Genomic DNA, 230,686 nt, shown 5'->3' with positions numbered 1-230,686 from the left:
GGAGAGCGACAGGCCGATGGCGTCCTCGATCACCCTCTCGCGCTCCTCGCTCGCCTCGCCCTCCACCTTGGCTGGCGCGAGGGCTGGCCGGCGCGCGTAGAGTCGCTGGCGACGCGCGTGGACCTCCTCGACCTCGGCCGCCAACATCTCCTCGGCGTTGTCGGGCACGGCACCAAAAAAGCGCAGCCTCACGGGCAAGGGCGTCGCGCCATCGCCCACAGCGTCATCGCCCGCAGCCCCCTCGGCCGCGTCCACCTTCGCCAGCGCCCCACCCCCAGCGAGGGCCGCGAGCAGCTCCATGTACTCCGCGAGCTGGCGCTGCAAGCTCAGCAGCTCGGCCCGGAAGTGGCGGCGCTCGTCCTCCTGATCCAGACCGCCGCGCTCGCTCTTCTTGTGCCACTTCGAGGTGAACGGCCGGATCACCACATTGAGCACGTAGACCGCGATCTCGGCGAAGGCTTCACAGTCGGGGCCGCCGCTGGAGATCGCCGCGCGCGTGTGCTCGAAGGTCCGAAACACCGAGGTCAACGCGGCGCCCTCGTCCCCGGCGCGAAAGTGCAGCGGCTCCGTGGTGATGCGCGTGCGCATCTGGGTGTAGACAGCCCAGGCGGCGCTGCGATCCGCCGCGCTCACCTCTCTCTCGGCGTCCAGGAACTCCGCGGGCAGCTCTCGCACCAGGCGCTCGCGCAAGCTCCCTCGCGCTCCGCCGGCCAGCCACGCCCTCCAGGTCAACGCCTCGTCTTCTCGCTCGACTTGATCCACGCAATCGCCTCACCGCGAGTTTATCGCAGGCGCGGCGCAAAGATCGCTCTCGTTGACGCGTCGCCCCTGGAAGTTTCCGGCCTGCCACCGAAGGTGACATCGAATCTCCCAAGCCCCAGCCTAGGCCAGAGCCCGCCTCGAGCTCGCAGCACTCAGCGTCCGAGGACCTTGCGCAGGTCGGCCTCGTCCTCGGCGAAGGCGAGCAGGCGAAAGCCGGGCTCGATGACGAGGTCCAGGGGCGGGTTGACCTGCAAGCGACGATCGAGCTCGGCCTGGGGAGAGCTGTCTGCGACGTCGTCCTCTGCGTAGGCGAGGCGCCCACGGTGGCCGCGATAGATGCCCACAGGCACGATGCCCGCGCGACCGCTGGCCGTGAACAAGAGCCGCCGCAGCTCTCGCCAGGTCTTGCCATGCAGCGACTCGGGCAGCTCCACGGTGTAGAGCTCGGAGTTGCCCTCGCGGAAGGTGACGATATCGTTGAAGAGCTCGCCAAAGCCCGGCTCGAGGCAGGCCTTGGCCAGCCAGGCGTCGGCCAGCCCGCGGGCGGGCACGGGGATCAGCCAGCGCGAGAAGGGATCGAAGAGCCCCTCCATGTCGCTGGCGTCGGCCTCGACCAAGGTCACGGGCACCCGCGAGGCGGCCTCGCCCCCGGGGTCTCCGGCCAGGGCCGGCGACTGCACGCTCGGCGCCAGGCCCAGGGCCGCGCGCTCGCCCTTGCCCTCGACCCGGGCCTGGTGATCCAGGCGCACGCAGGCGTGGTGCACGGCCCGAGCCACGCGCAGCGGGTGGTAGCTGCCCTGGAGCACGATCACCCGGGCCGCCCGGGGCAGGCGCAGCTCGAGCAGCTCCTCGGGGACCTCGGGGTTTTGCTCGTAGATCGTCAGCCCGCGCACCCGCGTCAGCTGGGCGCGAACCCGGGCGGGGAGCGCCTCGGAGATGACCACGTGGATCGAGCGCTGACGCAGAGGCCCGGGGCTGCGCAGCACTCGGATCAGCTGGAGCATCTCCTCGCGGAAGTTGAGGATCACGATGTGGTTGCGCCGGCGCCGAAACAGGCGCATCTGGTCGCGGGACAAGATGCTGGTCAGCGCGGCGGTGAACCACGCCAGCAGGCCGAGGCCCGCGACCGTGGCCGCCACGCCGATCACCCGGGCCTTCGAGGTCTTGAGCGACTCGCTGTCGAAGTTGCCCGTGGCGAACATGTTCATCTCCCAAAAGGAGTCGTTGAGCGTTCGCACCCGGGCGTTGCTGTCGTGCTCGAGGTTCCAGACCACCAAGGTCGCGATCCCGACGATCAGCAAGAAGCCCACGAAGGGGACCAGGGGGTTGGAGAGCTGGCCTTCGATGTTGCCGGCCAGGGGGTCGCCGAGCAGGCCGCGGCGCCGCAGGTAGCGGCGCAGGAGCAGGAGCAGGCCCAGACCCAGGGCCGCGATCGCGGCGATCTTGGCCCAGTAGATCAGGAAGTCTCGGCGCTCGGCCCAGGCCGCGCCCTCGTGCAGGGGGATCGGCTCGCGCTCGGCGAAGCCCCGCCAGCGGACCTCGACGTCGACCTCGGCACCGGGGTCGCGCTCGAGCGCGCGCAGACCGTCGATCAACGCGAGGACCTCGTCTTCGCTCAGCGCCTCGCTGCCCTCGCGCCGGGCCGTGAGCACCACCGTGCTCACGCACACCGTGGGGATGCCAAAGGCGAGGCCGGGGTAGCTGTTGGCGTCGATCTGGCAGACCCGAAAGTAGGGGAAGCCGTCGATCAGCCGCTCGATGATGCTCTCCGGCAGGGGGTTGAGGCCGGCCGTGCCCGAGGCGACGAGCTCGGAGATCTGCGCGCTCCCGACGGGCGTGGTCCGCAGCATCATCAGGATCTCGCCGCGGCGCATGGCCGCCATCGAGGCCTTGTTGCTGACGTCGAGGGCGTTGACGTCGTCGATGGTCAGGCCGGCGGCGCCGAGGATGACCTTCGAGCTCTCGATGCTCCCGGAGCCGCGCTGGCCGACGAAGATCGGGCGCTGCTCGAGGGAGGAGAAGTCGTCGAGGCGGACCGGGCGCTGGACCAGCATGTGCGCCGCGGCGTCCTCGACGGCGGCGACGAGCTCGAGCTCGACGCCGGCGAGCTCTCCGGGCTGCAGGCCACACATCCACCCGCTCTCGCCGCTCTCCTCCCCCTCGCCTCCCCCCTCGCCTCCCCCCTCTCCCTCGCCGGCGCTCAGGCTCGCGGCGGCGGCCCCCGCAGCCTGGGCCTCGGCTGCCACGGCGTACTGGACCAGGGCCGCGTCGAGCTCCCCGCGGGCGAGCTTGCGGACGTTGTCGCAGGAGCCACCGGTGGTCCGAACCGAGAGCGCGACCTCGGCGTCGATGTCCTCGAGCGCGCCGGCGAGGGCCTTGGCGAGGGTCGTGAACCCGCCGCTCTTGCTGCCCGCGCCGAAGCGGATCTCACCGGGCTCCCGCGCCCGGTCGTCGGCGTCGTGGAGCTTCGCCCCGGGGTGCAGGGCCACCGGCGTGCGCTCGGCGAAGTCGCGCCAGCGCAGCTGGTTGATCTCGCCTTCGGCGGCGAGGTCCTGGAGGCCGGCGATCATCTGGACGACCTCGGCGTTGCTCAAGGCATCCTGGCCCGCGCGCCGGGCCGTGAGCACCACCGTGCTCACGCACACCGTGGGCACCTCGCGCTCGAGGCCCGGGTAGCTCTGCGCGGGGATCTTGCACGCCCGGTAGTAGGGGAAGCCGTCGATCAACCGCTCGATCACGCTGTCCGGCAGCGGGTTGATGTCCGCGATCCCCGTGACCAGGATGTCGTTCACGGCCTTGGTCGGGATCTTGGTCGTGCGCAGGACCATCAGCAGCTCGCCGCGGCGCATGGCCGACATCGCCGCGCGGTTGCCGATGTCGAGGGCGTTGACGTCCTCGAGCGAGAGGCCGGCCGCGCCCAGGACGATCTTCGAGGTCTCCATGCTGCCGGAGCCCTCCTGGCCGACGAAGATCGGCCGCTGACCCAGACCCGAGAGCTCGTCGAGGCGGACGGGGCGACGCAGCAGCACGTGCACGGCCGACTCCTCGATGGCGGCGACCAGCTGGAGCTCGACGTTGGCGAGCTCGGCGGCCTCGAAGCCGCACATCCACCCGCTGCCCTCACCATCTTCACCCTCACCCCCACCCTCTTCCCCGGCGCCGCCGGCCCGGGCCGCGAACACGGCCTCGGAGGCGACGTCGTACTTGACCAGGGCCACGTCGAGCTCACCGCGGGCGAGCTTGCGGACGTTGTCGCAGGAGCCCTCGGTGATCTGAAATTCGAGCGGGAGCTCGCCCTCGAGGGCGGCGCCGATCGCCTTGCCCGTGTTCGCAAAGCCGCCGCCGGCGCTCCCGGTGCCAAAGCGGATCTCGGCGCCCGAGGGCCGCAGCTGGACCTCGGGCTCCTGCGCCGCCGCCAGCCCCGGCGCGAGCGAGATCAGCGAGAACACGAGCAGCGCGAGCGCGGCTGCCCAGCACGACCCGCGCATCTTCACTGGCGCTGGCGCTCCTCGGCCGCGCTCGGGACAGCGCCATCCGAGACCAGCGCGAGCAGGCCCAGGACATCGCGCAGCGGGGTCGCGGGCCCCGGGTTGACGACCACGGCGCGCTCGTCCTCCTGCCCCCTGGTCTCGCGCGCCACACCGATGACGGTCATCGGGCGGCCGCGCTCGTCTTCTTCGAGGGCCAGGGCCGCGTCGGCGAAGTTCTTGTCGCGCAGCTGCGCCGGGACCTCGATGGTTCGCACTCGGTGACGCCCGCGCAGGAGACCGACGACGAACTGAAACACGCCGAGGTCCACGCAGGCCTGGCCGAGCAGCGCGGCGCGCAGGTGGCCCGGATAGAAGACCGTGGCGACCCCCAAGCCGACGAATTCGAAGGCCGCCTCCGGGTCCTCGATCTCCACGAGCACGTTTGGCCCGACGCGATCGCCACAGGCCCGGCGGATGGCCGCGCAGGCCAGGCGCGAGGTCGAGTCGGGGTCGTCGATGCCCGCGGGCGGGAGCACGATCACCGCCCGGGCCGCGGCCACGCGGACGTCTCGGTCGAAGCGCTCGACGAGCTCGTCGAGGGTCGAGCGGCGGTCGACGACGACGCCGCGCAGGCGCACCGGGTAATCGAGGGCCTCGAGGGCGCGCAGCTCCGCCTCCCGCTCGCCCACGCAGGTGATCTGGCGGACGCCTGCCTCGGCGACGGTGCTGGCGAGGGACTCGACGAGCCCCTTGGCCGCCATCGTCCAGTGCAGCACGACGACACCGGGCTCGTCTGGACTACTCACGCCGCGCCGACCATGCCGATCTGCCGCCTCGCCTGTCAAGCGCAGACCGAGCGATCGCGCACACCTCCCCCGCCAGGCAGGCGAACCACCGAGCTGCGCGTGACGAGGAGCCAGAGCACGCGCCCACGCAGCCCCCCAGGCTTGTTTTGCCGCATGGATTTCAGCGCAGGGATCTACGCGCGGACGGCCTGCGAGCGCCATCCGAGCCCGGCTTTCTGCCCTTGCGCGCCTGGCGAAATCGTCCGACCCTTTCTCCTGCCTGCTGCGTCGTGCGACCCCTCGCCCAACGTTCGTGCTCCTCGAGCGGCCCTCGCCGAGGGTCCGCTCCTGGCGCAATCCGACGCCCCCGCGCCATGGAGATCAAGGCACGGGGGCTCCACGCCCGCCTGGGCCTGCTCTTCGCCCTCGCCTTCCTGGCCTGCGCGGCGCTGTGGTCTCCGAGCGCGCGCGCGGAGTCCTGGGGCCAATACCTGATCGTCGTCGACGACTCGAAGAGCATGGACGGGAGCGATCCCGATCGCCTGGTGATCCTCGCGTCCATGGCCCTCGACGCGGCCCTGGGTGAGGGCGACCAGGTCATGCTCGTCGGCCTCAACGAGCTCGCCGACGGCCGCGTCGCCCACGCGCGCTTCTCCTCGCCGGAGCAGCTCCTCGACGGCGTCCTCGCCAAGCGCGACGGCCCCGAGGGCGTCGAAGAGCTCCAAGGTGAGCTCGGGGCCCACGAAGGCGGCACCCCCTGCGCCCGCGCCCTCGACCAGGCGCGGACGATCCTCGAGGAGGTGAGCGCCGCGGGGGTCCACCAGACCTTGCTGATGCTCACCGACGGCGAGTGCAACGGCGGCGCCATCGAGCCGGCGCAGCGCTGGCTCGACGGCCTGACCAGCCACCAGCGCGGCGGCTTTCGCTTCGTCCTCCTGCGCAAGCGCGAGCGCGGCAAGACCCGCGTCGACCCGACCCTGGCCGCCTACGCCACGGCCACCGGCTGGACCGCGGATCCCACGGTCTCCTTCGACGCCCGCTCGCTGCTCCACGCCTTCGTCGAGGTGCTCTCCTTCTCTCGAGACCTCCGCTACGACGACGGCCTGGGCCTCTCGCGCAGCTTCGCCGGCGCCCGCGAGGTCCGCGTGCTCGCCGTGAGCACCGACGGCGAGGCGCCCATCGACCTGCGCCTGACCGACGCGGGCATGGACAGCCGCGACGAGCCGCTCGCCGGCGGCCCCACCTTCCGCCACCAGGGCTACGGCTGGAGCCTGCGCACCGCCAAGACCGGGCCGCGGATGCTGCCCTTCTCCGTACGCTCCCCCAACGCCGGCGTCGAGGTCCTGACCATCCCCCGCTACGGCAACCTGCGCGTCGAGGCCGTGATCGGGACGTGCCCCGATGAAACCCAGGCCGGCCAGGCAGACCAGGACGAGGCTGCGGCTCGGCCCGCGCTCCCCTGGACGCACGAGCGCTCCGTGCGCTCGGGACAGCCGGCCTGCGCCTGGGCCAGGCTCGTCGGCGACGTGGGCGAGACCATCGACCCCCAGCACTCCCTGCGCTTCACCATCGAGCTGTGCGAGGACGAGGCCTGCACCAGCCCCACGGCCATGCAGCCGCACCCCGACGGCACCTTCAACGCCCAGCTCGGCGTGCTCACGAACGGCCGCCACGAGCGCACCTTCCGGGCCACGGGGGCCTCCCTCGCCCTGCCGGTGAGCGCGCGGCGGGGCGTCCAGGCCTCGGCCTTCGGGATCACTACGGTGGCCCGGGCCGACAAGCCCGACGTGCCCCTCGAAAGCATCGAGCTCGGCGTGCTCCCCCAGGCGCTGCCCACGGTGCTCACCCTTCAGGTCTCGGGCAGCTTCCCCGAGGCCGGCCAGGCCGAGGTCAGCTGCACCGTCACCGGAGACGCGGGCGCCATCGATCCCCTGGCCGGCGAGCTCCCCTGCCTGCGCTGCGTCCCCTCCCCGGCCACGGTCGACCTCCAAGATCCCTTCTCGGTCCAGGTCGAGATCCACGCGTCGAACTTCTGCCCGCTGATCAGCAGCGAGCTCAGCAGCACCAAGAGCGATCCCAATGGGGACGCCAAGGGTGATGCCAAAGAAGACGCGGGGCCGCGCGAGCTCCCCGTGGCCCTCGACCTCGTCATCGCGGGCACTGGCTCGGCCGCCGGCCTCGACCCCCGCCGGCTGCCGATCATCGCTACCTTGCGCCACGCCACGGCCGCCCCCCAGACCGCCAGCGTCACCGGCGGCGAGACGGCCCAGGCCACCTTGAGCTTCCCCGCTCCGGTCAGCGCCAAGCTCGAGCTCTCCCTCGAGCCCGACGACCCCGACGCGGTCCCCGAGGGCCTGCGCCCGACCCTCGCCGAGACCGAGCAGCAGATCCACAACGAGGGCCCCGGCGAGACCGCCAGCGTCCAGGTCGAGCTCACGGCCAGCGACTGTTGCAGCGCCGGCGACTACCCCTTCTCGCTGGTCGTCCGCGACGCCGCGGGCGGGCCCTACCTCTCCGTCCCGGTCACCATCAGCGTGGCCAAGCCGAGCTTTTGGGTCTGCCCCGGCAAGACCATCGCCAAGTGGGCGGCCCTCGCCCTGGGCGTGGGCTTTTTGATCTGGCTGGTGCGCGGCTTCACCTCGCCCGCCAAGTTCGCCAAGACGGCCGTGCTCGCCCGGGCCGAGAGCCACAACGCCCTGTCCAAGCTCGGCGAGGGCGACGAGGACTGGCGCCTGGTCCAGTCGCTCGAGCCGACCAAGCGCGGCTTCTACACCCCGGCCACCGTCCACCTCGGCGGGTCCAAGGCCGCGCTGCCCAGCCTCCGCGGGCTCCCCGACGACGCCCGCATCGAGGCCCGCGACAACGAGAACGCCACCTTGGTCGTGGAGGCCGAGGGCGTCGAGCAGTTCAGGGAGTCCACGGGCTGGCAGATCGTCCCGGTCGGCGAGCAGCCCATCGGCTCCAACGTCGTGCTCCGCCGCGACGACACCTATTTGATGTTCCGGCGCTGATCCACCCGCGCCGATCGATCACCAACCAAATACAGAAGCGACGAGAGGTCAGACAAGCGATGCCGATCAGGATCATGCCAGGTGAGGTCACCCCCACGCTCTTTGTGGGCCTCGGCGGCTCGGGGGGGCGCGCCATCGGCCGCATCGCCAAGCGCCTGCGGGCCCACGGCGACTTCGAACTCCAGTACCGCAACCTGGTCCGCTTCGTCGCCATCGACACCAACGACGCCGACCTCGCGCGGCTGCGCAAGGGCACCAGCGAGCTCGGCAAGGTCGACGAGACCGTGCTGATCAGCGACTTCGACAAGGTCGCCTACTCCAAGCTGCGCCGCGGCGAGAGCTTCGCCGACGCCGACGACTACTTCACCCAGTGGGTCCACGACTGGTACGGCTTCCGCGAGGAGAGCGGGGCCGGGGCCGGGCAGATCCGCATCGAGAGCCGGCTGAGCATGTTCCGGGCCATCGAGTCCGGCAACATGGTCCAAAAGCTCCAGGCCATCGTCCACGACCTGCGCAGCCACGCCCACGGCATGCGCCACCAGGGCGCGTCGATCCAGGTCTTCGTCTACTTCTCCGTCGCCGGCGGCACGGGCTCCGGGGGCTTCTTGCCCTTCGCCTACCTGATGCGCGACATCCTCGACGATCGCTCGGCCCGGCTGGTCGGCTTTGCGATCCTCCCCGAGGCCTTCGAGAGCGTGGTCGGCATGAACCGCGACGGCGTCTACGCCAACGGCTACGCGGCGCTCAAGGAGGCCGAGCACCTGATGAAGCTCGACACCCAGTACCCGGTGGACGAGCTCACCTTCCACTACGACCCGCGCAACAAGCACAAGGTCTCGGTCACGCGCCGGCCCTACGACCTGCTCTACGTCGTCGACCGGCCGCAGACCTTCAGCCTCGACGACGTCAGCGAGGCCCTCGCCGACGCCACCTACGTGCAGATCTTCTCGCCGATCATCGGCGACCAGCAGGCCGACTACGACAACTACACCAAGGAGAACCGGCGGCTCTTCCCCGACGCGCTGTGGGAGCGCCGCGACGGCTACTCGGCCTTCTACGGCACCTTGGGCTCGGCGGTGATGGTGCTCCCGCGCGCCGACGTGCTCGAGTACTGCGCCCGCCGCTACGCGGCCACGGCCGTGCGCCGCTACGTGCTCCTCGACGACCCCGCGCTGATCTCCGAGCAGCAGCGCGAGCAGTTCAAGCGCTTCGCCGTCGACCCCGAGGAGTTCACCCAGCTGTCCGACGACGCCAAGGCCCGGCGCATCGACGACGCCTTCACCAACAAGATCCGCCTGCTCGCCAACCAGCAGGACGTGGAGGGCGGGGTCTGGCAGCGCATGGCCCAGCTGCCCGCCATGGCCCGGGACAAGTTCGCCGCCCGCGTCGACAAGGTCCAAAGCGAGCTGCGCGACCTGACGGCCGGCGTGCGCGAGATCTCGGCGGACCGCATCCTCGACGGCTCGTGGACCCCCGCGGCCAGCCTCAACGCGCTCCAGCGCCAGATCGCCGAGGCCCGCGAGGGTATCGAGAAGCACCTCCAGCTCGAGCTCGACCGCGTGGCCGTGGGCGACTGGTGGTCCGCGTTCATGGCCCAGGCCGGGCCCGACGAGTCGCCGGAGCTCAACTTGTACGAGCAGCGCTACGTGCTCGTCGACTTCCGCGAGAGCGCCGACGGGCCGCTCGCGCCGCGGGCCATCGACGAGCTCGCCGGCCAGGTCCAGCGCCTCCAGGCCGAGAGCGACCTGGGCAGCGAGGGCCGCTTCCGCGGCGAGATGAACACCCAGGCCGGAGAGATCAAGCGCACCTACGGCGGCTGGGACAAGCTGATCACCCGCAAGGACAAGGACTTCGAGGCTGCCCGCGACCGCGCCGTCAGCCTGTTCAACGACTACGTCGACAAGATCCGCGCCGCGCTGGTCAAGGCCGCGCTGCTCGAGCTCCTCGGCGCCCTCGGCCGGGCCGCGGAGCACCTGCGCCGGACCTTCCGCGACATCGAGTCCTCGGCCGGGCGCCTGGCCCGGGACCTCGAGGAGATGGCCCGGCGCTACGAGTTCGACGGCGGCATCGACGGCCTGCGCAGCGAGGCCAACGAGTACGCCCTCGACGTCGAGCTGCTCCAGCACCCCTCGGCGCGCTCGCGCTTTTGGTCCTGGTACTACATCGATCAGATCGAGAGTCGGCCCGAGCTCCAGAGCCAGGACGCGGTGCTCGTCGCCCTGCGCGAGGCCCTGCGCCCGCGCTTCGACGACCGCGGCGGCTCGGCCCGCGCCGACGCCCGGCTCATCGTCACGGAGATCGTCGACAGCCTGGTGGCCATGGCCAAGGAGCGCCTCGGACCCGAGATCATCGGCGACGCCCGGGCCGAGGATCCCGCCCGCCGCGTGGGCCTGCGCATCGACGACGCCCTCGCCCTCGAGGCCGCCTACTACGGCCGCCAGTGCGAGGACCCGCGCGCCGACCCCCTCGACCTGCTCGGCGACCGCCCCCTCGACCCCACCGCGCTGTGGAAAGAGGAGAAGGTCCGCACCTACGCCCGGCGCAAGCTCGAGCTGGTGATCAACAAGGCCCAGCCGCTCTCGCGCTACCAACCCGAGCTGCGCGGGACGATCAAGCACCCCAACATGCTGCTCGTGGGCCTGCACGAGTCGCTGCGCAGCGGGCCCTTCCACGAGGTCTACAGCGAGGTCTCCGGCGACGAGTCGCAGGAGCTCGAGTGGTCCGACTCGCACCGGATCGTCTTTTATCGCTCGATCCTCGGCGTGCCGCTCTACTGCTTCCCGCACATCAACGAGGACATGAAGGCCGCCTACCGGCGCTTCCAGGGCCAGCGCGAGAAGGCCTGGCCGCTGCACGTCGACCACCACTGGGAGGCCCTGTCCGACCTCGACCCCGAGGATCGCCGGGCCGAGCTCGAGGCCGTCGAGGCCCAGCGGCGGATCTCCGTGGTCGGCCTCGCCCTCGGCCTCGCCCGGGGCACCGTCGCGCAGCGCGACGATCAGGTCTACGTGCTCAAGATCCGCGAGGATCGCAGCTTGGACCTCTGCCCCGGCCTGCTCGCCGCCGCCGACAAGCTCGTCGGTCTGCGCCAGGAGATGCCCGCGGTCTACGACAGCTGGGTCGCGCCCATGCTCGCCGACGTCGCCAACGTCGACGAGGCCATCCGCGCCGAGCTCAAGCAGCTCGTGCGCAGCTGGTCCGTGCGCGCCCAGGATCTCGAGCTCGACGGCAAGAGCCGCAGCGCCGAGTACCGGGAGCTCTCGGAGGCCCGCGCCATCCTCTCGAACGTGCTTGGTGACTGAGTGCTCCGCCCACGCTGCAAGCGCCCCTCGACCGAGGCGGCGCCGGGCGGGCCAGTGAGGTGCCCGCCTTGACCCCGAGCGAGACGAGCGCCCAGGGTCGAACCTCCAGGACCCTCGAGGTCCCGGCGGTGCTCGTGGGCGTGGGCGCCTTTGGTGGCCAGATCGCGCAGCGTCTGCGCAGCGAGCGAGACCAGGCCCTGACCCTCGACGGCCTCGACCCCAACGGGGACGACGGCCTGGGCCTGGTGCTCGCGCCCCTCGATGGCGTGGCCCTCGACGGTGTGCTCGACGATGTGGCGCCCGTCAGCGCCGAGGCCGCCAACGCTGACGCCGACGCCGACGCCGACGCCGACGCCGACTCGGGCGTCGACTCCCGCGATGGATCGAGCGACGGTTCCCGCCCCGATCGCCCGTCCGACAACCGCCCGGCCGACAACTCGAGCAGCAACTCCCTCGACGGCTCGGGCGGGCGTCCGACCAGCGCTCAGCAGCCCGCGCCTGGCCGTCCCTCCCGCGACTCCTCGAAGCCCCAGCGCCCCGCGAGCGCCCTCGCCGACGCAGACATCCCCGGGGTCGCCGAGCAGGTCCTCGTCGCCGTGCGCCGGGCCCTCGCGCACACGCGCATGGTCTACGTCCGCGACGCCACCGCCAGCGAGAACCAGACCCGACTGACGGTGCTGGTCTTCGCCGACCTCGGCGAGGCGGCCGTCCGCGAGGTCCTCGAGCCGCTGCTGGCGGCGATCCAGCGCAAGCTGCTCGCCGAGCTCGGCCCGATCTTCGAGGCCTTCCGCACCGGCCAGGACCGCAACGCGGTGATCCTGCCGCTGCTGACCATGCCCCACCCGCCGAGCACCCCCGAGGGCCCGGCCGTCGTCGCGGCCGTCCGCGAGCTGGTCGGCGCCGTGGCCGAGACGCCCCCGCGGCGCCGGGCGATATCACAGCTCTATCTGATCGAGGACGTCGCCGAGTTCTCCGTGCTCTCCCCCGAAGAGCTCGGCCAGTGCGTGCGCAACTTCGCGACCTTGCTGCTCTACGCCGACCTCGGCGCCGAGGGGGGCGCGGACCTGGTCGCCCGCCTGCTCCACGGCGACCAGCCCGAGGAGCCCCTGGCCACCTTCGTCTGCGCCGTGGCCGAGCTCCCGCGCACCAAGCTCGCCGCCTATGGCCGCGACCGCGTGGCCCTCGAGCTCCTCGATGCCGTGCGCGACACCCCCCGCCTCGACGCGACCTTGAGCGAGGCCGACGCCCTCGAGGAGATCGAGGCGCGCGCCTTCGACCCGGGCGACCAGGCCGAAAAAGACGTCCGCGCCGTGCTCGAGCGCTACGCCCCCAGCTTCGAGAGCGAGCCCCCGCCGCGCTGGTACGAGCCCAGCGAGCTCGTCGGCGAGCGCTACGGGCCGGACCACGGCGATCCCTCGCGCAGCGAGCCGCAGCCCCCCGCGCCCGCGCCCAGCGGCTGGCTCGAGGCCCGCATGCGCGAGATCGAGTCGACCTGGCGCCTGCTCCAGCGCAAGCGCTTCGACGACGTCGTCGCCCGGGACCGCGCGGCCGTCGAGCAGTGGCGCGACGAGCTCCTGGACAAGCTGCGCAAGCGGGTCGACCGCGAGCTGTGGACCGACCCCTCGCCCCAGAGCCTGCGCCGCACCGAGGAGCTGGTCAGCAAGCTGCGCCGCGCCTTCGCCGAGCAGCTCGACGACGCGGTCCGCGAGCGCGACGCGGCCCGCCCCGCCCCCGCCCCCGACTTCGAGGCCCTGCGCAGCGCCCACGCCCGGGCCCTCGACGCCGCCCGAGCCCGCCCCGATCCCCCGCGCATGCTGCTGTGGGGCCTGCTCACCCTCGGCGCGACGCTGCTCTTCGTCCCCTCGGTGCTGCGGATGTTCGCCGACGCCGTGGCCATGAACCCCGCGCGCTGGTACCAGCCGCTGTTCACGGAAAAAGCCTGGCTGACCAGCCTGCTCCTCGGCCTGCTTGGCATCGGCGGCTGGCTGGCCTGGGTGCTCAGCCGCGCCCACCTGCGCCTGCTCGCCGCCCTCGACGGCATGTGGGCCAGCCTCCGCGACACCCTCTCGGGCCCGCGCGGCTCGGTGCTCGAGTACTTCACCACGCGCCTGCGCCTGTCCCGAGCGATCGCGCGGGTCGAGTCTCTGCTGGCCGTGTGCGCGGCCCTCGACGCCGACGCCCAGACCCTGCTGCTGACCGACAAGGCCGCCCGCCGGGCCGCCGGAGATCTGCGCGAGCACCTGCGCGAGCTCGGCGTGCAGCCGGGGTCCAAGTCCGGCCGCGGGGACGCCCGCGAGCGCGACGACATCGGCGGCCTGCTCGGTCGCGGCGGCGAGACCCTCGTCGAGCCCTTCGTGGGCGAGCGCGGGGCCCGGGAGATCGTCGACGCCCTGCTCCCCGAGGGCCGCGAGAGCCGGATCCACGACGTCCTCGCCCGCCTCGCCGAGCACTACGGTCGCGGCGGCCGCTGGCGCGAAGAGCTGCCCTTCGCCGACCTCGAGCGCCTGCGCCGAGCCGCCGAGCGCCTCGCCGAGCCCATCGCCCGCTGGGATCCCTTCGCCGGCGTAGACCGAGCGGGCGAGACCGCCGAGCGGCTCACCGCCTTCGTCCGTCGCCAGCGGCGATCCCTGCGCGGCGCCCTCAATTTTTCGGGCTACGAGGACCTCGATCAAAGCGGCATCTCCAGGCCGCTGCGCAGCGGCGGCGAGGCCATCGTCCCCCGCCCCGCCCTGGCCATGGTCCGCGACCAGGCCGAAGCCGAGGCCGAGCAGCTGGCCCTGCGCCCGGGGATCGAACCAGACCGGGCCTACTACGCCGTGGTCGCCACGGGCATCGCGATCGCGGCCGTGGCCTCGCTGCGTCCGCGAGACGAAACCCAGGGCTGACCCTCTCGCTCGGAGAGGCAGCCAGCCCCCGACTCGGGCCCGAGAGCCCGAGAGCTCAGTGCCCCGCGGACAAGCTCAGGGCCACGTGCTCCGCGTCGGCAGTCAGCGCGTACAGGCAGCTGTTGGTCACCGTCGCCTCCAGGGCCTGACCGCGACGCGCGAGGTCGTCGTAGTGATACTGGTAGGCGTCCGGGCCGTGGACCGGGTCCCCCACGGGGCAGCAGCTGGCCGTGCAGGTCTCGCTGCCCAGGGGCGGCACGAGCCCGCTCGCGGTGACGCAGCCGTCGTCGGTCCCGGTCAAGAAGCGCGAGAAGATCGCCGGCCCGGCGTCGACCGGATCCCGCAGGCGCATGTGCATGAACGCCGGCTCCTCGACGGCGCCCGCGACCGAGCGGCTCAGACCGTAGCTGAGGTGATCGACGTAGAGGGTGCCCCCGTCGTCGAAGGTCTCGCGGGCGTGGCAGCCGTTGCAGGTGTTGAGCGAGAACACGTGGCGCGCCTCGGGGTCTGCGAGCTGGCTGCCCCAAAAGCGCCCGCGCTCCATCCCCCACCAGTTCATCGACCCGGGCAGCGAGCCCGCGGGCACCGTGGCGCTCGCGCTGACGTAGGGGTCGAAGTAGACCACCTCGCCGGCGGCGTAGGGTGAGTAGTGGGTGAAGCTCAGGTGGCCATAGGGCACGAAGCCCGCGCGGAAGGGATCGTTGGAGACCGGATGGAGCAGGTCGACGTCGTAGGTCCCCGCGAGGATGTCGGCCGCCTCGGCGTCGATGAAGTCGTCGATGGCCTGGGCCGAGGTGTAGATGTCGGGGTATTCGTAGCCAAAGGCCGGCGTCATCCGCATCGGCGCTGGCTCGAGCGCCACACCGTTGTGGACGAAGGCCCGCATATGCCACTGGAGCCCGGCGTAGTGCGGCCAGGGCAAGATCCGCGAGTTCGTGCGCAGCTGGCCCAGGGCGCTCCCGGCGACGTGCTGCGGGTTGGCCCCGGCGGCGGTCACCGGCTCGGTGATCGCCGCGAGCGCGTCGAGATAGTCCTGCGAGCCGAGCGCGAGATCGTCGAGGTCGTACCACGCCTGGGCGTAGCTGCGGATCTGGCTGCATCCGCTGCGCGGGACCTCGTACTCGAAGATCACCGTCATATCGAGGGGCGCGCAGCTGTCGGGATCGACGAGCTGAAACACGTAGCGCAGCTCCCCCGCGCCGCCGCCGTAGCTCCCGGCCTCGTGCAGGTCGACGCGGTTGACGATCGCCACCAACTGAAAGGGCGGCTGGTTCATGTCGAGCACGTCGTTGAAGGCGTAGGGATCCCCGTCGGAGCTCAGCTGCGGGAAGCGGTTCCAGACCTCGGACAGGCCCGAGACCTCGGCGCTCAGGTCGTCGCCGTTGACCACCTGAGGCACGGACCAGGTCCGCAGCCAGTCGGCCGTCCAGTCCTCCACGGCGATCCCGGCGCCCACGCTCATCTCCTCCATCAGGCGCGAGAAGCCGTGGTCGCCAAAGGCGTCGCCCGAGAACGAGCACTTGGCCCCGTCCCAGGACCACACGCCGGTGCGCTGAGTGTCGCGCGTGACCGCGAGATCGCGGATCGCCAGGGTCTTCTCGGGATCCGTGGTCGCGGCCATGGCCACGCTCGCGCCCGGACCCGAGGACACCGTCAGGCTGCTCCCCTTCAGCGCCCCGGCCAGCTCGAGGAGTTGCGCCGGGCTGACCGCCTCGCCGTCGAGGACGAAGTCCAGCGCCCCGGGATCGAAGGCCACGCGCTCGACCACGTCGCGGCCCGCGAAGCGGGTCACGCGAGGCTCGAGCTGCGCGGCGCGGTCGAGGTGACGCTGACGGCGCTCGGCCTCCGCGGCCAGGTCGTAGCCGATGAGCGCCGAGTAGATCCCGTCCTTGGGCTCGAGGTCGCCGCCCTCGCCGTCGTCGCGCAGCACGATCTTCTCGCCCTCGAGCTCGAGCGCCAAGGTGAGCGCCTCGACCTCGCCCTTGGCGTAGCGCAAGCTCAGCCTCGCGTTGGCGCTCGCCTCGTTCGAGAGGAACTCGAGCTTCGCCTCCTCGATCCTGGGCGGGTTGCGGGCGTAGCCTTGCGCGGCGCGGACGGAGCTGTCATCGAGCGCCGCAGACTCGGTCTGTGGCTCGACGCAGGCGCTCGATACCGACGAGAGCGCGATGGATGCGAGCGCCACGACGCGAGCTCGACGTGTAGACCCGAGGTCATCGAAACGTATCTTCATCGCTCCTCCCTTTGGGCCGAGCGGCCGAGACCTGACGCGGCGTTCACAGATTGATTTCGCGCCTGCCTCCGCGGCCGAGATCGGGCTCCGTCCAGCCTCTCGAGCGGGTTCGTGCCCATGGCGATGTCCACGCCCACGCTTCGCCTTTCCCGCGCGGGGCGAAGCAGCGCCAAGATCTCCCAGCCTCTGGCCACGACCACGACAGCGCGCGCGAGCGCCCTAAAAAAGATTGGTCAGATCTCGACGCCGACCCACGAATGCGACCAGGGGGTGCTCGAGCACGAGGCCCCCGAGAACGACCATGAACCACGAGCATGCATACGCCCTCGACCCCACCCGCTCCTCTTCGCCCCGGCTGCGCCTCGGCCCGCACCTGCTGTGCCTGAGCCTGGCCACGATCACCTGGCTGGGCTGCAAGGGCGACTGCGGCATCCCCGGGCTCACCGACTCGGGTGGCGACGGCAACAGCGACAGCAACGACGACGGCCAAGACGACGGTCAAGACGACGGTCCTGACCCCGCAGAGACCACCGGCGGCGAGCTCGAGCCCTGCGAGGCCCTCGCCCTCGCCGCCCCCATCGACCAGCTCTGCCCGACCGGCCGGGTGACCCGCGAGTGCTACGACGATCCAGCGAACCTCCCCTGCGGCTGGAAGCAGACCCCCCTGGGCCCGCAGCTCGGGGCTCCCTCGATCTTCGCAAAGACCTGCGTATTCGAATTCGACGAGGCCGTCGCCCTCGAGCTGTCCTGCGATCAGGCGCCGATCCCCGACAGCGCCCGAGACTGCCGCGTCGCCGTGCTCGCCCGTGGCGCCTACGGCCCCGCCTTCGAGGACTGGCTGACCCGCGACGAGAGCCTGCCCGGCCTGCCCCCCGCGAGCGCAGACGTGAGCGTGGCCATCGTCGACACCCTCGCGGCCCACGGCGACCTGATGAAGGCGATCATCGACGCCTCGCCGGATGACTGCGGCGCGCAGGCAGCCGGCGCCGCCGCGAGCTGCCAGCGTCGCGTCCAGCTCCACGCGGGGCTCAGCCAGGGCGGCGGCTGGGCGAGCGAGGTCGGCGTGGCCGTCGAGCAGGCCCGGCGCGCGTGGCAGGCCAGCGCCCCCAACTCCAAGCTCGTCATCAACCTATCCCTGGCCTGGGAGCGCTACGCGGCGGACCCCAGCGCGATCAACTCGCCGACGGTCTACCGCGCCCTGCGGCGCGCGAGCTGTGACGGCGCGCTGATCATCGCCGCGAGCGGCAACGAGTCGCCCTACGCCTGCCCGCGCGGGCCGATGGAGCCGGCCGTGTGGGAGACCCTGGCCCGACCGACGCAGCAGGAGTGCGTCGCCGAGTTCGGCGCCCAGAGCTTCGACGCGGGGCACTTCGGCGGACGCTGGCTGGCCTGCGGCGCGAACGAGTACTGCCCCCTGGTCCACTCGATCGGGGCCGTCGACGAGCTCGACGACGACCTCGCCAATTACCGCGAGGGCTCGCGGCCGCGCCTGGCCACCCTCGGCTTCTCGGCCCAGGTCGACAGCGACGGGCCGATGTCCGGCACCTCCGTGTCCGCGGCGATCGCCTCCGGGGCGGCGGCGCGGCTGTGGTCCCACGCGCCCAACCTCTCGGGGGACGCGATCATGCAGGCGCTGTGGTCGACGGGCCGCCCACGCTCGGGCCAGCTCGCCGACGTGTCGATCGGCGCCGCCCAGGGGCAGGCCTCCGCGCCCACCCAAAACGTGCTCGAGCCCTGCCTCGCGCTGCAGGAGCTGGTCGCCCCCAACCTCGACTGCGCGGGGCCCCTGAGCTGGGCGCCGCAGACCCCGGTCGCCGCGTCCAGCCCCGGCCGCGCGGTAGCGATCAGCGAGCCCCCGCCCGCCGAGACCTGCCCGAGCAGCTGCAACAGCCTCCAGACCATCGAGAACCCCGCGGTGCTCGGCTCCGGCGCCCCCGATCCCTGGGCCGGCCCGCAGCCCTCCGGCTACCCCTGCCCGCCCTGCAAGATCAAGAAGGTCATGGGCCAGACCGGCGCCAGCCCCAGCGACGCCGCCGCCTACCTGGAGCTCGACCTCGACCCCAGCCTCAGCGCCCAGGACATCACCGGCGTGATCATCACGCTCTGGGACGCCGACGGCACCCGCGAGGATCACCTCTACACGCCCCAGGAGCTCGGCGATCCAGCCAGCGGGGACGCGTGGACCGGCGAGGCCATCGAGCTCGAGGACGCCGCGCTCTATGCCGTCGACGACGCCAGCGGCTCACAGCACGCGCCCACGCGCGCGTGGGTCGAGGTGATCTTCCCGACCCACTCCGAGGGCAACGAGCTGATCTTGGAGTGACGGCCCAACGCCGCGCTCAGCGGACCCACGCGCGCCAGGCCGCGAAGGCCGGGTCCCTGCGCTGGATCTCGGTGAGCGCGGCCTGCCACTGCGCCGAGCCGGGGACGCGCGCCCGCGGGAGCTCGGCGTAGAGCGCCTCGGCGAAGCGCCGCGCGACCTGGTCGTCGACGGGCTGATCCGGGGCGATCACGACCTCGGCGCCCGCGAGCAAGAAGGCGAAGGCCATGTTCATGCCGCCGTCGATGGTGTCGAGGTCGCTCGTCCCCGTATCGCAGGCGCCGAGCACCACGTAGCGCGGCGCCCGTTGGCCGGCGATCAGCACCCGGGGCTCGAGGCCGCTGGCCCGCGCCAGCCCGCTGTCCCAGCCAGAGATCCCCGCGCGACGGCCGTGGCCGGCGTAGTGCAGCAAGGTCGGCGGGTCGGCCTCGACGGGAGACCAGCGCTGGCCCAGGCTCCAGCCGCGCGCCTCGAGCAGGCCGGCCACCGCCTCGGTCTCGGCGTCGACCTCCGCGAGGTCGTCCCCATAGGCGAGGACCCGCGCGTCCATGGCCGGGCCCGCTTCTTCGCCCAGCTCTGCGGCTCCCCGCGCCGCGCCCAGGGCCACGCTGTAGCGGACGCGCGGGGCCTGTGGGCTGCGCATGCGCGGGAGATCGTGAACGTCGATGGCCGCGAGCCGACCCACCGGCACGACGGTGAGCTGGGTGAGCCCCGAGAGCAGGCCCGCGGCGTCGAGCTGCGCGAGGCCACGCTCGACGAGGGCGTCTTCGAGGGCCCCCGAGGCATCGAGGTGCTCGACGACCGCCTGCTCTCCCCGAGCGAAGGCAAGCCACCAACCGGACGCCTCCGCGTCGGGGTACATGGTCAGCAGCCCCTCGCGCGGCCCACGGGGCAGCGCCAGGGCGCAGCGCCAGCTCGGCGGGTCACGCTCGAGCACGGCCAGGGCCTCGCGCAGGAGCTCGGTGCGCTCGCCCTGGAGGCGCTCGAGCTGCGCGTCGATCGTCTCCAGCTCGGCCACGCTCGCCCCACGGCGCGTGACGAGGGCCTCGGACACGACCTCCCCCAGCTCGTGATAGCGCCCGAGCAGCTCGAGATAGCGGGGGTCATCGAGGGCGCGCCCGGGCCTGGCGATCAGCGCTCGCGCGTGCCGGGCCCGGGCCGCGAGGATCGTACACAGCGCGTCCTCGGGGCGCTCGAGCTCGGCGAGCAGGGCGACGTGGCGCGCCCTCGCCCGGCTCAGCGCCGTGGTGAAGCTCGTCCGCAGCCCGTCGGCGGGCAGCTGGAGCGCGAGCTCGTCGGCGAGGGTCTCCGCGCGATCGTAGACCGCGAGCGCGGCCTGGCGATCCCCGCTGCGCCGCTCGAGCTCCGCCCGCTCGCCGAGCAGCTCGAGCACGAACTCCCGGGCGCCGCCGAGCTCGGCGAGGCGCTCGGCGGCCTCGAGACGCGCCCGCGCCCGCGCGAGCGCCCCCTGGCCGAGCTCGACGCGGCACCAGCTCAGCTCGTAGTAGAGCTGATCTCGCAGGTCCAGGGCCGCCGGCTCGACCTCGGCCAGCGTCCGCTCGGCGGCCTCGAGCTCGCCCGACTGGATCAGCGCCGCCGCGAGGTTGACCTGGGCCTTGGGCCGCAGCGGCGAGTCCTCGCCGAGCGCGGCGAGGAGCGCTCGAAGCCTCGGCGTGGGATCTGGCGCGGCGACGTCGTGCTCGCGGCGCAGATAGTCGACCCAGGCGGCGTTGAGCGCCAGCAGCTCGCGCTCCGACGAGGGCAGCGCCTCGCTGCGCCGAGCGAGCGCCGCCGCGTCGGCGAAGCGCCCGAGGCGAGTCAGCAGCACGGCGCGCAAGCTGATCGCCGCGCCGAGATAGCCCGGCTCCCCCACGTCCTCGGCGAGCGCGACCACCCCTGCGTAGCGATCGAGGGCCTCGTCCAGCGCGCCGAGCTTCTCCGCGCGGATGCCCTCGAAGTAGTCGTGGAGCAGCCGGCCCTCGAGGTCGCGGGGATCGTGGCGCAAGCTCGCCTGGGTCGCCGCCGCGCGGGCGAGCTCGAAGCCCTCGAGCTGCGCAAAGAGCTCGAGGGCCGCGACGCTGCGGTCCACGCAGGCCACCTCCCCCCGGGCGCCGGCAACCAGGCGCTGCACGGCCAGGCCCGCGCCCGGCCACCGCGCCTCCAGACTCGCCAGCCAGCCCGCGTGTACGCGCACCGCAAGCCTGGCGAGCGGCCCCTCGCCCAGCTCCGCCAGCCCACACGCGAGGAGCTCGTGCCACGGTTCCTCGAGCCCCGCCATGCTGACCGCTGGCTCGAGCGCGAGACGAAAGCGTGCCCCCCCGGCGTGACGAAGCTCGAGCTCCCCCACCGTGGCCGCTGACAGCTCGAAGAGCGCCCCCTCCGAGTCGACCCGCGGCGTGTGCACATCGCCCGGAACTTCGCCATCGAGGCGCAGCTCGAAGTCCTCTGCACCCCACCGGCCCGGCACCCATAGCCGCGTCGTGACGGGGAAGGTGCTCTCCCTCGCGCAGCGGGGCCGCAGGCTGCCCACATAGAGCTCCCTGCACCCCGCCACGGAGACGGAGAGCTCGGGGGCCGAGTCCTGCGCTGGCGCCTGGGAGACTCCAGACTCGCAGCCCCCAGCTGGGCCCAGAGCGACCAGGACCGAAGCCAAGACCGAAGCCGAGCTCAGCGCTGACGCCAACCAGCCCCACCTCTGGCGCGCGCCCCCCTTCATGCGCGGAGTATCTCCCGCGAGCGCGCGCGTCAGCAAGCTCCGAGCATCGCGCGCGTCGAGGACACACGGCCAGGACCAGGTGGCTCAGCCCTTCAGCAGCTCGGCCACCGTCCGGGCCACCAGCATCTTTCCTGCCCAGGCCTGTAGCTCCGCCATGCTCCCGGCCTCGATCACCGCGGCCTCCTCCTCGCTCGGCTCGAGCCCGCGGGACGCCAAGAACGCCCGCAGCAGCCGCACCATCCCTCGCCGACCAACCTCGAGTCCCTCTTCACGACCGAGGTCCAGCCCGACCTCGAGCCCTTCTTTTCGCCCGACCTCGATCCCCTCTTCGAGCCCGACATTGAAAGTTCCACATTCTCGCTCCAACTGACTCAGCTGCATCTCGTCCTCCTCGGGCAACGCCCGGATCATCGCTTCGCGGTCCGCCTTCGGCAGCCCCGCCAACACCGTCGCAGTATAGCGCTGTCGTTTTTCTTCAGGCTGCCGCCGCGCCACCGCCAAGGCGATCCTCGCCGCCTCCCGGTCGCCTCGATGGCCATGCACCACGCCAGACAAAATCGCGTCTACAGGCCTCTCCAGCCCCTCTTCCAGCGATTCCACCCGCTTCACTACGCGGTGGTCGAACACGTAGGGGTGCACGCACAGCGCCGTCCCGACCTTCCAACTGGCCAGCTTTTGGGCCACCCGATCTTTCAAGCAGAGGATCCCCAAATGCACGGGCAGACCGTGACGATCCACCACCAACCCCAGGTACGCAGCCAGGCGCTCCTGCTTCTTGGGGTCGTCGTCCAGCTGCACCTCGATCAAGATCGCCAGCCCTCCCTTCGGATCGTCCGGGTCTCTGGCCACCAGCAGCGCATCCACGCTCCGCCCTCGCATCTTCAACACCTGCTCCGCGTCCGCCGCGAAGCTCGCGTGCCGATCCTCGAGCAGCTCCGGCGCCCGCGTGAGCACCTGCCCATCGCAGCGCTCGACCAGGCGGACCGCCAAGCCCGGATCATCCAAGAAGAGCGCGACCAGGCCCTCGTGCAATGTACTCAACATGCCAAGGGCCTCTTCGGCCCTGGCAAGCGACGCGTGCACGACTATTGCGTCAGCAGCTCGGCCACCGTCCGGGCCACCAGCATCTTTCCCGCCCAGGCCTGTAGCTCCGCCATGGTCCCGGCTTCGATCACCGCGGCCTCTTCCTCGCTCGGCTCGAGCCCGCGGGACGCCAAGAACGCCCGCAGCAGCCGCACCATCCCTCGCCGACCAACCTCGAGTCCCTCTTCACGACCAACCTCGAGTCCCTCTTCACGACCGAGGTCCAGCCCGACCTCGAGCCCTTCTTTTCGCCCGACCTCGATCCCCTCTTCGAGCCCGACATTGAAAGTTCCACATTCTCGCTCCAACTGACTCAGCTGCATCTCGTCCTCCTCGGGCAACGCCCGGATCATCGCTTCGCGGTCCGCCTTCGGCAGCCCCGCCAACACCGTCGCAGTATAGCGCTGTCGTTTTCCTTCAGGCTGCCGCCGCGCCACCGCCAAGGCGATCCTCGCCGCCTCCCGGTCGCCACGATGGCCATGCACCACGCCAGACAAAATCGCGTCTACAGGCCTCTCCAGCCCCTCTTCCAGCGATTCCACCCGCTTCACCACGCGGTGGTCGAACACGTAGGGGTGCACGCACAGCGCCGTCCCGACCTTCCAACTGGCCAGCTTTTGGGCCACCCGATCTTTCAAGCAGAGGATCCCCAAATGCACGGGCAGACCGTGACGATCCACCACCAACCCCAGGTACGCAGCCAGGCGCTCCTGCTTCTTGGGGTCGTCGTCCAGCTGCACCTCGATCAAGATCGCCAGCCCTCCCTTCGGATCGTCCGGGTCTCTGGCCACCAGCAGCGCATCCACGCTCCGCCCTCGCATCTTCAACACCTGCTCCGCGTCCGCCGCGAAGCTCGCGTGCCGATCCTCGAGCAGCTCCGGCGCCCGCGTGAGCACCTGCCCATCGCAGCGCTCGACCAGGCGGACCGCCAAGCCCGGATCATCCAAGAAGAGCGCGACCAGGCCTTCGTGCAATGTACTCAACATGCCAAGGGCCTCTTCGGCCCTGGCAAGCGACGCGTGCACGACTATTGCGTCAGCAGCTCGGCCACCGTCCGGGCCACCAGCATCTTTCCCGCCCAGGCCTGTAGCTCCGCCATGGTCCCGGCCTCGATCACCGCGGTCTCTTCCTCGCTCGGCTCGAGCCCGCGGGACGCCAGAAACGCCCGCAGCAGCCGCACCATCCCTCGCCTCCCCTCTTCACGACCAACCTCGAGTCCCTCTTCACGACCGAGGTCCAGCCCGACCTCGAGCCCTTCTTTTCGCCCAACCTCGATCCCTTCTTCGAGCCCGACATTGAAAGTTCCACATTCTCGCTCCAACTGACTCAGCTGCATCTCGTCCTCCTCGGGCAACGCCCGGATCATCGCTTCGCGGTCCGCCTTCGGCAGCCCCGCCAACACCGTCGCAGTATAGCGCTGTCGTTTTTCTTCAGGCTGCCGCCGCGCCACCGCCAAGGCGATCCTCGCCGCCTCCCGGTCGCCACGATGGCCATGCACCACGCCAGACAAAATCGCGTCTACAGGCCTCTCCAGCCCCTCTTCCAGCGATTCCACCCGCTTCACCACGCGGTGGTCGAACACGTAGGGGTGCACGCACAGCGCCGTCCCTACCTTCCAACTGGCCAGCTTCCGGGCCACCCGATCTTTCAAGCAGAGGATCCCCAAATGCACGGGCAGACCGTGACGATCCACCACCAACCCCAGGTACGCAGCCAGTCGCTCCTGCTTCTTGGGGTCGTCGTCCAGCTGCACCTCGATCAAGATCGCCAGCCCTCCCTTCGGATCGTCCGGATCTCTGGCCACCAGCAGCGCATCCACGCTCCGCCCCCGCATCTTCAACACCTGCTCCGCGTCCGCCGCGAAGCTCGCGTGCCGATCCTCGAGCAGCTCCGGCGCCCGCGTGAGCACCTGCCCATCGCAGCGCTCGACCAGGCGGACCGCCAAGCCCGGATCATCCAAGAAGAGCGCGACCAGGCCCTCGTGCAGCGTGCTCAACATGCCGAAGTTCTCTTCGGCCCCCGCGAGCGACGCGTGCACGAGCGGCAGATCAATTTTCGAGCGCGCCTGTCCCGGCGCGCCGCTCAGCCTCGGCGGATGATCCAGGCCCGGTGCACCCCCGGCCGACGCGCAAAGTCCGGAGGCACGCTGGCCGAGTGCGGCTCGGCGACCAGGCCCCCGAGCGCGTCCTCATCGAGTTCGAAGCGCCGCTTGTTGGTGCTGAAGATCAGCACGCCATCATCCTCGAGCAGCCTCGCGCACGCGCGGATCAGCTCGATGTGATCACGCTGCACGTCGAGGGTGCGATCCATCCGCTTGGAGTTGGAGAAGCTCGGCGGATCACAGATGATCAGCCCCCAGCGCCGCTTTTGCTGCTCGAGCCACTCGAGGACGTCGGCACGGATCAGCTCGTGGCGACCCTTGCGACCGGCGCGCGCGAGCTCGTCCTCGTCGGGGCCGGCGGACGAGAACCCGTTGAGCGCGAGGTTGCGCTTGGCCCACTCGAGGTAGTTGCGCGACAGATCCACGCTGGTGGTCTCGCGCGCGCCGCCCAGGGCAGCGTGCACGGTGATCGCCCCGGTGTAGGCGAACAAGTTGAGCACCCGCCGGCCGGCGGCCAGGCTGTCCTCGGCGCTCAGCGACATCCGCAGCGGCCGGTGATCCAGGAACAGGCCGGTGTCGAGATAGTCCTCGAAGTTGACCAGTAGCCGCGCAGAGCCCTCGGCGACGACGCGCTCGCGCCCGTCCTCGCCGCGTTTTTCGTACTGCTTGCGCCCGCTTTGTCGCTCGCGCCGCAGCAGGTGGACCTGCTCCCGGGGGAGCTCGAGGTCCTCGCGGATCACCGCCAGCAGCTCGCCCCGACGCTTGCGCGCGGCCTGCTGATCCACCTCCTTGGGCGGCGCGTACTCCTGGACGTAGGCGTGCAGCGGCCCGGGCGAGCCGTCGCGGCGCAGGGTCTGGTAGAGGTCGAGGGCGACGTTGTACTCGGGGATGTCCGCGTCGTAGAGCCGATAGCAGCTCACGCCCTCGCGGCGCAGCCACTTGCCGAGCTTCTTGCGGTTCTTCACCAGGCGGTTGGCGAAGGCCTGGGCGCCCTCGCTGCGCGGCCGCGGCTCAGCGCCGCCGGCGGCCGAGCGCGGCGAGCCGTCGCCGCCGCCCTGGCTGGGCGCCTCCACGCGCATGCGCAGGATCTGGCAGGCGATCGGCCCGTCGTGCAGGACGTTGCGGCGATCGGCGTGGATGCCGAGGTAGCGGCCCAGCCCGGGGTCGCCGGTGAGCAGCGCGGCCTCCCAACCCACGAAGCGGGCGCGCAGCTGAGCACCGAGCGCGGCGTAGAGCCGCTCGAGCTCCCGGCGTCGACCCAGGCGCTCGCCCCAGGGCGGGTTGCAGACCACGAGGCCAGGGCCGCCCAGCGCGTGGGCGTCGATCTGCGCCAGGGCGCGGCGCTCGATGTGGATGCGCCCGTGCAGCCCGGCCGCCTCGACGCAGGCCAGCGCTGCGCGGACCGAGGCGGGCTCGGCGTCGAAGCCGACGAAGCGCCAGCGCGAGAGCGCCTCCATCCCAGCGTCGCGGCGCGCACGAGCCTCGGCGAGGAGCGCCTCCCAGTGCGAGGGGGCCTCGCCGCGCGCGTAGCCCAGCCAGCCCTCGAAGCCCCAGCGATCGCGCGAGAGCCCGGGGGCCAGATCCGCGGCCATGCTGGCCGCCTCGATCAGCAAGGTGCCGGAGCCGCACATGGGATCCACGCACGGTCGCGGCGCATCTTCGGCGCCCATCCAGCCAGCGCGAGCGAGCACCGCCGCGGCCAGGTTCTCGCGCAAGGGCGCGGCCACCGAGGCCACGCGGTAGCCGCGACGGTGCAGGCCCTCGCCCGAGAGATCCACGCTCAAGGTCGCCTGCTCACCGCGCAGGTGCAGGTGCAGGCGCAGGTCCGGCTGATCTCGATCGATGTCGGGGCGCTCGCCCCAGCGCGTGCGCAGCTGGTCGACGATGGCGTCCTTGACCCGCAAGGCCGCGAAGTGCGTGTTGTCGATGGCCCTGCCCGTGGGCCGACCGCCGGCGGAGATCGCCAAGCTGGCGTCCCGCGGCAGGTGTTGCTCCCAGTCGATCTCGCGGGCGCCGCGATAGAGCGCGTCGGCGTCCGTGGCATCCAAGGTCGCGATCTCGGCGAGCACTCGCCCGGCGATGCGCGACCACAGACAAACCCGACAGCCGAGCTCGAGGGGGGCCTCGAAGCCCACCCCGCCGCCGCGGACCTGAAACTCGGCCTGAAACCCAGACAGCGCGGTGGCCTGCTGTCCTGGGGTCACCGCGGCGAAGATGCGCGCGAGCTCCTCGGCGAGGAGGTCTTCGGCGCCGCGGGGCGCGGTGACGTGAAAACGGAGCATGGGCATATATTAAACGACGCGCGCGGGCTCTCGCCCGCGCGCGTGAGAGCTTGAGAAAAGAGTTGGAGACTACAGGTCGTGGGGGCGAACGGTGCTGCGACCGTTGGAGGTGCAGCGCTGGATCGCGGCCTGGAGCATCTCGTGGACCTTCTCGGAGACGGCCGAGACGAGCTCTCCGTCGCTGCGCAGGCCGGCCTCGCGGACGACATCCTTGACCTTCGAGCCGACGACGACGATTTCCTTGGATTTGTTGGCCATGACGGGACCTCTCGTATGCTTTTGGGCGTGCAGGTGGGCGATTTCAGGGGTTCTGGCGGCCGAGCCCACGTCCGCCGAGGGCGCACGATAACGGGACTCCGCGGCCTTGCAAAGCCCATATCGGCCGATTGTAGGGGTCTAGCAGGGATCCAGAGGCGATCTCGCCTGATCCTGGGGACACCATCCGGGGTCCACGGCGAGCCCCTCGCGCGCATCAAAATATTGGAATCACTGTATTTTTTCTGAAATGGGGGCGGCCGACGCCTGCCACCGGGGGCCCTGACCAGTGACCCGCACACGCCGCGTATGCTCACTGCCCGAGACCCGCTCAACCTCAATTGAGAGGTGTTCTGCTGGGGGCTCAGCCCACAATTCGGACCACTCGACCACCAGCACGCGGCCCGGACCGGGGAGCTCGTCGTGCTCCAGGCCCAGGGCCTCGAAGGCCCCGCCGAGGGCTCCGTCGCTCAGCGGCCCCTGCTGCTCGCCGAGGCGAAAGAGATCCACGTGCACGAGGCCGAGGCCCTCGGGCGCCGCGCGGTGGACCATGCAGATCGTGTAGGTCGGGCTGCATACCCGCTCGGGGCGAGCCACGCCGAGCCCCTCGGCGAGGGCGCGGGTGAAGGTTGTCTTGCCGGTGCCCATGGCGCCGCGCAGCAGCAGCACGTCACCGCCGCGCAGCTGGCCGCCGAGCGTTCGCGCCCATGCGCGCAGCTGCGCCTCATCGAGGTCGGCGTCGAGTTCGAAGCTCACGGCGCGCGACGATAGCAGCCAGACCGGCCACGCGGTCGGTGAGCGCGTGATTGCACCGAGCGCGCGGCCGGTGGTACGCATCCCGAGCCGATGCACGCGCGACCCTGGGCGAGCCTGGCGCTGGCGTCCCTCTTTTGGGCCAGCCTCGCAGCCTGCGACGACGACGGCGCCGACGCCCCGCCCGTCGAAGCGCCCCCCGAGCCCGAGCAGGGCCTGCGCCCGGCGCAGCAGCGCGGCGTCGTCCCCGAGGACGCCCGGGTCGTCGACACCCGCATCACGGCGCGCCTCGACGAGCGCGCCCACGAGATTCATGGCCAGCTGCGCGTGCTGTGGCGCAACCGGACCCAGCGCAGCGTCGAGACCCTGCCCTTTCACCTCTACATGAACGGCTTCCGAGCCGAGGACACCGCGTGGATGGCCGAGGCCCGGGGTGAGCACCGCGGGCGGAAGATCGCCCGCGACGGCTGGGGCTTCATCGAGGTCTCGCGGGTCGGCCTGCTCGCCCACGAAGGCAGCGAGGCGAGCGCCAGCATCGACCTCGAGCACGACCCAGGCGGAGGCGCCAAGGCCTTGGCCCTGGCCTTCGCCGAGGACGCGGATCCGAGCACGATGACCGTGACCCTCGACGCCCCCGTGGGTCCTGGCGAAGCCGTGCTCCTCGAGCTCGACTTTCGCACCCACCTGCCCCGGGTGTTCGCGCGCACGGGCTACGCCGGCAGCTTCCACATGGCCGGGCAGTGGTTCCCCAAGCTCGGCGTGCTCGAAGACGAGGCTGGCTGGCAAGCCCACACCTTTGGGCTCTACTCCGAATTCTACGCCGACTTCGGCGACTACGAGGTCGTCCTCGACGTGCCCGCGGACTACACCGTCGGCGCCACGGGGGTGCGCGTGGGCGAGACCGCCAGCGAGGACGGGGCCCGCAAGCAGCTGCGCTACCGCGCGCAGATGGTCCACGACTTCGCCTGGGCCGCCGACCCCAACTTCGTCGAGCGCTGGGGCGAGTACGAGGGCATCCGCATCCGCCAGCTCCTCCAGCCCGATCACCTCGACAGCGCCCAGGCCCACCTCGACGCCCAGCTCGCCGCCCTCGCCAGCATGGAGGCCCGCTTTGGGCCCTACCCCTGGTCGACGATCACCATCGTCCACCCGCCCGCGTCCGCCAAGGGCGCCCAGGGCATGGAGTACCCGACCCTGTACACCACCTCGGATGTCGCCGAGAGCGACTGGATCCCCGAGGCCGTGCTCCGCGAGCGCCTGACCGGGGTCTTCACCACGATCCACGAGTACGGTCACCAGTACTTCCAGGGGCTGTTCGCGTCCAACGAGCACGCCCAGCCCTGGCTCGACGAGGGCATGAACACGGCCGCCAATCAGCTGGTCTACTGGGACGCCTACGGCGAGGACCCGTGGACGCTCGAGCTCCTCGGCCTGCCCTTCACCACCAAGGATCTGCTCAGCCTGTCCATGCTCCAGGCCGAGCGCGACACCATCGATCAGCCCGCCAGCAGCTGGGATCCCCTCGTCGAGTCCTATGGCGTCGACACCTATCAAAAGACCGCGGCGCTGATGCTCACGCTGCGCGAGCTCGTCGGCCGCGAGCCCTGGGATCGCGCCATGGCCCGCTACGCCGAGCAGGCTCGCTTTCGCCACCCCACGGGCGCGCAGCTCGAGGGCATCTTGGTCGACGAGATCGGCGGCGAGGACGGGCGCTTCGTCGTGGCCGCGGCCGGACCGTGGCAGCCCGAAGCTGTCGCGCTCGACGTTCAGGCGCTCCTCGACCAGGGCCTGCGCGAGGCCAGCGTGGCCGACTACCGCCTGCTCGCGGTCGGCAACCGCCGGCGCCTCGGCGACGCCGGCTGGCACCGGATCGAGGCCAGCGCCGCCGACGGAGCCGAGCAGCTCGAGGCCCTCGCCATGCCCGCCATGCCCTGGCCGTTCTCGACCTCCGCCAAGAGCGAGCCGCCCCCCGGCCTCGCGCTGACCCCCACGCCCGGCAACTGGGGGCGCAGCCCCGCCAAGCTCCCCGAGGAAGCCGTCGAGGGCTACGTGATCGTCCAGCGCCGCTCGAGCTTGCGCTTGCCCGTGGAGGTCCTCGTCGAATTCACCGACGGCGAGACCGTCACCGTGGCCTGGGATGGCCAGGCCGCGCACCACCGCTTCGACTTCCCTGGCCGCCGCGTACGCCGGGCGAGCCTCGATCCCGACTACCGCCTGCTCCTCGATCCCCGCCGCCTCGACAACGCGGCCGCGGCCCAAAACAGCGGTGAGGACCAGCCCGACGACGCCCTGGCCACCTGGGTGGGGGACATCGCCGAGGCCGCCGACCTCGCGGCCCTCGGCGCCCTGGGCATCTAAACCTCCGCCTGCGACCCATGCTCAGCACGACCAGCGCCAGCGACTCGGGCACCACCGAACACCCCGCCCGGCTCCTCCCCGCCCTCGGCCGAGTCCTGCGCGCGCCAGTCTTGGTCCTCGTGCTGTGGCTGCTCCAGCTGTTCGTCGCCAAGCTCATGGCCCTGGCCCCGCGCGTGGCCGCGTCCGCGTCCATGGGGCCCTGGCGGTGGTTCGTCGACGACCACCGCCTGCGCGCCATCGCCGAGCTCTTCGCCGACAACCCGGGCGTGGTCGCCTCCTTGGCGTTCAACACCCTGGCCAGCGCGATCCTGGCGGTCGTGTTTTGGCTCGTGGCCGCGCCGGCGCTGATCGTCCGCCTCAGCGGAGATCGAGCGCAGCGAGGGCCGAGCGCGCTGATCGGCGCGTGCGGGCGCCAGCTCGGGCCGATGATCACCCAGAGCGCCTACGGCCTGCTCTTTCGCGGGCTGTGGACCGGCCTGGCGCTGATCCCCCTGACCTTCCTCGGACCTTGGGCCGTGCCCCTCGCCGTGGTCATCGCCAGCTTCCCCGTGCTGGTCCTCGATCGCGCCCGAGTCGCCGTCGTCCTCGAGGGCGCCCGGCCCTACCACCCCATGACCTTCCTGCGCGCCGTCGGCCAGATCGCTCGGCGGCCGCGCTGGTGGCTGGGCGGCGCGGTGATCGACACCCTCAAGATCGGGATCGGCGTCGCCGCCCTGGGCCTGGTGATCAGCGCCAAGCTCGACGGCTCGGCGGGGCTGTGGATCGCCCGCGGCGCGGGGCTCGTCGCCGTGCTCGCGGGGATGTGGCGAATTGCCGTCGCCGTCGAGGCCTCGCCCGCGGGGCACCAGGCCCAGCAGCCGCGGCCAGACTCCCCCGAGGCCGACGCGGCGAGCTAGGAGCCCGTGGTGGAACCCAGCGCGGCTCCTCGCGCCGGGATTTTCGTCGAGGGCGCGAAGCCAAAACGCCGCTGTACCGGGCGTACTGCAAGTTTTGGCGACAAAGCCCTCGGCGAAAAGACCAAGCGAGGTGTCGTGTTGGGTTTCACCACGGGCTCCTAGTGTGCGCGGCAGAGGACCCCGCCCGCGAGCTCGCGCTCGTCCCAGACCTCGGCGCGATGTGGCGCGCCCGGAGACGACTCCAGGACCCGCTGATAGAGCACCCGCCAGCGCAACTCGACGCCACGCAGCGCGTCGGGCACGACCACCTGCACCTCGGCGAGGTCCCCCGCGTCGACGCGGTCATCGCCGACCTCGATCTTCACGGTCGCCCCCGAGCGCATGCGCTGCATCGCAAAGCGGCGGGCGAGGTAGCGCTCCTCGGACCAGCCCGGGCCCTCGACGCGGACGGCGAGGCGCCGAAAGAGGTCCCCAGTCGGGAAGTCGTGGCCGAGCGCCCGCGGGCGCAGCTCCACGGACACGCGCTCGGCCCCGGACTCCAACTCGACGCGCGCGGCCGAGATCGTCGCCGCGGCCGCGAACATCCGCGGCTCGTCGACCACGCGAAAGTCGTGGCTGCGGTGCACGGCTCCGCCCACGCCGACCGTCGGCGGCATGTGGCAGCCCTGACAGGGCTCGTGGCGCCGGGGCGAGCGCGCGTGCTCGCTGATCGTGCGCTGCATCAGCAGGCCCACCCCCTCGCGTCCCCTGCTCGGGAACGCGAACTCGTGGCAGCCGGCGCAGGCCTGGCTCGTCGCAAAGCCCGGCTCGCGGCGCAGGGCGTGGGGCATGCTCGGCTCATCGACGCCCGGCCCGGCGAGCAGCCCGTCCTCGCCGGGGATCAGGTGACAGCCCACGCAGCCGACCCCGAGCGCCGCACGGCGCGGATCCGCCTCGGCGCGCGGGTCCGCCTCGGGCACGTGGCAGCCGCGACAAAAGGCCGGCTTGGACTCGCGGGAGAGGGCCTCCTGGAACATCGGATCGTCGTGGGAGGCGTGGTGCAGCGAGCGCGACCACTCTTCGGCGATGTCGGCGTGACAGGTCTCGCAGCCCGCCTGGCTGGTCAGGCGATCGTCATCCCGCTCGGCCGTGGTCGGGCCGGGCATCGTCGCCGCGCGGCGCGAGCGAGCCTCGGCCACGCCCATGCCCAGCTCGACGCCCGGCTCCTGCGCGGCGCCAAAATCGAAGCGCAGGCCGAGCAAACCGGCGAGACACAGCGCGCTCAGTCCGAGCGAGACCCCGCAGCGCCGATATCGATCACATCCCCCCACAGCCAGCTCCTCGCCCGCCTACTTCTCCCCGGTCACGGCGACTCGCGCTCGGCGAGGATCCGTTCGTAGTCCGCCCTCGAGATCTGCAGCTCCTCGAGCGCCTCACCTGCAAAAAAGGCCTCCGCCAGCCCTGGCCGCACGAGCGCCTCGCTGACCTCATCCTCGGTCATGGGCACGATCCCCGGCTCGCCCAGCACCCGATAGCGCAGCGCCGTCCCGGCGTCGCGAGGCACGGGCCCTTCGTAACAGCCATCATCGAGGCGCACCCAGGGCTGACGCGTCTCTCGGTTCCAGCCATAGTCGAGCATGCGCAGATCCACCAGGCGGACGATCCGCTGGTCGCCGAGCATGAGCCACCGCCACGAGGGGTCCAAGCCCTCGGTGCCGACCTCCAGGTAGCGATCGGGGAGCCGGTAGAGCACCTTGCCGTTCGCAGGATCGATGGCGTACTTGGGGCGCTGGATGCCAGTGAAGAGCGCCGCCCCGTCCTGACGCCAGGCGACGTCGGAGGCCGGGTGGATCGAGAAGCTCGCGCTGCGCTCCTTGGTGGCCAGCGACCACAGCTCGAGCGTCTCCCCAAACACTCCCGCCAGGGTCTGGCCGTCGGGGCTGATCCCAACCAACCCGTCTGGCTCGGGCAGCGAGAGCGCCACCTCTCCCGTGCTCGGCGTGACCAGCTCGAGCTCACCTTGCATGGTGTTCAACCCCAGCACGCCGTGCGCCTCGCCGAGGGCGACCTGGGCGAAGTTGGCGACCCCCGCGCGGGTGTAGCCGATCGCGCCGCTGCGGGGATCGACGACCATCAGGCGCCCGTCCGGGGAGAGGATCGCCAGCGCCCCGGAGCGCAGCCAGCGAAACTCCGAGTTGGGGTCGACGGCGAAGTTGTGGAGCACCTGGCCAGGTCGCCCATCTCGCCCGAGGACCCCGGGCTCGACCACCGCCAGACCCTGGCCACAGTCAGCGAGCACCAGCTCGGCCCGCGGCCCCGCCTCGACGCGCTCGCAGCCAGCCAGGGGCAGGAGTTGGCTGTGACAGGCCTCGCCGATGCACCCGTGGTACTCGGCCAGCGCCAGGCCTGCGTGCGCCGACAACAGCTCGACATGGGCCGCGTCGAGCTCATCGGGCCTCCAGCCCCCGAAGATCTCCACCCGCGGCTCCGCGGTCATGGCCACCCAGCCGCAGGTCTCCTTCCAGTCGGCCCCGATCTCGACGTAAGTCCCCAGCCAGGTCGTGGCCACATCGCTGCGCCACCGGCCCTCGCGCTGCTCCTCCCAGGCCCCGTCGGACTCCGGGCTCCACTCGCCCAAGCTGCGCTGTGTCGACGCCGCCCCCGTCGCCACGGCCACCAAGGAGCCGCCCCCATTGACCCGCGGATCCGGGCTCTCCTCGACCACGAAGACCCAGCGCAGCTTTGGGTCACGTCGAAATTCGACGACGCTCGCGCTGGTGTAGACCCGCGGCTCGGAGATCAGCTCCCCGCCCTCGGGCCAGCGGTAGAGCGAGATGAAGCCACCGTCGACCGTGCTCTCCCCCTCCTCGTCCTGCTCGTAGCCGACCTCGCAAGCCCACGCGGCCCCTCTGATCTCACTACAGAGCAGCTCGGTTTTGCCCGTCAGCGCGACGACGATCCCCTCGTCGTTCCAGGCCACCCACATGTCGCGGAGATCGTCCACGTCCCCCACCACCGGCAAGAGCGCCCGATCCAGGCGCTCCCCCGCGTCCGCGTCCCAGATCTCGACGGCCAGCGGATCGGTCGTCAGCGCGACCAGCCGCCGGCCATCGGGCGCCCAGTCCACGCCCATGAGCCACCCCAAGGCCAGCGAGAGCGTGCCCAGCTCGGTCTCCCCCGCGGCGTCGAGGATCCAGATCTCGTCGCCGGCTGCGTCGGCGAGCCGCCCCTCGCTGCCCCCTCTCACCGGGGGGGGGAGGTCGTCGTCGTCCACGACCTCCCACAGCTCACAGGGCGTATCCTCGTCGGGCCTGACCCTGCTGACGTCGACCAGCGCGCCGCTGTCGAGATCCCATTGGGCACAGCAGAAGAGCTCCTTCCCGCACAGCGCCTCGGTCTCGATCTCCGCGGCGATGCGCCGCGAGTCCGGCGAGAACACCCACTCGTCCGGGTGCGGCGGCGTCATCTGCGGGACGGGCAGCAAGGTCAGCGACTCCCCCTCGTCGGGCTGCTCCTCGCTTTCCTCGTCTTTGTTCCCGGCGCTCTCTGAGCCGGGGTCCGCGGGCGAGACGCTCTGATCGCGCTTGCACGCCCCCACGAGGAGAAGCGCGAAGACTGGAGTGCACAGCCAGGTATGTCGCATGCCCGGGAGTCTACTCCCGCCGCCCGAGGACTTCAGCCGTCGCCCCCGCCCCTGCGAGCCAAGCTCTGGCCCCCCCGCGCCGAACGACCGAGCGCTGCCTCGGTGCACCGCGCGTCAAAGCGCGAGCGCGTCGGCGATGCGCACCGCCGCACGACCGTCACCAAAGATCTCGCGCCCCTCGCCCGTCCCCATCCTCGGCTCGGCGTCGAGGATCCGCGCCGCCGCGGCGAGGATCAGCTCGGGGTCGTGGCCCACGACCCGGCTGTCGCCCGCGGCCACGGACTCGGGACGATCGCTGCGCGGGCGCACGATCAGCGCCGGCACACCCAAGGTCGCGGCCTCCTCCTGCACGCCGCCGCTGTCGGTGATCACCAAGGCGGCGCGGCGCAGCAGGCCGACGAAGTCCAGCGGATCCAGGGCCGGGATCCGCCGCACGGCGCTGCCAACGAGGGCAGCGTCGACGGCCGCGCGGATGTCCGGGTTCGGGTGGATCGGCATGAGCAGCTCGACGCCACCCAGGGCCGCGACCTCGCGCAGCGCCGCGCAGATGTCCTCGAGCGGCCCATCGATCTGCTCGCGGCGGTGGACCGTGGCCACGACCAGGCGCCGCGGTGGCTGCCCGGCGTTGGCGGAGCCGAGCGCGTCGATCGAGACGCCGTGGGCGGCGAGGCGCTCGTCGAGCGCGCGCCTGGCCGCGGGCGCCTGGGCCTCGCGCTCGAGCCAGCGCAGGGCGTCGACGCCGGTGTTGCCGGTGACCTGCACCCGCTCGGGGGGATGGCCCTCGCGCAGCAGGTTCTGGCGCGCGCTCTCGGTGGGCGCGAACAGCCAGCGCGCCAGCTGGTCGACCATGCGCCGGTGCTGCTCCTCGGGGAAGGGCGCGAAGGGGTCTCCGCTGCGCAGCCCAGCCTCGACGTGGGCTACGGGCACCCGGGCGTAGTAGGCCGCCAGCGCCCCCGCGAGGGTGCTGGTGGTGTCGCCCTGGACCACGACGACGTCGGGCCGAAAGTCGGCGATCACCGGGCCGAGGGCGGTGATCGTGCGGGCGAGGAGCGCGGCGGGATCCTGGCCGGGGCGCATCAGATCCAGATCGCAGTCGGGCACCAGGCCAAAAGCACGCAGAGCGTCGTCGAGCAGCTCGCGGTGCTGGCCGGTGGCGCACAGCCGGACCTGGAAGCTGGACCGTCGGGCAGCGAGCTCGCGGACCAGCGGCGCGAGCTTGATCGCCTCCGGTCGGGTGCCGAGCACACACAAGACCTTGCGGGGGGAGGTGGGCATCCTTGAGGTATTTCGGACTGGGGCTGGGTTCAGGCCGGGGTCAGGCCGGGCTCGACTCGCGGCTCGAGCGGGCGCGAACCGTGAACTGGCTCAGCTTGGTGCTGAGGAACTTGTCCATCACGCTCTCTTGACGGCCGGCGAGGACCCGGCGCGCGACGTGGACGAGGCGCTGGGGGCGTCGAGCATACGCCAGGGCGTAGAAGCTGAGCAAAAAGCCCATCTGCAGGGCCGCGAGCTGCTCCGCGCTCCAGCGCGGGTGCACACTGCGCGTGGCCCCGGCCGAGCGCAATAACGAGCCATAGAAGTAGCGCTCGTCGTGGATGACCACGCCCTGCTCGAGCAGGCGATCATACTCCTCGCTGCCCGGGTAGGGCGCGAAGACCATGACCGCCGCCGTGTCGAGGCCGTCGAGGGCGAGCTGGAGCACCAGGCGGTAGGTCTCGAGCAGCTCCGCGGGGCCCTCGTGCGGGAAGCCGATCACGATGCTCGCGTGGGTCGTGAGCCCGGCCTCGATGGCGGCCGCGAGCGAGGCCCGCAGGCGCGGGAGCTTGACCTTCTTGTGGATGCGCTCGAGGGTCCGCGCCGAGCCGCTCTCGGGCGCGTAGCAGAAGTTGCGGACCCCCGCGCGGTACAGCCAGGCCGCCGCCTCGGCGTCGACGGCCTCGGAGCGCGTCCCGCTGGGCAGCTGCACGCTGACCGCCAGCCCGCGATCGATCATCGCCTTGGCGAACTCGATCATCCAGTCCTTTGTCAGCATCGCCGTGAGGTCGTTGAGGTCGACGTTGGTGATGCGATAGCGCTCGACGTAGCGGGCGATCTCGTCGACGACCAGAGCCGGGCTGCGCCGCAGGTAGCGGGTCGTCCACATCTGCGGCGAGGAGCAGAAACTACAGCGATAGGGGCAGCCGCGGCTGGTCAGCAGCGGCATCGAGCGCCCGCGATCCACCCCGCCGCTGCGCCGGCGATCGAGGTAGGCGTCGACCGGAAAGAGCGACCAGGCCGGCTCGGGGAGGCTGTCGAGATCCTCGATCCGCGCCCCCAGCCCCGTGCTCCGCGGCGTGCCCGAGGCGTCGCGGTAGGCCACGCCGGGCACGCTCTCGCAGCCGCGCCCCTCGGCCCAGGCCCGCAGCAGCGCGACGATGGTCCGCTCGCCCTCGCCGAGCACACAGCACTCGATCGCCGCGCAGTCGCCGAGCATGTGCGCCCAAAAGGATGTCGCGTTCTCTCCCCCGATGACGATCCGCGCCTTGGGGTAGCGCTGCTTCAGGGCCACGGCGAGGTCGCGCAGCAGCGGCCACTGGTGCAGGAACATGTTGGAGATCCCGATCACCTCGGCCGCGGGATCCACGGCGCCGACGATCTGCGGGATCGTCAGGCCGGTGACCTCGAGCGGACCGGCCTCCGTGTGCCGGGTGATCGAGGTCTCGAAGCCGGCGCCGGTCGCGTCGACGATCTGGATCGGGTGCCCCGCCGCGATCAAAGCCGCCGCGATGTAGGCCAGACCCAGAGGCGGGACGGCGCCGTAGTAGCTGAGGCTGCGCGGCGCCGTGATCGTCGGCAGGTTAATCAGCGTGACCCGGGCATGGTCGCCGCCACCCTCGGGTCGGCGGATCTGGACGAGGTCGACGGGCTGGTTCAACGCGCGCTCCTGGATCCCACGATATCACCGACTCGAGCCGTCCCCATCGCCTCATCTCGGCCACCGAGAGTTCGGTAATGGCGACTTCATCTCACATTTTACGACATCATGCTCGGCCGCCGATGAACAGCGATGAACACCGAGCTTTCGGTGACCAGCACGGCGCGCGATCACCCCGATGCCAGCCCACCGAGATTGCGGTGAGTGCTTGTAGAGCTGCAAATCCGCCCCATCCGGTGCACACTGACGCGAGATGCCCGCCTCCGCGCGCGAGCTCGAGGACGACCGCCAGCTCCCCCTGCGCGTCGGCGTCGAGATCCCCGACACCGACGCCGAGGGCCCCGGGCGGCGCTACGCGGTGTGGGTGCAGGGCTGCCCGATGCGCTGCCCCGGCTGCTGCAACCCGGAGCTGCTGCCCTTCCGCGGCGGGGCCGAGACCACGGCTGGAGATCTCCTCGATCGCATCCTCGCGGCCCGAGCTCGCAGCGCCCAGGCCGGCGCGCCCCTCGAGGGGCTGAGCCTGCTCGGGGGTGAGCCCTTCGCCCAGGCCGAGGGCCTGGCCCCGGTGGCCGAAGCTGCCCGCGCCGCGGGGCTCTCGGTCATGATCTACAGCGGCTTCACCCTCGAGGAGCTGCGCGCCCAGATCGCCGCCGGCACGCCGGGCGTGGCTCGGCTGCTCGCGGCCACGGACCTGCTCTGCGACGGCCGCTACGAGCGCGCGCAGCCCGACGACACCCGGCGGTGGATCGGCTCGAGCAACCAGCGCCTGCACTTCTTGAGCGAGCGCCACCACCCGGCGCAGCCCTGCTTCTCGGCCGGCGAGACCGTCGAGCTGCGCCTGAGCGCCGAGGGCGAGCTGACCATCAACGGCTGGCCGTGGGGGCGAGGGCTGCCATGAGCGCGCGAGCTGGGCAGCCCCCCCGCGTGGCCAAGAGCGAGGCCGAGCTCCTCCACCTCGCGCGAACCGTGGTCGACCACCGTGGCCAGCGCTTCTCCGTGGTCCTCCGCCAGACCCACGTGCCCATCGAGACCATCGGGCCCACGGCCATGGTCCTGCTCCAGCAGACCCTCGCCCGCGGCCTGGGCATGGCGCTGATGCGCGCCGGCGGCTGGCAGCGGCGGCGCAGCCTCGACGCGGCCGGCCTGCCCGCGCGCGGCCGCCTGTGGGAGCGCCACCCAACGCTCCCGCCCCTGCGCCTGTCGGCGGCCAGCTTTCGCCTGCTGACCTGGATGCACGCCGAGAACGTCACCCGGCCCAAGCGCGCCCTCGCCCACGAGCCCAGCGAAGACGGACACGCCGCGAGCATGGCCGACGAGCTCCTGCGCATGCTCGCCGCCGAGCGCATCGTCGAAGCCGGCGGGCGCCTGCGTCAGCCGGCCTTCATGCGCTCGCCCCTGTGCCAGCTCGCCTTCCCCGATCACATGATCGACACCACCCGCGCGTCCGGCCTGCCCGAGATCGACTTTGGCCCGCTGGTCACCGGCGAGGGCGCCGTGCTGCTCGAGGCGATCCAGCCGTGGCTGGCCGCGCGCTGGGTCGAGATGGAGCGGCAAAAAGGCGGCATCGAGGACCTCGACGAGATGATCCAGCTCGGCGGCGCCCAGTCCCAGGTGCTGCGCGGCCTGTTCGCGGCCATCGACGCCGCCGAGCCGGCCCGCCGCGACCTCGCGAGCTTCGTCGCCGAGGCCGGCCAGACCCTGCTGGATCCCAGCGGGCCGCTGGCCGCCCTCCACGCCCAGGATCGTCGCTGGTGGACGCGCAGCCTCGAAATGCGCGCCTCCCTGTCCGCGCGCCAGCGGGCGTTCACGGCTTCCGCCGCGTTCTTGCGGGCCCTCGGTGTGCTCGGTGACTGGCTCACCCAGGCCGGCCTGGTCGCTCACTTCGACGAGGACTACGACGCCGCCCAGCTGCTCTTGTCCGAGTGGCGTTTCTTACACGCCCGCGCGCCCGAGCTCGACGGCGACACCCAACCCGCGAGCCTGCTCGAGCGCGCCCGCACCCTCACCGCGGCCATCGAGTCGCTACACTCCCTTGGAGCCCAGCCATCATGAGCCGCGCCTACCGCATCCGCATCTCCGAGTCGCTTCGTCGCCACGTCACCGTCGACGACGGCATCCAATCGACCCTCGAGATCCTCGACATCCTGCCCCGGGAGCAGACCGCGGCCTTGCTCGCGGCAGAGCTCGCGGCCGCCGGCTTCGAGGAGCGCGAGGACGGCCAGTGGGTGCGCAGCGACGAGGACGGCGTCGAGGTCCGCATCGACCCCGTCGAGGGCACGGTCACCGTGGGCGCCGGGACCAGCGAGGCGCTCGAGCTCGAGCGTGAGCGCGTGGTCTCGGCCTGGGCCGAGAACGACGCCTCGACCCGCGAGCGCGGCAAGGAGGCCCTGCGCGCCGAGCTCGAGGCCGAGGTCGACGAACGCACCAAGGCCCTCCAGGCCGAGGTCACCCGCAAGCTCGAGGGCAAGCTCGGCGACCTGCGCCAGGAGCTCGACCGGATCAGCAACAAGGTCACGGCCGAGGCCCTCAAGCGCAAGGCCGCGTCCATGGGCGAGGTCCAGGAGATCAGCGAAGACCCCGAGAGCGGCTCGCTGACCATTCGCGTGAAGATCTGAGCGCAGATGACTCGCCTCGTCCCCGAAGCCCAACTCCCCGACGAGCTCAGCCCGATGGCCGCCGTCGAGGCCGCCTACCCCGACGCGCTCAGCCGCGCCAGCGCGGCCCTGGTCCGCGGCCTGCCCGTGCTGATCGAGTGCGACAAGGGCCTGGCCAGCTACTTCTACGCCTGCCTGCGCGGCCGCCTGCGTCGCCAGCAGATCCGCTGCAACTACATCGACGGCCGCGGCCAGCCCCAGCCCGGGCAGATGCCCATGGGCCTGGTCCAGACCATGCTCGTCCAGCTGCGCGACGCGGTCCGCGGAGGCACCCACGGCGAGGACGAAGAGCGCCGGGTCATGGTCCTCCCGCACCTCGACCTGCTCACGACCTCGAGCGGGGCGCTGACCTCCGAGGCCCGCGAGGTCGTCGCGCTGCTCTACGAGAACCCCAACATCTTGTGGCTGGGCTTCCGCGACCCCTCGTTTCAGGTCCCGCGGGTGATCGCCAACCTCTTTCAGCACAAGATCGCCCTGGTCGGCGTGGCTCGCGAGCGCCTCGCCCACCTGGTCTGCAAGCGAGAGTCTCGCAAGCTCGGCCGCGAGCAGGGCTTCGATCTCTACAAGCTCTACAAGCGGGTCTCGGGCGTGCACGCCGTGCGCCTGCGCCAGCTGCTCGCCTCGCTCGAGGGCGAGGACTACCCCGAGGATCCCAGCCCCGTGTGGGCGCAGATCCGCGCGGCGACCTTGGAGGGCGAGCTCTCCGTCCCCGAGCTCTCCCTCGACGCGGACATCGGCGGCTACGCCGAGGTCAAGCGCAAGATCCAGGCCGACATCCTCGACATCATCTCGCGCAAGGAGGCCCTCGACGACCCCGCCGAGATCGCCCGCATCGAGGCGCTGATCCCCCGCGGGATGATCTTCTGGGGCCCCCCCGGCACCGGCAAGACGCTCTTCGCCAAGGCCATCGCCTCGGCCCTGGGCGCCGCCGTGCAGATCGTCAACGGCCCCGAGCTCAAGAGCCGCTGGGTCGGCGAGAGCGAGGAGAACCTGCGGCGGATCTTCATCCAGGCCCGGCAGAGCGCCCCCGCGCTGATCGTCTTCGACGAGCTCGACTCCTTCGCCGCCCAGCGCGGGACCTACACCGGCTCCGGGGTCGAGCACTCCATGGTCAACCAGCTGCTCACGGAGATGGACGGCTTTCGCAGCAACGAGATGGTGTTCGTGATCGGCACCACCAACTACGTCGAGTCCATCGACTCGGCGCTGCTCCGCCCCGGTCGCTTCGAATTCCACCTCCACATCCCCTACCCCAAGGCCGAGGACCGCGAAGCGATCCTGAAGATCTACGACGCGCGCCTGGGCCTGCGCATGAGCGCCGCGGCCCTGACCCACGCCGTGCGCCAGACCGGCCACCCGATCGAGGGCAGCGACGCCTACACCGGGCGGTGGAGCGGCGACCACATCCAGGCGCTGTGCCGGGCCATCGCCCGCGACCGCCTGCGCACCGGCCGGGACGACGCCACCGAGATCGAGGACATCGAGCGGGCGCTGACCGCCAACCTCGACCTGCCCAAGCTGACCCCCGACGAGGAGCTCGTCGTCGCCACCCACGAGTGCGGCCACGCCATCGTCGCCCTGCACACCGAGCACTCCCCGGCCATCGACCGGATCTCGATCCGCGGCGACCTGACCGGCGCCCTGGGCTTCGTGCGCTACGCCGACCCGGCCCACAAATACGTGATCACCCACGCCCAGCTCGTCGACGCCATCGCCACATTGTTCGGCGGGCGCGAGGCCGAAGAGGAGCTGCTCGGCCGGCTGACCATCGGCTCGGGCCACGACCTCGAGCGCGCCACCGACATCGCCCGCGCCCTGGTCGAGAGCTACGGCATGAACCCCTCGGGCGCCCTCGAGATCCGCGCCTTCCACGACGACGAGCGCCTGTCCGAGCACACCCGCCACGGCCTCGACGAAGCGATCCGCGCCCTGCTCGAGCGCGAGCGCGCCCGGGCCCGCTCGATCATCGCGGCACACCGCGACGAGCTCGAGGCATTGCGCGATCTGCTGCTGAAGCAAAAGGTCATCGACGCCCAGACCATGCGCAGCCTCGTCCCCGACGCCAAACGCGAGCCCGAGGCTCCCCGCGAGCAGTGAATGCCAGCTGACTCGACTCGACTCGACTCGACTCGACCCGAATGGGCTGTCCCTCAATGCCGAATTTGGCGACATGAAGCCATCGTAAACATGCGCATTCATCGATTCGCCAACTGACAGCCCAGCGCCCCGACCGATAGACTGGCGAGATGCTGTCCTTGCCGGGTCGAAAGGTCATCTGGTCGATCCTGGCCCGGCGCGCCGCCGCGGGAGAGCTCCGCTGGCTGGCCAGGGTCGCCAAGATCGGCGTGCAGCTCAAGCTCGAGGGCCTGCGGCGCAGCGGCCGGGCCCCGAGCCCGATCATGGCCGCGATCGTCGTGACCAAAAACTGCAACCTCCGCTGTCCGATGTGCGAGCTCCCCGAGCGCCACCGGCTCGCCCCGAGCAGCGTCGACACGGCCACCTGGCTCCACGTCATCGACGAGCTCGCGGACCTCGGCACCATCGGGCTGAGCCTCACCGGCGGCGAGCCGACCCTGCGCTCGGACATCTTCGAGCTGCTCGCCCACGCCCGCGCCCGCGGGCTCATCGTTGCGATCAACACCAACGCGCTCCCCCTCCACGGCGAGCGACTCGAGCGCTTCTTGGCCTGCCCGCCAGACAACGTCAACATCTCCATCGACAGCGGAGATCCGGCGGTCAACGACCGCCTGCGCGGCGGCAAGCGGGTCCTCGAGCGGACCCTCGAGCGGATCGCCATGCTCGCCGAGGCCCGGGCCCGCCGCGGCCTGCAATTCAAGATCACCGTGGTCTCCGTGCTCAGCGACGACAACCTCGACGACCTCGACGCCCTGTTCGAGGCCGTCGCGCGCAGCGGCGCAGACCGCCTCGGGCTGATGCCCCTCCACGAGGTCGGCGACGGCGTCCTCGAGGTCGCCCGGGCCAGCGCCGACACCCGCGCCCTCGACCGCCGCCTCGCCGCGCTGTCCGCCAAACACGCGCTCCCCCTCGAGAACAGCCCGGCCTACCTCGCCGGCTTTCACGCCAGGATGAGCGGAGGGCGCAGCTGCAATACACGCTGCAACGCCGGCTATACGAGCCTGATCATCGGCCCCGACCTGCGCATTTATCGTTGTTGGCCATATTTCGAAAAACAGGCCGCTCTGCGCACCTGGGACGTCGACACCCAGCGCCTCGGCCAGCTGTGGAACGACGAAACACAAAGACATGATCGCCTCGCAGCCCTCGGCTGCGATGCGTGCTACTGGAACTGTCACTGGGAGCTCAACCACACCCTGGAGGTGTGAATGACGGCTCCTCCGCGGGCCCCCCATCCATGAAACTCAGCGCGCTGGTCCCGCTCGGGCTCCGTTTCGTCAAGGCCCGCGCGACCGGTGATGGCCTGCCCCTCTCGGTGATCTTCGAGGTCACGCAGCGCTGCAACCTGCGCTGCAAGTACTGCTCGATCTGGGCAGACCCGCCGCCGGAGCTCTCGCTCGCCGAGATCCGCCCGCTGGTCACCGAGATGGCCGCCGCCGGCGTCCAGACCGTCAGCCTCGTCGGCGGCGAGCCCTTCTTGCGCGACGACCTCGAGGACATCGCCGACGCCTTCACCCGCGCCGGCATCCGCGTGGCCGTGTGCACCAACGGCTCGGGCTTCGCCGAGCGCATCGCCGCCCTCCCCGGCCTGGTCTTCCTCGCCATCTCCCTCGACGGCCTGCGCCCGACCCACGACAGCCTGCGCGGCCGGGGCAGCTTCGACGCCGCCCTCGACAGCCTGCGCGCCGGAGTCCGCCGCGGCGTCGAGTCCCTGGCGACGATCACGATCACCCGCCAAAACCTCGACGTCCTGCCCGAGGTCCTCGCCCTCGCCAAGGCCGAAGGCTTTCGCCTCAACTTCCAGCCGGTCATGAACCTGCGCTACGCCTCGGGCCGCGTCGACGCGCTCACCCCCTCGCGGGCCGAGCTGCGCGCCTTCATGTCGGAGGTGATCGCCGCCAAGCAAGCCGGGGCCGCGATCTTTGGCTCCGTCGACATGCTGCGCTTCATTCGGGACAATTGGCAGCCTGGTGGCGGCTTTCACCAGGACATTGGGCGCAGCGACGCCTCGCATGTCGGCAAGGTGCCTTGCCATGCGGGGCGGTTCTTTTGTGCGCTCGGATCCGAGGGCACGCTCTCGCCTTGCGAGCTGCTCGGGATGCCGAGCGCGGCGCTGCCGAACGTGCGTGATGCTGGGTTTGAGGCGGCGTTTCGAGCGTTGCCGGCTCCGCGCTGTGCGGGGTGTTGGTGTACGCCTTATTTGCTGCGGAACATGGCGACGAGCATGCGGCCTGGGGCGATTGCTCAGGTGTTGCGGGTGATGATGATGGAGGGGGCGTAGGGAGGCAGTTCGGGGGATTGCGCGAGTGCTTGCTGGAACGGGGCCGCCCTCGAACGAGGGCGGAAGGCCCCCCAATCGGAGCCGGACTCGGTGACGTAGGGGGTGTCCTCGCTTCAACGGGGCCGCCCTCAAACGAGGGCGGAAGGTGGCGCCCGACCGCCTACACCTACCACGGCGACAAATCGCTTCAACGGGGCCGCCCTCAAACGAGGGCGGAAGGTGCGCTTGGCGATCTCGACGTCGCGGTCGCTGGGGGCGCTTCAACGGGGCCGCCCTCAAACGAGGGCGGAAGGCTATCGAAGAAGAGGATCGGATCGTCGTCAACGTCGCTTCAACGGGGCCGCCCTCAAACGAGGGCGGAAGGGTAGTGGACCTGGCGAAGGAATCGGCGGTTGACGTGCTTCAACGGGGCCGCCCTCAAACGAGGGCGGAAGGCTGGGCCACCGACGCCAAGGGCAACGTGATCACGCGGCTTCAACGGGGCCGCCCTCAAACGAGGGCGGAAGGAGGACTTCGCCGTGGCGATTGCTGCGGCGGAAAGCCGGCTTCAACGGGGCCGCCCTCAAACGAGGGCGGAAGGTCGACCCTCAAGGGAGCGAGGCGGCCGAGCCGCTGCTCGCTTCAACGGGGCCGCCCTCAAACGAGGGCGGAAGGGTCGCTCTCACTCTGAGCCGTCGGCCCGGACGAGAGGCTTCAACGGGGCCGCCCTCAAACGAGGGCGGAAGGCAGTACTGGGAACACTGGGTAGACGTGTCCACAGATCCCGAGCTTCAACGGGGCCGCCCTCAAACGAGGGCGGAAGGCGAGGCGCACCTCCTACTTCGGGGGCCGGACGCCACGCTTCAACGGGGCCGCCCTCAAACGAGGGCGGAAGGCTTCAAGCGCTCCGCCACCTCCTGGGGTCCAGATGCGCTTCAACGGGGCCGCCCTCAAACGAGGGCGGAAGGATCCGAAGCACCACCTAACTCCATACGCCATTTGCGGCTTCAACGGGGCCGCCCTCAAACGAGGGCGGAAGGTAGTGCTTTGCGGCGTCTACTCCGGCGGCGGGGAGCTTCAACGGGGCCGCCCTCAAACGAGGGCGGAAGGCAAAACCGCAGAGTGCTACCTCGTTGACGCGCAGTAGCTTCAACGGGGCCGCCCTCAAACGAGGGCGGAAGGCCGACAGAAGGTTCCTCAAATGAAGCCACAGCCACAGGCTTCAACGGGGCCGCCCTCAAACGAGGGCGGAAGGCTCCAGCGGTCGGGAGAAGGAAAGCGGTCGCGGGAGTCGCTTCAACGGGGCCGCCCTCAAACGAGGGCGGAAGGATCGAAGAGAAGTACGGCAAATGCAAAGGATGGAAAGCCCGCTTCAACGGGGCCGCCCTCAAACGAGGGCGGAAGGCCGCGTTGACTGGGGTCAATGTCGTCCAGCACATCAAAAGCTTCAACGGGGCCGCCCTCAAACGAGGGCGGAAGGATAAGCTTACAGGGGATGTGACGTTGATTGATCTGCTTCAACGGGGCCGCCCTCAAACGAGGGCGGAAGGAAGTCCAGTCGATGCTGGACAGAGCCGGCAAGGGGCTGCTAGCTTCAACGGGGCCGCCCTCAAACGAGGGCGGAAGGCGCCGCCGCCAAGAAGAGGAAGAGGCGGCGAGGCAAGGGGCTTCAACGGGGCCGCCCTCAAACGAGGGCGGAAGGGGCTATTTTCTAACCCCATGAAATTACAAGCTTTCTCAGGCCTTTTGCACGCAGGGCGATTTCGCGCGTGGGTGAACCCCGTTCATGTGTCTCTCTTCAATTTTCAAACAGCCCGCCACACCCACCTCAGACCCCGAATTCGTCATTTTGCACGCAAGACCGGGGTTTCACTGCGCCCAACCCCGCGTGCGACGAACCTACACTTCATACCCCAGATCCAATCTCACCGAACACGAGAATAATCACAATAAATATACCCATAGGACAACTCAACAATTCACCCACTCGTCCGCAGGCTCGGCGTCCACCTACTCGAGCCACCGTGGCCGTGGCCGTCGACGCTGAGCGCCACCTCCTCCACCGCAGGATCCAGCAGCACCAGCCGCGACGAAGGCGAGAGAAAGAGAAGCTCGAACCCAAGCCGGCTGAAGACCACATTGGCGAGCGCGCCGGGAGGCTCCCAGCCAACGAGCAGGCCCAAGGTGATCCGCTCGGCACGCTCGACCTCCTCGCCGCCATTCGCTCACAAACTATTTTCGGCGCCACCTGATCCAGCGGTCTGGCCTGGTCACTGTGGCGACGATGGCCAAGCAAACATTCACCGTCACCTGCGTGAAGCGCAGCGAGAACGGGAGCATCTCTCACCTCGGAAATGCCCGAGAGACACACTCCCTCGCCACCGCCAGGCGCAACATCGAACGCGGCGAGCTCAGCTACCGAGTCGGCTCCTTCCTCGGCCCCGAGGTCCAGGTCGTCACACAGACAAATGGCGACTGGTACCTGCGCAGCGACCCCGACGACGAGACCTGCAACAACCTCGGCGATCTCCAGGAGTGCCCATGAGACTCCTCAAGAAGCTCCAGCACCGCGTCGGCGTGGCCCTGAGCCCGCAGGAGCACTACACCCGCGCCTTCTCCCAGGGCGTGCTACTCGGCCGGGACAAGTACGCCGCCGCGGCTCAGCTCTTCGAGCAGGCCGCCCGCCACGCTGGCCAGGCCCAAGACGCCGGGCTCCAGCGTCGCGCCAACGCCAACGCGCTGCTCTATGGCTTCCTGGCCGGCGGCTCGCCGCAGACCCTCTCTCCCCTCCTCCAGGCCCTCGACGGTCTCGACGACATCGAGCAGATCGGCTCGCAGGCGGAGTTCGTCGACGCCAAGGCCCTGCACCACGAGCTCGCCGCTCGCCTGGCGGAGGCGACCATCGCGGTGCTCGATCCCAGCGCGCACCTCGAGCGGGCTCGCCACCACCGCGGCGCGGCCCGCTACTTCGAGGCCATCGGCGGCCAGGCGCTGATCACCTACGCCCACCGCCCCGACAGCCTGGGCATCGAGCGCGCCGACCTGCGCAGCTTCTTCCACGACGGTCAGGCGCGCTACCACGAGGCCCTCGACCAGGCGCACACGGACCCCGAGGCCGCCGCCGACGCGATGAACGAGGCCCTGGTCGCGCTGCTCCAGGCCCCCGCCAAGGACCAGCAGCAGGCCGCGGAGCGCTGGCTCGAGCGGCTCAGGACCCAGCGCAGCTGCTGGTCCTGCGGGCGCGAGTTTTTGGGCGCCGAGCTCCACTATCACCACGTCCCGGCCACGGTCCGCGGCTATGTGGTCGAGGTCTTGCGCCGCGCCGGCCACGACCTCGCCAGCGTCGATCTCTCGAGCCAGCGCGTGGTGCTGTGTGCGACCTGCGGGACGATGGTCCAGACCATCGCCGACGCCCAGGCCGTGCGCCGCGTGACCGAGCTGCGCGCCGAGGTCGAGGCCCAATTCGCAGGGCTCCAGCACCAACTCGCGGGGCTCGAGCGCCGCGTCAACGCGCTCTCGGTGCGCTGATCCGATCCCCGCAATTCGTCACCAGCCTCGTCGAGGAGATTCCCCATGCAGATGCAGACCATGGAGCTTCGTTGTCCCTACTGTCGCGCGGCCCAGAGCTACGCCGGCGCCGGGCATCACACCTGCGAATATTGCCTGCGCGGCTTCACGGCCGTCGACGCCAACCAGGCCGCGAGCCAGGCCTCCGCGCGAGCCGAGGCCTGGCTGCGCGAGCGCGTGGGCGGCAGCACCGACGCGGAGGTCGTCGATCAGGCCAGCCGCGGCTACATCTTCCGCGAGCGCATCTTGCCCGAGCTGCGCCGAGACGCGGCCAGGGCCCGCGAGGGTCTCGGCGCCTGGCTTCAGACGCCGCTGATCTTGCCCGAGCTGGCCCGCGCCCACGCTGGCGCGCCCCACCCCCTGCTCGCCCACGCCGGGCGCGTGCAGCAGCTCGTCGAGCTGCGCGGGCGCCTCGAGCATCGCTCCGTCCGCGGCTTCGCGGTCGACGAGGCCGCCCGCGACGAGCTCGATCACCTCGACATCGCCCTCGACGAGCTGATCCACCAGCTCAACGTGGTCGGCGCGACGGAGCGCGGCGGCCCCGAGGGCTGGGCGGCCGTGCGCACCAACCTCGAGGCCCTCGCCGAGCGCGACCGGCCCAAGCACGAGGGCGACGACCTGAGCGCCCTCGCCCGTGAGCGCTGGCAGCTGCTCGCCGCCCTCGCCCGCCACAGTGAAGACTGCGCCAACGGGACCCACCCGCCCAACCAAGTCGAGGCCGTCGAGGCCCTCGCCGTCGGCCTCGACGGCCTCGCCAAGCGCTTCAACGAGCGCAAGCCGCCCTCCGTCGAGGCTCGCGCCACCGCCCTCGCCGTCGAGGCCGAGGCCCGCGGCGCCCGGACGCTCGCGCGCTGGCTGAGCAGCCGCGCCCGCCTGCCCGGCGCGCGCGAGCGCCCGCTCCCCGAGCTCTACCAAGCCGTGATCCCCTCGATGCCCGCCGGCGTCGACCCCCAGTCCGCCGCGGACCTGCTCGAGAGCTGGGCAGGCCTGGCCGCCGTCTCCCGCCAGGAGAGCCCCGCCTTCGCCCTCGACGACTTCGGCTGGGTCGAGGCCTGGGCCACCTCGCACTGCGCCCGCAAGCGCCTGGGCCTGTTCGGTGACGAGGAGAGCGTGGCGAGCATCACCCCCTTCTTGCTGCCGATGTGGGTCGCCTCGCTCGGCTACTCACAGCACAGCAAGAGCCTGCTCGGCGGCGGCGTCGAGCAGCGCGCCCTCGCCTTGCTCGACGCCACCGCTCGCCTCAACCCGCCGCTGACGGTGCTCGGCTCGCCGCCAGAGCCCCTGCGCGCGGCCCTGACCCACCCGATCGGGGTGCGCACCGCGACCATCGCCCTGCCCGCCACGACCCAAGGCGAGGCCCTGGCGGGCTTTCGCCAGGCCGGCAGGCGCCGCCCCGATCTTCAAAACGCCCGCTTCGAGCTCCGCGGGCTCGTGCTCGTGCCCGCGGCCATGGCCGTGCTGCGCTCGCGCAAAGGCGAACGCGCGATCACGACCGCGCTCGCCGATCAGGTCTCGATCTCTCCCCAGGCCTACCAGCGCGCGCTGGCGGGAGATCAGCTGTTTCGACAATTCTCTCGCTAACCCCGAACACACGCAACAACGACAGGATTCAGGCAATGTCCATTAGCCAATGGTTGATCAATGTGGGTATCCGCGCCGAGGCCGGCGCCCTCGCCTTCGCCACGCGCCGCGGCCGACGACCGCTCCAGTGGCCCCCGGGCCGCGACGACTCGATTATCCACCGGCTCCCCCGAGATCCGCGTGAGCGCGCGAGCATCTTCACCGACGAGCAGTCGATCATCGTCAACCCCGACGAGCTCGCGCTGGTCATCGAGGACGGGCGCATCGGCGGCGCGCTCGGGGCCGGGCACTACGTGTTCGAGAAGACCCGGGTGACCGGCTCCCTCGACGTCATCTGGATCAAGTCCGGCCAACGCCAGCTGCGCTGGGGCCTGGGCAACGTGTGCACCCGCGAGGGCATCGAGGTCGCGGCCAACGGCGTGGTCCACCTGCGCATGGGCGACCCCGAGCGCTTCAACACCGAGGTCATCCAGGGCGCCATGCAGCTGACCGAGGTCGACCTCCAGCGCCTGCTGATGCCGCGCTTTCAAGGCGTGCTGCGCACGCTGATCGCCTCGTCCGGCGCGACCGAGCTCTACGCCGAGCGCGAGGGCTTCGACGCCCGGCTCAACGAGGCCCTGGGCGAGACCCTGGCCGACATCGGGCTGTCGCTGATCGACCTCGAGATCGTCGAGGTCAGCCTGCCCAGCGAGTTCAAGGCCGCCCTCGCCCGCACCACCATGGCCAAGCTCGGCGGGAACGCGGAGCTCGAGGAGGCCCAGACCCGCATGCGCGTGGCCCAGCTCGACGCCCAGGCCGAGCACGCCGGCGGCTTCGTGCGCGCCGAGCTGATGGCGCACATGCAGGCCCGCGGCCTCGACCCCATGCAGGTCTCCATGCTCGACTCGCTGCGCAGCATGGCCGAGGCGCCGCAGCTGCCCTTCTCCGGCGGCGCGGCCCGGGCCGAGATGTTTGGGCGCATGGCCGAGTCGATGATGCGCCCCGGCAGCGCCCCGGCGCCGGTTCAGGGCGGCCAGGCGGCGGCACCCGGCCCGAGCGCCCTGCCCCCGGCGGCCGACGATCCCCGCGAGCTCGAGGCGCAGCTCGACAAGCTCGTCGAGCGCCTGGCCAACGGGGAGATCAGCGAGGCGCTCTTCGAGCGGCTCAGCGCGCGGCTCGAGGCTCGGCTCTCGCGCTGAGCTCGGCTCTCGCGCTGAGCCAGCTCAACCCGAGCTGGGGCAGGCCGCGGCCAAGATGGCCTCTTCCTCCGCGCAGGCGCAGCTCTCGGGGGGCGGCTCCTGTGCGCAGCTCTCGTCCTCGCAGGCCGCGGCCATACACGCCCACATCGCCGGGTACGCGTCGAGGCAGGCCTGGCCGTCGTCGATGTAGCCATCGATGGCGAACTCGGCCGTCTCCACCGCGCAGATCTGCACGGCGCTCAGGCTCCCGGGCTCGTCGGGCTCGCCCGCGGCGTTGCACTCGCAAAGCGCCGCGAGCTCGGCCACTTGCGGCTCGCTACAGACGAGCAGCGCCTCAAGGGTCAGGCCCACGCAGGCCTCGTCATCGACCGCGCCCTCGCAGGCCGCGTTCATCGAGCACAGCGCCTCCGCGAGCCTCGCGTCGGCGCAGGCGCTGCCAAAGATCTGAGCAGAGGCCTCGATCTGTGCTTCGCAGCGCTGCGTGCAGCCCTCGAGCTCACCCTCGTCGAGGATCCCGCAGGTGACCTGAGCCGCGCAGCCGTTGGCGCAGTCGAGCGCCGGATCCCCCGAGCTCGTCTCGCCGCTCTCGCCCTCGCTCGTGTCCGTGGTCGCCTCCTCGCTCTGACCTTCGCTCTCGTCGCTGGCGTCGGCGCTGTCCGTGAGCTCGTTTCCCCCCTCTCCCTCATCCCCGTCGGCGCTCGGGCAGGCGCTCAGCAGCAAGGACAGACCGAGCAAAATTGGCGTCGTTCGCACCAGGTCATCCTAGCAGCGTAAACCAAAGTGCCCATTCGCTTCCCCCCCTCAGGCCCACGGCTCGAGCGAGGACACGACCCGGCGCTCGTGCTCGAGCGCACCCTCGAGCGCCCCCAGCTGGCCGGCCGCGAGCGCCTCGCTCACGCAGCGATAGCCCGCGTCGACCATCACCTGCGGCTCTCCGAGCAGCACCCGCGCCACGCCCTCGAGCTGCGGACGCAGGACCACCCCCGCGGCGCTGCCCTGCTCGGCCGCGGGCACCCGGCCGCCCCACGCCCGCGCGCAGGCGCCGAGGACATCGAAGAAGCCCGGCTCCACCTCGCTGCGCAGCGCCGCCCTCGAGGGGCGCCGCTTCAGCTCCGCGCTCGCTCCGAGCTTGGCCGAGGGGCCAGGCAGCGCCGCCATCGCGCGCTTGCCCACCGCACGCGGGCGCGCCAGGCTGCGGACGTCGCTGGCGATCACCAGGCCCGGGCGGCGAGCAGACATCGCGGCGATCGGGAGCTCGTCGACCAGCCCGCCGTCGACGAAGCGCTCACCCTCGCGCTCGACCGGCGGGAGCAAGCCGGGGATCGCCGCGGCCGCGAGCACGGCGTCGGCCGTGGGCCCGCGATCCAGGATCTCCGCCACGCCCAGGCGCAAGTTGGTGGCGACGGTGAAGCACTCGCGCTCGAGCGATTCGAATTCCAGCTCGCCCAGCCAGGTCTCGACGCAGCGCCGCAGGCCCTCGGGGTCGAGGAGCGAGCGCCGCGGCGCGCGGGCCAGCGAACGAAACACGCCGCTGTCGAGCCAGGCCTCGGTCAGGCCGCGGGTCATGTCCTCGACGGAGAAGTCGGCGGCGGCGAGCACCGCCACGCCTGCGCCCGCGCTCGTCCCCGCGAAGGCGTCGATCTCGAGGCCGGCGTCGCGCAGCCCCGCGATCACGCCGATGTGCGCGAAGGCCCGGGCGCCGCCGCCGTTGAGCACCAGGCCGACGCTCTGACCTCGCAGGTGGCGGATCAACGCGGCCAGGCCACGGCGCTCCCCGGGGCGCAGGTGATGGACCCGCCGCGCGCAGGCGGCCTGGCGCTGCGCGGCGCAGCCCTTGCTTGGCCCACGCGCGCGCTCGTGCACGATCACGAGCTCGCGCGGGCCAGGCTCGTCGATGCTCGCGCAGGTCTGCGCGATGGCCCGGGCGTCCTCGCTCGCCCGCGCGACCACGAGGTAGAGCGCGCTCGGCTCGGCGCCGCGCTCGACCGCTTCGTCGACGGGGATCCAGGGATCGAGGCGACGCTCGAGGGCGGCGGCGAGCGCCCGAAGCTCGGGCGCTGGGGCACCGGCGATCACGCGCACCCGCTGGCACTGTGACACCCCGGATGTCCGCCCCGGAGCCGCGGCGAGATCCACCTGCGCGCGTTCGAATTTCCCTGCGGAGGGGCCGCCAGCTCGCCGCCTGCGCGAGTCTCGAAAGGTGCTCCAAGTGCCCATGACCATGAAGGAATGGCCTTATCACGCGGCCGTGAGCCCAGACAGCCTGAAGCTTTCTCCCGTCCTCGAGACCTGCCTGCGCCCCACTTTGGGGATATCGCAAAATGCAGACTTTCCCGAATTGGTACATTTGGAAATCGATATTTTCACGATCTCACGACCCCGAGTCGGGCGGTCGCCAGCGCCCTCGTTGGCCCCATCCAGCGGCCCGATCCCGGGCTCGCGCGCACGCGCACGCGCCGCTTCACCCCGCCCTCGTAACCGTCGCGTTCGGCTTTGTTCGCACGCCGGACACCCTGCCGACACGGGGCCCATTCAGCATGCGCCCAACCATGCGCCGCCCCCATCAGCCTTCTTTCCTGTCCATCCCCCTGAGCGCCGCCATGCTGCTCGCGGCGTGCTCCGACGACGGCACCGCGGCAGACGAGGCCGACGAGACCGGCACGGACACCGTGTCCGAGGAAGCGTCGAGCACGACGAGCGAGGACACCGAGACCACGACGAGCTCGGACGACGACATCACGGCGGACACGACCGACACCGACGAGAGCACCGAGTCCACCGACGAGGGTGAGTCCACCGACGAGGGTGAGACCACCGACACCGGCGGGCTCGAGCCCATCGACCCCGAGGACCTGCGCCCGCTCTCGTCCATGGTCTCGGCCTCCCTCGACCCCGAGACCGGCGCCGCCGACCTCCCGAGCTTCGTCAAGGGCCTCGTCGACCTCGTCGACATGGACGCGCTGCCCGACGACGTCGCCTTCCCGCTCGCGGCCGAGACCACCGACAGCGTGCGGGCCATCGACGGCCTCCAGGTCTCGGTCGTCGCCAGCTGGTTCGACCCGCTGACCAACGACGAGGGCTTCGACGCGCCGCGCTACGGCGCCAACAACGACTACATCGCCTACTTTGGCGACGGCTGGACCACGGCCCCGCAGTTCAGCGGCAGCGGCACCTCCGGCTGGCTGTGGACCAACCACGAGTACATCTCCGGCGACCAGCCCACGCCCGAGACCGGCGCGAGCGGGCAGTTCGGCCTGCTCAACGACTTCCTCTACTACTTTGGGATGATCGCCAACCCCGACGCCGAGACCTGGTCCGACGCCGAGCTCGAGACGGTGATCACCGCCCACAAGCGCCAGCTCGGCGGGTCGTGGTTCCGCGTGCTCAAGGACGGGCAGACCGGCGAGTGGATCATCAACCGCGCGGCCAACAACATCCGCTACGACTCGACCAGCGCCACGCAGGTGCTGGTCACCGGCCTGACCCTGCCCGAGCTCGCGACCGACGACAGCGGCGCCGAGCTGCCCGCCGGGGTCGTGCCGGGGATCATGGGCGACTGCTCCGGCGCCCAGACCCCCTGGGGCACGGTGATCACCGCCGAGGAGAACGTCCAGTCCTACTACGGCGACGCCGAGCCGTGCTGGACCAGCCAGCAGCAGTTCGTGGTCGACTCGGGCTGCGATCCGGGCGCCGACATCGAGCTGAGCACCGCGCCCGACGACGACGGCCTGTTCAGCGTCCACCCCGACGTCAACCACCGCCACAACCGCGACTTCTACGGCTTCCTTGTCGAGATCGACCCCGGCCAGGCCCCCGACGAGTACTACGGCAAGACCACCGCGGGCGTCGGTCACCAAAAGCTCGGCGCCATCGGCCGGGCGCGCTGGGAGAACGCCAGCTTCGCCGTGGATCAGGACTGGAGCCTGAGCGACGGCGAGCCGATCGTGATCTACTCGGCCAACGATCGCCGCGGCGGTCGCATCTACAAGTTCGTGACCGAGGGGGTCTACAGCGCGGACATGAGCAAGGCCGAGATCCGCGAGCTGCTGGCCGCTGGCACCCTCTACATCGCCCACTTCTCCGACCTCGACAACGACACTGGCATGACCGTCGGCGGCGCGGCCGTGACCGCGGCGGCCCCCGGCCTCGGCATGTGGATCGAGATCTCGACGACGAGCACGGACGTGGCCCCCAACGCCGCGGCCCTGTCCCCGGGGATGACCGTCGGCGAGGCGCTCATGGACCAGAGCTACAACCAGATCGCCGGCTTCCCCGACGACGACACGGTCCGCCGCGGGCTGTGGACCGCGGCCAACAAGATCGGCGTCCGCGAGCTCAACCGCCCCGAGGACGTCGAGTTCAACCCCCTCGACGGCAACCTCTACGTGGCCTTCACCAAGCACGGCCGCCGCGTCGCCCTCGACAGCGAGGGCGTGCTCTACGACCCCGAGACCCAGGAGATGGACTCGCCCGTGCGCGAGGACTCGACCGGGGCGGTGTTCGTGCTCGACGAGGACGGGGCGCCCGGCGAGGCGACCAGCTTCAGCTACTGGGCGGCCTGGTACGGCAGCGAGGGCACCGGCACCTACGACGCGGCCAACCCCGACAACCTGATGATCGACGCCCAGGGCGGCGTGTGGTTCGGGACCGACGGCAACTACGGGACCAACGGCCACGCCGACGCGGTCTACTACCTCGACCTCGACCCCGAGCACGCCAACACCTACGGCGTGGCCTTCCGGGTGATCGCAGGCCCCTCGGACGCCGAGGCCACCGGCCCGGCGCTGAGCAGCGACTCGCAGACCTTCTTCTTCTCGGTCCAGCACCCGGGCGAATCCGAGGACTCGAGCTGGCCCAACTGAGCCAGCGCGCGGGCGCGCGCCCCTGCCCGCGCGTGCCTTGAAAAGGAGAGGTCTGCGCCCTGGCCGTCGCCAGGCGCAGGCCTCTTCGTTCTTCTTCCCCCCCGCCCTGACCGCACGCCATGCACCGCTCGACCCTGCCCCCGCTCCTCGCCCCCCTCGCCCCCCTCGCGCTCATCGCCAGCTTTGGCCTCGGCCTCGCCTGCCGAGGAGGCGAGGGCGCCCCCTCGGACACGGACGAGAGCGACAACATCGGCGACGGCGGCGAGGTCGGTGACGATCCTGATCGAGGCGGCGATCAAGGCAGCGACCAGGGCGAGAGCCCCGACCCCTTCGACCTCCCCTCAGGCGAGGCGCTCTACGATCCCATCGCCACGGCCCGGGCGTCCATCGGCCAGATCGACAACCGCGAGGCCCCGGTCCTCCCGCAGTGCTACACGCGGACGGAGGGCACCCATAACCCTTGCTGGGTCTGCCACGTCCCCGCCCGCTACCCCAACGTGATGGCCGACTGGGATCTCCAGGGCAGCTACCAGTTCTCCGCGGTCGGCAAGACCAACCACTGGACCAATCTGTTCGCGGATCACAGCGCCGAGATCGCGGCCATCTCCGACGAAGAGATCCTCGCGTGGATCCGCAGCGACAACTACGCGGCCCTGCGCGCCGCGATCGCGGCGATCCCCGCCGACGACTACCCCGGCTACCGCCCGGACCTGGACTTCGCCGCCGGCTTCGACGACGAGGGCTTCGCCGTCGACCACAGCGGGTGGCGAGCCTTCACCTACAAGCCCTTTTCGGGGGTGTTCTGGCCGACCAACGGCAGCACCGACGACGTGATGATCCGGCTGCCGGCCCACTTCCGCGAGACCCGGGCGCTCTACAAGATCAACCTGGCGATCCTCGAGGCGAGCATGGCTACGGATCTGTCGATCCCCGACGCCGAGATCAGCTGGACCGTCGAGCCCATCGACGAGACCGTGGCCGGCTTCGACCTCGACGGCGACGGCGAGCTCGAGGCCGCGGTCACGCAGATCCTCGGCCTGCCCGCGCACTATGCCGGCGGCGCCGCAGAGCACCCCGTGCGCCGCGGGCTCTACCCCGAGGACACGGAATTTCTCCACTCGGTGCGCTACGTCGACCCCGACCAGGGCATCAGCGCGCGCATGAAGGAGCTGCGCTACAGCAAGAAGGTCGACGAGCTCGCCAAGTGGGCGATCCTCGCGGCCTATGAGCAGGAGGCCGAGGACAAGGACGAGGGCCTGCTCCCGCTCTACGCCGGCTCGCCCATGGTCGGGCTGCGCAACGCCTTTGGCTGGCAGCTCCAGGGCTTCATCGAGGACGATCAGGGGCGCCTGCGCCTCCAGACCCACGAGGAGCACTACTTTTGCATGGGCTGCCACAGCACCATCGGCGGCACGGCGGACCAGAGCTTCAGCTTCCCGCGCAAGCAGCCCGGGGCCGCCGGCTGGCGCTACCAGGACATCAGCGGCATGCCCGACGTGCCCCAGGCCGGGCACAGCCGCGGCGAGGTCGCGACCTACCTCGAGCGCGTCGGCGCGGGCGATGAGTTTCGCGCCAACCAGGAGATGATCGAGCGCTTCTTCGACGAGCAAGGTGCGCTCGACGAGGCCGCCGTCGCCGCCGCCTCGGCGGACCTCTCCGACATGCTGATGCCCTCCCCCGCCCGCGCCCTGGCCCTGGGCAAGGCCTACCTGGTGATCGTCCGCGAGCAGAGCTTCGTGCACGGCCGCGACGCGGTCATCGCCCCCGTCGCCAACGTGTTCGAGTCGATCGAGGACGAGTCCTCGGGGCTGTCGGAGAGCGGCAAGATGTACGCCGACGGGACGCTGCGCCTCGACTGGTCGCAGCTGCCCTGAGCGCGCTCGACGGCTGCGCGCAGCCGTCCAAAATCTGCAAGCCAGCCAGCTACTCGGCGGCCGCGCTCTGATCGCGCTCGCGGCCCTCGAGCGGCGCAGCGTCGAGCTCGGCGATCACGAAGTAGCGCAGCGGCCCATGGCGCAGCCGCGCCCCGAGCTCCTCGAGCAGCCCCGGCTGGATCGGGTCGACGTGAAACCACTCGAGCCAGCGCCGCAAGGCTCGCGCCGCCGGGCCGGGCAGGCCGTCGAGGTCGCAAAAATCGACGACGATGACCTTGCCGCCCGGGGCGAGGGCCGCCCGGGCGTTGGCGATCGCCGCCTGGGGATCGGCGACCATCGACAGGCAGTAGGAGAAGAGCACGCGCTCCGGGGCCTCGCCGCCAAAGGGCGCGCGCAGGTCGGCGTCCTCGGCGAAGCCGTGCTGGGCCCGCAGCCAGGGCAGGCGCCGGCGGGTGTGGGCGAGCATCTCGTCGCAGGCGTCGAGGCCGGCGAAGGTCGCCCGGGGCCGACGCGCGTGCAGGATCTCGAGGTTTCGCCCGGTGCCCACGCCGATCTCGATCAGCCGCGTCCACTCCTCCGCCAAGAGCACCTCGAGGGCGCGGTCGCGGCCAAAGAGGTAGTACTTGCGGGTCAGGTCGTAGAAGTGGCGCGAGATCCCGTAGTAGCGGTTGAGGAAGTCGCGGTGGGCGTGGCGGTCGGCGGACGCGGGCATCAGTGGGCCACCGTGTAGACGTTGACGCGGCGATACTGGCGGGAGCGATCCGCCTGCGAGGCCCAGTCGGAGGCCTGGCGGTCGAGGACGAAGCGACCCTCGAGGCCGTGGTGCTCGATCAGCGAGCGGTCCTCGACGGAGCGGTAGAGCAGCTTGGCGCCGTCGCGGCTGGTCCGAAAGATCTCGGCGAAGAGCTGCTGTTGCGCCGCCTCGGGCATCCAGTCGACGGCGTCACAGAGCGTGTAGTGCGACCAGGTGTCGGCCTCGGCCCGGCCGAGCACGTCGAAGATGTTGCGGTTGTGGTAGCGCATGTCCGTGGGCGCCTGGCTGCTGCGCGCGTGGTGATCCCGGCGCAGGTAGGGCGGCACGGCCTCGGGCAGCTCGTGGTTGAAGTGGCCGGCAGCGGCGTACCAGGCGTACCAGTTGCGCTCGAGGTCGGTCTCGACGAGGCGCTTCATGTGCGTCTCGAAGAAGGCGATCAGGTCGGTGCCCTCGGCGGCGAGCAGGCGATCGCGCTGGGCGTAGTTGATGCCCAAGGTGATCAGCTGTAGCGGCGACTCGAGGTAGGCCGCGACCCAGCGCCGCGAGCACAGCTCACGGCAGATCCACTCGATCTCGGCCTGGCGCTGGACCAGGTCCTCGCCGATGCGCTGGCGCAGCCACTCCGCGTCCATGCCGGTGATCCGACGCAGCAGCCCGAGCATCTGAGCCGTCAGCCCCGATCGAACCATGGAGCGCGAGTCCTCGAACATCCGCCAGCGCACGCGCCAGTAGGCCTGCATCCACTTGGGCAGGTGCTCGGCCAGCGAGCGAAGCACGCGCTCGGCCTCGGGGTGGCTGCCGTGGCCAAAGAGCGCGTAGAACTCGTCCCAGGACGCGAGGTGGCGGGCGGCGGCGGCCTTGAGCCCCGTCAGCGCGAGGTGGTGGGGGTTGATGTCGACGGCGTCGACCCGCGCGGCGTGGCGGCTGAGGTGGTTGGCGATCCCGCAGCCCGCGCCCGAGATCCCCAGCAGGCTCGCGCCGGGGCCGACCTCGAGCAGCGCCTCGTCGACCTCCGTGTCCTCCCACAGGATGTTGTAGACGTAGGTGGAGCGAAACAGCTTTTCGAACGTCCAGTCACGCAACTGCATGGTCTGCCTCGGAGCGTGAGCTTCGTACCCCGGGCGTTCGCCGCCGGTGTGACGCCGGCGTCTCTGCGTCGACAACTTCCAACGCCAAGCAAGTGTCACGCCCGCGTCTTGCACTCAGGCCCACGCGCGCTCGGGGAGGCGCGGCGAGATCTCGCCTCCCCCGGATCGGCAGCCAGGGAACCGGGCCGCCAGGCCGCTCTGGCGGCGTTTTGGCGGCCACGCCTCCCCCCGGCGCGCCACCGCGGGCCATCGCCGCCAACGCGTGATACCTTGTCCGACCGGATCACCATGCCCGAAGAGCGCTACTCGACATCGACCGCGGTCTTGCTGTGGCTGGGCTGGCTGTTTGGCTTCGCCGGACTCCACCGCTTCTACCTGGGCAAGCCGGTCAGCGGCGTCATCTGGCTGCTGACCTGGGGCCTGTTCGGCTTTGGCCAGGTCTTCGATCTCCTGCGCATGCGCAGGCTGGTCGACGACGAGAACCTCAAGCTCGCCGGGCTCCAGGCCCGCGCCCTCGGCCAGGGCTACCCCCACCAACACCAGCAGCAGCAGTACCCCCAGTACGCCCTGCCCATGGGCCACTCGCCCGGGCAGGCCCAGCAGAACCTGCCCCAAGATCCCCAGGAGCGCATGCGCATGCAGCTGATGCAGGCGGCGGCTGCGCGTGGTGGGCGGCTGTCCGTGACCGAGGGCGTGATGGCCACGGGCAAGGAGTTCACCGAGGTCGAGGCCATGCTCGACGACATGGCCCGCAGCGGCTACGTGGGCATCGACAATCACCCGGAGACCGGCGCCGTGGTCTACACCTTCGGGGACCTCGGCGCCTGAGCTACCATCTTCGCTGACGCAGGCGCAGCCATGCCCGAGCTCAACATCCACCTGCAGATCGATCCGGCGACCGGGAAGAAGAACCTGATCGTCGAGTACGAGTCGGACTCGGACGCCCTCCCCCACGAGCACGAGGAGGAGCACCGCGCCCTGGTCAACGCGCTGGTCGAAGGTGGCGTGGTCGAGGCCGAGGAGGTCGGTAAGGTGGTGGTTCGCCGCGGACAGGGCGAGCAGGCCGGCGCCGAGGCGAGCGCGGACGAGGACGAGGACGAGCGCGAGTCGATCGAGCAGGGCTCCGGCTAGCAGCCCGACAGACCATGTCCACGCTGGTCTTCGAAGATCTCGCGGTCCTGCGCGCCGCCCTCGACGCGAACCTGATCCCCCCGGCGGTCCAGGCCGCGCCCGTGGACTTCGCCCGCGACACCGCCGGCAAGCTGTGCCTGTCCACGGACGAGCCGCTGCCCCGGGCCGACCGCGCGCGCCTGCGCGAGGCCGGCGTCAGCCTCCGCACCCGGGCGCCCGCGAACCCGCGGCCGCTCTCGTGCTGGGCCGAGGTCCTGCCCCTCGAGCGCGCCGGCGAGCCCACCCCGCCCCTGGGCGAGCTGCTCTTCCTCAGCGAGGGCGACGAGGGCTTCTTGCGCGTGGCCGGTGAGCTGCTGCGCCTGGGCTGCGAGGATCAGCGCCTGGCCTTCTTCACCGACGCCCAGGGGGTCCGCCGCAACCTCTGCCGCGTGGCGGATCCGCCCTACTACGCGGTGCTCCGCGCCCTCGATGGCGGCGACTCGCTGCGCGCCTTCACCCTGGCCCGCCCCGGCGGCCGCGTGTGGGTCGCGCTCGGCCGCCGCCACCCCCTCGCCGCGCGCCTCGACGCCGAGCCCGAGTCGCTGGTCCTGATCGGCGAACACGGCTGGCTGCACGTCCCCGACGGCCCCTGGCTCGACCTCCACGCGGTCAGCGTGGTCAGCTTGCCCGCGGCCACCCGCTGGCAGCGCGCCGCGCCCGAGCGCCGGCTCGAGGTCGAGCTGCGCCTGACCCGGGCCCCGATCACCCGCCCGGCGGATCTATGGGTGCTGCGCGAGCGCGCCCTCGAGCAGGTCGAGGCCCTGGTCCGCACGGTCCCCGAGTCCGTCGTCGCCCAGCTGCGCTTCGCCACCATCCAGGACCCCCGAGGCGGCGATCCGATCGTCGTGCTCCGAGCCCGGCGCAGCGCCGCCGGGCCGCCGGCCCTCGACCTCGACGCCGAGGCCTACGTCCCCGCCCCGCAGATCCAGGACCTCTACCTGCCCGTGGGCGCCGCCGTGGATCCGCCCTTTCGGCCCAGCAAGCTGCGCGAGCTGCTGCTCGACGGCCCCGACGCGGACAGCGTGGTCTGGCTCGCGCCCCAGGGCGAGGGCGGACGCCGCGGCCGGGCCTTCACCCGCGAGAGCCTGGCCGAGGACGCCTTCGCCCCGCTCGGCGAGTGGGTCGACTACCTCGTCTCCGCCAACGCGGACGCCCTGGTCCCCTGGGTGCGCAGCGCCGAGTTCGACTTCGACCCCTTCGTGAGCATCGGGATCGAGTGGGCCGAAGGCAGCGCGCCGCCGCGGCCCGCCGCGCCAGAGCCCGGCCCGCGCAAGCGCGCCGCGCACAGGGGACCGCTGCGCCCGGCCGCGGTCTTCGAGGCGCCCATCGACGACGCGCCCGCCGAGGACGAGGCCGCTCCCGAAGGCGACGCCCCCGAAGACGGCGCGCTCACGGTCCCCGCAGACGCCCCGCGCAGCGCCATCGAGGCCCGCCTCGCCGCCCTCGAGGCCGAGTTTTGCGGCCTCGACCTTCCCCTCGACGATCCCGCTCGAGTCCCCCGCTGGGCCGAGCTCGGGGAGCTCCAGGCTGCCCTCCAGCGCACCCGCGAGGCCGGCCTGTGCTGGTCGCGGGCGCTGTGGGAGACCCCCCCGCCCGACGGCCCGACGCCCGCGGCCATCGCCAGGCGCTGGGCCGAGCGCGAGGCCCAGCTCCAGGGCTTCCCCAGCCCCGCGCAGATGCTCGGCATCGTCGACGTGATCCCCGAGGACCTCGACGAGCAGATGATCCGTGGCCTGGCCGCGGCCGTGCTCGCCCTCGCGGCCAGCGGCGAGCAGCTCGAGGGCGAGCAGCTCGCCGCGCTCCAGCGCTTCTTCGCCAGCCACGGCGAGCGCCTCGACCTGCGCGCGCTGTGGCTGTCGCGCAGCGCCCTCGCGCGCATGGCCGGCGACGATCGCCTGGCGCTCTTCCAGACCCGCGACCAGATCATGGCCACGCTGCGCGAGGGCGTGGGCCTGGCCCGCAACATCCCCGCCTTCGTGCGCACCTACGGCAGCGACGGCGACGCGGGCGACCTCGGCCGCCTCGCCGACGCGCTCGGCAGCGTCCGCGACGACTACCTCCTGGCCACGCGCACGCGCCGGCGCTCGACCATCGAGTCGACCTTCCCCGACGCGCGCACCGACGCCTACGTGCGCCTGCTCTTCGCCTGGGGCCTGGCCCGCCTCGGCCGCCCCCAGGCCGCCCGCGACGAGCTCGAGGCGGCTCGCAAGCTCCTGGGTCCGCGGGCCGCCGACCCGAGCGAGCCCGGCAGCGACCCCGTGCACCACGCGGCCTTCTTGGCCTTCGAAGCGCGGATCCTCCAGGCCCTCGACGGCGTGGCCCCGGGCGCGCCCATGTCCGCCGCCCCCGACGGGCCGATCGCCGCCCGCGAGCGCCTCGAGCAGGACAACCTCGGGCGCTACAAGTACGACAGCCTCGTCGAGATCTCGCGCATCCTCGACCCCCACCACGGCGTCAACGCGGTCGATCGCTGGGTCGAGAGCAAGGCCGGCGAGCAGCCCTTCGCCGGCCTCGCGCTGCTCGACGATCCCCAGCGCCTCGCCGGGCTCTTCGACGACATGCTCGCGCAGCTGCCCGGCTGGGACGCCCCGCGCCAGGCCAAGGCGCTGCACAACCTGCTCGAGTACCTCGACGCCCTGCCCGAGCCCCTGGCCACGCCGCGCCTCCAGGCCGCGCTCCCGCTGATCGGCGACCTCGCCCTCGAGCAGCGCCCGCCCCTCTTGCGCCTGGCCATCGTCCGCGCCGGCTACCTCGAGCGCCCCGAGCTCGTCGGCGCCGCCCTCGACACCCTCGCGGCCAGCGACGGCGCGCTCGCGACCGAGCTGCCCGCCGCCTACGCCGAGCTCCTCGCCCGCGTGGCCCCGACCACGAGGCGCACCGGCCACGAGGCGCGCCTGCATTCGCTGCTCACCAACCTCGCCCGCCGCGTGGGCGACGAGCGCGACCTGGCCACCGCCACCGCCCGCCTGCACCTCGCGGCCGCGAGCGCGGCCATGGGCCAGCCGGGCCAGGTCCAGGCCGCCTTCGCCAGCGCCCACGCCCTGCTCCCCGAGCTCGCCGTCCGCCCCGGCGACTACCAGACCCTGCTGCGCGACATGGCCATGACCCTCAGCCGCAGCACCCCCAACCAGGCCATCGCCGGGGCGCGAGCGCTCTTCGAGCGCCTCGCCGAGACCACCGACATGAAGACCGCCAACTCGCACTACTGCCTGGCGGTCATCCAGCTGATGGAGTCGGTGGTCCTGTCCCTGGCCAGCGAAGACCTGACCTTGTCCGAGTGGGCCCGACGCTGGGTCGAGGAGGACGAGCACCTGCTCCACCGGCGGATCCATCGCGATCTGAGCTACCATCGAAGCCCCGCATGAGCGCCCCGACGACCCCCGCCTCGCCTGATCAGCCTGATCAGGCCAACGAGCTCGATCAGCTCGACCGAGACATCGACGCCGTCGGCGAGCTCGACTACGAGACCCTGGCCGCCCGCTCCCACGCCCTGCGCGAGCGCCTCAACCGCTTCCGCACGGCCCTCGGCCACTACTTCGTCGAGCGCCAATCGATCATCGACCTGATGACGATCTGCGCCATCGCCCAGGAGCCGCTGCTGCTCGTCGGCGTCCCCGGCACGGCCAAGTCCGACCTCGTGACCAAGTTCCGCGACGCGCTCGGGATCCCCAGCGAGGACTACTTCGAGTACATGCTCACGCGCTTCACGGAGCCCTCCGAGGTCATGGGCCCGATCGACATCAACCTGCTGCGCGAGGGTCGCTACATCCGCCGGGCCCAGGGCAAGCTGCCCACGGCGCGCATGGTCTTCCTCGACGAGATCTTCAAGTCGAACTCGGCGATCCTCAACTCGCTGCTCACGATCATCAACGAGCGCAAGTTCTACCAGGACGGCACCCCCGTGCCCGTGGCCCTCGAGGTGCTGATCGCCGCGACCAACGAGATCCCCGAGCACGCCGAGCTCGCCGCGCTCAAGGATCGCTTCTGCCTCAAGATCGTCGCCCACCCCGTGCAAGACGAGCACTTCTTCGAGCTCATCGACGCCGGCCTCGACGCCCAGACCCAGCGCGACCTCGCCCAAAAGCCCTGGGTCGAGGGCCACGCCAGCCTCGTCGACCTGCTCGAGGCCCACCGCTACCTGAGCTTGCAGATGGCTCGGCGCGAGCTCATGGCCGACGGCCAGGTGGTCCGCGATCGCCACCGCTACTTCTCCGACGAGCTGCTGCGCGAGCTGCATCGCCTGCTCAAGACCCTGGCCCGCGAGGACGGCGTGTTCGTCAGCGATCGCAAGGTCGTCAAGCTCTACAAGCTGCTGCGCACCCGGGCCTGGCTGCTCCACGGCGGCAAGGTCGAGCGCGAGGACCTCGCCCTGCTCGCCTACCTGGGTGAGACCCGCGAGGAGCTCGCCCTGCTCGAGGACAAGGTCCCCAAGCTCCTCGGCCTCGACTAGGAAGCTGGGGAGCTGGGACAGCGTGGAGGAGTCGTGAGCGAGGCGCGGGCGCGAGTCGACGAGTGGGCCGCCGCGGGGCTGCTGCTCCAGCGTGGGGCCAGCGTGGACGCCGAGCTCCTCGCCCTGACCGCGCCCTGGCTCGACGCCACCACCGAGGTCCTCGCCCTGCTCCCGCCCCTGGGCGTGGTCGCCGATCTCGGCCGGCTGCTGACCCGCGCGCCCTTCGACATCGCCCGCTCCGAGCCCGTCGCCGACCCTGACCTGCGCGCGGCCATCGACGCCTACGAAGAGCACCTGCTCGGCCGCCTGTCCGCCGACTACCGGCTCGAGCTCGCCCGCGACGCGCTCTTGCGCCTCGACGAGAACCTGCGCCCCGCGGCCATCGCCGTGTTCGTCGAGCAGGTCCTCGCCCGCGTCGGCGGCCAGGGCGAGTTCGACTCGCCGGGGACCGCGGCCTTGCGCCGGGTGCTTCACCGCCACGGCGTCGAGCTCGTCGAGCTGGGCAGCGCCGTGCTCGACGACCCGCAGCCCGATCCGCTGCGCGCGGAGCTGGCCGCGGCTTACGCCAGCTTGGCCCGCAGCGCCCGGCGTCACGGCGCGCTGATCACCGACGTCGAGCTCTACACCCTCGAAAACCACAGCGCCCTGCGCAGCCCCTCGGCGCGCCTGGCCATGGCTCAGATCGTCGAGGCGGCCGCCGCCGTCGAGCGTAGCTTGCCCGTCCGGGTCCGGCGCAGCGACGCCAGCCGCGGGCGCACGCCCACGCGCATCGAAGACGAGAGCGCCTACCCGATCGGCGGCTACGCCTCGATCTCGACAATCGGCGGGATCGAGAGCCTGGTCAGCTCCGAGCTGATCTACATGGATCCGCCAGCCGCCCCCGACACGGCCCGCAGCAGCGTGGATCTCTTCGACGTGCGCTGGGCCGCCGGCGAGCTGCTCAAGTACACCCGCGACGAGAGCGTGCACACCCGCGAGCGGCGGAGCGTGCTCTTGGTCCTCGGCCCCGATCTCGATCTCGCCCGGGTCAAGGATCCCCAGGTGCCCTGGCAGCGCCTGGTCGTGCTCCTCGGCGGCCTGGTCGCGGGCGTCCGCAAGCTCTGCGCCTGGCTCGACGAGGCCGAGCTTCACCTGCGCTTTTTGCTGCTCCCCGCCCCGCCGGCCCCCGGTGTCGCGCCGGGCTCTCCCCTGGCTCCCGACGCCGCGCTGTGCCGGCTGATCTTGCGCGAGTACATCGAGTCGGGCGTCGTCGACTTCATCGCGCTCGACGACGCCGACGCGCTCCAGGCCGCGGCCGAGCAGGCCGTCGAGCTCGGCGGCTGCGACCTGATCTGGCTGAGCCAGGGGTCGACCCCGGCGCCCTCCCCCCTGCCCGGCGCCCGCCAGCACAGCCTGAGCCTCGCCAGCGTCGAGCCGCGCCTGGCCCTCGACCGCGGCGCCGGCCCGGAGCCCCAAACGCTGCGCGCCGAGGGCTGGGAGGCGTGGCTCCAAGCCTTCGGCGCGCTCTTTCAGGGCCTGGTCTAGGAGCCCGTGGTGAAACCCAACACGACACCTCGCTTGGTCTTTTCGCCGAGGGCTTTGTCGCCAAAACTGGCAGTACGCCCGGTACAGCGGCGTTTTGGCTTCGCGCCCTCGGCGAAAATCCCGGCGCGAGGAGCCGCGCTGGGTTCCACCACGGAATCCTGAATACGCCCCTAAGCCATCGAGATCAAACAAGTTTCTGGAGCCCGGCTAGACCGTCTCCACCATGTCTCCACTCCCGACCGGCGAGTCGGGCGAAGGAAGTTCGAGGAGCTTGATCGCCCGCTCGAGCGCAGCAGGGCTCAAGTGCATGTAGCGCTGCGTCGTCTGGAGGTTGCCGTGCCCGGCGAGCTCCTGGATCGCCCTCGCGGGCGCCCCCCTCATGGCGAGGTGGGAGCAGAAGGTATGCCGGAGCTTGTGGGGCGACCTGTACTTCAGCTTGGCCTGCCGGCACAGCTTCATGAGCCAGTTCGCCAGGCTGTTGACGTGCAAGGGCTCCCCGTCGTCCTCGTAGAGGACCCGCGGGCCTTGTGAGTGCCGGTGCTTCCTGAGCGCCTTCGTGAGCCGCTCGGTCATGGGGACCGTGCGGATCTTGTCGTGCTTGGGCAGCGTCACGTGGCCCTCCCACTCCGCCTGTTCGACCGTGAGCAGCCGCCGGCGGAAGTTGATCGACGACCACTCGAGGCCGCGGATCTCACCGGAGCGCAGGCCCGCCTCGCCGCCGAGAAGGACCATCACGAGCATGCGGTGGTCCAGCCGCGTCGCCGCGGTGACCAGCGCCTCGAACTCGTCGAAGTCGTAGAACTCCATCGCGGTCATGGGCAGCTTGAGCATCTCGATCTCGAGGGGCATCGCCTCGATGATCCGCCAGCGGACGGCGACCTCGAGCATGGTCTTGACCTGCCCGAGGAGCTTGTTGACGGTGCTGTTGGCGAGGTGCTTGCGCTGGCCCTTGAAGAGCTGGATGTCCTCGGGCGCGAGCTCGTGGAGCCGAGTGCCCCCGAAGGCGGGGAGGATGTGAAGGCGCAGCTTCTTCTTGGTGTTCTTGACGGTGGTCGGCTTGTGCCGGTTGGCGTACACGTGTCCTTCGAGGAAGCGCGGCGCGAACTTGGCGAAGGTCGGGACCTCCTTCGTCTCTGACCGGGGCGCCGCCCCGGCCTTGGTGCGCGTCGACGTCTTGGGCGTGGGCCCGTGCTTGAGCAGGTGGCGCTCCCGCTGCTGACCCCAGCGCAACGCGGCCGACTTGAGCTCGACGGGCGCCTTGCGGCGCTCGCGGTATCGCTCTCCGTTGTCGAGCCGGATCATGATGTCGACTTCCCAGCCGCCCTTGCGGTACGGCCTGATTTTCACGGTCATTGCCTGTCTCTCCTGACAGGCGCGACCGCACGTCTGATGCCCACCCAGCCTAGCAGCGGGGGATCGACCTAGCCAGCCCACGGGCCAGGCTCGACGGAGGAGGCCAGCCACGCCTCGAGAGCGTCACGGCGGAAGCGCAGCCGCCGGCCGAGCTTGGTGACCCCGGGGATCTCTCCGCGCTCGACCATGGCGTACACGGCCTTGCGGCTCACGCGGAGGAGCTGGGCGACCTCGTCTGCCTGGAGGAGCAGGGGGAGGTCTTCGAAGCCTGGCAGGCGACGGGAGCGGCGCGCCATCCAAGGAGTGTGGCGCGGGTCCGAAAGGCCGCCAACGGCCGTGGGGCGGGGATCGATGCCGACGTCTTGCGATCGTTCCGGTGTGTAGGCCGGGCGGTGATGTCGGGTCGCACAGTCGCCCTTTGGGTGGCTGGGCTTCCGGCCACCCGTGACCCCGAGCGCGTCGCCCCCCTGCAAGCGAAGCGCGCCGGGGCCGACGAGCCGTCGTGCCTTCACCGACGGCATGCTCGGCGGCCCCGCGCCGAGACGGCTGCGCCCGTCGCCAGCCCGAGTCGACGCTGCTCTACCAGATCGTCGCGCAACACTGGGAGACCTTTCGTGCACGGGCAGAGCAGGCCGGCGGCCTGCCCGACTTTACCGACCTGCCGTTCCGCGAGGGGCGGCTGGTCGCGGGCTTCGACATGGGCCGCAGCCACGACCGCTCCGAGCTCGCCCTCTTCGAGGAGGTGGGCGGCCGCTTCGTGTGCCGCCTGCTCCGCAGCTACGACCGCGTGCCCTTCGCCGAGCAGGAGGCCGACCTTTCGCGGATGCTGAACACGCTCCCCATCGCGCGGCTGTCCATCGACAAGAGCGGCATCGGCATAAACCTCGCCGAGAACCTCGGCCGGGCGTTCCCGCAGGTCATCGGCGAGGCGTTCACGAGCGCGAGCAAGGAGCGCTGGTGCACCGACTTCAAGATCCTGCTCCAGCGCCGCGACGTCGACCTCCCGCGCGACCGCGAGCTCGTCGCCCAGCTCCACAGCATCAAGCGCCGCGTGATGCCCTCGGGCAACGTGACCTTCGAGGCCGAGCGCACCAACCGCGGCCACGCCGACCGGTTCTGGGCCATCGTGCTGGCGTGTCAGAAGGAGCGCGGGCAGGCCCGGGGCGGCGAGGCGGAGGTCGGCGTGCGGGTGATCGGGTATGCCGTCGACCTGGTCCCAGGTCATGCGCAACCTGGCGACCGCAGACGTGTTCGCCTCCTTTAGCCAGTCGATTACGAGGGCCTCGAACATCGCGGTGAGCCCCGAGCCTGGCTCAGCCCAGGGTGCCTTCATCTGCCTGACGCCGTGCTCGGGACAGTTCACCCGAGGCAGGTCCGCGGTCAGCAAGGTCTTGTACTGCATCGTGTCAAGATGCCGCCATTGCTTCGTCTCGGCCCCGTACCTCGTGCCGGTCGCCCCACAAAGCGGGCACACGACCTTGGCGCGCTCGTCGTAGGAGATGAAGATCTCGACCTCGCCACCTTCGAGACGAAGATCGACGTCCCGCACCCACCAGGGGTCTTCGATGCCAAGGAGTTTCGCGTGGAGGTCACGGCCGCGCATCGCCACTGACCATGGCCAAACTGTCGCTGTGTTCCAGGGCACAGATGCCTGCTCGAACCAGATCGAAGTCATGCAACCGAACTCTTTAGGCATCCCAGAGATCCGCAAGATCGAGAACAGCATCGGGGAAGGGCTCGGCGCGAACAGGGCGACCGGTCTTATACGACTTTACCAACTCAAGATGACCGTCAGCCGCACTGTAGATATCCAGCTCATGCCAATCTGCATCGAGCACCCATATGTGAGGTATTTTCATTCGCGCGTAGATCGGAAGTTTGAACTGACGGTCAAGCACGTCCGTCCCTGGATAAGGCCGCTGATAGGGTAGCTCACAAACCCAATGAGGAGTCTGTGGAACGGCGAAATCATGCGCGCGCGGCGTGAGGCACAGCGAGGAACGCGGCCATGCGCACAGATCAGGAACGAGGTAGTGCCCTCCGTGATGCAAGTAGGGTTCGCTCATGAACACCCACGGGTCTTCACGGCGCTGGTACAGGGAACCGATGCTGGCGAATAGCTTGGCCCTCATGAGCAGACTCTCAGGACCTGGCCGTGTGCTCAAGTAGAGGTCACCGTATAGCATCTCTGCGACTTTCTCTGCCGGAGCGGAGAAAAGATCCGAGAGTGTCGCATCATATTTATGTGGCTCAAGATGCCTCAAGTAGAGGTTTCCATCTATGAGCTCTGCCGTCCATCCGGAGGGAGCGCGTTTGAAGTCCTCGTAGGTGGCGTTTTGTTTGTAGGGGAACACTTCCACTTATACTTAGATGCCAAACTCCTCTGATTTTCTCATGGTAAGCTTTTGAGTTAACTCATGATTCCCGAGCAGCGTTCTGATACCGGCACATATCATCTCCCAAGCCATGCGCATCACCATAGTAATCCGCCAACATGCGTCCTCGAGGACAATATCTTCGATCTTGGTGAGCTCTTTTGTGCTGCGACCTCGAAGATGTGCCGCAAGGCCCTGACAAGGGATGAGTCCAATTTAGCGATGGCGCTCTCCAGTCGGTTGACTCGCTTTCGCTGCTGCGACTTGCGAATGTTGCGCGCGATGTCTTGCCCATCGCTCGAGAGACCTGCTGTGCTGAGTTCGGACGTGGGCAGAAACGTGAAGACCTCGACGAACGCAGTCTGCGCGTAGACTCTTCACCGCTGTTGCAGTACCGCAGGATCAGGCAGCGGACAGCCATGACTGCTATGACAGTGTGCAGAGACTGAAGGCCACCCTGACATCGCTTGGGAGCTGAGGACAGGCGTCAACCGCGTCTTGGTAAGCTATCGTACAGCTATTGTACAAACCTTCTCCACAGCTGTTGTCCTCGAGGCAGTCGGTGTAGTCGATGACGGCCTCCGTCGCACACCTGAGAAACGACTCGGCGGTCTCTTCATGGCCTTCGAGCACACCCATGGCGCACTCTCGGTCCTCGGCTCGGATGAGCGTTGCTTCGGTACACTCGCTTGCCGAAGGGTGGCCAGCTTCCTCTGGGCACTTGCAAACTTCGGCGTAGGCGAAATCTAACTCGCGCAGGTAGGCATCGACCTCTTCGCTGATGTCGGGAGGCTGCGTACAAGCAAGCAGCCATAGGGTTCCGAAGAGAAGGCCGACGCGCAAACGGAAAAAGCCCATGCCGATGGGTAACCCAGCCTAGGTGCCCTTGTCACGCTCCTCGCGCGCGAGCGCCCAGGCGACCGCAGAGAGCATCGCGCCGCCCCCCGCTGCGACGCCTAGCGCGAGCATGCTCTTGCGAGTCCCGCTCACCGCTTGCTTGCTCTGAGCTTCTCCGCGGGCCTCCTTGCCGAACTCGACGAGGCCCGCGAGAGGAGACTCCGCGACCGTCCTCGGCCGCGTTGGAACTCGAGGCGGCTTGATATCGGGTGCGAGGAGCTCGTGCCCGCTCACCCCGGGCCCCTTGATGTACGGGTTGACCGGAGAGAGTTTTACCCCGGAGTCTTCCAGGGCCCTTCGATACTCCGGGTCGCTCACTTGGCGCAGATCCACGAGCACTCGCTTGTGGCTGGCGAGCAAGGCTTGACGAGCAGCCACGAAGCGATCTCCGAGCTCGTTCCTCCTGACTTTCTTTCCGACGTAGAGGGCTCCCGCTCCTGGTGGAATGTAGGCGACCTCCAAGGTCTCGAGGTAGTGCCGCTGCAACGCGAGGAGGTCCGAGCAAAACGGTGCGATGATCCTCGAGTAGACCGACGCCGAGAACGGGACGTCGAAGGTCGACTCTCGAGGTGACCCGATCAGCTTCGCCGGCATTCGCGGATCTCGTCCCCCAGGGATCGTCATCCCGTCCCTGTCGAGCGCGGTCATGAGGGTGGCCAGCCTCGAGATCAAGCCCCGCCAGCCGGCTCCGCGATAGCGCCTCCACTCCGCCGAGACGAACTCCCAAAACAACTCGAAACTGGTCTTCCACTGAAGGTCCATGTCCTCGACGTTGAGCGTGTAGAGCATCGGCCCCGGTCGCGTCGCCATCTCGAGGATGTTGAGTAGCAGCTTGTTCGTCGATGGATAGAACGCGCCGACGTTTTCACCTGGGGTCGTCACGTTCAGGGGCACCCCGCCATAGCCCCAGCCCACTCCCTTCACCGGCCAGACCGACTCTGCGTCCACGCACTGGCGGCAGTCTCGGCTCCCATCGAAGGCCTTGACCTTCTTGTAGCAGGGCTTGTCGATCCCCTTGCACCGCAGCGTGTAGCGGTCGACCGGGGTTCCCCGAACCGAGTGATAGTAGCGGTAGCTGGCCTGGAGCACGCGCAGCGACACCGCCGTTCCCGGCATGAAGCCAAAGGTCGAGACGTCGCCAGGATCGAACAGATACTGCGTCTCCCCGAGAGGTCCTCGGGCCTCCTGGCCTGCGCCCTGCTGCGCCGCGATCCCACCCTCTCGATGCTGGAACATCCAGGGCTTGCGGAAGGCATAGGCCGGCAAGAAGAGCTTGGTGTAGTCCGCGTTCGCGGCCCCCTCGATCTCTCCGTCCGGGTACACCACGCCCCCGCTCCCGTTCTTTCGGAACAGCTCGAACACTCGGTTGACCTGCCACGAGTCCGTCGCGGGGTCCTCGGTCTGGAGCGGCGGCAACGCGACATCCTTGGCGAGCTCCGCGTTCTTGTGCGTCGCGTACACGTCCACCGCCCACACCGCCGTCGTGATCACCTGCGCGATGACCTGCCCGATGATCCCCGTGCTCGCGGCGATCTTCTGGAGCGCCTGGAGCCCCGCGTTCACGAGTAGATCAGGCAGCATCTCGGCAGCCCTGTCGACATCCTTGAACGCGTCGAGCGAGGCCGTGATGCTCGTGTAGATGTCCGACACCGTGGACTGAAGCTGCGCGTTGCCCAGCGAGGGCAGGCCGATCCGCGTGGCGATGTCGTAGATCCCGATCTGGATCGACGACACCCAGTTTTGCCACTCCGAGTTCGCAAAGGCTCGCATCCCGATGTCCCCGAGGACGCCCACCGCCGGATCCAACACCGACGACTTGAACACGTCGGCCGCCGGCATCTTGCTCTCGAAGATCTGCCAAGCCGTTCCCACCGGGAACACTCGCTCGGCACGCTTGGTCACCTCGCTATAAAACGTCTCATCCGGTCGCAACAACATCTCGACAAGCTTGCGCTCCTCGACGTTGCTCGCCAACTAGCCGCAGAGCCTGGCGGCTCACCCGTCCTCGCGCCGCCCGGGTCCGGCCTGACGAACCCTCACCGTCCCTTCGGTCCTGGGCGTCGTCTCCTCGGTCTCGAGCGTCGCCCCCTCGTCGCGGAACGTCCCCCCGAACAAGCTACGTTCCACCTCTGCCTCGTCCTCCAGCGTCTCGAAGCCCAGCGCCCGCTCCATCTCGGCGTCGCTCATGTTCTCAAGCGCCTCGACGGAGATGGCCCAGCTTCGGACTGACTCAACCCGGCGCGTCTTCGCCATGGTCCATCAACCTGTAGATCGCCCGGCGCGCGAGGATGTAGCGCGCCGCCATCCGCTGCTCGAGATCCGCGACGGACTCGAAGCGCTTGCTCTTGAACAGCTGATCGGCTCCGTTGAGGCAAAGCAGCGCCTCGCGCTCGTCCTCGACCCGCGCGGCGTCTTCGAGCAGGAACATGAACCCATCAGCCGCCTTGCGGTTCTTGTCGAAGAGCGTCTGTAGCTGCCCCTGCGTGAGCGTGCCCGCGATGTAGGCGATCGCCTGCTGGGCGCACTCAAACTCGGGGAACACCTGCATCGACCGGTTCGCCCAGTGCTCGAACATGCTCTTGGCTGCGGGTACCAGCGTGGACGCCATCACATCGATGCCGTAACGCATGACATCGTACTTCATGGCAGCACGCTGGGTAGCCTGGCGCGCCTCGTAGGCCCGGGCCGTCGTCTCCGTGCGCCCCGAATGCAGGTCGATCAGGCCCCGAACCTGCTCGTTTTGGTAGTCGATCGCCTGCTCGAGGATCACCCGCGCGCTCCCGATCAGCTGGGGCGCCGCACCTGATGCGTCTTGCGCCATGGCAAAGGAGCGCTCCGCTCGCTCGGCCAGCCAGTGGAGCATCGCCGTCTTCTTGTCGTCGAGCTTGTCGAAGCCCTCGTCGAGGAGGCCGCGATCCCGCGCTCGCGTCTCGTCGGGTTCGTCCGCAGCCACCAGGATCCGGCGCCCGGACTCGAAGAGCACCTGTCCGTCCGCCCCATAGCCCCGCAGCCGAAAGTCACAGGCGCATCCCAGGCTCCGGGCCCACCGCTCGCACAGGCGCCACGAGCTCTCGCCCCACTTCTGGGCGTGCTCGCGCGGATCATCCTCCCCCTCTCCGCGAAGTGGGGTCCAAGCGAGGTTGGTCTCCTCGAGCTCGTGGCGCTCCCACTCGTTCATGGACGCGCCTTCGAGCGCCTCGAGATCCACCGAGAGCGAGACCATGGGCCTGTAGCGCGCGCGACCGCGCCTCCACAGCACGCGTACGCGGATGAGATCAACATCATGTTCAACGAGCAGATCGATCCACTCGCTGGGTACCGTCTTCGCATCGGGCCGTCGGGTCGCCATCACGGGCGCCTCCTTCTTCAGACGCGACCACCATGGACCAGCGCCATCGAGGGCGTCAACCCAATTTGGGTTATTGGGCCAATAGCGTCCAAAGTTTTGCGAATTTGGAATTATTTTGGGTCTAAATTTGGAATTCCAATTGGGTTTTGGTTGCGATTCCTGAAAGCTGGGATATTTTTCATATCGCCGAACCGAGCCTGCATCCAAACCAACGAACAGACGCCAACTAACCACAAGGGATAATGAACGAACTTTCCAGTTCGATTCATTGTCCGTGTGGCTAGTTGGCGCGTGCCTGAATCTCGTCCACACTGGATTCATGGCGAGCAAGACGTTGCCGGCGAAACGAAAGGAGGCGATGGCCGCCTTTCAAGATGAAAACCTTCGGATCCTCGAAGAGGAGGTCCAGGCCACTGCTTTCGCGCAGGAGTGCCGGGCCGACCTCGAAGCTCAACAGGCGCAGGACCTCGAACATGCCCGCCTGAGGGCGATCGAGGAACACAAGGATATGCGCGCGCACTACACCGCTGAAGCATGCGAGGTCGTGGCGAGCGTCGTCGCTGGTGGTATCTCGACCTTTCAGCCGGGGGGCGTCCCCCTCGGTCGCATCATCAACTTCGCCGCGGGGATTGCCGGTAAATATGGAAGCGCTGTCATCCCCTCAAATCGGGCACTGAACGTGCTCTCGCGCGCGGGAAAACAACTTCTGCACGGCCAGGTGTCGATCGACACGCGCGACATCATCAATGGTTGGTGAGCTCCCCGAGCTCAGAATTCCAAAACACGAAACCATGCACACGCGCATGGAGGCACCGTGCCGGCGTGCAACCTTTCGTAACATTGACACATTCACCTCCCCACCGAATGGACGGCTCGAGTGAGTACTGACCCAAACGACTCCACCCCACCCAAAGATCAGCGACAAGCACAGCGCAGGCAGGCCAAACAGCAGGGCCGCGCGCGGCGAGCTGAGCTCCTGCTCGAGGTCGAAGCCAAGGAAAAGACTCGTCACGAGTACCTCGAAGCTCGTGTCGAGGAGCTCGAAGCCCGCGTGGCCCAGCTCGAAGCCCTGATGAACCAGCAACCCACTATCCAGAGCGAGACGGTCTGACGACCCAGCCCTGACTTGTCCCCCACAGCATCCCAGCGAGACGAACCATGATCGGAACCAACCTCAACAGCTTGCTCCCCTGCGCTGCTCCTGGCGCTCCCTATGGCCTGGAGGCCGCTCAAGAGGCCATTGAGCGCAAGATGATCTGTCCCAGCGAGTTCGCCTTTGGCTGCATCGTGCCCTTCGAAGTCGAGGTCGCCGTCCCGGCTGGAGGGCGAAAGGTCCACGAGGTCAAACCCAACGAACGCCTCGTCCCCGTGGCGATGGTCGCCTATCTCTCCGGCCCAGACATCCGGATCGAGTCGATCACCCGCCGAGATGACCGCGCCGCGGGGCTCACCGGAACTGGGATCGTCACCTCCCGAGATCCAGACGCCTACGACTGGGAGTCTCTCAAGACCCCATTCAACCCCTTCCCACCAGACATCGGCTCGATCAACAGCAGCAAGGGCTTCAAGATCGAGGTCTCCAACCTGACTGGGGTTACGAGCCAGCTCTTTCAGGCCACATTCTTTGGTGCGCTCGGCGGTCACTCGGGCCTGACCTACCTCAAGAACAATATCGGCCTGTCGGATCAGCTCTACGCCAAGCTTCGCCGCTGGCTCAGCGACTCGGGGATCAACACCCCTGAGGATAGTGGAGAAAACGGGTGATCAGCTTCCCGATCGAGCTCGTGGGCGAGCGCCTCCTGAGTGAAGGCGCGGTGTTCTTCACCGAGGCTCTCGCCAAGCTCAACGCCCGCGAGTTCATCCGCGAAGCCGCCGACGCCTCGCCTTGCTGCGCCCAGTGTGCAGGCTGCAAGCTCGATCTTCAGGCTCCCCTGCGCGACGCCAAGCGCATGCTCGAAGTCAAGCGTGCCTCTCCGGTGAGCATCGTCGCCTACTCCATGGGCCGCGAGCTCGCCGAGGGGGTGGCCTGCCGCGCGGTGCTCATCGATGGCGTGCGCCTGGCCTACCAACGCGAAAACGGGGACGTGGCGGACCCCTTGAGCAAGTTCATTCCCGCCAACGAGGACCCCGACCATGGCAAAGACCAACGCTGCTGCTGCGGACAACCTGATCACGCTGCCGAGCACCTCCACACCAACAGGCCCACGAGGGGCAGCGGTGCCCAGCCGGAGGCCGGGACATCCCCCGACCCCCAATGATCGCTCGCTGGCGCCCCCTGCCGAAGATGACGAACCCTGGAGCTCCGGCGCCAAGGTGGCCGCCGGCGTCGGTAGCACCCTCGGCGTTGGGCTGCTGGCCTTTGGGTTCTACAAGCTCGGCGAGCGCGCGGGGTGGTGGGGCGATCCCTCCACGATCGTGATCGACGATCCCAACGACAGCGGTGGGAACGAGAGCAGCAACGACACCAAGCCCTCGAACGGGGGGAGCAAGAACTCGATCGCGATCGGGAACCCGCCGAACCTCAGCGGAGACGCCGAGGGCTACAACACCACGCTCTTCCCTGCGCCCTGGTCCGTGCGCTTGGCGATGAAGGGCATGGGCTACAACATCGAGCTGGAGGTCGCGCCCCTGGTCGGCGAGGACGAGACCCACGGCGAGGTTCGGCGGTTCCAGGCCGACTGGAACCGAGTCATCCGCGCGATCGACTCGGGCAAGATCAAGCTGCCGAGCTCGGTGCAAAACCCCACGGTGCTCGCGGCCCTTCGTGGCCTGCTGACCGAGGACGATGTTCCGGGCAAGTACACCCTGCGTGCGATGGAGATCATCTATCGCAACTCGGGGCTCAACGCCGTCAAGTTCTCCAGCTTACGCAAGGAGGCCAAGGCATGAACAGCCGAAGCATGCTCGACGCCTTGGGCTACGGGACCGACCGCCGGGAGCTGGAGCGCTTTCAACGAGACTACAACCGCCTCCCGCCCAAGCGTCTTCTTCCGCTCACGGGTCGCTTCGACGAGGCCACGGCCCAGGCGATCGAGCTGGCCTACGAGTCGCGCGAGCTGTTCAAGCTCGCCCGTGATGGAGTCTGAACCATGTCGCAGTTCATCGATCCCGGCGTGGCGACCATGAAGCTCGAGGCGGTCCTCCAGAAGGTGACCAAGCCGCTGTTCGAGCTCGACCAGGAGCTCGGACCCAGCGCGCCGCCAGAGGTGCTCTCGCAAGAGGAGATCGACGCCCTGCACCCGGGTCAGCCTCCGGTGTTGGGGGAGAGCTCTCCTCACTACACCGACGTGCTCGACCAGATCTGGATGGAGTTCGACGACGACGAAGAGCGCACCGCCGCGCGGCTCTTTGTCGTCGTCGAGAAGGTCGCGGACGAGGCTCTGCGCCTGCATCACCTCCAGATCGCATTCTGGGGCCGCACGCCCGAGCACCAGGTGCCCACGAAGGAGTTCACGCGCTTCCAGGCCGAGTACCTCGACTATCTGCGGCGGCTCAAGAAATACAAGGACGTGCTCCTCGGCCTCCCCGATGACAGCACCGACACGGACGAGGTCTATCTGGGCCTGATCAAGCGTCGCACCGCGGCCGGGCCGGTGCCCGACGTGATCATGCACCTGTACTTCCTCAATCAGCTGGGGATCCTCGAGGATCACGCCGAGGAGATGGGGACCGGCTTCGTCGGTCGGTCCATGTCTGCGCTCGAGGCCCTCGACGACACTGTCGACGGCGCCGTCGAACAGGTCGACGATGCTGTCGACGCGATCACCGAGGACACCCAGCAGACCCGGCGGCGGCGTCTGTGGATGTTTGGGGGGTTCACGGCCTTGACCGTGGGCGGCGTCGTCACGGCGGCCTTGCTCAGCCGTGACGACGATCCCGATCCCCGGAGGATCCCATGAGCAGCGAGGTGCTCCCTCGCTGGGCCTGGATCACCCTCGGCGCCGCGACCGTGGGCGGCGCCTTGGGCTTGTTCGTGTGGAGCGCGAGGCGACCTGCCTGGGACGTGCTCCTGAGCCGAGCGGGCGTACCGCGGGCGCTGTGGAATTTCGCCGCGATCCAGCGCTACACCGAAAGTCGCAACAACCCCAAGGCCGGCCTGGGCCGCCCCGAACTCTTCCCCAACTGGGCCGAGCCCCGCAACGCACCGCGGGACCAGCAGCTGCACGAAGCGGAGGCCGCCGAGCAAGCCTACGACCGCAACGCCCAGGCCTACGCCGAGTCCCCCTTCCCACGAAGGATGTGGGTCTTCGGGTCCGGCGGCGCCTACGGGCTGCTCCCCGCGAACGCCTTGGCCCCCTGGAAGGACACCGACGCGCTTCGCCGCGGTCGCGTCACCCCCTACGACGTCTTCAACCCGTGGAAGTCGACGATCTTCTTCCTCGAGTACGTCCGCCGGATGATCGACAAGCCCAGCTTCCAGCGGCTCCCCGCCCAAGACCGCAACTGGCTGGCGCTCAAGCGCGGCATGGCATCGCCCTCCCTGGTCGATGACGTGGGGGAGAGCAACGCTCGCTCGGCAACCTCGCGGCGGAACGCGACCAAGGCTGCCCAGGCCCTGGGGATCCCCGAGGACTACCTGTACGAGACGGTCCCCCTCGACTGGCCGCGCTATCCCGGTGGACGGGAGCTGATCGCGTGATCTGCCGAAGCACGATCCGTCGCTTCGATGGTGACGAAGGCGAGTCCCTGCACACGGCGATCTTTCCCTGCGGCGCCGCGGGCCTGCGCTTTGTGGGTCTGGTGACCCTCGACAAGGGCGACGGTCACTACGTGGGGGCCGATCGTGCGCCCGATCTGGTCTTGGCCTGGATCCCACGCGAGCGGATCAGCGACGAGGCCAGCTCGCCAGAGGAGGTCGACGCAGCTCTGGCACAGCCGGATCAGATCCCCCTGCTCCTCACCGCGGGCCGCCCGGTGTTCTACGTCAGCGACGCCGGCGCGGCCTTCCCAAGCGTGGGGATCAAGGGCGCGCCCATGATCCTCGTTGCGAGACTGTCGAGGATCATCCAGGGGACCCATGGTCAGCTGACCTTTGGGTGGGAAGACGAGCGATGTCGATGATGCGAGAGAAGGTGGACCCATGAACAGCAAGTGGATCGGATGGGTCGCCGCAGGTGCGGGCTTGGCCGCCGTGCTCGGTGGCCTGTATTGGTACCTGAAGCGACGAGACGCCAAGAAATCCAGCGGAGGGGAAAGCGCCATCGAGCCCAGCAATCCCCCGAGGGTGCCGACGACGGATCCCAAGCGGGTGCCCTCGAACTACGTCAAGCGCGAGGCGCTCGGCGACGCGCTCACCGATGAGCTCGACGCCATGTTCGAGGACGGCTGGCCGCCCGACGAGGAGACCGTCGAGCAGCTCGAGAACGGGGATGCGATCGTCTTCGCGGTCGAGAGCACCCCTGACGGCGAGTTCGAGAACACGGTCCAGGAGCTGATCTCGGCCCGAGTGATCGTGGTCGAGAAGACGGTGGTCCGCGCGCGCGTGATGACCCCCGTTCGCCACACCACCAACCTCGGCAAGACCGCCGGCCACGGCCTGAGCCCTGGCATGGCCGTGGACGTCCCCCGTGAGTACGTCCTCGTGGCCGCTCGGCATGCCGACCGCGAGGGCTACAACAGCGTTGGCGCACCGGCGAGCACCTTCAAGCCGAGCACCGAGACCAAGAAGACCTACACGGTCTATCCAGGCACGGTCTACGACCTTCGGCTGCCCTATCGCACGAACGAGCTCGAGTGGCACATCGACGCCGCCGATGCCGAGCTCAAACACATCGGTGAAGATGGGCTCCTCGAGCAGGTGATGTTCTCCGAGGGCACGCCCCGCGGGGAGTTCTCGGTGCGCGCCCTCGACAACGATCCGCAGGCAGGCATGGTCCTCGTGGGTCGTTGGGACTTCAAATTGGTGGACTGAGCCCCGGCCGGGACGGCCGGCCGCGATGAGGGGGAGTCATGAAGATCGAAGCTGCACAGCTGCGTATCGCAGATGTGGTGAGGGTTCCTGGCGTCGGCGAGCTCGAGATCCGTCGGCTGCACATCGAAGGTCCCGACGTCCGCGTGTGGGAGCGAGGCCGCGAAGAGGAGCGAGAGCCCAGCTACGTGTGGGACTCGACACAGGTGCTCGAAGTCCAGCGACCGGGGGACATCTTCGCCAACGCGAGCACCGACCCCGTCCCCCTGGTGCTCCGCTACACCCGCGCGGACGGGATCGTGCTTTGCGGAGACACCTACCCGTACCGGGAGATCCTCAAACAGATCATCACGCCCTATCGGCTCCGCTTCTCGCGGAAGCTGCCCGAGGGCTGCGCCTGGTATGTCCGCCGAAGCCGCGAGAGCCCGCAGCCACGAGCGCGTCTCGAAGAGCTGGCTGAGGCCCTACGGCTTCGAGGCGTCCCCGTGGTCCTCGAGTACGACGACGCTGGTGAGCCCGAGGCCACCACGAAGGGGAAGCCCACAGCCTCACGAGGGCGCCCCGTCGACGCAGACAAGCGCGCGGCAAAGCTGCGCGAGATCGCGGACAAGCTCGAGACCAAGGCCCAGGCCGAGCTCGACACCGATCGCAACGAGAACACCGCGCGTCGGGCCACGATGGCCAGCAACATCCGCGCTCGCGCGCGCCGAGACATCATGATCGCCTCGGTCATTCGCCGGGCTGCCGCCGAAGTCGAGCAATCGAAGCTCCAGCACGTCTCCCGCCTCGCCAGCAAGCGCCAGCTCGAATCCTTGGATCTCGAGCTTCGTCGCGGTGGGTGGAGCCGCGCGCGAGCCGAAGGCAAGCCGGTGAGCGAAGACGAAGCCCCCGAAGTCGAGGACATCGAGTACGCGAGCTACAGCCGCCCCGCAGCCCGGCCCGCCGTCATCTCGGATCTACTCGACGCCGCCAAGGGTCTCGCTGGCATCGTCTCCGCTCGTGAGCGCATCAAGGCGCTTCACGCAAAGCTGCCCGCCTCGGACGAGCGCGTCGAGCTGGACGCAGCGCAGGCCCGGGCCGCGAGCGAGCTCCTCCGCGCCGCCAAGAAGGCAGACCGCCCGCTCTCGCATGGGCTCGGCATCTTGGGCGACGACCTCGAAGATCGCCGCCGGCTCGCGCGGCTCGGCGTCGTCGATACGCCGACGTTGCAGGCCGCGCTGCGTGAGTATCTGGGCTGCTGCCGCGGGGCTGTCCGAACAGCCAAGGAAGATCCGCGGCGAGCGAGGCGACAGGCGCTCAGCCGCATGAACATCTCGGGCTTCGTGCCCACGCCGCCAGCACTGGCGCGACGTGTCGTCGAAGCTGCGCAGATTCAGCCTGGCATGCGTGTGCTGGAGCCCTCGGCAGGCTCCGGGGCCCTGGCCTCCGAGATCCGCGAGCGACATCCCAACGCAACCTTGGAGGTTCTCGAGCTCAGCCCCACGCTCCGTGAAGTCCTCCGGGACGAGGGGTTCACGATCGTCGGACGGGACTTTCGGACGTTTCTCCCCAAGCGCCTCTACGACCGGATCGTGATGAATCCTCCTTTCGAGCAGCGGCAGGATGTCGAGCACATCTGTCGCGCTCTCGAGCTCCTCGCACCCGGGGGGCGGCTCGTGGCGATCGCCGCGGCGGGGCTCGACTCGCGTACGGACAAGAAGACGCGAACGTTGCGGGCCAAGCTCGCCGAGCTCGACGGCGTGATCGAGCCGCTCCCCCAAGGCTCCTTCGAAGCATCTGGGACGAGCGTGAACACGGTCTTGGTGACCGTCGACAAGCCGATGTCGACCGCGGCACGTGCACCAGCATCCGCCGCCGCAGTCGCAACCTCAGCCCCCCGAAAGATTCCGAGCTCCCCGGCGCACGCCACCACGATGACGGCCTCGCCATCGGCGACGACGACGACGCCTTCCGTGCCTGACGACGCGCTCTACAAAGCATGGAAGGAGCATCTGCTCCGCAACCCCGAGGCCGGGCCGGAGTACTGGACGCGCATTCCCAAGGCGCCCTGCTGGATCCGACGCGAGGGCGAAGCCTCGGCGACGCTTTGTGTCGCCATGCTGGACAAACCCGCGGGGGACTGTCAGCCGACCCAGGCGGGTCTGAAGAGCAAGTCCACGCAGTTCGTGCTCTGCCAGACAGACGAGGAGCCGGAGTATTTTCGCGGCCAGGAAGAAGGCGCACAGCAGGCTCGGGCCGAGATCGAGAACCGAATGACCCGCGCGCGCGGTCGCGGTCAGATCCCGGCCCGGCGAGACTTCGAGCCGGACGATTTCGAGGCGCAGGAGCGCCATCTCGACGCGCTGGTCCCCACGCGTGCAGTCTATAGGCCCTCGGATCCCTTCCGGCTGTACCCGGTCAAGCTCAGCCCGCCAGCCTTCGTCGACCAAGATGGCCAGGCGCGGTCGCTCTTGGTGCACAGTGAGCCGCTCCCCAAGAGCGCCCGCCTCGTGCCTCGCGTCGCGGTCAATGGCGTGATGAACCTCGATCACTTCGAGGCCCAGCTCGGCAGTGAGCTGCTCCCCTACGCCGGCGGCGCTTCACCGGCGACGGTCAGTCTCCTCGTCTCGCAGATCCCTGGCCGGGACCTTCTGCACATGCGTCAGCAAGGCATGACGGCGACGGACGTCCAATTTGGTCGATTTGGCGGACGCTCGTTGTACTGGCTGCGGAACCCGGCCAACGGAACCATCCATGGTCCGGTGACCGCTTGGGGAAAGCTGATCACCAACAAGAAGATCATCGGCCAGATCCGGGAGACCTACGAGGCAGAGCTCTTGCCCCTCGCCGAGATCCCCTCGGACTGGGATCCGAAGGCAACGATCCAGCTCGTCGTGATGCGCGAGGGCGGCAAGCGCTTTTGGTCGATCTGGAACCGAGAGACCGAGACGATCCGGACGATGTTGGAGGGGCAAAAGGGCTGGGGCGAAGAGAAGAAGCTCCCCCGCCGCAGCACGTGGACGTCCAGGGGCGGGTTCATCGACTACCCGCACATGGCGACCTCGACGGCGCTGGGGTCCCTCGAGACGATGCCGCCGCGGTTTCGGGCCCAGGTCGCGGGGGCATGGCTGGGGGTGATGTACCCGAGCGACTTTGATGATCGGGTGGTCTTCTCTCCGCCCACGGGCGGCGAGCTCGACCTCGAACAGATGGGGCTCGAGCTCGCCGAGCTCACCACACTCGCAGCCGAGCAAGAGCTGCCGAGTCTCCAAGAGTTGGTGGTTCGTGGGCGACGGCGCGTCCAGTGGGCGAAGCGTTGGCTTCGAGAGCAGGCCGGAGGGAACCCCAAGCACAAGAATCCCAGGGTCAAGCGCTCCGCGCCGGCCATGGCAAAGGGCCCTGCACGAGACACCAAGCTGGCGCCGGCCGTGAGTACCGACCGAGCGGAGACAGAGGAAGAGACAGCCATGAGCAAGAGTAAGAAGTCGACGGTCAAGAAGAAGGTCTCGCCCAAGAAGAAGGCCACGCCCAAGAAGAAGGCCACGCCCAAGAAGAAGGCTACGCCCAAGAAGAAGGCCACGCCCAAGAAGAAGGCTGCCCCCAAGAAGAAGGCTGCCCCCAAGAAGAAGGCCACGCCCAAGAAGACCGCTCCCAAGAAGCCGGCGACCACCAAGAAGACAGCCGCCTCCCCGCAGCCGGACAGCTCGAAGCCCACGAGCCGCGGCCGTAGGTCTCGACTTGGCCGGAACGATCAGGTTCGCTTCCGCAAGAACTCTCGCATCGCCAACAGCTTGGGGATCGACCCAGACCGTACGTTCCGGGTCCTGCGTGTCGTGAGCCAAGGGGATCGAGAGTTCGCGGTGCTCGATCTCGGCCTGACCAAGCTCGCGGACGCACCGGCGATCGCCGTCGGGCACCTCGCTCTTGTCGAGCGCGCGACCTCCATGCCCGAGGATGTCCGGCGTTGCGCCGCCAAGCTCGCCAAGCTCGGCGGACCGATCTCCTCCGCCACGCGACAGATCATGCGGGAACTCGCGCGGAGGTACTGATGCTCGGCATCGTCGTCAGCCTCGGGCCCGTAGTCGCCTTTGGAGCCTTCGCCGCCTGGGCCGACGCGCGCAGCCGCAAGCTGAAGCTGGTCGACCTCACCGACGTCGCCCCGGTGTCGAAGCGACACGCCCGCAAGAAGCCTGTCGACGCGGTGGTCCTGCATCAGACGGGCTTCTCGCGGGGAACGGACCCCAGCCGCTACCACAACGTGACCGCTCACTTCGTGGTGCTCGAGGACGGCGCGGTGGTGCAGCTGCATCCCCTGACGGCCCGGCTCTCAGCCTCGGACGGGTTCAATAGTCGCTCGGTGTCGATCGAGTTCGTGGGGAACTTTCGCTCGTCCAGGGGGCAGTGGTGGCAGCCTGAGAAGTACGGGCGGAACACGCCGACGGCAGAGCAGATCCAGGCGGGGCGACGGCTGCTGCGGCTGCTGCGTGATGGGGGGCTCGGGTACGTGTTCGCGCACCGGCAGAGCTCGAGCAGCCGCGGGAACGACCCGGGGCCGGAGATCTGGCAGGGCGTCGGGCAGTGGGCGGTTTCGAGCTTGGGGATGTCGGATGGGGGGGCCGGGTTTGCGATCGGGGATGGGGCTCCGCTGCCTGATGTCTGGCGGTAGAGCATGAAGCCCGCAACGCCCTGGTATCAAGGGGATCGTCGGCCTGGGTCGAAGCCGGCGACAGATGCCCCTCACCGAGTGCTCACGCCGTGGTTGAGCCCGCTTTGTGGGCGGGATTGTGTGGTTATTGGGTTTCGAGCCAGCGGAGGAGGTCGTCGCGCTTGAAGCGGACGCGCTGGCCGATCCTGACTACGCCGGAGAACTCGCCGCGGTGGACCATGCAGTAGACGGCCTTGCGGGTGAGGCGTAGGAGGTTGGCGACGTCATCTGCGTGTAGGAGGTGTGGGAGCGCGGATGGGTCGGTCGTAGGCCGACTGGGCACAGATACAAGTTACGGTGACTCTGCGTGTGCCTCAAGCCTTCCGGGTGATTGGCCAATCACCCGAACGGCGTTCCTACTTTTGGGAGCATCGTCGTTTGATTTTCTTCGCTGCCGTAGGAGGGCCTGTGCATGCACTCGAAAAAAGGAACACATGACTGATTCGCTTGAGTTTTGTGCAGGAGTCTGACAGGTGGTAGGTCTCCCACAAGACGGTATCTTTGGGGGAAATCGATGATTTCTTGACCGGGAGGGTGTTCGTTTTGTCGAGGCGAATGATAGATGACTTCCTGTTGATCTCTTGCTCCAATTTGCCCACAGGATCACTGCATGAGCAGAGGACATACCCGATCATTATCCCTTCGGCACACGGCGCCGGGTATCGACCCGAGGTAAAGGCAGTCATGCCCTGCCCCTTGCCATCGATATATTCCGCGTTTCCCGATCGGCAGGGCTGCCTTCCGTCTTTTCGCCGTAACCTCTTACACTCGATATTTATAAACTCTTCATTCCAGGGGGGCGCGAGTGTCTCCACTAGAATATCTGGGATGCCGGTAACTACGTCACCGCCAGCATCTACGTTTTGTGCCTGCAGAGTCAAGCGAAAGGGGCTCCTTCTCGTAAGGTAGTGGGACTTCATTTGGCCATATAGCCGGATCGTGATTTTGTCTTCGCCTTCATCTGGGAATGGCGTTGATATCTTGGGCCACGACTCAACGATGCAGCGAAGAATTTGCTCAAGAAAGAGTGAGAAGTCAACGTCACTTGCCCACTTGGACGCGTTCCCCCCGAGGTCCTGCATGTCTTCAGTGACTCCTTGCCTTGATGAGTGCCGATATAACATGATCGGCATCGTTCATTGCCGCTGACCGAGTCCAGTTTCGGCGTGTCATCGTCTTGGTGAGGTAGAGACTGTCTCCATCGAACAGCATTACATCTTGAGTGAGGTTAGTCTTCTGAGACGATGATAGCGCGGCGCGAAGACTCGTCAGTGCCTCCTCAAGTTTTCGGCTGGCGGTTTGGACGCTGACGCCTTGCTCACCTCGGCGCAGGACGATGACTCCCGTACCTGCTGTGGTCGAGACATATGCGCGGCTAGCGAAATTGCGGCCATGGAGCCAGTCCGAGAGGACCTCCGATAGCCGAAGAAGGTATTGACGAGCATCGATTTTCATGGTTTCCTCGGGCCAAATGTGGATTTTGTCAGTTAGTGCGGCAGGGACAACGGTACTGACGGTGTCAGTAATAAGGTCGCGCTCCCAGTCGTCGATGTCATAGTAATCGAATATATAGGAGTTTATCGCTTCTTCGATTTCTGCGCTCGGTGAGGCGCTTTTGACGTCGTCGATGAGTTCGGCCACATTATTTATGATGCGCGCCTTGTCCGCCTGACCCCGAAAATCTGGGAGGGGGAGGTTCAGTATGTCGACATTTCGAAGTTGGGGGATAGCCTCCATTCCATAACTGAACGATGACTGGAACATGAAATAGAGCGATAGCCGTGAAGATAACGCCGCTGCGAGAAATTTCAGAAACGATGCTGATGCGGATTCCATATATATTGCATGGATCTCCTTATGAAAAGAGAATGAGGTCTCAGTGTAGGCGGCTTGAATATATGGTGGGTTGTTCGCAGGGGTGTGATGAAGGACTACGCGCGGCCCGAAGAATAGTTGTTGAACGTCAGAAGGCCATTGTTGGATGCGGGTCACCTCGTGCTTTTCCTCGCCATATGTACGAAAAAGCATGCTTGAGGGTTTGATCAGGCATCGCCACTTTTTGTCGGTTGCAGTTGGCAGAAACGGAATTTGGGCCAGGAGTGGGCGTTTCAACGCAGACGCAGACGTTCCGTGACGATTGAAGCCCTGATGGTAGCCACTCTTTCCGGGGGCGCTCAGCAACAGTTGCTGAAGGTTGTTGAAGCCAGCCAAACGTTCAATCAGACTGAGGTCCCGGCCACTACCATATAGCCGAACTCGCCACATGCGAAATAGCGCATTGTCCCCAGTGTCCGCACAACGAAGAATTTCGGAGTAGCGCACGAACTGAGTCCTCGAGCCTGCGAGTGACAGAAGCCCCCCCCTTTTTCCTGCGGAGTTCTTCAGTGGTGTGATGTAGCGAACCCTCCGGGAACGGTCTTGTCCATCGGTGGAGGCGTGTGAAAACCGAAAAAGTGCTGCTGGTCGTCCCGCCTTCTTGTCAAAAAGATAATTGCGAAGATCCGCAAAGTTGACAATGGTGTCAACGTTCGCGGACTTGAACCAGGATGCTGCAAAGTCCTGCGCTGGTGGGGACGAGAGCATGGCTTTTCCATCGAGCAGCAAAGTTGCCGTTCCGCCTTCGGCCAAGTCGTCAAGGGCTTTCCAGGAAAAACCGTATGTAAGGTTCCCCCTGGCAGGCACAGGCCGGCTCTTCGGCCACTCCTCTCCGAAGGCATCGGGATCGTTCGACCAAGGAGGATTTCCAACTATGATGTCAAATCCCTGACCTGAATGATGGCGCAGGTAGTCGCCTTGTAGAATCGTTGTGGTTGTCTGCCCGCGAGGGTCTCGACGAAGCGGTTTCCTGTTGATGATCTGGTCGAGTTCAGCGTTGTGGAAGTGGCCGAGGAGCGCATGAAGCAGGTTTAATTCCGCGAGTTTGCATGCTGTTGGCTGAAGTTCTATGCCTGTAATGTTGTTTTGTAATAGTGTCTTTAGGGCCCTCAGTTTGTCCAGAGGGTCGGCGTTTGGGAACCGGGATCGCCAACTGCTAGCAAGTCGGTTGAAGCAGCCAACGAGGAAAATACCCGATCCACAAGCCGGATCGAGGATTCTCGGTTCCGCGATTTTGCAGTTCTCGAATGCCATGTCCAAGACGACCTCCGCGAGGTTTCGGGGGGTCGCTACCAGGCCGATGCTTCGTTTGGCATTCTCGACTTCTGAGGATAGGAACTCCTGGTAGACTGCGGAAACAAGCTCTACCGGAAGAAGACTGAGATCGTAACTCCATGAGCCGAGTGCCAATTGGCCAGTGCCAACACTGTGGCCGCAAAGAAAATCAGCAGCGAACTGGAAGTGTTCAGTCCGGAATGGGCCTTCGGTAATCAGATCATGCGCGTCGAGTAGTTCACGGATGTTGAATGCACGCGAGAGAGCCCGGTAGATTGAGGCGAAGGCGCCCTGGAGGTCGTCGTTTCCGGTCAGGAATTCGTAAAGAGAACTGGCCGGAGAGGATGTGTGACGCGCGAAGAAGTTCGGGCCTAGTACACCTCGGTCCTCCAGGTATCGAAGCAGAATTGCGTTGACCAGGAGGCTGTGGATCTTGGTGGGACTTATCCGTTGGTCTATCGTTTGGAGAAAGTTACGCGTGGCCTCAAGTTGGCGGCGGAAGTGATTGTCGACTGCATGCTGCTGGTAGAAGTGCTTCTTGTGGGTCTCGAAGTACTCGCCGCCTTGCACTCGATCAAGTAGAGCATATAGCTGCAGCGATTCTGCCGTTCGATTTATTGTCTCAATGAATGTCTGTTTGTTCTTCTTCGTAACTTTCGGCCGCGATGAGTACACTCGCACTTGCGTGGAATCTATGACAATGAGCAGCGGGGCCGTTGCATGAAGCCAGAGTTTACGGTGCAACTCATCTTCGGCTTTCGGGTCAAAGAACCGGGCCTCTTTGATGTAGACACCGGGAGAGTTGCCGATGGCAACAACTCCATCGAGATCCATCCGATCCCAGGCGATCTCGGTCGCGTGAGCACAAGTGAGGCTCCGTCGATCGTGCTGGAGCGCTCCCAACGAAGAGTAGAAGCGCATGCCCTGCCGGTCGACGCCGAGCTCTTGCCGCCAGTTGGTCACCCCCAACCTCTATCACAGTCTCTGTCGGAAAGTGATCTGACAGAGATCATCGCCTTGGGTGACCTCGTGGGGGGCGGCATGGGCGCAGATGGGGCTCAGAGGGACTCAGGCAGGTGAGCCGAGACCTAGTTTTTTTCACCCAAGCCTGGAGTGTTGAGCGCGGTACGCTCAGGTGCCGACTGGCCGCGCGAACGGACGCGGATTCCTGCAGGGTGCTCTCACGAATCCCCTCGCTCGGGCCTAGGCGGTCGCAGCCATAGTCGACCCGCAGCTGCTCGTGCTGCCAACCGAAGTGCCACTGGTCGCGCAGCTCGTCGCGCAGCCGCCTCCGCATGGACGACGTCACGCGCTCGCAGCTTCCCTCGCTCGGCGCGGGCGCGTAGGGGTCGGGCTGTGGCTCGTAGGCGGCGATGCTTGCCCGAGGGGCACGGCCTCAAGCGGGGAGACACCTATGAAGATCTCGCTGACGCGACACACCGGGGAGTGCTCGACTCCACGCCGCTGCGGCGATCGGATCGGTTCCGCCACGCCTACACGGTTGAGCTCGACGACTGGAACCGCGTGGTGGCGAACCTCCTCGCGCAAGTGGTCGTCGATGCGCGCACGATCGACGAAGCCGCGCGGCTACTCGGGCTCACGGCGCGCGAAGTTGAGCAGCGTAGCCACTGGGCCCTCCACCTTGGTCTGGATACGCTCTCTCACCCCAGCTACGTTGTCGTGGTCGGTCCCTGGCTTGAGATCAAGCGGTAGATCCTCTCTCACGTCCTGCAGCATGGATCGGGTCACGGTCGAACGCTGAGCCTCGCGCGGCTGCGGCGTGACGCGGACAGCGCGGACTGAGCAGCACCGGAACACCTGCCGGTACTCCCGTCGGCACACCTGCTGGACCACGGAAGAGATCTCCCGGGCCTCGACGGCGCGCTTCGCGTCCCCCTCTCGTTCCCGATGATCCGGCTGGGATCATGGGCTGCGATCAGGGGTTGCGCACCCGAGCGCCGGACCTAGGTTCATCCGGCAATGGCGAAGAACATCAAAGGCAACGGCGGCGGCTCCAAGGGCGGCAACGAGTCCTACACCATCCCCGGCCGGGGCACGGTCCCGCGCGGACAGCTCGTGCGCGAGGTCCAGGCCGGCAAGCACCCGGACTTCGGGACCGTGACCGTGCGCGGCAAGGAGTACGTCCGCGGCCTGCCGGACAAGAGCAAGGGCAACAACGTCAACGACTGAGGACAGGCGCCCAAGGTCCCGGCTTCGGCAGCTCCCGCAGGCAATCATGCAGGTCCCATTGGCCATGCAGCAGGAGCTCGAGCTCCTGCTCGAACGCTTCTCCGCGCTGGAGGCTGAATCCAGCACTGTGGACATTGCGCCAGCCGAAGGCCTTCTTGTGGTGCGTGCGGACGGAATCAAGCAGAGCAAGCGCTTCCTGAAGGACGAACTCGAGAACCCCCGCTATCGGACGGCCCTGCATAAGGCTGTCGGGATCACTTTCCGGATGTGGCGGGACTGGGCCCCGGAGCCGTCGAGACCCTTCATTCTCGCGGCCTTGCGGCTGTCAGATGAGGTGTCCTTCGTCCTCAACCGAGGCGACAACTACTACGGGCGGCGGATCCTGAAGATCACTACTACGCTGGCCTCCACGCTGTCGGGCGCCATGAGCCTGGCTATCGCGCCTCCCGTCGCCCGAAAGTCCCCCAGGATGCTCTCGGTCGCGGCGTTCGACGGCCGTCCGCTGATCCTGGGCGGAGAAGATGAGCTGGTTTCCTATATCCGCTGTCGCCGCTTGCTGCATGCGCGCAATGCCATGGCTAAGGTCCTTCGCCTCGAATCCGAGTTCTCCGACAGTCAGCTCTATGACGAGGCCCCGCGCCTCGCGGACGATATCCATAGACTGGGACGCGAGGTCGGCGCGCGCTCGCTTTGGGACCGCTTCGACCGTGCCGTCTCCGGTTCCGCCCTGTACACCGCCGGCTCCGGCAAAGAGCTCGATGGTCGGACGCTGCCGGGCGATCCCCAGGACGAGGGCATTGTGCGGCAGGCGGTCGAACGCGCTTGCGGAAAGGGCCGCCGGCGCTAGCCTGCGACGATGGGGAAGGGCATGTCGTACACTCAGCGGCTCAGGTCCAGGACGAAGCAGTGCAGCGAAGCCTGGGTGTTCTGCGACGAATCGGGCAACTCGGGCATCAACTACCTCGCACCGGAAAGCCCCTTTCTGGTGCTGGCCGGCTTCATCGTAGCGGGAAGCGCCCGCCGAAGAGCCGAAGCGGCGGTGCGCTCGTTCGTCGAAGACCTTGGCCTTCCTGGCGGCAAGGAGCCGAAGTTCCGGGATGTGTGGAGGAAGAGCCGGCAGCCGCGAACGCTTGCAATGCTTCGGGATCTGGGCAAAGCCAGAGCGGTCCCAGTCTTCTACTTCATGCAGAAGCAGTTCGCTATCGCCGGAAAGGTCGTGGATGTGCTGCTCGACCCGATGCACAACCCGGGCGCATCATGGCTGCCCACCGCCTCTCTCCGCGAGCGGCGGCGGCTGACCGAACTCGTCTACACGGCCAGCGATGGCGTGCTGCGGGATTTCGCAGAAGCCTACAGGGACCCCTCCGAGAACGCCCCGCTCCTCGAGTCCTGTCTTGAGCGGTTGAGCCGTTTCGCCGGGCTGAACGGGGAACCCTTGCTGGAGAAGGGATTCCGCGGAGCGCTGGAATCCCTTGATGCGATCATAGATGCCGAGGACTGCGATTCCGCGGACGGAGGCAAGCATGCCGAGCATGCCAGCCTGAACGTCCCCGCGCTGACGCAGTTCATGCGCAAGTGCGACATGGGGCTCGACATGTACCGTCCGCGGCAGGGCACGCTCGTTCACGACGAGCAGTCCCAATTCAGGCGCGTGTTCGAGTTCTATGCCCGGATGCTGCGGAAGATCGGCGTAGGGCATCGGGAACTGGAGGATGTCCTCGATGCGCAGGGCATCCCTGTCGACCGAGTCGGGGTCCGCAACATCCATTGCTTTTCGATGCGCGATTCGAGGGGAGAGCCTCTGCTCCTGGCCGCAGACATACTGGCTGGAGGGATCGCCCGCGTGCTGAAGCAGGTGCTCGACGATGAGCCATGGTCGGATGCCGAGCTCCGGTTTGCCGCAATGACGCTTCCGGGACTCCTCGGCGAACGGAAGGCGCTGTCGTCCTACTACGCGGACGACGGGTTCGTGGGCAAGGTCCTGGCGCGCCTTTCCGATTGAGGCTCCCGTCAATGCCTATGGGATCCCCATCGCCACCGACGCAACGCCATCGCCCAGCCCGCCCGATGCTCGCTCGCCAGCGCCACGGCCTCGGCCGGTGTCCGCCCAGGAGTCGCGCTCGAGGTCGGCCCGGAGCGTGCCTCCGCTGAAAGGCGAGGGCCCGCTCGCAGCGGACCCCGCTCGATCATGTCGTCGATCAACCCGTACTCGTGCAGCACCCGCAGCAGCGGGACTGCGCACGCCTCTCCGGCGAGTCGGATCGTTGGTCGTCTCATGGCCATGGCGTGAGGGAATCGGGGGGAGGAGCCGAGGACTACAGATGGCGTCCGCCGGGGAGGGCGGCGTGCCCGAGGCCCATCAGCAGCATCACCAGCTGCTCGCGGGAGCGGATCGGCGTCAGGCGCAGCTCCCGGAGCATGCTGTCCTCGGCCTCCGAGATGATCCGCACCACCGGTAGCTCCTCCTCGCAGGCGATGCCCCGGGCGACGCGCTCCTGCTGCTCGTCCCAGACATCCAGGAGCATGCGCAGCTCCTGGCGGCCGATCCTCGAGGCCCGAAGCCGGCGCAGCATGTCGAGATCGGTTTCCGTCGCGGCCGTGAGCGGCTCGGCGCCCGCGGGCGGCTGGGGACCCAGGACGGCCAGGAACATGTCGTCGCGCTGGATGACCGCCCGCTTGCGCTGCCCCATCAGGATCTCGTCGATGGCTGCGTCTCGGCGCTCGGCGAAGCTCTTCCGGTCGCAGCGCAGGATGTCCTCCCGTCTCAGGCCGTCGGCCTCGCCGGTGACGATGGGCCGCAGGAAAGCGGCCACCATGCCTCGCAACTTGACCTTCACAGCGATCACGTCGAAGGCCACACGCCAGGCGAGCTCGGCTCCGAGGCGGTACGCCGGCACAGGCCGCTCGACCAGGAGCGGCATCTTGCAGGTGTGCTCGAACACGAACAGCTTCTCGCCGTCGGGCCCGAGGGTCTCTGAGCGCCAAGGCGTCCAGTCGCGCGCGCTCCAAAGCCGCTTGAGCTAGAGTGCAGCTTCAGGGGAAAGGTCCGGGGAGTTCATGGTGTTTGGGGTTTAGGAAGTCTTATCGTCGGAGGGATCGGCGTAGCGCAGCCACGCCCGGCGGATCAGCGCCGCGGCCCAGGGCCGGCGGCAGGCTTCGCCCGCGAGCGTGAGCCGGGCTGTCGGGTTGATGGCCGGGTCCAGCAGCATCCCGATCTGCGCCTCGCCGAGATCGGCCCCCATCGGGCAGACGACTGCCGGGACGCCGGCGCAGTGCAGGCGCAGCGCCTCGAGGAGGTCGAGCTCGGGCTCGACCAGCCCGTCGGGTTCTATCGGCTCGACAGCGGCGACGGCGTGCTCTGGTCGTTCGGGCCCAAGGATCTGCTGCGCTTTGATGGCCAGGCCTGGCAGCGGATCTCCTTTGCCATGAACGAATAAAACGGCTTCGTCCAGGCCCGCAACGGAGGTGTCTGCACGAGCTCAGGATCAGGGCCCAGAGCTCGGCCATGGCCGAAGAAAGCGCGGCCCCCAATACATGATCCGCTGGGTCGAGCGCGAAGTAGATCCGGACACTCGGTGGCAGACTCAGCACACCGACCCCACGACGCGCAGGACTCGAGCCAGGAGCTCGTCGTCGACATCGCCCTCGACGTGCACGCGGGCCTCGCCGAGCTCGATGAACAGCTATGTTGCGCGTGCGGCGCTGAGGCTCAGGAGCCTCAACTAGGAACAGCCGCAAGTCGCCTGGCCGGCCCCAAAATTTGAGCACATGGAGCTTCGAGGCCAGCCTCGGTGCACTCACTCATCAGGTTCCTCCACTCCCCGGATCAGATCGATCACCAGGTGGGCAGCGTGGAGCCCCACTGCCTGCTCGCGCGGAGTCAGCGATCGGATCGCGTCGATGATCTCCAGCGGGATGTCGCGCTTGCCGAACTCGAAGCTCGTGAACAGAGTCGAGAGTTCTAGACTGAGCCCCTCGCAGAGCTTGCGAAGCGTGTCGTAGGAAGGGGAGAAGGACCCCTGCTCGAGCCGTCGAATTGTGTCGACGGACAGGTCTGAGCGCTCGGCGAGACGTTCCTGGGTCAACCCACGAGCACGCCGGAGCGACTTCACATGCTGGCCGAAGCGGCGATTCACCTTGTCCACGTTGCGAATCTAGCCCACAGCGACTCGGCAATTTTTCAGGGCACAGCCCGGCATGAACCCGAGCGCGGGCTCGCTAGCGCATCACATGGCAACACACCCAGTGGAGCTTCCACACGTTGTTTCAGGTCAGCCAAGAACACGAGACTCGCCGGCAAATCCGGCATGAGTGTCGAGGCGTTCACGGCTTGCGATACCCTCCACGAGTGGCCGACAAGTCCACCCACCAACCCGCCCACGTGCTGCTGGCGCTCAACTTGCGCCGTCTGACCGAAGTGCGCGGCATCTCGCTCGCTGCCGTCGCGGATCGTTCTGGCATCGATCGCCGCGAACTCTTCGCCGTCATGGCCGGCGAAGTCGATCCCAGCCTCGACTGGCTCAACGGGCTCGCCGATGGACTGGGTGTCAGGTTGGCCGAGCTGTTCGAAGAACCGCCCGGCCAACCTCCCCCCTAGCTGTCCAAGGTCTGCCGGACTCGAAGCGCGCCCACCAGAGTGAGCGCGACGTGCTGATCCCGCGTCGACAGCCCGCGGATCAAGACGGCGAGTTCATCGGAGCGCTCGAGCTGATCCTCGAGTAGCCCGACGAGCGACAGGCCGAAGGCCTTGGCGATCTTGACCATCGTGCCGAGGGTCGGGTGATAGCGGGCGCGTTCAATGCGCGATATGGTGTCAACCGAGAGCCCAGCCATCCGAGCCAGCTCCTCCTGGGAGAGCTCTCGTCGGCTGCGAAGTAAGCGCACGCGCTCGGCGAACTGAGTCATGTCCATGGGTACCCCCCACGGGCTGCTGGAGGCTCGGGGCCGCGACACTGGGCCACGACGCGAGCCGCCAGCACGGACGGCATCGTGGGCAGAAGTGGTTGGGTAGACATGTTGCTAGGATATTTGAACTCCTAGTGATATTCCAGGTGTGATAGCGTTTTCCCGGATGGACTCGAAGAACAGAGCGATGGCTCAACTTGGGGCGGCAGTCGAGCAGCTCGTGCAGGCAGATCCGCGGCCCGCTGCTGTGATCGCGCGTGAGGCTTGGACTGACATCGAGCCGGACTCGGCGCGGCGCCAGCTGTCTGCGGTGCGGGCTGGCCGACGATGGCTCGGGGCCGAGCGTGCTCAGCAACTGGCAGACGCACTCGAGGTAGACCTCGAGGAGCTCTATGCGTCAGTGGAACGCAAAAAACCGAACCGCGGCCCGTAGGAAGTGTCTACCCAACCGTCGGGGCCGCAGCTCGGGCCGACCGAAGCCGGCGGCGAATCATACATAATCCTGGCCTCACCTCCAGTCGAGACTGGTCGCGGGCATGGCGGGCGTCGTCTTCTCAAAACAACTCGCGTCGGGCGTGGGTCATGGGGCCGAGGCCGCGAGACCATCGAAGCCCTTGCGCATGTCCGCGGGCTCGAAGCTGAGCTCGACGAGGACGTGGTGGCGGCCTTCGACGAGGATCGTGAGCACCGAGTTCGTGTCGGGTTGGGCCTCGCCGTTTGAGCCCGACACTTCGACAGACATACCGAAGGAGTAGCTCGAGCAACTACTTGTCCGCGCTGGAGCAGTTGGCCATAGGCTGATCCGTGTATCTTTCGTGCGGCCTCCCCTCGCTCGAGTCCGCCTCATCCGACCGCGAGATCGACGCTCGACTTCTACCTGAACTTGCCTGGGACTGGTGTCTCGTCTGCGACCTCGACGCGCTCGCCGCCCTTCGTCTTGGGATTCAACGTCAGCTTGAACTTGTGTTTGATCAGCTTGTCGACGGCGTGCTCGCCTTGGGCGGTGACGACCCAGAACTTCAGACCTCCGCCACCGCTGGTCTTCCGACCAAGGGCGAGCTCCAGTTCGAGCTCGACCTTGTCGATATCGAAGCGGATCGCCTTGTCCTTGCCGGCTTCCATGGCGACGGCGAGTTCCAGGCGCAGCGACTCGATCATCTCGGAAAGTGGGACGGGTTGATCCAGGTTCTCGACCATGAAGGCATGATAACGCGCGGGGAATCCCAATTGCGACTGAACGCCCACCGGCCGACAGTTCTGGTCTATACTGGTCCACGATGAACTCCCCAAATCCCGGGCGAGTCGCCTATGTCTGGTCGCCTGAAAACAGGCGGGTCGGCAGCGGCTACGTCATCCGGGGCGAGCGTGACTTGGTCCTGACGGCGGCCCACGTCGTTGGGGACGCCACGCAATGCAAAGTCCGGCTTCATGGTGGCGATCGCTGGCTGGAGGCGGCTGTCAGATGGCGTGGCGACGGTGAGGTCGACGTCGCCGTGTTACTCCTCGACGAGCCGTTGGAGGTCGACCTCGGCCGGGAGCCCGCTTGGGCGAGCTGCCGCAACGTTGACCTGAGGTGCGAGGCGACCGGCTACCCGCGCTTTCAGCATGCCAACGAGCTCGTGGGACACCGAGGGCTTCGTGGGCACGCTTCGGGCCCAGTCGGGGCTCGAGAGTGGGGTGCTCAACGCGGTCCACCAAGCCCCAGGTCGGCCACCAGAGCACTGGAAAGGCATGTCCGGCGCGGGCCTGTTCGCGGAGGGCCTGCTGATCGGGATCGTGACCGACGAGTCCATCGACACCGCCAGCTTGCTCTCGGCCTACCGCTGCCTGACTCGGCACCTGTGGGTGCTGGGCGTCGAGCTCGCGGATCCGCGACTCTACCCGGAGCTCGCCGCCGACAGCTTCCCCGTGGTCAGCGGCGGTGACGGAGCCCGCGAGCAGGCGCTCGGCGGCGTGATCGACAGCCTCCTGGCGCAGCGTCAGCAGGCGCGCAAGGACAAGGACTTCGCCAAGGCCGACCTGATCCGCGACCTGCTCGCGGCGGCGGGGGTGAGCATCGAGGACACGCCCAAGGGCCCGCGCTGGGACGTCCGCGAGTAGGCCGGGCCGAGCCTCGGACAAATAAAAAACACAGCGAGCCCAGCGCTCGCTGTGTTTTTTTAATCTGCCTCGGCGCTCTAGAGCGGCGCTCTAGCCGTCCTTGCTCAGGGCGCAGGCTTCGATGAGGTCGCTGACCTTGAGGCCCACGGGGATGCCCAAGGTAGCGATCTCGTTCCAGACCGGGAGCAGGTTCCTGGTCGCGAGCGCGTGGACCTGGGCCTGCGTGGCGCTGTCGGAGAGCTACGAGGCGCTGGTCGAGGGGCTCCAGCGGGCACTGTGGGCCCTGGGCGGGGTGCCGCGGAAGCTGACCCTCGACAACATGTCGGCGGCGACGCACGAGCTGAAGAAGGCGCGGGGCCGGAGCCTCAACAAGCGCTTCGCGGACGCGTGCACGCATCTGGGCATCGAGACGGTCCGGCGCATCAACGTGGGCAAGTCGCACGAAAACGGCGCGGTCGAGGTCCGGCATCGGCGAACCAAAAAGCTGCTGAAGCAGGCGCTGATCTTGCGGGGCAGCCGGGACTTCGCCAGCGTCGAGGATTACGAGCGCTTCGTCCAGCAGACCCTCGAGCGCGAGCACAACCAGCACGTCACGGCGAAGCTCGAGCTCGAGAGCCCCTTGCTGAGGCCGCTGCCGATCAAGCCGGTGCCGACCTACACGACCGAGACGCCGAAGGTCCGGCGCTGGAGCACGATCAAGGTGCGGGGGCGGATCTACTCGGTGCCTTCGCAGCTGATCGGCCACCAGGTCGAGGTCCGGCTGCACGCCAACGAGGTCGAGCTGCGCTACGGCGGTGAGGTGGTCGAGACCTTCCCGCGGCTGCGAGGCGAAGGCGCGCACCGCATCGACTACCGCCACGTGATCGCCTCCTTGGTGCGCAAGCCCGGGGCCTTCCCCAACTACTGCTTCCGCGAGGAGCTGTACCCCTCGCTGATCTTCCGCCGGGCCTACGACGCGCTCGAGCGCGCTCGACCCGGGCGCGGCCACGTCGACTACGTGAGGATCTTGCACCTCGCGGCGATGACGATGGAGTCGACGGTCGAGGCCGAACTCGCGCAGCTGCTCGAGGCCGGCGCGCCCTTCGACTACGCGACGGTCAAGCAGCGGGTCCAGCCCACGGAGTCCGAGGTCCCGCAGCTCGAGGTCGGCGAGCCCGATCTGGGCGTCTACGACGAGCTGCTCGGAGGTGCGGCGTGAACCCTCGACCCCCCGCCCACGCCGAGCAGATCACCACGCTGCTGCGCAGCTTCAAGCTGACGACCGCGGCCGAGGAGCTGGTCCCGCGCCTGGTCACCGACGGCCACGAGCCAGCGCTGGCGACGATCGCCGAGGTCCTGGACCTCGAGGCCGAGGCCCGCCACGCTCGCCGAGTCGCTCGCCTGCGCCGGGCCTCGAAGCTCAGCGTCGGCAAGACCTTCGAGACCCTCGACGACAAGCGGCTGCCGCGACCGGTGGTCCGCAAGCTCCGCGAGCTGCAAGCCGGCGACTTCCTCGACGAGGCGATCAACGTGCTGGCATTCGGCCTGCCCGGCGTCGGCAAGAGCCACGCCCTCGCGGCCCTCGGCCACGCCCTCGTCGAGCAGGGCCGCTCGGTGCTGTGGACGCCGACCTACTCGCTGATCCAGGAGCTGCTCGCGGCCAAGCGAGATCTGGAGCTGCCCCGGAAGCTGCGTCGGCTCGACAACTTCGAGTTCGTGATCCTCGACGACATCGGCTACGTCAAGCAGTCGGCCGAGGAGGCCGAGGTCCTCTTCACCCTGCTGGCCGAGCGCTACGAGCGACGCTCGACGGCGCTGACGAGCAACCTGGTCTTCAGCGAGTGGGACCGGATCTTCAACAACAAGATGGCGACCTCGGCCGCGATCGACCGGCTCGTGCACCACTCGGTGATCCTGGAATTCAACGTGTCCAGCTACCGGACCGAGAAGGCCAAGGGGCGCAAGAAGGGCTGACGCCCGACGACAACTACACCGGGCTGCGACAACTGCCCGAACGACAACTACCCCGCGCGCGAGGTCGCCGTGCACGGGGACGCGCAAGTCTCGCACCGGCAGGAATAATCGTCGCCAATCGGAAAAAATAATTGACGCTGATCAGCCGGCGGACGCCCTCGAGGTGCTGCGCAAGCGCCTGGCGGGGCTGGGTCGCAAGGAGCTCGTGTTCAGCAAACCCAAGGGCTACAAGGCGGCGCATCGCGGGGAGCGGGAGGCCAAGGGCGGGGAGCCCTGGTCGCACAAGGACCTGTTCAACGCGGTGAACCGCGCGCGGGCCGGAGCCGGCATCGAGCGCTCGGTCGGGGTGCACACGCTGCGGCACACCTTCGCCACCCACGCGGTGGCGGCCGGGGTGCCGCTGTCGCTGGTGTCCCGGCAGCTGGGGCACTCGGACGTGCGGACGACGATGCGCTACGCCCATCACGCACCGGAGCTGACGCCCGGGATCTTCGACCGGCTCTCGGAGCCGGCTGGGGAGACCGAGGGGCCGGTGACGGCCGGGGGAGATCTGGATGAGCCGACGGCTCGGGGGCGCTCGAGGAAGCGCCGCCGAGGGGGCTCGAAGGGGGGCTCTCGGGGGCGTTCTGGGGCTCGGGCGGGATCGCCGCGGGCTCAGAATCTGGATGAATCTGGATGAATTCGGGATCCGAGGGATCGCCCGGAAATACTAAACCCCCGTAGACGAGCGTCTAAGGGGGCCTAGCTTGCGAAATCTGAAAGCTCCGGCAACAGGACTCGAACCGAATTGGGGGCTTCTGCGAAACGTCAATGATGGCGCGCAGTTGGGCCGGAAGCTCCCGAAATCGTTCGGGTTTCTTTGTGCCGTGGGGGCCCGGGGGAGGGAGGCTCGTGGAGTCTCGTTCCGCAGGGTTGGAGCACACGCGGAGCACACGATGCTCGGAACTGAGACCGGCGCTGGCAGCACCCTGGCTTGTGGCAAGTGGCGAGGCTGTGGGTTTCGCTGCCTGACCGTCGCTCCCAACTATGCGCTCCTTGATTGGATGATCAGAACAACGCGGCGACGGCAGCATCTGCAGCGTCCGACGCTGCGCTCTGAAGAGCGGATTCGGCCTCAGATTCGGCCTCTGAAACCACCTCGTGTGCCGCCCACTTCAGCGCTTTCATCAGCCAGCCATCCCCCGATGAACTGCTTGATTCACTTTGCGGGACCAGTACGCCGCTCTGGTTGCTCAGGTTGAGCGGCACTGTGCCGAAGCCGGTCTGGGTGCACGGAGAGCCATCGCTGGCTGGAAAGAATGATATGAACGTGGCATAAGGCGTGCCGGCGTTTATGTTCGTACCCAGGAACGATCGGGTGTTGGCGCTGCTGACCAGGATCTGTTTACTGGGGGCCCAGATTAGATCAAATGCTGTCTCAACCCAGGAGCCCTGTGGCAATTGCGCCTTGGTCGTGTTGCCCGGTGTCAGCTGGAAATAGCCATTGTTATTGGAGAATGAATCGCCCTGGCAGAACGTAGCAAAGGCTGCTCGACTGTCGCCGTTGGCTTGTTTGAGCAGTGCACCGATCAGGTAGTTCCCGCAATAGTCAATAACGCTTACCGAGCTTTGTTCGGCAGAACTGGACCAGTCGCCCTTGGGCCAGTATCCCGATCCCAGATTTTTTTTCTCGATCGCTTTCAGTATCTGCTGGTCGGTATATGCCTGCGGTGTCGCCTGGCTGGCTACAAATGTAGAGCCTTGATTGCTCAGTGTTGCCGTGGGCAACGCGAAGCAGTTCTGTGGGTAGTTCGAAGTGCCAGTGATCACGCTGCTCAGGTAGATCAAGCCCGCCGTGTTCAGTGGCTGCAAGTTTCCTGAACAGTCCCGGACAAATGGGAAGTTCTCGTTGGCCTGGAACATGTAAGAAGCCTGGCACCAGACCGTGTTGTACGCGGTCTTTGCCCATGTTCCCTGAGGCAGGGATGCTTTGGTTTTGGAGCCCACTGTCGTCATCTGAAGCCCGCCCGACATGTTGGCGAACTCGTCTCCATCATTGAATGCAGCGGTCGCCGAAACATAAAGATCGTTGTTGTTCTGGCCCGCATTGGACAGCGTGGTGAAAACCGACTGTCCAGAGTACGAGCTGATGAACGAGCGTACCGAAGTCTGTGTCCAGGAGCCAATGGGCATATCGTTTGAGGTTGTCATTTCCGCATTACCTTTTTGTGTCGTTTGCAGTGCCCGTCCACTACCTTGATTGTCGATTATCTGCGGTGTCTGCCGTGCCTGCTTACGACTTTTCGATCAAGTCGGTCAATTTCGTGGGATTTTCAAAACTGATTTTGACAGATGCCCCCTTCCGAGTCAAGCGCGATCACAGTCATGCCCGACACGGCCCACGCAGGAAGAAACTCGTGCCTCACCTACCGCCGGAGTGGCGCTGGTGCAGGCCTACTGGGTGCTGAGGAAGGTGTATCCTTGCACCGTGCCGTCCTCTGTGTACGGCTCCAGGTACTCTCCAAACGTGTCGAGGCACTTGTCCTCAAGGCTGCAGATGCGAAGCGCTTCCCCTAGATTCAGGGTTGCGCCCGGCTGGAGCGCGCCGAGCACGATGATCTTGGCGCCATCCTCGGTCAACTGGGCCGTGGCGTCACTCATGATGATGGTACCTGCGCGTGTCGAAACGACGACGTTGGAGAACGGCTGCATGTGGAGGCTCCTTGGGTTCTGAGGATGCGCGTGCACCGAGGTGCTCACAGTCGCCAGCATACGGTGCCCCGGGCCTGGGGTCACCTCCGGGCATGCAATCCGTGCAACGGCGCATGGGCGCACGCGAGGCGATGTCGAGCATCAGACCTCCGCGTTGACCCCTCGGGAGCGCTCGGTGTCAGTAGAGGTAGACCGCTCCGCTGGAGTTGGCGGAGTTGTCAGCCTGGTTGCCGCTGATGCCCGTCGCGTTGCTGTCCTCGAAAGCGGCGCCGACCGCCAGGGTGTCGCCGTCGCCCGACAGCGCCACGCTGCGTCCGAAGAAGTCGTAGACGCCGGTGTTGGAGGCCTTGACGTAGGCTTGCTGCGTCCACACACCACCGTTGCGCGCGAACACGTAGACCGCTCCGCTGCCGCTGGCGGAGTTGTCAGCCTGGTTGCCGCCGATGCCCGTCGCGTTGCTGTCCTCCAGATAGGCGCCGACCGCCAGGGTGTCGCCGTCGCCCGACAGCGCCACGCTGTATCCGAAGGAGTCGCCGGCGTCGGTGTTGGAGGCCTTGACGTAGGCTTGCTGCGTCCACACCCCACCGTTGCGCGCGAACACGTAGACCGCTCCGCTTTGGCTGGAGTTGTCAGCCTGGTTGCCGCCGATGCCCGTCGCGTTGCTGTCCTCGAAAGCGGCGCCGACCGCCAGGGTGTTCCCGTCGCCCGACAGCGCCACGCTGTATCCGAAGAAGTCGTAGGCGCCGGTGTTGGAGGCCTTGACGTAGGCTTGCTGCGTCCACACCCCACCGTTGCGCGCGAACACGTAGACCGCTCCGCTGTTGTTGGCGGAGTTGTCAGCCTGGTTGCCGCCGATGCCCGTCGTGTTGCTGTCCTCGTAAAAGGCGCCGACCGCCAGGGTGTCGCCGTCGCCCGACAGCGCCACGCTGTATCCGAAGGAGTCGCCGGCGTCGGTGTTGGAGGCCTTGACGTAGGCTTGCTGCGTCCACGCCCCACCGTTGCGCGCGAACACGTAGACCGCTCCGCTTTGGTCGGCGGAGTTGTCAGCCTGGTTGCCGCCGATGCCCGTCGCGTTGCTGTCCTCCAGATAGGCGCCGACCGCCAGGGTGTTCCCGTCGCCCGACAGCGCCACGCTGTGTCCGAACCAGTCGCTGGCGTCGGTGTTGGAGGCCTTGATGTAGGCTTGCTGCGTCCACGCCCCACCGTTGCGCGCGAACACGTAGACCGCTCCGCTGCTGCTGGCGGAGTTGTCAGCCTGGTTGCCGCCGATGCCCGTCGCGTTGCTGTCCTCGGAATAGGCGCTGACCGCCAGGGTGTTTCCGTCGCCCGACAGCGCCACGCTGTGTCCGAACTGGTCGCTGATGCCGGTGTTGGAGGCCTTGACGTAGGCTTGCTGCGTCCACACCCCACCGTTGCGCGCGAACACGTAGACCGCTCCGCTGCCGCCGGCGGAGTTGTCAGCCTGGTTGCCGCCGATGCCCGTCGCGTTGCTGTCCTCCAGATAGGCGCCGACCGCCAGGGTGTCGCCGTCGCCCGACAGCGCCACGCTGTATCCGAACCCGTCGTTGGCGCCGGTGTTGGACGCCTTGAAGTACCCGACCGCCTCGGCGAGGGAGCCGACCACGTCGACCACCGACGACTCCGCGCAACCATCCATGTTGCAGGCGAGCAGCTTGTAGCTCGCGTCGAGCCTCGAGTGCAGCGGCATCGTCACCGACACCGACTCGCCCATGATGTCGTCGCCGACCTGCACGAAGGGCGCGACACCATCGACGCTCTCCCACAGCTGATAGAACTGGGCCCCCAGCACCGGTGCCCAGGTGAAGTCGAACTGTTTGACCTGGGAGAAGCTCAGCTCCAGCGTCGGGGTCTCCGGCGAATCCGTGCACATGCTCGTGCAGGTGTCGAAGTCGTCCATGTTGCCGTCGTCGCAGGCCTCGTTGTTGGCCCACACGTAGCCGTCACCGCACGTGGCAGGCTCGCAGGTCTCGGGGCAATCGTCCGTGTTGTCGGCGTTGCCGTCGTCGCAGACCTCGTTGTTGGCCCACACGTAGCCGTCACCGCAGCTGGCCGCGGCGCAGGTGTCGAGGCAATCGTCCGTGTTGTCGGCGTTGCCGTCGTCGCAGGCCTCGTTGTTGGCCCACACGTAGCCGTCACCGCAGCTCGGCGCCACGCAGGTGTCGAGGCAATCGTCCGTATTGTCGGCGTTGCCGTCGTCGCAGGCTTCGCCCTGCTGAACCATGCCGTCACCGCAGCTGGCCAGCGCACAGCTGTTGGTGCACTCGTCATCGTCGATGTCGTTGCCGTCATCGCAGCCTTCGCCAGGTCCGACGAAGCCGTCGCCGCAGCTCGCGTTCATGCAGCTCGAGATGCAGGTGTCGGTGTCGTCGGCGTTGCCGTCGTCGCACTCCTCGACACCGTCTTGCACGATGCCATCACCGCACACCGCGAGCGCGCACGCATTGGTGCAGGCGTCGGTGTCGATATCGTTGCCGTCGTCGCACTCCTCGCCCGCGTCGACGTTGCCATCGCCGCAGACGGGATCGCCATCATCGCCATCATCGCCATCGCCATCGCCATCGACATCATCGCCATCGCCATCGCCATCGCCGTCACTGCCAGACTCGGTCGAGGTTTCGCTCGAGGTTGCGGTCGTGTCATCAGTGCAGGCGGTGGTGCCTACGATGGACAGGAGAAGAGAGAGTAGATACAGACGTTGGAGTCGCCTCATGGTCGATAAATTGTTCGTGAGAGTGAGTGGCGAAAGCAAGCGAAACCCGCGATGTGCAAGATTCGACCATCCAAGAATGTTGCGAGCGAAACTTCACGGCGTGATTCTGAGCAGTTTGTCGACGCCCTCATGAATCGATGCAAGCGCGCTCGGCGCCGTCAGTTCGCCCATCCCTCTGAACACTCCTCGCGGCAGGCTGGTGGAGGTCGCCGAGCAACCTCAGATTATTCCGGATGCGTTCGCGGTTGCGTTCGTCCTCCCCAAAGGCTGCACCGGCGGTTAGGGACGCGAGTCTCCTGGTGCTGCTCGCCGACTCCGTCAGCGCGGGAGAACTAGCGGGTCCAGCCCCGCAGGCGCGCGGCCTCGCTCAGTTGCTCGCGCAGCCTCCTCGTGCAATCCGGCTGGCCGTCCCTCGGCAGGTGGTCGGAGCGCCACCGTGCTAGCCTCGCCCATGTGTCGCCGGTCCTCCCGAGTTGGCTCCGTGACGCGCTGCCCCCCCGCTACGGGCGAGCGCTCGGGTGGCCGACCGCCGCCCCCATCGCTTGACCCTCGCCTTCGGCCCGGAGCAGGCGCCGCGTCACGTCATCGACGTGATCGACATAGTCTACGCCGAGCCCGCGCAAGGGGGGCTGCTGCGCTTGGGCCGGCTGGTGTTCGGCTACCGCGAGACGCCAGCCCTGAGCGGCGCGTCGGCCAAGGTCCTCGAGCGAGAGGCTCGCTTTTGCAAGGCGCTGGCGGCAACTCTGGTCCGGGCCCATCTTTTGGTTGGCTGGACCCGAGGCCACGAAGGCCTCGAGGCGTTCGCCCTCGAGAGGCGCTGCGCGAGCGAGGCTGAGGGGGCCAAGCTGATGCTCGTGGAGGCCGACGTCGTCATCATGGGCATCGAGCGCAGCCTGGCCAAGCTGCGCTACAGCCCTGGGGCCGTGAGCCAGCTGGAGCTGTTCTTGTCGGCGCCCTGCGACCAGGCCTGTCGGTTTTGCGTCTATCCATACCTCGACCCGGGACACCCCGCGCTGGGCCGGAGCCCGGGCCTGCTCGAGTGGGCGGCGCAGGTGTTCGCCGAGCTCGACGCTCGGCCGGGGCCGAGCGCGGTGCAGCTCTCGGGCCCCGACGTCCTCCGAGACCCCCGCCTGGGCGCGCTGCTGGATCTCTTGGCTCGCTACTCGAGCCTGGAGGTCGAGCTGCTCGGGCCGATGACCGGCCTCGCAGACCCGCAGCTGGCCGAGGCTGTGCTCGGGCGCGAGCAGGTCGTGGCGATGCGTACGACCTTGCTCTCACACCGCCCCGAGGTCCACGACGCGCTGGTGGGGCGGGCCGGAGCGCACGCCGACGTGCTCGCGGCGATCGACGCGGCCCTGGCGAGGGGGCTGTGCGTGGGGGTCAACAGCGTGCTGACGCCTGACAACGCCGGCGACCTCACCGAGCTCCTGCGCCTGCTCGAGCCGTGGTCCGGCGCGGGGGTGGACCTCCAGGTTCAGCTCTACCACCCCGAGGCCCTGGGCATGGAGCCCGAGGGCTGGCGGGCGCTGGCGCTCGAGCGCCTCGTGTGCGGGCCCGCTCAGATCCGGGCGGCCTTCGCCGAGCTCGCGCGGGCGCCCGACGCCGACGCGCTGCTCTCGCTGGTCAGCGCCCGCCACATCGCCCACTGCTGGTTGCCAGCCTCGATCCGCGAGCGGGTGGTCGAGCCCGTGGCCGAGCCCCAGGACAACTTCACGACGCCGCCAGCGTGCGCAGACTGTCCCGGACGCGAGGGCTGCCCTGGGCTGACCATGCCCGCCTTCGAGCGCTGGGGACCGGAGGCCGCGTCGCCCTTGAAGTCTCCGAGCGGGGCGGGCGACGCCGCGCTGTCTGGTGAGCGGTGATCACCCCGGGGAGCTCAGGCCTGGGGGAGCTCAGGCCTGAGCGATCGTCAGGCGCTGCATCAGCAGGGCCCGCTCGAGCCCGGCCTTGAGCGAGCCGAAGGTCTCGAGCTCGCCGAGCTCGACGCCAAGGGCCCGCTCGACGATGCGCCCTGACACTGTCATCGACCAAGAGCGTCAGTCGCTCTGGGGCCACTTGAACTCGAGCAGCACCTTCAATACCTCCAGCGCAAGCCGGACCTTGTCCTCCGCCCTCCCAACCAAGAGATCCGCAACCTCCTGCTCCACCGGCACCGTCCACAGCTCATACGCCGAGATCAACGTTGACAGCCGAAGGTCCAAACCCCGAGCCATCTTCACCAGCGTCGCCAGGCTCGGAGAGAACCCCCCAGCCTCGAGCCGACGGATCGTATCCGGCGAGAGCCCGGCCCTCTCAGCGAGCGCCTCCTGCGTGAACCCGCGGGCGAGCCGAAGGCTTCGAACATGCTGCCCGAAGCGGATGCCGTCGATGTCGTACACCTCACAGGCTTGGTCGCTCATGCCAGCCCCCGCGGGAAACGAGCGAAATCGTCAGCCAAAAGGCCGCCAGAGACAGAGAACTCATCTGTGCGCATCATCGCCAGAGCGAGAGACCGACTCCCGCTGAAGCGTTCGGAGTTTCTGACCCTGCAAATCTTCCCGGTCGACCCACGGCATCCGTCCCTGTAGCGAGCGGCGATGCCCACCTGGGACACGGGTAAAATTTCGCCCATGTCTCCCAAGCTCCCGCTCGCCCTCACAACCGCCGCGCTCCTCGGCGTCGTGGTCTCCCTCCTCACCCCGGGGTCGGCCTCCGCCCAGTACCGAGATCTCTGCGACAGCACCCAAGTCTGCGACTACACCGGCCCCAACGCCCCTGTCCTCGACGCGGACGTCTGCCTCGACCAGACCGGCCAAACCCGGCTCAAGGGCTCGACCCCCTGTCCCGCGGGACAGGTCCCCTTCCACGTCCGCTACGGCGAGCTCCTCGACCCCGTTGAGCTCCTCGTCGTCGCCTACACCCCCCTCGAGAACGCCTGCTCGATCCCAGGCCTGTGCGACCCCGGAGACTACGCCCCCGGCGAGACCTCCACAGCCCAGGCGATCTGCTGCTTCGGGAACGTTTGCTGGCCGGGGGTCGACTGCGGCGGCACCTTGATGTGGTGCGATGACGGCGTCTGCAACGAAGACGGCACCATCACCTGCTTCGAGGGCATGGAGTTCTGATCATTTGCCTGTAGAGAGCGGCTCGATTTGCGAGGACAGGTAGCGAACCCTCTCGATGGCGAACGTCTCGGTGACCTCGTCCCCGAGGTCACGGCTGAGGGTGCCGACCACCATCCAGGCCTCGAGCGCCATGCGCCCGTGCATCTCGTCGTCGAGGTGCTGAGCGACTTCGCGCGCGAGGCCGATGAGATCTGCCTGCCGGCCTTCCCGCCGCGCTACGGGCCGGGCTTCCAAGAGCAGGTCGCGGGCAGTGACGTGCTCGTGGTGCTCATGGGCCTTGGCGAGCTTCACCATGATCCGCAACGTCTCGGGCGGCTCAGCCGGCGGCAGCTCAGGCGCGTGGACCCAGGCCGACGACGATCGGCTGCTGGCCTGGCCTGTCTCTCAGCTCCTCGACGATCGAGGCTTCGCTCGGGAGATCGGCGCGTCACTGAACACCACGCTCGTCACCGACCAGCTGTGGCCGAAGGCCGATCACCCCGTGATCGAGGCGCTGCTCCCCTGGGAGGTCCCGCCAAGGCCGAGCGAGCTCGGGCGCGGCGTCTTGGACCACGTGAACCGGGAGCTGTGGGTGGCTACGGAGGATCCATGCCACGTCCGCCGCAACCCGCTCGGCGAGCTTTCGGACGTCCTCCCCCGCATCGGCTGTGTATCGCCAGGTGTGCAGCTCCTGTCCCTCCGCGTCGTGGATGGTGACGCTGCCCACCCACGCCTTTCGCCAGTGGTGCTCCTTGGGGGGCGGCGGCTGCGGGCGCTGCGGAAGGCGGGGGTCGGCTACGTGTTCGCGCACCGGCAAAGCTCGAGTAGGCGGGGCAACGACCCGGAGCCGGAGATCTGGCACGCAGTCGGGCAGTGGGCCGTGACGGCGCTGGGCATGTCGGACGGCGGTCCGGGGTACGCGGTCGGGACCGGGGCGCCGATCCCCGACGCGTGGCGACGAGCGCCGACGCTGGCGTGATGATCTCTCAAGCATGGAGACGAGGGCGACCCGGCGGGTCGCCCTCGTCTCTTGTGCGATCGATCTCGATCGGCTAGAAATGCTCCCAGCCGGCAGTTTTGGGCCTCTACAGACCCTTTGGCACCGGCAAGGATCGATCCAGAATAGCCCCCGAGCCGTCTCCACCATGTCTCCACGAGATCGGAGGAATTGGCGGGACGGATGGGGACTCACGAGGACTCGATGAAGGGGCGGCTCCAGGCTCCGAGGTGGCGTCTGCTGCAAAAGATGTGCGGTGGCGCCTAGTTAGAGAACCGATGTCAGACTCCACCACGGGCTCCTAGCCGCAGTCCTCGCGCAGCTTGGCCAGGGACGCCTCCGCGTCCTTGCGGTCGTCCTCGTACTTGTCCTTCTCCGCGTAGGTCACGAAGTGCTCGTAGTAGGTGATCGCCTTCTCACAGTCACCGACCTGCTCCGCCGCCTTGCCGACCTTGAGCGCGAAACCGTGCTTGCCAGGGACGAGCTGATAGGCCTGCTCGTAGAGCCCGAGCGCCCCCTCCCAGTCGCCCTCCGCGGCCTTGCCCTCGGCCTCCACGTAGTAGCCCTTGGCCTTCTCGAGCCGCTCTTCTTCGCTGAGCTCCGGCTCGACCGGCTGCGGCGCGGGCTCGGGCTCGAGGCTCTCGTCCGGCACCCAGGTGTCGTCCTCGGGCTTGGTGGTCTCCTCCTCCTGGTTCTTCTTGCACGCCGGCGCCCACACGAGCGCGGTCAGGAGCAGGAACACGATCGACTTGCTTCGCATCGCCGCGCAGTATTGCACGGCCTCCGAGACCCTGTAGAGGCCCAAAGATGCCCTCTTCAATCCCTGCGACTTGTTAGTTTCGTTAGCGGTGTGGCTCACCATGTCGGCACGCCTCGCCATTCACTACACCGCCTGCCCCTGATACCGTCTGCTCGTGGCTCGCAAGCTTCGATTCACTGCTCTCGCGTCCGGCCTCGCGCTCGCGGCGCTCGCGGCGGCCTGTACCCCACAAAAGCCACAGCCCACCCCACAGCAGGTCGAGCTCAGCCCGGAGCAAAAGCTCGCCAAAACACAAGGTGAAGCGGTCCGGGCGATGCTCGCCCCGATCCACGCCGCGGTCCCGGAGCCCGCCAGCGCGACGGTGCGACCCTGCCCCCAGCTGCGAGGGCGCGCCTTCAACCTGTCCTGGGGTCGCCTCGATCAGCTGGTCGCCGGCACCCCGGCCGAGACCCGCAATGAGGGCAGCGCCGATATCCTGCCCTTCAACGACGACGAATTCTCCACGCCCAAACACTACCGCGGCAAGGGCCTGCACAAGGCCGACGCCCAAGACCTCGCCCGCGTCGCCCGGGCCCACGAGCGCATGCCCTCCATCGAGTACGTGCGCGTCGCTCGAAGCGAGCGCTACGTCCCGCCGCAGCTGTCCGAAGACGACGCCTTCGAGCCCGGCTCGCTCAGCGGCTGGCTCATGGTCTTCGACCGCGAGGGCGAGCTGGTCTGCGCCGTGCGGGCGCAGGTCGAGAGCAGCGAGAGCGTCAACGTGAACGCCCCCGATGCGCTCCAGGACGAGGACCGAGCCAGGCAAGTGAGCGAGACGACCCTGCTGGTGGATCTGACCCAGCACCTGGCTGGTGCGCTGCGCGAGGCGGCCAAGCCGGCGCAGCGTGCCGTGCCAACAACGCCACCGGTCGTCGACGAGCCCTGAGGCCGCGCTCACCGACGCGAGACGCCAAAGCTCCCGTTGGCCGTGGGCCGGAAGCCAAACGCGCCCTGCATCGAGGACGGGAGGCTCAGCGTATAGTCCGGGGTGTTCGGTCCGATGAGCGTGTGCACGAGCACCGTCGACGGCGACAAGCGCCGACCGTCCCAGGACCACATCACGTTCTTCATCGGCCCGCTCGTGCAGGACTTGGTCGCGAGCGCCGCGAGCCGGGCCTGGCCGTCGCCGGGCCGGGCCGGGGTCCAGGCGAGCGCCTCGCCAGCGGCCACGATCACATGGGGCGCGCTCCCCCACAGCGCCTCGGGGAGCGCCAGCCAGATCAGCGAGGCCCCCTCGCCCTGCTCGCGCGCCGGATCCTCTTCGCCGAGGGCCGCGTCGATGCCGAGGGCGAGCAGCTCGGCGTCGGACTCGGGCAGACGCGCGCGCGCCTCGTTGGGCAGGCCGTCGAGGTCGAAGCCGTCGAGGACCACGCGAACCTCGAAGTCCCCGCCGACCGGCCGCGAGCAGGTCGCAAGGCCGTCGCGGCTGGTGTTGGTTCGCACGATCCGCGCGCGCAATTTGGCGCGCAGCTCGTTTTCGGACAAGGCGGCGATCTGCGGGCCGAGCTCGGCGAGGCGCTCGCCGGCGGCCGCCTCCATGGCCTCGTGCGTGGCGTCGGGGATGTACTTGCGCAGGAAAAAGCCGATCGCCACCTCCCAGCGCTCCTCCTCGGCGGACGCACACATCATCCGCAGCATGCGGAGGTTCTCGCGTCCCGAGCCGAGCGGGCCGTGGACGGTGATCTGGTCACCACGAAATTGGATCTTGCCGCCTCTATGCTCGACGTAGCGACGGACCGCGTCGTGGAGTTTCTGCTCGCGTCGGATATGGCGAAGACGGATCCCAACGTAGCCAAGGGCGATCAGCGCGCCGACGCCCCAGAGGATCTTCATGAAGATGGACATGGCCGTGCGTAGCACGAAGTCCGCCTTTCCTCTACGCCCTCTCAGCCATGACCAATATTGCCCCACTCGACCCAAAACAGCGTCAGTACCCCAACGAGCGCGCTTTCTCGGCAGCGACTTGCTCTTTGTCCATCCCTGCTATCTTCCCCCCACGATGCTACCCGATGGTCAACCTCCAAACCCCTACGCACAGCCCACTCGAGCACCCGACCCAAACCCCTATGGGCCCCCGAATCCAATCCCCGCCTGGGCCGAGGGCTACGCCGAGGAAGACTACGTCCCCCAAGGCACCTACTGGGGCGGCTTCGCGGCCGGCTTCGTTCTGGCGCTGCTCGGCTTGCTCGGAGTTTACATATTCGGCAAGGAGGAGACCAAGCGCGGTAGCCTCCACGGCTTCGGCATTCGCGTCGGTCTGTCGATGCTCTTTTGGATCTTCACCTTCGCCATGAGCTAGCGGCCCCTGTACTCCAGGAGGTGGCTCGCCCCTCCGGGCGAAAAATCTCCTGTTTTTTCTCGAATCTCGCGTGGCGAAATTACAGCGCCCATCGCCTGGCTCGCGCTGCCACTCCGGCCCCCTCGAGCGGACAAAGGGCCACGGAGCGACGCTCAGCGGGCCCTCCCCCCTGTCCGAGTAAGTCCTCGACACACCTGCTCTCGTCGGCTCTTCGAGCTCGGCAAGCGAGCCCGCCTCTCGACGGGGACGCCGTGGCGCTGACGTCCGCCCCGCGGCGTTGCAAAATGAGCGCATGCGCTCCCCCGAGAAACTGGCATCCACGCTCGGTTTCCCCGTCTTGATGGCGACCCTCCTCGCGCCGGCGTGGGCCTGCACCAGCGTGCCTTTTTGCGAGCAGCAGCCCGACAAGTGTGTGGCTGGAGACGAGGGCGAGAGTGGAGGCAGCGACACGAGCGAGGACGCCAGCTCGACCGAAGACACGAGCGGAGCTGACAGTGACGGCGACAGCAGTGGCCCGCTATGTGGCGACGGCGAGGTCGAGGGCGAAGAAGAATGCGACGACGCCAACGCGATCGACGGTGACGGCTGCGACAGCGACTGCACCTCGACACAGGTGGCCGCCATCACCCTCGGCGGCTACCACGGCTGCGCGTTGATCGACGGCGGCCGCGTGCGCTGCTGGGGACTCAACGACTCCGGCCAGCTCGGCTACGGCAACACCGACAACGTCGGCGACGACGAGCTACCCAGCGAGGTCGGTGACCTGCCGCTCCCGGGCACCCTCACCACCCTCGAGCTCGGCGCCTATCACTCCTGCGCGCTCTTCGAGGACGACGCCCTGCGCTGCTGGGGCGCCAACGACTACGGCCAGCTCGGATACGGCGACACCTACGACCGCGGGGGCACCGAGAGCATCGCCAGCTTGGCGACGATCGACGCGCCCGCGTTCACCGACATCCAGCCGGCCTTCTATCACACCTGTGGGCTGACCGAGGGCGGCGAGGTCCACTGCTGGGGCCAGGGCGAGCTCGGTCAGCTCGGCTACGCCAGCGTCGCCAACATGCTCCTCCCGGGCGAGGCCGTGTCCCTCGGCGGGGCCGTGGCCAGGCTGATCGGCGGAGGCGAGCACGCCTGCGTCATCCTCGAAGACGACGGCAGCCTGCGCTGCTGGGGCTCCAACCACTACGGCCAGCTCGGCTACGGCGACACCGAGAACATCGGCGACGGCGAGCTCCCCGACACCGCCGGCCCGGTCCCGCTGCTCCCCGAGTCCCTGTCCCACGTCGACATCGTCGACCTCGTCACCGGCGGCCCCCACAACTGCGCCCTGCTCAGCAACGGCGAGGTCATGTGCTGGGGCAGGAACGACTACGGCCAGCTCGGCCTCGGCCAGTTCGGGAACATCGGCGACGACGAGCTCCCCGACTCGGTGCCCACCGTCGGCATCCCCGGCCCGGCGGCGCAGATCAGCTTGGGCTTTCACCACACCTGCGCCCTGCTCACCAGCGGCGAGGTCACCTGCTGGGGCCGCGGCGACTACGGCCAGCTCGGCTACGGCGACACCAACCACGTCGGCAACAACGAGCTGCCCGAGGACGTGGGCTTCGTCGATCTCGACGCGAAGGTGCTGACCATCGCCGCCGGCGGCTATCACACCTGCGCGCTGCTCGCGACCCGCGAGGTCCGCTGCTGGGGCCGCAACGACTCCGGCCAGCTCGGGCTGGGGCATATGGACAACATCGGCGACGATGAGCTCCCCCTGAGCGAAGCGCCGCTCTCGCTGCTCTGAGCGGCGCTCGCTCGCGCGAGAAAAAGCTGCCGGTCACAGGCTCGTGACAGCGCGAGCGCTGTGACCCCCGCGAAACTTCGGCCTGCTAACACGCCAGCGTGGCAGGTCGGCTCGCAGCCATGGCCCCTAGGAGCCCGTGGTGGAACCCAGCGCGGTTCCTCGCGCCGGGGTTTTCGTCGAGGGCGCGAAGCCAAAACGCCGCTGTACCGGGCGTACCGCAAGTTTTGGCGACAACGCCATCGGCGGAAGGACCAAGCGAGGTGTCGTGTTGGGTTTCACCACGGGCTCCTAGGCTCCTCACCTGCACGGCGCTGCTCTTTGCCGCGCTCGCGTGCAGCGACGCGGCCGAGCAGGCCGCCGAGCACACGCTGACGATCCGCGGCTCGGACACCATGGTGATCCTCGCCCAGCGCTGGGCCGAGGCCTATATGGACGAGCACCCCGAGATCGCCGTGCAGGTCAGCGGGGGCGGCAGCGGGACGGGGATCACCGCGCTGATCGCCGGGACCACCGACCTCGCCAACGCCAGCCGCGAGATCGCCGATAGCGAAGCCGAGCTGCTCGCCCGCGAGCGCGGCGTGCCGGTGTTCGAGACCACCGCGGCGATCGACGCCGTGGCGATCTACGTGCACCGCGACAACCCCATCGCCAGCGTGTCCCTGGCCGAGCTCGAGGACGTGTTCCGTGGGCGAGTCGAGGACTGGTCGGCGCTCGGCGTCGAGGACCTCGGCGCGATCACCCTCTACAGCCGCGAGAACAACTCGGGCACCTACGCCTACTTCAAAGACCGCGTGCTCGCCGGCTACGACTTCGCCAGCGAGGCCCAGACCCTGCCGGGCACGGCCGCGGTCATCAACGCGGTCAGCAAGGATCCGCGGGCGATCGGCTACGGCGGCATCGGCTACGCCGCCGGCGTGCGCGTGGTCCCCCTGCGCCTGGACTCGGGGGAGATCGCCGCGGCCAGCGGGGCCCAGCTGCGCGCCTATCCCCTGGCCCGCCCGCTGCTGATCTACACCGCCGGCGAGCCCGAGGGCGAGGCCGCGCGCTTCATCGAATTCGTGCGCGGCCCCCCGGGCCAGGCCCTCGTCCGCGAGCTCGGCTTTTTCCCCCTGCCGGAGCCCATGGGATGAACCACCACGGGATGCGCCGCCGCGGCCGGCCGCGCTGGCACGCGCTCGTCGAGTGGGGCATCCGCCTGCTCGCTGGCGCGGCGCTCCTGGCGATCGCGCTGATCTTCGTGTTCATCGCCCGCGAGGCCCTGCCGCTGCTGTGGTCCACCGACGCCCGCGCCGAGCTGCGCCTGGCCGACCTGTTCTTGCCGCGCCAGTGGCCCGGCTACGACGCCCCGGTGTTCGTCTGGCAGCCCGTCGGCCCGATCCCCAAGTACAACCTCGTCCCGCTGATCGTCGGCACCTTCAAGATCACGATCATGGCCATGCTGATCAGCGCGCCGCTGGCCATCGCCTGCGCGGTCTACCTGGCCCACTACTCGCCCCCGCGCCTGCGCGAGCTGATCAAGCCGACCATCGAGATGCTCGCGGGCATCCCCTCCGTGGTGCTCGGCTTCTTCGCGCTGAGCCTGCTCGCCGACCTGGTCAGCGCGAGCTTCGGCTTCGAGTATCGGCTCAACGGCGTGGTCGCGGCCCTGGCCCTGAGCGTGACGATCATCCCCGTGATCTTCACGGTGTCCGAGGACGCGCTGCGAGCCGTGCCCGCGGCCATGGTCGAGGGCGCGCGGGCGCTCGGAGCCCGCCGCCACCAGATCGCCTTGCGGGTCACGCTGCCCGCGGCCTTGCCCGGGGTCGCCGCGGCCCTGGTGCTCGGCTTTGGTCGGGCGATCGGCGAGACCATGGTCGTGCTCATGGCCTCGGGCAACGCCGCGGTCGTCGAGCTCTTCGACTGGTCGACCAGCGTGCGCACGATGACCGCGACGATCGCCGCCGAGCTCGGCGAGGTCCCCCGCGGCACGACCCACTGGCAGGTGCTCTTCCTGGTCGGGATCCTGCTCTTCGCCCTGACCTTCGCCCTCAACCTGATCGCCGCCCGCGTCGTCGAGCGCACGCGTCGGCGGCTCGGAGGCGAGGCGTGAGCGCGCCCGCGATCGGCCGGCGCGGCGATCGCCTGGTCCACGCGCTCACGGCCGCGGCCGTGCTCGTGGTCCTGCTCTTCTTGCTCGGCCTGCTCGGCATGGTCGTGGCCGAGGGCGCCCCGGCCTTGAGCCTGGAGTTCCTGACCGCCGCGCCCACCGGCGACATGGCCGGCGGCGGCGTGTGGCCGGCGATCTACGGGACCTTGGTGATGACCCTGCTGATGACCGCGGCCGTGACCCCCGTGGGCGTGGCCACGGCGATCTACCTGTCCGAGTACGCGCCCCGGGGCTCGCGCTGGGCCAAGCTGATCCGCGTCGCCGTGGCCAACCTCGCCGGCGTGCCCTCGGTGGTCTTTGGCCTGTTCGGCCTCGGCTTCTTCGTGCTCTTCGTCGGCGCGTCCATGGATCAGCTCGCCGGCCTCGAGCGCCCGGTCTGGGGCCGGCCCTCGCTGCTGTGGGCCGCGCTGACCCTGTCGATCCTGACCTTGCCCGTGGTCATCGTGACCGCCGAGGAGGCCATGCGCGCCGTCCCCCAGGACCAGCGCGAGGCCGCCCTGGCCCTGGGCGCCTCGCGCCTACAGGTGGTGCTCGGCGTGGTCTTGCCCGGGGCCCGGGCGGGGATCGCCACCGGCCTGATCCTCGCGCTCTCGCGCGGGGCCGGCGAGGTCGCGCCGATCTTGTTCACCGGCGCCGCCAACTTCCTGCCCGAGCTCCCCGACGACCCCCGCGACATGTTCATGCACCTCGGCTACCACGTCTACGCCCTGGCGACGCAGTCGCCCAACGTCGACGCCGCCCGCCCGCTGCTCTTCGCCACGGTGCTCGTGCTCCTGGCCCTGACCTTGGGCCTCAACCTCGTGGCCATCGTGCTGCGCAGCCGCCTGCGCCGAGGGCAGCCGTGAGCGCGGCCAAGCTGCGCTGCGAGGCCGTGTCGATCTACTACGGCCAAAAGCGAGCCATCGACGGCGTGAGCATGGGCGTCGCCCCGCGCACCGCCACGGCCTTCATCGGCCCCTCCGGCTGCGGCAAGAGCACGCTGCTGCGCGCCTTCAACCGCATGCACGACGAGGTCGAGGGCGCCCGCGTCGAGGGCGAGATCCTGCTCGACGGCCGAGACATCTACGCGCCGCAGGTCGACGCCGTCGAGCTGCGGCGGCGCGTGGGCATGGTCTTTCAGCGCCCCAACCCGCTGCCCAAGTCGGTGTTCGACAACGTCGCCTTTGGCCTGCGCCTGGCCGGCGAGCGCGACGGCCAGAAGATCGCCGAGACCGTCGAGCGCTGCCTGCGGGCGGCGGCGCTATGGGACGAGGTCCGCGACCGCCTGCACCGCTCCGCCCTCGGCCTGTCCGGCGGTCAGCAACAGCGCCTGTGCATCGCCCGGGCCCTGGCCATCGACCCCGAGCTGCTGCTCATGGACGAGCCGGCCTCGGCCCTCGACCCGATCGCTACCGCCGCCATCGAGGAGCTGATCATCGAGCTCAAGCGCGAGTTCACGATCATCTTGGTCACCCACTCCATGAGCCAGGCCCGGCGGGTCGCCGACACCACGGCGTTCTTCTATCTCGGCCAGCTGATCGAGCACCGGGCCACGGACGCGCTCTTCGCCGCGCCCAGCGAGGCCCGGACCCGCGAGTACCTCGGCGGCAAGTTCGGCTGACTCGCGGACTCGGCTCTGCCCGTGGCCACGCTCGCCGTCTCGCCCTTTCGCCGTGGAGATCGTCTCGTCCGCCCAGCCGACGATTGCAACACGCGTGGCACAAACGCGCCGTCATGCCACGCCGCGCGCCGGGGATCGCTCATCGCGACTGCGGTGAGAGACCGGGAAATACGCGCTCCCAACGCCGTTTTATTCAGCGAGCGGACTCAGCCCTCGGGGAAGTCGGTCCAGTTCTCGGTCCACGGCAGCGCCCCCGGAGCGAAGGCCCCGGCGTAGCTCGCCGCCTCATCGAAGAAGCCGTCGCCCGGCGGCTTGACGCCCGTGCCCGAGAGCGCGGCCCCGGGCACCCAGCTGGGCGCCTCGAGATCGTAGGGCCGCTCGATCCCCGGATCGATACCAAACTGATTGTTGAGACCCTCGGCCCGAAACAGCGCGTCCTCGTCGAGGGAGGCGTCGTCGTCCTCGTCGCCCATCTCTTCTTGGACCGTGGGGAAGTAGTGCTCGCCATCGGAGCCGGCGGCGAAGAACACCGAGTAGCTGACGCTGAGCGCCCCTTCGCTGAGCTGCGCAGCCGTGGCCTCGCCCTTGACGTCGATCGACTCGACAGGGTGCCCCATGAACAAGGCGTTGCGCACGGTCCCGGCCGTGCCCTGCTTGAAGGTCGCCCCGCGCTGGCTGGCCCCGGGGTCGTTGGAGCCGATCAGCGTGACGTTGTAGAGGGTCGGCGACGAGCGCGGATCCGCGTCGTTGTCGTCCTCCCAGTTGTCGCACTCGAGGCCGTTGTCGCCCTCGGCGTCCTGCTGAATCGCGAGGAACTGCGCCTTGCCGCGCCAGCCACGATCCCAGTCCAGCGAGTCGTCCTGGGCCCGCGAGATCACCACGTGGTCGAGGTCCACGGTCCCACCAAAGATCTCGACGCCGTCGTCCTTGCCGTAGTGGACCTGGACGTGGCTGATGATCGTGCCCGAGCCGCAGCCGCCCAGGGTCAGCCCGTTGAGCTCCTCGTCGAGCTGGAGCGGGTAGCCGGCGAATTCGATGCGCGTGTACTCGAGCACCCCGCAGCCCCAGTCGTCGTCGGTGCCGCCAAAGCTCGCCCGCGAGGTGTCGGTCAGACCCTCGAGCACGGGGTTGGCCTGGTTGACCGTGGCCCGCCCGAGCAGCGCGACCCCGCCCCAGTCACCGGCGAGGCGCATGCCTTCCTCTTGCGCGCTCGAGAACACCACCGGGGCGAACTCCGTGCCGCGCGACTCGAGCCGCGCCCCGCGGGTCGCGACCAGGGCCGAGCCCTGCTCACCGCGGATCTGCGTGCCCGCGCGGACCGTCAGCGTGGCGCCGTTTTCAATGTAGATCACCTTGGTCAGCACATAGGTGTTCTCGGGCTCCCAGACCGTGTCCTCGGTGATGTTCTCGCTGATCTCGACGACCTCGCCGCCCTCGCCCTCGGGCACGCAGGCCCCCGCGGAGCAGACCAGGCCATCACCGCAGTGCTCGCTGGTCTCGCACAGCTCGAAGTCGAAGAGCAACGAACAAGCCGTCAGCGAGCACGTCGTGACGCTCGCCAACAGCAGGGCCTGGCTCGAACGCGGGGGGCGACGCATGGCCGATCTTTGCCGAGCTCCTGCTTCAAGCTTGCGCCCGCGACGTTACGTATGCGCAACGGCGAGCCGCGCCAATGTCCCCGCGAAGAAACCCACCCGTAACCGAACGAAGCCGGCCAATCGACGATCGTCGATCGAGGAACCCATGCTCGCACCAACTCGCCCGCGCAGCCTCGCCGCATCCTTCATCGCCTCCCTCGCCGCCGCCTCGCTGCTCACGGGCGCGGGCACGGCTCGCGCCGCGACGGCACCCGCGGACGCCCAGGACCCCTCCCTTCAGGACCCAGAGCAGAGCGACGAGGCCGGCCGCTACGGCGACGCGGCCCTCGACGCCTTTCAGTCCGGGGACTACCAGGCCGCGATCGAGAACTTCGAGCGCGCCTTCGAGCTGAGCAACAACCCCAACAACCTGTTCAACATCGGCCGGGTCTACGAGGAGTGGGGCAAGCTCGAGCTCGCGGTCGAGCACTATAAAAAGTTCCTCGCCCAGCCCGGCGTGAGCCTCGAGTACCGCAAGGCCGCCCTCGAGCGCCTCGAGGTGCTCGAGAAGACCATCGCCGCGACCAAGGCCGGCGAGGCCGAGGCCGAGCCGCAGCCCGAGCCGCCAGCGCCTGTCGTCGACGCCGGCGGCGACTCCAGCATCGACGCCGGACCCCAGCCCGACACCGAGCGCCGCCGCAAGCAGCGAAACGCGGGCTACGCTCTGCTCGGCGTCGGCGGGGTCGCGCTGATCGCCGGGGGCATCGTCGGCGGCCTGACGGCCTCGACCAGCGCCTCCTTGCGCGACGAGGCCGACCCCGAGCGCCGCGAGCAGCTCGTCGATCGCGGCAACACCCTCGCGCCCACGGCCGACGCGCTGCTGATCTCGGGCGCGACCTTGGCCGTCGTCGGGCTGATCGTCACCTTGACCGCGCTGCCCAAGCGCGGCCAGCAATCCAAAGCCACCGCCCTCGCCCCCAGCTTCGGCAGCCACGGCGGCGGGCTGACCCTCGTCCACCGCTTCTAGGAGCCCGTGGTGGAACCCAGCGCGGCTCCTGGCGCCGGGTTTTTCGTCGAGGGCGCGAAGCCAAAACGCCGCTGTACCGGGCGTACTGCCAGTTTTGGCGACAAAGCCCTCGGCGAAAAGACCAAGCCAGGTGTCGTGTTGGGTTTCACCACGGGCTCCTAGACCCGAAACCCGAGGCTGAGCTCATGCGCGCGCAGGTCATCTACGAGTCGATCTTTGGCAACACCCGCGACGTCGCCGAGGCCATCGCCGCGGGCCTACGCGACCGCCCCGACGTCGACGCCGTCAGCGTGAGCGAGGTCGGCTCGGCCCCGGCCCAGCTCGACGATGTCGACCTGCTCGTCATCGGCGGCCCGGTCCACGCATGGAGCATGTCGCGGCCGGGGACCCGCGAGGGCGCGCGCCTCGAGGCCGAGCAGCTTCACCAGGAGCCGGTCTCTCGCGGCGAAGGCATCCGCGACTGGCTCGAGCGCTTGCCCGCCACCACCCGCGAGATCCAGGCCGCGTCTTTCGACACCGCGATCAAGTCGGCCTGGTCGCTCAGCGGCTCCGCAGCCAAGCCCGCGGCCAAGCGCCTGCGCGCGCGCGGGCTGACGATGATCGCTGACCCGACCCACTTCTTCGTCGCCGGCAAGCACGGCCCCATGCTCGAAGGCGAGCTCGAGCGCGCACGAGCCTGGGCGGCACAGCTACCGCTGACCGCCCAGGGCGCGAAGTAGAGGCTCTAGGAGCCCGTGGTGAAACCCAGCACGACACCTCGCTTGCTCTTTTCGCCGAAGGCTTTGTCGCCAAAACTTGCAGTACGCCCGGTACAGCGGCGTTTTGGCTTCGCGCCCTCGACGAAAAGCCCGGCGCCAGGAGCCGCGCTGGGTTCCACCACGGGCTCCTAGAGCGCCTGAAGGCCGTAGGGCGGCGAGGGGTTGGCGAGCACCGAGGCCTCGCAGCGCACCGTCACGGTCTCGAACTCGACGCCCTCCTTGTGGGCGGTGAGCGTATAGGTCCCCGGGGGCACGTTTGTATAGACCACGCCGCCGTCCGCCGAGGTCTCGACCAGGTCGTGCTGCGGGATCACGTCGGCGTTGAAGTAGACTGGGCCGGCCTCCTCGGGCAGCGCGGGCTCGATGGTCACCGTGGCCCCGGCCTCACCGTGGGCGCCCGCGTCGTAGAGCGACTTGCCCACGCGCGTGACCGTGCTGGCGATCTGGCACAGGTCCTCGCTCGGCTCGATCTGAAGGATCGTCGCGAGCGCGTCGAAGGTCGCGTCGTTGGGCACCTGGAAGGTCACGTGCTCGACCGTCGCGCCCTCCTCCTCGGGCAGGGTGAAGGTCTTGGTGTGGACCACCGGGTTGCCGTCCTTCTCGAGCCGGAAGCTCGCCTCGGCCCCGTTGGGCAGCCCCGTGAACTCGAAGTAGCCGTCGTCGTCGGTGATCGCCTGCTGCTCGGGCATCTCGAGGATCGTGATCGTCGCCCCGGAGACCCGGCTCTCCGAGCCGACGCCGAAGGTGAAGGCGTTGCCGCTGACCGTCACCGTCCCGGTCGCCGCGGTGTCGGTCCCGTCGGTCTCGGTCTCGCCGACCTCGGTCTCGCCGGCTTCGGTCTCGCCTGCCTCGGTCTCGCCTGCGCTGGTCTCGGTCTCGGCGGAGTCGCTGGTCTCGGTCTCGGCCGTCTCTTCTCCGGTGTCGCTCGAGCCGTCGTTCCCGGCCTCGTTGCAGGCGGCGAGGCAAGCGGCGAGCGCGAGGAGTTGCGTGATTCGCGGCAAGGTAGATTGCATGGCAGCGGACGCTACTTCCCGCGTGTCCCCGCGTCAGCGGCCAGACTGGCCAAGCAGCGCCCCGCCAGCCCGCTCAGCTAGCCAGCGCCGCGTCCTGCAACGCCAAGCCGCGACGAGGGTCGTGTTCTGCAACCTCTAGCAGACCAATAACGTCGTTCAATGACGACTCGAAGCGCCCCCAGGGCTTTCCTTGCCCTGCACGACGCTTGCAGGTCCAATGGTTTCGATGACATCTAAGCCGCGTTCGTTGCTCACCCTCGCCTTGTCCTGCGCCCCCCTGCTCGCCCCGAGCCTGGCCTGCAGCGGCGATGACACTGGAGGCAACGACGACGAGGCCGAGGCCACGGCCGAGAGCGACGAAAGCGAGGCGGGCAGCGAGGGCACCGAGACCGGTGAGGACCTGCGCCCGACCTGGCACCAGGACATCGCGCCGATCGTCTACAACAACTGCGTGGGCTGCCACAACGAAGGCGGCATCGCCCCCTTCGCCCTCGAGGACCATAGCCAGGCCGCGGCCTGGTCCGAGCTCATCGACGAGGTCGTCGCCAGCGGAGAGATGCCGCCTTGGGGCGCGCTCGAGACCGACGAGTGCCAGCCCGAGTACGGCTGGCGCAACGACGCCCGGCTCAGCGACGCCGACAAGCAGCTGATCGCCGACTGGGTCGCCGCCGGCAGCCCCGAGGGCGACCCAGCCAACGCCGCCGCCCTGCCCGAGCCGCCCAACCTCGACCTCGACAGCCCCACGGCCACCTTTCAAAACCCGACCGCCTTCAACGTCGGCGGCAGCGAAGACAGCTTCATCTGCTACAGCCTCGACCCCGGCCTCGAGCAGGACGTATGGGTGACCGGCGTGCAGATGCTGCCCGACAACGAGCAGGTCGTGCACCACGTGCTGATCTACGCCGACGAGGCCGCGAACTCGGCCCAGGTCGCCGACGCCGACGGCAGCTACCCCTGCTTTGGCACCGCCGGCGTGTCCGGGGCCAAGCTGATCGGCACCTGGGTCCCCGGGGCCTTCCCCACCGAGATGCCCGACGACGTCGGCCTCCCGCTGCCCGCCGGCTCGCGGATCATCCTCGCCTACCACTATCACCCCACCGGCATGGGCAACGAGATCGATCAGAGCAGCGTGGCCGTGCGCTGGACCGAGGAGCCCCCCGCCTACGAGGGCCTCATCGACCTCGTGGGCAACTTCACCAGCGGACCCAACCTGCTCGCCGGGCCCAACGACCCCGGCAGCCCCAGCTTCGTGATCCCGGCCGACATCGCCGACCACACCGAGACCATGCGCTTCTCGGTGCCCGACGCGGTCCCGGGCATCGATCTGTTCACCCTCGGCACGCACATGCACTACGTGGGCACGGACATGCGCGTCAGCCTCGAGCGCGACGGCGAGGAGAAGTGCCTGATCCAGACGCCGCGCTGGGACTTCAACTGGCAGCGGGTCTACAACATCGACGCGAACATTGGGCAATTCCCCAAGGTCCAAGGTGGCGATGAGATCACCTTGCGCTGCACCTACGACAATACCCTGGACAACCCATTCTTGGTCGATGCGCTCGCGGAGCAAGGGTATGATGCGCCGGTGGATGTGTATATGGGGGAGTCGAGCTTGGATGAGATGTGTCTGCTGATCTTTGGGTTGGCGTATCCCATTTGAGCGCCCGCGTGGCGTCCTGCTTCTAGCCGCAACCGGCCACTGTCCTCGCCATGCACGAGCCAAGGGAAACGCGGGCATGATCGCCAGCAGCTTCCTCGATCCGGTCCTCGGTCTCGATGTCCACTTCGAGATGGTGCCGACGCCGGCGCCCGTCCCCACGCCGCTGCCCAACCCTTTCATCGGGCTCGTCTTCGACCCAATCGGCCTCGCTTGTGGGATCGCCCTCGGGGCGGCGATCGGGGCCGTGTGTGCGCGCCCCTTCAAGGCCCGGTGCTCTATTGGACGGCCTTCCCCGCGACCAACACGGGGACCGAGGCCAAGCACGTCCCGGGGCACATCTTGTTCCCGCCAGGGGTCGCGTGGGCGCCCTTTCCCAAGACACCCAAGCCGGTGATCCACCCCGGCGAGACGCCGAGCCCGGGCCTGCCCATCAAGCCCGAGAACGACGCCGTCGTGGTGTTCGGCTCCAAGACCGTCACGGTCATGGGCTCCAACGCAGTCCGCCTCGGTGACATCGCGCTGAGCTGCTCGGAGCCCCCTCCACCTCCCGCACGACTGCTCCACGCCGAGCCGAAGACCTTGCCCTCGAACTCGAGAGAGGGAATTCGGCACATGAGGACGAAGGTGGGAAAACACCAGCTCACCCTCGGCTGGGATGGGGAGCAACTCGCCGAAGCCTGGGTTGGAGAGTTCGAGCCATGAAGTCGATCCGTCGCGCAGTCCATCTCCTGGGGGTCTTCGCCCTCGCGCTCTCTGCCTCGCCGAGCCCCGCTCGAAGCCACCCTGGAGGGCTCGACGGCTGCGGCTGCCACTCGGGCTCCCGCCCCGAGCACTGCCATCGAAACCCCTGCAACTACTGCCCTTCATCCTACAACTGCCCCGGAAAGATCAAGGTGACCACGCTGCCCAAGGCAGAGGTCTGGATCGACGGAGAGTACGCTGGTGATCCTGGCAAACAACCAACAATAGAACCTCTGCAAGGGGAGTGAACGGAGTGAATTCCTCATCCGCCGAGATCGAGCGAGCTACCCGATAGGTCCTCTCGGCCGCGTCAGGCTGACCTCGCCACAGGCGCTCTGCCGCAGCCCCCCACGAGGACGCGCGCTCGCAACCAAAAACGAAGCCGGGGCGGGGCATGGCCCCGACCCGGCGTCGTTCACTCTCGCGTGGGATTACTCGGCCGCGGCCTCGGCTCCAGCCGCGTCCTCGGCCGGCCAGCCCTGGCGGTAGACATAGTCTGCCAGGGTCGCAATCTCCTCGTCGCTGAGCTTGCCCTCGAACTTGGGCATCTCGGCGTTCTCGCCGTAGAGGTGCGCCTGGCTCGAGTTGCGGATCACCGAGGCGATCCACGCCCGCGTCCCGCGGCCCCAGAGCACCGGGGTGCCTACACCGTCGGCCCCCTTCTCGACCTCGTGGCAGCCCGAGCACTCGAGCTCGTCCTCCCACAGCGCCTGACCCTTCTTGGCCGCCGCGGCGTCATAGGCCGCGGCGTTGGGCTCGTCCTCGCCCTGCTCGCGGAGCATCAGCATGTACTCGATCGTCGGATCGAGCTGCTCGTCGGGCAGGTCCTCGGCGGCGTAGGGCTCCATGTCCTCGTGGCCCTTGGTCCCGCCGAAGTAGGCGGCGCTCCGAGGCTCGCGCACGGCCCCGCGCAGCCACTCGCGGTCGTTGAAGTGCGAGAGGCTGGGAGCCTCCTCGCCGCCCTTGCCGTCGATCTCGTGGCAGGTGCCGCAGTTCTCCTCGAAGAGCATGATCGCCGCGTACTCGGGGTCGTTTTGCCACACGGCGATGCCGCCGGCCGGGGGCACGCCCTCCTTGGCCAACTCGCGGGCCGTCTCGGCCTCGGCGTCGGCGAGCTCGAGGCCCTCTTGGTAGTCCTCGTTGTTGGCGTCGGCGGACATCGCGATGACCGTGAGCGCCACGACGCCGGCCATGATCAGGCCGACGCCGGCGAGCACCGGGCCGCGCTTTTTGGGCGAGCGCGACTCGGCGCGGTCGATGAAGGGCAGCGCGAACAAGAAGGCCGCGACGGCGCCGGGGATGATCACCGTGGCGATCAGCGCGAGCGGGCCCTCGAAGTACTTGAGCAGCTGGAAGAGGAACAGGAAGTACCACTCGGGCCGGGCCACGAAGTTCGAGGCCGGATCCGCGGGCGCGAACAGCTCGGCGCCGTGGGTCGAGTAGGTCAGGCCAACGAGCACGGCGCCGCAGACCGCCATGGCCACGACGTCGATGAACAGCTGGTTGGGCCAAAAGGGCGCGGTCTTGCTGGCGAGCTCCTCCTCGCTCATGGAAGCGGGCGGGGTCACGCCGTGGCGCCGGAAGAGGAACAGGTGCGCGCCGAGCAGGCCCGAGAGCAGCAGCGGGAGCACGAACACGTGCAGGGCGTAGAAGCGGGTGATGGTCAGGTTGCCGTACTCGGGGCCGCCCTGGAGGACGTGCTGGAGCGGCTCGCCGCCGGGCACCGTGCCCATGATGCCCGTGGCCACCTGCGTGGCCCAGTAGCCCTTTTGGTCCCAGGGCAGCAGGTAGCCGGTGAGCGCGAAGGCGAGGACCAGGCCGCCCATGAGCAGGCCGGTCCACCAGTTGAACTCTCGCGGCTTGCGGTAGGCCCCGGCGATCACCACCTGCAGCAGGTGGAGCACCGTGACCACGACCATGGCCGAGGAGCCGTGGTGGTGGAGGCCACGCAGAAACCATCCGCCGGCGACCTGATCTTGCAGGTAGGCCGTGCTCGCCCAGGCGTCGCTGGCCGAGGGCGAGTAGTAGGTGGCGAGCAAGATCCCGAGCACGACCTGCTGCATGAACAGGTAGGTGAGCACGCTGCCGAACACGTAGCGCACGCGGGCGCCACCGGGCACGGGCTCCTCGAGGGCCTCACCGACGAGGGCGCGCAGGCCCGTGCGCTCGTCGATCCAGTCGATGATCTTGGCCATCAGACCTTTACCTTGTCCTCGACGCCCTGCTTGAAGCGCTCGTAGCGGATCGCCACCAGCTTGCCCTCGCTCTGCTCCTCGAGGGCGAGGCTGTCGAGGGCCCGCGGCGCGGGGCTGCCGGGCTCCGGCGCGCCGGACAGATCGAAGGTGGAGTCGTGGCAGGGGCAGGCGAACTTGCCGGCCTCGGCGTTGTAGTCGACGGCGCAGCCGAGGTGGGGGCAGACCGTCGAGTAGGCCGTCAGCTGACCGTCGCGCTCGACCACCCAGGCCGAGCCGATCTTGACGTTGCGGGTGCGGTTCCAGGCGTCGACGCGATCGGCGTAGATGTCCACACGCACCGGCTCGGCGCCAAAGGCCTTGCGCTTGCCGACGATCACGAATTCTTCGCCACCGGAGGTCACGCGCACGTCGTCGGCCATCGGCCACAGCGTGGCCTCGAGCGCGGGCGCGACGACGATCGCCGCGAGGCCGGCTCCGACGGCTCCAACGCCGACTTTCAAGAAGGTCCGCCGGCCGTCGCCGGTGTCGCTGGCGTGCTCGGCGGGGCTGGTTTTTTTGGGGAGATCGGGCTGATCTGTCATGGCAAGTGCGGGGGATGTTAACAGGAAAAGGCGGCCGCGGTGCGTCGCGGAGCGCCGGCCACAGCGCGGCAATTGGCCACGGCCGCGGGGTGAGGCGCCGCCCCAGACCGCACGAACGAAGCGCCCCGCGAGGGCGTTACCATGAACCCGTGCTCAGAACGCGGTCTCACCCGAGGGTCCGAGCGTGGCTGCTCGCAGCCGCGGCTCTGGGCGCGACCACGGGCTGCCCGACGCAGGGTGACGAGCGCGGACAGACCAACCCGGATGAGGGCCCCGAGACCGCCGAGAACAGCCGCGCGCGCTACGAGGAGACCCGCGAGCTCATCAACACACTGGCCATCGACATGATGTGGGCCAACCGCGTCACCGGTCTGAGCCTCGCGCTGATCGATGAACAAGAGGTGGTCTGGGCTACCGGCTGGGGCGAGGCAGAGGTCGACGCGCACCGCCCCGCGACGCCGCGAACTGTCTATGACGTAGGCTCTCTCGCCAAGCCGATCACCGCCGCCGCGCTGCTTCAGGCCGTCGAGCGCGGTGAGCTGAGCCTCGACGATCCCCTCGCCGAGCACCTCCCGCGCCTCTCGTTCGCGGGCGCGGCCGAGGACGAGATCACCCTGGAGTCGCTGCTCACCCACCAGTCTGGGCTGCCCTCGGACTGGCTGCGCGAGCACCTCTCCGAGCACCCGCGGCCGTGGATGGCGGTGATCGACGAGATCAACGGCCTCCAGCCGGCCTTTGAGCCGCGCACCCTGACCCTCTATTCGAACCTCGGCATGACCCTGGCCGGGGCCGCCCTCGCCGAGGCCAGCGGGCGCAGCTACGAGGAGGTGGTCACCGAGGCGCTGCTGCGGCCCGCGGGCATGCGCACCGCCTACTTCGACGGCGGCCCGGAGCCCGAGCCGGTGCTCCTGCCGATCAGCGGCGGACCCAGGGGGCTCGCGGCCATCGAGCGCGCCGCCGCCTACGACATGGGCGAGGCCCGCTCGGCGCCGCGCTTTCGCCTGGCCCCCGCGGGAGGGCTGCACGCCAGCGTCCTCGACCTCGCCGCCTTCGCCCGGCTGATCCTCGGCCGCGGCCGCGTGGGCGGGCGCCAGCTGCTCTCCCCCGCCCACGTCGACGCCATGCTCTCGGCGCACAACGAGGACCTGGCCCTCGATCTCGATCATCGCTTTGGCTACGCGTGGTTCCTCAACGCGGACGAGCTCGACTGGGTCGGCCGCGTCGTCAGCCACGGCGGGCGCACGGTCCATCATCACGCGCTGCTGATCATCCTCCCCGACCACGGCCTGGCCGTCGCCGTCGCCAGCAATTCACTGACCGCCGCCAGCACCGTGCAGGCCCTCGCCGAGCAGACCTTGATCTTCGCGCTGCAAGAGAAGCACGGCCTCGTGCCCCCGGATCCCCCCGACCAGCCGACGCGACCGATGACTCCGGCGACGACCCCCGAGCGCCTCCAGGCCTTCTCGCGTGCGAACGCCGGCGACTACGCGACCTCGATTGGTTTGGCGACGATCGCCATGTCGACGCAGCCAAGTCAGCGAGGCGAGCTGTGGTACCAGGCCAAGGCTGGCAGCAGCCGCCTGTACCCGAGCAGCGCAGACGCGGCCAGCGCCGATGCCCTTCGGGGCGCGAAGATCCACTTCGTCGATGTCGACGTCGATCTCTCCGCTGCGCAGAGCCTCGCGCACTCGTGCGCGCTGAGGACCAAAGACGGCGACACCGCGGCTCACGTGATGACCTTCGAGCGTGCGGGTCGGCGCCACCGCGCGGGCGTCGAGCTCCCGCCGCCGCCCCCACTCTCCGCTGCCTGGCGCGCCAGGCTCGGCCGCTGGGAGCCCGTCTTGGCGCCAAAAGAGCGCGCTGCGATCCGCGAGCCCGCGCTGACGCTCAGCGGCGGGCGCCTGCAATTCGAGTTCCTCGGCGTGCTCGAAAACCCACCCGTCCCGGTGGTCATGATCCTCGAGCCCCTCGATGACCAGCGCGCCCGCGTGCTCGGCCTCGCCCGCGGACAAGGGGTGATCATCGAGGTCCGCGACGAGGGCGACGGCGAACGCCTGTGGTGGGCCGGTCGCTCGCTTCGACGCATGACACTCTAAAAACCAAAAACAATTGCGGCGCCCATGAACGCAGTAGGAACACCGCTTCACACCAACGCCTCGAGCGGGACGATCGTTTGAAGACGCGTGCAAAGAGATCGGCGTTCTAGTCACGCACGACACGATTGACCCTGCGCCACGGCGCCCCCCATCCTGAACGGGATGACGTACGCACCACCGAACTCCGAAGGCGCCCTGGTCAACTTCAAGTCCCGCTACGCCAACTTCATCGGCGGCGAGTGGGTCGCCCCGATCAAGGGCGAGTATTTCGAGAACCCCTCGCCCGTCACCGGGCAGAGCTTCTGCGAGATCCCGCGCTCGACCGCAGCGGACATCGACAAGGCCCTCGACGCGGCCCACGGCGCCCGCGAGGCCTGGGGCAAGACCGCGGTGGCCGAGCGCGCCAGTTTGCTCAACAAGATCGCCGACCGCATCGAGCAGAACCTCGAGAAGCTGGCGGTCGCCGAGACCTGGGACAATGGCAAGGCCGTGCGCGAGACCATGGCCGCCGACCTCCCGCTGACCGTCGATCACTTCCGCTACTTTGCGAGCTGCATCCGCGCGCAGGAGGGCACCCAAGGCGAGCTCGACCACGACACGGTCTCCTACCAGTTCAAGGAGCCGCTCGGCGTCGTCGGCCAGATCATCCCCTGGAACTTCCCGCTGCTGATGGCCGCGTGGAAGATCGCGCCGGCCCTCGCCGCCGGCAACTGCGTGGTGCTCAAGCCCGCCGAGCAGACCCCCGCGAGCATCCTGGTCATGCTCGAGCTGATCGGCGACATCCTGCCCCCGGGCGTGCTCAACGTCGTCAACGGCTTCGGCCTCGAGGCCGGCAAGCCCCTGGCCAGCAGCTCGCGCATCGCCAAGATCGCGTTCACCGGTGAGACCACCACCGGGCGGCTGATCATGCAGTACGCCTCGGAGAACCTGATCCCGGTGACCCTCGAGCTCGGCGGCAAGTCGCCCAACGTGTTCTTCTCGGACGTGTGGGCCAAGGACGACGACTTCCGGCAAAAGGCCCTCGAGGGCTTCGTGATGTTCGCCCTCAACCAGGGCGAGGTCTGCACCTGCCCCTCGCGCGCGCTGATCGAAGACGACATCTTCGGCGAGTTCATGGACGCCGCCGTCGCCCGGACCAAGAAGGTGAAGCTGGGCAACCCCCTCGACCCCAACACCATGATGGGCGCCCAGGCCTCGGCGGATCAGCTCGAGAAGATCCTCTCGTACATCGACATCGGCAAGCAGGAGGGCGCCGAGCTGCTGACCGGCGGCAAGCGTGCCGAGCTCGGCGGAGACCTGGCCGGGGGCTACTACGTCGAGCCGACGATCTTCTCGGGCCGCAACGACATGCGCGTGTTCCAAGAGGAGATCTTCGGGCCGGTGGTCTCCGTGGCCCGCTTCTCGGGCTTCGAGCAGGCCATGCAGATCGCCAACGACACGCTCTATGGCCTCGGCGCCGGGGTCTGGACCCGCGACGGCAACACCGCCTACCGGGCCGGGCGCACCATCCAGGCCGGGCGCGTGTGGACCAACTGCTACCACCTCTACCCGGCCCACGCGGCCTTCGGCGGCTACAAGCAGTCGGGCATCGGCCGCGAGACCCACGAGATGATGCTCGACCACTACCAACAGACCAAGAACCTGCTGGTCAGCTACAGCGAAAAGCCCATGGGCTTCTTCTAATGGCGCGCGTCACCGCCACCGACGCCACGCGCGAGCTGATCGCCAAGCTCAGCGCCAAGCACGGCCCGCTGATGTTCCATCAGTCGGGCGGGTGCTGTGATGGCAGCGCGCCCATGTGCTACCCCGCCGGCGAATTCAAGATCGGTCAGCGCGACGTCTTCCTCGGGGAGATCGCCGGCTGCGAGTTCTACATCGGCGGGGATCAATACGAGCGCTGGAAGCATACGCAGCTGATCATCGACGTGGTCCCGGGGCGGGGCAGCGGCTTCTCCGTGGAGGCCCCGGAGGGCGTGCGCTTCTTGACACGCTCGCGGCTGTTCACCGACGCCGAGATCGCCGAGCTCGGCGAGCCCCGGCGCGGGCCGGCGAGCTGATCCGCAGCGCCCTGAGCGCAATTCAAAGCCCTGGCGCGCCATGCTAGTGTGGCGCGCCAGCGGCGCTATGCTGAACGTCAACGCCTCCATCATCGAGAGTCGCGTCAGCGGCCATGTGGACGCGCTTCGCCAGCGCTTCGCCGACGAACTGAAGATCTCGGGAGACGCGGCCAAGCTCAAGTCGACGGCCTTCACCTGTCTGTGCGTCGAGACAATCCTCGACCTCGACGTGGAGGACGCCCTCGACTCGCTCGTGGAGGGCAGCCAGGACTTTGGCGTCGACGCGATCCATGCCGCGGAGCTGCTCGACGGAGAATTCGTCGTCACGCTCTTTCAGTCGAAGTACAAGCAGTCCCTCGACGGGCGCGCAGGCTTCCCCGCGACCGGCATCGAGAAGCTCGCCCAAGCCGCCCGCTATCTCTTTGACCCCGGGGCCCAGCTCCCAAACATCAACCAGCGTCTGCGCGCGCGTGTCGAGGACATCCGCAGCATGATCCGCGACGGCGCGATCCCCCAGATCAGGATCATCGCGTGCAACAACGGCAAGCGCTGGGAGTCCGACGCCGACACGGTCATCGCCAACACCGGCTTCGGCGCCCAGGTCAGCTGGGAGCACGTCAACCACGACACCTTGGTGTCGGTCCTCCAGGCCACCAAGCCAGTCAACGACAACCTCGTCCTCACCGGCAAGGCGATGGTCGAGGACATGCACTTCAGCCGGGTGCTCACGGGGCGAATCTCGGCCGCGGCGATCTTCGACCTGATCGACAAAAACGGAGAGCGCCTGCTCGAGCGCAATATTCGTCGCCACCTCGGCATCCAGGGCAACCGCGTCAACGAGGCCATCCAGAGCACGCTCATGGGTGACGACGCCGCGAATTTCTACTTCTACAACAACGGTATCACCCTGACCTGCGACAAGTTCGCCTACAACGCGCTCCAGGATCGGGACTATCGCGTTCAGGTCGAGAACCTCCAGATCGTCAACGGCGGCCAGACCTGTATGACGATCTATCGAACCATTTCGAGCGAGGGTCTGAGCCAGTCTCCCGCCTCCGTGCTGGTCCGGCTCTACGAGCTCCCCAAGGACAACGACGATCTCGTCCACCAGATCACCTACGCGACCAACAGCCAAAACCCGGTCGACCTACGTGATCTGCGCGCCAACGACGAGCTCCAGCGCCGACTCGAGCTCGGCCTGGACGAGCTCGGCTTTCGCTACCGTCGCAAGCGCTCCGATCACGCGGCGCGGACCAGCGACATCACCTCCGGCGCGGCCGCTCAGGCCGTGCTCGCGGTCTGGCGCCATCGTCCCCACCAGGCCAAATTTTATAGCCGCGAGCACTTCGGCAAGCTCTACGCGCAGATCTTCCGCGACGATCTCAGCGCCGAGCAGGTCGCCCTCGCGGTGCTCATCTATCGAAAAGCAGACAGCCGGCGGCGACGTCCCCTGAGCACGGATCCCGAGCACGTTCGCTACGCCTCGGCCTTCATCGCCATGCAGATGGGTCGGCGGATCCTCGCCAAGATCGGCCCCGTCGCCCTCGGGGCCCTGACCCGCCAAGTCTACGAGCGCGCCCGCGCCGAGCTCGAGCAACGTGGAGACGAACACTTCGACGCCTCCGTCCTCGACATCTCCAGCGCGCTGAAGAGCCTCTACGGTGACCGATCGCTCTCGCTGCAGCAGCTCTCCGCGACCTTTCGACGCGGTGACCTGATCAACCGGCTGCTCGAGCTCCCGCCTCCGACCTGAGCACAGCGAGCGCCAGCCCCAAACGAAGAGCGCGGCGGTCCCCAGGGCCTCCGCGCTCTTCGTTTGTGTCGGCGCTCGCTCCCGACCCGCTCAGCCGGGGCAGTCGATGCTCGGGAAGGAGCTCAGCTCACAGGCGGCCTTGACCTCGACGTCGCCGGGCACCGAGACCCCGCTGCGCCGAACCAGCTCGAACTCGAGGTTGCGCCCGGCGACCATGCACTCCTCGCTGAGCGCGTCGCCGCTCTTGGCGATCCAGCAGGCGTCCGCGCCCTCCGGCAGGACGTACTCGCCACCACTGGCCTCGCACTCGGGCAGGGTCACGCGATCGCTGCCGACCTCCTGGGTGACGGTGCAGCTGTAGTCGAGGGCCTCGGTGGACTCGTCGACGTCGAGGGCGCAGCCGTCCAGGCAGGCCGGGGGTAGCTCGCGGATCAAGCTTGCGACCATGTCGACCACCGCGGGCCGGTAGTCGTCGTCGCAGACCGAGTAGAGGTTGACGCCATCACCCGCGAAGGCCTCGGCGAAGGTCTTGAGGCGGACCGGCGGGATCGCGGTCTGGACCGTGTCGCCGACCGTGTTGCTGCACCCCGGTCCGATCCCGAACAGCTCCTGCTGATCGGCGTCCGGGTCGTCGGCGTAGACGAGCTCGCCGCCGGCGTAGTCCAGGGGCACGCCGGCGATCACCGAGACCAGGACCTCACGACCGGCGGACTTGCTCGCGGCCTCGGCCGCGAGCTGCTCGACATAACCCGAGACGGGGTAGAGCACGGCGTCTGCGGCCACGTCGGTCTCGGCCCCGCTCTCGTCACGATCGACGTCAATGCAGCTCGAGTAGGGGCTATCGCCTTCGCAGGCCGTGCCCGCGTTCCAGCACACGGCCGAGGTCGCGTAGTTCGCCCCCTCGGAGTAGAACACCTCGCTATCGAAGAGCGCCGTGCTGTGCGCTGAGTTGAAGGAGCAGTCGGCCTCGTCGGTGATCACCAAGATCGCGAGCAGGGCGTCGTCGCGCAAGAAGCCGTACTCCGGGCGCTCTGGGTTGTGCATGTTCTCGAGCGCCTGGCTCATCGCCTCGAGCGGCGACTCCCAGCCGCAGCCGCTGATGCCCTGGGGCGCGAAACACTGAAAGGCCGCGAGCGGATCGACCCCCTCGGGTAGGTTGGATACGCCGTTGTAACTCTCGATCCACGGGCGCACCGCGGTCTCGCCAGCATCATCGGCCGAGGGCTGGATCTCGAGCTGCGCGTCACTCAGCGCGCAGTGGGACTCGCAGGCCGCCGCGTATTGATCGTCGCTGCCGAACACGAAGGTCTCGGGTCGATCCAGGCAGGAGCTGAGGATCAGGTCGCCGCCGTTGCTCTCGCTCACGCAGTTCCTGCCGCCGAGATCCGTGGTCGTGATCCCGATCCGATAGTCCGCGCCGACCGCCTCGAGCTCCTCGATGAACGGCCCAAAGTTGGCCGCGAGGTTGGCCTGCTCCTCACCCATGGAGCCCGAGTTGTCGACCACGAGCAGCACGTCGACCCGCTTGTTCACGTCGAGGGGCAGACCCGTCACGGCCTCCGACGAGCCGTCGAACTCGGTCGGCTTGAGCGGATGGGGGTTGCAGGCGGTGAGGGCAGCGAGGGAGGTGAGCGAGGACAGGGCGAGGGCGATGCGGCGGCTGGTCATGGCCCTGGGACAAAGCAAGGAACCAGCCCCGACCATAAAGCCAATATTTTCGAGCACTTGCGCTGAAATTGGCGACAGCATCCGCCATCAACGTAGTTGGCAGCACACAGTGGGCAGACAACGAACTTGCTGGCGACCACACTCGCCACCCGACCGCCAGCGAAGGTGGCAGCCACACGAACGCCCCCGCCGAGAGTTCGGCAGGGGCGTCCACTTTCGTGTCCGATGCCTCGGGCGCTCGCGTCGCCGCTCGCTCAGGCGCCGAGCTTCTTGGCGAGCTTGGCCCAGCTGTCGCGCAGGCCGATGGTCCGGTTGAGGACCATCTCCCCCGGGGCGCTGTCAGAGTCGACGCAGAAGTAGCCCAGGCGCTCGAGCTGGAAGCTCTCCCCTGCCCCGAGCGCGGCCAGGGCCGGCTCGAGCATCGCCCCCTCGACGCGCTCGAGGGAGTTGGGGTTGAGGTGATCCAGGAAGCTCTTGCCGTCCTCGCCGTCGCCCTCCATGGGGTTCTCGGCGGCGAACAGGCGATCGTAGAGCCGCACGCTCGCGGGCTTGGCGTGGCGCGCCGAGACCCAGTGCAGCGTGCCCTTGACCTTGCGCCCGTCGGGCGAGCGACCGCCGCGAGACTCGGGGTCCCAGGTGCAACGCAGCTCGACGACCTCGCCGGCCGCGTCCTTGATGACCTCGTCGCAGGTCAGCAGGCAGGCGTAGCGCAGGCGGACCTCCTTGCCCGGGGCGAGGCGGAACCACTTGCGCGGGGCGTCCTCGCGGAAGTCGTCGCGCTCGATGTAGAGCTCGCGGCAAAAGGGCAGCGCTCGGGTGCCGTAGCCCTCGTCCTCGGGGTGCAGGCGCGCGTCGAAGATCTCGTCTTCGCCCTCGGGGTAGTTGGTGATCGTGACCTTGAGCGGGCGCAGCACGCCCATGTAGCGCGGCGCGACCTCGTTGAGGCGCTCGCGCACGGCGTGCTCGAAGAGCGAGAGGTCCACGACCCCGTCGCGCTTGGACACGCCCACGCGCTCACAAAAGGCCAGCAGCGCCTCGGGCGGGACGCCAGCTCGACGCATGCCGGAGAGCGTGGGCATGCGCGGATCATCCCAGCCGTCGACGTGGCCGTCCTCGACGAGCTGCCGGAGCTTGCGCTTGCTCATCACGGTGTAGCCGAGGTTGAGCCGGGCAAACTCGGTCTGCTCGGGCTTGCCCTCGACCGGGCAGTTCGCCACGACCCAGTCGTAGAGCGGGCGGTGATCCTGGAACTCGAGGCTGCACAGCGAGTGGGTCACGTCCTCGATCGCGTCGCCCAGGGGGTGCGCGTAGTCGTACATCGGGTAGATGCACCACGCGTCGCCGGTGCGGTGATGGTGCTGCTCGATGATCCGGTAGAGCAGCGGGTCGCGCATGTTGAGGTTCTTGTGCTGCATGTCGATCTTGGCGCGCAGCACGTGCTCCCCGGCCTCGAACTCGCCGGCACGCATGCGCGCGAAGAGATCGAGGTTCTCCTCCACCGAGCGCCCGCGGTAGGGGCTGTCCTCGCCGGGCTTGTAGAAGTTGCCCCGGCGCGCGCGGATCTCGTCGAGGTTCTGGCTGTCGACGTAGGCCTTGCCCTGCTCGATCAAGTGCACGGCGCAGGCGTACATGGTCTCGAAGTAGTCCGAGGCGTAGTGCACCGGCGGCGTCCACTCGAAGCCCAGCCAGCGGATGTCGCGCTGGATCGCCTCGACGAACTCCACGTCCTCGGCCACCGGGTTGGTGTCGTCGAAGCGCAGGTTGCACTTGCCCTCGAACTCCTGGGCCATGCCGAAGTCGATCCAGATCGCCTTGGCGTGACCGATGTGCAGGTAGCCGTTGGGCTCGGGAGGGAAGCGGGTCTGCACCCGACCGCCGTGCTTGCCCGCGGCGACGTCGGCGGCGATCAGCTCGCGCACGAAGTGGGGGGAGCCTTCCTCGGGCCGGTCCTCGTCGGTGCTCATCCGCTCTACTTACCGAGGCCCAGGGCCTCTGGCCAGCCCCCTCTCAGCTGCTACCTTCGCCGCCGATGCCCCGCCTGCTCGCGCGCCTCTTCGGCGGCTCGAAGCCCGCCCGCGACTACTCCGCAGGGCCGAAGCTCGCCGGCCTCGACCCCGTGAGCGAGGCCGCCATCGCCCTGCAAAAGGCCCACTGGCGCCTCTCGCTCGACGAGCTCGACGAGCTCGAGGCGCGAGCGGCGAAGGAGGGCCTCACTGCCCTGCCCTGGCCCGAGGCCCTGCGCCTGCATCAGCTGCGCTGCCTGGCCACCCTCCACGGGGGATCCGCAGGCCAGCCAAACGCGGCCAGCGAGGCGCGACGCCGGCTGCTGGGCCCCGAAGACGATCGCCCTGCGAGCGCCCCCGCGCCCGCCTCCATCATCCGCCGGCACATCAGCGCCAGCGCCCAGCACCTGCTCTCCCGCCGCTCGCCCTACCGCCCGCGCCACGGCTTCGCCTGGCTCGGCGCGGGGCCGCCCGAGGGCGAGGCCATCCCCTACTCGGACCTCCAGGGCCGCGTGGTCTGTGCCTCCCTGGCCCACCTCGGCGCCCTCGAGGTCGTGACCCTCGACGAGCGCCTCGAGCCCGCCGGCCTCGACTTCCTGGCCTTCGACGACATCCAGACCCTGTCCTTCGCGCCCCGCCCCGCCACGCTCGCGGCCGCCGCCCAGCCGCCCTTTCGCCCGGCGCGAGTCATCCGCGAGTACGGCAAAGATCCGCTCACGGTGCTCGTGCCCCTGCGCCACGGCCTGAGCTGGTACGCCTTCGAGCCGGCGCTGCTGCGCGGAGATCAGACGCGCTGCGTGGCCGAGCTCGCGCTCGAGGGCCTCGCCGACCCCGCCAAGCGCCGACCCCCACTGCCTGGCCAGCCCGCGCTGCCCGGCGACCGCCGCCCCCTGGGCGTCGCCGCCGGCCTCGTCCGCGTCGAGGTGCTCAGCGACTACGCCGAGGAGGGCCTGGGCAGCTTCAGCCTCGCCGAGGCCTACCAGCTCAGCCTGGCCATCGACCAGGACGATCCCCGCTTCGCCGACAAGTGCCGCGGCCGCGGCCTCGACCCCCAGGCGACCCGCGGCGACGTGGTCCGCGAGGCTCGACTCCGGGCCAGCGCTCGGGCAAAACGCGGCTCGCAGAGCTGAGAGTCTGAGACGATCATGTCCTCCCACGCCCAGTCCACACGCTTCTTGGAGTCCCTCGCCCTCGACGATCCCCGCGCCGCCACGGCCCAGGCCGCGATCTTGGGCGTGCCCTACGACGGCGCGGTGACCTATCGCGGGGGCGCCAGCGGCGGGCCCGAGGGGCTGCGCCTGGCCTCGGACAGCATCGAGAGCTACTGCCCCAAGCTCGACCGCGACCTCGCGGATCACCGCTACGTCGACCTCGGAGACCTCGACTGCGCGGTCCCGGGGCCCGAGGCGGGCGTGGCCGGGGCGACCCCGGGCGAGCGCCTGGTCCGATCCCTGCGCCAGCAGCTCGACGCCCTCCCCGATCTACCCCTGGTCGCGATCGGCGGAGATCACCTGGTCGCCCACCCCTTCCTCGAGCGCGCCCTCGAGCGCCACCCCAACCTCCAGATCATCCACATCGACGCGCACATGGATCTGCGCGCCGAGTGGGAGGGCGAGCCCTACAACCACGCCACGGTGCTCGGGCGGATCCGCGATCGCATGGGCCCCGACCAACGCATCCACCAGTGGGGCATCCGCTCGGGCGAGCGCGTCGAGTATCGGCTCGCGGCCGAGGATCCCCGCGTCGAGCTGCTCGCCCCGACCCGCGCGGCCATGCTCGAGCGCGTCGCGGCCCTGCTCGCCGGGCCCGAGGTCCCGCCGATCTACCTGACCATCGACGTCGACGGCATCGACCCGGCCGACATCCCCGGGACCGGCACCCCGGAGCCCGACGGCCTGCAATTCGGCGACGTCGAGGCGGTGCTCGGGGCCCTGGCTCGCGGCCGTCGCCGCAGCGAGGGATCCGAGGGATCCGAGGCGCCCGCGGTCGTCGGTGCCGATCTCGTCGAGCTCGCGCCCGCGCTGGATCCCACGGGGCGCTCCAACGTCGCCGCGGCCCGCCTGGTCCGCAGCTTGCTGCTCGCGCTGATGTAGTTCGCGGACGTAGTTCGCTGTCGCAGTCGCTCAGTCGAGCTTGCCGGCGGCGCGCAGCATCTCGATCACGCGCGCGCACTGCTCGTCGAGGTCGCCCGCGCCCACGGCCCGCAGCTCGGGCTCGTCCGGGACCTCGTAGGGCGCGGAGATCCCCGTGAAGTCGGACAGTTCTCCAGACCGGGCCCGGGCGTAGAGGCCCTTGGGGTCGCGCTGCTCGCAGACCTCGAGGCTCGTGTCGACCCAGACCTCGAAGAAGTCGCCCGCGTCGAAGCGCGCCCGGTTGCGGGCCCGGTCCTGGGCGTAGGGGGCGATCACGGCGGCGAGCACGACCAGCCCGGCGTCGACCATCAGCCGCCCGACCTCGCCGATCCGGCGCACGTTCTCGCGCCGGTCCTCGGGCGAGAAGCCGAGGTCGGCGTTGAGGCCGTCGCGGACCACGTCGCCGTCGAGGCGATAGGTGCGGATCCCCGCGGCGTTGAGCTTGCGCTCGACGGCCCGCGCGAGGGTGGTCTTGCCCGCGCCGCTGAGCCCGGTGAACCACACCAGCGCGCCGCGGTGGGGGTTGAGGGCTTCACGCTCGCTTCGGGTGATCGGCTGCGGCTCACTCGCCATGACGGTCAACGATACGGCGAGCCCGGCGCCCTGACCAGCGCTCCCAGGAAGCCCACGAGCAGCATCACGGCGCGCTCGAAGTCCCTGGCCGTGGCCTCGAGCAATTTCGACGAGCTCCCGGCGTGCGGCCACAGGCAGCGCTCGCGCTCCCCGGCGAGCATCGCCTCCAGGCTGGCCACGGGCATGCCCAGGGCGTCCAGGCGCTCGCGCTGCGCCGCAGGTAGCTCCGCGACCTCGGCCAGCCAGCCCTCGATCAGCTCGCGGCCGCGCTCTCGCGGGCCCTCGGCGCCCACGTAGACGATGTCACCGACCAGCGACTCGCCGGCCTCGGCGCGCAGCAAGATCAGATCGAAGTGGTCGACCACACGATCGAGCTCCTCGAGGATCACCCGGGTCTTGTCCACGAAGGCCTCCGGAGCGACGCCCGCGACTCCCGCGAGCGGATCCGCGGGCTGCTCCCCGGGCCCGGGCAGCGGCAAGCTGTCGCTGCGCCGCGCTCGACGCTCACGCCTCCGCGCCCGCGCCGAGATCCGCCGCCCGGTGACATCCCAGGCCAGGTTCCCCAGGCCGGCGGCGACCAACAAGGTGATCTCGAGCAACATCGACCGACTCAGAAACCGTTGAGGGTGTCGACCACCGCGATCAGGTCGCCGCGGTCGTAGAAGTCGACGGCCACGAAGTTGGTCGGGTGCTCCCACGCCGCCCAGCACGCCTGCGCGCGCTCGAGGAGCACGTCGTATTCGTTGACGATGGTGGCGTTGTCGACGGAGGGCGTCCCAAAGGGGCTGTTGACCCAGTGATTGACCAGGAACAAGTCGTTGTCCGATGAGCCGCGGTTGAGCGCGCAGGATAGCGCATCGGGATCCATGGGCCCGTAGGGCGTGTCCCAGGCCAGATCCCAGACGTGGTGGTGCCAGTCCGGCGGCGGCCCGCCCTGCTCGGCGGTGATCACCAGGCGCGTGTCGGCCGCGACCATCTCGGCGAGGGTCGGCCACGGCTCACCACCGACGTGCGTGTACACGAGATCGATGGCCCCCGTGGCCGCGAAGTCGAGGGCGAGGTCCTCGGCGCTGACGTCGTCCTCGTAGATGATCGTGACGATCTCGCCGGGGTTTTCGGTCATGAAGGAGACGATGTCCGCGAGCACCTCGGCGTGGACCGTGGACCCGAAGTTGCACGAGCCGTGGCACAGCAAGATCGCGCCGGAGTCGTCGTCGGCGTAGACCGTGTCGAGCATCAGCAGCCGGACACCGTCGGCGAGCTGCTGGGCGACGCCGTAGGTCTGGTTGGCCGCCACCGCGATGTAGCCCTCGCCGGTCGCCGAGTAGGAGTTGTGCGTGCCGGCGAAGACGACCTCGTCGTAGGGCCGCTCGCACAGCTCGACGTGGCAGTTGCAGGTCGGCTCGGCCTCGCCGGTCTCGCCGGTCTCGCCGGTCTCCGTCGCCTCGCCGCTGTCCTCGCTCCCGCTCTCGCCGAGAGTGTCGGTCCCGCCGGCCTCGGCGCTCTCCCCCTCGCTCGCCCCGCCCTCGTCGACCGTCCCCGCGCTGTGGCCCTCGCTCTCGTCTTCACCCTGGTCTTCCCCCTGCGCGCCGCCACAGGCGAGCGCGAGGGAGAGCGAAAGGGAGAGCGCCGAGGCAGCCGCGATCCTCATGGCGCAACGATACCAGGCCCACACCAGGCCCACGCACCAACTCCAGAATCCGGGCCCAGAATCCGGGGCCAGAACCCGGGCCCAGAATCCAGGGCCAGAACCTGCCTGTTCAGCGCTCGATCAGCATGCCCGAGACGACCTCGACGAGCTGGCGCTGCCCGGGGCCGTCGACGCTGGCCGGCTGAAAGTGATGGAGCACCTCGGGGACGGACAGCTCGCGCTTGGTGACCTCGGTGCGCAGCAAGCTCGCCAGCTGCTCGCGGACGCGCCCTTCGAAGAGGAGCAGCGCGTCCTCTGGCGGATCTTCGGGCGGCACGCGCGGGAGGACGCCGGCGAACACCAGACGATCCCCGCGCCACCCGAGGCGGTCGAGGGTCAGCGCCCCGGCCGTGGGCGCGAGCTCACGCGAGAGCGCCAGCCAGCCGAGCACCAGCGACTGGAGCGCCCGCCCGACCAGGGCCTCGTCCTCGCGCTCGGCGGCCTCGCGCAGCATGTCGCCCGCGCTGCGCTCGCTATGGGCCGCCCCCCACAGCCGCCAGCAACCTTCGTCCGGAACCAGCGCGAGCACCCGGCGCTCGGACAGGTGCGCGGCGTGGCGGACGTGGACGCGGGCCATGGAGATCAGCGCGTCTCGACCGCCGCGCTCGTCGGCGAAGCGATCCCCATCTTCGGTCTGAGCCCGCCAGCCGGCCTTTGACGTGGCGACCCAGCCGCCCTCGCCTCGCTCGAGCGCCCCGAGGGTGTCGGCGAGCTCGCGCAAGTGCACGCGGCCATGAACGGGCGGCCAGATCGTGCCGCCGTCGAGGCCCGGGTGCGGCAGCGCGGGCGGGCGGCTGTCGTCCCTGACCTCCAGCTGCGGCGGCTGCTCGTGGCGGGCCATCCGCGCCTGTGACTCCGCGGCCGCGGCCGGCTGACCGAGGCCCTCGATCGAGCGCAGGTGCAGCGGCGCGAGCGGGCGCGCCCCGGGGAAGCGCGAGTGATCGATGGACTCGCGCAGCGGCGGCCTGGGCTCGGCCGCGCTCGCCCGCGCCTGGGCCCGCTCGAGCTCGGCCGCCTCCATCGCGGCTCGCAGCGCCTCGGCGTCGTCGACCTGCAGCACCTCGCTCGCGTCGGACAGCGACTGCGCGCGCAGCCGATCCAGCGCCAGGCGCACGCCGAGCACGAAGGCCGCGCGGACACCCGTGCCGGAGGTCGCGCTGGTCCCGACGATCGCGACCGTGCCGACCTCCCCCATGCGCTCGCGGACGGTGTCGATACCCACGGAGCCCGGGAGGTCGAGCTTGTTGGCCTGGAGCACCACGCCGACGGGCGGCTCGTGGCTGGCGAGCTCGGCGATGGCTCCCTCAGCGAATTCGACGCCCTCGTCGAAGCGGCTCGCCTCCGTGTCCACGACCTCGATCACGGCGTCGGCTTCGCGCAGCAAGAAGCGCCGGCGTGAATCCAGCGCCCGCTGACCGGGCACCGCGATGACCTGACAGCGGATCGACCGCCCCTCGAAGGAGCCGCCCTCGTAGTCGAGCCAGTCGAACATCAAGGTCCGCCCCTCCGCCTCGGCCGGCGTCTCGACCTCGCGGCGCAAGCTCGCGCCGAGACTGTGCAGCGAGGCCGTCTTGCCCGCGCGCGGCAGACCGTCATAGACGATCCGCAAGACGACGAGGTTGCGATCGTTATCGATGTACGCCATCTGGAGCCCCTCGCTCGACGCCGGGCAGTTCGAGTACGTACGCCAGCACCAACGCAGACTTCCTGTGACCAGCGTACTTCACATCAACCCCCCGCTCCAGATCAGACTGGCCCGCCAGCGGCCTCGCGTCGCCCCGCGCTCGGGTCCAAAACTGGGGCTTTGCGGGGCATCTCCCCACAGCCGAGCAGACCCGCGTGTGGAAGAAGTCATCGTTGCAACCACGGCCCAACGAGTCCTCACGCCCCACCTCGCGACCAGTCCCGAAGCGTGTGCACGAGGCCGGGCCAACGGGCCGGTCTCGTGGACCCGAGCGCGACCGCTCGGTTCTCGTGCAGACCCCCAACTCGCGCTCAATGCGGATGCTGAACTCGGGGACTGGACGCGCTCTCTCGCCACGACAATCGACCCGCCGATCTTCACGGCGAAACCATGAACGCCGCGGCCGCGGCAAGCGAATCAGGTGTGTGCAGGAGGCCATTTCCCCCATCTTGGTCGATATCGAGCAGGCCTCGACGCCGGACACTTGCCACCAGTGAAGGAGTTCCCAGCAACAAAATGACTTGAAGGCATGACAGCTCTCTTGTAGTTGCATCGTTGAGAAAAGCGTTGGGTGTGGCACAAGAAAAACAGGAGTCCCCGCGGACGCGTCTTCGCGCGACCGGGCTGAACCACAACCTCCAATACCGAGGGAGGACGCTGCACCTTCAGACCGAAGACAACGGCCTCGACCGCCGGTCGGTATCGACACACCTCTTCTGGGGGGGGGTCGTGCTCGCGTCCAGTCGCTCGCCCTACCCGGCCGAGTTCGACGACGACGTCGCCCCGGAGGTCCTATCCGAGTTCGTCCGCAGCTGTCACCGAACGATGCTCTACCGCCTGCGGGACGGCGCCCTCGATCACCTGCTTCCGCCCGCCACGGTGGATCCCGAGCTCGAGCATGCTCGCGCTCGCGCAGGTGAGGCGGGGCAGGCGACCGTAACCGCCCTGGTCTCGGACAAGGTGCCGGAAACGAGCGCGGGGAAAACCAAAGCCGATGAATCGGTTGTCCCCCCGTCCAACTCTGGTGAGACTATTGAGACTTCCAAGGACGCCGGGCGGGCCGCTGCGCGCTCTCGGCTCGAGCAACTCAAAAGCGAGATCGACATGGCCAACGTCAACGAATCCCTCAAGACCCTCCACTCTGAAATTACCGGCTGCCTCGGAGCCGCGCTCGTCGATCACGAGAGCGGCATGGCGCTCGGGACCGAAGGCAGCGGACTCGATCTCGACGTCGCTTGCGCGGGCAACATGGAGGTCGTGCGCGCCAAGATGCGGGTCATGGAGGCGCTGGGGATCGAAGGCGGGATCGAGGACATCCTGATCACCCTTCAGACCCAGTACCACATCATTCGCCCCGTCGGGAACGCGCTCTTCTTGTACGTGGCCTTCGACCGCAAGACCGGAAACCTGGCCATGGCTCGCCGCCAGATGGCCAGCGTCGCGGCAGGCTTGGCGGTCTGAAGATCAGCTGTCCCAACAAAGCACACCGAAGCGGCGAGGCATCTGCCTCGCCGCTTCGAGTTTGGGCTCGGCGTCGACGCGAGCTCAGTCGACGATGATCCGCGCCTTGCGGACCTCGCACAGCAGCTCGACGGTCTTCGCGGCCGCCGTCAGGTAGCGCGCCGGATCAACCCCGAACTTCTCCGCGACCCAGGCGTCGACCACGAAGCGCTGCGAGTCGGCATTGGGCGCGAAGGTCGTGGAGTCGACGAGGTTGATGATCACCTCCTGCTCTTCGTGGGCGCCCGTGAGGGTCTCGTACTCGCCCCCCGCGGCGCGCACCGCCTCGCTGCCCTCCTCGGCCGAGTAGCGCGGCGGCTCGAGGCCCGGCGGCAAGCCCTCGCTCGACCCGCCCTCGGGGGCGAGGTCCGCCAGCTTGCCCGTCTTCCACAGCTTGAAGTAGCCGCAGCCCATGGCCGGCGGCTGAGCGTGGTCATCCCCGTGCACCGAGGGCACATGGCCGGCCGCAGCGACGTCGCGGGTCGCCTGGGTCAGCCCCTCGAGATCGCGGGCGCCTCGCATCGACGCGATGGCGTAGACACCACCGAGGGTCTTGGGCCCGTTCATCGCCGCGTGGGACGAAGGCCGCCCATCCACGCACTTCATGAGGCCCTCGCTGTCGACATCGAGGATGTCGTCGACGTCGCTGCGACTCACGATCGTCGCCGCCCAGCCCCGGCCTTCGAGAGCCTGTACGATTTCTTGTGGAGTCATGGGCGCATCATACGCTGCCGCGACCCCGAACACCCCAGCGCGAGCCCAGAGAAATACGCACTGCATATCGGGTATGAGCACGCTTGTCTGACCATCCGAACAGCACCATGCTCTACTCGACCCACAATCTCGTCCTTGGTGCAGTCATAGATCCGAATGCAAAACCGACACCTTAATTTCGGGTACCAAATGACTGCCTGCATATTCGGATCTCTGCCTGACAAATCGATCAACCCCATCCGCGCAAGCCATGCACCGAAGCGAGACAGCCGGCAGATCAACGGCCCCCACGCGAGACTGCGCGCGTCGCGGAGCGCCTCTTCACCACCCCAGCGGTGGCTACCACCGCGTTCCTGAAAACCGGGGGGTCACCGACGAGCCGGATCCCACACAAGCGGCCGGGCATGGCTCTGCAGGCCCGTCCTTCGATGTTGGGCGCTATCTGGCGACCCTCATTTGCTACGGTTTTGTAGGTAGTGGATCATTCCCAATGATTAAATGACTTGATAGCGCGGCGGGCCTAATGTACCTGGATCATAGAGATCCATATTGGCTCTCATACCTCCTTCGTCGCCGAGAATCGTGTTGGTTGTGGCACAGGAAAAACAACGAACCCCGACACGCCTGCGTGCCACCGGGCTCAACCACAACCTCCGATATCGTGGCAGGGTCCTCCACCTTCAGACCGAAGATCACGGCATGGCCCGGCGCGCCGTATCTACTCATCTGTTCTGGGGTGGAGTGGTGGTCGCGTCCAAGCGCACCCCCTACCCCGCCGAATTCGACGACGACGTGGATGCAGAGGCCCTCGCGCAGTTTCTTCGCAGCTGCCACCGCGCGATGCTCTACCAGCTCCGGGACGGCGCGCTGGATCACCTGCTGGCGCCCGCGAGCGAGAGCGCGAGCAAGCGCATTCCTGCGCTCGACGACGCGCCCCAGGCACCCGACCACCCCCTTGTCACGCAGCGACAAGTTTGTGAGACGGGCGATGACACCGAAGACCACGATCGCGCACAATCGCGCGCTCGAATCGAGCAACTCAAAAGCGAAATCGACATGGCGAACGTCAACGACTCTCTCAAGACCCTCTTCTCAGACATCAACGGCTGCCTCGGGGCCGCGCTCGTCGATCACGAGAGCGGCATGGCGCTCGGGACCGAAGGCAACGGGCTCGACCTCGACATCGCCTGCGCCGGCAACATGGAGCTCGTCCGCGCCAAGATGCGGGTCATGGAGGCGCTCGGGATCAAAGGCGGGATCGAGGACATCCTGATCACCCTCGAATCGCAGTATCACATCATTCGACCGGTCCATGACTCGCTATTCCTGTACGTCGCGTTCGACCGCAAGTCTGGGAACCTGGCCATGGCCCGCCACAAGATGGCCAGCGTCGCGGCCGAGCTCGAGCTCTAGAGCGGCGATCAGTTTGGAGGCGTGCTCTCAGGTGCGTCTGGGCGGTCTCGTGGCGAGGAGCGAGGCCGAAGCTGTGGTGGACCCACTGTGAGCGCCGAGCGACAAAGACCACGGGGCCGCCCAGATGTGCCTGAGGGTGCGAATCCAAACTGGTCGCCGCTCTAGGACTACTTGGTCATATGGGGATCGACAACGATCCCCATCTGTGATCTGCTACGGGGGTGACTCCAGAACAAATCTCCCGGGTGGGGGCCGAACTCGAGGAGTTTCTCGGCTACATCACTCATCAGATGGGTCGCAGCGAGCGGCGCGAGGCCCTCGCCAACTACATGCGTGGGCTTCTCCTCGATGGCGAGCGCAAGAGCATGGTGCCCATCGCTCAGCGCCTCGCAGCCGCGCCCGGTGACAGCGAAGCCATCCGCCAGCGACTCCAGCAGGCGATCACGATCGCTGATTGGGACGAGTGGGAGCTGTTTCGCCGACTCGCCCTTCGCGTCGAGGACAAGCTCCCGGGCCTCGACGCCTTCGTCATCGACGACACCGGCTTCCCCAAGAAGGGCAAGCACTCCGTCGGGGTACAGCGTCAGTACTCGGGGACGATGGGCCGCGTCGACAATTGCCAGGTCGCAGCAAGCCTCCACCTCGCCAGCGAGGCGGGCGGCGCTTGCATCGGCATGCGCTTGTTTCTTCCCGAGGTCTGGGCCAACGACCCAAGGCGCCGGACCAAGGCAGGCGTCCCCGAGGAGCTCTCCCATCAAACGAAGCTCGAGCTCGGCCTCGGCATGCTCGACCGCGCCCTCGAGTGGGGGCTCGCGCCTCGACCGGTGCTCGCCGACGCGGCCTACGGCGACTCGACGGAATTCCGCAAGGGACTCGAAGAACGCGGGCTCCACTACGTACTGCGCATCTCCGGCAACGCGGTCGTATGGCCGCCAGGGACGTGCCCGAGCCCTCCTCCGTCCAAAGCTCCCGGCAGCAAGGGGCGGCCACGAACAAAGTGGGTCTCCCCCGAAGGAGTCGAGCCCGTCTCGGTCGAAGAGCTGGCGAAGAGCTTGCCTGCTAGGCGCTTCCGTCACGTCGAATGGCGCCACGGGACGCGCGGGCCTCAGCGGCGGCGCTTCGCGGTGCTACGCATCCGAACCGCGCACCGGCATCGGTCAGGGCACCCACCGGGTGAAGTGCAGTGGCTGCTGTGTGAGTGGTCCTACAAGAAGAAGGAGCCAACCGCGTTTTATTTGTCGAACTTGCCCGCGAAGACCACGGTCAAGAGGCTGGTCTACCTGGCCAAGCTTCGCTGGCGGATCGAACGGGACTACCAGGAGATGAAAGGGGAGCTCGGCCTCGACCACTTCGAGGGACGAACATGGCGAGGCTTCCACCACCACGTCGCCCTGGTCGCCGCAGCTCACGCCTTTCTCACGCTCCACCGCGTGATTTTTTCCCCGGAGGACCCGGAGGCGGAAAGCACAGCGAGCCGAGCCCGGGCTGACCATCCAGGCATTCCGAGCGTTGCTACAAGTGGTCTTGCTTCACTTGCTGGGTCACTGTCCCATGTGCGGACGTGACATCGACCCCCGGGGGCCACCGATCAGGCCCTCGCGGATGTGATCAAGTCGTACTAGGAGCCCGTGGTGAAACCCAGCGCGGCTCCTCGCGCCGGGATTTTCGTCGAGGGCGCGAAGCCAAAACGCCGCTGTACCGGGTGTACTGCAAGTTTTGGCGACAAAGCCCTCGGCGAAAAGACCAAGCGAGGTGTCGTGTTGGGTTTCACCACGGGCTCCTAGGAGCCCGGCCCGAGCGTCTGATTCGACTTCGCGGTGGGGATGGCGAGGCTCATGGCCTCCCTTCCCCACCGCGAAGTCGCGTCTGGTGTGCGATGACAGGAGCGCTCAGCGGCTCCGAGACCGACGCCGGCGCCGACCCAGGCCGACCAGGCCCAAGAGCGCCAGGCCACCGAGCGCGGCCCGGCGCGGATCCTCGCCCGCGCTGTCGCAGCCGCAGCCGCGATCGGGGTCCCAGTCGGCCCCAGCCCCGCCCTCGCCCGTGCCGTCGTCACCCACGTCGTCCTCGCCGCCCTCGTCTTCGAGCAAGCAGCCAGCGCTGCAACCATCGCCGTTGACGAGGTTGCCGTCGTCGCACTGCTCGAACTCACCGACGATGCCGTCACCGCAGAGGTTGCCGCTGCCCTCGTCCTCCCCCTCGTCGCCGCCAGTCGGATCCGGGACATCGCCGATGCCGACGATGCACAGCCCGTCGATGTTCCAGCCGCCAAACTCGAGGCCGCCGTCGCTGGCGTGGGTGAAGCGCAGCTGCATCTCCCCGTTGGCGTCCACGAAGTCGCTGAGGTCGACGTCGTGGAAGGCCCACTCCTGGTCGGTGTGGTGGACGGTCGCCGCGACGCCGTCCGTGCTCGCGAAGTTCCCCCAGGCGGGCAGGCCGTTGGCGAGGATCATCGCTTGATCCCAAAAGCCGTCCTCGATGTTGAGCCAGCGCTGATACTGTAGGCGCACGCTATCGAAGCCGCTGACGTCGATGACCGGGCTGACGAGCTCGCTCGCGATCCACGTCCCGTAGATGCCGGGGCTGTCGAGCACCATGCCGGCGACCTGCTGCCCCGTGTAGGCCGCGTCGGGGTCCCCGCCCGCGCCCCCCGGGACGCCAATGTCCCAGTCCTGACCCAGGGTCCAGCCCTCGCCCCCGTCCTCGAAGCCGCTGCACCAGATCTCGGTGACGTCGCCAAAGTAGGTCTCGTACCAGGGGTAGCCCAGGTTGGCCGGCCGCGACAGCGCCGTGCCTCCCCACTCGATCTCGAGCTGATACTGGATCACCGTGCCGTCGGGCTGAGACGGGATCTGGCCCACGTAGGTGCCCTCACCCGCGGCCTGCATGTCGATCTCCGTGACCATGGTCCCGGAGCCGCCGGACTCGGGGCGCACGCGGTAGCGAAGCTGCGCGCCCTCGAGGCTCGAGCCACACTGCTGGAAGAGCTCCGTGTTGGCCTCGACGGTGACCGAGAACGAGTTGTCCGCTTGGAACTGCGAGGTGATCGCCAGGCCCCCCTCGGGGATCTCCAGCAGCCCGTGGGCGCCGAAGGCCGCGTTGATCTCGCAGAGGTCCGGGGTCCCGTTTTGGAGGTTGCCGTCGTCGTCGTTGGCGATCAGCGCCTCGGTGTACATCGAGGGCATGTCGGTGGCCCGGCGGATGCTCTGCAGCCAGATGTGGTCCGTCGCCGCCATCCCGGCGGCCTGGCCATACTTGGCGATCAGCGACTTGCGCAGGTCCCAGAGCGCGCCGCCGATGATCCGCCCAGCGGCGTGGATCTCGCCGTTGTCCTCGGGCCAGTGCCACTCGTAGCCCTCGGGGTCGAGGTCGCGCAGGGCCTCGGAGGTGTCGAGGAAGAAGCCCTTTGCCACGCCAGCGTCGTTGACGATGGTCGCCGAGAGGTAGTCGGAGATGCCCTCGCTGACCGCCCCATCGAACACGCCCACGCCCTCGATCAGCCCGAGCCTGTGCGCGACGTGGCCATACTCGTGATAGACCACGTCGGAGAGCAGCGCGGTGTTCTCACAGCCCGAGCCCGAGCTGAAGAAGTTGATCGTGTTGCCGTCGGCGTAGGCGTTGCAGACGTCGTCGATGTTGACGGTGACCGCGGTCTCGAGCAGCGGCACGTCGAAGGCGTCGTCGATCGAGAGCACCCTCGCCTTGACGATCTGCGTGTGCGAGTAGGCGTTGAGCTGGGCGTCGAGACCCACGTCGTCCGCTCCGCTCCACACGAAGCTGCTGTCTGGCGCGAAGCTGTTGGTGTAGAAGGCCGGCGAGCCGGCCTCGTCGAAGACCTTGGCGTAGAGCCCGTCGAGCTCGGCGTCGACCTCGGCGACGCTCGCGCTGACGGTGAACACGCCCTGACCCGAGGTGACCGCCGGCTGGCCGCCGACCGTGAGCTCGAGGAAGCGCGCGGGCATGTCGGTGCGTGCGCCCAGGGGCGAGCGCGCCCACACGTTCATCTCGAGCTCGGCCCAGTGCATCAGCGAGCGCCGGGCGAGGGGCTCGCCGGTGCCGGCGTCGACGTAGACCTGCCAGTGACCCCGGGGCGAGTCGAGGCGCACGTCCACGACCAGGACCTCGCGGTAGCTGATCGTGTCGCGGGCGTGGATCACCGGGAAGATCAGCGGGCCATCGACGTCGGCGCGCTCGGCCTGCGCGGCGCTGCGCGTGCCGCCGGCGAAGTCGTCGGCGATCCACGCCCGGGCGCGCTCGACCGCCACGCCAGCGTCGACCGTGGTCGCGCGCGCCTGGAACTGGGCGCGCATGTCGGGCAGCGCGGTGGAGCGCACCGCGATCAAGCGATCGGCCTTGAAGGCGAAGCTGATCTGGCCGCCGATCACCCGCATGCCGGCCTGGGTCTGCGCGAAGCCCAGGCTGCGCACCCCGCCGCTGACGACGTCGCTGACCAGCACGAAGTCGCTCGGCGTCGCGCCGGGGGCGAGGAGCGCGAGCTGCTTGCTCAAGAAGTCCCGGGCGAAGTCCTCGGCCACCACCGGCGAGCGCATCGAGCCCGCGACGACGGTGCCGTTGGGGAGCAGCGTGTCCAGGACCCCGGTGTCGGCGTCGAAGTGGGTGAGCACTCGCCCGCCGAGGGCCGCCTCGAGGCTGGCCACGGCGCGGCCGCGGGCGCTCGTGGGCTGGGGCGTGAGCCAGTGGCCTTCGACGCCGCTCCTGGCGGCCGCCATCGCCCCTGGCTTCAGCTCGAGGTCTCCCCGCCCGTGCATGTGGCTCGCCGGCGAGATGGCCTGGGCCGACGCCGGAAAGAGCGCGATGGCCGAGATCCCTGCCAAGAAGAGAGAGGAGCGGATGAGTGGGCTCGGACTGCTGAACATATCAAACATCGCAAAACTGTCGGGCTAGACCCAGACATCATGGCCGAAGTTCATGGCTTCGCCCAGCGAGAAACTTCTCCAGTTTCTCCAAACATAGCGGCTCGGGCGTGGCCAGCCGTCCTGGTAGGCTCAACCTCGTGCGCGCGGGAGCAGCGAGGCTGATTTTTGCGTCCTGGTGCGTCTGCGTGACGATTTGCATCGGTGGCTGCGGGACGGGGTCGAGCAAGGGAGCCGACGCCGGCTCGGGTGATGCTCCAGCACCTCCGAGCTCTGCTTCTGTATCCCAGACAGCACAGATCGATCACGACGAAGGTGCGGCTTCGAGCGCCTCCAAGCCGCCAGCGGACCCTGCGCCTGCCCTCGAGATCCCCGCGACCTTTCACCGCACGCGCATCGCCCACGGCGCGGGCTTTTGGGTCCTGGCCGAGGTCCACAACGACCGCGACACCCCGTTGCGCCGGGTCGAGCTCGAGGTCAGCCTGCTCGACGCCGAGGGGAAGGCGCTGGTCAGCCACAGCGGGGGCCTGGCCCGGATCCTCGCCCCCGACGAGCGCGCAGCGCTGACGGTGCTGATCCCGAACCCGCCGCCCCACGAGTCCCTGGCCGTGTCCGCCTCTGGCCGCGCCCTCGAGGGAGAGGCCCCCGCCCCGCCGCCCCTGCGCCTCGAGTACGACCCGCCCCAGCGCGCCGATCTGGGCGGCTGGCGGGTGTTTGGCAGCGTCCACAACGAGGGCGAGGCCGCGGTCGAGGGCGCGCGCGTGGAGATCCTCGGCTTCGACGGCGACGGGCAGCTGCTCGGCCGCGACTGGTTCCAGCTCGACGCGGTCGCCCCCGGCGAGGCGCAGTCCTTCGATGTCGGTGAGCTGCGCTATGACGAGACCCCCGCGCGCTTCGAGCTCAACTTGCGACCACCTGCGGACCCAGCGCTCGCCGGGCCCGCAGCGACTCCTGGGTGATCTCGATGATCGCCATCAGCGCCCCGTGGAGCTCGTCTTGGCGCTGCTCCACGCGCTTGCGATAGACCCGGCGGGCCGCCGCCCAGCCGCCGCCGACGCAGGCGATGATCGACACCGGGATCGTCGCCGGCCAGCCCAGGGCGAGCAGGGGCAAGCTCGCCAGCAGCGAGACGCCTCCGCCCCCGCCCCCGAGCACCGCGCCGAACACCCCGGCGACCAGGCGATCGAGCTTCTCCTCGATACGGATCCGCGTACGCCCATTTTGAGGGACGATGGTCAGCGCGATGTTCCGCGACCAACCCGGCCCCGCGCGGCCGTGGCTGGGCAGCGCGGTCCAGGTCAGCGAGCGCCCGATCAGCGAGGCGACGCCCAGCTCCCCGGTCTGCCGGCGGACCGCGTCGATCACATATTCGTAGGCCGGCACCGGGATCTCGCCGTCGAGGGTGACCTCGAAGAGGATCGTGCGCGGCCCGCCCAGCAGCGGTGAGGGGCGGTCGCGCCGAGACTGGCGCAGCGCCATCTCGGTGGCCGCCTGGTGCACGTGGATCGCCTCGATCCCCGCCGTGCTGGCCGCCTCCTCGAGCTCGCTCACCGTCATCCGGCGGACGTCGCTGGCCCGGCGCTGGAGCTCCGCGGCGCGCCGGAGGATCGCCGCGGCGTCCGACTCTGAGAATCTGTACTCGTAGCGACCCGCGGGCGACGACGTCATCGAGGGGCTTCAACGCGGGGGAACACCAACTCGATCTTCAGAGAGACCGCGTCCTCCGCCAGCTCCTCCTCCATGCCCTGATAGTCGATGCCAAAGCCCGAGGCGCTGATCTCGAGCTTGGCTTCGCCGACCACGCGATCGGCCTCGATCGTCAGCGTGGCCGGGAATTTCAGCGTCTTGGTCACCCCGTGCATGGCCATGGCGCCCTCGATGACGTAGCCGTATTCGTGGCCGCTCGGCTCGTCCGGCTTCGGCGTGAACGATTTTGCCGTGAAGGTCGCGGTGGGGAATTTGTCCACGTGGAAGAAGTCGGCGCTCTTGAGGTGCTGCGTCAGCCCCTTGCGGTCGGCGACCACGGAGCCGGTCTTCACCGCGATCGTCATCGCCGTGGGCGTCCCCGCGTCGAGGGTCAAGCTCGCGGAGAAGTCCTCGAAGTGGCCGACGTGGCCGACGGTCGCCCGGTCGACGGCGAAGCCGACCTTGCTCTGCGCGACGTCGGCCTCCAGCTCGCCGCTCGGCGGTAGCTCCCCGCTCGGCGGTAGCTCCCCGCTCGGCGGTAGCTCCCCGCTCGGCGGCGCCTGCGTCTTCGCCCCCTCTTCGGCGTTGGCCTCTTCGCCTTCTGCCTGCGCCGCGTCTGCGTCCGCGGCCGCCCCATCTGCCTGGCCCTCGCCTGCCTGACCCTGACCGTCTGCGGCCGAGTCGCCTTCATCGGGCTGGAGCGGGCAGCCGAAGGGTCCGAGGCTCAAAGAGACGATGGCGGCGAGGGAGAAGAGGCGCACCCGCGGACTGTATCAAGGCTCGGCGCCCGCGCTCTCGGAGGGCAAAATCTTCGCCTCTCGCGCGGCCTGCTCCTCGACCTCGCCCGCCGCCTCCTGCTTTGCCGACACGTCCTCCTCTGCCTCCCCCTGCTCCCCCTGCTCCTCCTCCGGCAGCTCGAGCTCCTCCTCGAGGCGCCCGAGCACGTGCGCCGCCGCGATCACCACGGCCGGCCGCATCAGCAGGTTGATCACCGGGATCGCCAGGAGCAGCGAGGCCCCGACCCCGAAGCCTGCGGCGATCGCCGGTCGCGTCTCGACGACCAGGACCTCGCCGCGCCAGCGCCGGCTCAGGCGCTGGACGAAGCCCAGCCAGACCGACAGCGGCGAGCGCAGCAGCGCCCAGATGCCGCGCAGCCGCCAGGTCATCGGCGCGACGTACCAGGGCGGATCCAGCAGGGCATGGCGGCGCTCGATGCTCTCCATGTCCTCGCCAGGCGGCAGCGTGCGCGCGGAGTCCAGGGCCTCGACGACGATCCAGTGGGCCAGCCAGATCCAGCCGACGAGCGCCGCGATCACGCCCCCGACCAGCGGCGTCATGCGGGCCACGCCGACGAGCGGCGCAACCCCAGCGCCGACGATCAGCAGCTGCAACACGGCCTCGCGCACGGCCTGGCCGTAGGAGCGCAGATAGGGCTCGTGGCGCGTGACCTCGAGGTGGCGCCGCGACTCGGCCGCGAGCTTGGCGAAGTTCTTGGTGAAGAAGATCGGCGAGACCTGGGCCGCGCCGACCAAGGTCGCGTAGTAGGCCGAGAGCCAGGGCAGCGGGCCCACGGCGTCGGCCCCGTCCGCGAGCAGCCAGCACACCACGAGCAACACGACCAGCGGACCGATCGCCCGCACGAAGAGATCGCCGTGGGCCAGGAGCACGCGCAGGCCCAAGAGCGGCTGGGCCAGACCCCACACGAAGCTGGTCAGCCATCGGCCCTTGCGCGGCGGCGGCCGGGGATGGCGGATGTTGGCGCGCAGCTGGGCCAGGGTGCCCTCGGCCAGAGCCTTGGGGTCGTTGATGGGCAGCGCGTCGAGCTCGGGCGGCGCTGCGTCGGCCCTCGCGCCTGCGCGACCGCCCGGCTCGGGGGCGGGCTCGGAAGCGGGCTCGAGCCCGGGCGGCTCTGCCTCCGCCCTCGCGTCTTCGCTGCCCGACTCGGAGATGGGGCGCTCCTCGAGCGCACCGCCCCCGCCCTCGCTGGAGCGGGCCGCGTCCCCCTGCTGTGCTGTGGTCGTCACGAGCTCACCCCGGCTTGGTCATCTTGGCCGGCTGGACCCACTCGCGGAACTGCTCCGCCGTGACATAGCCCAGGGCGACCGCGGCTTGCTCGAGGGTCGTGCCCTCGCGGTGGGCCCGCTTGGCGATCTCGGCGGCCTTGTCGTAGCCCACGTGGGGGTTGAGGGCGGTGACCAGCATCAGGCTGCGGCGCAGGTTGTCCGCGATCCGCTCTGCGTTGGGCTCGATGCCCGCGGCGCAGAAGCGATCGAAGTTGGTCATCGCGTCGGCGAGCAGGGCCAGCGAGCGCAGCACGTTGTGGATGATCAGCGGCTTGTAGACGTTGAGCTCGAAGTTCCCGCTCGCGCCCGCGATCGTCACGGCCACGTCGTTGCCCATGACCTCGGCGCAGACCATGGTCAGGGCCTCGCACTGGGTGGGGTTGACCTTGCCCGGCATGATCGAGCTGCCCGGTTCGTTGGCGGGGATCGTGATCTCGCCGATGCCACAGCGCGGCCCCGAAGCCAGCCAGCGCACGTCGTTGGCGATCTTCGTCAGCGAGCAGGCCAGGGTCTTGAGCGCGGCGTGGAGGTGGACCAGGGCGTCGTGGGCCGCGAGGGCCTCGAACTTGTTGGGCGCGCTGACGAAGGGCAGGCCGGTCAGCGCGGCGATCTTCTTGGCGGCGACCTCGGCGTAGTCCGGGTGGGTGTTGAGCCCCGTCCCCACGGCGGTCCCCCCCAAGGCCAGCTCCCAGACGTGACCGAGGGCGGCCTCGAGCTTGGCCCGGCCGTGGTCGAGCTGGGCGACCCAGCCGCTGATCTCCTGACCCAAGGTGATCGGCGTGGCGTCCTGGAGGTGGGTGCGGCCGGTCTTGACGACCTCTGCGAAGTCCGCGGATTTCCCCGCCAGGGTGTCACGCAGCGCCCCTAGAGCCGGAAGCAGGCGCGCGCGCGTCTGCTCGCCCGCGGCGATGTGCATGGCCGTGGGGAAGGTGTCGTTGCTCGACTGCCCGCGGTTGACGTGGTCGTTGGGGTGGACCGGGTCCTTGCTGCCGACCACGCCCCCGGCCAGGGCGATCGCCCGGTTGGCGATGACCTCGTTGGCGTTCATGTTGGTCTGGGTCCCGCTCCCGGTCTGCCACACGAAGAGCGGGAAGTGCTCGTCGAGCTCGCCCGCGATCACCTCGTCGGCCGCCTGGCAGATCAGCTCGACGAGCGTCGCCGGCAGCTGCCCGAGCTCTGCGTTGGCCTGGGCCGCCGCCTTCTTGAGGATCCCCAGGGCGCGGATCATCGGGCGGGGGAAGTGGTCGCTGCCGATGCTGAAGTGGTGCAGCGAGCGCTGGGTCTGTGCCCCCCAGTAGCGGTCCGCGGGGACCTCGATCTCCCCCATGCTGTCGACCTCGACGCGCGTGTGCTCGGCCATGGGTCCCAGCATACACGCGCGATCCACCCGCGTGTATGCTCCGGACCCGTGCCCGAGACCTCTCGTCAGACCGGCTCCCGGGTGTTCCCCTGGATCGCGCGTGTGCTCGGGCGCGTCGACGTGCGCCTGCTGCTGTCGATGGCGATCATCCTCAGCTTGCTGCCCGTCGAGTGGGTCTCGCGCTTCGACCTGCCCTTTTTGCTGCTCTTCGCCGTCGAGTTCTTCGCCCGCGCCCTGCTGATCTTCCGCGGCGAGGATCTCCTGACGCACGGTGGCAAGACCGGCGTGACCCCCACCGAGGCCGAGATCCAGGAGCGCCGCGGCTGGGAGTGGCCACGGATCTCCACGCTGATCCTGCTGGCCTTCGACCTCCTGGCGCTGCTCTCGTTTTTGCCCTCGCTGCTCGACGCGGACCTCGTCGGCCAGGCCGAGACCCGCTGGCTGCGCCTGTTTCGGCTCTCGCGCATGCTGCTGCTGATCGGCTACTGGGCGCCGCTGGTCCGCGACGTGTGGTCGGTGCTGCTGCGCCGCGAGCGGGCCAAGCAGGTCATGCTCATGGGCTTCATCGTGCTCGCCCTGTCCTTCGCGGGCGCGGTGGTCATCGATCAGCTCCAGGTCGCCGACCAGGACATCGACTTCGACGGCAACGACGAGGTCGACGGCAACGACCGCCGCTTCCTGGTCCACCTGTGGTGGGCCTTTCGCCAGATCCAAGACCCCGGGAACATGCTCTCGGCGCCCCAGGAGCTGGCCGTGGTCGTGGTCAGCCTGGCGCTGACCATCGTCGGCCTGTTCATGGTCTCGTTCCTGATCGGTCTCGGCACCGACGTGGTCCGCGAGCTCATGGAGCTCTCCCAGCTGCGCCCGCCGGATCTGCGCGGCCACACCATCGTGGTCAACATCGATCCTTCCACGCAGCAGCTGCTCCACGAGCTGCTGCGCTACTCACGAAAGCTCTTCCCCGAGGGCGGGCTGTCGCTGCGCTGGCTCTCGCAGCTGGTCCAGAACACGCGCAGGGGCGTTCGAGGCGCCCGCTACCTGGTGATCGGCCGCAGCCACGACCCGCCAGACTTCCTGCGCCAGCCCGAGCTCGCGCGCATCGTCTATCGCCAGGGCCACGTCGACGACGAGACCTTCCTGGTCCGCGCCGACGTCGTCGACGCCCAGCGCGTGGTCTTGCTCGCCGACCTCGAGGCCGATGACCCCGACGCCGAGACCATCCAGGCCCTGCTGACGATCACCGAGAGCCTGCGCGAAGCCGACGCCGAGGCCGCGCGCCGAGCCTCGCTCTTTGGCGGCGAGCCCAAGCGCCGGGCCCGGCTGCTGATCGCCGAGATCCTCGACGAGAGCAACGTCCCCGCCGCCCGCGAGGCGATCACCGGGGCCAACCACAAGCGCGTCGACGGCCCGACCGAGCCGACCACCCGCACGCGGGCCTTCGTCGTGCCCAGCGAGCGGCTGATCGCGCTCTTCATCGCCTGCGTGACCCGCCGCCCCGGCGTCGGCCGGCTGCTCGAGGAGCTGCTCACCAGCCACGGCCACGAGCTCTACAGCCTGTTCTTCAGCATGGAGGGCCTGGGCTACTTCCGGCCCAAGATGCCCCCGCTCTCCGACGACCCCAGCGAGGTCATGGGCGAGCTGATCCGCCGCGCGCGCTCGCTGAGCTCGAGCAAGCGCATCGTGCCCGTGGGCGTGCTGCTCGCGGCCGACGAGGCCCACGAGGAGGTCGAGGTCCGCATCAACCCCGAGCCCGACTTCAGGGGCCTGGGCGACGCCAGCATCGCCGACGCGCCGCGCCCCGAGGGCGAGGACCCCGAGCACGAGGCCGAAGCCAGCGCGGACACGGGGGACGAGCCTGCGCACAGCGAGGCCACGATCGACGAGGCCGACCTCTTCGAGGCCGGCGCCGACGAGCCCCACGAGGAGGTCGCGGCGACCTCCCCGGCACCCTCTCCCTCTCCGGCACCCTCCCCGACCCCCTCCTCCTCTCCGACCCCCTCCCCCTCTCCGACCCCCTCCCCGGCACCCTCCCCCTCCCCCGCCGCGAGCTTCAGCGCCCCCCTGCCCGCGGCGATCACCCACGACATCGGCCGCGCCCTGGGCTTCGTGGCCATCGCCGCCAACTTCAGCCGGGTCCGCGAGCTCGCCGACGACTTCTACGGCCGCAACCGCGACCAGGTGCCCCCGGATCCCCGCGACTCGCCGCGGCTGCCGAGCTTCGAGCGAGCCAAGACCACGCCCCTGCGCCGGGTGCTGATCTGCGGGTTCCGCAGCGGCACCGTGAGCATGGTCGAGGCGCTGATCAAGGCCGAGCCCCAGACCCAGCTGCTGATCATGCTCAGCGACGAGGCCGCCCGCGAGGCCGCCTGGGACGACTTCGACGCGCACAGCAAGCTCGTCGAGCGCAAGCTCCTGCGTGGGCACCACGGCCCCTTCCGCGGCGACAAGAGCCAGTGGGTGCTGACCTGGCGCGACCCCGATCGCGGCGAGCCCGAGCCCGGCGACGACCACCCCCACGTGCACATGGTCACCGGAGACTGGAGCTCCTCGCGCCGGCTGACCTCCCTGCCCCGCGGCTTCGGCCACGTCCAGTCGATGAACGCGGTCATCCTGGTCTCGAGCGAGCACTCCGGCTCCGACGCGCGCACGGCCAAGACCCTGATGAAGCTCGAGACCCTGACCCAGGCCCCGCGCGTGGTCGCCGAGGTCCTCGACGTCGAGCTCGCCCGCCGCCTGCGTCGCCGCGCCGTCGCCCGCGGTGACCAGCGCGTGCAGGTCTACTCGATCCAGGAGCTGCGGGCCTTCTTCATGTTCCAGTCGGTGGTCGTGCCCTACTTCGACCTGGTCTACGCCGAGCTCATGGGCCCCTGGGGCGAGAGCTTCGTCAAGCTCGCCCCGCTGCACGGCGACGGCCTGGCCGAGCGTTGCTCCTTCGAGGAGCTCGCCGACCACCTCGCCGCCCGCAACCAAGTGCTCGCGGCCGTCGAGCTGAGCGAGCCCGGCGGCGGCTCGTGCCTGCACGTGGCATCGGGCGATCCCCACGACGACGACCGCATCGAGCTCGGCCGGATCACGGGCGTCTGGGTGATCACCCGTGACTGAACAGCCAGCGCGCGGGCAGCTCGCCCGCCGCGGCGGCACTCGGAACCCCCTCGCTCGGGCTGCGACTCGGCCCGCGGGCTAGGGGCCACATTCGATCCGCGACGAGCTCGGCGCCAGCGACCGATCGCCCACGCGATCGCTGTCCCTTGGACCGGAAAACACCGCCCGAACAGCGCCCTCGGCCCTCATCGGCGATCGAGATAAAATCTATCAAAACGAACCTGTGTTGAAATAAATACATAGTGATATGGACACGAATGTACTTTGGACCAGGGTGCTGTCCCTTCGACGTCCCCATGGCCCTGTTCCAAAGACCAGGGCCCCTCAACGGGCCATTGAACGGGTGTTCGTACGTCGCGGGAGGTACTGATGCCATCAAACTGAGCGCAATTGAAAAACATCACTAAAGATCAAAGTTGTAGCCTGGCAAATGAGTTTTGTAGGCGCTAAAGTCTGCCCATGGCGGTGGCCGCCACATCCCCGATTCCGTGGGCCTTCGAGGAGCAACCTCAGGAGTCACACCTCGATCTGATCGAGGAGCACTTCCCGCTGCTCCTCGCGCGCGTCGTCGGGCACCTCGAGCCGCGGCAGCTCCTGCAGATGATCCGCTTCTTCGACGAGGTCGGTGAGCGTGTCCAGCGAGAGCGTCGCTCGCCCGTGATCATCATCGACGCGAGCGAGGCCGCCATGCCCTGTCAGCTGATCCGCGAGATGCTGATGGACTGGCTGTCCGACCAGCCGCGCAACTGCGGGGCCAAGACGCTGGTGATCGCGCCCAACCCGATGATACGCGGGCTGGTCGCCTCGCTGAAGTGGGCCACCGGCCGCGGCGACAGCCTCGAGACCGTGACCGGCGTCGGCCAGGCCATCGCCCGCGCGGCCTCCTATCTACGCGCGAAGGGCGAGCCAGTGCCCGCCCTGCTCCTCGAGGCCGAGGACGAAGAAGACGACGACGACTGAGAGTCGATGCCGCGGCTCAGCGCTGCCCACCTGGCGGCTGGGACGGCCGGCAAGCGAGCGGCTTGTCGGACTCGGGCGTGAAGCAGACCCCGCTGACGGTCTCGCCCTCGCGCCCGGAGAAGCTGCAGCTGTCGCCGCTCGACTTGCCCGAGCACGCGTCGATGGCCTCGGCCGGCGGGCGTGGCGGGCCGTCGCCTTGGGGCGGGCGCTCCCCCTCGCCGGGCCCGGACGAGAAGAGCGTGAACAGGAGCAAGAGCGGACGGATGAGGGACGCTGCGACGTGCATGTCCTCGGATGTTGCGAAGCCCGGGCCGCCCGAGCGCGCCCAGTCTTTTCGGTGACTTGCGGCCGCTGCTAGAGCCTGAGCGCAGGCGCTCGTGTGCCGATCTGGCAGCGCTCGGCGAAGATCGCAGGCGAAGCTGTCCTCCCTGCCCAGGCTCCTAAGAGCCCGTGGTCAAACCCAACACCGCCGCGATCGTCCCGCGCAGCTGCGCGAGGGAGAAGGGTTTTTGCAGGAAGTGCCGCGGCGCCTCTCCCTCCGGGAAGAACCCGCTCATCAGCACCACGCGCTCGGCCAGGCCCGGGTAGTGGCCAAAGATGTGCTCGCGCAGCCAACGGCCGTCGTGACCGGGCAGGCGCACGTCGCTGAGCACGAGGTCGAAGTCGTGCTCGCGCAGGAGCTCGATGGCCTCCTCCGCGCTGGCGGCCCCGAGCGGCTCGTGGCCCGAGCTCTGGAGCAGGCGCATCAAGGACCGGCGCAGCCCGGCCTCGTCCTCGACGCAGAGCACACGCGCTCCCTTGCGCAGCGCCGGCGCCTCGACCTGCTCGCTGACCGCCTGCGTGGGCTTGGCCGCGGCCGCCTCGACACGCGCGCGAGGCAGCTCGAGCTCGAAGCAGGCGCCGCCGGTGGCCAGGTTGAGCGCCCGGATCCGGCCGCGGTTTTCTTGCACGAGGCCCCAGCTGATCGCCAAGCCCAGGCCCATGCCCTGGTGCTCCCCCGCGCGAAAGAAGGGCTCGAAGATCCGCTCGAGCTCGGCCTCGGGGATGCCTGGGCCGGAGTCGGAGATCCGCAGGCAGACATGCCCGGGCCCGACCTCGTCCACGACCTCGAAGGCCTCGACCTCGACGCGTCCCTGTCCCTCGAGCGCCAGGCCGCAGTTGCTCAGCAGGTTGCTCAGGACCTGCTCGAGCTGACCACGGTCGACCTCGACGGCGAGCCCCGGGGGGCGGACGCGGACCTCGACGTGGACGCCCGCGAGCTGGCGGCCGGCGAGGGTCGAGGCGGCGTCGACGAGCGCGCGCACGGAGACGCACGCGCGCCTGGGCGCCTGGGGCACGGCGAAGGAGCGCAAGTTGGCGACGATCCTCGCGATCCGCTCGACGTGCTCGAGCGAAGGTCGCAGGCGCTCGACCAGCTCCCCGCCCGCGGCCAGCTGATCGAGCTCGAGGCGCAGGACCGCGAGGGGGTTGTTGATCTCGTGGGCCACGCCAGCCGCGAGCCGACCGATGGCCGCGAGCCGCCGCGTATGCTGGAGCTCCCGGGCCAGCGCGACCCGGGCGCTCACGTCTCGGAGGGTGACCTGAGCGTGGTCGAAGCCGGGGACCCGGCCGACGCTGACGTCGACGGCGGTCCCGTCGCCGAGGTCGACCTCGTCGGCCTGGCCGTCGAGCTCGTCGAGCAGCGGCTCGATGTGCGCGCGGGCGTCACCGACGAAGAGCTCGACCAGGGGACGCTCGACCAGGCTGGCCCCGGCCCCAAAGCGGCTGGTCGCCGCGCTGTTGGCCCGCAAGATGATGCCGAGCTCGTCGATCAGGAAGGTGGGGCTGGGGCTGTGGTCGAAGAGCGCCCGAAAGTGGGCCTCCGAGGCCTCGAGCTCGCGGCTGCGCAGGTCGACGGTGTTCTCGAGCGAGCTGATCGCCCGGTGGGCGGCGGTCGAGTCGACGTCGCGCAGCTCGAGCTCGCGCGCGAGCCGGCGCTGGAGCACCGCGATGACCTCCTGGGCCGCGCTCAGCTTGGCCGCGAGCTCGCGCTCAGTCATCGCACCGTCCAAACACCAGACCCGTCAGGGTGTGGTTGACCTGGATGTGGCGGTACTGCTCACCGTAGGTCGAAAAGCCCGCCGCGAGCACGGGGGTCATGGCCGCGGCGAGGGCGTCGAGCCGCCCGCTCGCCCGGGCCTCCCACAGCCGCCCCGAGCAGTTGAAGAGCAGCATCGCCTCGGCCCCGGGGACCTCGGTGAGGACCCGCGCCAGGCCCTCGCTCGTGGCCGTGACCAGATCCCCGGGTCGCATCGGGTACATGAGCGTGCCCTCCTCCACGCCTCCACCCATGAGCAGGGCGTCGCCTTGCACGCTCATCACCGAACGCAGGAAGATCGAGGATCCCATCGGCACACCAAACACCGCGCTGGCCAGGGCCAGGCGCGGCTGCTCTCGCAGCATGACCTCGTCGATCCCAAACGCTCGCACCAGCTCCGCCGCGGCCGGGAAGCCGTTGAGCCGCGCGATCAGCCGTCGGCTGGGGTCGGCCTCGGTGACCACGATCGCGTCGGCGATGCGCTCATAGTGGTGCAGGTGGATCGGCGCGAATTCACGGCGCGGCTCGAGCATCAGCAGCGCCGCCCCGCCTCGAGCGACGCGCCCGTCGACGGCGACCTGCGTCGACTCGAAGTGAAAATCATCGGCCGCGCTCCCGCCGACCAGCGCCACATCTGGGGCGACCGCCTTGGCCGCCGCGAGCAGCAGCTCCTCGGCGCCCGAGAGCCCGTCGGTGAGGGTGATCAGCACGCTCGAGCTCGGCGGCGCATCGCCAAAGCCGGCCACGAGCGCCTCGATGCGCTGGCAGGTCGGCCCAAAGCGCAGCTGGCTCGCTTCTTCGAGCAAGGCCGCCTGCGCCCGCCCGGGGGCGGCCAGGGCCAGGGCCACGACGCGGCCAGTGGTGCAGCCCGCCGGCCCGACCTCGCCGCCGCTCGTGCACCCCACGCTGCACGCGCCAGGAAAGGCCGCCGCGATCCCCGCGGCGATCTCGCCGAAGTCGAGGGCACTGCTGGCAAAGAAGAGCACAGCCACGGGATCGATGGCGCCGAACTCTCGACGGAGCTCATCCACGATCTCTCCGGGCTCGCTACGCGTGGCGTGAACGACCCTAGCACCAGGTGCCATGCAGGCAGTTTATCCCCGATTTTCCAGGCGCGGCCACGCCTCACTGCACGAGGCCCCGCCAGGCTCGAACCCGCGCGGGCGGAGCGAGCGAAGACCCAACGGTCACACGCTCCCGAGTGTCGCATTCGATATCATGACCTCGTGGTCGACGCGTCAGCCATGAGCCTCGAGGAGTTTGTGGCTCGCCACCCCTGGTCCGCCGAGCTGAGCGCCCAGCGTCCCATCGAGCGGCTGTGGTGCTTCGAACTCCCCGCGCCCACTGCCCTGCTGTGGACGCTGCTCTCCGACACCTCGAGGACCAACCGCAACCTCGGCATCTCGCCGATGGTCTTCCACGAGGCGGCCGACGGCGTGGTCCATGGCCACACCACCAACCTCGGGGTCGAGCAGCGCTGGATCGAGCAACCCTGGAGCTGGTCGGCGCGACGCTCGATGATCTCCATCCGCGTCTTCGAGGCCGGCTTTGCGACCTACAGCCGCGGCATCTACGAGTTCGAGGCGCTCGATCCCACGCACACTCGGCTCTATGTCTACTTTGGCTGGATCCCGACCGGCCCGATCACCCGGGTGATCTTCGAGCTCGCGGCCGGCTGGCTCCAGCGCAGCTACGTCCAGCTCGTCGACGAACTGCGCGCGAAGTTGAGCGAGCACGCGCTCCCGCTCACCACCGCCTCCTCTTCTTCTTCTTCCTCTTCGAGCCTCTCCCCTGCCTCTTCCGCCTCGACCGCCTCGACCCTCCTCGACGCGCGCGCCCTCGCCCAGCACCTGCGCTCGCCCCCCTCGCCCCTGGGCGACGAGGCGAAGGATCGGCTCGAGTCCCTGGCCACAGCCCTGCGCGCACGCTCGCTGTCCGCCGAGGCCGTCGACGCCCTCGTCGCCCACGTCCGCGAGGCCGACGACGACACGCTCCAGCGCATCCAGATCCTCCCCCTCGCCCGGCGCATGGGCCTCGAGCCTCGCGCCCTGCTCTCGACCTGCCTGCACGCCACCCGCCTGGGCATGCTCGAGCTCGGCTGGGAGGTGATCTGCCCGCACTGCCGCGGGCCGCGGACCCGCGCCACGACCTTGGGAGACGTCCCCCCCGAGGACAGCTGCCCCGTGTGCGAGGTCGAGTTCTCGACCCACAGCGAGCGCGCGCTCGAGATCGTGTTCACCGTCCACCCCTCGATCCGCGAGGTCGCGACGGTGCTCCATTGCAGCGCCGAGCCAGCAAAGAAGGCCCACATCGAGGTCCAGCAGGTGCTCGCGCCCGGCGAGCGCAGGCTCGTCAGCACCGACCTCCAACCCGACAGCTACCGCGTGCGCCTGCGCGGCCGCGAGCAGGCCGTGGACACCCTGCTCGACGTCGAGCGCGGCCAAGAGGCCCCCGCGCGCTGGACCTGGCGGGCGAGCGAGCGCTTGCCCGAGCGCCTGCGCCTCGCCCCCGAGCCCACCCTCGAGCTCGTCAACGACGGCGAAGACCCCCAGACCCTGGTGATCGAGCGCCGCGCGTGGACCGACGACGCCCTGCGCCCGGCTCAGCTGTTCTCCTTTCAGGAGTTCCGCGACCTGTTCAGCGACGAGTACATCGACGCCGAGATCCAGCTCGCCGTCGGCGAGCAGACCATCGTGTTCACCGACATCGTGGGCTCGACGGAGTTCTACGCGGCCCGCGGCGATCCCGAGGCCTTCGTCGAGGTCAAGCGTCACTTCACGGAGATCTACGAGGAGGTCCGCGACAAGGGCGGGGCCGTGGTCAAGACCATCGGCGACGCGGCCATGGCCGCGTTCAACAACCCCATCGACGCCCTGCGCGCGAGCGCGGCGATCTTGCGCCGCTTCCACGCCGAGCGCGAAGACACGAGCATCCGCCTGCGCGTATCCCTCAACACCGGGCCGTGCATCGCCGTCAACCTCAACTCGGGCATCGACTACTTCGGCACCGCCGTGAACCTGGCCAGCAAGCTCCAGAGCCTGGCGGCGGGCGGCGAGATTGCGATGTCCGAGCAGGTCTACGAAGCGCCGGGTGTCCGCGAGTACCTCGAGGCCGAGGGCGCCGCCCTCGTCGAGTCGACCCTCGAACACCCGGCCTTCGCCGCGCCCCTACCGGCGCGGCGCTGGGTGGTCGATCCCCGCGTTATTGCGGGTTGAGCTGGAGCAGCTCGAGGCCGCCAGGGTACCAGTAGCTGCCAGCGCTCTGCACCCCGTAGACCGAGATGCCGACCTTGTCGTCGGCGCTGACCGAGTGCGTGCCGTCGCCGGCGTTGCTCAGCTCGACGTGGGCGACGGAGTAGCCCGAGGTCCCGACCGCGCTCCAGTCGGCCACGGCCGCGCCGTCGACGGTCACGCTCGCGTCGGTCGGCGCGATGATGTCGACGTAGTTGGCGGTCCAGCTCGGCGCCGCGAAGAACAGGTAGTCGGTGCGGAACTGGCCGGGGGTGACGGCCTGGACCATCGCCGGGTCGCTGGTCCCGTAGCCCGCGCTCTGGCCGACCATGTACTGCACGACCATGATCGGCTTGTCGCCGGTGACCTTGAAGGCCGCCGTCGTCGAGCTGAGCTGGACGAAGTCGCCGGCACTCGCGAGGTTGGTGGACACGCCCTGGTCGGGCTCGAAGGTCAGCGTGGTGTCGTCCTCGGTGGCGATCACCCGGACCATCTGCGCCTTGTCGAGGTTGTCGTTGGGGACCTGCGCCGGCGGGACGACGATGTACTCGTCGGCCAGGGTCTCGATCGGGAACAGCGCCTCCTCGAGGTGGTCGCAGGCGGTGATGTTCGCCGGCACGTTGGTGCACTTGTGCCCGCCGATGACCTGCACGGGCTTGTCAGCGACGACCAGCGAGCCGGTGAGGTCCGCGTTCGTCGTCGAGGTGATCACGTTGATGGCGTCGGAGTTGTCGAGCACGATCTGACCCGAGCCGTCGGAGGCCACGCCGCCGCCGGCCGAGACCGCCACGCCACCGGGCGGCGGCGTGAGCGTCACCGTGGTGTTGTCCTCGTGGGCGACGACCGTGTAGAAGGCCGGGATCGAGCTCCAGTGCGGCCACGAGGCGACCATGGTCTCCTTGCCCCAGACGTTGACCGGGAGCATCAGCGAGGCGTCGTTGGTCGTCGTCGAGTCGAGCGGGTTGTACTGGTAGACGACGATCGGCCGGTCCGAGCGCAGGCGGTAGGCGCCGTCGACGATCAGCGCCGAGGGCCCGCTGCCCTTGGTCATCGCGTTGACCCAGGGCAAGGTGATGACCTCGACGCTCCCGGCCGAGACGACCGTGTCGTAGACCGTGTCGTCGCCCTGGGTGACCAGGATGATCGCGTCCTCGGCCCCGGTGTTGGCCACGGCGACCGCGAACTCGTCCTTGGGCGCGTCGTTGTAGGGGTCGTACTGCGGCGTGACCGTGGGGTAGTAGTCGCAGCCGATGTAGCTCTGGCCGAGGGCGCTCTCGGAGCAGGCGCCCTCGCACAGGCCCGAGTCCTCGCTACAGACCACGCCCTGGAGCGAGTCGCAGACCTCGTCTTGCTCCCACTCGGTCCCGTCCTCGTTGCAGGTCAGCGAGACCTCACCCTCGCACGTGTGCTCGCCGGGGCAGCACTCGGGGCCGCAGGGCTCCCCGGTCTCGGTCGTGTCGGTCGTCGTGTCCTCGGCGCTCTCCGAGCTCGACTCCATCGGGTCGTCGGTCACGCCCGAGTCCACCTCGGAGCTCGACTCGCTCTCCTCGGAGCTCGACTCGCTCGAGCTCTCGGCGCTGCCGGACGCGGACTCGGACTCCGACCCGGCGTCGGTCGTGGAGCTGCTCTCTTCGGTGCCGATCTCGTCGGCGCCTTCTCCCCCGTCGACGCTGCCGTCGTCCGAACAAGCCGCGGCGCCGAGCAGGGATACACAAGCCAAGGAAGTCAGTGTGGGCTTCAAGCGGATTGCCATGCGCCGAATGGTAGGCCATGGCACCCCGCCCACAAACGCTTTTCCGGCTCACTCCCGCCGGCGCAGACCAAATAGGCCCAAGAGCGCGAGGGCCATCACGCTGAGCCCCGAGCGCGTCTGCGTGGAGCAGCTACAGCCCTGATCCACGTCGTCTACGCCCCCGCCATCGCCACCAGTCTCCCCGCCTGTATCCCCCTCCCCGAGGCCACCTTCACTCCCATCTGCGTCTCCATCTGCCCCATCGCCCGCATCACCCGCATCGTTGCCAGTGTCACTCGCGCCATCCGTGGTCTCCGCGGCCGTCTCGCCATCCGCGCCGCTCGTCCCGTCGTCGGCGGCGCTGTCCCCCTCGCCCCCGCTGGTCGCCCCGCCCGAGTCCGTCGTGCCCTCGGTCTCTCCCCACTCCTCCGCGTCGCCGTCATCCCAGCCCGAGTCCGAGCCCGAGTCCCCGAATGTCGTGAAGGACTCGCCGGCCGTCGTCACCTCGCCCTCGCCCTCGCCCTCGCCCTCGCCCTCTTCCCAGGCCGTGTCCGAGAAGGTCGTGGCCGTCCCCCCCGTGCTCGTCACCTCGCCCCAGTCCAGCCCGTCGCTCCCGTCCTCGCTATCGGACCAGCCCGTGTCCGAGCCGGTCGAGGTGCTGGTCCCGAAGGTCTCGTAGCCCTCGTCCGAAAACTCCTCGCACCAGTCGAGATGGTCCTGGCAGATCTCGAGCAGCTCGGCCTCGCTGAGCCCGCTCCAGTCGTCGCCCCCCGTGCTGCCGTCGCTGCCTTCGCTACCGCACGAGCAGGAGACCGAGTCCCAGTTGTCGTTGTTGACCTCGCAGCTGCCATAGTCCGAGCTGCACTCGACCTCGGCGGCGTCAGCGGAGCCCGCGAAGAGCAGGGCCGAGAGGGACAGGAGCGGGGTCAGGGCTGAGAGCGCGCGGTGGCGGAGCAGTAGAGAGTCCATCGAAGAGGGGGGTGCCTCGCGCCTCGCGTATCGATCATCTCGCGTGGATCGGATGTAGTGTCCGTGAGCCCCGTGGTCGTCCTGTACTCTTGTGCTGCTGTACCCCTGCGCTCCTGCACAAAGAGCACCCGAGCGATCTCCCCTTCTGGTCATCCGGGAGCCCAGCTGTCAAGCACAATGCGCGTGCTCGTCTCGCAGGGCCTGCGAGCTTCGGTACGTCTGCGGCAGCATGATCGCCGAGAGAAGCGCCGTGCTCGTGCGTCCCGCTGGCGCCGTGGTATCCAGTGGCCAGCGACCGTGCAGCGAGCGTTCAACGACCTGCGAGGCAAAGGGGGGCTGGCGTGAGCACGACCTTGCTCCTGGTCATGCTCGTCGTCTCGGCCTTCGTGGTCAGCCGGCTGCTCCACCGCTACGCCGAGCGCATGGCCCTGGTCTCGGGGCTGGAGTACGTCATCGTCGGCGTCCTGATCGGCCCGATCATGCCCTGGGGCCTGGTCCACGGCGAGACCCTGGCCAAGCTCGAGCTGCTCATCAACCTGCTCCTGGGCCTGCTCGGCTTCATGGTCGGGCTCCACGCCCGCGAGGCCCTGCGCCGCTTCGAGCACTTCTTGGCGGGGACCTTGTCGGCGGCGGTCGTCTGCGCCGTGGTCGCGCTCGCCAGCCTGGGCATGATCCAGTGGCTGATGCCCGGCTACCTCGTCGACCAAAACCCGGTCATCGACCTGGCCGTGGCCGCCGACGAGCGCCACCTCTATCGAATTTGGGCCTCCGGTCCCGCCCTGTGGCTCGCCCTGACCCTGGGCGCCGCCGCGGCCGTCGCCTCGTCCTCGGCGATCGGCGCGGCCGCCGAGCGCTGGCGCGCCGAGGGGCCCCCGGTGACCCTGCTGCGCGATCTCGCCGCGGCCGGGCAGGTCTTCGCGGTGCTCGTCTTCGGCCTCGCGCTGGCCGGTGACCGCGCCGTCGATGCCGCCGACGTCTACGGCCTGAGCCTGTTCGAGTGGGCCATGCTGATCGCCTTCGCCGGGGCGTTCACGGGCCTGCTGTTCACGGTGTTCATCGGCGGCGACGAGGACAACCTGCGCGTCTACGTGGCGACCATCGGCGTGGTGATCTTCGCCGCCGGGGTCGGGGACGCGCTGGGCGTCTCGCCGCTCTTCGTCAACCTCGTCGCCGGCCTGACCGTGGCCGCGACCTCCTCCCACGGCGACCGCCTGCGCGACAAGCTCGCCCAGCTCAAGCACCCCAACGCGATCCTCTTGCTGGTGTTCGCGGGCATGGTCTGGGCCCCGGTCCGCGGCTGGCTGTGGCTGATCCCCGCCGCCTACCTGATCCTGCGCCTGGTCACCCGCCTGCTCGCCACGCGCTGGGCCGTGGCCACCTTCACCCACGGCGTGGAGTTTCGCCGCCTCGGCCCGGGCCTGCTCTCCCAGGGCCCGCTGGCCGCGGCGATCGCCTTGAGCTACGCCCTCGACCACTCGCGCGAGACCGGCGCGCTGGTGCTCAGCACGGTGCTCATCCCCATGCTGCTCACCGCCGTGTTCTCGGATCGCGCCTTGCGCAGGGTGCTCGCCAACGCCGGCGCGATCCGTCCGCGACCGCGGGTCCGCGAGGAGGCGGAGGCCTCGGCCGACCCCGACGCCACGCCCGGGGCCAACCCCGGCGCCGAGACCCGGCCGGACCTCGTCCCCGCCCCGGCGCCCGCCCACGCCCACACCGAAGAGGAGACCGCGCATTGAGGATCGTGATCATCGGCGCCGGTGAGGTCGGCCGTCACCTCGCCCGCTCGCTCCAGGCCGTCGCCGAGCTGATCTTGGTCGACGCCGACGCCAAGGCCCTGACCGAGGCCGAGGAGGGCCTCGACGCCCTGACCTTGGTCGGCGACGGCACCCACCGCTCGACCCTGGCCAAGGCCGAGGTCCACCGCGCCGCGCTGGTCGTGGCCGTGACCCCCAACGACGCCGCCAACTTGGTGTCGGCGGCCCTGGCCAAGCGCATGGGCGCCAAGGAAAGCGTGGCCCGGGTCGACGACCCGGACTTCTACGAGACCAACCAGGGCTTCGAGCGCGGCGCGCTGCTCGACATCGACGCGGTGCTCTGCGCCAGCCGCCTGGTCGGCGTCGAGCTCCTGCGTCGCCTGGCCGAGGTCCGCGCCCGCCAGGTCATCCCCTGCGCCGCGGGCACGGTGCACGTCGCCAGCCACGTGCTCGGCGAGGACGCCCCCCTGGTCAGCCGCGGGCGCTCGCGGGCCGCGAGCTGGCCCGAGCCCGTGCGCGCGGTGATCCGCGCGGGCGCCATGCGCCCCGTCGCCGAGGTCACCCACGCCGAGCTCGGTGACATCGTGCTCGTGGCCGGGGCCCCGCTGGTCCTGCTCGAGACCCTGCACGGCCTGACCCCGGCCTCGGGCAGCGTGCGCACGACCATCGTCGGCGGCGGCGACGTCGGCGTGCAGCTCGCCCAGCTGCTCGGGCCGCTGGGCCTGCTCGATCGCCTGATCGAGCTCGACCGCGGGCGCTGCTGGACCCTGGCCGAGCAGCTCGACGGCGTGCAGATCCTCCACGGCGACGGCACCAACCTGGCCTTCCTGCGCGAGGAGCAGGTCGGCCGCGCCGACGCCCTGCTCGCGGTCACCGGCTCCGACGAGGCCAACCTCATGACCTCGCTGCTCGCCCGCGAGCTCGGGGTCGACCACGTATTCGCCCTGGTCCACCGCCCGGGCTACGCCGGCGTCTACTCGCACCTGGGCGTCTCGGGCACCGTCAGCCCCCACGAGACCATCGCCCAGGTCATCCACTGGCAGCAGCACGGCCTCGACGCGCTGATCGTCGGGCGCTGGCCGCTCGACGGCCTGGCCGTCGAGGTGCTCGAGCTGCGCCTGGGCGAGGACGACGTGCGGCTCTCGGACCTCCCCCTCGAGGGCTGCGTGCCCCTGCAGATCGCCGGGGCGACCATGCGCACCCCCAAGCCGCGGTCCACCCTCTCGCGCGACGACCACCTGATCGTCGCCGTGCCGACCGGGCGCGTGGCCACCCTCGAGAAGGTGCTGCGCAAGCGCGGGCGCAAGAGGAGCAGCTAGCCCGTGGATCCCCGCGCCGTCGCCCGCATGTCCGCGCCGCTGCTGGCCCTGGTCGCCCTGACCATGGTCGCGCCGGTGATCTTGGCCCTCGTCGACGGCCAGCTGCGCAGCGCCTCGGCCTACGGGGCCTCGGTGCTCGGCTGCCTGCTGACCGCCGCCTTGCTGCGCCGCCTCGGCCGCGGCAAGCCCGGCGTGCTCGAGGCCCTGCCCGGCGGGAGCGGCGACCAGGACTCCCGCGAAGAGGAGCCCCTGCACCGCAAGGACGCGATCGGCGTCGTCGTGCTGATCTGGTGCGTGATGGGCATCTTCGGCGCCCTGCCCTTCATGCTCGAGGGCGCGCTGCTCGACCCGGCCGCGGCGATCTTCGAAGCGGTCTCGGGCTTCACCACCACCGGGGCCACGGTGATCGGCGACATCGAGGGCCTCAGCCGCGCGACCAACCTGTGGCGCTGCGAGATGCACTGGGTCGGCGGCATGGGCATCGTGGTGCTCTTCGTCGCCGTCTTCCCCCAGCTCGGCGTCGGCGCCAAGCAGCTGTTCCGCAACGAGGTCCCCGGCCCGACCAGCGAGGGCCTGCGCCCGCGCATCCGCCAGACCGCCAAGGCCCTGTGGTGGATCTACGCCGGGCTCACGGCGCTGTGCGCGGCGCTGATGTTCGCCTTCGGCATGCCCTTGTTCGACGCGATCTGCCACTCGATGTCGACCCTGGGCACCGGCGGCTACTCCCCCCGCGGGGCGAGCATCGGCCACTACCAAAGCCCCGTGCTCGACTGGATCACCTCGGCCTTCATGCTGATCGCCGGGGTCAACTTCGGCCTCTACTACGCGGCCGTGTCCGGGCGCTGGCGGGCCCTGTTCGAGAACCCCGAGCTGCGCTTCTACCTCGCCGTCAACGCCCTGGTCACCCTGGTCGTCGCGTGGTCGATCTGGGACCGCCACCCCGACGTGATCGAGTCGCTGCGCTACGCCAGCTTCCAGGTCCTGGCCGTGACCACGACCACGGGGTTCATGACCGAGGACTTCGACACCTACCCCAACGTCGCCCGCTACCTGCTCTTCTTGTGCATGTTCATGGGCGGCTGCGCGGGCAGCACGGCCGGCGGCATCAAGGTCCTGCGCGTGTTCTTGCTGTTCAAGATCGCCGCCCGCGAGCTGCGCTCGCTGGCCGCGCCCAACGTCGTCGAGCTGATCAAGCTCGGGCCGAGCGCGATCCCCCGCTCGGTCGTCACCGGGGTGCTGGTGTTCTTCGCCGCCTACATGCTGATCTTCTCCGCGACCTCGCTGCTGCTGGTCGCCCTCGACATGGAGCTGATGTCCGCGATGAGCGCGACCGTGGCCTGTCTGTCGAGCGTCGGCCCCGGCCTCGACGCCGTCGGCCCGACCCAGAACTTCGACGTCGTCCCCGCCGCGGGCAAGCTCGCGCTTTGCTTTTGCATGATCGCCGGTCGCCTCGAGATCTTCGTGCTGCTGTCGATCTTCTCCCGGGAGCTGTGGCGACGATGAACGCGGAGGTCCGCTCGTGAAGCGCCTGTTCGTGATCTTCGCCCTGCTCGGGATGATGCTCGGGCTGCGCGTGCTCGAGGCCGATGGCGGAGACGGCGCAGATCCGCTGACCCTGGCGACCATCGGCTTCGTGATCCTCGCGTCCTTCGCCGTGGCCGAGCTGCTCGCCAAGCGCAGCGTCCCCAAGGTGATCGGCTACATCGGCACCGGCCTGCTGCTCGGCCCCGTGGCCGGCCTCGCTCTCGGCGACGAGGCCCGGGTGCTGTCCAAAGAGGTCGTCGCCGAGATGACCATGTTCAACAACCTGGCCGTCGGGCTGATCGCCCTGACCGCCGGGCTCGAGCTCGAGCTCAAGGCCATGGCCCGCCTGGCCCGGACCTTGCTGACCACCGTCGGCGCCAAGGTGCTGATCGCCGGCCCCCTGGTCGGCGCGGCCCTGGTCGCCGTCGAGCTCACCTTCCACCCCCTGGGCGCCGAGGGCACGGACACGGCCATGGCCCTCGGCCTGGTGTTCGGCGCCCTGGCGATCGGGACCTCGCCGGCCATCGCCCTGGCGATCATCTCGGAGAGCCACGCCAAGGGCCGCCTGTCCGAGCTCGTGCTCGGGGCCGCCGTGCTCAAGGATCTGGTCGTCGTCGTCGTCCTGGCCATGGCCGTCGCCGGGGCCAACTCGCTGCTCGGCGGGGGCGGCTTCGAGGCCACGGTCTTCGTCCACGTCGCCGAGGAGATCGGGATCGGCGCGGCCCTGGGCGCGCTGCTGATCGCCTACCTGCGCTGGATCAAGGCCGAGATGCTGCTCTTCGTCGCGGCCATGGTCCTGGTCGTCGTCGAGCTCACCCAGGCCCTGCACCTCGACTCCTTCTTGCTGGTGTTCATCGCCGCCGGCTTCGTGGTCCGCAACTTCTCCAAGTACGAGCACGACCTGCTCCACCCGCTCGAGATGGTCTCGCTGCCGGTGTTCGTCATCTTCTTCACCATCGCCGGGGCCAAGGTCGACCTCGTGGCCACGGCCGCGGTCCTGCCCATGGCCCTGGTGCTCTTCACCGTGCGCGGCGGCGGCTTTTGGCTGGCCGCGCGCATCGGCAACAAGCTCGGCCGCGAAGAAGCGGCCGTGTCCGCCAACGCCTGGTACGCCTACCTGCCCCAGGCCGGCGTGACCCTCGGCCTGGTCGGCCTCGCCGCCCAGCAGCTCGAGTCACTCAGCGAGCCGATCACCAACCTCGGCATGGCGGTGGTCACGCTCAACCTCTTCGCCGGCCCCGTCGCCCTGCGCAAGGCCCTGGGCAAGGCCGGCGAGCTGCCGGAGTCCGCGGCCGAGGGCGAGTCCGCCTCCGACGCGGAGGGAGGGGCGGAGGCCGACGCCCCCGCGGGCCCCGGCACGCGCGAGGCGACCCGAGACGTCGTCCTCGACGAGCTCGATCCCCGGCTCCAGACCCGCGTCCAGACCCTCTCGGGCGAGCTCGCCCGCGCCCTCGAGGCCCGGGTCCGCGAGCAGGTCGAGCCGTGGCTGGCCCTGCGCCGCCGGGCCCTCGCCGGCCTCGACCCCAGCTCGACCGAGGCCCTCGTCACCCTCGCCGAGGCGCCCCCGCGCAGCGACACCATGGCCCTCGCCAACGGCCTCGCCGTCGCCTTCGAGGCCGGGGCCAAGCTCCTCCAGCACGTCGAGACCAGCGACGCCGTGGCCATCGAGGCCCGCGCGCTCGCGCCCACCCCGGGCGAGGGCGCGGCGACCAAGACCCGCCGGATCTTCCGCAAGCTCGCCAAGGCCGTGGGCAGCCGCCGCGCCGCTCGCCGCCAGCTGCCCCTGCGGCTGATCGCCCGCGAGGCCTTCGAGCCGCGCATGGCCACGGCCCTGCTCGAGCTCTTCCGGCACAGCTGCCACACCGACGCGCGCCTGGCCGAGGCCATGCGCCAGCGCCTGTGCGGCGACATCGAGGCCGAGGACCTGCCCGAGACCCTCGACGCGATCCTCGACGACTTCGGGACCGCGGCCAAGTCGCTGCTCGCGGGCTCGCTGACCGCCGGCTCGCGGCGCATGCACCAGCTGCTCGCGCGCATCGACTCGCCGGCGATGCCCACCAACCGCCTGGACTTCAGCCAGGCCGCCGCGGGCATCGAGCGCGAGCTCGCCGCGCTGCTCGCCGAGGCCGAGGCCTGGCCGCCGGTCGTCGACGGCTGCTGGCAGACCGTGGCCGTGACCGCGCGGATCCGCAGCCTCGACACCCGCCTGGCCGAGGGCCGCAAGGTCGGCGGCAACATCGACGAGGCCCGCCGCGCCGTCGACGAGGAGCTGTCCGCCTTCGAGCGCCGGCTCCAGGAGCTGCGCGAGGATCTCGACGAGCGCCTGCGCGACCCCGAGCAGGGCGAGGCCGGGCTGCTCGACGACGCCGCCCTCGACAGCCTCAAGACCCGCTGCCGCGGGCTGCTGCCCAAGCCCGCGATCCGTCGCCTGCGTCAGGTCGAGGCCAAGCTGCGCCGGGCCAGCGCCGGGCGACAGATCCGCCAGGGCCTGCGCGAGGCCTTCAGCCGCGAGACCGGCCCGCGCCTGCTGGCCGCGACCGAGCTCGTCGCCCGGGCCGCGATCCCCAGCCGCGTGCGCCCGCGCGAGGTCGACGTCCGCGAGCTCGTCGACGGCGAGGTCGCCGGGCGCATGCTGCCCCTCACCGAGCGCAAGACCGAGGCCGCGGCCCGGCAGATCATCGAGATCCAGCACACCACCCACGCGATGATCGGCGACGTCGAGCGCCTGCTCGAGATCTACCGCGGGGCCCTGGGTGGGGCCTCCGGGGCCGCCGGCGAGGAGGACGTGCTCGACAACCTGCTCGCCGGCCTCGATCGCGTGTGCGCCCGCCTCGGCGAGCTGCGCGAGGGCGAGACCAAGCAGCTCGCCGCGCTCGCGGCCAGCGTCGAGGCCGAGTTCGACGGCCTCGACGCCCGGCTGACCGCGGCCCTCGACGAGGCCACGGGGACCAGCGACGCCGCGCGCTGGGTCTCGCGCCAGCGCGACCTCGCCCGCCAGCAGGTCGGGCGCTCGCTGGTCCAGGTCCGCGAGCAAGCCACGGCTCTGTGGGCGCGGATCCGCGAGCGCGGCGGCGCCCTGCTCGCGACCTTGCGCCGCGACTACGAGCTGCGCTCGGGCCTGACCTTGCCCTCGGCGACGGCGATCGCCGAGATGATCGCCAACCAAGACGAGCTCCCCCTGCCCCGGGACTATCGGGTGCTCTTCTCCGCCCAGCCGATCCGCGACCCTCGCTTCTTCGTGGTCAACCGCGAGCCCCTGCGCCAGGTGCTCCGGGCCGAGCGCGCGTGGCTGCAGAGCGAGGGCGGCAACGCCCTGCTCCTGGTCGGCGGGCCGGGGACCGGCAAGACCTCGCTGCTCAACGTCGCCAGCCTCAAGCTCGGCTCGCGCGAGCTGCTGTGGCCGCAGACCGACGAGCCCGGCTCGCGCAAGGGCGTGGTCGCGACCTTGGCCGGCGAGCTACGCTGCGAGCTCGACGAGGCCGCCGTGCTCGCCCGCCTCGGCGAGCGCCAGCGCGTGGTCATCCTCGACGACCTCGAGCGGATCTTGCCCCTGGGCGCGGCCGCCATCGAGGCGCTCGAGCACCTCCTGCGCCTGGTCGCCCAGACCGAGTCGACCTGCTTTTGGCTGCTCGCCGTCGGCCGCCCGCTCCAGCGCCTGGTCGAGCCGCTCTCGCCCCTGCGCGTGGGCCTGGCCGAGGTCGTCGAGCTCGGCCGCGGCGACCCCGAAGAGCTCGCCAAGCTGCTCTTGTCTCGCCACCGCGTCAGCCACCGCGACCTGATCTTCCCCCAGCCGCCCATGCGCCGGCTGGTCTCGCGCCTGCCCTTCGTCACCGCCGGCTCGACCCAGAGCCAGGAGACCGCCTTCTTCCACAGCCTCGAGGCCGCGACCGGCGGCAACCTGCGCGCGGCGATGTTCGAGTGGTGCCGGCGGGCCCGCTTCGAGGACGAAGACCTCGTGCTGACCCGCGGCCTGCGTGGCCTGAGCCTGCCCTTCGTCCGCCAGCTCCCGCCCACGGCCCTGGCCGTGCTCGCGCTGATCGTCAGCTTTGGCCCGTGCACCGGCGAGACCCTCGCCCGGGCCCTGACCTGCGAGCACGACGCCCTGCGCCGGTGGATCCACTTCTTGCTCACCGCCGGCCTGCTCGTCCGTGACGAGGCCGATCGCCTGTCCTGCCCGCCCCGCGTCCGCGACCGCCTGGTGCCCGAGCTGATCGAGCTCGCGGTGCTCAGCGACGCGCCCTGAGCCCACTCCCCGAGCCCCACTCCCCGAGCCCCACTCCCCGAGCCCCACTCCCCGAGCCCCACTCCCCGAGCCCCCGACCGCCATGTCTCCGCTCCGCCTCGCCCTGGCCCCCGCCCCCGAACCGGCCGCGCTCGAAGCCTCCGCGCACGGCCTCGGCGCGCGCCTCGAGGCCGAGCTCGACGCCCTGCTGACGCTCTCGCCCACCGGCTTTGCGATCACCGTGATCGTGGTCCTGGCCCTGGCCTGGGCCCTCGCCCGCCTCGGGCCGCTGGCCCTGCGCACGGCCTGGCGCCTGGGCATCGACCCCCGCCACCGCCTGGCCATCCTCGGCAGCTTCGCCCGGCTCGCGGGGCTGCTGCTCGGCATCGCCGGCTGCCTGCGCCCGATCCTCTCCCGCGCCCCCACCCTCGGCGGCCTGCTCGCGCTGCTGACCGCCGCCTTGATCGCCGCCGCCGCGCCCACGCTGCTGCGCAACCTCGGCGCCGGCCTCGGCCTGATGACCCGCGCGCGCCTGCGCGAGGGCGACCTCGTCGAGGTCGGCGACATCCAGGGCACGGTCCTCGACGTCGGCCTGCTCCGGGTCAGCCTGCGCAGCGCCGGCGGGGGCGTCACCCACGTGCCGGCCGCGGACTTCGATCGCCTGCCGGTGATCGTCGGCAGCCGCCGCGCCGCCGCCCCGATCGAGATCCAGGCCGAGGTCGATCACGGCCTCGACGACGCCGAGCTCGAGCGCCTGCGTCGCGCGCTGTGGTGCTCTCCCTTCCGCCGCGCCGGGACCGAGCCCAGCGTGCGCGTCGACGCCTCGGGCACCCGCCTCGAGCTGAGCCTCGACACCTGGGCGCCGCAGGCCGGCGTCGAGATCGAGCAGCACCTGCGCGCCCTCGTCGGGCACAGCGCCCGCCGCGAGCAGGACCCGCCCCCGCCCTCCCAGCTCATCGAGGAGGTCCGCGCATGAGCGAGGATCCGCGACCCCTGGCGACGCCAGAGACAACCACCGCGCGCGCGCCCGACGAAGGCCGCCGCGCCTTCTTGCGCCACACCACGGCCCTGCTGGCCGCCGCCCTCGGCGGCTGCAAGATCGAGGCGATCGGCCAGCTCCCGCCCTCCCGCGAACAGCCGCCTCGGGCCTTCCCAGACCTCCCGCCCAAGATCCCCGACGCCCTCGCCGACGCCGAGGACTCCCTGCGCGCGCTGACGGAAGAGCTGCTCTCCCAGCAGATCCCCCTGTTCACCCAGGGGGCCCTGCGCGAGCGCGAGATCGGCGACGGCCTCGCGGTCTACCAGCTCGAGGAGCTCCTCGCCGAGCAGGGCTTCGTGCCCGCCGGACCCGGCGGCGGCTGGCGCCAACCCGTGGCCTTCGTGGTCATCGAGCCGACCGGCGGCGAGGCCAAGGTCGTGCTGCGCAGCGAGGCGGCCCCGGCCGCGGTCGAGGTCCCCGACGCGGCCGAGCTCGGGGCGGACCTCGAAGACGAACGAGGCGAGACCGAGACCGAGGCCGAAGCCGACGCCGAGACCAAAGCCGAGCGACCCAAGCGCTCGTCCAAGCCAGCGCTCAGCCCCAGCGCCGGGGCGGGCGAGGACACGGCCGGCGTGATCGCGGTGCCCGAGGGCGCGCCGACCCCCGCGAGCCCGCCCGGTCCCATCGCTAGCCTCGACCCCGCGGCTGCGCCCGCCACCGCGCCGCCCCCCGATCCCCTCGCGCCCCCGACCCTCGACCCCGCCGCGGGCGATCCCGGCGCGGGCCTCCCCCCGCCCGCCGAGACGCCCTTCGCCGCCGAGCTGACCGCGCTGGGGGCCTTTCGACAGATCGGGACCCCGAGCGTCGTCGCCGGCCTGCTCGCCAGCCCGATCCTCGACTACGCCACCCGCCTGCCCCGCCAGATCGTCGCGGGTCGCGTGCTGTGGATGCGCGCCCCCGAGGGCTTCGACGCCCTCGCGGCCGACGCCCCCGAGCGCCTCGAGGCCGCCTTCGCAGCCGCTCGCGACGCGGGCGCCGTGGGCTGCGTGCTGCTCAGCGACGACCCCGGCCCCGGCGTGCTCCGCTTCCGCGAGCAGTGGGCCGAGCAACGCCTGCGCGCCGACGACCTGAGCACCGACGACATGCTGCTCGTCGGCCTGCTCGGCGCCGAGGGCTCGACCCTCGTCGAGACCGCCATGCTCCCCGGCGAGGTCCGGGTCGTCGACGTCGACCTCGCCCAGCGCCAGCGCAACCTCGAGGGCCACAACCTCATGGCCCGCCTCGTCGGCCGCGAGCGCCCCAGCGAGGTCGTGATCCTGACCTGCGCCTGGGACACGCCCTCGGCCCTGACCCAGGAGCGCGACACCTTGCGGCTGCTCGCAACCCTGGGCGCCGCGGCCCAGCTCGCCAGCTGGCAGCGCCGCAGCACCCGCTCCTACCGCTCGCTGATGATCCTGCTGACCGCCGACGGCGGCATCGGGGCCGGCCAGCTCGAGCACGCGCGCTGGTCCGCCTCCCAGGGCATGCGCCCGACGGTGGTCCTCGCCCTCGATCGTCCCACCCAGGGCGGGCCCAGCCCCGCGCTGCTCGTCACCGGACACTTCGACGAGACCGTCGCGACCATCGACCAGGCCGTGGTCGATCGTGAGAAGCGCGAGCTGCTGTTCACCGACGAGCTGTCGATGCCCACCCTCGCCCCCTACCTGCGCTGGCAACATCCGGTGATGACGGTGGGCGAGCCGCCCGACGAGCTGCTCGCGGACCTCGCCCTCGAGCCCCCGACGCAAGCCGAGCCCGACCAGGGCCAAGCCGACCAGGGCCAAGCCGACCAGGGCCAAGCCGACCAGGGCGAGGCCAGCGGCCAGCCCCAAGCCAACGACCAGCCCGGCGGCTTCGACCTCGACGACCTCCACGTCGACATCCAACTGCTCCGCAACTTGATGCTGGCCCTCGGCGCCCGCGGCTGACTCGAGCTGCCCGCGGCCGACTCGAGCTGCGCGCGGCCGACTCGAGCTGCGCTCAGTTGACGATCAACCGCGGCCTGATCTCGCCGTCGAGGTTCCAGTACTGGACGTTGTTCGTGTCCTCGGAGACGACGCAGAGGTGCAGCGAGGAGCCCGGCTCGACCAGCTCCGCGGGCAGCGGCCAATTCACGTCCACATCGACGTCCACGAACCCCTGATCCGTGGCGACCGCCTCCTCTTTTAGCTCGGGCCCGCCGGGCTCGAGCGCATCAAAGGGCTCCGCGACCCACACCGCCCCAGAGCTCGACGAGGCGGCGGTGCTCAAGCTGGCCGAGTGCAGCTGAAGCTCGACCTGAGTCGGCGCGGCGGGCTCGAAGTTGTCGCTGAAGGAGAAGCGCATGCACGCGATGGTCTGCTCGTCGTCGATCCCATCTGCGTCCACGACCATGATCGTCCCGTCTTCGGCGGCGCAGCCCGCCGCGTCGATCGCGTCGAGCCCGACGCAGCCCGCGATATCCGGCAAGAGCTCGTCATCCCCGAGCGGATCTTCGGTCCCCGTCGAGCTCTCGCTGTCCTCGGTGGCGTCGTCGCTCTCGCTGTCTTCGGAGCTGCTCTCGCCCGTGTCCTCGGAGCTGCTCTCGCCCGTGTCTTCGGAGCTGTCCTCGCTCGTGCTGTCCTCGCCGCTCTCGCTGGTGCTCTCCCCAGCCTCGCCCTCGCTCTCACCCGACCCCTCCGTCGCGCTCGTGTCGGCCTCGGCCACCTCGCAGCCCGTGTCTTCACAGTCGATGAACTGCCCGTTGGGCATGGTGCACCCCAGGCCAAGGGCCACGCTGAGCACACTAGCGGCGCGACGCCACGCGTTGAGGGCGCTGAAGTCCATCTCGAATTTCATCCTATCACGGTCGGCCTCACGCCAAGGGCGCGTCTTCCCACGCGCGCACCCAGCAGGTGCGCAGCAGGACGACATGCCATGACACGAGCATCGACAGCCATACACCGCGATGCTAAGCCGCATCGGTGCGCGCCCACTCCCGCGAGCTCCCACAGCCGGCCCCCTCGCTCGAGAACGCCGCGCTCTTGGGGGCGTGGTACGTGCTGATCAGCAACCGCTCGATCTGGCGCGCACGTAGCCACCCTCGCATCGAATACATCGACATCGAGGCCGGCCCCGGCGGTGACCTGCTCCACACCGAGCTGTGCTTTCGCCGCCAGAGCCTGCGGGGAATGCAGCGCAAGCTCCTCAGCCAGGTCGACGAGGTCCGAGCGCCCGGCTGCTTTCGGCGCAAGGGCTCCCCCTTCTCGAGCTTCGCCCGGACCTGGAGCGTGCCCCTGCTCGACCCCGAGCGGCGCTGGGCCGTGGCCTACTTCGCCAGCTCCGGCCTCGACCTCCTGTCTCGAGATCCCGTCCTCCCCCAGGCAACCCTCGACGCGGTGCTCTCGCAGGTCCGCGCGCACCCCTTCTTGGGCCAGGCCCCACACGAGGCCGCCCCGCTGCGCTGCGGCCAGCTCTACGCCCCCGCCCAGGACTGGCGGCCGCCCTCGCCCTATCGCCTCGGCTGATCGCGCGCCGTGGCGGCGAGACATCACGCGCTGGGCGCGACGCCTCGCGCGTCGAAGCGGAGGCGATCCACGGCGCGCAGCCCCGCCAGGAGATAGCCCGGCAGCGCCGCCAGCCGAGCCGGGCGACGGCGCCAGCGCGAGCGCCATGAGCCCAGGCGCAGCTGCGACCACACCCACCCGCGGTAGAGGGTCTGCGCGCTCATCTGCGCCGGCACGACGACGACGTGCGCCCCATCCCAGTGGTCGAGGTCGCGGTGGACCAGGCGATCCTCGCGGGCGAGGGCGCGGGCCTCGGCGCTCCCCGGCGTGGGCGTCCACAGGCGCAGCTCGACCTCGGCGAGGCCCACGGCCTCGACCCAGGCGACCAGGCGCTCGAAGCAGCCGAGGTCGTCGTGGTCGCGGCCCAGCGCAAAGCGGCCGTGGACCCGAAGGCCGCGCGCGCGCAGCTCGGCGACCAACGCGGCGAGCTGCGCCGCCCGGGGATCCCCCGCCGGGCCGAGGCTGTGAAAGTCGACGATCAACGCCCGCGCGGGTCCCACCACCGCCCTCTCGAGCAGCGAGCGCAGCGTCGCGTCGAGCTGCGGCGCGGCGAGCAGCACCTGCGCATCGACGCTCAGCCCTCGCAGCCCCACGCGCCGAGGCGGCGGACGGGTCAGGGGCTCTCGCGGGTCGAAGCGACCGCCTGCTTGGCCTGGGCTCGGCACGGGCTCCTAGACGGCCGAGCCCTCCCCCTGCATTCCCGGGCCCGCCCCGGCCCCCAGCCGCGATCCGACACGCGTGCAGTATCCTCGCGCCCAGCCCTTCGATTTCGCCATGCGCTCGAACACTTGCTCCATTCACCTGTCCCCTCTCCTGCTCCTGCTCGCGACCGTGGCCTGCGGCGACGACGGCAGCGCCGAGTCCGGCCTCGACACCACTAGCGAGGCCGACACCGCCACCGACACCGCGAGCACCACCGATGACGAGGTCGGCAGCGAGAGCGAGTCCACCGAGACCGACGCCGAGTCCAGCGAGTCCGAGAGCGAGGCCACCGAGACCGAGGCCGAGTCCAGCGAGTCCGACGCCGCCGACGGTCCCCCCGACACCGACGCCGACGCCGAGTCCAGCGAGTCCGACTCCGCCGACGACGACCCCCTCGACACCGAGACCGACTCCGAGTCCAGCAGCGCCGAGTCCACGACCACCGGCAACGCCTGCGTCGAGTGCGGCGTGACCCTCGACTCGACCCAGTCGTCGAGCTTCGAGGCCCTCCCGGGCACCGACTTCATCGGCTACGCCACCCTCGAGGGCGACGAGATCATCTATGCCCTCGACGAGGTCGGCAGCGGCCGAGTGATCTACACCGCCGACACCAACCTCCTCTACGAGGAGATCACCGACTGCCCGCTGTGGGAGTGGCTCGGGCAAAGCGGCGACCAGCTGCCCAAGGTGCTCAGCTTTGGCCGCTACCTGTGCGGCGGGACCGGCAACAGCCTCGCCAGCTACCCCGACTTGACCTACGCGGGCGACGATCTGCCAGCGCAGTACATCGGCGACCCGGCCGCCCTCGCGGCGGACTACGACGCCGTCATCTACTGCACCCTGGCCTCGACCACCGCCGCCGAGGCCCAGACCATCGTCGACTACGTCAACGACTACGCCGGCGGCCTCTACCTGGCCAGCGAGTACTGGGGCTTCATCAACCAGGGCGACCTCGACTCGGTCAACGCGATCGCCAATCCCCTGGGCGTCGACTTTCAGGCCACCAACCTCGACTGGGGCCAGGCCAACGGCGACATCGCCTTCGACTGCTTCCCCGATCCTCAGTGAGCGCGGGCGCGGCCGCGGGCGCGCCCGAGCAGCGCCTCGCGCCTGGCGACGGCCAGCGCGAGGGCGGCCGCGAGCGAGACCAGCTGCGTCACGAGCAGCGCGTCCGCGTCCCGCCACGCCGAGGTGTCGAAGCGCTCGCGGACCCACATGAAGGCGCTGGCGAAGATCATCAGGTGCAGGCCCAGGGTCTGCGCCCGGGCCTGCATGTAGCGCGACCCGCCCGAGCACAGCGCGGTCAGGATCGGCGCGCCGAGGACCGCGACGTGCTGGCCGGTGATCACCGACTCCCAGTTGCCGTAGACGAAGGCCAGATCCCAGAGGGTGTAACTGGCCAGCCAGCCCGGGCTCACGGCATAGCGCAGCTCCTGCGGCCGCTCGCCCTCGACCGAGAAGGCCCGCCAGCCGGGGGTGAGGACCACGAGCAGCACGCCCGCCATGGCGTTGAGCACGTTCGCGTGGAGCAGATCCCAGGCGACCGCCTCGAGGATGTTGCAGATCAAAAACAGGTAGAGGGGCACGCCGATCGCCGCCGCGGACAGCCGCCCCGCGTACCTGCGCGAGGCCGCGATCCACAGGTTCGCGGTGATCACCGAGAACAGCTTGACCCACAAAAAGGCCGTCCACAGCGGCTGCGCGGCCGCGTACACCGAGAGCCACCAGGGGATCAGCGCGAGCGGCGTGAGCACCCAAAAGCCCAGCCCGAGCGCGAGCGGCAAGCGAGTGAGGACCTCGCTGATCACGACCAGGAAGATCAGGTAACCGACAATGTAGAGCGTCAGCATCATGGGCCGTGGCGCCGCGCCTCCCATCTTGCTACGGACACGCCGCCAGTACACCAGCGCAGGTGTGGGGGCGCTTGGTAGGTCCATCACCCGACCTGTCGGCCGGCTGTCACGGGCTCCTAGTGCGCACTAGAGATTCGGACAGGCCCGGCGCATGCGAGCGCGGGCGCCTGCCTCGTCCTCACTGCCAACGAAGCGCTCGGCGACGTCGCGCGCCTCCTCGACACGGCCGAGCTCACACAGCGCCTCGACGCGCAGCAGCTCGCGCTCGTCGGCGAGCTGACCGGTGGCGAAGCGGCGGCGGTGCGCCTCGAGGTGCGCGAGCCGATCTGCGGGCGTGCGCGCGGCTCGGGCCTGCTCGAGCAGCGCCAGCTCGGCGGCGAGCGAGTCTCGCGTCGGCTCCGCTGTCGCGGCCGTCTGCGTCGCGCCGACTGATATCTCTCCACGCTGCTCCCGCGTCTGCCTCTCTCGCTCGCCCAGCGCCGCCTCCTCGCCCTTTGCAGGCCGCGACTCGCGACGCCCTCGACCCTGGGCGGGGCTCCGCGCGGCCTCCTCGGACGAAACACGCCCAGGCCCACCGGCGGCTGCCCTGTCTCGAGCGCGATCTTTGGGCGCGGTGGTCGGCTCGACGTGGACTCGGCGAGGCGCCGCGTCTGGCTCGCGCTGCACCTCGGGGCTCACGCCGCTCACCAACACCGCGCCCAGACGCAGCGCGAGCAAGCCCGCAGCGGTGAGGCCGAGCGTCGCCCCTGCGACCTTGGCGACGAAACCCGCGTCGACGCCCCGGCCGACCACAGACCCACCGCCGCGCGCTCCAGCCCCGCCCTCACCCTCGACCCCAGGCTCGCCCTCCGCGGGTGGCTCCCCTTCGTGCGGATCGTCCTCCGGCCAGGCGGGGATCGACGACTCGATCCCCGCCCACATCCGCGCCCGCGCAGCCTCGCTTGGGCGCTCGCGCTCGCGCAGTCGCGCCAGGTCATCGCGGATCGAGTCATCGAGGTCGGCCATCATGCAGCTCCTGAGGTGGACGTTGGCTCGTCGTGATCAGCCATCGCCCGCGCGATCCGGGCCCGCGCGCGGCGGAGCCTCGAGTAGACCGTGTTGAGGTTGGAGCCGAGGCTCTCGGCGATCTCCGGGGCGGACATCGACTCGATCTCGGCGAGGACGAAGACCTCGCGCTGGGAGGCCTCGAGGGCCGCGATCGCCTCGCCGAGAGCCGCGAGACGCTTGCGATCGTCGAGGCGCGCGTCGAGGCTGGGCTCGGCGGACGCGGGCGCGAGGGCCTCGTGCTTTCGCAGCCTGCGCGCGCGCCCGCGGTGGTGCGTGGCCGCGACCCGACGCGCGACGCCGTAGAGCCACGCGCGCATGCTCCCGCCCGCCTCCCAGGCGCCCCAGCGTCGATGCGCGACCAAGAAGACCTCCTGGGTCACGTCCTCGAGCTCCGAGGCCGCCACGCCGCGACGCGCGAGCACCCGCCACACGAAGTCGACGTGCTCGCGGTAGGCCGCGGCGAACTCGGCGCTCGGCGCTCGGCGCTGGCGCACCATCACCCCAACATGGCCGAGCCCGACGCGATCCGTCCACCCCCCGAGAAAGAAGCTCGGCGCGCTCAGGGCAGGCGCAGCTCGACGATCGCCAGACCGCGCGCCCCCAGCCCGACGATCCGCTGGATCTCGACGTCCTCGATCATGAACCGGCCGCCGCGCAGGGGCGCCGCCAGCTGGAGCTCCGCACCAAAGGCGAGACGCTCGAGGGGGGCGAAGAGCAGCGCCTGGCCCAGGCTCAGGGCGATCCACGGGAAGTCCGCGCGCAGCGAGACCGGGAGCTCGTCGATCCCCCGGCCGCGCACCTGTCCGGCCTCGATCCCCCCGCAAAGCGGCAGCTCGAGCCGCCGCCTCGGGCCCACCGCCGGCGCAAAGCAGCCGCGGAGGCCGAGCTGCCAGCCGTCGAACACCCCGCCGAGCGCCGTCGAGCGCCGATACTCCCGAGGCGGCGACCAGGCCCCGCTCAGCTCCACCCGCCAGCGCGGCCCGAGCAGCGCCGCGGACAGGCCGAGGGCGCCGTAGCCCGTGTCGGTCGGGCCCCAGGCGCCGCCTCCGAAGATCCGCGCGGCGCCCCGCAGCGCCGGCCCATCTTCGCGGCCGTCTGCGAGCGAGCGCCCCCGGGTCCCCCACCCAGTCGGCCCATCTTCGCGACCAACCTCGTCATCGCCATCGCCTCGCTCACTGCGAGCGCCTCCATCCTCGGCTCCTCCACGCCCGCTCTCCTCGCCATCGCCTTCGCTGTGCCCGCCCTCGGACCCGGCGCCATCGCCCGGCGCCTCGAACCCCGCGCCATCGTCCTCGCTCTGCCCGCCCTCGGACCTTGCACCCGCGCCTCCACTCGCGCCCTGCTCCCCCTCGCTCCCCTCGTCCCCGCCCACATTCGCGCCCGCCAGCGTCACCGAGACCCCCACGGGGTCCAGCGCGACCGCCACGAGCAGCGCGACCGCGTCGCCCACGACCTCGCACTCGCTCCCCCGCAGGCTCCGGCGCCGCTGCCCATCGACGTCCTCGATGACGATCGCGGCCCCCCAGGCGTCCCCGGCCCGCGCCACGTCGACGGCGATCGCCGTCCGCCGCGGATCCACGCGCGCGAGCACCCCGGGCGCCAGGGCGTCGATCTGCGCGCGCAGCTGTGTCTCATCAGGGCAGCCGACCGGCGCCTCCCAGCGCAGCGTCGGCGGCCCGGGAGGCCGCGGCTGCTGAACCGGCGGCGGGCCGAGACTCAACCAGGCCGCGCTGAGGATCGCCCAGAGCACGGCCCGAATCTGACACAAAGTCAGCGCAATGCGAGCCCTCCCAGGCCGGCCCGCAGCCCCAAGGGCGCGCTACTTGGCCCTGTACTGGTGCGTGCGCTCGACGTAGGCCCGCCACGACGAGTCGATCATCTGGCGGTCGCGCTCCTGGCACTCACGCAGCACTCGCATGGGGTTGCCGGCGACCAGGGTCCCCGCGGCCACCACCTTGCCCGGCGGGACCAGGGCCCCGGCGGCGACCAGCGACCACGACTCGACCACGGCGTTGTCGAGCAAGACCGCGCCCATGCCGACGAGGGCGTCGTCGTGGACCGTGCAGCCGTGGAGGATCACCGAGTGGCCCACGGTCACCCGCGCGCCGACGTGGGTCGACGACAGCCCCTCGGTGCAGTGGATCACCGCGTTGTCCTGGATCGAGCTCTGCGCCCCGATCACGATCGGCCCGTCGTCCCCGCGCAAGGTGACGTTGGGCCACACGCTGGCCTCGGGGCCGATCTCGACGTCGCCGATCAGCACCGCCGAGGGGTGCACGTAGGCGGTGGGGTGGATGCGGGGGGTCTTGCCCTGAAACGACTCGATCATCGGCCCCTTACCCCATACCCGGCGCGATGACCAGGAAGTACACCGCCGCGCCGCCGCCGAGCAGGACCACCAAAGCGACGAGGATCCACACCCCCGTGTTGCTCTGCGACTCGCGCGGCGCCGGGCTGGGCAGGCGCGTGTGCGCGATCGAGTTCTCGGTGATCCCCGGCAGGTCGTCCCCGGGATCCGGGAGGTCCTCCGGCGCCGTGGGCTTGGTCTGCTTGGGCGGCGCCTGCTTGGGCGGCCCTTGCTTGGGCGCCTGCTTGGGCGCCTTGGCCTGCTTGGGCGGGCTCTTGGGCGACCCGCCCGCCCCCGGATCCGGACCGATCAGATCGTCGAGGCCCTCCACCAGAGGCGCCGAGGAGTCGAAATTGCCGAAGTCCTCGTCGTCGATCAGCGAGTGCGCCCCGGTCCGCTGATCCCCGGCGTCGCTGTCCTCGTCGATCGACCGGAAGTTCGCCAGCTCCTCGGCCATCAGCTGCATGATCAGGTTGGCCGGGCCACCGACGGCGCGCTCGCGCTGGACCTTGGCCTCCTCGATTTGGCGCAGCTCGGCCATGGTCGCCGAGAGGTCGCGGGCCGAGACCTTGAGCCGGTGCGAGAACAAGAAGCTCAGCAGGTCGTCGGCGAACTCCGCCGCGCTCTGGTAGCGCTGGTTCTCGTCGCGGGCGAGGGACTTGAGGATGATCTGCTCGAGCTCGGCCGGGACGTCGGGGTTTTGCGCGCGGATGCTCGGGATCTCGGCGGCGCGGACGAGCTCGACGGTTTGATAGTCGGTCTCGCCCAGGAACAGCCGCTTCATCGTCAGCATCTCGTAGGCGAGGATGCCGACCGCGAACAGGTCCGTGCGTCCGTCCACGGCCTTGCCGTGGGCCGCCTCCGGCGAGAGGTAGCTGAACTTGCCCTTGACCACGCCCGGGTCCGTGGACTCGAGCTGGCTGGTCGCCTTGGCCAGACCGAAGTCCGTCAGCTTGACCTCGCCGTTCCACGAGATCAGCAAGTTGGGCGGAGAGATGTCGCGGTGGACGACGCCGAGGTGCTCGTTGGTCTCGGGATCCGTGAGCGCGTGGGCGTAGTCTAGGCCCTTGAGCGTCTCGTTGAGGATCCAGATCACCAGCGGCAGAGAGATCCGACGCCCGCGCTCTTGCAAGTGCTCGAGCAGACGCTTGAGCGTCGTGCCCTGCACGTACTCCATCACGATGAAGTAGGTCTCGTCGGACTTACCGAGGTCGAAAACGGAGACGACGTTGGCGTGGTTGAAGTGCAGGCTCAGCCGCGCCTCGTCGAGGAACATGCGGACGAAGCGATCGTCCTTGAGCAGGCCGGGCAGGATGCGCTTGATCGCGACCTTCTTCTTGAAGCCGGCGACCGAGACGGACTGGGCGACCCAGACCTCGGCCATGCCACCTGCGGCGAGCCTGTATAACGGTGTGTAGTTCTGCGCCATGGGGCGGTTTCACGGATTGTACCGTCCGATGCCCGCCGGCATAGAAGGACTGGCAAATTCACGGGCTCGACACGCGCCGCCGCCGGCGACCCCTGAACGACTGAGGGGGTCGACCTGACCCCTCGTCACCTGCGCGCGCGAGATCCGACAGCCCGCGGACCGAGGCGAGCCCGGCCCGACTCCCGGGCACTCCCCCAGAACTGCGCTCGGCGCTGCAACCAGCGCGCGGCCAGCCGTCAGCGCGGCTGATTTGGCGGATCGTAGCGGTTGAGCACCAACCGCAGCACGCCCAGCCACATGTCCGTCTCGATGGCCAGCAGCAGGCGGCGCTCGTCTTTGGTCACATAAGCCCGAAAGCTGTACTTCCGCTTGTCCTCGCGGACCACGCCCCAACGATCGACCCGCGAGAGCGTGCCCTCGAGCAGGCGGACGTCCTCCTGCTCGACCCCCAACCCCTGGGCCACGCTGGGCATGGGATCGAGCTTGCCCTGGCCACGACCGACGACCTCGACCTTGAGCAGGACCTTGCCGTCGAGGACGTGGGCCTGGATCCGGTCGCCCTCGTCGAGGTCCAAGGAGCGGACCCAGGCCATGGCCGAGAGCGGGTCGAAGGTGTCTCGGGGGACCTGGAAGGTGACCTTGGTGGTTTTCTCGTCCTTGGCGTCGGTGATGCGGATCGCGCCTCGGCCCTCGAATTCGGTCTCGGTGATCCGCCGCTTGTACTTGCTCGTGCCCAGGCCGCTGCGATCGATGACGTTGACGTTGGAGACCACCGCCCCGGTCCCAGCGTCGATCTGCGTGGTCATCCGGTCCTCCATGGAGGTCAGCAGCGAGACCACGCCCGAGGTCACCGCGCGCCCCTCGATGGTCAGCAGCCCGCTGCCCTGCGGGGCCTCTCCCCGGGGATCCGCCACGTACTCGACGACACCGGCCTCGGCGAGGCCAGCCGGGTTTCCAGCGAAGAACACATCGAAGACGAAGCGCTCGCCCACGCGAACCTTGTCCGCGTAAGGCGCAGGCACCGGCGTCTGCGGCAGCCGACGCCGGCGATCGTTGAACGCCGGCTCGTCGAGGGCGGCCGACCAGCCGACCACGGCCGCGTCCTGATCGCCTCCAGCGACCTGCACCGTGGGGCTGCGCATGCGCGGCAGCCGGCTCGCGTCACTCTGACGCCGGGCGATGGGCTCGCCAGACTGCTCGCCCGCGCGGCGCATCGACGCGCGCTCCCGGGCCTCTGCCGTGGCCTGGCGGGTGATCTGGGTCTGATCCCGCTTGGACCCGGGGCCGTTGGGCTTGGGGGCGGAGGCCCCAGCGGAGAGGGGGATCACGGCGGCCAACGCGAGCCCCAGCCAAGTCGTCAGCGCGCGGCGCCGAGGCACAGCGCAGATCGGGCCAGAGCTCGCAGACGTGGGCGCCATGGCCTCCGATGTTAGACTCGTGCGGCGGTCACCGCCATCGCGGCCGCCTCCTGCCGTGTCCATGCTCGTCATCACCCAAGGAGATCCCGCAGGCGTGGGCCCAGAGCTCCTGCTGCGCCTCGCCGCCGACGGGCAGCTGCGCCCCGAGGACCGCGTCGTCGCCGGGCGCCGCACCCTGCGCATGGTGGCCGAGACCCTCGATCTCCCCTGGGCCCACGCCGGCCTCGCGGCCATCGAGCCGCTCCTCGACCCCGTCATTCAGGCGCGCGAAGCCCCTGGAGCGCCCCTCGGCCAATTCCTCGCCCTCGAGCGCGGCGTCGATCTCGTGCTCGAACACGCGCCGAGCGCAGCCGCGACCGCAGCGAACCCCGGCCCCGCCCTGGTCACCGCCCCCATCGACAAGGCCGTGGCCAGCGCGGAGGGCCTGCGCCACCCCGGCCACACCGAGTACCTGGCCGAGCGCGCGGGCGTCGAAGACTTCGCCATGCTCATGGCCGGACCGCAGATCCGCGTGGTCCTGGCGACCATCCATGTCCCTCTGCGCCGCGTGGCCGAGCTACTGGACACCTCGTCCGTGGTTCGGGCCGGACGCCTCCTGGCCCGAACCCTGGCCGAAGACTTCGCCATCGCGGCCCCGCGCGTGGGCATCCTCGGCCTCAACCCCCACGCCGGCGAGGGCGGGCTGCTGGGCAGCGAGGAGCAGCGCGTGATCGAGCCGGCCGTGGCCGCGCTCCAGCACTGGGCCACGGAGATCTACCCGAGCGACCAGCGCCCGCGCTTCCACGGCCCGCTCTCGGCCGACACCGCCTTTCACCACCACCAATCCGGCTCCCTCGACGGCCTCGTGGCCATGTATCACGACCAGGGCCTGGGCCCCTTCAAGCTCGCCCACTTCCACGACGGCGTGAACGTGACCTTGGGCCTGCCCTTCGTGCGGACGTCTCCCGACCACGGCACCGCCAAGGACATCGCCGGCCGCGGCGTGGCCCACCCGACCAGCATGCAGGCGGCCGTCGACATGGCCCGCGCCATGCTGCGCTCGCGCATGTCCGCCGCGCCCACGCCCCGGAGCTAGCCGCCCGTGAGCGCCCCCGAAGACGAGCGGGCCCTCGCGCCCCGGGCGATCCGCATCCGCGGCGCGCGGACCCACAACCTGCGCAACCTCGACCTCGACCTGCCCCGCGACGCCCTGGTGGTGATCACCGGGCCGTCGGGCTCGGGCAAGAGCAGCCTCGCCTTCGACACGATCTTCGCCGAGGGCCAGCGCCGCTACGTCGAGAGCCTCTCGGCCTCGGCCCGGCAATTCCTGGCCCAGCTGCCCAAGCCCGACGCCGATCTGATCGAGGGCCTGAGCCCGACGATCGCCCTCCAGCAAGAAAACCGCGGCCGCAACCCACGCTCGACCGTGGGCACGGCCACCGAGGTCTACGACTTCCTGCGCCTGCTCTTCGCGCGCATCGGCGAGGTCTACAGCCACGTCAGCGGCCAGCCCATGCGCCGCCAGAGCGTCGAGGAGATGGTCGACGCCGTCGAGGCCCTGCCCGAGCGCTGCAAGTTCTCCGTGGTCGCTCCGGTCGTCCGCGGACAGCCTGGGGATCACCGCGAGCTGCTCGAGGATCTTCGCCGCCAGGGCTTCGTGCGCGTGGCCATCGACGAGCAGCTGCGCGACCTCGACGAGGACATCGAGCTCGACCCCCAGGTCCGCCACACCATCGAGGTGTTCGTCGATCGCCTGGTCCGCAAGCCGGGGATCCGCGCGCGACTGAGCGACTCGATCGAGATCGCCCTGCGCCTCGCCGGCGGCAAGGTCACGATCCTCCCGCTCACCGGTGAGCCGCTCGAGCTCTCGGAGCACTTCACCGACTTCGAGCACGACATCAGCTACCCCGAGATCACCCCGGGGCTGTTCTCCTTCAACTCGCCCGAAGGCGCCTGCCCGCGCTGCGGCGGCCTCGGGCACCGCAAGGTCTTCGACCCCAGCCGGCTGATCCCAAACCCGAGCCTCTCCCTCAAGGAGGGCGCGATCGCGGCGCTCGGGGACCGCCGCGCCCGCGGGGCCCTGGCCGGCCTCGACGAGCAGCTCGCCGCCCTCGCCGCCCACTACGACTTCGACCTCTACGCGCCCTGGGAGAGCCTCGACGAGCTCCACCGCATGACCGTGCTCCAGGGCAGCGGCGACGAGCCCATCCCCCCGCTGCCCGCCGGCGCGGCCAAGGGCAGGGGCGGCAAGAAGGCGGCCGCCAAGAAGACCGGGCGACCGCGGCGCAAGCCCGACGCCAGCGACGGCCAGCCCTTCCCCGGCGTCGTCCCCCTGCTCGAGCAGCGCCTGCGCGAGGCCGAGGCGCGCAGCGAGGGCGAGGCCAACACGAGCGAGGCCAACGCCCTCGCCGAGCTCGAGCCCTACATGAACCGGGTGCGCTGCTCGGCCTGCGACGGCCAGCGCCTGCGCATCGAGGCCCGCCACATCAAGATCCAAGGTCGCAACATCCACGAGCTCGCGACCACGCCGATCGCCGCGCTGCACGGGTTCCTGGCCGGCCTCGATCGCCGCAGCCTCGACGTCGAGCGGGGCGAGGTCGCCGAGGCCATCCTCGCCCAGGCCATCGCCCGGCTGTCGGCGATGATCGAGCTCGGCCTCGGCTACCTGACCCTCGACCGCGCGACCATGACCCTGTCCGGGGGCGAGGCCCAGCGCATCCGCCTGGCCACGCAGATCGGCTCGGCCCTGGTCGGCGTCACCTACGTCCTCGACGAGCCGAGCACCGGCCTGCACCAGCGCGACAACGCCCGGCTGATCGCCATGCTCCGCCGGCTCCAGGCCATCGGCAACACGGTGATCGTGGTCGAGCACGACGCCGACACGATCCGCGCCGCCGACTGGGTCGTGGACGTCGGCCCCGGCGCGGGCAGCCTCGGCGGCAAGCTGGTGTTCGCGGGCAGCGTCCCCGATCTGCTCGAGGATCGCCGCTCGCTGACCGCCGCCTACCTCTCGGGCCGCCGCCGCGTCGAGCGACCCACCCAGCGCCGGGCCCCCGACGCGTGGATCGAGGTCCTCGGCGCCCGCGGCCACAACCTGCGCGGCGTCGACCTGCGCCTGCCCCTGGGCCACCTCACCTGCGTCACCGGGGTCAGCGGCTCGGGCAAGTCCAGCCTGATCGTCGACACCTTGCTGCCCGAGGCCGCGCGCCGGCTCAACCGCGCCCACAGCTGGGGCCTCGAGCACCGGGCGATCCGCGGCCTCGATCGCTGCGACCGGGTGATCGCCGTCGACCAGTCGCCGATCGGCCGCTCGCCCCGCTCGAACCCCGCGACCTACACCGGCATCTTCACCGAGCTGCGCAACCTCTACGCCCAGACCCCCGAGGCCAAGGTCCGCGGCTTCGGGGCCGCGCGCTTCTCCTTCAACAAAAAGGGCGGGCGCTGCGAGCACTGCCAGGGCGAGGGCCAGATCCGCGTCGAGATGCACTTCTTGCCCGACATGTGGGTCACCTGCCGGGTCTGCGAGGGCAAGCGCTACGAGCGGGAGACCCTGACGATCACCTTTCGTGGCAAGAACATCGCCGAGGTCCTCGACATGCCGATCGCCGAGGCCTGCGAGTTCTTCGTCAACCAGCCGAGCTTGCGCCACAAGCTCGAGCTGCTGCGCGACGTCGGCCTCGGCTACATGACCTTGGGCCAGAGCGCCACCACCTTGTCCGGGGGCGAGGCCCAGCGCATCAAGCTGGCCAAGGAGCTGTCCCGGCGCAGCACCGGCAACACCTTGTTCGTGCTCGACGAGCCGACCTCCGGCCTGCACTTCGACGACGTCCGCAAGCTCCTCGAGGTGCTCGAGCGCCTCGTCGACGAGGGCAACACCGTCGTCGTCATCGAGCACGATCTCGAGGTCATCAAGTGCGCCGACTGGGTGGTGGACCTCGGCCCCGAGGGGGGCGAGGGCGGCGGCCAGATCGTCGCCGCGGGGCGCCCCGAGGACATCGCCGCCTGCCCCGAGAGCATCACCGGCCGCTGGCTCGCCCGCGTGCTATGAAGGGCCGGCCATGGCCATGCTCCTGCGCCTCGCCTACGACGGCACCGACTTCCACGGCTTCGCCCGTCAAGACGGCCGGGGCGGGCGCCTGCGCACGGTCCAGGGCGAGCTCGAGGACGCCCTCTCGCGCATCTACAAGCGCCCGCTGCTGACCCGCGGCGCCAGCCGGACCGACGCCGGCGTCCACGCCCGCGGCCAGCTCGTGGCCTTCGATCCCCCCTTCGAGATCCCGCCCCGCGGCCTGCTCCTGGGCCTCGCCGCCCAGCTGCCCGCGGACCTGATCGCCAGCGCCGCGTGGCTGGCCGAGGACGTCGAGGGCGAGCCCCTCAACCCGCGCTTTCACAACCGAGGCAAGCTCTACCGCTACCGCCTGCGCTGCACCTCGCTGCGCGACCCGCTCAGCGAGCGCTTCGAGTGGCACCTGCCCCGACCGATCGCCCTCGAGCCCATGCTCGCCGCCGCCAGCCACTTCGTGGGCGAGCACGACTTCGCGGGCTTTCGCGCCGCCGACTGCCAGGCCAGGACCACCACCCGGCGGATCCGCGACGTCCAGCTGCGCGCCCGCACGCTCGCCGAGGTCGACCCGCTCGCCATGCAGGCCGGGCGCATCGACGACCCCGCGGTGATCGAGTTCGACGTGCGCGGCGACGCCTTCCTCAAGAACATGGTCCGGATCATGGTGGGCACCCTCGTCGCCGTGGGCCGCGGGCAATTTGGCGCCGAGCGCATCGACGAGGTGCTGAAGGCTGGGGATCGCAGCCGGGCCGGGACCACGGCGCCGGCGCGGGGGTTGACCTTGATCGAGGTGCTCTGGCCGTCGAGCTGGCCACCAGCCCCGCGCTGAGCGAGCGGCGCCTGCCTCGCTCAAAACGACATCACAACCCACTATCGATGCTTTGATATCATGCTGTCGTGAGCAGATATTACAGCATCGTCATTCTACTATTTTTATCCGCCTGCAACGACGATGTCGTCTCCGTCGCCACGGATGGCGACGAGCCAACCTGTGGAAACGGCGACCTCGAGGGCGGAGACGCGTGCACCAGCATCTGCCAACTTTCGAGCACTCCCCTGGGGTGCGTCACGCTCCTCGAAGGCGTGGGGGTGGGCGACGAGCGAGCGGCGGGCTTACTCCTGCTCGCGGACGGCTCCTTCATCGCGGGCGGCGCCTACTCGCCCACCGACGACGGCCTACGGGCCTGGCTCGGGCGCTTCGACGCCTCGGGCGAGGCGCTGTGGCTCGAGGAGCCCGCGCTCGACGACGACACGACCAGCGAGCTGCTCGCGCTCGACACCCTCGGCACGGACGCCAGCGCGGGCGCCTGGGCGCTCCTCCGTGAGGGCGAGACCCAGCAAGTCCTCCAATTCGACACTCAGGGCACGGTCGCGGCCCGCCTCGACCTCGAGGCGCTCAGCGACGATCCCGAGGGACCCGGCGACGCGCTCGACATGGTCGCTACCCCCGGGGCGCTGTGGCTCGCCGGCACGCGGGCGAGCGACCTGTGGCTTGGACGCCTCGCGCTCGATGGGCAGGTCCTGACCACGGTCCTGATCGAAGACGGCGCGGGCTTTCATGACGAGGCCCGCACCCTCGCGCGCAGCGAGGCTGGGGTCGCCCTCGCCGCGACCATCGCCACGGGCCCCGAGTTCATCGAGGACGTCGGCGTCCTCCCCCCTTCTCGAGTCCTGGTGATCGCCTTCGACCTCGGCGGCCATGAGCTCGCTCGCAGCACCCTCGGCGCAGACGAGCAGGGCGTGGCTCGCCACGCGGAGGCGATCATCAGCGACGGCGCCGAAGGATGGATCGTCGGCGGGACGCAGTACGAAGCGGGCGCGCTACCCTGGACGCACGACGCCTGGATGGCCCACGTCCACCCAGCGCAAGGCTGGGAGTGGGAGAGCGCCGGGCCCGACACGGTGAGCGGCGTCGCGAGTCTTCGGAACCTCGCCTCGTTGCACCAGGGCAGCGTCCTCTCCGTGGGCTACGCGGTCATCGACGGTCAAAGCCACGCCTGGCTGACCTGCTCGGACCTCGACTCGGGGGAGACGCGCTGGCAAAGCGAGCGCTCGCCCCCCGAAGGCTACGATTACGCCCAAAGCGACGTCGCCGCGTGGGACGGCGACACGCAGCTCCGAACCAGCGGCCTGGTGAAGACGCACTTCGAGCGCTCCGCGGTGCAGTCATGCCTATTTTCGGCTGAGTAGACCCACTCCCCCAGCTCCCCCCTACCCCAAGCCCCGCCGCCCCGACAATTTTCCGGGATATTTCGCCCCGCGCCCATTCCTGCGCAGACTCGTCCACGGTGGCCGAGACTCTGCGCACCTCCGGGAAGCTGTCCATCGCCGTCGCGGCCTCCCGCGTGCTCGGCCTCGCCCGTGAGGTGCTCTTTGCTCACCTCTTCGGCGTCGGGGCCATCGCCGACGCCTACCAGGTCGCCTTCCGCATCCCCAACCTGCTGCGCGACCTCTTCGCCGAGGGCGCGCTGAGCAGCGCCTTCGTGCCCACCTTCCTCGCCGAGCTGGTCGGGAAGCCCAAGCCCAAGTCGGAAGAAGACAGCGAGAGCGAGAGCGCGACCCCCGAGCCCGACCGCGAGGCCGCCTACCGCCTGGGCAACCTGACCTTCGCCGGCATCTTGCTGGTCACGGGCCTGCTCAGCGTGCTCGGGATCGTGTTCGCCGAGGAGGTGGTCGGGCTGATCGCCAACGACTTCGAAGGCGGCACGCTCAGCCCCGACGAGGCCGCGGCCAAGCTCGAGCTCGCGACCTTGCTGACGCGGATCATGATGCCCCTGCTCACGGTGATCAGCGCCAGCGCCGTGTGGATGGGCATGCTCAACGCCCAAAAGCACTACAGCGCGCCCGCGTGGGCGCCGGCGATGTTCAACGTGACCAGCATCGTCGTCGGCGCGGCGCTGATCTTCATCGAGCCCGCCGACACCACGGGGATCATCGTGTGGAGCGCGGGCACCCTGGGCGCGGGGCTGGTCCAAGCCTGCGTCCAGCTGCCTGCGCTGTGGCGCCTGGGCTACCGGCCGATCCCCCGCCTGCGCGGCCTGGGCTCGCACCCGGGGATCCGCCGGATCCTCCGGCTCATGGCCCCGGCCGTCATCGGCCTCGCGGCCGTGCAGATCAACATCTTCGTCAACACCCGCTTCGCCGCCTCGCTGGGCGACGGCCCCATCGCCCAGCTCAGCTACTCCTTTCGCATCTTCTACCTGCCGATCGGCGTGTTCTCCGTGGCCCTGGCCACGGTCACGACCACGCGGGTCAGCGAGGACGCGGCCAAGCGAGACTTCGGCGCGCTCGCGGCCAGCGCGGGCGAGGGGGTCAGCGCGGTGTGGATGCTGATGACCGCGAGCACCGTCGGCCTGCTCGCCCTCGCCGAGCCCGTGGTCCGGGTGCTCTACTTCTCGTTCTCCGCGACCGAGGCCACGGCCACCGCCGTCGTGCTCCAGGCCTACGTGCTCGGCCTGCTGCCCTACGGCCTCGTCAAGATCCTCGCCCCGGTGTTCTACGGCCTCGACAAGCCGCGCGTCCCGCTCGCGGCCTCGTTCTCGGCGGTCGCCGTCAACATCGTGTTCAACGCCCTGACCTACCGCCAGCTCGGCGCCCCCGGCCTGGCCCTGGGCACGGCCCTGGGCGCGCTGGCCAACGTGATCGTGCTGCGCCTGAGCTTTCGTCGGGTCGTCGGCCCGCTCCCGGGGGTCGGGCCCAGCCAGCTCGGCGCCATGGTCCTCGCCAACGCCCTGCTCGGGGCCCTGGTCTGGGGGGCATGGTTCGGCGTCGAGACGCTGATCTCCGCCCTCGAGCTGGCCAGGCTCGGGTGGTTCGTGCGCGTCGCGGGCCTGGCCGTGGTCGTGCCCTCGGGCTTCTTCGCCTACGTCGCGGTGCTGCGCGCGACCAAGTACCCCGGCGCGGATCTACTGTGGCGCCTGCCCGCCAAGATCCTCGGCCGCCTGCGTCGCCGCTGAGCGCCCAAAAAAGCAGGCGCGCTACTGCGTGAACACCCGGCTGCCGCCGATCCACACGACTTTCTTCTCGTCGGGGATCACCAGCAGCCCGTCGATCCACAGCCGGTCCCTGGGCAGCCAGGCCACGTCGCTCTCGCCGACCATCGAGACCACGATCTCGGCGCTCTCGCCGAGGGCCTCGGCGACGGAGACCTTCACGAAGCGCTTGCGCCCCCGCTTGCCCTCGCGCAGCTCCCACAGCTGGCCCGAGGACAGATCCAAGAGCAGGAGATCGAGGTGGATGTAGTCGCCCTCGGACTCGCGGCCGGTCAGCAGCAGCCAGCGCCCGCTGGGCGAGGCGCTCTCGAGCACGGCGCAGCTCGAGTCCTCCTCGTCGCACAGTCGCCGCACACGCTCGCCCCCCTCGAGCAGCCAGTGGTCGTCATCGTCCAGGGCAAAGTCCCAGGTCTGCGCCCCGCTGGACGCAGGCGCGGGCGCGGGCGTGCCCTCGATCCATGGCGCGCCCAGCTCGACCTTCTCGCAGGCGCCCGGCAGCGCGTCTCCCTTGCCCTCGCAGGTCTCCTCCATGTCGAGTTCAATCCGCGTCTGGACGCCGCCGGAGCCGAGCTCCACGGCGACCTTCAGGCCGACGTCGGCCATGTTGATGTTGCGATCGAGGAGCTCGAGGCAGGCGTAGGTACCGGTCGCGTCGAGGGCGAAGCCGCCCCGCTCCTGGACGCTCACGGGCTCGACCCAGTCCTCGACGACCTCCCCATCCTCCACGTCATCGCCCGTGGGCATCGTCGAGATCGCGGCACAGCTCGCGTCGAAGCCCACGGGGAGCGCGACGCGGCGCTGCACCTTTCCCTGGGCGCTGAGCACCACCAGCTGGTTGCCGGCCTTCTTGGGCCCAAACACGACCACGCGTCCGTCGGCCAGGCGGCGGGCGTGCTCGCCCCACTTGCTCACGCTGGCGACGCGCTTGCCGTCGAGGTCGTAGGCGCGCAGGCCCTCGTTGGCGACCCAAAAGCGCAGCGGCTCGGGCGGCGGCTCCTCTGGCGTCTCCACCCCGGGCGTCCCCTCGTCCTCGTCCTCGGGCGCCTCCCCCGAGGCGGCGGCCTCTTCGGGTGCGGCGTCCGCTTTGGGCGTGGCCAACTCCTCCGGCGCGGGCGCCTTCGAAGGGGCGGCCACCTCCGCGCCCGCCCCTTGCGCCCCGACCTCGGCGGGGGCGTCCTCTCGCCCGCAAGCCAGGACCATCAACGCGCACGCGAGCAGCCAGGCGCGGCGATGACTCGGGGAGACCCTCCTGCTCATGGTCGACATCGCGCCCAGCATAGACGAGCTCCTGCGGGCGGCCGAGACGCCCCCGCAGTCCTCGCCAGATCACGCTCGCACCGGGCCCATCGGCGCGCTCGAGTCGGGTCCGCGGCGGCGCGCCGCGAGATGCCCCCAGCACGTCAATGCAGCGACAGTGAGCCTCACTTCCGGAAATACACCGGGCCAGGCACGACGAGCAAAACCTCTCGCCACGGCGGCGAGATGGCTCAATCGCGCGACCATGTCAGCCGTGAGGGCGCCACGGGTATCGCCGCGTCGGATGACAGCAGCCCCTCGGGGCTCACCTGGCGCTGGCGGTTGTCGCCCCAGCCCGCGCAGCTGGCCCTGCTATCATCGTTCACCGCGAGCCCCCGAGAGGCCCACCATGGACAGCCGAGCCCCCGACCGACAGCCCTGGCGCGAGACCCTGCTCGCCCGCAGCCCCGGCCTGCGCCGACACCCCCGCGGCCGCGAGCTCGCCGAGATCGCCGGGGCGGCCCTCGAGGCGGTCGACCCCCTCGCCTGCGTCCACGCCCACACCCACCTGCTGCCCAAGCCCAAGGGCGCGGCGGCGGCCGTGGTCGGCGAGTATGTCTTCGACCTCGCCGCCGATCCCCAGGCCCCCGGGCCCGCCGAGCACGGGCGGATCTGGATCGTCGGCGCGGGCAAGGCCGGGGCCGCCATGGCCGGCGCCCTGGTCGAGCGCTTCGCCCCCCACGTCGCCGGGGGCGTGGTGATCACCAAGCACGCGGGCGCGGCCGACCCTGCCCTCGCGCCCCCCGAGCTGGGGCCTGTCGAGCAGCTGATCGGCGATCACCCGATCCCCGGCCAGGCGAGCGCTCGAGCCAGCGCCCAGCTCCGCGCCCTCGCGCCCCGGGTGGGCCCCCGCGACCTCGTGCTCTGCCCGATCTCCGGCGGCGCCTCGGCCCTGCTCTGCGACCCCCTGATCCCCCGCGAGCAGCTCGCCGCCCTCGTCGAGCACCTGCTCGCCCGCGACGTCTCGATCCACGCGATCAACCGCCTGCGCCGCCGCCTGGATCGCCTCAAGGCCGGCGGCCTGGCCCGGCTCTTCGCGCCGGCCACCGTCGTGGGGCTGATCCTCTCCGACGTCGTTGGCGACGACCCCGCCCTGGTCGGCTCGGGGCCCACGGTCTACCCCGACGCAGGCGACCAGCCCCAGGCCTTCGCCGAGCTGCTCTCGACCCTCGCGCCGGCGCTCGCGGAGCTCCCCGCGGCGCTCCGCCGCGCCATCGAAGACGCCCCGGCGCCCGCGAGCGCCCCCGTGGATCCACACACCGGCCTGGCCCAGCAGGTCCACCAGGTGCTCGTGGCCCGCAACGGCGACGCCCGCGAGGCCGCGTGTCGAGTCGCCCGCGAGCGGGGCCTCGACGCCGTCGTGCTCCTCCCCGCCCTCGACGGCCAGGCCCGCGCGGCGGGGCGTCGCCTGGGCGAGCTGCTCGTCGACATGCCAGACGACCTGCCCGTGCGCGCGCCTGCGTGTCTCGTCACCGGCGGCGAGACCACGGTGGACCTGGCGCATGGCCAGCTCGGCGGACCCAGCCAGCTCGGCGGGCGCAATCAGGAGCTCGCCCTCGCCGCGGCCTGGCCGCTCGCCGAGCTCGACGACGATCAGGCCGCCCTCTTGACCCTGGCCACCGACGGCGAAGACGGGCCGACCGACGCCGCTGGAGCCATCATCACGCCCTCGACCCTCGCCCGAGCGCGTGCCGCCGGCCTCGACCCCGAGCGAGCCCTGCGCGAGCACGACAGCCACGCGCTCTTCGACACGCTCGGCGACCTCCTGCGCACGGGCCCCACGGGGACCAACGTCTGCGACCTCGCCCTGCTCTTGCGCTCGCGCTAGCGAACTCCCGAGCAGGGCCTCGCCCTGTCTCGTCCAAACACATCTTCGCGAAGGAGAAGCGCATTTGCGCACACTTCGCAAGCCGCGTCTCCTCCCGGCCACGACGACCCCCCAGGCCGGCCAGGGTGCGCCCGCACAACCTTCGGGCACATCCCAGCGCCCCCTCGCCCCCGCCCTGATAGCATCCACCCGTGGCCAATGACGCCGAGCTCTTCGACGCCTGGTCCGCCGGCGATCAACACGCTGGCGCCGAGCTCTTCGATCGCCACTTCTCCGCCATCGCTCGCTTCTTTCGCAACAAAGTCAGCGACGACTTCGAAGACCTCGTCCAACAGACCTTCACCGCCTGCCTGGAGGCCCGCGAGCGCTACCGCAAGGCGAGCAGCTTCCGCACCTTCTTGTTCGGCATCGCCAACAACGTGCTGCGCGAGCACCTGCGCCGACGCAGCCGCAACCGCCTCGATCCCATGGAGAGCAGCGCCTACGACCTCGAGCCGGGGCTGTCCACGGCCTTCGCCAAGGCCCGGGAGCAGCGCCTGCTCGTCGAGGCCCTGCGGCGGATCCCCCTCGAGCATCAGGTGATCCTCGAGCTCTTCTACTGGGAGGAGCTCTCGGCCCGCGAGGTCGGCGAGGTCCTCGAGCAGAGCGAGTTCACGATCCGCAACCGCCTGCGCCGGGGCAAGGAGCTGCTGCGCCGCTCGCTGAGCGAGCTGGCCGAGAACCCCGAGGAGCTCGAGAGCACCTGGGACGGCCTCGAGCGCTGGGCCGAAGAGGTCCGCGGCGCGCTCGAGTGAGCCCCGCGAGGGTCCGAGAGCGTCGGTCCGGGTCGAGGGCCCTTCGAGTCCTCTCGCACGCTCTAGCCAGAAGGCTCGGCGCGCACCGTCATGGGCATGGCCCAGACCGCCACAGGCTCGAACATGCGCTCGAGCGCGACATCCACCGCCGCCGGCTCGCGCTCGAGGCCCGCAGTGGGCTCGCTGGCGAAGACCTCGAGGCCGAGGTCCTCCGTGGAGACCACGAAGTAGAAGGTCTCGGACCCCGGTCGGTGGGGCGCGGGCGCAGGCCAGGTCGAGAACACCCCGCGCTCCGTCCCTGCGGTCTCGCCTGGCTCCTCGGGGCGAAGATCCTGGGTCGTTCCAGACGCGGTGTGGAGCAAACGCGCGAGCCCGTCCGCGCCGACGTTGACGATCGACACGGCGTGGATACCCCCGGTGTAGTACTCGAGACAACGCATGCCAGCGTCGAGATGCGCGGCCGCCAGGGGGAACGTGCGAGACCCCGCCTCCCCCGCGGCGCTGGCCCGGAGCCAAAAGTCCATGGTCTCGGGCGGCCTCGGGAGCGCCGCGCAGGCCCGCTCGAAGCTGCGCGCGCGCGCGAGGGCCTCGAGCTGGGCGAGCTGACCCGCGACGCGCTCGGGGAGCGCGAGGCCGACTTTGTCCGGCCCGCGCAGCCCCGGCTGCCCGTCTCGTGCGCACAGCTCGAGCAGCTCCTCGCCCCCGCCCTCACAGCGCCACTCACGGAGCCAGACCGAGGCACGCACGGCCGCGCGCAGCTCGGTGGCGAACGCCCCCTCGCCGGTGATCCGCACTGGTGTCGGTCGCGCTCGTCTGCTCAGCACCGCGCGCAGGATCGTCCACGGCTCGCAGTCAACCAACACATCCGTCGCCAGGTCGGCCCGCGCCGCCTCGACCGCCTCGATCCTCGCCCGAGCGGCTCGCTCCCCAGTCCGCAAAGACAGCAGCTCGAGCTCGTCGCCGCAGGCCAGGCCATGCAGCGCGCCGGCCATGAGCCGCACCCGGCCCCTTGTCCCGACCAGCGCCTCGAACTCGCGGGAGGTGTCGTGAAGCTCGGTGCCAAACACCCGGCGGCCCCTCGGGCCGATCAGCACGGGCCGCTGGCGGAGGTTGAGCGGAGCGAGCTTGCGCCTCACCTTCGCCCTGACCAGGGCAAAGAGCGACCCCCAGCAGATGGCGGCGCCTCGCGTCTCGCGGATGGCCTCGACCAGCGCCCAGGTGAACACGCCGTTGTTTCGGCCCTCGTCGAGCTCGTGGGATCTTCGACACTCGCTCGCGGCGGCGACGACGATCGGACCGCCCCGCCGCGGCCCCGGCTCGAGCGCGCCAGTGAGCCGCCCCGACCAGCGCTGCTCGCCCCGCAGCGCCTCGGGCACGAAGAAGGTGTGCACCTCGGCCGGGGAGCGCCCGGCGTTCTTGGCCGGGAGAGCGAGCAGACCGCCCGCATAGCAGCACTCGAAGATCACGGTGAGGTTGGGGCAGCGCTCGCCGAGCGCCCCCAGGATCTCGCCGAGCTCCACGTCGAGCACGCCGGCGAAGTGCCCACGACGCGCGCTGTGCGGGCCGGTGTCGGGGACCAGGTAACGCCACTCGCGAAGCGGCTGACGCTCGCCACCGATCTCGCCGTCGAAACGCGCGATACCAGCGTGGCCCGTGTAATACACGAGCGCGACATCATTGGTCTCCACGCGCCCTGCGAACGCACGCAGCTCGTGGAGAATGAGCTCTCGCGTGGTCCCTCCCGAGCGCCGCGTGATGCCCTCCTCGGGCGAAAACCCGAGCTCCACGAGCAGCGCCTGGACCAGGTCGAGGTCGGCCTTGATCCCTTTTCGCTGATGCCTGGATCCACCAATGATGAGCGCCCGCTTCATCTCAGCTTCGATCTGGACCAACGACGATCGGCTTGATCTTGATATAGATCTGCTTGGACTTTTCACGCGCCGCGGCCCCTTCTTCACAGACCGCGGAGAAGGTCAGCGTCTCGTAGGACTCCTCGATGTAGTGGTCATACTCCGTCCACGCATAATTGCCCTCACCGCGGCTCCACACCGCCTGCTCGGGGAAGGTCCAGCTCGTGCCGGATTGCTCGAAATCATGGATTTCGACGCGAACAGGCAGGGCATCCACCTCGATATCGAGGGTCGTGATGATCTCGCCAGTGTCCCGAATCGGAGCGATCTCGAGGGACTCGTCCGTGGAAGAGTCGTTTTGGATAATCCGCCCCGTCAAACGGGTGGCACTGAGAAGCTCGATGGTGGTCGACATGTTTGTTCTCCTGTAGCGATACGCTGCGTATTCAGTGGGAGATGTCACTCATATGTTCTCTCCCCATCTCGCGTAGGGGTGGTGAGGACCCACACGAAACCATGATTAGGGTTCGCGATGAACGCGCAACCGACACGCCCAACCACTCGAACGATGTCAGCGCCACGCGCAGCTCGGCCTGGGGGATTGCAAGACCGGCCGCGAGGGTGGGAGTCTGGGAAGGGCAGGATCGACGCGTGACGACGAAAGGGGACCATCTTTTTGGAGTTCGCGACGCTCCAACATTGCCGACACCCGATCCCCCCGAAGAGCACGAGTCCATCGATCTTCGCTACGAGCTCGAGGCGCTGCGCCTGAGCCTCGGCTTGACGGATCAGCCGGATCCCGTGCGCGTCGACGAGAGCGGCCGCTTCGAGCTCCGCGCCGAGCTCGGGCGGGGAGGCATGGGGACCGTCTACGAGGCCTACGACACCGAGCTCGACTGTTCGGTGGCCCTCAAGGTGGTCGGCGCGATCTCTGCGGGCCGCGAGAAGCTGCAAGAGCGGCTGCTGCAAGAGGCCCGCGCGCTCGCACAGATCGAGCACGACAACGTCGTGCGCGTTCGGGACCTCAGGACCGCGGTGTCTGGCGAGCTCTTCATCGCGCTGGACTATGTCCGCGGGCCGACGCTCCGCACGTGGCAGCGAGACCGCAAGCGCGAGGAGATCATCGACGCCTATATCGGCGCGGCTCGAGGTCTGGCGGAGGCGCACGAGGTTGGCGTGGTCCACCGCGACTTCAAGCCCGACAACGTCCTGTTCGACACCAAGAAGGGCCGCCCCGTGGTCGTCGACTTCGGCCTCGCCGGTGGGGTCGTGGACGCGACGCGAGCGCCCCACGGGCTGCTCTCGCCGGTCGAGTCGACGGGGCTCGGGACCCCCGAGTACATGGCCCCCGAGCAGCACCGACAGCCAGCTGATGCGCGCTGTGATCAGTACGCGCTGTGCGTCTCCATCTGGGAGGCGATCGACGAAGCGCGGCCCTTTGCGAGTAACCGCGGCCCGGACCAGGAGCTCCCCCCGCCTCCCTCCGGGATGCCGTGGTGGCTGTATCGCGCGCTCGCCAGGGGCCTCGCCTACGAGGCCCGAGACCGCTTCCCGGACATGCACGCGCTCATCCGTGCCCTCGACAAGGGCCGGCGACGGACCAAGTACGTTCGGCGCGGAGGGCTGACCGCGAGCACGACCGCGCTCGGCGCGTGGCTGATCCTCCAGTTCGCCATACCTCGGCCCTGCGACGCCGCCAGCGAGCCGCTGGACGCGGTGTGGAACGACGCGCTTCGCGGTGAGGTCCACGGCGCGCTCACCTCCCTGGACGTGGACTGGTCCGCGCAGGCGGCCGACCACGCCATCGAGACGATCGACGCGGCCGCGGCGTCGTGGTCACGTGAAGCCGACGCCATATGCGAGGCGAGCGTGGGCACCGAGCGAAGCGCCACGGTCGACCGCAAGGCCGCATGCCTCGACGGCTGGCTCGAGCGCATCGGCGCGACGGTCGAGCAGCTGCGCGCGGGAGACGAGGAGCTGGCCTTGCACCTCATGGAGGTGCTCGAGCCCCTGGTCGTGAGCGAAGACCTGTGCCGGCTCCCGCCCCCCGTGATCGAGCCCGACGTCCGCCGGCTGCTGACCGAGTCGGAGCTCGCAGAACATCTCCGCGACCTCGACGGCGCGCAAGACAAGGCACGACGCGCCATCGAGCGCGCCGACCTAGCCGCCCCTTGCGTGCCCGGCAGCGATCGTTCGTTCGCGGCCGCGGCCGCCCACTTTCGCCTCGGCCACGTGCTCGGGACGCGAGAGCGCTGGGATGAAGCGAGGGCGGAGCTCCGCGCCGCGACGGACCACGCGCTGGCTTGCAGCGACGTCTGGACGACCTTCGACGTTCGCGCATACCAAGCCGGCTACGTCATCCCGCAAAGCGGCGCTGCGAGCGTGCTCGCAACGAGCATGCTCGCGGACGCGGACGCCCTCCTGCTGCCATCCGCAGGCGTGGACAGCACGAGCTTGCGCCGCGCTCAGCTCGAGCGGATGGCGGGGCTGCAGCTGATCGCCAGTGAGCCGCCCGACTACCCCAGGGCGATCGCCGCCTTCGAGCGCGCCCGAGCGCGCCTCGAGGCCACCCCCCACGCGCCCCTCCCTCGCCTGATCGACATCAACAACAACCTCGGCACGGCCTTTCAAGCGGTCGGTCGGCTCCGCGAGGCCGAGCAGGCCTATCAGCGCGCGACCGATCTGCTCGCGGACGCGATGGGGCCGAGCTACCCGAGCACGAAGGGCGCGCAGGCGATGGTCGACCTCAACCGCGGGCTGATCGCCCTCGAGCAAAAAGACCTCGCGCGGGCAGGGCGCTTGTTGTCGAAGTCCGTGGCAAACGGAGATCCTCTCGTGGTCGTCCGCGCCTGGACCGGCTGGCTTCAGGTCCGGCTCGAGGCGGGCCTCGCTCGCAACTCGGGCCCGCTCGCCCGCCAGTTCGTCGACTGGCTGAGGCGCCGAGACGCGCTCCCCTTGCACCTGCGCGCCGCAGGCCTGACGACCGCCGGCCAGGTGCTGATGCTGGCGAGCATCAGCGAGGCGGGTGAGATCGATGACCCCGGCGCCTTCGAGGCCGGCGTCTCCCTGTCCGAGGCCGGGCTCTCACTGTGGAGTGCGCACGACCCCACGCAGGTCCCCGTCGCGTCTTACATCCTCGCCTCGTGCCTGTACGAAGCAGGTCGCTACACCGAGGCCCGCGCCCTCCTGGGTCCGCTGCTCACGCAGAAATCCGAGGAACCGTTTCAAAACTTCGTTCGCGACCTGGACGAGAAGATCGAGAGGGCGAGCGAAGCCAAGCTCGCGGGCGCCGACGCGAAGACTCCTCCCAGCCGCGCCCCCTGACACGGGCGCGCGACGCGAAGCCGTGCACACCTCCCCTCGCTCCCAGCTGTCCCGTGCTAGCCTCCCTGCGATGGATCGGGAGGACTTCGAACTCCTGCAACAATGGGTCGAGGGCGAGCGCCGTGCCGGAGACCGCCTCGTGAAGCGCTACCACAAGGGTATCGCGCGCTTCTTCATGAACGCCGTAGGGGATCAAGAGCGGCGCGACCTCACGAATGAGACCTTCATGCGCCTGTGCTCGGCCCGCCATCGCTTCAGCGGGCGCTCGAGCTTCCGCTCGTTCCTCTATGGCATCGCGCGTAACGTGCTCAACGAGTTCCTCCGCCAAAAGTACCGCGACGGGGAGTTCGATCCGCAGCTCCACACCATCGAGGACACCGGGCAGCTGTCCATCTCGCGCCTGATCTCCGAGCTCGTCCGCAAGGAGGTCGCGATGAAGTGCCTGCGGGAGCTCCCCGTCGAGACCAAGCAGATGATGGAGCTCTACTACTGGCACGACATGACCGCCGATGAGCTCGGGCAGATGTACGGCGTCCCGGCGGCGACGGTCCGCACTCGCCTCCACAGCGCGCGCAAACAGCTGCAAAAGATGATCGCCAAGCACCAGCCCGACATCTCGAGCCTCGACATTGATCAGCAGCTCGAGACGCTGCGCAGGCTGCTCGGGTTCGGGCCGCAGAAGATGGACGAGCAGGCGGGCGAGTAGCCGGCTCACCCGGCGCTGCGCCAGAGCACGACCAGGGTCTTGTCGTCGTCGCTGAGGCCCTCGAAGGTCGGACCCAGGAGCTCGTCACACAAGGCCTGCATCCCGTGCTCGGGGGTGTCCGAGTCCGCGGCTGCGGCGTGGACGTGCTCGACGACCTCGTGCTCCCCGTCGCGGGCGTATAGATAGGCGCGCTCGAGGCCGTCCGTGAACACACACACCCCCTCGACCTCCTCGAAGCGCCCGTGGTCCCAGCGCGCGCGCCAGTCGGCCGTGGTCAGCGGGGTGACGTACCTGCTCGCCCGCGCCGGCGCCGTGGCCACGGACCACTCCCCGCCCCTGGCGATCACGATCCCGCCGTCGCCGATCCGCGCGGTGTAGAGGCGGCCGCCCCGAAACACGGCGAGCAACAAGGTGCAGGCCAGGTCCTCGAGCAGGATGCAGCGGCCCTGCGCGTAGCTTTCGAGTCTGCGCCGCGCTGCCGACAGCGCCCCCTCGAGCGGCGGCTCCACGTCCAGCTCGCAGGCATTCATGAGGTAGTCGATGGCCGCCATGGTGCTCAGCCGCGCGCCGATGTCGGCGCATCTCGACGAGCCGACGCCGTCGGAGACGGCGATCAGCACCTGACCATCTCGCAGCACGACGCAGCGATGCGCGTCTTCACAGCGAACGCCCGCGGCGCGATGCCTCCGCCCGCGCACCGTCGCGGCGCTGAGCCCCACGCGCGCGTCGCCAAAACAGGCCGTGTAGGGGACATCGTCCCCGGCGGGGACCTGCCCTTGGCGGTCCAGGGCGCCAAAGCTGTCGTAGACCGCCAGCGGATCACGTGGTCGAGCAGACCGTCTAGAGCCCCTCCCCCGCCACCGCAGCCACCTGGCCAAGACAGCGGCGAGGGCGGACACCAAGGTGGCGAAGATCCACCAGGGGTGCCCCCCCCTCTCCCCTGCCCGAGTCAAAGAGGTGCTCGCGGCTGTGTCGGCTTTCACCATGGGCGCCGACCTGAGGTTACCAATGCGCTTGGATCGTTCATGGAAAAGTCGCGGGCCTGGCGGAGCGCGGTGAGTCCGAGGCCCCTCGAGTCGCGCCCCCGCGCCCTCAGTGTGCCTCGCTCAGCCGCGCCAGCACCTCTTTGCGACGCCTCGCCTCGCCCCCGCCGGCCAGCGCCAGGCTCCAGGCGTCGCGACACATCCGCGAGAGCTCGGCGTCGACCAGCGCATCTTCACCGCGGGCGGCCAGCGCCCGCCGACACCCCCCGAGCAGGGCCTCGCTGCTCGCCAGGGCGGCCAACGAGCAGCTCCTGGCCGCCCGTGGATCCGCCGCCAGGAGCTGCTCGAGGCCCGCGTAGCCGAGGTAGCGGCTGCTCTCCAGGCCGAGCGTGAGCTCGACGAGCTCGGGCCCCAGGGCCTGGCCGCGCTCGCCCGCGCCGCCTGCCAGGGCGCGCGCGAGCACGGCCTCGAGCAGGGCGACGGCGACCAGCGAGGAGCAGGCCCAGGTCATCGCCGCGACGTCCTCGAGCGCGCTGCGAGCCCGACCGCGCGGGCCGAGCAGCTGCTTTGTCTCCAGGCGCACGCCGCCAAAGTCGAGCCAGGTGCTCGGGCAGCTGCGCGCGCCGAGCTTGTCGAGCATCGGCCCGCAGCGCAGGCCCGCGCAGGGCAGATCGACCACGAACAAGCTGAGCTTGTCGCCCCCGGCCTCGGGATCGCGGGCCGGGAGCAGCACGAAGCTCGGGCCCTCGGCGCCGAGCACATGATCCAGCTGCCCGGCGAGCACGAACTGCCCGCCGCGAAAGCGGGCCGTCACCTTTCTCGTCAGGGGATCATGGGACAGGCCCGACAGCGAGACCGCGCAGCGCTCCCCCGCCAGCGCGGCGTCGAGCAGCTGCTCGCGGCGCTCCCCCTCGGTGAGCTCGATGGTCGCGCGCAAGAACGCGACCTGGGCGATCATCGCCGCCGCCAGGCCGCCGTCGCCACATCCGAGCACCACGCCCTCGAGGGCCGCCGCCAGGTCCCACCAGCTGCGGCCCTCGCCGCCCTCCGCCGCGGGCACGCACATTCGCCACAGGCCCTCCTCGCGCAGCCCCTGCCACGCGTCCACGTCGAAGCGACCCGCCCCAAAGTGGTCCGCGACCCGCGGCGCGATGTGCTGGCGGGCATGATCGACATAGCGCTCCCGCAGCGCACGCTGCTCCACTGTCCACGACATTCGCACCACAGTCGATGTATGGGTGAAGCATCGCGCTGTCCAGAGAATATGCACATATGTGCAAAGATAGACCCACCTGCGACGAGCCGCGTCGAGGTGGGTCCGGTGCTCGGGCGCGCAGGCCCGCGGGCGAGAGCTGGGCTCAGCCCTTGCTGCTGAAGTAGCGCTCGACGGCCTCGATGAAGCGATCGGGCACGTGCTCGAGGGCCACGCCGATGTTGTACATCTCGCCCTCGGCGGGCTCGCAGCGCGCCACTCGAGCGACCAGCGACTCGACGATCTCACCGTCGAGGTCGAGGGTCAGCTGGAGCCGCGAGCCGACCTCGACGGACCGAGGGATCAGCAGCAGCAGGCCCTGCACGCTCATGTTGAGGGTCTTGGCCAGGCCCTCCTCGTCCTTGATGTGGTCTGGACCCGGCTCGTAGTGGGCGTAGCTGACCAGGATTTGATGCTCGACGCGGGCGAAGTTGCGGCGGTTGTCCATGGGCGGGGGCAGTATTGCACACGGATCGGGCCGCCTGGCCCAGCGCGGGTCAGCCTCGCTCTCGACGCAGCTGAACGAGGCCCTGGGCCGGCTGCGCGGGGCCCTTCGCGGCCTCCGGTGCCGATTTTTCGCCCTCGTCATCCTGCGCGAGGCCGAGCAGCCGACGATCGAGCAGGTGGCTGGGGTGGACGTTGCGCAGCGCGTTGAGCATCACCGCGCGCACGTGAGGGTTGTCCTCGGCCATGGTCGAGATCAGCCCGCGCATTTTTTCGCGGCGCAAATTGTCCTGGGAGCCGCACAGGTTGCAGGGCAGGATCGGGTAGCCGGCCCACGCGGCGTGCTCGATGATGTCCGCCTCCGCGCACTCGATCATCGGCCGGATGACCTCGAAGCGGCCGTCGTCGGTGGTGTAGCCCGCGGGCATGGCCTGGAGCTTGCCAGCGTAGAACAGGTTCATGAGCAGGGTCTCGAGGCTGTCGTCGCGGTGGTGACCCAAGGCGATCTTGTTGCAGCCCAGGCGCGCCGCCGTGGTGTAGAGCACCCCCCGGCGCAGGCGCGAGCACACCGCACAGAAGGCCTTGCCCGCGGGGGTCTGGTCGACCACCGTGGTGTAGGTGTCCTCGCGGACGATCTCGAAGCCCACGCCCGTGCGCGCCGAGAAGGCCTCGAGCCAGGCCAGCAGCGGCGCCCCGTCGTAGCCCGGCTGGACCTGATCGATGTGGACCGCCGTGATCCCAAAGTCGACCGGCGCGCGCTCGCGGGCTTCGACCAGCAGCTCGAGCAAGGTGTAGCTGTCCTTGCCGCCGGAGACCGCGACCATCACGTGGTCGCCCGCGGCGATCAGCCGGTAGTCGGCGATGGTCTTGCCCATCGCCCGCCGCAGGCGCTTGCTGGCCAGGGGCGGGCGGCCGCGGGCGTCGCGGGGAGTGGGGGCTTGGCCAGAGCTGCCGTCCATCCCCGGTTTCTAGCAGACTGCCCGCAAAGATGAAGGCGCGCGCGCCTCCCCCTGCGGAGCTTCGCCCGGAGGGGGAGTGTCCTGGAGCGCGAGTCGGGAGGCTCAGGCCGGGTCGTCGTGGAGCTTCATCGAGCCGACATAGTCCAGCTTGCCGACGGAGACCCCGGCCATGCGCAGCAGCGCGTAGGCGATGCTCACGTGGAAGTAGAGGTTGGGCAGCGCGAACTCGCGCAGGTAGTCGTCGCCACGGACCCACTTGCCGGGCAGGAAGTGCAGCCGGACCTCGCGGGCCTCTGCGCCCTCGAACGCTTTGGCTTCGACGCCCTCGAGGAAGGCCGCGGTCTTGGCCAGACGCTCGCGCAGCTGGTCCAAGGTGGTCTCATCGTCCGGGAAGCTCGGCGCCTCGACATCGGTGAGCCGGGCCACGGCGAACTTCGCCGTGTCGGAGGCCGCCTGGATCTGGAAGCTCAGCGGGCGCATGTCGGGGGCGAGGGAGAAGCCCACGAAGCTGTCCGGGGCGCAGCCCTTGGCCTCAGCGAAGGCCGCGGCCTTGGCCAGCATCCCCTCGAGGTTGCGCAGCATCTTGGACATCTGGACGACGACTTGCTCGTGCATGGCGGTGGCGGTGGTCATGTGCGCGCAGCGTATCAGGGCAGGTCGCGCGTCTGACCTTGCACCGTGATCGTCAGCTTGCGCCCGTGGGCGCCGTGGCGGTGCTCCCACAGATAGATCCCCTGCCAGGTCCCGAGCGGGACGCGGCCGCCGCTGACCGGGAAGGTGATCGCCGTCTGGGTCAGCACGCTGCGCACGTGGGCCGGCATGTCATCGGGGCCCTCCTCGGTGTGACGAAAGAGGGGGTCCCCATCTGGCACCAAGCGCGCCGCGAAGCGCTCGAGGTCGCGGCGGACCTCCGGGTCGGCGTTCTCGCACACGATCAGCGAGGCGCTGGTGTGGTGGATGAACACGTTGCACAGCCCCAGGCGGATACCCGAGGCGTCGACCACCCCCTGGACGCGGGCGCTGATGTCGAGGGTCCCCCGGCCCGAGGTGGCGATGGTCAAGGTCTTGGCCCAGGTGTGCATGACTTCCCCCGCTCGCTCAGTCGCCCTTGGGCAGCTCGATCTTCGGGCCGGTCTGATACTGGGCCTTCCACTCGGCGTAGGGCATGCCGTAGACGACCTGCTCGCGGACTTCGTCGAGCTCGAGCGCCACGCCGCGCTCGGCCGCGGCCTCGCGGTACCACTTGGACAGACAGTTGCGGCAAAAGCCCGCGAGGTTCATGAGGTCGATGTTCTGGACATCGGTGCGCGCTTGCAGGTGAGCGACCAGGCGGCGGAAGGCTGCGGCCTCGATCTCGGTGCGGGTGGCGTCGTCGCTGGCGGACATGCGGCCCAGCCTAACGCCTGTCCCACGCGCCGTGAATCGGCGCCGACCATGGCTCAGGCCCCCGCGAGCTGGCGCAGCTCGAAGTCCGGCGAGACGTCTTCGAGCGCACGAACGAGCAGCTCCTGCTCGAGGCTGGAGCCCTCGGCCACGATGAGCAAGACCGGCCCCTCATCGACGAGGCTGCGCAGCACCTTCACGGCCTCGAGGTTGTCCAGGTAGTGGCGTTCGAGGCGCTCGCGGTAGCGCACCGCGTCCCAGGTCTCCCCGGCAAAGCGGTTGGACAGCGCCGCGAGGTGCAGGTAGCCGGCGCCCAGCGCCTCCGCGCGCTGAACCAGCTCTCGCCTGCGCAAGCCGAGGCGTAAAAAAGAGGGCGCGACACGCAGGTCGACGATCTGCCGGACCTGAAGCTCGCGGAGCAACGCGTCCAGGCCATCCACCTCGAGCACAGCGACCGTCGCGCAGATCAGCGCTCGCCGCGGGGGAGCCATCCCGGGGAGGCCCAACTGCGCGCTCGCTGGCGCGCTCGCTGGCGCGCTCGAGGGCGCCTCTGCACGCAGCCGCGGTGAGCGCCCGCCATCAATCACCCGAAGGCTCGGCTGGTCCTTGCGCTCCGTCATCGCCTGCCCCCTTTCTTAGCGCAGAGTCGACCGTCCTCGCCAGCTCTTCTTCAAGCTGCAAGAAGCTACGCATGAGCACGCGGTCCGAGTGGGCTGGACCCTGCGCACCAGGCAACGAGAAGCCGCCTTCGTCCTTGAGCGGACGACGCTTCTCGAACAGGGCAGAGAACCTTCGCGGCGCGACCCCGCTGAAGAGCCGAAACACGACACGGGGGTCGTCATCCCCGCCGCCCGATGTCGTGACCTCCCGGATCGCGTCGGCGTGCAATTCGAGGGCGAGGCTCTTGTCGTAGGGCTCGATGTAGACGACCTGCGAGAGACCCGACGCGACGATGTGGCGCGCGCAACTATGGCATGGGTAGGTGGTGCAGTAGAGCGTCCCGCAGGTAGGTACCGCAGTCCCAGCACGGGCCAAGGTCAGCAAGGCGTCCATCTCGGCGTGGATCGCCCTGGAGAACTCGATCAAGTCTCGGACGCGAGTCCGCTCGAGCACCTCTTGAACTCGCTGGGGAGTCGCGGTCTCGGTCAACGCCTGCGAGCGCTTCAGCTGCTCGAAGATCTCGGCGTATATCTCGCGCTTCTTGCGGTCGTTGCGGCAGTGTGGTCGCCCGAGCTCCCCCTCCCACTCGAAGCAGCGTCGACTGGTCTTCTCTTCGTCATCGAGGCCACTCTCCGTGTAGAGCCCCCCTCCTGGAGCGGGCGGATCATTGGTCCCAGTCGCCAGCAACTCACCAGCGCCGTTGGTGATCGCCGCGCCCACTTGCCGCGACATGCACGAAGAACGCAGCGATGCCGACCACGCGGCGTGCATCCCCCTCTCGTCACGCGTCGGTCGAATGACCTTCGATCCCGTCACCGCCTGCAAGAAGCGCTCGAGCGGCTCACCGAGCATGTCTGCGTCCTGCCCCGCGTCATTGGCCACGAAAAAGTCTGCACGATGCAGGGTCTTGCGGACCTGTTGACCGTGCCCTGCCCCGGAGGACGCATCTCTCTCCATCAACTCCCGGATCTTGTCTCTCTCGGGCTCTTGCTTGAATTTGAGCCGAAGGCGGCGCAAGCGCTCCTCCCGACTACACAGTACGCCGATCAGATAGAAGCCCCGCCCATAGACCGCGCGAAGGAGCTCGATCTCCTGGGGGTGCTTGAGCGAGTCCAGGACAAAGACCCTCGTCCCCTTGGTGCTTTCTTCACGCCGCTCGTAGATCTGCTTGATGGCCAGGCCCGCCACGAAGTTCCCGCCGTAGGCCGCACGCAAGCGATCGCCCTCGTCTTGGAGCGAGACACTCTCCGCGACCCTGCCATCTCGGGAGCGCTCGAGTCCGCCCTGCTCCGCCAAGAGGTCCGAGAGTTTGATCCGATGGATGTCTGCGAAGCCCAGACCTCCGAGCTGCTCGACGAGGGCTGCCCCAACCGTGCTCGAGCCTGACCCCACGTAGCCCGTGACACCGAACACCAGATCGTCGGTCTCCTGCGCTCGAACTTCATCGCCCAGGAGGTCTTCTCTCGACCCTCGGGATGGCACCGTTGGCAACCTTCTCGCTAGCTGACCCATGCACTCTTTTTATCACGACCCCCGAGCACCCACCGCCGCCCTCTCCCGCAGGTGGCCCAGATACCGACCACTCCCCCCTTCGGCCTGATAAAATCCCCCCATGCCCAGCGCCCGCGAGTACGCCGACGCAGAGACCTACCTCCAAGGTGCCTTCACCCCCGAGTTGAAGGAACACGACCACGGCGAGCTCGCCGTCATCGAGGGCGAGCTCCCGCGCTCCTTGCGTGGCGTGTTCACGCGCAACTCGAGCAACCCCAAGTTCGATCCGCCGCGGCCCTACCACTGGTTCGACGGCGACGGGATGATCCACGCCGTCGAGTTCGAAGATGGGCGCGCCCGCTACCGCAACCGCTGGGTGCGGACGAAGGGGCTGGCGGCCGACGAGGCCGCGGGCCAGGCCACGCGCACGGGGCTGCTCGCTCGCCCCGACCTCGGCCACCCCGAGGGGCCCTACAAGAACACCGCCAACACCGATCTGATCGTCTGGCAAAACAAGCTGCTCGCGCTGTGGTGGCTCGGCGGCGGTCAGGCCTACGCGCTGAGCCTGCCCGAGCTGGCCACCGAGGGGCCGTGGACGCCGCCGGGGACGATGACCGCCCACGCCAAGGTCGACCCCCACGGCGGAGACCTGGTGTTCATCGACTACGCCGACGCGCGCCCGCCCTTCTTGACCCACGGGGTGCTCACGGCCGCGGGCGAGCTGCGGCGCACGCCCATCGAGCTCCCGGGGCCGCGGCCGCAGCACGACCTGATGCTGACCGAGCGCTTCAGCGTGCTGCTCGACGTGTCGATGTTCGCCGACCCGGTGGCCCTGGCTCAGGGCAAGGTCCGCATGCGCTTCTTCCCCGAGGTGCCCACGCGCGTGGGCCTCTTCGATCGTCGCGCGGCCTCGCCCGGTGCCCCGCGCTGGTTCGAGCTCCCGCCTTGCTACGTCTATCACTTCGCCGCCGCCTGGGAGGCCCGCGGCCAGGACGGGCGCGAGCAGGTGATCATCGTGGTCTCGCGGATCCGGGATCCGCTGATGTACGACCCCCAGGTCGGCCGCACGCAGCGGGTCGTGCCACACCTGGCCCACCTTCGCCTCGAGCCGCAGCTGGTCCGCTGGACGCTCGACCTCGAGTCCGGCCAGGCCCGCGAGGAGCTCCTCGACGACGCGCTTGCCGAGTTCCCGCGGATCGACGACCGCCGCGTGGGTCGGCCGCCCTCGGCCGTCTATCTCAGCTTGTTCGAGGAGGACGAGATCCTGCGCTTCGCCGGGGTCCGCCGCGTGGGCCTCGACGCCAACGCGACCGTCCACGGGCCGGTGCTCGACCGCCACTATCCGCCCGGCTGGACCGGGGGCGAGGTCTCCGTGCTACCCCTCGACGAAGGCAACGAGGACGAGGGCGAGAGCCTGCTCGCGACCTTCGTCACCGAGGACGCGACCGGGCGCAGCGAGCTATGGCTGCTGCGCGCGAGCACCCTCGAGATCGCGGCCCGGCTGGCGATCCCCACCCACGTGCCGGTCGGCTTTCACACCCGCTGGGTGCCCGGCTCCCAGCTCGGCCCGGCGCCCTCGGGCATGCGCTGATCCAGCCCCGACGAGCCCTCGATCCCAGCCCTCAGCGAGGCCCCGCGCGTGCACACCACCGCCCCCACCGCCCCGGATCTGCGAGAGCCCCAGAGCATCGACGTGCTCGCCGACTGGCTCGAGGCCCGCGGGGATCCCCGCGGCCGCGCCCTCGCCCTCGCGCGCCGCCTCACCCTCTCCGCGCAGGCGGGCGAGGCCCCCGGCGCGCTCTCGGACAGCCTCACCAGCGCCCAGGCCGAGGTCGAGCGCTTCGTCTTTGACCTCGAGCAGGCCCTCGGTGGGCCCGAGCGCCTCGCGGCTCGCTGGTACATGGGCCTGCTGCTCGACGCGACGCTGCTCGCCAACGAGGCCGAGCTCGGCGAGCTCGCTGCCCAGCGCGCCCTCGCCGAGGCGCTGCTCACCAGCGAGGCGGCCGTGGCCTTGACCGCCCTCGATCTCGGCGAGCTCGATCCCGGGGCTGCCCTCCCCGCCCTCGTCGCGGGGCCCCTCCGCCCTGCCCTGCGCGCCCTGACCCTCGGCAACTACCGCGCCAGCCTCGAGGGCCTCGCCGAAGCGGGCGCCGACCTGGCCGCGCGCGTCCCCGAGCTTCGCCAGCTCAGCCTCCGCGGCCCCGGCTGCGCCCTCGACTCGCTGCTCGGCCCCGCGGCCCTGCCTGCGCTCACCCAGCTGCACGTCGACTGCGAGCTCGACCCGCTCCCGCTGCGCGCCCTCGCCAGCGCCCCTCGCCCCGGCCTTCGCCGCGTCGAGCTCCGTCTCGGCGGCCGGCGCTACTTCGGCCTGCCTCGCCCCGAGCCCGCGCCGCGGACCCTCGACGCCCTGCCCACGCCGAGGCCCAAGTGGGCGCCCTGGCTCGCGGCCCTCCTCGTCGGCGACACCCTCCCCGACTGCGAACAGCTCGCCCTGCGGAGCACTGACCTCGTCGACGCGATCCTCGATTCCCTCGCTGCGGGCGCCCTGCTCCCGCGCCTGCGCGTGCTCGACCTGCGCGACTCGGTCCTCGACGAGCCCGCCCTCGAGCGCCTGCTCGGGTGCCTCGGCGCCCTCGCTGGCCTCGAGCGCCTCGATCTCGGCGGCTGCCTGATCGACTCCAGCGCGCGCGCCCAGCTCTCGACCGCGGCCGCCAAGCTCGGCGTCCGCGTCAGCTTGGACCCGGACTCCACCCGAGCTCAGGTGCGCTGGGACACCGCCAACCGCCAGTTTCGTCTGCCCCGGGGCTAGCAACTCACTTCGCCACTCACTTCGCCTCGAGCGCTCGCGCCTGATCCAGCGCCGGGCTGGCCACCTCGAAGCGCGCCTCGAGCTCCTTGCGCAGGGCCTCGTGTCCCGCGTCGTAGATCTCGCGCTCGAGCTGACGGACCAGGTCGGCGCGCACCGCCTCGAAGGGCAGCGGCCCCGGCTCGTAGCGGCCAAAGGACTTGATCACGTAGAAGCCCTTGAGCGAGCCGACGGGCTCGCTGATCTCCCCGGGCTCGAGGGCGAAGGCCACCTCGGCGTACTCGGGGACCATGCGCGCCTTGGGGAACAGGCCCATGTCGCCGCCGCGGAAGGCCCCCGGGCCCTCGGACCACTCCTCGGCGAGGGCGTTGAAGTCGACGCCCGGCTCGAGGGCCTTGGCGCGCAGAGCCTTGGCCCTGCTCAACGCCAGCGCCTGCCAGCGCGCCTTCTCGCCCTCGCTGGCGGCCTCGCGCTGCTCGGGCAAGAGCGGCTGGATCTTCTCGTCGCCCACGCGCGGGCCGTAGGTGAAGAGCAGGTGCGAGGCCCGAATCACCGGCTCGCTGACGACCAGCTCGTCGCGCTGGGCCTCATAGGCCGCGCGCAGCTGGTCCTCGCTGGGGCTGAGCGCTCCGACCCGCGCCTCGAGCAGCGCCCGCTCGCGTAGATAGTCCACGTCCTTGCCCCGGCGGATCTCCTCGCTTTGATTGATCCGCGCCAGCCAGGCCGGCCAGTCCAGGATGTGCAGGCGCTCTTCGGCCTCGAAGGCCGCGAGGTCCTCGGGGCTGACATCGACGCCGCTGCGCTCGGCCTCGAGCTCGAGCAGCACCGACCAGATCAGCCCGTCGATGATCTTGCGGCGCTGCATGGCCTCGAAGGCCCCCGGGATCCGCCCGTCCCCGCGGCGCGCGAGCAGCTTCTCGGCCGTGGGCCGGTAGCGGATCTCGAACTCCCGGCGCGGGATCTCGCGCCCGCCCACGGTCGCGAGGACCTCGGGCAAGGGCGGGAGCTCCGAGGGCAGGGCCTCGGGCGTAGCGACTTCTTTGGGCTCGGGCTCCGCCTCGGCCTGCGCCGGCGCGCTCGGATCCGACGAGCTCTCCGCCGCCTCGGCCTGCTCCGCCCCCGCGGCGCGCTCGCCCTGCTCGCCCTTGCACGAACAAGCGAGCGCGGCGACGAGCAACCCAGGGACGATGACGCGGAGCCTATGGAGCGAGAGCGAGGACACCACAGGCGAATAACCTGCTTGCGGCCCGCTGAAAAGCGGCGGCCCGCTCGGCGTCCTGCGCCAGGCCGCGCCTCACTCGGCGCCGGGGACCTGCGTGTCGATCAGCCCGATCGCGGGGTAGGGGTTGGCGTTGGTGCTGTGGCTCGGATCCGGGAAGTACTCGATCTTCATCTCGGAGTTGAGCAGGAAGAAGTGCGGGAAGGAGTCCCCGCCAAAGCGGCTCAGCACCTTTTGGCCCTCGTCGAGGAAGAGCGGGATGTAGGGATCCCAGTGCGCCTGGAACCACGCCTCGATGTCACCCTCGCTCGGATCCCCGCCGTTCGCGTCCTGGACGACGAAGGTTATCCACCACACGAACAGCCCGTGGACCTTCTCGCGGACCGTGGGATAGATCTCCTGGATCCACTCGTTGTTCGAGTCGTCGTTACCGGCGATCCAGTTGGCGACGTTGTGGCAGGGCGTGCACCACTGCGCCGAGAGATCCATGATGAACACGGCCGGCTGCTTGGTCGAGTTGACCGTGAAATTCGTGAAGTCGTAGACGTCGACCGTGTCGCCGTACTGGTCGAGGAAGACCTCGCGCGGGAAGGACTTGCCCTTTTGCTTGCCCGTGTCCTCCCAGGAGCCCTGATCGAGCTCCTCCTTGTCGGGGTTGTAGGGCCACGAGCCGATGTAGATCCGGCTGCTGGCGTCGAGGGGATCCGTGCCCTCGATGAGCTCCCAGCTGTCCCAGTAGTTGTCGTTGTCGGTGTCCTTACGCAGCGGATCGGTGCCGAGCATCGCCTCCTCTTCGTCGGACAGACCGTCTTGGTCAGTGTCGATGATCTCGCCCGCGGTCTCTTCACCGGTATCGGTCTCGACCTCGTCGGCGCCCTCGTCCTCGCTAGCGGTCTCGTCCTCGCTAGCGGCTTCGTCGTCCCCCGCGGGGCCCTCGTCGAAGCAGCCCGCCAGCGTCAGCGGCAAGAAAAACAACGAGGCGGAGAAGAGGAGATGCTTCGACGTGCTCATGTGACAACCAAACTTGACCAAGCGTCCGGCGCGCGGCCTCGCAAGCATAGACCTGCGCCGAGAACATCGCTGGACATGAGTCTGATCAATATCAGTGAGCATGCCCACGATCTAGTGGGCCGGGCCGCCCATCCGACCATGGCATCATGGCCGCGCTTGGTCATGTTGGCGCGCCTCCTCGCAAAGCTCCGTCTGCACTGGATGACGCTGTTCGCGGCGACCTCCCCGCTGATGTTGGGGTTGGGATGCATCCCCTCCTTCCCCCCCTGCGAGTGCCAAAAAAGCTTCCCCGACTTCGAACTCCTCGACCGCTCGGAGCCCTGCGTCGACTTCGGCTCGAGCGACGACGAGACCGGCGCCGAGGACGAGTCCGACTCGGGCGGCGAGGCCAGCGGTGAATGTGGCTACCCGGCCGGGCCCTACGGCTTCTCCTCCGGCGAGGTGTTCGAAAACCTCGAGCTCTTCGACTGCATGGGCGAGCCCGTGCAGATCGCCGACTACCTGCCCCAAGCCGACAAGCCCGCGGTCCTGACTCGCGGCGTCGTCTTTGGCCTGGGCGCCGTGTGGTGCGACCCGTGCCGCATGGAGGGCGAGGAGTGGGCGGCCGAGCTCGTCGACGAGTGGTCGTCCCAGGGCATCCAGTTCATCCAGGCCCTCGACGAAGGCGCCGCCGGCAGCTCGATGACCCCGGAGATCTGCGCCGGCTGGTCCGCCGAGGTCGTCGACGACAAGTTCCCGATCCTCTACACCCCCGATCAAGGCGCCCTGCGCGCGAAGATCGAGCTCACGCCCGCCGAGCCCATCCCCTTCACCCTGGTCTTCGATGCCAACGCCAACGTCGTGTTTCGACGCACCGGCAGCATCGTCGACCAGGAGCTGCTCGAGATTCAGCTCGAGACGGTCATCAACAATCCCTATGGCGACATCTGAGATCCCCAAGCTCTCCCAGCTTCTAGTCGGCGCGGCCCTGAGCCTGTGCATCGCCCCCAGCCTCGGCTGCGACAAGTCCGGCGGTGCCACGGCTGCGCCCAGCGACGTCTACGCGGACCTCGGCATCACCTTGACCAACCTCGAGGACGACGACGTCACCATCGTCAGCCAGACCGCCGACGACGTCCACGTGCTCGCGTTTTGGGCGACCTGGTGTGTGCCCTGCACCGGCGAGCTCGCCAAGATGAAGGGCATCTACGATCGCCTCCACGATCGCGGCCTCAACATCTACGCGATCAGCATCGACGGCCCCGACACCATCTCCCGCGTCCCGGGCTTCGCGTCCGAGGGCGAGTGGCCGTTCCCCGTGCTCTACGACCCCGAGACCCAGCTCCTCGCCCGCTACAACCCCAAGGGCGACATCCCCTTCTACGTGATCCTCGACGCCGACGGGAACATCATCAAGTCGCACCAGGGCTACGTGAAGGGTGACGAGACCGAGCTCGAGCAATTCTTGACCGAGCAGCTCCCGGCGCCGGCCGCCGCCGAGTGATGGCCGCGATGCTCCGGCGCCGCCTCCCCGCCGGCCGCCGCCGGCTCGCGTGGGCGTGGACCTGCGCCCTCGCCCTCGCTCCGGGCCTCGCCCTCGCGGCGCCGCCAGAGGACGCGACCGACACCGACGCGACCGAGCTCCCCGAGGAGCCGCCCATCGACAGCAAGGCCGACGTCCTCGACGTCTTCGCCCCGACCTTCGAGGCCGTCGAGCCCGCGCCCCTGCTCGGGCCGCCCGACGAGCCGCCGCTCGAGCCCGCCCCGGATCTCCCGGCGCCCGATCTCGACCCCGCCGAGCTCGAGGCCGAGGCCGCCGCCGAGGAGGCCGAGCGCGAGGCCGAGGTCGCCGCGCACGCCGACGAACACCACGCACCGGCCCTGCCCAACCCCAAGATCCCGCCGACCGGCAACACCCAGATGTGGTTCCGGTCGACGACCTTCTTCGACTACTTCGGCAACAACTACGACGCGCTGTCGAACAACGACGGCTTCTACGCCCTCGTCAACTACATCAACTTCGGCAGCGACTCGCGCCTGAACAAGGGCTGGCAGGTCTCGACCATGGCGCGGATCGACACGCACAACGTGTTCAACGCCAAGCAGCAGGCGCTGTGCGACAGCGACGGCGACGGCCAGGTCAGCGACGTCGAGGCCGGGCAGTGCAACTTCGCCTCGGACTACCGCATCGAGCGGCTCCAGCTGCGCTTTGGCAACCGCAACTTCGAGGCCACGCTCGGCGACTTCAACGTCAACTTTGGCCGCGGCATCCCGCTCTCGGTCCGCAAGATCGCCGACATCGGCGTCGACGCCACGGTCAAGGGCGCGCGCCTCGACCTCAAGACCAAGTACATCGAGCTCACCGGCATCGGCGGCATCGCCAACCGCCAGCAGAGCGACTTCGCCACGCGCCAGCTCTTCCGCGACCCGGGCTACCCCCACGCGCTGTGCGAGAACACGCCGGTCCTGCGCCGCAACAAGTACGGCAACCCGTGGATGACGATGTGCTCGGACATCATCTCGGGCGGGCGCTTCGACACCAAGCTCCCGGGCAAGGTCCGGGTCGGCGGGCACTACGTGTTCATCTGGTTCGGCGAGCTCGTCGGCCAGCAGCACGAGGGCATGCACCTCGTCGGCGGCGACATCGGGCGCAAGCGCATCGCCAAGCACTGGGACATCTTCGGCGGGGTGACCGGGCTGATGCGCAACCCTCACCACCGCGAGTACTACCCCGGCCTGGTCGAGAACGGCATCGCCGCCTACCTGGCCAACTCGCTGACCTTTGGCGACACCTTCGTGCTGATCGAGGGCAAGTACTACGACAACTTCCTGGTCGCCAAGGACAACGCCGCGACCACGGTCCAGTACAGCCAGGCCCCCACCCTCGAGCGCGCCGACCAGATCATCCCCGCGGCCAGCAACACCGCCGGCGGGCGCGTGCTCGTCGAGCACACCTTGCCCAAGTCGCGGGTCACCTTGCTCGCCAACTACCTCGGCTACGTCTACGCCCTGACCAACGACGAGGACATGTTCGATCCCGAGGTCGGCGAGATGGCCCACCACGGCTACGTGGGCATGCGCTGGCGTGACCTCGAGCGCGGCTCGGAGGTCCAGGCCAGCGTCGGCTACCGCTGGGAGGGCTTCCAGCGCCCGCCCGACGAGGACACCGCGCCCTACGTCCGCAAGCTGCCCCACGCCGAGCTCTACGTGAACCAGGTCGTCGGCAAGACTCGCGGCCTGTCCCACTCGGTATCCTTCCGCGGTGACTGGCGCTACGAGCGGGTGCAAAAGGGCGGCGCCCCGGCCAAGTACTTCCACCGCGGCAACCTGATCTTCGGCTACGGCCTCTCGCCCTTCCTCAACGTCGCGCTGATCGGCGGGTTCTCGAGCGAGTTCCCGGCCGGCGAGGGCCAGCTCCAGCTCCACGATCAGCCCTGCCAGAGCGACGACGACGACGCCTGCAACTACAAGCCGCACCTGTGGCCGGGCGTCGAGGTCCGCGTCAACTTCCTCGAGTCCTCGTTCCTGCGCGTGTTCGGTGGCCGCCAGGTCGGCGGCCTGCTGTGCGTCAACGGCTCGTGCCGCAACCTGCCCGACTTCGAGGGCGTGCGCATGGACCTGGTGCTGAGCTTTTGAGCCAAGGCGCGAGCCCCGGCTCGGGCCCGCCCAGCCCCGGCTCGGGCCCGCTCAGTCCTCCGTGACCAGCAGCCAGGTCAGCTCGTGCAGGCCTTCGCCCGCGGCGCTCAGGTCGACAGCGCTCGCGTCGGCGTTGACCACCCCCGTGGCGACCAGGTGCAGCGAGCCGTTGTCCTTCTCGATCTCGTAGAAGTTCAGGGCCGTCCCGGCGTCGAGGCCCAGGCTGTCGTCGACGCTGAAGTCGAAGGAGCCCTCGTCCTTGGCCTTGGTGCCGAAGGGGCTGAAGGCCCAGGCCTGGATGACCGCGGCGCCCTCGACCTCGTCGACGCGCCAGAACTGCGGATCCACGACCAGCCCCCCGAGCGCCGTGGGCGCGAGGAAGTCCGGGGTCTGGGCCTGCTCGGGGTCGATCGACAGGCTCAGCCCGCCATCGAGATTGACCTGCGTGAGGCCGTCGAGGACCGTCGTCGCCGAGACCTCCGGGATGACGATGGCCGGATCGCTGAAGTCGAGGGCGTCGCCCTCGGACAGGGTCACCTGGAAGGCCTGGCCGGCGAAGTTGCGGTCGTCGACGCTGCCGTGCACGACCTTGAGGCTCCACAGCCCCGTCTTCTTGGCGCCGATCGAGAAGGCCCCCGAGCTGTCGTCGACGCTGACCGGGATGCAGGCCTCGACGTTGCCCTCGTCGTCGATCGGGCCGCACAGCTGGACCCCGGGGGTGGGCAGCGCTGCGCCCTGCATGTCCAAGATGACCCCCGTGATCGTCGCGAGGTCCTCCGCGGTGTCGGTCGAGCCGTCGTCGTCCGTCGTCTCGCCCGCCTCGGTCGTGCCCTCGTCCGTCGACTCGCCCGCCTCGTCGTCGGTCGAGCCCGTGCCATCGTCCGTGTCCTCGCCGCCGGGATCCGCGGGGCAGCCGAGCAGCAGACAGGGGAGGACCAGGCTCGAGACAAAGGCAAAGCGCTTCATGGCCGACATCCTACCAGGCCGGCGCAGCCCGACCACGGCCGCGGTGCGTCCGCTTTTCCCGCCTCGCCGCGCTGATAAACTCCCCCTCGTGCGCCCGTCTGCGCGTCCTCGCCAGCGCTGGCTGGTCTCACCAACCTTCGACCTGGGTTGGTTCGTGCTCCCGGGTCTGCTCGCGGCCATCGTCGGCCTCGTCATCGGCGTCGCGGACGCGGGCGGAGACGAGGACAGCCTCACTCTATGGATCGCCGGCGTGCTCCTCGTCGACGTCGCCCACGTGTGGGCCTCGCTCTACCGCACCTGGCTCGACCCCGAGGCCCGGCGGCGCCACGCCTCGCTGCTGCGCGGCGCCCCGCTGCTCGTGTTCACGATCGGTTTCATGGCCCACGCGATCTCGCCGGCGCTGTTTTGGACCTGCCTCGCCTACCTCGCGGTCTTCCACTTCATCAAGCAGCAAGAGGGCTTCGTCTCGATCTACCTGCGCGCCGGCGCCAGCCCACCGACCCGCCTCGATCGCGCCTTGAGCAAGGCCGCCGTGTGGGCCTGCACCGCCGGCCCGGTGATCTACTGGCACGGCCACCTGCCCCGGCGCTTCGCGTGGTTCATGGCCGACGACTTTCTCACCGGCCTGCCCGCGCAGCTCGGCACCCTCGCCGCCTGGGCCCAGCTCCCGATCCTCGCGCTCTTCTTTGCCCGCCGCCTCCAGCTCGGCCGCCGCGGGCACCCGATGGTCGCGGCCATCGTCGCGGTCACGGCCCTGTGCTGGAACCTCGGCATCGTCTGCTTCGACGACGACCGCGTGTTCACGATCACCAACGTGTTCTTGCATGGCGTGCCCTACATGGCCCTGGTGTGGATCGCCGGCGGCCGCGAGCGCGTCGAGGCCCTGGTCCATGGGGCACGGGCGCGGGCCCCCGCACGCCCAGCGCGACTCGACGACCAGAGCCGCCAGCGAATCGTCGCGCTCCTGGCCGTGTTCTACGGCCTCCTCGCCGGTCTGGCCATCGCCGAAGAGGCACTGTGGGACCGGCTCGTATGGCACGACCACCCCGGCCTCTTTGGCGACGGCCAGCTCGAGCTCGACGCCTTTGGCCTCACCCTGGTCGTGGCCGCGCTGACCCTGCCCCAGGGCACGCACTACATCCTCGATCGCTACATTTGGCGCGTGGGTGAGCAAAACCCCCGGCTCGCCGAGCAGCTGGGCTTCAAAGCGCCCAAGGGCTCGGGCAATGCTGATAGCATTCGCCCGTGAACGCTCCGACCCGCCCTGCACTTTGGGCTCCGTACCTGATCGCATTTTTGGCCGCGCTCTTTTCTGGCATGGCCTGCGACCTCGCGGTCCCGACCTCGGTCACCCCCTCCACCACCAGCGCGACCAAGGCCGCAGCGAGCGCGGCCTGCCCAGAGTGGCGCAGCCGCAAGTTCCTCGGCGGGAGCTTCACCAGCGACGCCGAGCTCAACGCCGACATCGCCGCCTTCCTGCAGGCCAGCGCCGACGTCTCGCGCCTCGCCGATCAATCCTACGCCGCCGTGACCAAGGCCTGCGTGAACATGGGCAAGGACCTGGGCGTCCCCGAGGCCCAGCTCGCCGCCCGCGACGGCGACTCGGCGACCGCCCCCTGCACCGCGGTCGCCAACAAAATCAAGCAGATCATCGACGCGAACGCGGCCGTCTCGGTCCACTATCAGCCGCCGCGCTGCCAGATGGACGCCAACTTCAAGGCGCAGTGCGAGGCCGAGTGCGGCGTCGAGGTCGACCCCGGCAAGGTCGTGGCCGAGTGCGAGCCGGCCAAGCTCTCGGGCTACTGCCAGGGCACCTGCGGCGGCCAGTGCGAGGGCACCTGCACCGGCGAGTGCCAGGGTCAGTGCTCCGCCAAGGACGCCCAGGGCCGCTGCGTGGGAGAGTGCCAGGGCACCTGCACCGGTCAGTGCTCGGCCACCTGCCACGCCAAGTGCGAAGGCCAATGGAAGGCCCCGCGCTGCGAGGTCGAGGTCGAGCAGTCCAAGGTCAAGGCCGAGTGCTCGTCCAACTGCGAGGCCTCGGCCAACGTCCGCGCCAGCTGCCAGCCACCCAAGCTCGACATCCAGGCCCAGACCCAAGCCGAGGCCATGTCCAAGCTCCGCGCCACGCTCGCCGCTAACCTCCCTGCGCTGATCCAGGCCCAGGTCCGCCTCGGTCGTCAGCTCGCCGGAGACCTCGAGGTCGTCGTCGACACCGGCAACCGCCTCAAGGGTCAGCTCGGCGCCGCCGGGGCCAAGGCCAGCGCCTGCGTGACCACGGCCGTCAGCGCCCTGGTCGACGCCAGCGTCAAGATCGACGTCAGCGTCAAAGCCAGCGCCAGCGTCAGCGGCAAGGTCGGCGCCAGCGCGGGCGCCGGCTGAGCGCCAAGCGGGGCCACGCGCCCGAGCTCGAGTCGCCATCGATGGCGCCCGCGCCCGTGCGCGGGCGTCATCGCTTCGAAATCACGCTCTATACTCCGCGGCGATGCGACGCTGCCCGAACCTCGCCTGCCCTTTTCGGGTTCAGCACGGCTTCGCCGCGGAGTTCCGAGGCGACATCGAGCGCTGCCGCAGCTGCGGCGGCCCCCTCGAGCTCGCGACCGACAACAGCGAGAGCACCGTCTCGCTCGGCGCCCTCCCTTGGGCCGAGCTCGCTGGCACCACCCTCGTCGTCGCCGCGCTGATCGCCCTCGCCCGCACGCCGGCCCCCGGCGCCAGCGCCCTCGACCTCGGCGCCCTCGCCCTGCGCCCCACCATCCCCGCGCTGATCCTCGCCGCCGCCCTGATCGAGCTCGCGCTTCGCCTCGTCCCCCGCCTGCGCGCGCGCGCCGAGTCCAAGACCACGCGCGAGCGCGCCCTCGCCCTGAGCTGGGGCCTCTCCCTGGTCCTCACCGTCGCCTGGACCCTGCTCGGCCGCGGCGGCGCGCTCGACCACGGCGCGGCGCTCACGCTCCTGACCGCCGCCACCGGCCCCGCCTTGCTCCTTGCGGGCGCAGCCCTCATCGACCGCCGCGGCCTCGGCCACGGCACCTCTCTCGTGATCGCCGCGGTCCTCGTCGACGGCCTCGCCGACGCCATCTCGGTCGCGCGGGACCCCCAGCAGACCAGCGCGCTGATCGGCGTGGTCTTCATCGGCGCCCTCGTCTGGCTGGGCCAGCCCGCGCGCGCCCGCGCCCTCGGTCGTCGCGCCCACGAAGGCGGCACGCACGAGGGCAGCCTCGGCCTCGGCCTCGACATCCCCAGCACGAGCCTGCTCCCGCTGTGGATCGCCGCGGCCCTCGCCATCTTCATCGTCGAGCCGAACGACACCGCAGCCGCCGAGCTCACCGCGCTCCCAGCCTTCACCGCGCTCATCCACCAGGCCCCCACCGCCACCAGCGCGACCGAGCTCAGCCTCGCACCCTCGACCGACGTCCTCCTCCTGCTCGCGGCCCTCGCCCTCCTCGGCGCAGCCGGAGCGTGGCTCTTCACCAGGCCCAGCCTGCTCCTGGCGCGCTGGCAGCGAGCCTTTCCACGCGCAGCCCCAGCCGAGCTCGAGCGCGAAGCCGCCGCCCTCTCCCGCCGAGCCCTGATCCGCAGCGAACTCCTGCTCCTCGCCCTCGCCCTCGCCCCCCTCCCTCTGCCCATGGTCCTGGCCAGCGTGACCCTCGCCGCCATCCTCCTCGATCTCGGCGCCGAGCTGCGCTTTCGCATCGAGCACCCCAGCCTCGAGCGAGAGCCCCTCGAGGACGCCAGCCTGCTGGGCGCCCGCTCCCAGGCCATCGCCCTCGAGCTCGCGCACACCCCGGCCTTCGTCCAAGCCGCCCACCACCGCGCCTTGTGGCTCGGCCTTGGCTGGTGGCTCCCGCTGCGAGTGTTCCGCTCTGCCGCGAAGGAGAGCTGAGCGAGCTGAGCAGACGAATTGTGCGCGCATAGCGAGCTCGAGACCACGCGCGAGCCCGGCCTCGCCCTGATCCGCCCGCTCCGCCTCGAGCCCTGTCCAAACCCGAGGGCGAACGCTCCAGAGCCTCGACTGCTCGCGCTCTTTGTCCGCACAGCCCGCGGTCGAACTCGAGTCAATCAAAAATCAGACGCCCCCTCGTCGAAGCCGGAGCTTCAACAAAGGGAAAGACCACCGTCCTGCGGCAGGCAAGATGAACGAGCGCGGAGTGCCACGGTCGAGCTCGGCCAAACAGCCTGCGCCGTCCAGCGAGCCGCAGACGCCGAGCTCCGCAAACAGCGAGCTCCGCAAACAGCGAGCTCCGCAGACGCCGAGCTCCGCAGACGCCGAGCTCCGCAGACGCCGAGCTCCGCAGACACCGAGCTCCGCAGACACCGAGCTCCGCAGACGCCGAGCTCCGCAGACACCGAGCTCCGCAGACACCGAGCTCCGCAGACACCGAGCTCCGCAGACGCCGAGCTCCGCAGACGCCGAGCTCCGCAAACAGCGAGCCCCGCAAACAGCGAGCCCCACCACCCCCGGGCTGGCGGTCCCAAAACCGACCGCCCAAGGGCCAACCGCCCAGCGCCAGCCGCAGCCCGCCAAGCAACCAATACCCAACGGCCGCCAGCCTAGCTGGCGCCCAAACGCCGAACCGCCCACAGCAAAGATGCCCCTGCCGGAGCCCCTTCCCCTCGAAGCAAACACCTCCCCACGGCCGCCAGCGCTTAGCTGGCGCCCAAACAACGAACCGCCCACAGCAAAGACGCCCCTGCCGGAGCCCCTCCCCCTCGAAGCAAACACCTCCCCACGGCCGCCAGCGCTTAAAAAAGTACGCCCCCGGTCTTTCGACCGGGGGCGATAGATCTGGCGATGACCTACTCTCCCACAGGGTGGCCCCTGCAGTACCATTGGCGCAGGAGGGCTTGACTTCCGAGTTCGGGATGGGATCGGGTATGGCCCCTCCGCCATGACCACCAGAAAAACGTGAGGTCGGGGGCTGCATGTTGCAGCAGCCCACTCCGACCCGGCGACTTCACCAAAGCACACTTCCTTGTCGAAGAGCTCTGAGGCTCTTCTCTCGCTTGTTGCGAGGGGCGCTTGTGTCGCTCGGAACCTCGTACCCGACCGCTGACAACGGTCAGCAGCCCCTGTACGGGCCAAGTCGAACGGCTCATTAGTACTGGTTAGCTCCACACGTTGCCGTGCTTCCACACCCAGCCTATCAACGTCGTAGTCTACGACGAGCCTTCAGGGAGTCC

The 230,686-nt window shown here is 69.6% G+C and carries 190 protein-coding genes, 2 rRNA genes, 2 pseudogenes and 1 CRISPR repeat array (2 of these 195 cut by a window edge); of the genes and pseudogenes, 102 read left to right on the top strand and 92 right to left on the bottom strand.

The annotated features are described in order from the left end of the window. The 3 genes from G6O69_RS21295 to G6O69_RS21285 form a co-directional block, all read right to left on the bottom strand. Positions 1-762, bottom strand: the 5' portion of a protein-coding gene (locus G6O69_RS21295; protein WP_217909881.1) for a patatin-like phospholipase family protein. 2,220 nt of this gene lie to the left of the window's left edge; the window shows 762 of its 2,982 coding nt (coding positions 1-762); the start codon lies at positions 760-762; its stop codon lies off the left edge, out of view. A 152-nt stretch (positions 763-914) separates the two neighbouring features. Beyond that, positions 915-4,250, bottom strand: coding sequence for a TAXI family TRAP transporter solute-binding subunit (locus tag G6O69_RS21290; protein WP_255216465.1), 3,336 nt, complete (start codon positions 4,248-4,250; stop codon positions 915-917). A gap of 2 nt (positions 4,251-4,252) precedes the next feature. Beyond that, positions 4,253-5,038: a hypothetical protein gene (locus G6O69_RS21285; protein ID WP_172305341.1), complete on the bottom strand. Its 786-nt coding sequence runs from the start codon at positions 5,036-5,038 to the stop codon at positions 4,253-4,255. Between the two features lie 353 nt (positions 5,039-5,391). Between G6O69_RS21285 and G6O69_RS21280 the strand changes: the two genes are divergently transcribed. From G6O69_RS21280 to G6O69_RS21270, 3 genes are read left to right on the top strand one after another with little or no spacing between them, the layout of a single operon-like run. Then, positions 5,392-8,028: a vWA domain-containing protein gene (locus tag G6O69_RS21280; protein WP_172305340.1), complete on the top strand. Its 2,637-nt coding sequence runs from the start codon at positions 5,392-5,394 to the stop codon at positions 8,026-8,028. Positions 8,029-8,087: 59 nt separating this feature from the next. Then, entirely contained in the window at positions 8,088-11,330 is a 3,243-nt protein-coding gene (locus G6O69_RS21275; protein ID WP_172305339.1) for a tubulin-like doman-containing protein, read from the top strand. Between the two features lie 59 nt (positions 11,331-11,389). Further along, complete coding sequence (locus G6O69_RS21270) at positions 11,390-14,215, top strand: hypothetical protein (RefSeq protein WP_176397004.1); 2,826 nt, start codon at positions 11,390-11,392, stop codon at positions 14,213-14,215. Between the two features lie 55 nt (positions 14,216-14,270). Here the strand turns inward: G6O69_RS21270 and G6O69_RS21265 are convergent, their stop codons facing one another. Beyond that, positions 14,271-16,397, bottom strand: coding sequence for a hypothetical protein (locus G6O69_RS21265; protein ID WP_255215839.1), 2,127 nt, complete (start codon positions 16,395-16,397; stop codon positions 14,271-14,273). A gap of 349 nt (positions 16,398-16,746) precedes the next feature. On the opposite strand from G6O69_RS21265, the gene G6O69_RS21260 reads away from it, so the two are divergent. Further along, on the top strand, positions 16,747-18,768 hold the full coding sequence (locus tag G6O69_RS21260; RefSeq protein WP_172305336.1) for a S8 family serine peptidase: 2,022 nt from the start codon (positions 16,747-16,749) through the stop codon (positions 18,766-18,768). Between the two features lie 16 nt (positions 18,769-18,784). Here G6O69_RS21260 and G6O69_RS21255 read toward each other — a convergent pair whose 3' ends face one another. The 7 genes from G6O69_RS21255 to tsaE form a co-directional block, all read right to left on the bottom strand. Continuing rightward, on the bottom strand, positions 18,785-21,418 hold the full coding sequence (locus G6O69_RS21255) for a CHAT domain-containing protein (RefSeq protein ID WP_176397003.1): 2,634 nt from the start codon (positions 21,416-21,418) through the stop codon (positions 18,785-18,787). Between the two features lie 147 nt (positions 21,419-21,565). Next, positions 21,566-22,564 (bottom strand): hypothetical protein, encoded by a 999-nt coding sequence (locus tag G6O69_RS21250; RefSeq protein WP_172305334.1) that lies wholly within the window; start codon positions 22,562-22,564, stop codon positions 21,566-21,568. 2 nt (positions 22,565-22,566) lie between these two features. Then, positions 22,567-23,589, bottom strand: coding sequence for a hypothetical protein (locus tag G6O69_RS21245; protein WP_172305333.1), 1,023 nt, complete (start codon positions 23,587-23,589; stop codon positions 22,567-22,569). Positions 23,590-23,591: 2 nt separating this feature from the next. Beyond that, positions 23,592-24,602 (bottom strand): hypothetical protein, encoded by a 1,011-nt coding sequence (locus tag G6O69_RS21240; protein WP_172305332.1) that lies wholly within the window; start codon positions 24,600-24,602, stop codon positions 23,592-23,594. Between the two features lie 44 nt (positions 24,603-24,646). Further along, positions 24,647-26,947 (bottom strand): bifunctional 23S rRNA (guanine(2069)-N(7))-methyltransferase RlmK/23S rRNA (guanine(2445)-N(2))-methyltransferase RlmL, encoded by a 2,301-nt coding sequence (gene rlmKL, locus G6O69_RS21235; protein WP_217909880.1) that lies wholly within the window; start codon positions 26,945-26,947, stop codon positions 24,647-24,649. Positions 26,948-27,016: 69 nt separating this feature from the next. Then, entirely contained in the window at positions 27,017-27,205 is a 189-nt protein-coding gene (locus G6O69_RS21230; protein WP_172305330.1) for a hypothetical protein, read from the bottom strand. 228 nt (positions 27,206-27,433) lie between these two features. Then, positions 27,434-27,958: a tRNA (adenosine(37)-N6)-threonylcarbamoyltransferase complex ATPase subunit type 1 TsaE gene (tsaE, locus tag G6O69_RS21225; RefSeq protein ID WP_176397002.1), complete on the bottom strand. Its 525-nt coding sequence runs from the start codon at positions 27,956-27,958 to the stop codon at positions 27,434-27,436. Between the two features lie 90 nt (positions 27,959-28,048). On the opposite strand from tsaE, the gene G6O69_RS21220 reads away from it, so the two are divergent. Next, positions 28,049-30,313 carry a M1 family metallopeptidase gene (locus G6O69_RS21220; protein ID WP_172305328.1) on the top strand — a complete coding sequence of 755 codons (2,265 nt, stop codon included), beginning with the start codon at positions 28,049-28,051 and terminating at the stop codon, positions 30,311-30,313. Between the two features lie 17 nt (positions 30,314-30,330). Continuing rightward, positions 30,331-31,209: a hypothetical protein gene (locus tag G6O69_RS21215; protein ID WP_172305327.1), complete on the top strand. Its 879-nt coding sequence runs from the start codon at positions 30,331-30,333 to the stop codon at positions 31,207-31,209. Positions 31,210-31,367: 158 nt separating this feature from the next. Here the strand turns inward: G6O69_RS21215 and G6O69_RS21210 are convergent, their stop codons facing one another. The 4 genes from G6O69_RS21210 to G6O69_RS21195 all read right to left on the bottom strand — a co-directional run bounded on the left by G6O69_RS21210 (position 31,368) and on the right by G6O69_RS21195 (position 37,745). Beyond that, positions 31,368-32,450 carry a multiheme c-type cytochrome gene (locus G6O69_RS21210; protein WP_172305326.1) on the bottom strand — a complete coding sequence of 361 codons (1,083 nt, stop codon included), beginning with the start codon at positions 32,448-32,450 and terminating at the stop codon, positions 31,368-31,370. Positions 32,451-32,551: 101 nt separating this feature from the next. Next, positions 32,552-34,831 (bottom strand): hypothetical protein, encoded by a 2,280-nt coding sequence (locus G6O69_RS21205; RefSeq protein ID WP_172305325.1) that lies wholly within the window; start codon positions 34,829-34,831, stop codon positions 32,552-32,554. A gap of 114 nt (positions 34,832-34,945) precedes the next feature. Next, positions 34,946-36,106, bottom strand: coding sequence for a UDP-N-acetylglucosamine 2-epimerase (non-hydrolyzing) (gene wecB / locus G6O69_RS21200; RefSeq protein ID WP_172305324.1), 1,161 nt, complete (start codon positions 36,104-36,106; stop codon positions 34,946-34,948). Between the two features lie 40 nt (positions 36,107-36,146). Continuing rightward, the gene (locus G6O69_RS21195) at positions 36,147-37,745 is read right to left on the bottom strand and encodes a radical SAM protein (protein ID WP_172305323.1); all 1,599 of its coding nucleotides are present in this window, start codon (positions 37,743-37,745) and stop codon (positions 36,147-36,149) included. A gap of 253 nt (positions 37,746-37,998) precedes the next feature. Here G6O69_RS21195 and G6O69_RS21190 point away from each other — a divergent pair, with 253 nt between their 5' ends. The 11 genes from G6O69_RS21190 to G6O69_RS21140 all read left to right on the top strand — a co-directional run bounded on the left by G6O69_RS21190 (position 37,999) and on the right by G6O69_RS21140 (position 51,121). After that, positions 37,999-38,643 (top strand): 4Fe-4S single cluster domain-containing protein, encoded by a 645-nt coding sequence (locus G6O69_RS21190; protein ID WP_172305322.1) that lies wholly within the window; start codon positions 37,999-38,001, stop codon positions 38,641-38,643. Next, positions 38,640-39,797: a hypothetical protein gene (locus G6O69_RS21185; protein ID WP_172305321.1), complete on the top strand. Its 1,158-nt coding sequence runs from the start codon at positions 38,640-38,642 to the stop codon at positions 39,795-39,797. The genes G6O69_RS21190 and G6O69_RS21185 overlap by 4 nt, the downstream gene beginning before the upstream one ends. Continuing rightward, positions 39,794-40,360: a hypothetical protein gene (locus G6O69_RS21180; protein ID WP_172305320.1), complete on the top strand. Its 567-nt coding sequence runs from the start codon at positions 39,794-39,796 to the stop codon at positions 40,358-40,360. The genes G6O69_RS21185 and G6O69_RS21180 overlap by 4 nt, the downstream gene beginning before the upstream one ends. 6 nt (positions 40,361-40,366) lie before the next feature. Continuing rightward, positions 40,367-42,496: an AAA family ATPase gene (locus G6O69_RS21175; RefSeq protein ID WP_172305319.1), complete on the top strand. Its 2,130-nt coding sequence runs from the start codon at positions 40,367-40,369 to the stop codon at positions 42,494-42,496. 149 nt (positions 42,497-42,645) lie between these two features. After that, positions 42,646-43,743 (top strand): radical SAM protein, encoded by a 1,098-nt coding sequence (locus G6O69_RS21170; protein ID WP_172305318.1) that lies wholly within the window; start codon positions 42,646-42,648, stop codon positions 43,741-43,743. A 29-nt stretch (positions 43,744-43,772) separates the two neighbouring features. Then, positions 43,773-44,816: a radical SAM protein gene (locus G6O69_RS21165; protein ID WP_172305317.1), complete on the top strand. Its 1,044-nt coding sequence runs from the start codon at positions 43,773-43,775 to the stop codon at positions 44,814-44,816. A gap of 31 nt (positions 44,817-44,847) precedes the next feature. Next, a CRISPR array of direct repeats spans positions 44,848-46,497; the repeat unit is 36 nt; unit sequence GCTTCAACGGGGCCGCCCTCAAACGAGGGCGGAAGG. A 322-nt stretch (positions 46,498-46,819) separates the two neighbouring features. After that, a complete protein-coding gene (locus G6O69_RS21160) occupies positions 46,820-47,047 on the top strand; it encodes a hypothetical protein (RefSeq protein WP_172305316.1) in 228 nt (75 codons plus the stop codon). A 32-nt stretch (positions 47,048-47,079) separates the two neighbouring features. Next, positions 47,080-47,340, top strand: coding sequence for a DUF3892 domain-containing protein (locus G6O69_RS21155; protein ID WP_172305315.1), 261 nt, complete (start codon positions 47,080-47,082; stop codon positions 47,338-47,340). Next, positions 47,337-48,323 carry a hypothetical protein gene (locus tag G6O69_RS21150; RefSeq protein WP_172305314.1) on the top strand — a complete coding sequence of 329 codons (987 nt, stop codon included), beginning with the start codon at positions 47,337-47,339 and terminating at the stop codon, positions 48,321-48,323. The genes G6O69_RS21155 and G6O69_RS21150 overlap by 4 nt, the downstream gene beginning before the upstream one ends. Before the next feature lie 45 nt (positions 48,324-48,368). Further along, a complete protein-coding gene (locus G6O69_RS21145) occupies positions 48,369-49,943 on the top strand; it encodes a hypothetical protein (RefSeq protein WP_172305313.1) in 1,575 nt (524 codons plus the stop codon). A 35-nt stretch (positions 49,944-49,978) separates the two neighbouring features. After that, positions 49,979-51,121 (top strand): SPFH domain-containing protein, encoded by a 1,143-nt coding sequence (locus G6O69_RS21140; protein ID WP_172305312.1) that lies wholly within the window; start codon positions 49,979-49,981, stop codon positions 51,119-51,121. Between the two features lie 24 nt (positions 51,122-51,145). Here the strand turns inward: G6O69_RS21140 and G6O69_RS21135 are convergent, their stop codons facing one another. Beyond that, positions 51,146-51,874 (bottom strand): hypothetical protein, encoded by a 729-nt coding sequence (locus tag G6O69_RS21135; protein ID WP_172305311.1) that lies wholly within the window; start codon positions 51,872-51,874, stop codon positions 51,146-51,148. Positions 51,875-51,922: 48 nt separating this feature from the next. After that, entirely contained in the window at positions 51,923-53,344 is a 1,422-nt protein-coding gene (locus tag G6O69_RS21130) for a patatin-like phospholipase family protein (protein WP_176397001.1), read from the bottom strand. 326 nt (positions 53,345-53,670) lie between these two features. On the opposite strand from G6O69_RS21130, the gene G6O69_RS21125 reads away from it, so the two are divergent. Next, positions 53,671-55,983, top strand: a complete 2,313-nt coding sequence (locus G6O69_RS21125; RefSeq protein ID WP_172305309.1) for an alkaline phosphatase PhoX — start codon at positions 53,671-53,673, stop codon at positions 55,981-55,983. Between the two features lie 119 nt (positions 55,984-56,102). After that, positions 56,103-57,857, top strand: a complete 1,755-nt coding sequence (locus tag G6O69_RS21120) for a hypothetical protein (protein ID WP_172305308.1) — start codon at positions 56,103-56,105, stop codon at positions 57,855-57,857. Positions 57,858-57,906: 49 nt separating this feature from the next. On the opposite strand, the gene G6O69_RS21115 is transcribed toward G6O69_RS21120, so the two are convergent. Further along, positions 57,907-58,569 carry a methyltransferase domain-containing protein gene (locus tag G6O69_RS21115; RefSeq protein WP_172305307.1) on the bottom strand — a complete coding sequence of 221 codons (663 nt, stop codon included), beginning with the start codon at positions 58,567-58,569 and terminating at the stop codon, positions 57,907-57,909. Further along, positions 58,569-59,699, bottom strand: coding sequence for a DUF3419 family protein (locus tag G6O69_RS21110; RefSeq protein WP_172305306.1), 1,131 nt, complete (start codon positions 59,697-59,699; stop codon positions 58,569-58,571). The genes G6O69_RS21115 and G6O69_RS21110 overlap by 1 nt, the downstream gene beginning before the upstream one ends. 288 nt (positions 59,700-59,987) lie before the next feature. Here G6O69_RS21110 and G6O69_RS21105 point away from each other — a divergent pair, with 288 nt between their 5' ends. The 5 genes from G6O69_RS21105 to G6O69_RS21085 are packed head-to-tail and all read left to right on the top strand — an operon-like array spanning position 59,988 to position 66,843. Next, positions 59,988-60,527, top strand: coding sequence for a TM2 domain-containing protein (locus tag G6O69_RS21105; RefSeq protein WP_172305305.1), 540 nt, complete (start codon positions 59,988-59,990; stop codon positions 60,525-60,527). A gap of 30 nt (positions 60,528-60,557) precedes the next feature. After that, positions 60,558-60,830: a hypothetical protein gene (locus G6O69_RS21100; RefSeq protein ID WP_172305304.1), complete on the top strand. Its 273-nt coding sequence runs from the start codon at positions 60,558-60,560 to the stop codon at positions 60,828-60,830. 14 nt (positions 60,831-60,844) lie between these two features. Beyond that, the gene (locus tag G6O69_RS21095) at positions 60,845-64,234 is read left to right on the top strand and encodes a hypothetical protein (protein ID WP_172305303.1); all 3,390 of its coding nucleotides are present in this window, start codon (positions 60,845-60,847) and stop codon (positions 64,232-64,234) included. Further along, positions 64,231-65,319: an AAA family ATPase gene (locus G6O69_RS21090; RefSeq protein ID WP_172305302.1), complete on the top strand. Its 1,089-nt coding sequence runs from the start codon at positions 64,231-64,233 to the stop codon at positions 65,317-65,319. Before G6O69_RS21095 ends, G6O69_RS21090 begins: the two co-directional genes overlap by 4 nt. 33 nt (positions 65,320-65,352) lie before the next feature. Beyond that, positions 65,353-66,843: a hypothetical protein gene (locus G6O69_RS21085; RefSeq protein WP_172305301.1), complete on the top strand. Its 1,491-nt coding sequence runs from the start codon at positions 65,353-65,355 to the stop codon at positions 66,841-66,843. A 207-nt stretch (positions 66,844-67,050) separates the two neighbouring features. Here G6O69_RS21085 and G6O69_RS21080 read toward each other — a convergent pair whose 3' ends face one another. Both G6O69_RS21080 and G6O69_RS21075 read right to left on the bottom strand, forming a co-directional pair. Then, positions 67,051-68,196, bottom strand: coding sequence for a site-specific integrase (locus G6O69_RS21080; protein WP_172305300.1), 1,146 nt, complete (start codon positions 68,194-68,196; stop codon positions 67,051-67,053). 68 nt (positions 68,197-68,264) lie between these two features. Continuing rightward, entirely contained in the window at positions 68,265-68,492 is a 228-nt protein-coding gene (locus G6O69_RS21075; protein ID WP_172302468.1) for a helix-turn-helix domain-containing protein, read from the bottom strand. Positions 68,493-68,698: 206 nt separating this feature from the next. Here G6O69_RS21075 and G6O69_RS21070 point away from each other — a divergent pair, with 206 nt between their 5' ends. Continuing rightward, positions 68,699-69,460 carry a terminase gene (locus G6O69_RS21070; RefSeq protein ID WP_346017073.1) on the top strand — a complete coding sequence of 254 codons (762 nt, stop codon included), beginning with the start codon at positions 68,699-68,701 and terminating at the stop codon, positions 69,458-69,460. A gap of 141 nt (positions 69,461-69,601) precedes the next feature. On the opposite strand, the pseudogene G6O69_RS40425 reads toward G6O69_RS21070, so the two are convergent. The 5 genes and pseudogenes from G6O69_RS40425 to G6O69_RS21045 form a co-directional block, all read right to left on the bottom strand. Further along, a pseudogene (locus G6O69_RS40425) lies at positions 69,602-69,799 on the bottom strand (ISL3 family transposase); the annotation flags it as partial. Positions 69,800-69,884: 85 nt separating this feature from the next. Further along, positions 69,885-70,550 (bottom strand): Uma2 family endonuclease, encoded by a 666-nt coding sequence (locus G6O69_RS21060; protein WP_176397000.1) that lies wholly within the window; start codon positions 70,548-70,550, stop codon positions 69,885-69,887. An 897-nt stretch (positions 70,551-71,447) separates the two neighbouring features. Further along, the gene (locus G6O69_RS21055) at positions 71,448-73,442 is read right to left on the bottom strand and encodes a hypothetical protein (RefSeq protein WP_346017072.1); all 1,995 of its coding nucleotides are present in this window, start codon (positions 73,440-73,442) and stop codon (positions 71,448-71,450) included. A gap of 21 nt (positions 73,443-73,463) precedes the next feature. Next, positions 73,464-73,721, bottom strand: coding sequence for a hypothetical protein (locus G6O69_RS21050; RefSeq protein WP_172305298.1), 258 nt, complete (start codon positions 73,719-73,721; stop codon positions 73,464-73,466). Then, positions 73,699-74,820 carry a hypothetical protein gene (locus G6O69_RS21045; RefSeq protein WP_176396999.1) on the bottom strand — a complete coding sequence of 374 codons (1,122 nt, stop codon included), beginning with the start codon at positions 74,818-74,820 and terminating at the stop codon, positions 73,699-73,701. The genes G6O69_RS21050 and G6O69_RS21045 overlap by 23 nt, the downstream gene beginning before the upstream one ends. Positions 74,821-75,136: 316 nt before the next feature. Between G6O69_RS21045 and G6O69_RS21040 the strand changes: the two genes are divergently transcribed. From G6O69_RS21040 to G6O69_RS20985, 12 genes are all read left to right on the top strand, one after another. After that, positions 75,137-75,574 (top strand): hypothetical protein, encoded by a 438-nt coding sequence (locus tag G6O69_RS21040; protein WP_172305296.1) that lies wholly within the window; start codon positions 75,137-75,139, stop codon positions 75,572-75,574. A gap of 120 nt (positions 75,575-75,694) precedes the next feature. Then, the gene (locus G6O69_RS21035; RefSeq protein WP_176396998.1) at positions 75,695-75,928 is read left to right on the top strand and encodes a hypothetical protein; all 234 of its coding nucleotides are present in this window, start codon (positions 75,695-75,697) and stop codon (positions 75,926-75,928) included. A 47-nt stretch (positions 75,929-75,975) separates the two neighbouring features. Further along, positions 75,976-76,581, top strand: a complete 606-nt coding sequence (locus G6O69_RS21030; protein WP_255215838.1) for a hypothetical protein — start codon at positions 75,976-75,978, stop codon at positions 76,579-76,581. Next, on the top strand, positions 76,578-77,075 hold the full coding sequence (locus G6O69_RS40420; RefSeq protein WP_255215837.1) for a hypothetical protein: 498 nt from the start codon (positions 76,578-76,580) through the stop codon (positions 77,073-77,075). The genes G6O69_RS21030 and G6O69_RS40420 overlap by 4 nt, the downstream gene beginning before the upstream one ends. 55 nt (positions 77,076-77,130) lie before the next feature. Next, complete coding sequence (locus G6O69_RS21020) at positions 77,131-77,706, top strand: hypothetical protein (protein ID WP_172305295.1); 576 nt, start codon at positions 77,131-77,133, stop codon at positions 77,704-77,706. After that, on the top strand, positions 77,703-77,903 hold the full coding sequence (locus tag G6O69_RS21015; protein WP_172305294.1) for a peptidoglycan-binding protein: 201 nt from the start codon (positions 77,703-77,705) through the stop codon (positions 77,901-77,903). Before G6O69_RS21020 ends, G6O69_RS21015 begins: the two co-directional genes overlap by 4 nt. A gap of 3 nt (positions 77,904-77,906) precedes the next feature. Further along, entirely contained in the window at positions 77,907-78,716 is an 810-nt protein-coding gene (locus G6O69_RS21010) for a hypothetical protein (RefSeq protein ID WP_172305293.1), read from the top strand. Next, a complete protein-coding gene (locus G6O69_RS21005; RefSeq protein WP_172305292.1) occupies positions 78,713-79,456 on the top strand; it encodes a hypothetical protein in 744 nt (247 codons plus the stop codon). Before G6O69_RS21010 ends, G6O69_RS21005 begins: the two co-directional genes overlap by 4 nt. Beyond that, on the top strand, positions 79,453-79,878 hold the full coding sequence (locus G6O69_RS21000; RefSeq protein WP_172305291.1) for a hypothetical protein: 426 nt from the start codon (positions 79,453-79,455) through the stop codon (positions 79,876-79,878). Before G6O69_RS21005 ends, G6O69_RS21000 begins: the two co-directional genes overlap by 4 nt. Before the next feature lie 19 nt (positions 79,879-79,897). Continuing rightward, positions 79,898-80,728 (top strand): hypothetical protein, encoded by an 831-nt coding sequence (locus G6O69_RS20995; protein WP_172305290.1) that lies wholly within the window; start codon positions 79,898-79,900, stop codon positions 80,726-80,728. Between the two features lie 38 nt (positions 80,729-80,766). Then, positions 80,767-84,753 carry a methyltransferase gene (locus G6O69_RS20990; RefSeq protein ID WP_176396997.1) on the top strand — a complete coding sequence of 1,329 codons (3,987 nt, stop codon included), beginning with the start codon at positions 80,767-80,769 and terminating at the stop codon, positions 84,751-84,753. Beyond that, complete coding sequence (locus G6O69_RS20985) at positions 84,753-85,370, top strand: peptidoglycan recognition family protein (RefSeq protein WP_172305288.1); 618 nt, start codon at positions 84,753-84,755, stop codon at positions 85,368-85,370. The genes G6O69_RS20990 and G6O69_RS20985 overlap by 1 nt, the downstream gene beginning before the upstream one ends. A 124-nt stretch (positions 85,371-85,494) precedes the next feature. On the opposite strand, the gene G6O69_RS20980 is transcribed toward G6O69_RS20985, so the two are convergent. After that, positions 85,495-85,692 carry a helix-turn-helix domain-containing protein gene (locus G6O69_RS20980; RefSeq protein ID WP_172305287.1) on the bottom strand — a complete coding sequence of 66 codons (198 nt, stop codon included), beginning with the start codon at positions 85,690-85,692 and terminating at the stop codon, positions 85,495-85,497. An 803-nt stretch (positions 85,693-86,495) separates the two neighbouring features. Further along, on the bottom strand, positions 86,496-89,522 hold the full coding sequence (locus G6O69_RS20975) for an N-6 DNA methylase (protein ID WP_172305286.1): 3,027 nt from the start codon (positions 89,520-89,522) through the stop codon (positions 86,496-86,498). Between the two features lie 414 nt (positions 89,523-89,936). Between G6O69_RS20975 and G6O69_RS20970 the strand changes: the two genes are divergently transcribed. From G6O69_RS20970 to G6O69_RS20955, 4 genes are all read left to right on the top strand, one after another. Further along, complete coding sequence (locus G6O69_RS20970; RefSeq protein WP_172305285.1) at positions 89,937-90,272, top strand: hypothetical protein; 336 nt, start codon at positions 89,937-89,939, stop codon at positions 90,270-90,272. Positions 90,273-90,539: 267 nt separating this feature from the next. Then, a complete protein-coding gene (locus G6O69_RS20965) occupies positions 90,540-90,749 on the top strand; it encodes a DUF3892 domain-containing protein (protein ID WP_172305284.1) in 210 nt (69 codons plus the stop codon). 64 nt (positions 90,750-90,813) lie between these two features. After that, complete coding sequence (locus tag G6O69_RS20960) at positions 90,814-91,596, top strand: tRNA(His) guanylyltransferase Thg1 family protein (RefSeq protein ID WP_172305283.1); 783 nt, start codon at positions 90,814-90,816, stop codon at positions 91,594-91,596. 9 nt (positions 91,597-91,605) lie between these two features. Further along, entirely contained in the window at positions 91,606-92,751 is a 1,146-nt protein-coding gene (locus G6O69_RS20955) for a DUF3800 domain-containing protein (RefSeq protein ID WP_172305282.1), read from the top strand. Between the two features lie 8 nt (positions 92,752-92,759). Here the strand turns inward: G6O69_RS20955 and G6O69_RS20950 are convergent, their stop codons facing one another. The 3 genes from G6O69_RS20950 to G6O69_RS20940 all read right to left on the bottom strand — a co-directional run bounded on the left by G6O69_RS20950 (position 92,760) and on the right by G6O69_RS20940 (position 93,991). After that, on the bottom strand, positions 92,760-93,026 hold the full coding sequence (locus G6O69_RS20950; RefSeq protein ID WP_176396996.1) for a hypothetical protein: 267 nt from the start codon (positions 93,024-93,026) through the stop codon (positions 92,760-92,762). A gap of 38 nt (positions 93,027-93,064) precedes the next feature. Then, positions 93,065-93,691, bottom strand: coding sequence for a hypothetical protein (locus G6O69_RS20945; RefSeq protein ID WP_172305281.1), 627 nt, complete (start codon positions 93,689-93,691; stop codon positions 93,065-93,067). 129 nt (positions 93,692-93,820) lie between these two features. After that, positions 93,821-93,991, bottom strand: coding sequence for a hypothetical protein (locus G6O69_RS20940; RefSeq protein ID WP_172305280.1), 171 nt, complete (start codon positions 93,989-93,991; stop codon positions 93,821-93,823). 30 nt (positions 93,992-94,021) lie between these two features. Between G6O69_RS20940 and G6O69_RS20935 the strand changes: the two genes are divergently transcribed. Next, entirely contained in the window at positions 94,022-94,186 is a 165-nt protein-coding gene (locus G6O69_RS20935; protein WP_172305279.1) for a hypothetical protein, read from the top strand. A 138-nt stretch (positions 94,187-94,324) separates the two neighbouring features. Further along, entirely contained in the window at positions 94,325-94,513 is a 189-nt protein-coding gene (locus G6O69_RS20930) for a hypothetical protein (RefSeq protein WP_176396995.1), read from the top strand. A gap of 33 nt (positions 94,514-94,546) precedes the next feature. Here the strand turns inward: G6O69_RS20930 and G6O69_RS20925 are convergent, their stop codons facing one another. Next, entirely contained in the window at positions 94,547-94,903 is a 357-nt protein-coding gene (locus G6O69_RS20925; protein WP_172308292.1) for a helix-turn-helix transcriptional regulator, read from the bottom strand. A 194-nt stretch (positions 94,904-95,097) separates the two neighbouring features. Here G6O69_RS20925 and G6O69_RS20920 point away from each other — a divergent pair, with 194 nt between their 5' ends. Then, positions 95,098-95,346 carry a helix-turn-helix transcriptional regulator gene (locus tag G6O69_RS20920; RefSeq protein ID WP_172305278.1) on the top strand — a complete coding sequence of 83 codons (249 nt, stop codon included), beginning with the start codon at positions 95,098-95,100 and terminating at the stop codon, positions 95,344-95,346. Here G6O69_RS20920 and G6O69_RS20915 read toward each other — a convergent pair. Next, complete coding sequence (locus G6O69_RS20915) at positions 95,343-95,660, bottom strand: helix-turn-helix transcriptional regulator (protein ID WP_172305277.1); 318 nt, start codon at positions 95,658-95,660, stop codon at positions 95,343-95,345. The genes G6O69_RS20920 and G6O69_RS20915 overlap by 4 nt on opposite strands. A gap of 160 nt (positions 95,661-95,820) precedes the next feature. Between G6O69_RS20915 and G6O69_RS20910 the strand changes: the two genes are divergently transcribed. Then, positions 95,821-96,087, top strand: a complete 267-nt coding sequence (locus tag G6O69_RS20910) for a hypothetical protein (RefSeq protein ID WP_172305276.1) — start codon at positions 95,821-95,823, stop codon at positions 96,085-96,087. 147 nt (positions 96,088-96,234) lie between these two features. Here the strand turns inward: G6O69_RS20910 and G6O69_RS20905 are convergent, their stop codons facing one another. Together G6O69_RS20905 and G6O69_RS20900 are read right to left on the bottom strand one after the other, a co-directional pair. Then, positions 96,235-96,396 (bottom strand): hypothetical protein, encoded by a 162-nt coding sequence (locus tag G6O69_RS20905; RefSeq protein WP_172305275.1) that lies wholly within the window; start codon positions 96,394-96,396, stop codon positions 96,235-96,237. 131 nt (positions 96,397-96,527) lie between these two features. Further along, positions 96,528-96,851, bottom strand: a complete 324-nt coding sequence (locus G6O69_RS20900) for a trypco2 family protein (protein WP_172305274.1) — start codon at positions 96,849-96,851, stop codon at positions 96,528-96,530. A gap of 408 nt (positions 96,852-97,259) precedes the next feature. On the opposite strand from G6O69_RS20900, the gene G6O69_RS20895 reads away from it, so the two are divergent. The 4 genes from G6O69_RS20895 to G6O69_RS41640 all read left to right on the top strand — a co-directional run bounded on the left by G6O69_RS20895 (position 97,260) and on the right by G6O69_RS41640 (position 100,386). Beyond that, a complete protein-coding gene (locus tag G6O69_RS20895; RefSeq protein WP_176396994.1) occupies positions 97,260-97,754 on the top strand; it encodes a hypothetical protein in 495 nt (164 codons plus the stop codon). Positions 97,755-97,875: 121 nt separating this feature from the next. Next, positions 97,876-98,952: a DDE-type integrase/transposase/recombinase gene (locus tag G6O69_RS20890; protein WP_176396993.1), complete on the top strand. Its 1,077-nt coding sequence runs from the start codon at positions 97,876-97,878 to the stop codon at positions 98,950-98,952. Continuing rightward, on the top strand, positions 98,949-99,707 hold the full coding sequence (istB, locus tag G6O69_RS20885) for an IS21-like element helper ATPase IstB (protein ID WP_172305272.1): 759 nt from the start codon (positions 98,949-98,951) through the stop codon (positions 99,705-99,707). Before G6O69_RS20890 ends, istB begins: the two co-directional genes overlap by 4 nt. A gap of 163 nt (positions 99,708-99,870) precedes the next feature. Further along, positions 99,871-100,386: a site-specific integrase gene (locus G6O69_RS41640; RefSeq protein ID WP_346017071.1), complete on the top strand. Its 516-nt coding sequence runs from the start codon at positions 99,871-99,873 to the stop codon at positions 100,384-100,386. A gap of 368 nt (positions 100,387-100,754) precedes the next feature. Here G6O69_RS41640 and G6O69_RS20875 read toward each other — a convergent pair whose 3' ends face one another. The 4 genes and pseudogenes from G6O69_RS20875 to G6O69_RS42290 all read right to left on the bottom strand — a co-directional run. Continuing rightward, positions 100,755-101,897 (bottom strand): hypothetical protein, encoded by a 1,143-nt coding sequence (locus tag G6O69_RS20875; RefSeq protein ID WP_172305271.1) that lies wholly within the window; start codon positions 101,895-101,897, stop codon positions 100,755-100,757. 243 nt (positions 101,898-102,140) lie between these two features. Further along, the gene (locus tag G6O69_RS20870; RefSeq protein WP_172305270.1) at positions 102,141-102,398 is read right to left on the bottom strand and encodes a hypothetical protein; all 258 of its coding nucleotides are present in this window, start codon (positions 102,396-102,398) and stop codon (positions 102,141-102,143) included. Positions 102,399-102,576: 178 nt separating this feature from the next. Then, complete coding sequence (locus G6O69_RS41635; protein WP_346017150.1) at positions 102,577-104,826, bottom strand: DUF4215 domain-containing protein; 2,250 nt, start codon at positions 104,824-104,826, stop codon at positions 102,577-102,579. Between the two features lie 64 nt (positions 104,827-104,890). Then, positions 104,891-105,129: pseudogene (locus G6O69_RS42290) on the bottom strand (hypothetical protein); the annotation flags it as partial. A gap of 518 nt (positions 105,130-105,647) precedes the next feature. On the opposite strand from G6O69_RS42290, the gene G6O69_RS20860 reads away from it, so the two are divergent. After that, positions 105,648-106,991: a radical SAM protein gene (locus tag G6O69_RS20860; protein WP_172305269.1), complete on the top strand. Its 1,344-nt coding sequence runs from the start codon at positions 105,648-105,650 to the stop codon at positions 106,989-106,991. A 30-nt stretch (positions 106,992-107,021) separates the two neighbouring features. Here G6O69_RS20860 and G6O69_RS40410 read toward each other — a convergent pair whose 3' ends face one another. Both G6O69_RS40410 and G6O69_RS20855 read right to left on the bottom strand, forming a co-directional pair. Further along, positions 107,022-107,153, bottom strand: a complete 132-nt coding sequence (locus tag G6O69_RS40410) for a hypothetical protein (RefSeq protein ID WP_255215835.1) — start codon at positions 107,151-107,153, stop codon at positions 107,022-107,024. A 12-nt stretch (positions 107,154-107,165) separates the two neighbouring features. Then, positions 107,166-107,528 carry a helix-turn-helix transcriptional regulator gene (locus G6O69_RS20855; protein ID WP_172305268.1) on the bottom strand — a complete coding sequence of 121 codons (363 nt, stop codon included), beginning with the start codon at positions 107,526-107,528 and terminating at the stop codon, positions 107,166-107,168. A gap of 210 nt (positions 107,529-107,738) precedes the next feature. Between G6O69_RS20855 and G6O69_RS20850 the strand changes: the two genes are divergently transcribed. Further along, positions 107,739-108,233: a hypothetical protein gene (locus G6O69_RS20850; protein ID WP_172305267.1), complete on the top strand. Its 495-nt coding sequence runs from the start codon at positions 107,739-107,741 to the stop codon at positions 108,231-108,233. On the opposite strand, the gene G6O69_RS20845 is transcribed toward G6O69_RS20850, so the two are convergent. After that, positions 108,234-108,524 (bottom strand): hypothetical protein, encoded by a 291-nt coding sequence (locus tag G6O69_RS20845; protein ID WP_176396992.1) that lies wholly within the window; start codon positions 108,522-108,524, stop codon positions 108,234-108,236. Position 108,525: 1 nt separating this feature from the next. Between G6O69_RS20845 and G6O69_RS20840 the strand changes: the two genes are divergently transcribed. After that, positions 108,526-109,191: a hypothetical protein gene (locus G6O69_RS20840; protein ID WP_172305265.1), complete on the top strand. Its 666-nt coding sequence runs from the start codon at positions 108,526-108,528 to the stop codon at positions 109,189-109,191. Positions 109,192-109,510: 319 nt separating this feature from the next. On the opposite strand, the gene G6O69_RS20835 is transcribed toward G6O69_RS20840, so the two are convergent. Continuing rightward, positions 109,511-109,969: a hypothetical protein gene (locus G6O69_RS20835; protein ID WP_172305264.1), complete on the bottom strand. Its 459-nt coding sequence runs from the start codon at positions 109,967-109,969 to the stop codon at positions 109,511-109,513. Positions 109,970-110,123: 154 nt separating this feature from the next. On the opposite strand from G6O69_RS20835, the gene G6O69_RS20830 reads away from it, so the two are divergent. After that, entirely contained in the window at positions 110,124-110,894 is a 771-nt protein-coding gene (locus tag G6O69_RS20830) for a hypothetical protein (protein ID WP_172305263.1), read from the top strand. An 8-nt stretch (positions 110,895-110,902) separates the two neighbouring features. On the opposite strand, the gene G6O69_RS20825 is transcribed toward G6O69_RS20830, so the two are convergent. Next, a complete protein-coding gene (locus tag G6O69_RS20825) occupies positions 110,903-111,853 on the bottom strand; it encodes a hypothetical protein (RefSeq protein ID WP_172305262.1) in 951 nt (316 codons plus the stop codon). A gap of 154 nt (positions 111,854-112,007) precedes the next feature. Here G6O69_RS20825 and G6O69_RS20820 point away from each other — a divergent pair, with 154 nt between their 5' ends. The 6 genes from G6O69_RS20820 (at position 112,008) to pstB (ending at position 117,842) form a co-directional block, all read left to right on the top strand. After that, positions 112,008-112,307, top strand: a complete 300-nt coding sequence (locus G6O69_RS20820; RefSeq protein ID WP_172305261.1) for a hypothetical protein — start codon at positions 112,008-112,010, stop codon at positions 112,305-112,307. A 340-nt stretch (positions 112,308-112,647) separates the two neighbouring features. Beyond that, entirely contained in the window at positions 112,648-114,096 is a 1,449-nt protein-coding gene (locus G6O69_RS20815; RefSeq protein WP_172305260.1) for an RCC1 domain-containing protein, read from the top strand. Between the two features lie 260 nt (positions 114,097-114,356). Next, the gene (locus tag G6O69_RS20810; RefSeq protein WP_346017070.1) at positions 114,357-115,226 is read left to right on the top strand and encodes a phosphate ABC transporter substrate-binding protein; all 870 of its coding nucleotides are present in this window, start codon (positions 114,357-114,359) and stop codon (positions 115,224-115,226) included. After that, positions 115,223-116,185 carry a phosphate ABC transporter permease subunit PstC gene (gene pstC / locus G6O69_RS20805; RefSeq protein WP_255215834.1) on the top strand — a complete coding sequence of 321 codons (963 nt, stop codon included), beginning with the start codon at positions 115,223-115,225 and terminating at the stop codon, positions 116,183-116,185. Before G6O69_RS20810 ends, pstC begins: the two co-directional genes overlap by 4 nt. Continuing rightward, on the top strand, positions 116,182-117,087 hold the full coding sequence (pstA, locus tag G6O69_RS20800; RefSeq protein WP_346017069.1) for a phosphate ABC transporter permease PstA: 906 nt from the start codon (positions 116,182-116,184) through the stop codon (positions 117,085-117,087). Before pstC ends, pstA begins: the two co-directional genes overlap by 4 nt. Then, the gene (gene pstB / locus G6O69_RS20795) at positions 117,084-117,842 is read left to right on the top strand and encodes a phosphate ABC transporter ATP-binding protein PstB (RefSeq protein WP_172305258.1); all 759 of its coding nucleotides are present in this window, start codon (positions 117,084-117,086) and stop codon (positions 117,840-117,842) included. The genes pstA and pstB overlap by 4 nt, the downstream gene beginning before the upstream one ends. A gap of 206 nt (positions 117,843-118,048) precedes the next feature. On the opposite strand, the gene G6O69_RS20790 is transcribed toward pstB, so the two are convergent. Further along, positions 118,049-119,440 (bottom strand): hypothetical protein, encoded by a 1,392-nt coding sequence (locus G6O69_RS20790; protein WP_172305257.1) that lies wholly within the window; start codon positions 119,438-119,440, stop codon positions 118,049-118,051. A gap of 145 nt (positions 119,441-119,585) precedes the next feature. On the opposite strand from G6O69_RS20790, the gene G6O69_RS20785 reads away from it, so the two are divergent. Both G6O69_RS20785 and G6O69_RS20780 read left to right on the top strand, forming a co-directional pair. After that, entirely contained in the window at positions 119,586-120,446 is an 861-nt protein-coding gene (locus G6O69_RS20785) for a hypothetical protein (protein WP_172305256.1), read from the top strand. Between the two features lie 185 nt (positions 120,447-120,631). Beyond that, positions 120,632-121,165: a flavodoxin domain-containing protein gene (locus tag G6O69_RS20780; RefSeq protein WP_172305255.1), complete on the top strand. Its 534-nt coding sequence runs from the start codon at positions 120,632-120,634 to the stop codon at positions 121,163-121,165. A 5-nt stretch (positions 121,166-121,170) separates the two neighbouring features. Here G6O69_RS20780 and G6O69_RS20775 read toward each other — a convergent pair whose 3' ends face one another. Both G6O69_RS20775 and G6O69_RS20770 read right to left on the bottom strand, forming a co-directional pair. Continuing rightward, entirely contained in the window at positions 121,171-121,323 is a 153-nt protein-coding gene (locus tag G6O69_RS20775; protein ID WP_176396991.1) for a hypothetical protein, read from the bottom strand. A gap of 9 nt (positions 121,324-121,332) precedes the next feature. Next, the gene (locus tag G6O69_RS20770; RefSeq protein WP_172305254.1) at positions 121,333-122,217 is read right to left on the bottom strand and encodes a hypothetical protein; all 885 of its coding nucleotides are present in this window, start codon (positions 122,215-122,217) and stop codon (positions 121,333-121,335) included. Positions 122,218-122,443: 226 nt separating this feature from the next. Between G6O69_RS20770 and G6O69_RS20765 the strand changes: the two genes are divergently transcribed. The 3 genes from G6O69_RS20765 (at position 122,444) to G6O69_RS20755 (ending at position 124,866) form a co-directional block, all read left to right on the top strand. Continuing rightward, the gene (locus G6O69_RS20765) at positions 122,444-123,877 is read left to right on the top strand and encodes a hypothetical protein (protein ID WP_172305253.1); all 1,434 of its coding nucleotides are present in this window, start codon (positions 122,444-122,446) and stop codon (positions 123,875-123,877) included. Positions 123,878-124,123: 246 nt separating this feature from the next. Continuing rightward, positions 124,124-124,579 (top strand): hypothetical protein, encoded by a 456-nt coding sequence (locus G6O69_RS20760; RefSeq protein WP_172305252.1) that lies wholly within the window; start codon positions 124,124-124,126, stop codon positions 124,577-124,579. Then, on the top strand, positions 124,576-124,866 hold the full coding sequence (locus G6O69_RS20755) for a hypothetical protein (protein ID WP_176396990.1): 291 nt from the start codon (positions 124,576-124,578) through the stop codon (positions 124,864-124,866). Before G6O69_RS20760 ends, G6O69_RS20755 begins: the two co-directional genes overlap by 4 nt. Positions 124,867-125,049: 183 nt before the next feature. On the opposite strand, the gene G6O69_RS20750 is transcribed toward G6O69_RS20755, so the two are convergent. Next, the gene (locus G6O69_RS20750; RefSeq protein WP_172305251.1) at positions 125,050-126,813 is read right to left on the bottom strand and encodes a cytochrome b N-terminal domain-containing protein; all 1,764 of its coding nucleotides are present in this window, start codon (positions 126,811-126,813) and stop codon (positions 125,050-125,052) included. Beyond that, the gene (locus G6O69_RS20745; protein ID WP_172305250.1) at positions 126,813-127,394 is read right to left on the bottom strand and encodes a Rieske 2Fe-2S domain-containing protein; all 582 of its coding nucleotides are present in this window, start codon (positions 127,392-127,394) and stop codon (positions 126,813-126,815) included. Before G6O69_RS20745 ends, G6O69_RS20750 begins: the two co-directional genes overlap by 1 nt. Before the next feature lie 149 nt (positions 127,395-127,543). Here G6O69_RS20745 and G6O69_RS20740 point away from each other — a divergent pair, with 149 nt between their 5' ends. From G6O69_RS20740 to G6O69_RS20725, 4 genes are all read left to right on the top strand, one after another. After that, on the top strand, positions 127,544-129,490 hold the full coding sequence (locus G6O69_RS20740) for a serine hydrolase domain-containing protein (protein ID WP_172305249.1): 1,947 nt from the start codon (positions 127,544-127,546) through the stop codon (positions 129,488-129,490). Positions 129,491-129,652: 162 nt separating this feature from the next. After that, complete coding sequence (locus G6O69_RS20735; protein ID WP_172305248.1) at positions 129,653-131,173, top strand: aldehyde dehydrogenase family protein; 1,521 nt, start codon at positions 129,653-129,655, stop codon at positions 131,171-131,173. Further along, complete coding sequence (locus G6O69_RS20730; protein WP_172305247.1) at positions 131,173-131,547, top strand: DUF779 domain-containing protein; 375 nt, start codon at positions 131,173-131,175, stop codon at positions 131,545-131,547. The genes G6O69_RS20735 and G6O69_RS20730 overlap by 1 nt, the downstream gene beginning before the upstream one ends. A gap of 70 nt (positions 131,548-131,617) precedes the next feature. Further along, a complete protein-coding gene (locus tag G6O69_RS20725; protein ID WP_172308288.1) occupies positions 131,618-133,300 on the top strand; it encodes an AIPR family protein in 1,683 nt (560 codons plus the stop codon). 90 nt (positions 133,301-133,390) lie between these two features. Here the strand turns inward: G6O69_RS20725 and G6O69_RS20720 are convergent, their stop codons facing one another. Beyond that, on the bottom strand, positions 133,391-134,968 hold the full coding sequence (locus tag G6O69_RS20720; RefSeq protein ID WP_172305246.1) for a vWA domain-containing protein: 1,578 nt from the start codon (positions 134,966-134,968) through the stop codon (positions 133,391-133,393). Positions 134,969-135,222: 254 nt separating this feature from the next. Beyond that, positions 135,223-136,932, bottom strand: a complete 1,710-nt coding sequence (locus tag G6O69_RS20715; protein WP_172305245.1) for a glutamine--tRNA ligase/YqeY domain fusion protein — start codon at positions 136,930-136,932, stop codon at positions 135,223-135,225. 65 nt (positions 136,933-136,997) lie between these two features. Here G6O69_RS20715 and G6O69_RS20710 point away from each other — a divergent pair, with 65 nt between their 5' ends. Together G6O69_RS20710 and speB are read left to right on the top strand one after the other, a co-directional pair. Next, positions 136,998-138,101: a hypothetical protein gene (locus G6O69_RS20710; RefSeq protein WP_172305244.1), complete on the top strand. Its 1,104-nt coding sequence runs from the start codon at positions 136,998-137,000 to the stop codon at positions 138,099-138,101. A gap of 15 nt (positions 138,102-138,116) precedes the next feature. After that, positions 138,117-139,064 carry an agmatinase gene (gene speB / locus G6O69_RS20705; RefSeq protein ID WP_172305243.1) on the top strand — a complete coding sequence of 316 codons (948 nt, stop codon included), beginning with the start codon at positions 138,117-138,119 and terminating at the stop codon, positions 139,062-139,064. 30 nt (positions 139,065-139,094) lie between these two features. Here the strand turns inward: speB and cysC are convergent, their stop codons facing one another. From cysC to G6O69_RS20685, 4 genes are all read right to left on the bottom strand, one after another. Then, complete coding sequence (cysC, locus tag G6O69_RS20700; protein ID WP_172305242.1) at positions 139,095-139,676, bottom strand: adenylyl-sulfate kinase; 582 nt, start codon at positions 139,674-139,676, stop codon at positions 139,095-139,097. A gap of 5 nt (positions 139,677-139,681) precedes the next feature. Further along, positions 139,682-140,278 (bottom strand): hypothetical protein, encoded by a 597-nt coding sequence (locus G6O69_RS20695; RefSeq protein ID WP_172305241.1) that lies wholly within the window; start codon positions 140,276-140,278, stop codon positions 139,682-139,684. An 8-nt stretch (positions 140,279-140,286) separates the two neighbouring features. Continuing rightward, complete coding sequence (locus G6O69_RS20690) at positions 140,287-141,327, bottom strand: hypothetical protein (RefSeq protein ID WP_172305240.1); 1,041 nt, start codon at positions 141,325-141,327, stop codon at positions 140,287-140,289. 109 nt (positions 141,328-141,436) lie between these two features. Continuing rightward, positions 141,437-143,011, bottom strand: coding sequence for a hypothetical protein (locus G6O69_RS20685; RefSeq protein WP_172305239.1), 1,575 nt, complete (start codon positions 143,009-143,011; stop codon positions 141,437-141,439). 1,143 nt (positions 143,012-144,154) lie between these two features. Here G6O69_RS20685 and G6O69_RS42285 point away from each other — a divergent pair. Further along, positions 144,155-144,511 (top strand): hypothetical protein, encoded by a 357-nt coding sequence (locus tag G6O69_RS42285; RefSeq protein WP_172308287.1) that lies wholly within the window; start codon positions 144,155-144,157, stop codon positions 144,509-144,511. 84 nt (positions 144,512-144,595) lie between these two features. Here G6O69_RS42285 and G6O69_RS20675 read toward each other — a convergent pair whose 3' ends face one another. Continuing rightward, a complete protein-coding gene (locus tag G6O69_RS20675) occupies positions 144,596-145,264 on the bottom strand; it encodes a cadmium-containing carbonic anhydrase (RefSeq protein WP_172305238.1) in 669 nt (222 codons plus the stop codon). Positions 145,265-145,855: 591 nt separating this feature from the next. Between G6O69_RS20675 and G6O69_RS40400 the strand changes: the two genes are divergently transcribed. Both G6O69_RS40400 and G6O69_RS20665 read left to right on the top strand, forming a co-directional pair. Then, positions 145,856-146,677: a hypothetical protein gene (locus tag G6O69_RS40400; protein ID WP_255215832.1), complete on the top strand. Its 822-nt coding sequence runs from the start codon at positions 145,856-145,858 to the stop codon at positions 146,675-146,677. A gap of 221 nt (positions 146,678-146,898) precedes the next feature. Further along, positions 146,899-148,242 (top strand): IS701 family transposase, encoded by a 1,344-nt coding sequence (locus G6O69_RS20665; protein ID WP_172305237.1) that lies wholly within the window; start codon positions 146,899-146,901, stop codon positions 148,240-148,242. Positions 148,243-148,566: 324 nt separating this feature from the next. On the opposite strand, the gene G6O69_RS40395 is transcribed toward G6O69_RS20665, so the two are convergent. After that, positions 148,567-151,554, bottom strand: a complete 2,988-nt coding sequence (locus G6O69_RS40395) for a DUF4215 domain-containing protein (RefSeq protein ID WP_255215831.1) — start codon at positions 151,552-151,554, stop codon at positions 148,567-148,569. A 185-nt stretch (positions 151,555-151,739) separates the two neighbouring features. Here G6O69_RS40395 and G6O69_RS20655 point away from each other — a divergent pair, with 185 nt between their 5' ends. Then, entirely contained in the window at positions 151,740-152,510 is a 771-nt protein-coding gene (locus tag G6O69_RS20655; protein WP_172305236.1) for an FxLYD domain-containing protein, read from the top strand. Here the strand turns inward: G6O69_RS20655 and G6O69_RS20650 are convergent. The 4 genes from G6O69_RS20650 to fumC are packed head-to-tail and all read right to left on the bottom strand — an operon-like array spanning position 152,452 to position 156,660. Then, a complete protein-coding gene (locus G6O69_RS20650) occupies positions 152,452-153,219 on the bottom strand; it encodes a hypothetical protein (RefSeq protein ID WP_172305235.1) in 768 nt (255 codons plus the stop codon). The genes G6O69_RS20655 and G6O69_RS20650 overlap by 59 nt on opposite strands. Continuing rightward, on the bottom strand, positions 153,216-153,998 hold the full coding sequence (locus G6O69_RS20645) for a YceI family protein (RefSeq protein WP_172305234.1): 783 nt from the start codon (positions 153,996-153,998) through the stop codon (positions 153,216-153,218). The genes G6O69_RS20650 and G6O69_RS20645 overlap by 4 nt, the downstream gene beginning before the upstream one ends. A gap of 12 nt (positions 153,999-154,010) precedes the next feature. After that, positions 154,011-155,261 carry a hypothetical protein gene (locus G6O69_RS20640; protein WP_172305233.1) on the bottom strand — a complete coding sequence of 417 codons (1,251 nt, stop codon included), beginning with the start codon at positions 155,259-155,261 and terminating at the stop codon, positions 154,011-154,013. 4 nt (positions 155,262-155,265) lie between these two features. Then, positions 155,266-156,660 (bottom strand): class II fumarate hydratase, encoded by a 1,395-nt coding sequence (gene fumC / locus G6O69_RS20635; protein WP_172305232.1) that lies wholly within the window; start codon positions 156,658-156,660, stop codon positions 155,266-155,268. A gap of 48 nt (positions 156,661-156,708) precedes the next feature. Here fumC and G6O69_RS20630 point away from each other — a divergent pair, with 48 nt between their 5' ends. Then, positions 156,709-159,762, top strand: coding sequence for an ion transporter (locus G6O69_RS20630; RefSeq protein WP_172301264.1), 3,054 nt, complete (start codon positions 156,709-156,711; stop codon positions 159,760-159,762). Between the two features lie 465 nt (positions 159,763-160,227). After that, positions 160,228-160,722: a hypothetical protein gene (locus tag G6O69_RS20625; protein ID WP_176396988.1), complete on the top strand. Its 495-nt coding sequence runs from the start codon at positions 160,228-160,230 to the stop codon at positions 160,720-160,722. 16 nt (positions 160,723-160,738) lie between these two features. On the opposite strand, the gene G6O69_RS20620 is transcribed toward G6O69_RS20625, so the two are convergent. From G6O69_RS20620 to G6O69_RS20610, 3 genes are all read right to left on the bottom strand, one after another. Beyond that, positions 160,739-161,008: a hypothetical protein gene (locus tag G6O69_RS20620; RefSeq protein WP_172305230.1), complete on the bottom strand. Its 270-nt coding sequence runs from the start codon at positions 161,006-161,008 to the stop codon at positions 160,739-160,741. Between the two features lie 154 nt (positions 161,009-161,162). Then, on the bottom strand, positions 161,163-162,761 hold the full coding sequence (locus G6O69_RS20615) for an ATP-binding protein (RefSeq protein ID WP_172305229.1): 1,599 nt from the start codon (positions 162,759-162,761) through the stop codon (positions 161,163-161,165). Then, complete coding sequence (locus G6O69_RS20610; protein WP_172305228.1) at positions 162,754-163,884, bottom strand: FIST N-terminal domain-containing protein; 1,131 nt, start codon at positions 163,882-163,884, stop codon at positions 162,754-162,756. The genes G6O69_RS20615 and G6O69_RS20610 overlap by 8 nt, the downstream gene beginning before the upstream one ends. 141 nt (positions 163,885-164,025) lie before the next feature. On the opposite strand from G6O69_RS20610, the gene G6O69_RS20605 reads away from it, so the two are divergent. Beyond that, positions 164,026-166,014: a DUF5939 domain-containing protein gene (locus tag G6O69_RS20605; protein ID WP_172305227.1), complete on the top strand. Its 1,989-nt coding sequence runs from the start codon at positions 164,026-164,028 to the stop codon at positions 166,012-166,014. Here G6O69_RS20605 and G6O69_RS20600 read toward each other — a convergent pair. Together G6O69_RS20600 and G6O69_RS20595 are read right to left on the bottom strand one after the other, a co-directional pair. Then, positions 166,001-167,782, bottom strand: a complete 1,782-nt coding sequence (locus tag G6O69_RS20600) for an IgGFc-binding protein (protein ID WP_172305226.1) — start codon at positions 167,780-167,782, stop codon at positions 166,001-166,003. The genes G6O69_RS20605 and G6O69_RS20600 overlap by 14 nt on opposite strands. A 48-nt stretch (positions 167,783-167,830) precedes the next feature. Beyond that, a complete protein-coding gene (locus tag G6O69_RS20595) occupies positions 167,831-168,730 on the bottom strand; it encodes an MYXO-CTERM sorting domain-containing protein (RefSeq protein WP_172305225.1) in 900 nt (299 codons plus the stop codon). A 341-nt stretch (positions 168,731-169,071) separates the two neighbouring features. Here G6O69_RS20595 and G6O69_RS20590 point away from each other — a divergent pair, with 341 nt between their 5' ends. The 6 genes from G6O69_RS20590 to G6O69_RS20565 all read left to right on the top strand — a co-directional run bounded on the left by G6O69_RS20590 (position 169,072) and on the right by G6O69_RS20565 (position 180,495). Beyond that, positions 169,072-170,466, top strand: a complete 1,395-nt coding sequence (locus tag G6O69_RS20590) for a hypothetical protein (protein ID WP_172305224.1) — start codon at positions 169,072-169,074, stop codon at positions 170,464-170,466. A 5-nt stretch (positions 170,467-170,471) separates the two neighbouring features. Further along, positions 170,472-171,803: an NAD-binding protein gene (locus tag G6O69_RS20585; RefSeq protein WP_346017149.1), complete on the top strand. Its 1,332-nt coding sequence runs from the start codon at positions 170,472-170,474 to the stop codon at positions 171,801-171,803. 3 nt (positions 171,804-171,806) lie between these two features. Beyond that, complete coding sequence (locus G6O69_RS20580) at positions 171,807-173,306, top strand: TrkH family potassium uptake protein (RefSeq protein ID WP_172305222.1); 1,500 nt, start codon at positions 171,807-171,809, stop codon at positions 173,304-173,306. A gap of 16 nt (positions 173,307-173,322) precedes the next feature. Beyond that, positions 173,323-177,570, top strand: coding sequence for a cation:proton antiporter (locus G6O69_RS20575; protein ID WP_172305221.1), 4,248 nt, complete (start codon positions 173,323-173,325; stop codon positions 177,568-177,570). An 82-nt stretch (positions 177,571-177,652) separates the two neighbouring features. Then, positions 177,653-178,525, top strand: a complete 873-nt coding sequence (locus G6O69_RS20570) for a mechanosensitive ion channel domain-containing protein (protein WP_172305220.1) — start codon at positions 177,653-177,655, stop codon at positions 178,523-178,525. Further along, positions 178,522-180,495, top strand: coding sequence for a hypothetical protein (locus G6O69_RS20565; protein WP_172305219.1), 1,974 nt, complete (start codon positions 178,522-178,524; stop codon positions 180,493-180,495). The genes G6O69_RS20570 and G6O69_RS20565 overlap by 4 nt, the downstream gene beginning before the upstream one ends. Before the next feature lie 52 nt (positions 180,496-180,547). Here G6O69_RS20565 and G6O69_RS20560 read toward each other — a convergent pair whose 3' ends face one another. Beyond that, positions 180,548-181,372, bottom strand: coding sequence for a hypothetical protein (locus tag G6O69_RS20560; protein WP_172305218.1), 825 nt, complete (start codon positions 181,370-181,372; stop codon positions 180,548-180,550). 137 nt (positions 181,373-181,509) lie between these two features. Here G6O69_RS20560 and G6O69_RS20555 point away from each other — a divergent pair, with 137 nt between their 5' ends. Then, complete coding sequence (locus tag G6O69_RS20555; protein WP_172305217.1) at positions 181,510-182,052, top strand: hypothetical protein; 543 nt, start codon at positions 181,510-181,512, stop codon at positions 182,050-182,052. Between the two features lie 23 nt (positions 182,053-182,075). On the opposite strand, the gene G6O69_RS20550 is transcribed toward G6O69_RS20555, so the two are convergent. Further along, positions 182,076-182,756: a hypothetical protein gene (locus G6O69_RS20550; protein WP_172305216.1), complete on the bottom strand. Its 681-nt coding sequence runs from the start codon at positions 182,754-182,756 to the stop codon at positions 182,076-182,078. A gap of 73 nt (positions 182,757-182,829) precedes the next feature. On the opposite strand from G6O69_RS20550, the gene G6O69_RS20545 reads away from it, so the two are divergent. Beyond that, positions 182,830-183,861 carry a hypothetical protein gene (locus tag G6O69_RS20545; protein WP_176396987.1) on the top strand — a complete coding sequence of 344 codons (1,032 nt, stop codon included), beginning with the start codon at positions 182,830-182,832 and terminating at the stop codon, positions 183,859-183,861. Here the strand turns inward: G6O69_RS20545 and G6O69_RS20540 are convergent. The 7 genes from G6O69_RS20540 to G6O69_RS20510 all read right to left on the bottom strand — a co-directional run bounded on the left by G6O69_RS20540 (position 183,855) and on the right by G6O69_RS20510 (position 190,950). Then, positions 183,855-184,730: a DUF5692 family protein gene (locus G6O69_RS20540; RefSeq protein ID WP_176396986.1), complete on the bottom strand. Its 876-nt coding sequence runs from the start codon at positions 184,728-184,730 to the stop codon at positions 183,855-183,857. The two genes, G6O69_RS20545 and G6O69_RS20540, sit on opposite strands and share 7 nt — an antisense overlap. Before the next feature lie 42 nt (positions 184,731-184,772). Next, entirely contained in the window at positions 184,773-185,651 is an 879-nt protein-coding gene (locus G6O69_RS20535; protein ID WP_172305213.1) for a hypothetical protein, read from the bottom strand. Next, on the bottom strand, positions 185,651-186,190 hold the full coding sequence (locus G6O69_RS20530; protein WP_172305212.1) for a sigma-70 family RNA polymerase sigma factor: 540 nt from the start codon (positions 186,188-186,190) through the stop codon (positions 185,651-185,653). Before G6O69_RS20530 ends, G6O69_RS20535 begins: the two co-directional genes overlap by 1 nt. Before the next feature lie 62 nt (positions 186,191-186,252). After that, positions 186,253-187,443 carry a hypothetical protein gene (locus tag G6O69_RS20525; protein ID WP_172305211.1) on the bottom strand — a complete coding sequence of 397 codons (1,191 nt, stop codon included), beginning with the start codon at positions 187,441-187,443 and terminating at the stop codon, positions 186,253-186,255. Positions 187,444-187,512: 69 nt separating this feature from the next. Further along, complete coding sequence (locus tag G6O69_RS20520; protein WP_172305210.1) at positions 187,513-188,022, bottom strand: gamma carbonic anhydrase family protein; 510 nt, start codon at positions 188,020-188,022, stop codon at positions 187,513-187,515. 7 nt (positions 188,023-188,029) lie between these two features. Next, on the bottom strand, positions 188,030-189,469 hold the full coding sequence (locus G6O69_RS20515; RefSeq protein WP_255215830.1) for a protein kinase: 1,440 nt from the start codon (positions 189,467-189,469) through the stop codon (positions 188,030-188,032). 236 nt (positions 189,470-189,705) lie between these two features. Beyond that, positions 189,706-190,950 (bottom strand): DUF3108 domain-containing protein, encoded by a 1,245-nt coding sequence (locus G6O69_RS20510; RefSeq protein ID WP_176396985.1) that lies wholly within the window; start codon positions 190,948-190,950, stop codon positions 189,706-189,708. Here G6O69_RS20510 and pdxA point away from each other — a divergent pair. The 5 genes from pdxA to murJ all read left to right on the top strand — a co-directional run bounded on the left by pdxA (position 190,949) and on the right by murJ (position 198,885). After that, positions 190,949-191,962: a 4-hydroxythreonine-4-phosphate dehydrogenase PdxA gene (gene pdxA, locus G6O69_RS20505; protein WP_172308284.1), complete on the top strand. Its 1,014-nt coding sequence runs from the start codon at positions 190,949-190,951 to the stop codon at positions 191,960-191,962. The two genes, G6O69_RS20510 and pdxA, sit on opposite strands and share 2 nt — an antisense overlap. A gap of 6 nt (positions 191,963-191,968) precedes the next feature. Next, on the top strand, positions 191,969-194,914 hold the full coding sequence (gene uvrA / locus G6O69_RS20500) for an excinuclease ABC subunit UvrA (RefSeq protein WP_172305207.1): 2,946 nt from the start codon (positions 191,969-191,971) through the stop codon (positions 194,912-194,914). A 10-nt stretch (positions 194,915-194,924) separates the two neighbouring features. Further along, positions 194,925-195,758: a tRNA pseudouridine(38-40) synthase TruA gene (gene truA / locus G6O69_RS20495; RefSeq protein WP_172305206.1), complete on the top strand. Its 834-nt coding sequence runs from the start codon at positions 194,925-194,927 to the stop codon at positions 195,756-195,758. Between the two features lie 68 nt (positions 195,759-195,826). Continuing rightward, on the top strand, positions 195,827-197,119 hold the full coding sequence (locus G6O69_RS20490) for a hypothetical protein (RefSeq protein WP_172305205.1): 1,293 nt from the start codon (positions 195,827-195,829) through the stop codon (positions 197,117-197,119). Positions 197,120-197,217: 98 nt separating this feature from the next. Beyond that, positions 197,218-198,885, top strand: coding sequence for a murein biosynthesis integral membrane protein MurJ (gene murJ, locus G6O69_RS20485; RefSeq protein WP_172305204.1), 1,668 nt, complete (start codon positions 197,218-197,220; stop codon positions 198,883-198,885). 21 nt (positions 198,886-198,906) lie between these two features. Here the strand turns inward: murJ and G6O69_RS20480 are convergent, their stop codons facing one another. Next, entirely contained in the window at positions 198,907-200,187 is a 1,281-nt protein-coding gene (locus G6O69_RS20480) for a hypothetical protein (RefSeq protein WP_176396984.1), read from the bottom strand. A gap of 379 nt (positions 200,188-200,566) precedes the next feature. Here G6O69_RS20480 and G6O69_RS20475 point away from each other — a divergent pair, with 379 nt between their 5' ends. Together G6O69_RS20475 and G6O69_RS20470 are read left to right on the top strand one after the other, a co-directional pair. Continuing rightward, the gene (locus G6O69_RS20475; protein WP_172305202.1) at positions 200,567-202,045 is read left to right on the top strand and encodes a DUF4147 domain-containing protein; all 1,479 of its coding nucleotides are present in this window, start codon (positions 200,567-200,569) and stop codon (positions 202,043-202,045) included. A 191-nt stretch (positions 202,046-202,236) separates the two neighbouring features. Beyond that, positions 202,237-202,839 (top strand): sigma-70 family RNA polymerase sigma factor, encoded by a 603-nt coding sequence (locus G6O69_RS20470; protein WP_172305201.1) that lies wholly within the window; start codon positions 202,237-202,239, stop codon positions 202,837-202,839. Between the two features lie 62 nt (positions 202,840-202,901). On the opposite strand, the gene G6O69_RS20465 is transcribed toward G6O69_RS20470, so the two are convergent. Next, positions 202,902-204,710 (bottom strand): caspase family protein, encoded by a 1,809-nt coding sequence (locus G6O69_RS20465; protein ID WP_172305200.1) that lies wholly within the window; start codon positions 204,708-204,710, stop codon positions 202,902-202,904. A 1-nt stretch (position 204,711) separates the two neighbouring features. Beyond that, positions 204,712-205,068 (bottom strand): hypothetical protein, encoded by a 357-nt coding sequence (locus G6O69_RS20460; RefSeq protein WP_176396983.1) that lies wholly within the window; start codon positions 205,066-205,068, stop codon positions 204,712-204,714. Positions 205,069-205,388: 320 nt separating this feature from the next. On the opposite strand from G6O69_RS20460, the gene G6O69_RS20455 reads away from it, so the two are divergent. Further along, positions 205,389-208,013 carry a serine/threonine-protein kinase gene (locus G6O69_RS20455; RefSeq protein WP_172305198.1) on the top strand — a complete coding sequence of 875 codons (2,625 nt, stop codon included), beginning with the start codon at positions 205,389-205,391 and terminating at the stop codon, positions 208,011-208,013. A 70-nt stretch (positions 208,014-208,083) separates the two neighbouring features. Continuing rightward, positions 208,084-208,719, top strand: a complete 636-nt coding sequence (locus tag G6O69_RS20450; protein WP_172305197.1) for a sigma-70 family RNA polymerase sigma factor — start codon at positions 208,084-208,086, stop codon at positions 208,717-208,719. Positions 208,720-208,724: 5 nt separating this feature from the next. On the opposite strand, the gene G6O69_RS20445 is transcribed toward G6O69_RS20450, so the two are convergent. The 9 genes from G6O69_RS20445 to G6O69_RS41620 form a co-directional block, all read right to left on the bottom strand. Further along, positions 208,725-209,618 (bottom strand): PP2C family serine/threonine-protein phosphatase, encoded by an 894-nt coding sequence (locus G6O69_RS20445; RefSeq protein WP_217909876.1) that lies wholly within the window; start codon positions 209,616-209,618, stop codon positions 208,725-208,727. A gap of 193 nt (positions 209,619-209,811) precedes the next feature. Beyond that, the gene (locus G6O69_RS20440; RefSeq protein WP_172305195.1) at positions 209,812-210,918 is read right to left on the bottom strand and encodes an acyl-CoA dehydrogenase family protein; all 1,107 of its coding nucleotides are present in this window, start codon (positions 210,916-210,918) and stop codon (positions 209,812-209,814) included. Between the two features lie 142 nt (positions 210,919-211,060). Beyond that, entirely contained in the window at positions 211,061-211,402 is a 342-nt protein-coding gene (locus tag G6O69_RS20435) for a PilZ domain-containing protein (RefSeq protein WP_172305194.1), read from the bottom strand. 49 nt (positions 211,403-211,451) lie between these two features. After that, the gene (ttcA, locus tag G6O69_RS20430) at positions 211,452-212,357 is read right to left on the bottom strand and encodes a tRNA 2-thiocytidine(32) synthetase TtcA (RefSeq protein WP_172305193.1); all 906 of its coding nucleotides are present in this window, start codon (positions 212,355-212,357) and stop codon (positions 211,452-211,454) included. Positions 212,358-212,459: 102 nt separating this feature from the next. Then, entirely contained in the window at positions 212,460-212,990 is a 531-nt protein-coding gene (locus G6O69_RS20425) for a DUF1993 domain-containing protein (RefSeq protein ID WP_217909875.1), read from the bottom strand. A 14-nt stretch (positions 212,991-213,004) separates the two neighbouring features. After that, positions 213,005-213,439, bottom strand: coding sequence for a secondary thiamine-phosphate synthase enzyme YjbQ (locus G6O69_RS20420; RefSeq protein ID WP_172305192.1), 435 nt, complete (start codon positions 213,437-213,439; stop codon positions 213,005-213,007). A gap of 16 nt (positions 213,440-213,455) precedes the next feature. After that, positions 213,456-213,743 (bottom strand): DUF1244 domain-containing protein, encoded by a 288-nt coding sequence (locus G6O69_RS20415; protein WP_172305191.1) that lies wholly within the window; start codon positions 213,741-213,743, stop codon positions 213,456-213,458. 53 nt (positions 213,744-213,796) lie between these two features. Then, positions 213,797-214,360 (bottom strand): DUF488 family protein, encoded by a 564-nt coding sequence (locus G6O69_RS20410; protein WP_172305190.1) that lies wholly within the window; start codon positions 214,358-214,360, stop codon positions 213,797-213,799. After that, positions 214,320-215,882, bottom strand: a complete 1,563-nt coding sequence (locus tag G6O69_RS41620; protein ID WP_176396981.1) for an anti-phage dCTP deaminase — start codon at positions 215,880-215,882, stop codon at positions 214,320-214,322. Before G6O69_RS41620 ends, G6O69_RS20410 begins: the two co-directional genes overlap by 41 nt. A 130-nt stretch (positions 215,883-216,012) precedes the next feature. On the opposite strand from G6O69_RS41620, the gene G6O69_RS20400 reads away from it, so the two are divergent. Both G6O69_RS20400 and G6O69_RS20395 read left to right on the top strand, forming a co-directional pair. Then, positions 216,013-217,482, top strand: coding sequence for a carotenoid oxygenase family protein (locus G6O69_RS20400; protein ID WP_172305188.1), 1,470 nt, complete (start codon positions 216,013-216,015; stop codon positions 217,480-217,482). A gap of 48 nt (positions 217,483-217,530) precedes the next feature. Beyond that, a complete protein-coding gene (locus tag G6O69_RS20395) occupies positions 217,531-218,700 on the top strand; it encodes a hypothetical protein (RefSeq protein ID WP_172305187.1) in 1,170 nt (389 codons plus the stop codon). A 16-nt stretch (positions 218,701-218,716) separates the two neighbouring features. Here the strand turns inward: G6O69_RS20395 and G6O69_RS20390 are convergent, their stop codons facing one another. Together G6O69_RS20390 and G6O69_RS20385 are read right to left on the bottom strand one after the other, a co-directional pair. After that, positions 218,717-219,919, bottom strand: a complete 1,203-nt coding sequence (locus G6O69_RS20390) for a peptidylprolyl isomerase (RefSeq protein WP_172305186.1) — start codon at positions 219,917-219,919, stop codon at positions 218,717-218,719. Positions 219,920-219,991: 72 nt separating this feature from the next. Continuing rightward, on the bottom strand, positions 219,992-220,927 hold the full coding sequence (locus G6O69_RS20385; RefSeq protein WP_172305185.1) for a hypothetical protein: 936 nt from the start codon (positions 220,925-220,927) through the stop codon (positions 219,992-219,994). 75 nt (positions 220,928-221,002) lie between these two features. On the opposite strand from G6O69_RS20385, the gene G6O69_RS20380 reads away from it, so the two are divergent. The 3 genes from G6O69_RS20380 to G6O69_RS20370 are packed head-to-tail and all read left to right on the top strand — an operon-like array spanning position 221,003 to position 224,542. Further along, a complete protein-coding gene (locus G6O69_RS20380) occupies positions 221,003-221,857 on the top strand; it encodes a hypothetical protein (RefSeq protein ID WP_176396980.1) in 855 nt (284 codons plus the stop codon). Further along, on the top strand, positions 221,844-222,410 hold the full coding sequence (locus G6O69_RS20375) for a TlpA disulfide reductase family protein (protein ID WP_172305183.1): 567 nt from the start codon (positions 221,844-221,846) through the stop codon (positions 222,408-222,410). Before G6O69_RS20380 ends, G6O69_RS20375 begins: the two co-directional genes overlap by 14 nt. 8 nt (positions 222,411-222,418) lie before the next feature. Continuing rightward, positions 222,419-224,542, top strand: a complete 2,124-nt coding sequence (locus G6O69_RS20370) for a hypothetical protein (RefSeq protein WP_172305182.1) — start codon at positions 222,419-222,421, stop codon at positions 224,540-224,542. Positions 224,543-224,593: 51 nt separating this feature from the next. On the opposite strand, the gene G6O69_RS20365 is transcribed toward G6O69_RS20370, so the two are convergent. Next, the gene (locus G6O69_RS20365) at positions 224,594-225,508 is read right to left on the bottom strand and encodes a hypothetical protein (RefSeq protein ID WP_172305181.1); all 915 of its coding nucleotides are present in this window, start codon (positions 225,506-225,508) and stop codon (positions 224,594-224,596) included. Here G6O69_RS20365 and G6O69_RS20360 point away from each other — a divergent pair. The 3 genes from G6O69_RS20360 (at position 225,507) to G6O69_RS20350 (ending at position 229,388) form a co-directional block, all read left to right on the top strand. Then, positions 225,507-226,757, top strand: a complete 1,251-nt coding sequence (locus G6O69_RS20360; protein ID WP_176396979.1) for a hypothetical protein — start codon at positions 225,507-225,509, stop codon at positions 226,755-226,757. The genes G6O69_RS20365 and G6O69_RS20360 overlap by 2 nt on opposite strands. Further along, positions 226,754-227,887 carry a hypothetical protein gene (locus tag G6O69_RS20355; protein WP_172305179.1) on the top strand — a complete coding sequence of 378 codons (1,134 nt, stop codon included), beginning with the start codon at positions 226,754-226,756 and terminating at the stop codon, positions 227,885-227,887. Before G6O69_RS20360 ends, G6O69_RS20355 begins: the two co-directional genes overlap by 4 nt. Positions 227,888-227,990: 103 nt before the next feature. Continuing rightward, a complete protein-coding gene (locus tag G6O69_RS20350; protein WP_172305178.1) occupies positions 227,991-229,388 on the top strand; it encodes a hypothetical protein in 1,398 nt (465 codons plus the stop codon). A gap of 901 nt (positions 229,389-230,289) precedes the next feature. Here the strand turns inward: G6O69_RS20350 and rrf are convergent. Together rrf and G6O69_RS20340 are read right to left on the bottom strand one after the other, a co-directional pair. Continuing rightward, positions 230,290-230,406, bottom strand: a 5S ribosomal RNA gene (gene rrf / locus G6O69_RS20345). A gap of 174 nt (positions 230,407-230,580) precedes the next feature. After that, positions 230,581-230,686: ribosomal RNA gene (locus tag G6O69_RS20340) — 23S ribosomal RNA — on the bottom strand (it continues 2,834 nt past the right edge of the window).

The sequence above is a fragment of the Pseudenhygromyxa sp. WMMC2535 genome, assembly GCF_011083025.2.
Note: the sequence above shows the minus strand (reverse complement) of the source record. Positions and strands in the feature narration are given on the sequence as shown.

What these genes read in the sequence shown, in the direction of transcription:
- wecB (WP_172305324.1), bottom strand. Translation starts at nt 36,106, where the DNA reads ATGCCCACCTCCCCCCGCAAGGTCTTGTGTGTGCTCGGCACCCGACCG.
- G6O69_RS20560 (WP_172305218.1), bottom strand. Translation starts at nt 181,372, where the DNA reads ATGGACTTCAGCGCCCTCAACGCGTGGCGTCGCGCCGCTAGTGTGCTC.
- G6O69_RS21050 (WP_172305298.1), bottom strand. Translation starts at nt 73,721, where the DNA reads ATGGCGAAGACGCGCCGGGTTGAGTCAGTCCGAAGCTGGGCCATCTCC.
- G6O69_RS21090 (WP_172305302.1), top strand. Translation starts at nt 64,231, where the DNA reads ATGAGCGCCCCGACGACCCCCGCCTCGCCTGATCAGCCTGATCAGGCC.
- G6O69_RS21140 (WP_172305312.1), top strand. Translation starts at nt 49,979, where the DNA reads ATGTCCATTAGCCAATGGTTGATCAATGTGGGTATCCGCGCCGAGGCC.
- G6O69_RS20540 (WP_176396986.1), bottom strand. Translation starts at nt 184,730, where the DNA reads ATGGACCTACCAAGCGCCCCCACACCTGCGCTGGTGTACTGGCGGCGT.
- G6O69_RS20940 (WP_172305280.1), bottom strand. Translation starts at nt 93,991, where the DNA reads ATGGGGGCCGATCTCGGCGAGGCGCAGATCGGGATGCTGCTGGACCCG.
- G6O69_RS20410 (WP_172305190.1), bottom strand. Translation starts at nt 214,360, where the DNA reads ATGACGGAGCGCAAGGACCAGCCGAGCCTTCGGGTGATTGATGGCGGG.
- G6O69_RS20755 (WP_176396990.1), top strand. Translation starts at nt 124,576, where the DNA reads ATGAAGTCGATCCGTCGCGCAGTCCATCTCCTGGGGGTCTTCGCCCTC.
- fumC (WP_172305232.1), bottom strand. Translation starts at nt 156,660, where the DNA reads ATGGCCGAGCACACGCGCGTCGAGGTCGACAGCATGGGGGAGATCGAG.
- G6O69_RS21015 (WP_172305294.1), top strand. Translation starts at nt 77,703, where the DNA reads ATGAACAGCCGAAGCATGCTCGACGCCTTGGGCTACGGGACCGACCGC.
- G6O69_RS20900 (WP_172305274.1), bottom strand. Translation starts at nt 96,851, where the DNA reads ATGGTCGAGAACCTGGATCAACCCGTCCCACTTTCCGAGATGATCGAG.
- G6O69_RS21180 (WP_172305320.1), top strand. Translation starts at nt 39,794, where the DNA reads ATGAGCCGCGCCTACCGCATCCGCATCTCCGAGTCGCTTCGTCGCCAC.
- G6O69_RS20520 (WP_172305210.1), bottom strand. Translation starts at nt 188,022, where the DNA reads ATGATCGAGTCGTTTCAGGGCAAGACCCCCCGCATCCACCCCACCGCC.
- G6O69_RS20675 (WP_172305238.1), bottom strand. Translation starts at nt 145,264, where the DNA reads ATGACTCCACAAGAAATCGTACAGGCTCTCGAAGGCCGGGGCTGGGCG.
- G6O69_RS21165 (WP_172305317.1), top strand. Translation starts at nt 43,773, where the DNA reads ATGAAACTCAGCGCGCTGGTCCCGCTCGGGCTCCGTTTCGTCAAGGCC.
- G6O69_RS21155 (WP_172305315.1), top strand. Translation starts at nt 47,080, where the DNA reads ATGGCCAAGCAAACATTCACCGTCACCTGCGTGAAGCGCAGCGAGAAC.
- G6O69_RS20915 (WP_172305277.1), bottom strand. Translation starts at nt 95,660, where the DNA reads ATGGACATGACTCAGTTCGCCGAGCGCGTGCGCTTACTTCGCAGCCGA.
- G6O69_RS20595 (WP_172305225.1), bottom strand. Translation starts at nt 168,730, where the DNA reads ATGGACTCTCTACTGCTCCGCCACCGCGCGCTCTCAGCCCTGACCCCG.
- G6O69_RS21120 (WP_172305308.1), top strand. Translation starts at nt 56,103, where the DNA reads ATGCACCGCTCGACCCTGCCCCCGCTCCTCGCCCCCCTCGCCCCCCTC.
- G6O69_RS21095 (WP_172305303.1), top strand. Translation starts at nt 60,845, where the DNA reads ATGTCCACGCTGGTCTTCGAAGATCTCGCGGTCCTGCGCGCCGCCCTC.
- G6O69_RS20360 (WP_176396979.1), top strand. Translation starts at nt 225,507, where the DNA reads ATGGCCGACATCCTACCAGGCCGGCGCAGCCCGACCACGGCCGCGGTG.
- G6O69_RS21275 (WP_172305339.1), top strand. Translation starts at nt 8,088, where the DNA reads ATGCCGATCAGGATCATGCCAGGTGAGGTCACCCCCACGCTCTTTGTG.
- G6O69_RS20745 (WP_172305250.1), bottom strand. Translation starts at nt 127,394, where the DNA reads ATGACAGATCAGCCCGATCTCCCCAAAAAAACCAGCCCCGCCGAGCAC.
- G6O69_RS21205 (WP_172305325.1), bottom strand. Translation starts at nt 34,831, where the DNA reads ATGCGACATACCTGGCTGTGCACTCCAGTCTTCGCGCTTCTCCTCGTG.
- G6O69_RS20960 (WP_172305283.1), top strand. Translation starts at nt 90,814, where the DNA reads ATGCAGCAGGAGCTCGAGCTCCTGCTCGAACGCTTCTCCGCGCTGGAG.
- G6O69_RS20825 (WP_172305262.1), bottom strand. Translation starts at nt 111,853, where the DNA reads ATGTCCATCTTCATGAAGATCCTCTGGGGCGTCGGCGCGCTGATCGCC.
- G6O69_RS20765 (WP_172305253.1), top strand. Translation starts at nt 122,444, where the DNA reads ATGACATCTAAGCCGCGTTCGTTGCTCACCCTCGCCTTGTCCTGCGCC.
- G6O69_RS20750 (WP_172305251.1), bottom strand. Translation starts at nt 126,813, where the DNA reads ATGGCCAAGATCATCGACTGGATCGACGAGCGCACGGGCCTGCGCGCC.
- G6O69_RS20785 (WP_172305256.1), top strand. Translation starts at nt 119,586, where the DNA reads ATGCTCGCACCAACTCGCCCGCGCAGCCTCGCCGCATCCTTCATCGCC.
- G6O69_RS20570 (WP_172305220.1), top strand. Translation starts at nt 177,653, where the DNA reads ATGTCTCCGCTCCGCCTCGCCCTGGCCCCCGCCCCCGAACCGGCCGCG.
- G6O69_RS20620 (WP_172305230.1), bottom strand. Translation starts at nt 161,008, where the DNA reads ATGCACGTCGCAGCGTCCCTCATCCGTCCGCTCTTGCTCCTGTTCACG.
- G6O69_RS21125 (WP_172305309.1), top strand. Translation starts at nt 53,671, where the DNA reads ATGCGCCGCCCCCATCAGCCTTCTTTCCTGTCCATCCCCCTGAGCGCC.
- G6O69_RS20435 (WP_172305194.1), bottom strand. Translation starts at nt 211,402, where the DNA reads ATGGACAACCGCCGCAACTTCGCCCGCGTCGAGCATCAAATCCTGGTC.
- G6O69_RS20615 (WP_172305229.1), bottom strand. Translation starts at nt 162,761, where the DNA reads ATGACTGAGCGCGAGCTCGCGGCCAAGCTGAGCGCGGCCCAGGAGGTC.
- G6O69_RS20365 (WP_172305181.1), bottom strand. Translation starts at nt 225,508, where the DNA reads ATGAAGCGCTTTGCCTTTGTCTCGAGCCTGGTCCTCCCCTGTCTGCTG.
- G6O69_RS20910 (WP_172305276.1), top strand. Translation starts at nt 95,821, where the DNA reads ATGGACTCGAAGAACAGAGCGATGGCTCAACTTGGGGCGGCAGTCGAG.
- cysC (WP_172305242.1), bottom strand. Translation starts at nt 139,676, where the DNA reads ATGGCGAGTGAGCCGCAGCCGATCACCCGAAGCGAGCGTGAAGCCCTC.
- G6O69_RS20955 (WP_172305282.1), top strand. Translation starts at nt 91,606, where the DNA reads ATGGGGAAGGGCATGTCGTACACTCAGCGGCTCAGGTCCAGGACGAAG.
- G6O69_RS20855 (WP_172305268.1), bottom strand. Translation starts at nt 107,528, where the DNA reads ATGAGCGACCAAGCCTGTGAGGTGTACGACATCGACGGCATCCGCTTC.
- G6O69_RS21170 (WP_172305318.1), top strand. Translation starts at nt 42,646, where the DNA reads ATGCTGTCCTTGCCGGGTCGAAAGGTCATCTGGTCGATCCTGGCCCGG.
- G6O69_RS21280 (WP_172305340.1), top strand. Translation starts at nt 5,392, where the DNA reads ATGGAGATCAAGGCACGGGGGCTCCACGCCCGCCTGGGCCTGCTCTTC.
- G6O69_RS20895 (WP_176396994.1), top strand. Translation starts at nt 97,260, where the DNA reads ATGCCAACGAGCTCGTGGGACACCGAGGGCTTCGTGGGCACGCTTCGG.
- G6O69_RS20875 (WP_172305271.1), bottom strand. Translation starts at nt 101,897, where the DNA reads ATGACAACCTCAAACGATATGCCCATTGGCTCCTGGACACAGACTTCG.
- G6O69_RS20870 (WP_172305270.1), bottom strand. Translation starts at nt 102,398, where the DNA reads ATGCAGCCGTTCTCCAACGTCGTCGTTTCGACACGCGCAGGTACCATC.
- G6O69_RS20465 (WP_172305200.1), bottom strand. Translation starts at nt 204,710, where the DNA reads ATGAAGCGGGCGCTCATCATTGGTGGATCCAGGCATCAGCGAAAAGGG.
- G6O69_RS20735 (WP_172305248.1), top strand. Translation starts at nt 129,653, where the DNA reads ATGACGTACGCACCACCGAACTCCGAAGGCGCCCTGGTCAACTTCAAG.
- G6O69_RS20650 (WP_172305235.1), bottom strand. Translation starts at nt 153,219, where the DNA reads ATGACGTCGTCGCCCGCGGGTCGCTACGAGTACAGATTCTCAGAGTCG.
- G6O69_RS21010 (WP_172305293.1), top strand. Translation starts at nt 77,907, where the DNA reads ATGTCGCAGTTCATCGATCCCGGCGTGGCGACCATGAAGCTCGAGGCG.
- G6O69_RS20690 (WP_172305240.1), bottom strand. Translation starts at nt 141,327, where the DNA reads ATGAGGATCGCGGCTGCCTCGGCGCTCTCCCTTTCGCTCTCCCTCGCG.
- G6O69_RS20420 (WP_172305192.1), bottom strand. Translation starts at nt 213,439, where the DNA reads ATGCACACCTGGGCCAAGACCTTGACCATCGCCACCTCGGGCCGGGGG.
- G6O69_RS20600 (WP_172305226.1), bottom strand. Translation starts at nt 167,782, where the DNA reads ATGGCAATCCGCTTGAAGCCCACACTGACTTCCTTGGCTTGTGTATCC.
- G6O69_RS20375 (WP_172305183.1), top strand. Translation starts at nt 221,844, where the DNA reads ATGGCGACATCTGAGATCCCCAAGCTCTCCCAGCTTCTAGTCGGCGCG.
- G6O69_RS20890 (WP_176396993.1), top strand. Translation starts at nt 97,876, where the DNA reads ATGAGGTCGCTGACCTTGAGGCCCACGGGGATGCCCAAGGTAGCGATC.
- G6O69_RS20515 (WP_255215830.1), bottom strand. Translation starts at nt 189,469, where the DNA reads ATGGCGCAGAACTACACACCGTTATACAGGCTCGCCGCAGGTGGCATG.
- G6O69_RS20820 (WP_172305261.1), top strand. Translation starts at nt 112,008, where the DNA reads ATGCTACCCGATGGTCAACCTCCAAACCCCTACGCACAGCCCACTCGA.
- G6O69_RS20985 (WP_172305288.1), top strand. Translation starts at nt 84,753, where the DNA reads ATGCTCGGCATCGTCGTCAGCCTCGGGCCCGTAGTCGCCTTTGGAGCC.
- G6O69_RS20450 (WP_172305197.1), top strand. Translation starts at nt 208,084, where the DNA reads ATGGATCGGGAGGACTTCGAACTCCTGCAACAATGGGTCGAGGGCGAG.
- G6O69_RS20385 (WP_172305185.1), bottom strand. Translation starts at nt 220,927, where the DNA reads ATGAGCACGTCGAAGCATCTCCTCTTCTCCGCCTCGTTGTTTTTCTTG.
- ttcA (WP_172305193.1), bottom strand. Translation starts at nt 212,357, where the DNA reads ATGGACGGCAGCTCTGGCCAAGCCCCCACTCCCCGCGACGCCCGCGGC.
- G6O69_RS20715 (WP_172305245.1), bottom strand. Translation starts at nt 136,932, where the DNA reads ATGAGCACCGACGAGGACCGGCCCGAGGAAGGCTCCCCCCACTTCGTG.
- G6O69_RS21115 (WP_172305307.1), bottom strand. Translation starts at nt 58,569, where the DNA reads ATGCCCGCGTCCGCCGACCGCCACGCCCACCGCGACTTCCTCAACCGC.
- pstC (WP_255215834.1), top strand. Translation starts at nt 115,223, where the DNA reads ATGAACCACCACGGGATGCGCCGCCGCGGCCGGCCGCGCTGGCACGCG.
- G6O69_RS21290 (WP_255216465.1), bottom strand. Translation starts at nt 4,250, where the DNA reads ATGCGCGGGTCGTGCTGGGCAGCCGCGCTCGCGCTGCTCGTGTTCTCG.
- G6O69_RS21110 (WP_172305306.1), bottom strand. Translation starts at nt 59,699, where the DNA reads ATGCAGTTGCGTGACTGGACGTTCGAAAAGCTGTTTCGCTCCACCTAC.
- G6O69_RS20415 (WP_172305191.1), bottom strand. Translation starts at nt 213,743, where the DNA reads ATGTCCGCCAGCGACGACGCCACCCGCACCGAGATCGAGGCCGCAGCC.
- G6O69_RS20780 (WP_172305255.1), top strand. Translation starts at nt 120,632, where the DNA reads ATGCGCGCGCAGGTCATCTACGAGTCGATCTTTGGCAACACCCGCGAC.
- G6O69_RS21100 (WP_172305304.1), top strand. Translation starts at nt 60,558, where the DNA reads ATGCCCGAGCTCAACATCCACCTGCAGATCGATCCGGCGACCGGGAAG.
- G6O69_RS21080 (WP_172305300.1), bottom strand. Translation starts at nt 68,196, where the DNA reads ATGACCGTGAAAATCAGGCCGTACCGCAAGGGCGGCTGGGAAGTCGAC.
- pdxA (WP_172308284.1), top strand. Translation starts at nt 190,949, where the DNA reads ATGCTCGTCATCACCCAAGGAGATCCCGCAGGCGTGGGCCCAGAGCTC.
- G6O69_RS20350 (WP_172305178.1), top strand. Translation starts at nt 227,991, where the DNA reads ATGCGACGCTGCCCGAACCTCGCCTGCCCTTTTCGGGTTCAGCACGGC.
- G6O69_RS42285 (WP_172308287.1), top strand. Translation starts at nt 144,155, where the DNA reads ATGGCCAACGTCAACGAATCCCTCAAGACCCTCCACTCTGAAATTACC.
- G6O69_RS20535 (WP_172305213.1), bottom strand. Translation starts at nt 185,651, where the DNA reads ATGGCCGACCTCGATGACTCGATCCGCGATGACCTGGCGCGACTGCGC.
- G6O69_RS20380 (WP_176396980.1), top strand. Translation starts at nt 221,003, where the DNA reads ATGAGTCTGATCAATATCAGTGAGCATGCCCACGATCTAGTGGGCCGG.
- G6O69_RS21190 (WP_172305322.1), top strand. Translation starts at nt 37,999, where the DNA reads ATGCCCGCCTCCGCGCGCGAGCTCGAGGACGACCGCCAGCTCCCCCTG.
- rlmKL (WP_217909880.1), bottom strand. Translation starts at nt 26,947, where the DNA reads ATGCTCCGTTTTCACGTCACCGCGCCCCGCGGCGCCGAAGACCTCCTC.
- G6O69_RS40395 (WP_255215831.1), bottom strand. Translation starts at nt 151,554, where the DNA reads ATGTTCAGCAGTCCGAGCCCACTCATCCGCTCCTCTCTCTTCTTGGCA.
- G6O69_RS20475 (WP_172305202.1), top strand. Translation starts at nt 200,567, where the DNA reads ATGGACAGCCGAGCCCCCGACCGACAGCCCTGGCGCGAGACCCTGCTC.
- G6O69_RS21030 (WP_255215838.1), top strand. Translation starts at nt 75,976, where the DNA reads ATGATCGGAACCAACCTCAACAGCTTGCTCCCCTGCGCTGCTCCTGGC.
- G6O69_RS20730 (WP_172305247.1), top strand. Translation starts at nt 131,173, where the DNA reads ATGGCGCGCGTCACCGCCACCGACGCCACGCGCGAGCTGATCGCCAAG.
- G6O69_RS20530 (WP_172305212.1), bottom strand. Translation starts at nt 186,190, where the DNA reads ATGGTGCGCCAGCGCCGAGCGCCGAGCGCCGAGTTCGCCGCGGCCTAC.
- G6O69_RS20790 (WP_172305257.1), bottom strand. Translation starts at nt 119,440, where the DNA reads ATGCGTCGCCCCCCGCGTTCGAGCCAGGCCCTGCTGTTGGCGAGCGTC.
- G6O69_RS20480 (WP_176396984.1), bottom strand. Translation starts at nt 200,187, where the DNA reads ATGTCGACCATGAGCAGGAGGGTCTCCCCGAGTCATCGCCGCGCCTGG.
- G6O69_RS20425 (WP_217909875.1), bottom strand. Translation starts at nt 212,990, where the DNA reads ATGACCACCGCCACCGCCATGCACGAGCAAGTCGTCGTCCAGATGTCC.
- G6O69_RS20815 (WP_172305260.1), top strand. Translation starts at nt 112,648, where the DNA reads ATGGCGACCCTCCTCGCGCCGGCGTGGGCCTGCACCAGCGTGCCTTTT.
- G6O69_RS20995 (WP_172305290.1), top strand. Translation starts at nt 79,898, where the DNA reads ATGAACAGCAAGTGGATCGGATGGGTCGCCGCAGGTGCGGGCTTGGCC.
- G6O69_RS20850 (WP_172305267.1), top strand. Translation starts at nt 107,739, where the DNA reads ATGTCTCCCAAGCTCCCGCTCGCCCTCACAACCGCCGCGCTCCTCGGC.
- G6O69_RS21150 (WP_172305314.1), top strand. Translation starts at nt 47,337, where the DNA reads ATGAGACTCCTCAAGAAGCTCCAGCACCGCGTCGGCGTGGCCCTGAGC.
- G6O69_RS21005 (WP_172305292.1), top strand. Translation starts at nt 78,713, where the DNA reads ATGAGCAGCGAGGTGCTCCCTCGCTGGGCCTGGATCACCCTCGGCGCC.
- G6O69_RS20990 (WP_176396997.1), top strand. Translation starts at nt 80,767, where the DNA reads ATGAAGATCGAAGCTGCACAGCTGCGTATCGCAGATGTGGTGAGGGTT.
- G6O69_RS20770 (WP_172305254.1), bottom strand. Translation starts at nt 122,217, where the DNA reads ATGCAATCTACCTTGCCGCGAATCACGCAACTCCTCGCGCTCGCCGCT.
- G6O69_RS20695 (WP_172305241.1), bottom strand. Translation starts at nt 140,278, where the DNA reads ATGTTGCTCGAGATCACCTTGTTGGTCGCCGCCGGCCTGGGGAACCTG.
- G6O69_RS21075 (WP_172302468.1), bottom strand. Translation starts at nt 68,492, where the DNA reads ATGGCGCGCCGCTCCCGTCGCCTGCCAGGCTTCGAAGACCTCCCCCTG.
- G6O69_RS20710 (WP_172305244.1), top strand. Translation starts at nt 136,998, where the DNA reads ATGCCCCGCCTGCTCGCGCGCCTCTTCGGCGGCTCGAAGCCCGCCCGC.
- speB (WP_172305243.1), top strand. Translation starts at nt 138,117, where the DNA reads ATGTCCTCCCACGCCCAGTCCACACGCTTCTTGGAGTCCCTCGCCCTC.
- G6O69_RS20835 (WP_172305264.1), bottom strand. Translation starts at nt 109,969, where the DNA reads ATGCGAAGCAAGTCGATCGTGTTCCTGCTCCTGACCGCGCTCGTGTGG.
- truA (WP_172305206.1), top strand. Translation starts at nt 194,925, where the DNA reads ATGGCCATGCTCCTGCGCCTCGCCTACGACGGCACCGACTTCCACGGC.
- G6O69_RS21215 (WP_172305327.1), top strand. Translation starts at nt 30,331, where the DNA reads ATGCTCAGCACGACCAGCGCCAGCGACTCGGGCACCACCGAACACCCC.
- G6O69_RS20965 (WP_172305284.1), top strand. Translation starts at nt 90,540, where the DNA reads ATGGCGAAGAACATCAAAGGCAACGGCGGCGGCTCCAAGGGCGGCAAC.
- G6O69_RS21185 (WP_172305321.1), top strand. Translation starts at nt 38,640, where the DNA reads ATGAGCGCGCGAGCTGGGCAGCCCCCCCGCGTGGCCAAGAGCGAGGCC.
- G6O69_RS20440 (WP_172305195.1), bottom strand. Translation starts at nt 210,918, where the DNA reads ATGTCGTGGACAGTGGAGCAGCGTGCGCTGCGGGAGCGCTATGTCGAT.
- G6O69_RS21130 (WP_176397001.1), bottom strand. Translation starts at nt 53,344, where the DNA reads ATGGTCATGGGCACTTGGAGCACCTTTCGAGACTCGCGCAGGCGGCGA.
- G6O69_RS20685 (WP_172305239.1), bottom strand. Translation starts at nt 143,011, where the DNA reads ATGGCGTACATCGATAACGATCGCAACCTCGTCGTCTTGCGGATCGTC.
- G6O69_RS20950 (WP_176396996.1), bottom strand. Translation starts at nt 93,026, where the DNA reads ATGAGACGACCAACGATCCGACTCGCCGGAGAGGCGTGCGCAGTCCCG.
- G6O69_RS20610 (WP_172305228.1), bottom strand. Translation starts at nt 163,884, where the DNA reads ATGGCACCTGGTGCTAGGGTCGTTCACGCCACGCGTAGCGAGCCCGGA.
- G6O69_RS21040 (WP_172305296.1), top strand. Translation starts at nt 75,137, where the DNA reads ATGGCGAGCAAGACGTTGCCGGCGAAACGAAAGGAGGCGATGGCCGCC.
- G6O69_RS20720 (WP_172305246.1), bottom strand. Translation starts at nt 134,968, where the DNA reads ATGACCAGCCGCCGCATCGCCCTCGCCCTGTCCTCGCTCACCTCCCTC.
- G6O69_RS20565 (WP_172305219.1), top strand. Translation starts at nt 178,522, where the DNA reads ATGAGCGAGGATCCGCGACCCCTGGCGACGCCAGAGACAACCACCGCG.
- G6O69_RS20370 (WP_172305182.1), top strand. Translation starts at nt 222,419, where the DNA reads ATGCTCCGGCGCCGCCTCCCCGCCGGCCGCCGCCGGCTCGCGTGGGCG.
- G6O69_RS20840 (WP_172305265.1), top strand. Translation starts at nt 108,526, where the DNA reads ATGATCCGCAACGTCTCGGGCGGCTCAGCCGGCGGCAGCTCAGGCGCG.
- G6O69_RS21145 (WP_172305313.1), top strand. Translation starts at nt 48,369, where the DNA reads ATGCAGATGCAGACCATGGAGCTTCGTTGTCCCTACTGTCGCGCGGCC.
- G6O69_RS21220 (WP_172305328.1), top strand. Translation starts at nt 28,049, where the DNA reads ATGCACGCGCGACCCTGGGCGAGCCTGGCGCTGGCGTCCCTCTTTTGG.
- G6O69_RS21260 (WP_172305336.1), top strand. Translation starts at nt 16,747, where the DNA reads ATGAACCACGAGCATGCATACGCCCTCGACCCCACCCGCTCCTCTTCG.
- G6O69_RS20510 (WP_176396985.1), bottom strand. Translation starts at nt 190,950, where the DNA reads ATGGACACGGCAGGAGGCGGCCGCGATGGCGGTGACCGCCGCACGAGT.
- G6O69_RS21230 (WP_172305330.1), bottom strand. Translation starts at nt 27,205, where the DNA reads ATGGCCAACAAATCCAAGGAAATCGTCGTCGTCGGCTCGAAGGTCAAG.
- G6O69_RS21105 (WP_172305305.1), top strand. Translation starts at nt 59,988, where the DNA reads ATGCCCGAAGAGCGCTACTCGACATCGACCGCGGTCTTGCTGTGGCTG.
- G6O69_RS20400 (WP_172305188.1), top strand. Translation starts at nt 216,013, where the DNA reads ATGCCCAGCGCCCGCGAGTACGCCGACGCAGAGACCTACCTCCAAGGT.
- G6O69_RS21175 (WP_172305319.1), top strand. Translation starts at nt 40,367, where the DNA reads ATGACTCGCCTCGTCCCCGAAGCCCAACTCCCCGACGAGCTCAGCCCG.
- G6O69_RS40410 (WP_255215835.1), bottom strand. Translation starts at nt 107,153, where the DNA reads ATGACAGTGTCAGGGCGCATCGTCGAGCGGGCCCTTGGCGTCGAGCTC.
- G6O69_RS20905 (WP_172305275.1), bottom strand. Translation starts at nt 96,396, where the DNA reads ATGTCTGTCGAAGTGTCGGGCTCAAACGGCGAGGCCCAACCCGACACG.